Raw genomic sequence first — 186,784 nt, forward strand, 5'->3', positions numbered from 1 at the left:
AGAGACAGGGTTATTTATTTGGCGTGCGGGACGATCTTATAAAGAGATGACTCTCCCCGCGGCCGTGTTTTAAAGCGACGGTGCACCCACAGATACTGTTCAGGAGCACGCAATATTTCGCGTTCAATAATTTTATTCATATAGCACGCAGCTGAAATCTCATCGCCGCGAGGATAATCCGTCATCGCCTCGCTGATATGCAAGGTATAACCTTTCTTGTTTGGTTTACGCACCATGGTCACCGTCAGCATTGCCGCACCGGATAAACGGGACAGCACGTTGGTACCATTGGTGGTTGCCGCTTCACTCACCGAGAAGAACGGTGCAAATACGCTGCCTTTTGGACCGTAGTCCTGATCTGGCGCAAACCACACGGCTTCCCCGGCTTTCAGCGCCTGAACAAGACCGCGTAGATTACGGCGGTCGATCATCGCTTTATTGGAGCGCAAGCGCCCGGTCGTCTGCACCCACTCCATAAGAGGATCATTATGCGGACGATAGGTCGCCATCATTGGGCGACAAAGTCCCATCGCGCGACCACCCAACTCGAGAGACATAAAATGCACACCGACAACCATTACGCCACGCTTTTCTTGCAGCGCGTTCATCAGGTTTTCGTAGCCTTCTACATCAAACCACTTTTTAACTCGAGCATCGCTCCAGAACCATGCCATACCGGTTTCGATAAGCCCCATGCCGAGCGACATAAAGTTTTGCTCAATCAGCTTTTCCCGATCGGCAGCGTTCATGTTGGGGAAGCAAAGCTCAATATTACGCGTAGCAATCTGCTCACGGCGTTTTAAAAAACGACGCGACGCTTTGCCTACGGAGGTACCCAGTGCATGCAAAAGAGGATAAGGAAGTTGAACCACCAGCCATAAAAGTGCCAGAGCGAACCACTTCACCGCATTGCGCGGATGAAGCAGACGGGTATCAAAATTTTTGAACATCATTAATTCCAGTAACGTGGAGCACAGGTAACGCAAAAGGAAAAAATGAATCCGTTCATCTGTCTTTAGCGGTACGTATAAGTGTTCGACAGTACTACGTTCGACTAATTCCCCGTTCGGACGTTTATTTACAAAACATCGCGGAAACAGAAAAAGGTGTGGCGTGGCAGGCTGTGGCTGAACTCGCCGCAAGCATGCACCTTTTCGAGATAAAAAAATAGGCTTTTTTATTGGTGCCGCGAAATAACCACAAAGTTACTTGGTTTTTATATGATTAGCAGGCAATTTATTCATTAACTAAAGATGATACCCAAGCCATCAGAACGGTTAAGGTTTCATTATCGTGGTCAAATTGACTGGATTCATGGGTAAACCTCTCTGCGTTCGAGGCTTCTGCTCTCTCAATGGTTATCCTCCTCACCCAAGCTTCCCCCGGAAGGCTAATTGAGTCCGTTCATAAAATGACACCCACGAGGGCCAAACAATAAAATAACCCGCTTTATCGCGGGTCATTTTCAGTCAATATGACGACTTCGGGGCCTGGATAAAGTAAGTACTTTTAAATGCCATATTTTCAGTACTCATGAACTCTAAAAGCGCGCTAGATATAGCGGTATAGACAATGGTTCCTTTATCAATATTCACTTCTTTTTTATTGAGCATCAGATCATAGGATGGAAAATTTTCTGACCGATATTCAGTATGAGCCTGGATGCTCAACGTCGCAGGAACCTTAAAAGTGAGTGTTTCTTTGGTCAGTTTTTTGTCGTCTGTCTTATCTTTATTGTAGCTATCCAAAAGTGCCTGGACTTTGTTATCCACACCATTCATATAGGACCCACTGGATAAGTCTTTCACTGTAAAGACCACGGTTTTATCATCAGAAAAACTGAGTACCACATCGACCAAGGAACTTTCACTGTAAACCTTACCTAAGTTCACATGACCATTATCGGTACGAATAATGTTTTGCGTTTTAAAATCTACATTCCCCGAAATCATCGCCGCAGACAAGATAGCCGCGACGCTGACTATTGCACTAGCCACAATAATCTTCATAACCCATCCTTAAATTAAATTAGAAATGCACTTTAAATATTTTTTAGCCGCCAGCTATCGGTCCCACTTTCTAATATCAGGTACCTCCATCTAACCATATTTCTCCTTTCGATGATGATAGAGAGCTTCATAAATTGCGACCTTACAATACAGTTCTTATCCGTACATCCAGTACCCACGCTGGTCTACACACCGACAGTAAATCAAACGCGCATCATAAAGAGAGTAGTCTTACCCAGACTCACACCAAAACGACAGCCACAAGTTGTTGTTACAGATTAGCGTTGAAGAGCATAATTTATTATCAACCACTACATTTATTCACACGAGAGGGAATTTGTTATGGGCGTGCCGCAATCTAAATCCGAACTACTGCTCGCGATAGAGAGTAATTTCAGCAAATTACTCCATTATCTTCATTCTATTCCTCCTGAACTCACCTCAGAGAAAACGCTCGAAGGTCATGCTAAAGAGACGATGATGAGCGTTCAGGATCTGGTGTCGTATCTCATCGGCTGGAATTCGCTGGTCGTCAAATGGATTGAGACTGATGCCAAAGGGCTTCCCGTCGACTTTCCGGAAACTGGCTATAAATGGAACCAACTGGGTCAGTTAGCACAAAAGTTCTATGCCGACTACAGCGTACTGACATACACAGATGCGGTAATCGAACTGCAAAAAGTGAAAAACGAAATCGTAAAACTCATTGGTGAACGAACCGATGACGGCTTGTATGGAAAGCCGTGGTACACAAAATGGACGTTGGGACGAATGATCTCTTTTAACACCTCTTCCCCCTATAACAACGCCACCGGTAGGTTACGAAAATGGGCAAAGATAAATAACCTAAAACTCAAATAATAAATTGACCTCATCACTGCAGACGATTCTCACGCTGATCTCAAACAAAGCATTTTCGTTCACTTTTTTCTATGATGAGATCTTTGCACCGTAATCAATAATGACAGGTTAGCCGCATGTTTGAAGACAATCAGAAAAAGCTCTATATCATCGTAAACCGCAATATGGATGCCTCTTTGCTGATGAATGCCACTGGGCATTTATCAGGAGGCATAATGCAAAAAGCACAGGATTCGCTTTTTCAGGACTATCCTAACGATGATTCAGGCCTCAGCGCTTATCTGAGCCATTATCCAGTGGTCATTCTACAGGCTAAAAATAGTAGTCAACTTTGCACCGCGCTTCAGAAATGCCAGGAGGCGAATCTGACCTATAACTTCTTCACCACAACGATGCTTGGTCAATCCACCGAGCAGCAGATTGAAGATACCCGCAACACGCCGCTAGAGTTACTCGAGTTTGTGGCTATCGCAGTGTACGGCGACACTGAAGCACTCAAGCCGATTACCAAGAAATTCTCCGTCTATAAATAAGTGTCTTCCGCAGCGACCGACACGCTGACTGTATCTGGACCGGTTCCAAAATCCAGAATGGCGTGCTTTGGTCCACATCAACTTTAAGTTGATGACGAGGGCGGGGTAATAACTTAGGACATGCAAGTTTCACGAGAAAATAAAAACCCGCCGAATGGCGGGTTTATCATTATTTGAAAACACCCGTTTTCGTTGAAACCGATGATTCGGACATTGAATAACGCTGAACTTTGTCGCCGTCATACATGACAACCAGCTCTTTTTTGGTTCCTGATGAGGATGAACCAAACCAATTAACTACCGGAATATAGCTAACGGCATCCATCGAAACATCCGCTAGCTCGTAAGTCCATATTTCTTTACCGCCATCAGTAAAGGAAGTTTTTGAGGCCGAACCGAACATCTTTTTGACATCAGCTTTTGTCGTTACGCCTTCAACAATTTTAGTTTTGACGCTTGCCTCAGACTCTTTCTTAAGCGATTGATTTCCACTTGAAGCGCATCCTGCCAAAACAACACCAACCATCATAACCATGAGTAACTTCTTCATTCCCTGTTTCCTTTTGTTTTAATTAGAAATATTTAACATCATTTAAAGGACCACCAGGAACTACCAACTTTAATGGTGAAAAAACACTAAAGAAGTCATCCATATAACCGATACCCTCTTCTCAATTGCTCTGGGCGTAATTGACGAATATTCCCTAGCCACATATCGTCGTTGTTTACGCCTCCTCCTCGTCGCGCCCCCAAATCACAAGCCCACGTTTTCTATGAAATCAAGCGTGTCCCCGAGCATTTTTATAATGAAGCTGAGGGAAAAATCCTCCCTGTCACTGCAGAGCCATACATCTGAGGACACAGCGAATGGACACCAGGATAGGCATGATGAAAAACGGTCGTGATACCCTGATTTTTTACTGTAAAAGAAATGTTAAATGGAAATCGGTTGTGATATAAACAAAAAGACCGGAAAGCAGAAATTCGGAAGGATGTCGAAACTGTTCGGTTCTCCCTTTGTAACAGGCTAATTTACAAGGGGAATAAAAAGAGACCGAATACGATTCCTGTATTCGGTCCAGGGAAATGGCTCTTGGGAGAGAGCCGTGCGCTAAAAGTTGGCATTAATGCAGGCTCAATCGCCTTGCTTTATAAGAATAGATGACCGTGACAGGTTTTCCAGTCCACAGACTCTGTGAGCCGAAAAATTTCGTCGAATAAACGGCATATGATAAAAAAACCGCAGCCATTCCTGGTGAATGATTGCGGTTTTTTATTGCATATTAAGAAGTTATGCTAAATCTTAGCAAAGCTTCTCTGCACGTTCGATAAAAGGCGCCAGGCTCATTTTCACGCCGGGCTGCTTTGGATCGTCAACCTGGATGATAGTCAGTGGCTGCGCTTGCGTCTTGCCGGCCTTGACCTGCTCCTCAGCGATAGCGTTCAACGGGTACTGTACCAATGTGCTGGGATTGATGACGTACAACGCATTGCCCGCACGGCAGGTCAGCATCACCTCTTCACGGTTAAATGCCCACTTCTCTTTTCCCACCTCGAACCGGCTGACGGTAATGATTTGTGCCGCCAGAGCAGAGCCTGAAACGCTTAATAACAACAAAGAGAGAATAATTTTTTTCATGGTTTCGCCATTTCATCAAAAAGGTTCCCAGGTAGCGAACATGCTCACACATGCCAATACCAGAGCGCCCAAAATAATTTCAGCCTGCGTGGTCCGTAAAAATAGACCCTGTACCCGCGTATCGGTCGCCGACATTCGTGGGACCAATACATAACGGTTTACCAACGCCATCAGGATCATGGCTCCCACAAGCCCGCATTTCACCCATAGCGCCAGACCATAAGCCGTTGCTGTCGTTAGCCCACCCTGAATAAGCCACGCGTTGATAAGCCCGGTAGCGACCGCTCCCGCAACGGCAAGATGCCCGTAACGGGAGTACCGCATCATCGTGGCAATAGCCAATTGACGCCAGCGGCCATTGGCTAAACGCAAACAATAGAGAAACGGGACTAATCCGCCTATCCACGCGGCAGCACAGAGAAGATGAAGCGCATGATTGATACGCTGTACAGCCCCTAATACGCCATCCGACATCGCGGCATGTCCTACTCCGGCCAGCAGGATAAACTGAGCCACGCACAGAAGCAAAATCCGCCGCATCATCTGCCTTGGCTGTACCCACAGCACACCCAGCGTGACCCAGGCAAGGACAATTTGCCACAGCCAGACGCTACCAAACTGCGTTTGCAGCACCGCCTGCCAAATGTCCGGACGCCAGGTATCTGACCAGCCTCCGCCCATTAACCCACCCTGTACCACCAGCATTAGCATTGCCGAAAATGCTCCCAGCACGAGAGATGTGCGGAGCAAAGACGAAAAACGCTGGCTCAACAGCCGTCGCAGCGCCTGTGGAGCCCACCAGCCGGCATACAGCGTGCAGCCAAACGCGACCATCAGTGAGGCAAAATGAATAAAACGTAGCCCGATATAGAGTACGCTCAGCATGACTACTTCACGCTAAATTGGTACTGGCCTTTGGTTTTATGCCCGTCGACCGAGACCACGTGCCATTCGACGGTATACAAACCGGATGCCAGTGTTTCGGTCAGAGGAACGATGAGCTGCGTTTTATCGCTCTCGCTACGCGTCGCTTTGCCCGTTGGGATCGCTTTCCCCTCCGCATTCTTCAGGGCTACGCCGCTAAAGTTTGCCTCAATACCTTCGGAGAAGTTCATGGTTAATGCTTTGGGTGCCGGGCTCACTTCGGCATCAGCCGGTGGCGTCTGCTGCTGCAAGTGGGCATGGGCCCAAACTGGCGATGTACTGAAAGCGCTGAGCAAGAACAGCGTGGCGCAGAGCGCGCGAGGCGTGGTGAATTTCATTTCCATCATTCCTTTTTGTTATCAATCTATCTCAAAGAATAACGCTGTATAATGTACGAGTCGAGATGAGCACCCTACGGACTTGCCATTTTGCGATACTCTTAGTAACTTTTGCGCCGGTAATCGAAGGAGAAAATCATGCAAACCAATCTGGCAAACCTACCGCAAGACGAAATGGACAAAGTTAACGTTGATTTGGCTGCTGCCGGGGTCGCCTTCAAAGAGCGCTACAACATGCCCATCGTGGCAGAAGTGGTTGAGCGTGAACAGCCTGAACATCTGCGCGGCTGGTTTCGCGAGCGTCTGATCGCGCATCGTCTCGCCTCGGTTAACCTTTCCCGTCTCCCGTACGAGCCGAAATCTAAATAAATATTTCCCGTGGTGACATTTTCTTACATAGAATCACGTACCATTATGCAGGATAAAAGCCCAATTCATCGTGTTGAAGGATGCAACTATGCTGACATGGACTATCGCTGCAGCGCAATATGCGCCACGCAAAGGGGATGTAGCGGAAAACATCACCCATCATCTGCGGTTTATCGACGCCGCAGCCGAGCAGGCCTGTAAGGTGATTGTTTTCCCGGAGCTATCGCTCACCGGGCCTGACGACAACCAAACGCTGCCGGCACCACCGCCGGATATTGACCTACAGCCACTCAGCGATGCCGCGCAGCGATATCAGATGACCATTATTGCCGGGCTGCCGATGGAAAAAAACGGAACGCGCATTAAGGGGATAGTGATCTTCAATCCCGATAGTCCTCGCCCCACAAAACACCACCAGGGACACGGCACATGCCTTGCGCCTGAATCTTCTCAGGTCAGCGTCTTTGAGCTGAATAACGAAGGCAGTGAGCTCTCCTCGCAGGCTTCTCTGCTAGCTACCGTTAGCTCAATGGCAGAACCCCAGCAGCAGCGCACCACTGAGCGTTTGCAGCGTTTTGCCCATAAGTACGCCATCGCCGTTTTAAAATCCAACTACGCTAGCGGCCGCTTTTCTGGTGGCAGCGCGCTGTGGGATGAGAATGGCCAACTGATTGTCCGTGCTGACAGTGGTGAATTACTGCTGACGGGCAGAAAAAGCGCCCAGGGTTGGCAAGGCGAGATCATTCCTTTACGCTAGTCGTTTTTGGCCGGGAGTTAGCCATGCTGCGCGTAATCGATACCGAAACCTGCGACTTACAGGGAGGCGTCGTTGAGATAGCCTCCGTCGATGTTGTTGACGGTAAAATAGTTAATCCCATGAGCCATTTGGTTCGCCCCGATCGCCCAATCAGCGCGCAGGCGATGGCTATCCACCGCATTACTGAAGAGATGGTGGCCGATAAGCCATGGATTGAAGAAGTGGTACCGTTTTATCAGGGCAGCCCATGGTACGTCGCGCACAATGCGAGCTTTGACCGTCGCGTACTGCCAGAAATGGACGGCGAATGGATCTGCACCATGAAGATGGCTCGCCGGCTGTGGCCCGGTATTAAATACAGCAACATGGCACTGTATAAATCACGTAAGCTGAGCGTCGCCACACCGCCCGGCCTGCATCACCACCGCGCGTTGTACGACTGTTATATCACCGCCGCGCTGCTGATCGATATTATGCAAGTGTCGGGCTGGAGCGCGGAACAGATGGTGGATGTCACCGGGCGTCCCGCGCTGTTGCGGACGTTCACCTTTGGTAAATATCGCGGGCAGGAAGTGGCGGACATTGCCAAAGATGATCCGGGCTACCTGCGGTGGTTGTTCAATAACCTCGATCGCATGAGCCCGGAATTGCGTATGACGTTGAAGCACTATCTGGAGAAGTAACTAACGCTCCGTCCGTCCCGGCAGCGTTCCCTGGGCAAGAGCGATCAGGAAGGCAAATTCCAGCGCGACGCCCTCGTAGCTTTTATAGCGGCCAGATTTACCACCGTGGCCAGAATCCATATCGGTACACAGCAGCAGAAGGTTATCATCGACCTTCTGCTCGCGCAGCTTCGCCACCCATTTTGCAGGCTCCCAATACTGCACCTGAGAATCGTGTAATCCACTGGTGACCAGAAGATGCGGATACGCCTGCGGACGAACATTGTCATACGGGCTGTAGGACTTCATGTAGTGGTAGTAAGTCTCATCTTCAGGGTTACCCCACTCCTCAAACTCCCCGGTGGTCAACGGTATTGACTCATCAAGCATGGTAGTAACGACATCCACAAACGGGACCTGCGCCACGACGCCATGTAAAAGTTCTGGTCGTTCATTTATGACTGTGCCCATCAGCATGCCGCCAGCGCTACCGCCCATGCCGTAGCATAACGTTGGGCTGCCGTACTCTTGCGCCAGCAGCGCATCGCAGACATCAATGTAGTCATTGAAGGTATTTTTCTTCTTCAGGAATTTACCGTCTTCGTACCACTGCTGCCCCAGCTCGCCGCCGCCGCGTACATGGGCGATGGCAAAGACAAAACCACGATCCAGCAGGCTCAAACGGCTGCTACTAAAATCCGCATCCATACTGGCACCATAGGACCCATAGCCATAAACCAGCAGCGGATTTTTGCCACGACGGAAATGTTCATGACGATAAACCAACGACACCGGCACCTTAACGCCATCGCGGGCGGTGATCCACAAACGTTCGCTACGGTAGCGGCTGCCGTCGAATCCCTTCACTTCCTGCTGCTTAAGTACCTGCCGTTCACCGCTGTTCATGTTTAGCTCAAACAGCGTGTCCGGCGTAGTCATCGAGGAATAGCCATAGCGCAGACAGTCAGTTTCGGGTTCCGGGTTATAGGCAATCCACGTGACGTACGTCGGGTCATCAAACGCAATCTGCGTTTCCCGCTGGCTGTGACGGTGAATTTGTCGTAAGCGAATCAGGCCATGCTCACGCTCTTCCACCACCAGCCAATCACGAAACAGTGTGAAGTCTTCCAGCATGACCGTATCACGTGGAGCAATCAGCGTTTGCCACGCTGACTCATCCCAGCTTTCGCTGCGGTACAAACCAAAGTTTTTACCTTCGCGATTCGAGCGCAAATAGAACTGCTGCTGATAATGATCGAGGCTATATTCATGATCTTTACGGCGCGGTAAAAAGACCTGCGGCTGCGCATTATCACTATCTGCATCCACCAGCAGCATTTCGCTGGTCGTGGCGCTAGAGAGCGCAATCACCACATATTTTCGCGACGAGGTTTTGTGCAGGCTGACGTAAAACGCATCATCCGCCTCTTCATAGATCAGCTCATCCTGGGCCGTAGGCGCACCCACGTGATGACGCCACACTTGCCAGGGTAGCAGCGTGACGGGATGCTGACGCACATAATAAAGCGTGCGGGAATCATTAGCCCAGACCACGCCTGGAGAAACGTCCTCAATCACTTCCGGCAGCCAGGTTTCATTTTCCAGATGACGGATACGCAACCCGTACTGACGTCGGGAGAGAAAATCCTCGGTCACCGCCAGCAGATTATTATCCGGCGCCACGTTAAGCCCACCGAGCGTATAAAATTCACTGTGCGCAGCACGTTTATTCTCATCAATCAATAATGACCAGTTCTCTTCGCCCAGCGGCTGACGCTGATAAACAGCGTACTCGCGACCCGGTTCATAGACCTGACGATAGCGATAGCCATTTTTGATATACGGCGCCGACACCTCTTTGGGTGGGATACGATCAATAATTTCTTTCAGCACGCGATCCTGCAGGCTGCGCTGAGAAGACATCGCCTCACGTCCGTAGGCGTTCTCCTGCTGCAAATAGTCGATTACCGCTGGCTGGGATCGTGAATCATCCCGGAGCCAGTAGTAATTATCAACGCGCGTGTCACCATGTAAGGTCATGGTGTGGGGAATCCGTTTTGCTTTAGGCGGCATCTGATTATTCTTCTGTTTTAGTCACACCCTATAAGGGTGGACAAAATAGACGGCGATGCAAGCAAAACCTGAAATTAGATGTCTAAAGTTGCTGTTTTTGCTGCTGTAAATCCTGTTCGATGCCCTCACGCACCTCAACGGGCAGCTTCAACGCATCCCCCAGTGCATTGAGATAGCTGCGTTCCATAAAGTGATCGATTTCGATCGCCGCACAGCTAATAAAATAGAGCTCCAGTGCCTCTTCTTCGTTATGCACATCGCGCGCCAGACGCTGCGGATCGAGCGGTTGCTCAATCGCCTGGGCAATCAAAGCCCGCCCCTCCTCCTCCACACCCGCCTCGCGCAGCTGTTGCTCAATGGCAGCCTGCTCTTTGGCGTCAATATGTCCGTCACTTTTCGCCGCAAAGACCAGTGCCAGAATCAGCCGTTCGGTACGTACGTCAAGCGGTGCCGCCGGTTCGCCATACTTCATGTCGGTTTGCGGGCTACCACGCATTTTGTCTTTGTATTTGTTCCACAATACGCTTCCCGCGACCGCACCACCGCCCACCAGCAGCGCACCGGTGCCGTATTTCGCCAGCATCTTGCGCGACGACTTACTGGCAATCAGCAAACCCGCCAGGCCACCGATAGCACCGGGCACCAGCATTTGATTCAGCCCGCTTTTCCCTTCACCCGACTTTTGCCCCAGCAACGATTGCAGTTGATTTAACCAGCCTGACATATGACCTCCAATAGAAAACGTGTACGACGTTCAGACTAGGCGAGCGGTTGTCAGAATATGTCTGCGCCACATAAAGATGCGCAAATTTAACGCGATAGCGCGACATCGTTAGCGAGACCAAGACAGACGCAAACGTTTTCGTTTATAATGCGCCAAACTTTGGATAGACGGTGGAATGGGTAATGACGTTATTAGGCACAGCTTTGCGTCCTGCTGCGACGCGCGTAATGCTTCTGGGTTCAGGTGAGTTAGGTAAAGAAGTGGCCATTGAGTGCCAGCGGTTAGGAATTGAAGTGGTCGCCGTCGATCGCTATGCCGATGCCCCGGCCATGCACGTCGCACATCGCTCGTATGTGATTAATATGCTTGACAGTATGGTGCTTAAGGCACTGGTTGAGCAGGAAAAACCTGACTTTATCGTGCCGGAAATCGAAGCCATCGCCACTGATATGCTGATTGAGCTTGAGCAGGCGGGCCAACACGTAGTGCCGTGTGCACGCGCCACCAAGCTGACGATGAATCGCGAAGGCATTCGCCGCCTGGCCGCAGAAACCCTGAAACTGCCGACCTCAGCTTACCATTTTGCCGACAGCGAGGCTCAGTTCCGCCAGGCTGTGGGCGACATCGGCCTGCCGTGTATTGTCAAGCCAGTGATGAGCTCCTCCGGCAAAGGGCAAACCTTTATTCGCCATGAAGAGCAGCTGGCGCAGGCATGGCAGTACGCTCAACAAGGTGGCCGCGCGGGTGCGGGGCGAGTCATTGTGGAAGGGGTAGTGAATTTTGATTTTGAAATCACCCTACTCACCGTCAACGCCGTTGACGGCGTTCATTTCTGCGCGCCTGTAGGACACCGCCAGGAAGATGGCGACTATCGCGAATCCTGGCAGCCGCAGCAGATGAGCGAGCTGGCGCTGGCGCGCGCACAGGAAATTGCCCGCGACGTGGTGCTGGCGTTGGGCGGCTACGGCCTGTTTGGCGTCGAGCTGTTTGTCTGTGGCGATGATGTGGTGTTTAGTGAAGTTTCACCACGCCCACACGATACCGGGATGGTGACGCTGATTTCGCAGGACGTCTCCGAATTTGCACTGCATGTTCGCGCCTTTTTAGGTCTGCCGGTCGGCGCCATTCGCCAGTACGGCCCTTCCGCCTCCGCCGTGCTGCTGCCTAAGCTCACCAGCCGCAACGTCACCTTCGATAACGTACAGAACGCGCTGGGCGCCGGCGTACAGCTACGCCTGTTCGGCAAACCGGATATTGACGGCTCCCGCCGTATGGGCGTGGCGCTGGCAACGGGCGACAGCGTAGAGCAGGCGGTTGAGCGAGCAAAAATCGCTGCCGCAGCCGTCATCGTTAACGGCTAATAAAAAAGGCGGGCTGCTTTCGCATACCCGCCCTTTTCTCGCTCTGTCCGGTCAGATAGCCGGGAGAACCGCTATCTTACAGTTTTGCACCAGCAACGGCTTCGCGAGCCAGTTTGGTGATGCGATCGTAATCGCCAGCTTCCAGCGCGTCAGCGGGAACTAACCAGGAACCACCGATGCACAGAACGCTTTTCAGTGCCAGGTAGTCACGGTAGTTAGCTGGTGAAATACCGCCGGTTGGGCAGAAACGGATCTGAGAGAATGGACCCGCAATCGCCTGCAGTGCTTTCACGCCGCCGTTAGCTTCAGCCGGGAAGAATTTGAACTCTTTCAGGCCGTGTTCCATACCCAGCATCAATTCAGAAACAGAACAGATACCTGGGATCAGCGGGATAGTCCCAGCAGTCGCTGCTTTCAGCAGATTGTCGGTCAGGCCTGGGCTGATAGCGAACTGTGCGCCCGCTTCGGTAACTTCTTTCAGCTGCTGTGCGTTGGTCACGGTACCCGCGCCGACGATAGCATCCGGAACTTCTTTCGCAATGGCGCGGATAGCGTCCATCGCGCATGCGGTACGCAGCGTCACTTCCAGTACACGTACGCCGCCTGCAACCAGCGCTTTCGCCATCGGTACTGCGTGCTCAAGCTTGTTAACCACGATAACCGGTACTACTGGGCCGGTGGTCAGGATTGCTTCTGCAGTTGTTTTCCAGTTTTTCATCAGAAATTCTCTCTCGCCAGATCTACAAATCGTGTCATCTTAAAAGGTAATACAGGTTGCGCCCTGTTCTGCACCGGACAGTTTTTCCCGTAATGCGCCAAACAGTTCACGGCCTGTTCCCACGCGCGAAGCGCTCAGATCGGGAATATGCGGTTGACGCGCAGCCAGTTCGGCTTCATCGACCAGCAGCGTAAGCTCGCCGGTCTGGCCGTTTACGCGGATCATGTCACCGTCGCGCACTTTCGCCAGCAGTCCGCCGTCATAGGCTTCAGGGGTCACGTGAATCGCTGACGGTACTTTACCGGATGCACCCGACAGTCGGCCATCAGTGACTAACGCAATTTTGAAACAGCGGTCCAATAATACACCAAGTGGCGGCATAAGTTTATGTAATTCTGGCATACCGTTCGCTTTTGGCCCTTGATGGCGCACAACAACGACGCAATCTTTGTCCAGCAGACCCGCTTCAAACGCTGGCAATACATCGTGCTGGCTTTCAAAAATCACCGCTGGGGCTTCAATCACCTGGTTTTCAACCGGAACCGCGGAGGTTTTCATCACCGCACGGCCGAGGTTACCGCTCAGCACTTTGGTACCGCCGTGTTTGGAGAAAGGCTTGTCGAAGGTGGCAATAATGCTGTCATCCAGGGACACCGTCGCGCCATCACGCCAGTCCAGCTTACCTTCATTCAGCCATGGCTCCATGGTGTAATGAGACAAGCCGAAGCCTGCTACGGTGTTGACATCTTCATGCAGCAGACCGCCTTTCAGCAGTTCACGTACCAGCACAGGAACACCGCCTGCCGCCTGGAAGTGGTTGATATCAGCTGGGCCATTCGGGTACAGACGCGCCATCAGCGGTACCACTTCAGACAGGTCAGAGAAATCATCCCAGTTAATGATGATACCGGCAGCACGCGCCATCGCCACCAGGTGCATGGTGTGGTTAGTGGACCCACCGGTTGCCAGCAGCGCCACAATACCGTTAACAACGACTTTCTCATCAACCATTTTGCCCAACGGCATCCAGTCATTGCCGTTGCCGGTCATACGAGTCACCTGACGTGCTGCAGCGGCAGTCAGCTCTGCACGCAGCGGCGCATCAGGATGAACGAATGAAGAACCCGGCAGCTGCATGCCCATGAATTCGATAACCATCTGGTTGGTATTCGCGGTGCCGTAGAAAGTACAGGTACCCGGCGCATGGTAGGAAGCCGCTTCAGACTCCAGCAGCGCATTACGATCAACCTTGCCTTCAGCATACAGCTGACGAATACGGACTTTTTCTTTGTTCGGCAGGCCGCTGGCCATTGGGCCTGACGGAATGAATACGGAAGGCAGGTGGCCGAAGGAAAACGCCGCCATGGCAAGCCCTGGGACAATTTTGTCGCATACGCCAAGGTACAGCGCGCCATCGAACATGTTGTGAGACAGGCCAACCGCCGCGGACATCGCAATCACTTCACGACTCAGCAGGGAGAGTTCCATACCGTCCTGCCCCTGGGTCACGCCGTCACACATGGCCGGCACGCCGCCCGCGACCTGACCCACTGCATTCACGCTGTGCAGCGCTTTGCGGATTTGTTCCGGGTAGTTTTCATACGGCTGATGGGCAGAAAGCATGTCGTTATAGGAGGTGATAATCGCGATATTGTTGCGCAGCATGCTTTTCAGTGACGCTTTGTCATCTGGCTGACAGGCAGCAAAGCCGTGCGCCAGGTTACCGCAGGCCAGTTCTGAACGGTGAACCGTTTCAGTTTTCGCCCGCTCAATGCGCGCCAGATAGGCTTCACGCGTGCTGCGAGAGCGTTCAATAATGCGATTTGTTACCCGTAACATTACAGAGTTCATAAAGGCTCCTCAAATTTTTCTGTCCAGGCCGCTGTCTAATAGGACGAATATATTGGCTTAACTTATGTAAGACGCCCGTATAACGCAGCTCAGAGGCAAGTATCTACCGCTAGTGTAATAAAAAAAGCCCCGGGAGTGAATCCGCCCGGGGCTTAAATGCGCAAAAATAGCACTACATGCTGTGTTAGATCATGTTACCGGTAAAATAACCCTTCCGGATTACTGCTACGGCTTACTCGAACTCGTTCCAGGAACGACCGTCACGGGTGATCATGGCAACGGAAGCCACCGGTCCCCAGGTGCCCGCCTGGTACGGTTTAGGCGCATCTTTATCGCTCGCCCACGCTTCAGTAATCGAGTCGACCCACTTCCACGCTTCTTCCACTTCATCACGGCGAACGAACAGCGCCTGGATACCGCGCATGGTTTCCAGCAGCAGACGCTCGTAGGCATCGGCGAGGTGAGTCTGGTTGAAGGTTTCTGAATAGCTCAGATCCAGCTTGGTCACCTGCAGATTGTGCTTGTGCTCCAGACCCGGAACTTTGTTGAGGATCTGAATATCCACGCCTTCATCCGGCTGCAAACGAATCGTCAGCTTGTTCTGCGGCAGCTCAGGCCAGGTCTCTTTGAACAGGTTCAGTTCTGGGTTTTTGAAGTAAACAACAACTTCAGAGCATTTTGTCGGCAAACGCTTACCGGTACGCAGATAGAATGGAACACCTGCCCAGCGCCAGTTATCAATGTCTACGCGAATAGATACGAAGGTTTCAGTGCTGCTGGATTTATTGGCACCCTCTTCTTCCAGATAGCCAGGGACTTTCTGCCCCTGCGCGAATCCAGCGGTATACTGCCCACGGACCGTTTTATCGCGCACATTGCTGCGATCAATGCGACGCAGTGATTTTAGAACTTTCACTTTCTCGTCACGAATGCTGTCAGCCGTCAAATCAGACGGCGGCGCCATCGCAATCATGCAAAGAATTTGCAGCAGGTGGTTTTGGATCATGTCGCGCATCTGGCCAGCCTGATCGAAGTAACCCCAACGGCCTTCAATACCCACTTCTTCGGCCACGGTAATTTCCACGTGATCGATGGTGCGGTTATCCCAGTTGTTCACAAACAGGGAGTTGGCAAAGCGCAGCGCCAGCAGGTTCAGGACCGTTTCTTTACCCAGATAGTGGTCGATACGGTAAACCTGGCACTCTTCAAAGTACTCACCCACCTGGTCGTTGATTTCACGTGAGGTCTCAAGCGAGGTGCCTAACGGTTTTTCCATCACCACGCGCGCAGGTTTGGCGTTCAGCTTCGCTTCACCCAGACCGCGACAGATAGCGCCGAAAGTGCTTGGTGGCATCGCAAAATAGTTGATAGTAGTACGATTTTTTTGATCGAGCATCTCCCCAAGACGTGAAAACGCAGGTGCGTCATTCACATCCAGGTTACAGAAATCAAGACGCGCGCTGAGGGTATTCCACAAACCTTCATCAATTTTTTCTTTCATGAAGGTTTCCAAAGCTTCGCGAACCACTTTGGTGTACGCGGCTTTGTCCCAGTCGGCACGGCCTACGCCGATAATACGGGTGTCAGGGTTAATTTGACCGGCTTTTTCAAGCTGATACAGGGAAGGCAGCAGTTTCCGGCGGGCCAAGTCGCCCTTCGCGCCGAAAATGACCAGATCGCATGCCTGGGCCGTTTGCGTTACCGCCATGTCATTCTCCTCAGTTAAAGACCCGGTTCTATATCCTTCATACTTCAAGTTGCCTGTGCTCGTTCACCCCAGTCACGTACTCATGGACGCGCCTGGGATTCCCTCTCTTGCCGCCTTCATGCAACTCGAATTATTTTGGGTATATATTCTTTATCCTTCAGGTTTTCCTGAAAAATACCGGATATCGTTGTAATTTTCTTACGGTGCACTGTACTGTGTTTACCAAATTGCCGAAACCCTTTAACGCCTTTCTCGCCTGTCGATCGCACAAATCGGAACCGTTCCGGCCGCAGCGTTAGGCAATCCGCCAATTTTGTTCGTTCTTTCGCCTGAATGACGCCAGTTAAAATACGACGTTGATCATGTTATGAAAAAAAACAACATCTTTTGCTGTTCCTATTCACTTTTCATCCGGCTTCAAGCGTATATTCTTGCTAAAACGCCTGCAGATTTCACCCATTAATGGAATCGTTTCAATCTATGAGCGCCTTGTCACGATGAACATGCTGGAAAGAATCCAGTCCCAACTGGAAAACCTTAGCAAATCCGAGCGAAAAGTCGCGGAAGTTATTCTCGCGGCACCGGAACAGGCAATCCATTCAAGCATTGCCGCACTCGCCCTTGAAGCCGAGGTCAGCGAACCCACCGTGAACCGTTTCTGCCGCAGCATGGAGACCCGAGGTTTCCCGGATTTCAAGCTCCATCTTGCCCAAAGTATCGCCAACGGTACACCGTATGTTAATCGTAATGTTGATGAAGATGACAGCGTAGAAGCCTACACGGCAAAAATTTTCGAGTCCGCTATGGCGAGTCTTGCCCATGTTCGCCAGTCTCTTGATATGTCTGCGGTCAATCGGGCCGTCGATCTTTTAACCCAGGCCAAGAAGATTGCCTTCTTTGGGCTCGGTTCTTCGGCGGCGGTCGCCCACGATGCGATGAATAAATTTTTCCGCTTCAACGTTCCGGTCATCTATTCTGATGACATCGTTTTGCAACGAATGAGTTGTATGAATTGCAGCGACGATGATGTGGTGGTGCTGATTTCACATACCGGCAGAACCAAGAGCCTGGTAGAGGTCGCACAGGTGGCACGGGAGAATGATGCCATGGTCATCGCTATCACTTCCGCCGGCACGCCGCTGGCCCGGGAAGCCACGCTCGCCATCACTCTGGATGTTCCAGAAGACACCGATATTTATATGCCGATGGTCTCAAGACTGGCGCAGCTTACCGTGATTGATGTCCTGGCAACGGGCTTTACCCTGCGCCGTGGGGCAAAATTCAGGGATAACTTGAAGCGAGTCAAAGAAGCATTGAAAGAATCGCGGTTTGATAAAGAGCTATCGACACACAGCGATAACCACTAAAAGCGATAAGCACGACGTCATTAATTAAATCATTCGGTAGCGCCAGCTTGGCGACATTGCCGAATTCCTGTTCACGCAACACCTTAAGTTGTATTAGTCAACGGAGTATTACATGTCCAGAAGGCTTCGCAGAACCAAGATCGTCACCACGTTAGGCCCAGCAACTGATCGCGACAATAACCTCGAGAAGGTCATTTCCGCCGGTGCTAACGTTGTGCGTATGAACTTTTCACACGGTACGCCGGAAGACCACCAGCTACGTGCCGATAAAGTACGCGAAATTGCGGCAAAACTTGGGCGTCATGTAGCCATCCTTGGCGATTTGCAAGGACCCAAAATCCGCGTATCCACCTTCAAAGAAGGCAAAGTATTCCTCAATATCGGCGACAAATTCCTCCTTGATGCCAACCTGAGCAAAGGTGAAGGCGATAAAGAGAAAGTCGGCATCGACTATAAAGGCCTGCCAGCCGACGTGGTACCGGGCGATATCCTGCTGCTGGATGATGGCCGCGTGCAGCTAAAAGTGCTGGAAATCCAGGGCATGAAGGTGTTCACCGAAGTGACCGTCGGTGGCCCGTTGTCCAACAATAAAGGCATCAACAAATTAGGTGGCGGCCTCTCCGCTGAAGCGTTAACTGAGAAAGACAAAGCGGACATCATCACGGCGGCCAAAATTGGCGTCGATTACCTCGCCGTCTCCTTCCCACGCTGTGGTGAAGACCTGAACTATGCTCGCCGTCTGGCGCGCGAAGCTGGCTGTGATGCAAAAATTGTGGCGAAAGTAGAACGCGCGGAAGCCGTTTGCAGCCAGGACGCGATGGACGACATCATTCTCGCCTCCGACGTGGTCATGGTTGCCCGTGGTGACCTGGGCGTTGAAATCGGCGACCCGGAACTGGTTGGCATCCAGAAAGCGCTGATTCGTCGCGCGCGTCAGCTGAACCGTACCGTGATCACCGCGACCCAGATGATGGAGTCAATGATCACCAACCCAATGCCAACCCGCGCCGAAGTGATGGACGTGGCGAACGCCGTGCTGGATGGTACCGATGCGGTGATGCTGTCTGCGGAAACCGCCGCAGGTCAGTATCCTTCTGAGACCGTTGCTGCGATGGCTCGCGTTTGTTTGGGTGCGGAAAAAATCCCAAGTATTAACGTCTCTAAACACCGTCTCGACGTCCAGTTCGACAACGTGGAAGAAGCCATTGCCATGTCGGCAATGTATGCGGCAAACCACCTGAAAGGCGTGACTGCCATCATCACCATGACCGAATCTGGCCGCACTGCGCTGATGACCTCACGTATCACTTCTGGCCTGCCGATCTTCGCCATGTCCCGTCACGAACGTACACTGAACCTGACGGCGCTGTACCGCGGTGTTACCCCTGTGTTCTTTGATAGCGCCTGTGATGGCGTAGCAGCGGCGCACGATGCGGTCAATCTGCTGCGCGATAAAGGCTACCTGATGTCGGGTGACCTGGTTATCGTAACTCAGGGCGACGTCATGAGCACCGTGGGCTCAACCAACACCACGCGTATCCTGACCGTCGAGTAAACCTCGCGGTATAAAAAAGCCCGGGCTAATGCCTGGGCTTTTTTTATGGCTTTCGTTCAAAACCGAATGCGGCGATAACCACTTGTCCGCAACTCTATTTCTTTTTCTTCGGATACAGCTCTTTGCGCTGATACGGTTCGGTTTCGCCGGGCTTACGCGTTTTCAGCAGTTTCAAAATCCACGTGTACTGTTCGGCATGTGGCCCCACAAAGATCTCCACTTCTTCGTTCATCCGGCGCGCAATGGTGTGATCATCCGCTTCCAGCAGATCGTCCATCGGCGGACGCACCAGGATGGTTAAACGATGCGTTTCGCCGTTATAGACTGGGAACAGCGGCACGACGCGCGCACGACACACTTTCATCAGACGGCCAATCGCGGGCAGCGTGGCTTTATAGGTAGCAAAGAAATCAACGAATTCGCTGTGCTCAGGGCCATGATCCTGATCCGGCAAATAATAGCCCCAGTAGCCCTGGCGTACCGACTGAATAAACGGTTTGATACCATCGTTACGCGCATGCAGGCGGCCACCAAAGCGGCGACGAACGGTATTCCACACGAAGTCGAAGACCTTATTGCCCTGGTTATGGAACATCGCTGCCATCTTCTGTCCCTGCGAGGCCATCACCATCGCCGGGATATCGACACCCCAGCCGTGTGGCACGAGGAAAATCACGTTTTCACCGTTGCGGCGCATCTCATCGATAATCTCCTGCCCCTGCCACTCCAGGCGCGGCAGAATCTTCTCTGGCCCTTTCAGCGCCAGCTCAGCCATCATCACCATCGCCTGCGGTGCGGTAGCAAACATTTCATCGATAATCGCTTCACGCTCGGCTTCGCTTTTTTCCGGGAAGCAGTAAAGCAGGTTAATCTGCGCGCGACGACGCGCACTTCGGCCATATTTCCCAGCCAAGCGGCCGAGTTTTCCCAACAGCGGGTCGCGAATTTTTGCCGGAATGTAAGCGATACCAGCAAAAGCCAGCACGCCTAGCCATGCGCCCCAGTAGCGCGGATGGCGGAAAGATTTCTCAAACTCGGGAATGTATTCACTATTATTTTTCTTCGTTTCCATGCCTGTTCCTGGTTCGAATCATCGGGTGGTGCGGATAATCAGATAGTGTAGCGAGCGTGGGTGCTTCGCACAAAAGAAAAAGCCGGTGCTAGGAAAGCACCGGCTCTGAACGTCTGTTTCTTAGGCGATATCAGTCAAAACGCAGCTGCGGCAGGACCTGTTTCACCTGGGCCAGATAGTCGGTACGGTCGGAGCCGGTCAGCCCTTCGGTACGCGGCAGTTTAGCCGTCAGCGGGTTCACCGCCTGTTGGTTCAACCAGACTTCATAGTGCAGGTGCGGGCCGGTTGAACGCCCGGTATTGCCGGACAGCGCAATACGATCGCCACGTTTCACCTTCTGACCCGGTTTCACTAACAGCTTACGCAGGTGCATGTAGCGGGTGGTATAAGTACGACCATGACGAATCGCCACGTAGTACCCCGCCGCCCCGCTACGCTTCGCAACCACCACTTCACCATCACCAACGGCAAGTACTGGCGTACCCTGCGGCATGGCAAAATCAACGCCACGGTGCGGCGCCACACGTCCAGTAACCGGGTTCAGACGACGCGGGTTAAAGTTAGACGAAACGCGGAACTGACGCGCGGTTGGGAAGCGCAGGAAGCCCTTCGCCAGCCCGGTGCCGTTACGGTCATAAAACTTACCGTCTTCTGCGCGGATCGCGTAGTAGTCTTTGCCATCTGAACGTAAACGTACACCCAGCAGCTGGCTTTGTTCACGCTTGCCGTCGAGCATTTCGCGCGACATCAATACCGAGAATTCGTCGCCTTTTTTCAGCTTACGGAAGTCCATCTGCCACTGCATCGCTTTGATAACGGCGCTTGCTTCGACGCTGGTTAAGCCGGCATTTACGGCGCTAGAGACAAAGCTACCGCCAACGGTGCCTTTCACCAGGCTGTTGACCCAGTCGCCCTGCTGCATCTCGCTGCTCATCTTAAAGCCGTTGGCAATGCGATCGTAGGTGCGGGTTTCGCGACGTGACATTTCCCAGGTCAAACGCTGGAGGTCACCATCGTCGTTCAGCGTCCAGGAAAGCTGTTGACCAACCTTCATGTTCCGCAGCTCTTTATCCGCCGCAGCCAGCTGGCTGATATTTCCCATATCAATACCATACTGATTCAGGATGCTGCTTAGGGTATCGCCCGTGGATACCACATATTCATGCACGCCCGTTTCGTTATCGGCTTTGTCGTCGAGTTCATCCTGAGGAATCGCTTCGTCTTCCTGAGCGGACTGATCGATAGGTTCGCTGGCCTCCGGTAACAGAGAGCGAATCTCTTTTTTCTCCAGCTCGATGGTACGAATGACCGGTGAAGAAGTTGGGTGGTAAACGTATGGCCGCCAAACTGCGACGGCCAAGGTGAGAACGGTGAGTGACCCCAGCATAACGCGGTGGGGCCGCGGCAAATTATTAAATGCCAGAGCGACAGAGCGGGCTATCTGCTGCACGTATTCACTTCCTTACTTATCTCCTTTCAGGCAGCTCGCATACTGGGTCGCCAGTTGAGTCAGAAACGCCGGGTAGCTTTCTTTACTCAGCTGTATATTCGTGCCAAGAGGATCCAACGTGCCCATACGGACAGTCGTTCCCCGCGCGACAGATTCAACGACAGCGGGCCTGAATTGTGGCTCAGCAAAAACGCAGGTTGCTTTTTGCTCAACCAACTGTGTTCTTATTTGATGTAAACGCTGCGCACCAGGTTGGATCTCAGGGTTTACGGTAAAGTGCCCAAGTGGGGTCAAACCGTAATGTTTTTCGTAGTACCCGTAGGCGTCATGAAAAACGAAATACCCTTTTCCTTTCACCGGTGCCAGCTCGTTGGCAACCTGTTTATCGGTTGTGGCCAGGTTGGCCTCAAAATCCTTCAGGTTGGCGTCAAGTCGGGCTCGACTCTGGGGCATAAGTTCCACTAATTTGTCATGGATTGCAACCGCTGACAGCCGCGCTATCTCTGGGGAAAGCCACAGATGCATGTTGTAGTCGCCGTGATGGTGATGTGCGTCACCTTTTTCTGCGTGAGCATGATCATGTTCACCCTCGACACCATGATCGTCATCGTCGTCATCTGCGCCTTTCATGAGTAACGGTTTCACCCCGTCAAGCTGGGCGATCGTCACTTTTTTAGTGTCAGGAATGCTTTGCGTTGACTTGTTCATAAACGCTTCCATCTCAGGACCAATCCAGACAACTAAGTCCGCGTTTTGTAAGCGTTTTGCATCAGATGGGCGCAATGAATAGTCATGCTCAGAGGCGCCGTCAGGCAGTAAAACCTGGGTCTCAGTGACCCCATCGGCGATCGCCGAAGCGATGAATCCAAGTGGCTTAAGTGACGTGACCACGGCGGCATCAGCACGCTGTGCTGCCGTTCCCCAAAGTGCAGCGGATAAAGCTGCGAAAAGAAGCGTATTTTTCTGTAACATTATGCGTCTGATAATCGAAATGAATAAGAGAAGTGTGATATTATAACATTCACTATCTTGTGCAACCCCTAATTGCTATGACTAATCTTGTATCTCTGGAAAATGTTGCAGTCTCCTTCGGTCAACGCCGGGTGCTCTCTGACATCTCGCTAAATCTCAAACCTGGCCGCATTCTGACGCTGCTGGGCCCTAATGGCGCGGGTAAATCAACGCTGGTACGCGTGGTTCTCGGCCTGGTAGCACCTAGCGAAGGCGTTGTCATCCGCGACAAACATCTGCGTATTGGTTATGTACCGCAGAAGTTACACCTCGACGCCACATTGCCGCTGACCGTCAAGCGCTTTTTACGTCTACACCCTGCGACGCGTAAGGAAGATATCCTGCCTGCACTGATGCGCGTCCAGGCCGCACATTTGCAGGATGCGCCAATGCAAAAGCTCTCCGGCGGGGAAACCCAGCGCGTACTGCTGGCGCGGGCGTTACTCAATAAGCCCCAGCTTTTGGTTCTTGATGAGCCGACTCAGGGCGTTGACGTTAACGGTCAGGTCGCGCTGTATGACTTGATTAACCAGCTGCGCCAGGAACTCGACTGCGCCGTGCTGATGGTGTCGCATGACCTGCACCTGGTCATGGCCAAAACCGATGAGGTTCTGTGCCTGAATCACCATATTTGCTGCTCCGGTACGCCGGATGTCGTTTCAATGCATCCTGAATTTATTTCGATGTTTGGCCCACGTGGGGCCGAACAGCTGGGGATCTATCGCCATCAGCATAACCATCGCCATGATTTACAGGGCCGTATTGTTTTACGTCGGGGAAATGGGCAGTCATGATTGAAATTTTACTTCCCGGCTGGCTTGCCGGAATGATGCTGGCGTGTGCTGCCGGCCCGCTGGGCTCGTTTGTGGTCTGGCGTCGGATGTCCTATTTCGGCGATACCCTTGCGCATGCTTCTTTGCTGGGCGTCGCCTTCGGCCTGCTTTTGGATGTGAACCCATTCTATGCGGTGATCACCGTCACGCTGCTGCTGGCCACCGGTCTGGTATGGCTGGAAAAGCGTCCTCACCTCGCCATTGATACATTATTAGGCATTATGGCGCACAGTGCGCTGTCGCTGGGTTTGGTAGTGGTGAGCCTGATGTCGAACGTTCGCGTCGATTTGATGGCCTATCTGTTTGGCGATTTACTCGCCGTGACGCCGCAGGATCTCATCTCCATCGCGCTGGGCGTCATCGTCGTGCTGGCGATTCTGTTCTGGCAGTGGCGCAACCTGCTGTCGATGACCATTAGCCCAGACCTGGCGTTCGTTGACGGCGTAAAACTGCAGCGCGTGAAGCTGCTGTTGATGCTGGTCACCGCGCTCACCATTGGCGTAGCGATGAAATTCGTTGGGGCGCTGATTATTACGTCGCTGCTGATTATTCCTGCCGCGACGGCGCGCCGTTTTGCGCGTACGCCGGAACAAATGGCAGGAATTGCAGTAGGGATGGGGATGATTGCCGTGACCGGTGGACTGACCTTCTCAGCGTTCTACGACACGCCTGCGGGGCCATCGGTGGTGCTGTGCGCCGCACTGCTGTTTATTATCAGCATGATGAAAAAACAGAGCAGCTAATCAGGCTACTCTGTGATTGTCCGACCTACATGCCACGCACAACGATAACGCGGTAGGTCGGGCATAATGTAATGCCATCCGACGCTATGATTAAGGTGTCTCGGGTGGTTTAATCCCGAAGTGATCCCACGCACGAACCGTCGCCATACGCCCACGCGGCGTACGCTGTAAGAACCCCTGCTGAATCAGATACGGTTCCAGCACATCCTCAATGGTTTCGCGCTCTTCGCCAATCGCTGCCGCCAGGTTATCAAGCCCCACTGGACCGCCAAAGAACTTGTCAATGACCGCCAGCAGCAGCTTGCGGTCCATATAGTCAAATCCTTCCGCATCGACGTTCAGCATATCCAGCGCCTGAGCGGCGATATCCGCTGAAATGGTGCCATCGTGTTTCACTTCAGCAAAATCGCGCACGCGGCGTAGCAGACGGTTAGCGATACGCGGGGTACCGCGCGCACGGCGAGCCACTTCCAGCGCACCCTCCTCGCTCATCTCCAGCCCCATAAAGCGCGCGCTACGGCCCACAATATGCTGGAGATCGGGCACCTGATAAAACTCAAGTCGCTGCACAATACCAAATCTGTCGCGCAGCGGTGAGGTCAAAGAACCCGCGCGGGTGGTCGCACCAATCAGGGTAAACGGCGGCAGATCGATTTTAATGGAACGCGCAGCCGGGCCTTCGCCAATCATAATATCAAGCTGGTAGTCTTCCATGGCCGGATAGAGCACTTCTTCCACCACCGGAGATAGACGGTGTATCTCATCGATAAACAGCACGTCGTGAGGCTCAAGGTTGGTGAGCATTGCCGCCAGATCGCCGGCTTTTTCCAGCACCGGGCCTGAGGTGGTGCGTAAATTCACGCCCATCTCATTAGCGACAATATTGGCCAACGTGGTTTTACCCAGCCCCGGTGGGCCAAAAATCAGCAGGTGATCGAGGGCGTCGCCGCGCAGTTTCGCCGCCTGGATGAAAATCTCCATCTGCGAGCGCACCTGCGGCTGACCAATATACTCAGCCAGTAATTTTGGGCGGATGGCGCGGTCTGCCACCTCTTCCGCCATGGTACTGCCTGAGGCTATCAGGCGGTCTGCTTCAATCATCCTTTACCTCATAGCGCCGCGCGCAGCGCTTCGCGGATCAATGTTTCACTGCTGGCATCCGGACGGGCAACTTTGCTGACCATTCGGCTGGCTTCCTGAGGTTTATAGCCCAGCGCCACCAGCGCAGCAACCGCTTCCTGTTCGGCATCATCTGCCGCCGGACCTGCCGGTGAGGTCAAGACCAGATCGGCTGCTGGGGTAAACAGATCGCCATGAAGGCCTTTAAAGCGGTCTTTCATTTCAACAATCAGGCGCTCAGCGGTTTTCTTGCCGATACCCGGCAGCTTCACCAGTGCGCCGAGCTCTTCGCGTTCTACCGCGTTAACAAACTGCTGTGCCGACATACCAGAAAGAATCGCTAGCGCCAGTTTAGGCCCCACACCATTGGTTTTAATCAGCTCTTTGAACAGCGTGCGCTCTTGCTTGTTGTTGAAGCCATACAGCAGTTGCGCATCTTCACGCACCACAAAATGGGTGAAGATAATGGCTTCCTGCCCGGCTTCAGGCAGCTCGTAGAAACAGGTCATCGGCATATGCACTTCATAGCCTACCCCGCCCGTTTCCAGAAGAACCAGTGGGGGTTGTTTTTCGAGAATGATGCCTCTGAGTCTGCCTATCACATGACGCTCCTGCGTTAAGGGCTAAAAAGGTAATGCGCTATCATAAAAAAAGGCTGGATGTTTATCCAGCCTGATTTGTCATTATCGTAACCGTCCGCGCGCTAAATTCAGCCGCGACTCACTCATTTGCATGGCGTTTTGGCTAACGTGGCAGTGGGTGATAGCGATAGCCAGCGCATCGGCGGCGTCCGCCTGGGGGTTGGCGGGTAGTTTTAACAGCGTGCGCACCATATGCTGGACCTGACTTTTTTCCGCGCTCCCAATCCCGACCACGGTCTGTTTGACCTGACGCGCGGCATATTCGAAAACGGGAAGATCCTGGTTGGTCGCGGCAACAATCGCCACACCACGCGCCTGCCCCAGCTTGAGCGCCGAGTCGGCGTTCTTCGCCATAAACACCTGCTCGATGGCAAAATAATCCGGCTGGAACTGGGTGATGATTTCCGTCACGCCTGCATAAATCAACTTCAGGCGCGACGGTAAATCATCCACCTTGGTACGGATACATCCGCTGCCAAGGTAGGTTAGCTGACGGCCAACCTGACGGATGACGCCATAACCGGTGATGCGCGATCCCGGGTCAATGCCGAGAATAATAGACATCACGCATCTCCTGTTATGTTAGGGCTCAACCACCTCATTCTAAGGTAGCAGCAACCTCGTCAGAGATTTCGCCGTTATGGTAGACTTCCTGAACGTCGTCACAGTCTTCCAGCATATCGATAAGGCGCATCAGCTTCGGTGCTGTTTCTGCATCCATATCCGCTTTGGTAGACGGAATCATCGATACTTCAGCGGCATCGGCTTTCAGACCAGCGGCTTCCAGCGCATCACGAACTTTGCCCATCTCTTCCCACGCGGTATAAACGTCAATCGCGCCGTCATCGAAGGTCACAACGTCTTCAGCACCGGCTTCCAGCGCCGCTTCCATGATGGTGTCTTCATCGCCCTGCTCAAAAGAGATGATGCCCTTTTTGCTGAACAGGTAAGCAACGGAACCGTCAGTACCCAGGTTACCGCCGGTTTTGGAGAACGCATGGCGCACTTCGGCAACGGTACGGTTACGGTTGTCAGACAGACATTCGATCATCACCGCTGTGCCGCCAGGACCGTAGCCTTCATAGATGATGGTTTCCATGTTGGAATCTTCATCACCGCCCACACCGCGCGCGATAGCGCGGTTCAGGGTGTCACGCGTCATGTTATTGGACAGCGCTTTATCAACCGCCGCACGCAGACGTGGGTTTGCATCCGGATCGCCGCCGCCCAGTTTGGCCGCTGTCACCAGTTCACGAATGATCTTGGTGAAGATTTTGCCGCGCTTAGCATCCTGCGCTGCTTTACGATGTCTGGTGTTGGCCCATTTACTATGACCTGCCATAAAAATATCTCCAAAAAACTATGCCCTTTCAGGCAGCGTTAATGACAAATTCTTCAATCGCCTGCCGATTGCTCCACGATTTGGTGAGCGCCGCCGCAGCGTGCGCGTCAAGCCATTGGTAGGTCAGGTGTTCAGTGAACACAATCTCCCGCTCGTGGGGAAGCGCAAGGCAGAACCAGGATTCTGTATTGCGCTCAACGCCAGGGGCATAGCGATGACGTAAATGTTGAAAAATTTCAAACTCCACCGTGCGCTGGCAGTCTTTCAAGGTCAGTTGCTCAGAAACAACATCAATAGTGACCTCTTCCTTTACTTCGCGCAGGGCGGCCTGCGACGCGGTTTCACCCTCTTCCAGGCTGCCGGTAACCGACTGCCAGAAAGCAGGATCGTCGCGTCGCTGCAACATCAGCACCCGTTTGCTGTCCTGGGCGTAAATCACTACCAGAATAGAAACGGGCCGCTTGAATAGCATATTACTTGTTCTCCGCCGACTCTTTTGGCTCTTTCGCGATAACCTGAATACCCAGTTCGCCCAAGGATGCCGGGTTCGCGAAGCTTGGCGCTTCGGTCATCAGGCAGGCTGCTGCGGTGGTTTTCGGGAAGGCGATAACGTCACGAATGTTGTCAGTGCCGGTCAGCAGCATGGTCAGACGGTCCAGACCAAAGGCCAGACCTGCATGCGGTGGCGTACCGTATTTCAGAGCGTCCAGCAGGAAGCCAAACTTCTCACGCTGTTCCTGTTCATTGATGCCCAGGATCCCGAACACGGTCTGCTGCATGTCACCACGGTGAATACGCACGGAGCCACCGCCCACTTCATAGCCGTTGATAACCATATCGTAGGCGTTAGCGACGGCATCTTCCGGTGCGGCTTTCAGCTCGTCGGTGGTCATGTCTTTCGGCGAGGTGAACGGGTGGTGCATCGCGGTCAGGCCGCCTTCACCATCTTCTTCAAACATTGGGAAGTCGATAACCCACAGCGGTGCCCACATGTTTTCGTCGGTGAGGTTCAGATCTTTACCCAGCTTCAGGCGCAGTGCACCCAGCGCATCGGCAACGACTTTCTTGTTATCCGCGCCGAAGAAGATCATGTCGCCGTCTTGTGCACCAGTGCGCTCAAGAATGGCTTCGACGATGTCAGCGGTCAGGAATTTGGCCACTGGGCTGTTGATACCTTCCATGCCTTTCGCACGTTCGGTCACTTTGATGTAAGCCAGGCCTTTCGCGCCGTAGATCTTCACAAAGTTGCCGTATTCGTCGATAAGCTTACGGGTCAGCGCAGCGCCACCAGGAACGCGCAGTGCGGCAACGCGGCCTTTCGGATCGTTTGCCGGGCCAGAGAAGACCGCGAACTCCACGGATTTCAGCAGGTCAGCAACGTCAACCAGCTCCATTGGGTTACGCAGATCCGGTTTATCGGAACCGTAGCGACGCTCGGCTTCGGCGAAGGTCATGATAGGGAAATCACCCAGATCCACGCCTTTCACTTCCAGCCACAGCTGGCGAACCAGAGCTTCCATCACTTCACGCACCTGAGGCGCAGTCATAAAGGAAGTTTCAACGTCGATCTGGGTAAATTCAGGCTGACGGTCAGCACGTAGATCTTCGTCGCGGAAGCATTTCACGATCTGATAGTAGCGGTCGAAGCCGGACATCATCAGCAGCTGTTTGAACAGCTGAGGAGACTGCGGCAGCGCGTAGAATTTACCTTTGTGTACGCGAGACGGTACGAGGTAGTCGCGCGCGCCTTCCGGAGTCGCTTTGGTCAACATCGGGGTTTCGATGTCGAGGAAGCCGTGGTCATCCATAAAACGACGCACGAAGCTGGTAATTTTCGCGCGGGTTTTCAGACGCTGTGCCATTTCTGGACGACGCAGATCGAGGTAGCGGTATTTCAGACGCGCTTCTTCGGTATTGACGTGGTTGGAGTCCAGCGGCAGTGATTCTGAACGGTTGATGATGGTCAGGTCAGACGCCAGAACTTCAATTGCGCCGGTCGCCATATCCGCGTTGATGTTTTTCTCATCACGCGCACGCACGGTGCCGGTCACCTGGATGCAGAACTCGTTACGCAGTTCGGAGGCTAACTTCAACGCATCCGCACGATCCGGATCGAAGAATACCTGTACGATGCCTTCACGGTCGCGCATGTCGATAAAAATGAGGCTGCCGAGATCACGACGACGGTTGACCCAACCACACAGAGTCACCTGCTGCCCAACGTGGGACTGTCGAAGCTGTCCGCAATATTCTGTACGCATGAGATATCCCTTAACTTAGCCGTCGGCGGATTGTCACCTGCCGTGCAGGCTTAACTGTCGCAGCTTTAGCTGAATGTCACTACTGGATGAAAAAAGGGGGCTATTATACTGGAAATTCTCGCTCACGATAAGCCCAGTGCGGTTTATACGCCTGTTTGCTGAACGCTTATTGCTCATGCTCACAAAAATTAACAATAATTATCCCTTCAATAACCTAACGGCGATTGTAAGGTATGCGCCAACAGCTCGTTGAAAGAGGAAAAACCATGCTGAATTTAGACGCAAAAAAAACGGCCCTGGTGGTGATTGACCTGCAAGAGGGCATTCTGCCCTTCGCCGGTGGCCCACATACGGCAACCGACGTGGTCGGACGCGCAGCACGCCTGGCGCAGAAATGCCGCGCGGCATCCGCACCGGTGGTGATGGTTCGCGTCGGCTGGTCGGCGGATTTTGCCGAAGCCCTGAAACAGCCGGTTGACGTGCAGGCACCCGCGAAAGCGCTGCCGGAAAACTGGTGGACCTACCCATCTACGCTTGGCAAACAGGATAGCGATATCGAAGTCACCAAACGTCAATGGGGCGCGTTTTACGGCACTGACCTGGAAATGCAGTTGCGTCGCCGCGGCATCGACACGATTATTCTGTGCGGTATTTCGAGCAATATCGGCGTTGAATCTACCGCCCGTAACGCCTGGGAGCTGGGCTTTAACCTGATTATTGCCGAAGACGCCTGTAGCGCCTCCTCCGCCGAGCAGCATCAGGGCAGCATGACGCACATCTTCCCACGCATCGCTCGCGTACGTAGCACCGCCGAGATCCTCGAAGCGTTATGATTTATCTCGGGCTCCCGCAATGGTCGCATCCAAAATGGGCGCGACTTGGGATCACAGGCCTTGAAGAGTATGCCCGCCACTTTAACTGCGTGGAGGGCAACACCACGCTGTACGCCCTGCCAAAAGCAGAAATTGTCTCCCGCTGGCTGGCGCAGACCGACGATAACTTTCGCTTTTGCTTTAAATTTCCGGCGACCATTTCGCATCAGGCCGCGCTGCGCCAGTGTGATGCGCTGACGCTGGAATTTTTCCAACGCATGTCGCCACTCGATGAACGAATCGGCCAGTATTGGCTGCAGCTTCCTGCAACCTTTGGCCCACGCGATCTCCCCGCCCTATGGGCGTTTCTCGACGGCCTGCCGAAAGCGTTTCATTACGGGGTTGAAGTACGCCATCCGCAGTTTTTTGCCAAAGGCGAAGATGAGCGGCAGCTTAACCGTGGCCTACACGAGCGCGAGGTGAACCGCGTCATTCTGGATAGCCGGCCGGTGCATGCGGCGATTGCCCGCAATGAAGCGGTAAGAGAAGCTCAGCGTAAAAAACCGAAGGTGCCGGTACATGCCGTTGTCACCGCCGGCCAGCCAATGGTGCGGTTTATCGGCAGTGATGAGATGGTGCAAAACCAGGAAATGTTCGCCCCCTGGCTTGAGAAGCTGCAAAAATGGCAGCAGACCACCACACCGTATCTGTTTTTGCATACCCCGGATATCGCCCAGGCGCCGGAGCTGGTGCATTCGCTGTGGCAAGCGCTGCAAAGCGCCCTTCCCGAGCTGGGTTCCGCACCTTCTATTCCACAACAATCTTCTCTTTTCTGACATTCATACCTATGATAATGGGTGCCATCTGCCAACAGAAAGGGAGTTTGTATGGTTAGCGCGCTGTATGCCGTGCTGGCGGCATTGTTGCTGATAAAGTTTTCTTTTGATGTGGTTCGTTTGCGTATGCTCTACCGAGTGGCCTACGGCGACGGCGGTTTTAGCGAACTGCAAAGCGCTATCCGTATTCATGGAAATGCGGTCGAGTACATTCCTATTGGCGTAATTCTGCTGCTGTTTATGGAAATGAACGGCGCAGAAACCTGGATGGTCCATCTCTGCGGCCTGCTGCTGCTTGCCGGACGCCTGATGCACTACTACGGTTTCCACCATCGCCTGTTCCGCTGGCGGCGTTCTGGCATGAGCGCGACCTACATTTCATTGTTGCTAATGGTGCTCGCTAACCTGTGGTATATGCCGTGGGAGTTGGTTTTCTCGTTGCGTTAGCGCACAATACGCCGTTTTTATTTTTCCGGATTCCCTTTATGTCTGACCGCGACACGCTATTTTCTGCCCCTATCGCCCGCCTCGGCGACTGGACTTTCGACGAACGGGTAGCTGAAGTATTCCCGGATATGATCCAGCGCTCCGTGCCCGGCTACTCGAACATTATCTCCATGATTGGCATGCTTGCCGAACGCTTCGTTCAGCCTGGGACCCAGGTTTACGACCTCGGTTGCTCACTGGGCGCTGCCACGCTTTCCATCCGCCGCAATATCGCCCACAGCGACTGCCGCATCATTGCCGTCGATAACTCTCCGGCTATGATTGAACGCTGCCGCCGCCACATCGATGCCTACAAGGCACCGACGCCGGTTGACGTCATCGAAGGCGATATTCGCGACATCGAGATCGAAAACGCCTCCATGGTGGTGCTGAACTTTACGGTCCAGTTCCTCGAACCCGCAGAACGTCAGGCATTGCTGAATAAAATCTATAAAGGGTTGAATCCGGGCGGCGCGCTAGTGCTGTCAGAAAAATTCAGCTTTGAAGACGCCACCGTTGGCGAACTGTTATTTAACATGCACCACGACTTTAAGCGTGCCAACGGTTACAGCGAGCTGGAAATCAGCCAAAAACGCAGCATGCTGGAAAACGTGATGCTGACAGATTCGGTCGAAGTGCATAAAGCCCGTCTGCATGAAGCCGGCTTTGAACATAGCGAACTGTGGTTCCAGTGCTTTAACTTCGGCTCCCTGGTGGCGCTCAAGGAAGGAACCCCGGCATGATCGAGTTTGGTAATTTTTATCAGCAAATCGCCAAAAGCCCTCTTTCACATTGGCTGGAAACGCTGCCGGCGCAAATTGCTACCTGGCAGCGCGATCAGCATGGCCTGTTTAAGCAGTGGTCAAACGCAGTTGAGTTTCTACCGGAAATCCAGCCGTGGAAGCTGGATCTGCTGCATAGCGTCACCGCCGAAAGCGAGCAACCGCTGAGCGAAGGCCAGGTAAAACGCATTGATACGTTGATGCGTCACCTGATGCCATGGCGTAAAGGGCCATTCTCGCTGTACGGCGTGAATATCGATACCGAATGGCGCTCTGACTGGAAGTGGGACCGCGTTCTGCCGCATCTCTCCGATCTTAGTGGGCGTACCATCCTCGATGTCGGCTGCGGTAGCGGCTATCACATGTGGCGCATGATTGGTGCGGGTGCACATCTGGCGGTGGGTATTGACCCAACCCAGCTGTTCCTGTGCCAGTTTGAAGCAGTGCGTAAGCTTTTAGGCAATGATCAGCGCGCGCACTTGCTGCCGCTTGGCATCGAACAGCTCCCGGCGCTTAAAGCCTTTGATACCGTCTTCTCGATGGGCGTTCTCTACCACCGCCGCTCACCTCTGGAGCATTTGTGGCAGTTGAAAGACCAACTGGTCAATGACGGTGAACTGGTGCTGGAAACGCTGGTGGTAGAGGGTGATGAAAATACGGTGCTGGTGCCGGGCGATCGCTACGCGCAAATGCGCAATGTCTACTTTATTCCGTCAGCGCCAGCGCTGAAAAACTGGCTGGAAAAATGCGGTTTTGTTGATGTACGCATCGTCGATATGAATGTGACGTCAACTGAAGAACAGCGCCGTACCGAGTGGATGGTCACCGAGTCACTGGCAGACTTCCTCGACCCGAACGACCCGACCAAAACGATTGAAGGTTACCCGGCTCCGCTGCGTGCGGTACTGATAGCGCGTAAGCCGTAACGCCTCTTTCCAAAACAAACACCGACGTGGCCGGTTGGCATATTGCAGATAAAAAAAGGCCCCTGTTTAATGGGCAGGGGCCTGGTACAAGCAAGCATCATATTGGGCGAATATGACACGCGGTAAAAACCTTTAGCTACGCATGACGCTCAATGATTTCTCTCATTGCAGCAACCGCCTCACCATCGACGGCGTAGCGCGAATACTCATCAGCTTCAGGATCCGTTGACATTGACAGTCCGGGATTGCGATATCGCATGTCGGAGGGCACCCATTGCCCGGCTGAACTGTGCACTTCTTTGACGCCTGCACTCAGGAAAAGAGGAAGATTGCTCGCTCTCACCCCTGCACCCGCCATAATGGTTGGAGTATCACTCCGCTCAATAAGTTCCCGAATTAATAAAATACCTTTTTCAGCAGATGGCTGCTGACCCGAAGTCAGCACCCTTGCCACGCCTAACTCGGCAAGTTGTTCAATGGCTTGGCGCGGATCGGCACACATATCGAACGCACGATGGAATGTCACCGCCAGCGGACCCGCAGCCACCATAATCTGCCGCATACGCGCCATATCGATCTGTCCGTCGGGATCCAGCACGCCAATGACCAGCCCGGGATAACCGAGTGAACGCACCTGGCGAACGTCTTCCAGCATGGCGGCAAATTCGCCGTCGGTGTAGCAAAAGTCCCCGCCGCGCGGGCGGATAATCGGATGCACGGGAATAGATACCCGTTGACGTGTTGCTCTGAGCACGCCATACGATGGCGTCAGCCCTCCCTCCAGCGGCGCGGCACACAGTTCAATGCGGTCGGCCCCGTTCTGCTGCGCGATAACCGCGCACTCCGTGCTGTAACAGCAGATTTCAAGCAATGCCATTTTTCTCTCCGTTTCAATCCAGCGACAAATCATGCCACTGTTCCCGTGCGTAGACTTCGCGTGACTTCACATTGTTACACTGCCTGCTCGCTGGCAACAATGTCTTCAATGGTCCATGGATGGAACTTCACGGTGACCTTACCGTCCGTCACCGCCATTGTTGGATTCGGTAACCGTTCACGCTCCCCTTTTGGCGAGCTGGTTTTAACCGAAATGCCGGGCTGACTGAGACCGTCGTCTGACAACAGCGCCAGCGCGCGCGCATTCAACGTTTCCGGCTCTCCCGGCAGAACAATTTCAATGTGTTCCCAACCCTCGTGCGGATAACGCTTTTCACCCGGCCACGGCAATTCAATAATCGTAAAGCGCCAGTGGGCGACGCACACCGGTTCTTCAAGTTTGAACAGGCAGATGGGGCGACCGTTAATCATATTCTCCGAGAGCAGCACACCGCATTGTTCGAACCCACGACGCCAGCGTTCCGCTGTCGTATTCTGATGACAACGTAGAGAAATATGGTCAGCATTCAGCGGGGTGATATCCAACCCCAGACGCTCGGAAAGCTCGGCCAATGCGTCGGTGAAGCGCGGAAGATCCGCAGCAATATCCTGCAATTCTTCGATAGTCTGCCAGTTTGCCATTTCAGCCCTACTCTTATTACATGAAAAGGCTAATCTACCTTGTTGTCCGCTGCGAACCAACCTTCGCGCTGATTGAGCGATTAATCCCTGCGCAGGCGGCGTTTTTCACCCGTGATGAGGCGGGGCCGATGCTGACGGCATCAGGCAAATGCAGTATACTCCCGCCTTAATTTATCCACACCCGGCGCTGAACCACAGAGGTGACGGCGTCTAAAACGTAAGGTATTCCGGTGAATATTCAGGCTCTTCTCTCAGAAAAAGTCAGTCAGGCCATGATTGCGGCAGGCGCGCCTGCCGATTGCGAACCGCAGGTTCGTCAGTCAGCAAAAGTACAGTTCGGCGACTATCAGGCCAATGGCATGATGGCAGTGGCCAAGAAACTGGGCATGGCGCCGCGACAGCTGGCAGAGCAGGTCCTGTCTCATCTCGACCTTAACGGCATCGCTAATAAAGTGGAAATTGCCGGTCCTGGCTTTATCAATATCTTCCTCGACCCCGCGTTTCTAGCTGAGCATGTGTCTCAGGCGCTGAACAGTGATCGTCTGGGTATCGCCCAGCCGCAGCCACAGACGGTCGTGGTCGATTACTCCGCGCCAAACGTCGCTAAGGAGATGCACGTTGGTCACCTGCGCTCCACCATTATCGGTGATGCGGCGGTGCGTACGCTGGAACTGATGGGCCATAAAGTGATCCGCGCGAACCACGTCGGCGACTGGGGTACGCAGTTCGGTATGCTGATTGCCTGGCTGGAAAAACAGCAGCAGGACAACGCTGGCGAAATGGCGCTGGCCGACCTTGAAGGTTTCTACCGCGATGCCAAAAAACATTACGACGAAGATGAAATCTTCGCCGAACGCGCGCGTAGCTACGTGGTTAAACTGCAGGGCGGTGACGAATATTTCCGCAAAATGTGGCGTCAGTTGGTCGATATCACCATGTCACAGAACCAGCTGACCTATGACCGTCTGAACGTCACCCTGACCCGCGACGACGTGATGGGCGAAAGCCTGTATAACCCGATGCTGCCGGGCATCGTGGCTGACCTGAAAGAGAAAGGTCTGGCGACCGAGAGCGAAGGCGCGACCGTCGTTTTCCTCGACGAATACAAGAATAAAGAAGGTGAGCCTATGGGCGTCATCATCCAGAAAAAGGATGGCGGCTACCTGTACACCACCACCGATATCGCCTGTGCGAAGTATCGTTACGAAACCCTGCACGCAGACCGCGTGCTGTACTATATCGACTCCCGTCAGCATCAGCACCTGATGCAGGCATGGACCATCGTGCGTAAAGCGGGCTACGTGCCTGACTCCGTACCGCTGGAACACCACATGTTCGGTATGATGCTGGGTAAAGACGGCAAGCCGTTCAAAACCCGCGCCGGTGGTACCGTGAAGCTGGCAGACCTGCTTGACGAAGCGCTGGAGCGCGCACGTAAACTGGTTGCGGAAAAGAACCCGGATATGCCAGCAGACGAGCTGGAGAAACTGGCAAACGTCGTGGGTATTGGCGCGGTGAAATATGCCGATCTGTCGAAAAACCGCACCACCGACTACGTGTTCGATTGGGACAACATGCTGGCCTTTGAAGGTAACACCGCGCCGTATATGCAATATGCCTATACCCGCGTGCTGTCTGTGTTCCGTAAAGCGGAGCTGGAAGAGAGCGCCATCATCAATGCGGCCGTGACCATCACCGAAGATCGTGAAGCCCAGCTGGCCGCGCGCCTGCTGCAGTTTGAAGAGACCCTGAACGTGGTGGCCCGTGACGGGACCCCGCACGTGATGTGTTCTTATCTGTACGATCTGGCAGGTCTGTTCTCTGGTTTCTACGAGCACTGCCCTATTCTGTCTGCCGATAGCGAAGCGGTGCGTAACAGCCGCCTGAAGCTGGCGCTGCTGACGGCGAAAACCCTGAAAATGGGTCTGGATACCCTGGGTATCGAAACCGTAGAACGTATGTAATCGCTGAATAACTGATGCAAGCCCGCGCTGTGTCGCGGGCTTTTTTTACCCCTCAACCTTGCGTATCGTCGCCATTTCACGCCATATCTCACCCATTTGTTACAAAGCACAAGGAATGACACATTTCCCTAAGAGATGGTACATTTTTTGTCTGTCATGCCCGTGACCGCTCCGTATGATTAGGCGGCTTATACACTGGGTGCCTTAATGACTTTTAGAGATTATGAAGCGGAGAGAAAACTCTTCGTCCGCCGCGTACTGGTGGCCTTTGGCCTTGTTATTGCCTGCTTTAGCGTATTGGTCCTCAACCTCTATCATTTGCAGGTCGAGGAGCACGGCTACTACACCACGCGTTCGGATGCCAACGATATCAAGATGCTGCCCGTCGCCCCTACCCGTGGCATCATCTACGATCGCAACGGTATTCCTCTGGTCAAGAATGTCACCTGGTACGACATTACCGTTACCCCATACAAAATCAGCGACATGGACGCGCTATTGCGCCAGTTAACGCCGCTGGTTGACCTCACGCCGGATGATATCGATCAGTTCCACAAAGCGCTCAAATCAACCAGCCGCTACCGTCCGGTGGTGCTAAAAAATGCCCTTTCAGACGTTGAAATCGCCCGCTTCTCGGTGAATCAGTTCCGCTTTAGCGGCGTGACGATCGACAGCTACGAGGACCGCCAGTATCCCTACGGTGCCGAGCTGGCGCACGTGCTTGGCTACGTCTCCAAGATCAACGACAGCGACCTGAAAGCGCTGGATAAAAGTGGCCTATTAGAGAATTACGCTGCTGACCACAACATCGGTAAACAAGGGATTGAACGCTACTATGAAAATGAGCTGCACGGTAAAACAGGCTATCAGGAAGTCGAAGTCGACAACCATGGGCGCATCGTACGCCTGCTAAAAGATGTGCCACCGGTCGCCGGTAAAGATATCCACCTGACGTTGGACCTGCATCTTCAGGAGTACATTGAGAGCCAGCTGGTAGGCCAACGCGCGGCGGTGCTGGTAGAAGATCCGCACGACGGTTCAGTGCTGGCGATGGTCTCAAACCCAAGCTACGACCCCAACCCGTTTGTGAAAGGCATCAGTTACCAGGATTACAAAACGTTATTGCAGGACAAAGACCTGCCGCTGATTAACCGCGTGACCCAAGGGCTGTATCCCCCCGCGTCGACGGTCAAACCTTATATGGCAATGTCGGCGCTGCTTAACGGGGTCATCACCCCGCAAACCAGTTTCTTTGGCGCACCGACCTGGACATTGCCCGGCACCGAGCGCCGCTACCGCGATTGGAAAAAGAGTGGCCATGGCATGCTCAACGTCACCAAAGCGATTGAAGAGTCGGCCGACACCTTCTTCTACCAGGTCGCCTATATGATGGGAATTGACCGTATTCATACCATGCTCAGCGAGTTTGGCTATGGCAAGCCCAGCGGTATCGACCTTGATGAAGAGTACAACGGCCTGCTGCCAAGCCGTGACTGGAAACAGCGGGTACATAAGAAAGCCTGGTATCAAGGCGATACCATCTCCGTCGGCATCGGCCAGGGCTACTGGATTGCCACGCCCATTCAGATGGTCAAAGCAATGGTGGCGTTACTCAATAATGGCCGGGTCATTCCCCCTCACCTGTTAAAAGATGAAGAGTCCGGCACAACGGTTATTCCCTATCGCCAGCCAGCGAATGAGACTCAAATTGCCGACCCGAAATCCCCGTACTGGAGTCTGGTCCGCCAGGCGATGTTTGGCATGGCCAATGCAGAAAACGGCACCGGCTATAAGTACTTCCATACCGCGGCCTACGGTATCGCCGCCAAGAGTGGTACTTCGCAGGTATTTAGCCTTAAACAGAACCAAACCTATAACGCGAAGATGATTCCCACACGCCTGCGCGACCATATTTTCTATACGGCGTTTGCACCGTATAAAGATCCCAAGGTCGCGGTAGCGTTAGTGTTGGAGAATGGAGGAAGTGATGGGGTGGTCGCTGCACCGGTGATGCGCAAAATCCTCGACCACCTTTTTGCCCCTGAGGACAGCCAGCTACCGCTGCCGCCTCAGGAGTAAACGAAGGAATTCGTCGGGTGCTTAACGCCCGGCGGATACCGCTTCCACGACAGCCGGGGTTTGTTCATTTTTGAACAGCGGGCTGTTGCCCCAGCACTCTTCATAACGATGGCCAACCAGATCTTCCACCACCACGCGGACTTCCGGTGCAATATCTTCTAGCTTGCCGCCTGCTTTGATGCGAGCCACTTCCTGCAGGACAATCAGGTGGGTTTTGCGGTCGAGCTTCATCTGCTTACTGAAGACGATAGCCGCCAGCGCCAGCAGCGCGACGCCTGCACAGAACACTACCGCTATCGCATTGACCGCACTTTCCGGCTGAACGTGGGCTTTGGACTGGAAACCGTAGTAGCTCAGCACCGCACCCATAACGAACACAATAATAGAGCGCAGGATTTTACCGGAGAAAGTCATCGCCCCGGCGTAGATCCCTTCACGACGACGACCGGTGTAGATTTCATCAACGTCGGCAAGGAAGGTATAAACCGTCCACGGAATGTAGTACACACCCCCGGTCCCCAGACCAAACAGCACGGTAATACCAAACATCAGAATGGTCGCCAGATGTGCAGGCAGATGGAAGAACCACAGCGAGGTGTACAAGAATACGGCAAAAATTACCACGCTCAGCGCCATGATGTACGGCTTGCTGAAGCCTTTTTTCACGCACAGACCGATGAACAGCGCAGTGGAAACCAGCTGCAAAATGGAGTTCAGGCTGTTTAACCCCGCCACCATCGCCGGATCGTGTTGCAGGACAAAAATGACGAAGTAGGTAAAGATTGAGGCAAACAGCCACTCGGCGCCGAAGCCGCACAGGTACATGCCGAGATGCTTACGGAAAACGCGCAGATAGAAAGTAGAGCGCATATCTTTCGCCAGCGCTATCAGCGTATTCAGCAGACTGCTTTTACTCTGTACTTCAGGCTCCTCTTCCCGAGGGCGTTCCCAGCTGTTGTACCAAAGGCAGGCCACCGCGCAGATAAGAATTGCGCCGTAGGTCAGACCGGTCAGGAAGAACGGCGTAGCAGATTCTTTACCATACAGCAGAATGAACTGCCCAGGAATAAAGGCGGCGAGGAAGTTGGCGAGCTTACCGAAAATCGCTTTATAGCCCGTCAGCTTCGAGCGCAGGGCAAAATCATCGGTCATCTCGGTTGCTAGCGTTTCGTACGGGACCATCACCGAGGTGTAGATAATTTCAAACACCACATAGGTGCAGAGGTAGTACCAGAAACTTAGCCCTTCCACCCACAAAAGTGGATAGAACATCATCAGCGGAATGCCGATAAGCAGGAAGAAACGACGACGACCAAAGCGTTTGCCGAGACGGGTTTTACCAAAGTTATCGGTCAGATAACCCATTAATGGATTACTGATGGCGTCAATGACGCTAGCAACGGAGAAAATAAACGCGGCCTCGATCAGCGTGAGCCCGCAGAATGTGGTATAGAAGTAAAGCAGCCATGCGCCGCTGATTGCCAGCGCGCCGCTTCCCAAGAGGTTTCCCCCTCCGTATGCCAGTTGATGGCGCAGATTGACAGGTCTTCCCTGCAGCCCGTTAAGAGCTGAAGCCGCATTTCTTGCCATAAAAATAAACCTCATGTTTTATAATTTTGAAACAGTGTTTTTATATTCTTATGGGCAGGTTCAAAATGTGAGCAAAATCACTATTGCTGTTAAGGCTATTAGTAATACGCAGGAATGCGATCGAGTTAAAATTTTTTTATAACCAAAAGTTAAAAATTAAAAATTATTTTATTGAAATGGCAATAAAAAAACCCGACTGCAGGACAGCCGGGTTTTCAAAGAGGCAATACTTAGAAGAACTTACGCAAGTACTCGGTCAAGCAGAGGATCGCCATCGCCTGGCCATACGGCATGGAAGTCAGTGGAATTTCGCGATAAAAATCGAGATTGGAACCCATCCCGGTACCAAACGAGGTCTGCATCAGTTCCCCTTCTGGCGAGACGTGTTTGACGATCCCTTTTATCGCTTTCTCTGCCACTTCAGCGTACTCAGCGCCCACGTAGCGCTTACGTACCGCTTTCAAAATACCGTAGGCAAAACCGGCGGTAGCCGAAGCTTCCAGATAGGAGTTTGGATCGTCCAGCAGCGTATGCCACAGACCGCTCTCATCCTGACATTTCGCCAGCGCCGCAATTTGTGCATTCAGTACCTGCACCAGATAACGGCGCACTGCGTTATTCTCTGGCAAATCCACCAGCTCGAGGAAATCAGGAATCACGATGGTCAGCCAGCTGTTACCGCGCGCCCAGCGGGCGTTGGCAAAGTTATGATTGCCTTCATAGCTCCAGCCGTGGAACCACAGGCCGGTCTCCCGGTCCATCAGGTTTTGCACGTGCAGCATAAACTGATACACCGCTTCTTCCACGTACTCAGGACGATTAAGCAGCTTGCCAATTTTTGCTAGCGGCAGCACGGTCATCATCAGCGTGTCATCCCACATCTGCTGGTGGTTTTCTTCCGCTAACGTGATGTGCTGCATACCGCCATGCTCGGTGCGCGGCATATCGTGCATCGCCCACTCTGCCCAGCTATCGAGCCACGGCAGGTACGCCGGATTGCCCGTCTCTTCGTAGCGATAGGCCAGCGTCAGGAACGGCGCCATGGTATTGACGTTTTTGGTGGTAGCGCCTTCCGCGAAGCGGTCGGCAAACCAGTTATCAATAATGTCGCGCATCGCCACATCACCGGTCTGCTGGTAGTACTGGTAGATACCGTACAAACCGACGCCATGAGTCCACTCCCAACCGGCCCAACCTTTGGTGTCTATCACCCGACCATCGTCGAGACGCAGCAGGAATTGGCCAGTCTCATCCTTGATATTCACCAGATTGTTCGTCACCGTCTGAATCAAGGCTTTCAGCTCTTCCCGGGAGATAAAGTGCTCCGGTTGACGTAATAATGGGCTATGTTTGACGGGCCAAACTTTCATATCTTTAACCTCTGTTGTAAGTCGAATTCAATGTTGCAGCCTGCTTCAGCGAAGGTGCAGCAGGTTTATTACGATTCAGATAACCAATATTGTTGTTACCCCACAGGCATTCGTAAGGCATACCCGCCAGCATTTCGACGGTGGCACGCGCCTGCGGTGTGACGGACTCCGGCATCGCATGACCCGATGCACGCATTTTGGCGGTTTCTTCGCGCAGTACGCCGTGCGTTTTCAGGTTCAGCTTAAAGCGCAGGGAGACCAGGAAGCCGCAGACCAATACCGCAATGGTGCCCATGCTGAGGATCATCAGGATGGTGTGGCTCACTTCCGGCGGCTGAACTTTCTGGCCGGAAACGAAGCCAGACATCTGCATGATGATACCCACCAGCATGACGGCGCCCGCCTGAGAGGCTTTACGGGTCAGCGTCATAATGCCCGCGAAGATCCCTTCACGACGCTGACCGGTGATGACTTCATCCACATCGGCAATGTAGGTGTAGGTGTTCCATGGCACATAGTTGATACCCCCACGGCCCAGACCGGCGATGGCGGAGATCAGCAACAGCAGCGCGTAAATATCGCTCATGCCTGCATAGTAAAGTGCGGCGTAGGAGAACGAACCCAGGCCAAATAACACCACCACCATGCGGTATGACGGCGCCGGCCCAAAGCGGATGCACAGCGGGATCATGGCGATAACGGCAATGAACTGGAAGATAGCCATGGTACCGAGCAGATTAGAAGCCATAGAGGCTTCCTGCATCAGCACGAACACCACGTAGTAGGTGAAGACCGCGTTAAACACGTCCTGCGCGATATAGCCCCCCAGATACATCCCCAGGTGCTGACGGAAAATCTTGATACGCAGCGTTGAGCTCAATTCAGTAAACAGGCGACTCATGCTCTGAGCAAAGGTCAGGTGTTTCTTCTCTTCTTCTGCCTTCAGCGCCGCTTCGGTCCACTCATCGCGAGGACGCTCCCAGGTAAATACCCAAACCAGGGTCAGCATGATGGCGCACAGTACCGAGAACACCAGGCTTGCGTAGAAGAAAGAGATCGCGTTGTCTTTGCCGAAATAGCTCAACAAGATACCCGGCAGGAAGGAGGCCAGAATCGCCGACATTTGGGCCATGCCGATACGCGCGCCGGAGAATTTAGTTTTCTGTTTGAAATCATCGGTCATTTCCGGCACCAGCGTTTCATACGGCACCAGAATCATGGTGTAAACCACGTCAAAAATCAGATAGGTCACGAGGTAATACCAGAAGCCCATGTCCCCTACCCACATGAAGGAGTAGCTGAACACGCAAGGAATACCTAACAGAATAAAGAATTTACGACGACCGAAGCGTTTGCCAAACCAGGTGGAGCCAAAGTTATCGGTCAAAAAGCCCATCAGCGGACTCACTACCGCATCCAGAACCCTGGCGGTAGCAAAGATAAAGGTCGCTTCGATAGGGGATAAACCACAAAAGGTCGTATAAAAATAGAGAAGCCATGCTGCGGTTAGCGCGGTCGTTCCTGCACCGAGGAAATCGCCCGAACCGTAGGCGAGGTAGTTCGCCAATCCAATTTTTCGCGTTCTATTCATTAGCCGTCAATCCTGTGTCTTTTATTATGAAACTCCTCGAGCCGGTGAAGGCTTTACCCAAAGGAGTACTGACACGGCTACAGTAAAAGTATGCGCTAAGGGATACCTTCCTATTTCTGCCAGTGCGGTCGTGGGATTGGCAAAAATGCAAAGAGTCGTGGCACAAGTGTCACTGATTTATAAAACAACGTTTCTTTACTTTCAAAAGCGGGGGTCAAAAATGCGAGGTTGCCACCGAAATCCGGTGGCGATTGGTGAAAAGAGCGGCGACTAACGATAATTAACAATGAGTTGAATGCTTTGTACCCTAAGGGCCGGGATTAACCGTCCCCCGCCGGGGACTTCCCAAATAAAGCGGAATGATTCCGCCGCCGATACCTGGCTAAATGCCACCGTACTTCCGCTGAGTCCATCCAGCTCGGTGCAGCGGGTTGAAGAACACAGCCGAGTACGAAGCCCTGCGGGAATCGGACCATTAAGTTGGATATTCCACGCCACTCGCGTGGTTTCCCCCTGCACCGGCTGCGAGGAAACCAGCGGCGCAGAGGACGCTGCCTCACCACGGTGATTTAGCGTAATCCCCATTCGGCTGGCCTGCCACGCTCCCTCACCCGCCGCCTGCACCATCAATGGCAGGCACAATAACAGCAGTAGTTTGCGCATTATTTCCCTCCAATGGTCGCCGTCATGCGGATGTTGCGATTGTCGGACAGTTCCAGATTCGACAACACCACCAGCTGCGGCAAGCTGCGGCGCAAGAAGCGAGACAGCAGCGGACGCAGCGCATGATTCACCAACAACACCGGCGGCGCGCCGAGCATTTCCTGACGCGCCAGCGCCTCCTGTGACTGGGCCAGCAGGCGGTCAGCCAGCCCCGGCTCCAGACCGCCGCCGCCCTGGAGCGCTTGCAGCAACAAGCGCTCCAGCGGCGTATCAAGACCAATCACCTGCACTTCATCATTACCCGGGAACCAGCGCTGAGTAATCGCCCGTCCCAGCGCCACGCGGACCACTGACGTTAGTTCGCCCGGATCGGTTTGAATCGGTGCGTGTTCCGCCAATGTCTCAAGAATGGTGCGCATATCACGAATGGGCACTTTTTCGTCGAGCAGATTTTGCAGCACTTTATGCAGCGTGGTCAGCGTGACCACGCCAGGCACCAGATCCTCCGTCAGCTTCGGCATATCCTGGGTCACGCGATCCAACAGCTGCTGCGCTTCCTGACGTCCGAACAACTCTGATGAATGCTGGCTAATCAGATGGTTAAGATGTGTCGCTACCACGGTACTGGCTTCCACCACCGTAAAGCCCTGAATCTGCGCCTGCTCTTTCAGCGCACTTTCAATCCAGATAGCCGCCAGACCAAACGCCGGATCGGTGGTGACCTCACCCGGTAATGTGCCTGCTGCAGTACCGGGGTTAATGGCTAACCAGCGGCCCGGATAGGCCTCGCCGCTGCCAATTTCGACCCCTTTTAGCAGGATACGATAGCGCGCTGGCGGTAAATCCATATTGTCGCGAATATGCACCACTGGCGGCAGGAAGCCCATTTCCTGGGCGAATTTCTTACGAATACTGCGAATACGCCCCAGGAGCTCACCGTCCTGCTGGAAATCCACCATCGGAATCAATCGATAGCCCACCTCCATGCCCAGGGTATCTTCCAGCTGCACGTCGCTCCAGGTGGCTTCGACCGCCTGGGTGCTGCTTTCCGGCGCTTTAACCGGCTGAGGCTGGTCCGGCGCTTTGATTTCACGTCCGCGGATCCACCAGGCAAGTCCCAGCAGTGCGGCGGTAAAAAGTAAAAACACCAGGTTTGGCATCCCCGGCACCAGACCCAGCAGGCCCAGTACCCCGGCACTTAACATCATGACGCGCGGGTTGCTAAACAGTTGGCCGACCATCTGTTCGCCGACGTCCTGGTCGGTGCTCACGCGGGTCACGATAACACCCGCCGCGGTGGAGATAACCAACGCAGGGATCTGTGCCACCAAACCGTCACCGATGGTCAGCAACGTATAGGATTCCGCCGCTTTCCCCAGCTCCAGACCGTGTTGCAGCACACCGACCAGCAAGCCGCCGATGACGTTAATCACCATGATGAGAATACCGGCGATGGCGTCACCACGCACAAACTTACTCGCACCATCCATCGACCCGTAGAAGTCAGCTTCCTGGGTTACTTCCGCACGTCGTTTTTTCGCTTCATCTTCACCGATGATACCGGCGTTAAGATCGGCATCGATCGCCATCTGTTTACCCGGCATTCCGTCCAGTACGAAACGTGCGCCCACCTCGGCGATACGTCCAGCACCTTTGGTAATAACCATAAAGTTGATGATGACCAGAATAATGAACACCACGATGCCAATGGCAAAATTGCCGCCGACCAGGAAGTGGCCAAAAGCCTCGACCACTTTACCCGCCGCCGCCGCGCCGGTATGGCCGTCCATCAGAATGATACGCGTGGAAGCCACGTTCAGTGCCAGACGCAACAGCGTGGTAAACAGCAAAATGGTTGGGAAAGCCGCGAACTCCAGCGTGCGCTGGGTAAACATCGCCACCAACAGCACCATAATAGAAAGCGCTATGTTAAAGGTGAACAACAGGTCGAGTACGAACGCCGGCAGCGGCAGCACCATCATCGACAGAATCAGCAGGATCAGCACCGGTCCGGCGAGCACCTGCCATTGGGTTGATTTCAGGTTGCTGGGGAGACGCAACATTGCGACAAGATTAGCCATCAGAGTCCTTCTCGTTCAAAAAATCCAGTGCCTCAGGCACCGGTAAGTTATCCGGTTTTTTCGGCTGGACGCCGCCTGCCAGTTTCCAGCGCTTGAGCTGCCATACCCAGGCCAGCACTTCCGCAACGGCGGCGTACAGCGAGCCTGGGATCTGCTGACCAATTTCAGCATGGCGATACAGCGCACGCGCCAGCGGCGGTGCTTCCAGCATAGGAATTCGGTTTTCTTCACCAATTTCACGAATGCGTAGCGCCACCAGACCGGCTCCTTTCGCCACCACTTTTGGCGCACTCATTTTGTTTTCGTCATATTGCAGCGCCACCGAATAGTGGGTCGGGTTGTTGACGATAACGTCTGCTTTCGGGACATCGGCCATCATGCGTCGTCGCGCCGCCGAACGCTGCATCTGCCGGATACGGCCTTTAACGTGCGGGTCACCTTCGCTTTGTTTGAACTCATCGCGAATATCCTGACGCGACATACGCAGCTTTTTCAGATGGCTATGGATCTGCCAAAAGACGTCAAAACCCACCATCGGGATGATCCCTAGCGCCACCAGCAGCGCACAGAGCCCTACCATATTGAGCGCATTGCCCATTGCCGATAGCGGTGATTCGCTTACCAGCCGCATCATCTGCGGCCAGTGGAACCACATGAAGAATCCGGCCACGCTGCCCATCAGCACGGCCTTCATAATCGCTTTCGTTAACTCAGCCGCCGTTTGCGCCGAGAACATCCGTTTAATGCCGGGCAGTGGGTTTAATTTATCGAACTTGAAGGCCAGAGATTTCCCGCTGAATACCAGTCCACCCAGCATAACCGGTGCCACTAGCGCGACGACCATCACGCCAACAATCAGCGGCATCAGCGCCAGCATGGCCTCTTTTAGCAGCAGAATAATTTGCCCGAGAATCAGATTAGGATCGCTGACAATACTGTGATCAAAGCGCAATCCCCCCGAGAGCAGATTCGCCAGACGGCGGGCAAGGGATTCCCCACCCAGCCAGAGCACGCAGACGCCCACCAGCAACATCAGCAATGACGTTAGCTCGCGGGAACGCGGGATCTGCCCTTCCTCACGCGCTTTTTCAAGCCGTTGGGGTGTGGGGTCTTCCGTTTTGTCTTCGTTGTCGCTTTCGTCCGCCACGTTCTGCATCTGCGATGTGATTTATGATAAGGCTCATTTTGCCTTCCTCACGCGCGTGGCAATGGCGGGAACAAGAGGGTGAATTCCCTCTTTTTGGACGCTTTAGCCTGGTAGAGTGCAATTTCAGAATTTATTTAGCCCCTTATAGGAACCTGTTTTTCTTTCACATAAATTAAGTTCAACTAAACAAAATCGGTAAACAATACGGCACCTTTTGATTTGACACATAAAATAAACATTTCGCGATCTGTTTTTCATTAAAAAACATAACAAACAACACCGAATTAAAAAGATGAATAAACACAATTAATTCACCCAAAATATATCATTAAAAAACCAACTCAATAATTAGAAACAATAGAATACCGCGATATTAATAATGGTATTTTCCGGTTCAACACAACCAGATACCATATCAATACGCACTTTATCTTCAGAATATTGAGGCGGCTTATCCATACATCGATTCAGTTTGCTTCGATTGACGTTCTGATGGGCGTTTGTGTGTTGATTTAATTGTCACGAAAATCGCTATTTATCATGGAGATTGCGATGTACTGGAAAACAACATTATTAGCGTTATCGCTATTCACTATTGGTTCATCGCCTACCTGGGCTGACGAAACAAACGCAGGTGAAATTCACTTCACAGGTGAAATCATTAACCCAAGCTGTGAAATATCAGGAGATTCTGGGAAAAACATCAATGTTTACCTCGGTTCTCCTGCTCCGAGTTATTTTACGAAAAACAACGGTAAATCTGATGATGTTGCCGTACCAATTACACTGATCCACTGCCCTGTAGCCACCGACGGGTTATCCAAGGTGCAGCTAACATTTACCGGTACTCCAGTGGACACCAGAACGGATATGGTGGCGCTGGATGCCGGTGGTGCTGAAGGGGTTGGTATCACACTCAGTACCGAAGAAGATCTTGATACCTACCTCGATATTACAGGGGCTGAAGGCCAGACCTATGTTGACCTACCCGAAACCGCTGACGGCACGATAACGACACAGGTCGAAGCCCGCTACGTCTCCATTAGCGGCACCGAAGAAGGTGTGACACCTGGTGCTGCAAACGCAAAAGTAACGGTCGGTATTCTGTATCGCTAATAAAAACGTTTTAATGCCCACCATAACCTGCCCTACGGCAGGTTATGGTTTTTTGCCTGAAGGATAAACATGAAAACTCCGCTTTCAAGCACACTTTTCACATTAGCCATGATAGTAACTTCCACTGTAGCCAATGCAGAAGGAATTCAACTCGGGCGGACGCGAGTTATTTATGATGCCAGCAAAAAAGAGGCATCGCTCCCGCTAGTGAACTCAGAAAAAGAGCTTCCATGGCTTATACAGTCCTGGGTGATGAATGCGGATAACAAAACCCGCGCACCGTTTATTATTACCCCGCCGCTGTTTCGCTTAGATCCCAAATCGGAGCAAACATTAAGAATAATGAAAAGCGATAACATTACCAAAACAAATGTTGAATCGCTTTATTATCTTGTTGTTCGAATGATTCCAGCCAGCGATCGCAAGAATGAACAAAGTAATGTTCTAAATATTATTTATAAGACACAAATCAAACTGTTTTATCGCCCTGTTGGATTACAAGGACGCGTAGATGATGCCTGCAAAAACCTGCACTTCAGCCGTGCTGAACAACAACTAAAAATTGAGAATGCCAGTAATTTTTATACCGTGTTCTCGAGCCTTAATGTTAGCAACAGCAAGGTTATGGCAGATCTCGTGGCTCCGCAAAGCAGCATAACGCTACCGCTCAGTGCCCGCAGCGCTAACCCATCGGTGTCCTGGCGCTGTATCAATGATTATGGCGGTGAAACGGCCGCATATACCACTGCCCTGTCTTAGTGGAACTCGCCATGATGCAGAAACAACGCTTTCATCATCGGAATACACTGCCCGCGCTATACGGCGTAGGGGGACTGCTTCTGCTAAGCGCCAACACCTTGTATGCGCGCGATTTCTATTTTCAACCTCAATCCCTCGAAGGTGGGGAAAATGCGCCACAGGCTGCCGATCTTGCGATTTTTGCGAATCCGAAGGCCCAGCTTGCCGGAAGTTATCCTTCACATATTTTGCTTAATAACAAAAAAATACAGGACCACACCCTCACCTACGTAAATACTGACGATGGCACACTGGTCCCGCTGTTGACGCCTAAGATGTTACAGGATTGGGGAGTTAAAGTTGACGATTATCCAGAACTGGCTGCGGAGCCCGCGGACACTCCTCTAAAACAAGAACTGGGTCATTATATTCCCTTAGCTAGCGCTCAGTTCGACTTCCGCCAGCAGAATTTAAACCTCAGCATTCCGCAGGCAGCACTCATCGCAAGAGAGAATAATGATATTGGCCCTTCGCGCTGGGATACCGGTGTTCCCGTTGGTTTTGTCGACTACTCGTTTAGTGGACAGCAAAATGAGTCTTCCGGGCAAAAAAGTCTGAATAGCCAATATCTTAATTTACGCAGTGGGGTGAATCTCGGCGGCTGGAGACTCCGTAATTACGGCACATGGTCTGGCACAGACGGCGATGCTGGATGGCAAAATATCGCCTCATGGGTACAACATGACATCCAGGTGCTCAAAGCCCAGTTTTTGGCCGGAGAATCCAGCACGCGAGGCGAGATCTTCGACAGCATACAGTTTAGCGGCATTAACGTTGCCTCCGATGACGATATGCTGCCCGGCAGAGAGCGCGGATATGCCCCAGTCATTCGCGGCACAGCCTATACCAACGCTGTCGTCACCGTAAAACAAAACGGTTACACCCTCTATCAGCAAAACGTCGCTCCAGGGGCATTTGAAATCAATGATCTGACAGTATCAACCAACAGTGATGATCTTGAAGTAAGCGTGCAAGAAGCGGACGGTAGCGTCCATACCACTACCCAAACGTTTTCCAGCATCGCGTTGATGCAGCGCCCTTCCCACCTGCGTTTTGAAGCGACCGTGGGGCGTTACCGGGCGAACAGTGGCAGCACCGACAAAGAGCCTGAATTCGCTCAGGGCAGCGCTATCTACGGTATCAATAACCAGGTCACAGCCTTTGGCGGCTTTACCACGGCAGAAAACTACAATGCCATCGCCTCCGGAATCGGGATTGGCTTAGGTGTCTGGGGGGCCGTCTCTACCGACATTACCGTTGCACATACTGAACTCGACACAGGGGAAAGCGACACGGGCCAGTCCTGGCGAGTGCTGTACTCCACAGACATCGAACCAACGAATACTCATTTATCATTTTCCGGTTACCGCTACTCCAGCAAAGGGTTTTATAGCTTTGCGGAAGCAAATCAGCGGTACTCAGATGATGACAATAGCAATGACCGTGCAGATCATAAACGCAATCGCCTACAGGTAAACCTCAGTCAGCAAGTGGGCACGGCCAATTTCTATCTGAATGGTTATGAACAAAATTATTGGAATAACCATCGCCGCGACCGCTCACTTTCTGCTGGTGCGAACTATAGCCTACAGGGAATAAGCTATAACCTCTCCCTCACCTGGAGCCATTCCGGCAGCAGTGAGGACGATCGTGCCCTTTACTTAGGAATAACCGTTCCGCTAAGCCGCTGGCTATCTAATAGCTGGGCCAGCTATGGCTTAAACAACAGCCAGCACGGCGCAACAACTCAAAACGTTGGCCTGAATGGCTCATTGCTGGCAGACAACAGCCTGAGCTATTCACTCCAGCAGAGCCATAGTACTCAGACACCGGAAAATAGTAGCAGCCTTTACGGCACCTGGTACGCCCAATACGGCCGACTTAACGCAGGCTATTACACCGCGACCGATGGTACGCGGCAGCTAAGCTATGGAGCCACTGGCGCAGTGGTTGCTCATCCACATGGCATCACGCTCGCTCAGCCTCTGGGCAATCAATTCGCCATCATCGATACCGACGGCGCACCGGGTATTAGTTTTGAGAATCAGCGCGGGATCCGCACCGACTGGTTTGGCAACGCCATTATTCCTTCTCTTTCTGCTTATAGCGAAAACCGCATCGGGGTGAAAACCGACGAACTGCCAGAGGATGTTGATAGTGACAATACAGCAACCACGGTGGTTCCAACACGCAACGCTGCCGTAGCCGCGCACTTCAATGCGCGTCGGGGCTATCGTGCATTAATCACGCTAATGCAGTCATCAGGTAAAACCGTGCCTTTTGGCGCCGTCGTCACTTCATCTGATGGACTAAGCAACGGCATTGTTGATGACCAGGGTACCGTCTACCTTGCTGGCCTCGGAGATTCGGTGACACTCCACGTGAAATGGGGCAGTGAGCAACAGCAAAGATGTAGCGTCCTCATTACTGCAAACAATGATGAATCGCTGAGCGGCGATGCAGCAGGGATTAAACGTATTCGTACCGTGTGCAACCAAGGAGGATAATCACGTGCCACACAACGCAATTTTTCGCTTTACGATTAACCACAATGTGAAAATCATATTGCTACTGGCTGCCCTTTTGCTCTCTATGCGCGCCCATGCTGCTCCAAGTTATATAACCGGCTGCTTCCCGGTGAAAGGAGATGTTAAGGTCGTGCTGGATTATGAAATAAATGCGTCAGCGAACTACGCCGGTAATACGGTCAGGCCAATAGATAATTTCGTGGTACCGGCAGAACCTCAATCCGCTCAATGTACGAGCTGTTCTGGCGTGGGGACTGGGGATACAGAAAACATGTATAGCTACCGCGCGACTCCGCTACCAGCGGGATCCATCAAAGATTTCGGTAAGTTGACGGATAAGCTGGATATCCAGATATCGGGGTTTACTGATACCGTCGCGGGAGGACAAACCCAAACGAAGCTCACGACCTACCCAAATCTATCGCCAACCACGAGTATCAGCGAAGGTACAAATTCAGAATCAACCCAAAGTCTTTGCGCCAAAAGCCCAAAAGCTGGCGTGCCGCAAAGGATGTTTAACTGGAACAAACTCACCGCGACAATTAATATTTCCAAACCCATTTTTGGAACCGAAATCATCCCAGCTCAAACCTTAATGGAAACCAGCCTGTGTATATTTTACGGTGTAGGCTCCTGTAAATTTGCCAATGCGCAGCTAGCCTCCAGAATGACGATCTCTGGGCAATTGAGCGCACCTCTAGGCTGCACCATTAACGCTGGCAGCGTGATTAACGTCGACTTTAATAGTATAGCCAGCTCGGATTTTACGGCTAAGGGTCAGCCACCAACCAGCTTTGCACTCCGCGATGTGGACATCAAATTCCACTGCGATAACTCGGCCGTAGAAAACACGGACAAAATCAAGCTCACCCTCACGTCAGATCAGGGAGTCAGCGATGCGGGAACGGGTTATATTGCCAAAATGATGGGGCGAGATGATATTGGCGTAAGAATGTACGACAGCAACAACGTTAACGTTCCACTCGATGGTAGCGCCGAATTTCCTGTTGCACTCGATAACAACGGCGACGGCCATATTCTTATGTCTGCAGCACCCGTAGCCACAACGAATGCCAAACCCGACCCGGGTAAATTTGAAGGTAACGTAACGGTAAAAATGGATATCAAATAGCCTTTGCTGTTAAACAAAATGGCCCGCACGCGGGCCATTTTGCTATCAGAATCCCAGGCTATCGAGCAGATCGTCGACCTGATCCTGACTTGCGACTACGCCCGCTTTCGACGTATCAACCTGCGGGCCATTGAGCAGGCTGTCATTCTCACGCTTCTGCCGCGCGCCCTGCTCAGGAATGTTTTCCAGCAGCACCATTAACAGCTGGCGCTCAATTTCCTGAATCACATCCATCATGCGCTTGATCACCTGACCAGTCAGGTCCTGGAAATCCTGCGCCATCATGATTTCAAGCAGCTGCGCGTTGGTAAAACTGGTATGCCCCGGCACCTCACCAAGATACTTACGGGTATCGCTGACCAGTTCGCGAGCATCCGCCAACTCAATCGGGTTTTCGAACCACGCATCCCAGCGCGTGCTGAGGGCTTTCGCCCCTTTTTCCATTTCATCCTGATGCGGCTGCGAGGCTTCAACGCTGTTCAGCGCGCGCTCAGCGGCCTGCGCGGTCATCTGTACCACATAGTCCAGACGGTCACGGGCATCCGGGATCGCTTCCGCCGCTTCAGCTATCGCCTGATCCAACCCCAGCTCACGCAGGCTATCGCGCAGCATGCGGGTCAGATTGCCGATACGGCTGATAATATCCGCGGCAGAATGCTCTTCGCCGGGCTTAATGAAAGATTGCATCATGATAGTCACCTTACATGCCCAGTTTCTCGAAGATTTTGTTCAGTTTTTCTTCCAGAGTCGCCGCGGTAAACGGCTTAACGACATACCCGCTGGCACCGGCTTGTGCCGCGGCGATAATATTTTCTTTCTTCGCTTCTGCGGTAACCATCAGCACCGGCATTGCCGCCATTGCGCCATTGGCACGGATGGTTTTCAGCAGTTCCAGCCCGTCCATATTTGGCATGTTCCAGTCAGAAATCACAAAACCAAATCCGCCCGCATTCAGTTTATTCAACGCGTCAACGCCATCCTCAGCTTCTTCCACGTTGTTGAAACCCAGCTCTTTAAGCAGGTTACGCACGATGCGACGCATGGTGGAAAAGTCATCCACAACTAAAAACTTAAGCTCTTTATCCGCCATAAAATAATTCTCCTGATTCAAATACGTATTGCCTGTCCGGCACTGATTTTCGCCAGCATCTGCTGGCTTACCTGGCTAAGATCGACCACTTCGCTGACGCCACCGGAATTGATGGCCTCACGCGGCATGCCGAACACCACACAACTGGCTTCATTCTGCGCAATGGTCCAGGCCCCGGCCTGATGCATCGCCAGCATTCCGGCAGCGCCGTCATTGCCCATGCCCGTCAGGATCACCCCGACGGCATTGCGCCCGGCGTTTTTCGCCACTGAATGAAACAGCACATCCACCGACGGGCGGTGCCGGTTAACCGGTGGCCCGTCATGAATTTTGATTTGATAGTTTGCCCCGCTGCGCGCCAGCTCCATATGCTTGTCTCCCGGTGCGATATAGGCATGGCCGGGCAGTACACGCTCGCCGTCCTCAGCCTCTTTCACCGTAATCTGACACAGCTTGTTCAGCCTCTCTGCGAATGAACGCGTGAAGCCTGGCGGCATATGCTGGGTAATAAGAATCGCCGGGCTGGTTAGCGGTAACGGTTGCAGAACGTGACGAATCGCTTCGGTGCCCCCCGTTGATGCGCCAATCACCAGCAGCTTTTCCGAACTGAGCATCGGCCCGGCCTTCAGCGTCTTCGGCGCGGCCAGGGCTTTGTGCACGCTAATCTGCGCTCTGGATGCCGCCCGAACTTTGTCGGCAATCATTTCGCTGTACGCCAGCATCCCTTCACGAATACCGATCTGCGGTTTGGTGACGAAATCAATCGCCCCCAGTTCCAGCGCGCGTAGCGTCACCTCCGACCCTTTCCCGGTCAGCGACGAAACCATCACCACCGGCATCGGCCGCAGGCGCATTAGCTTTTCCAGAAAGTCGAGGCCGTCCATTCGCGGCATTTCGACATCCAGCGTCAGCACGTCCGGATTGAATTTTTTGATAAGATCGCGGGCGACCAGCGGATCTGGCGCGGTTGCCACCATCTCCATATCGTCATGTTCGTTGATAATCTCGGTCATGATTTGTCGCATCAGCGCCGAATCATCCACCGACAATACCCTGATTTTACTCATGCTCTTCCCTTACTTAGCGCATAGACCGTTTGTCCGCGCAGGCTAAATTCGCGGGCGATATGGCTGAAGTTCTCCGAGTGTCCGGCGAACAACAGTCCATCCGGTTTCAACAGCGGCACAAAGCGTTTTAAAATCTCCTGCTGCGTCGTCTTGTCGAAATAGATCATGACGTTACGACAGAAGATTGCATCGAACGGGCCTGAAATGGCGTAGTGCGTACTCAGCAAATTTAACGAACTAAAATCGACATAGTTCGCCAGCTCTGAACGCACGCGCACCAGCCCATCGTGCGGCCCGGTGCCGCGCATGAAATAGCGCTGGAGCTGCTGCTGGGAGAGCGTCTTCAGTTCATCCAGGCGATAAATCCCGCTCTGCGCCTTTTCTAACACTTCGGTATCGATATCGCTGGCCACCACGCGCCAGCGGCCAGGCGCGGTTCCCAGCGTATCGGCAAGCGTAATGGCGATAGAATAAGGCTCCTCGCCAGTTGATGCCGCCGCGCTCCACACCCGATATTCACCCTGCCGACGCGCGGCATGCTCCGCCAGCGTAGGAAAGTGATGCGCCTCGCGGAAGAATGCCGTCAGGTTCGTGGTGAGCGAGTTGATAAACGCCTGCCACTCCGCACTGTCGCTGTTGGCTTCCAGTAGGCTGAGGTAATGACCAAAATCCTCCAGATTCAGCGTACGCAGACGTCGAACGAGGCGGTTGTAAACCATGTCACGTTTATGATCCGCCAGCACGATCCCGGCGCGCTGGTAGATCAGTTGACAGATCCGACGAAACTGCGCGTCGGTGAGCGTCAGGCGCTGCGTCAGCTGGCTCAGTAATTGCGATTGCCCATTTGGCAGAGATACAGTCATAGCGCCTTCTTACATCACATCATTTCAGGAAACTGCGGGTATCGCAGACAGCACGACGTTTTCGCGCGGCGCTTCTGCCTTCACTTCTTCAAGCTCAAATACGGAGACGACGGTCGTTAAGTGGTCGGCCTGGCTTGCCAGCTGCTCTGTCGCCGCCGCACCCTGTTCGACCAGCGCGGCGTTTTGCTGCGTCACCTGATCCATCTGGCTCACCGCCTGCGCCACCTGTTCAATCCCACGACGCTGTTCATCAGAAGCCGAGGCGATCTCCCCCATAATGTCGTTGACCCGGGTCACCGACTGGACGATCTCCGTCATCGTGTTGGCAGAGGTTTCCACCAGCGCCGATCCTTCCTGCACGCGAGCAACCGACTCTTCAATCAGCACTTTGATCTCTTTTGCGGCCTGGGCGCTGCGGCTGGCAAGGTTACGCACCTCTCCGGCCACGACTGCAAAACCGCGGCCCTGTTCACCCGCACGCGCGGCTTCAACAGCTGCATTTAGCGCCAGAATATTGGTCTGGAAAGCGATACCGTCGATAACGCTGATGATGTCGCTGATTTTCTTCGAACTGGTGGCGATATTGTGCATCGTCTGCGCAACGTGGCTGGCCTGCTCACCACCACGCTTCGCGGTATCCGCTGCTCCGTGGGCCAGATCGGATGCCTGACGGGCGTTATCGGCGTTCTGACTAACCGTTGCGGTCAGCTGTTCCATACTGGCAGCGGTTTGTGCCAGCGATGCCGCCTGCTGTTCAGTGCGCGCGGAAAGATCGTTGTTGCCGGCGGCGATTTCCGAAATCCCGGTATGCATCGCATTGCTGCCTTCACGAACGTGCCCAACGGTTTCGCGCAGGGATGTTTGCATCTCTTTCAGACCGGCAAAAATGGCGCTAATTTCGTTTTTGCCGTACACAGAGACCGAGCGCGACAGATTGCCTTTGGCAATGCCCGAAAAGTGGCTGCTGATGATGGCTAAGGGTTTAACAATCATATGGCGAACCCACCACAGCGCCCCGACGGTCATCAGCACGGAGATAATCACCATGGCAATAAACGTAATCGTGGAGCGCTGATAGTCGCTCTGGCTTTCACGTTCAGCGGAAGCAACGTTATTTTCGATATTTTTACGCCAGCTCTCGTAGTCATTGTCGAACTGGTCCTGAGATTTTTGTACCGGCGCGGCAACAAACTCCGCTAGCTGGTTGTTCTCAAGCCAGGCGGTCTGGTGCGCCAGCATTTCATGCCAGGCGGTAAAGGTTTTCGCCGTCTGGTCCTGTAACTCCTTATCGTGGTTACTCATCAGCGGCAGGGCCATAAAGCCCTGAAACAGCGCCTCGGCCTGTGACAGCTCCTGCTTAACATCGTCAATCATGCTGCGCACTTCCGTCGGCGGATAGCTTAACGCCGTCAGCGTCCCCGCCTTGTTCAGCATGGTGCTCGCCTGCAACATCGCCGCACGCGATTCGGTTAAGGTATTCAACTGCTGGCTGCTTTGGTCAACTTGATTAATGTTGTTTTGCCCATCGCGAAAAGCCCAAAAGGAGAGTCCATTACTGCCAATCTGCAAAATCCCGCAGATAATCAAAATCAGAAATAACGTGGTAGAGATTCGAATACGATAAAGCATCACCACACTCCTAAAAGCGGCAAACGCCGCGGGTAAAATTAAAAGGTTTCCCAGTTGTTATCCGTTCGACTGCTGGCGGTCGCTGCGAGACGCGTCGGCGTCGTCAGCGATGGAGCCGCAGTTTTTGTATTCCGGTTGACGCCGGCATTAAGGCGAAATGCCGCCACGGCCTGATTCAGACGCTCGGCCTGCTCTTCAAGTGCCGCGGCAGCGGTTGCCGACTCTTCCACCAGCGAGGCGTTTTGCTGCGTTACGCTGTCCATCTCGGCCACGGCAATAGCCACCTGGTCAATACCCCTACTCTGCTCATCGGAAGCGGAGGCGATTTCACCCATGATGTCGGTCACGCGGGTGACCGCATTGACGATATCGGTCATGGTTTCCCCCGCACTTTCGACCAGTACCGATCCGGTATCGACACGAGAGACAGAATCTTCAATTAACGCTTTGATCTCTTTCGCGGCCTGGGCGCTACGGCTGGCAAGGTTACGCACTTCACCCGCCACCACCGCAAAACCACGGCCCTGCTCACCGGCACGCGCCGCTTCCACGGCGGCATTCAGCGCCAGAATATTGGTCTGGAAGGCAATTCCGTCGATAACGCCGGTAATATCGGATATTTTCTGCGAACTTGCGGCAATTTCATGCATGGTGTTCACCACGCCATTGACCACGTTACCGCCGCGCTGTGCAGTCTCTGATGCGCTTAATGCAAGGTGCGAAGCCTGACGCGCGTTTTCGGCGTTCTGCTTCACCGTCGCCGTAAGCTGTTCCATGCTGGCCGCCGTCTCTTCCAGCGAAGCGGATTGCTGTTCCGTCCGCGCGGAAAGATCGTTGTTACCAGCAGCAATCTCGCTGGTGCCGTGATAGATAGCCTCTGCGCCTTCACGAACATGGGTCACGGTATCGATCAACGAACTCTGCATGTGAGTGACGGTATCGCCAAGCTCGGTGATTTCATTTTTGCCGCGCAGCGCCAGGCTCTGAGTCAGGTCACCCGCCGCAATATGGCGAATATGCCCCATGACCGCCGCCAGCGGTTTGAGCAAAATGGCGCGAATGCCAAACCATGCGCCGACCATCACCAACACCAGCACAACGGCCAGCACCGCCAGCTGCCAGCGAGCAATCTGATAATCGCGACTGCTGTTGGTAAAGGCACGCTGATAGAGCTGTTCACTTTGCGTGGAATACTGAGTCATGGCCTCGCCCAGAGCGTTCTGCATGCCTTGGGTCGGCTGGGCAAAATAAGCGTCCATATTGCCGCTCTCAAGGAAGCCCACCAGCTCCTGTAACGCGGCAAAATAGTTGTTATAGGTTTTGGTCACCTGCGCGCTGGTGTCGCTCATCGCAGGCTGGGGAGGAAGTTGGCTAAAGCGCTCAAAGTGGCCCGCCGCTTGCGACAGCGTGGTTCTGGCGTTTTTCAGCAGCTCATTTTTGGCGCTGCTTTGTTGGTTGTTGGTATCCATCATCATCCGCGCCGACGATCGGCTCAGGTTGATACGGGTTTGCAGCATCAGATCCCACGCCTTGGTGAGTTCAGCTTGTTGAGTGCGCAGTGAATTGGAGAGCGCAAAGCTCTGTTGGTTTTGGTGTAACGAGGAAAAAAGAAAGCTCCCCGAAATTAACTGCAGAAGTGCGAAGACGACCAGCACCAACATCAGCAGTGTGACAACGCGGATACGGTTTAACATACAACACCTTCTCTATATTCAGTTACCGCTGTTATCGGCATCCTAAATAGAAACTTTACGCGCGCTCAGAGTAAAAATCGCAGGCAGGAGAAGGGGTCAGACCAGGGTTGGGCGCGAGTCACTGAATCACAACGCTTTTTATAAAATATAAAAAAAAGTTGTAAATGAACCCACTTTCATACAATTTATGTAATGAATGAATTGATGGCATTACATAATAAAAAAGCATTTCTTCATCGCGGGGCAATTTCGTAATCTGACGGGGTATTTTTTGTGGCAAACGCAAACAAACTCACGATTTTTATCGTGATTTTCATGCTGGCGGGAATTCTCACCGGCGCAATGATCCATTCCTATGCATCAGCAAACACCATCGAAGTCTGGTCTGGCAACATCACGCTCTTCACCGATATATTCCTGCGTCTAATCAAAATGGTCATTGCACCATTAGTCTTTAGCACGCTGACCGTCGGCATTATGAAGCTCGGCGAAACCTCAACCATCGGCCGCGTGGGCGGTAAAGCGATGGTCTGGTTTATCAGCTCATCGGTGCTGTCTATTCTGGTCGGTTTATTTATCGTGACGCTGCAACATCCAGGTAGCGGTCTGAACTTAGCCATTCCAAAAGATACGGTGGACACCGGCCTGGCGGTCAGTGGAATGAGCCTGAAGGGCTTCCTGTCTCACACCATTCCGACCAGTATTGTTGGCGCGATGGCCGATAACGAAATTCTGCAGATTGTGGTCTTCTCGATGTTCTTCGGCATCGGCGGTGCTTCGTTGGGTCAGAAATTCAACGCTCCGCTGGTCGCTGCGCTGGACGTAGTTTCTCACATTATGCTGAAAGTCACCGGCTACGTGATGTACGTTGCGCCGCTAGCGATTTTTGCTGCCATCTCCTCGGTCATTGCCACCGAGGGGCTGGGAATTTTGCTGAACTACGCCTCGTTTATCGGCGGTTACTATGTTGCGATCGTGCTGACCTGCTGTGTGCTGGTGGCGATCGGCTATATGGTGCTGAAAAAGGATGTCTTCCGTCTGCTCAGCATGCTTAAGGATCCTGTGCTGGTCGCGTTCACCACCAGCAGCTCCGAAGCGGCTTATCCAAAAACCCTTGAACAGCTGACCAAGTTTGGCTGCTCGCGCAACATAGTCTCTTTCGTGCTGCCGATTGGTTACTCCTTTAACCTGGTGGGCTCGATGGTTTACTGTTCTTTCGCCTCCATGTTTATCGCTCAGGCCTACAATATCCATCTGAGCTTCTCTGAAATTGCCGTGCTGATGCTGACGCTAATGCTGGCTTCAAAAGGGATTGCCGGGGTACCGCGCTCGGCGCTGGTGGTCCTGGCGGCAACGATTCCAAGCTTTAACATTCCGGTCGCGGGGATTTTACTGCTGATGGGCATTGACCACTTCCTCGACATGGGTCGCTCGGCGATCAACGTGTTGGGCAACGGCGTGGCCACGGCAATGCTGTCACAGAACGAAGGCCAACTGGCACAAGAAGAGCCGGAAATGGCGCAGCAAAATATGTAAATCGAGCGTTATTTCCCGGCGTCGCGGGCTCAATGACCACGCAGTCATACCACTCATCGATGCCGGGAATCGTCTTCGACACCAGCCAGACCGCCCGGTCTGGCTAACGTCAACGCCCTCTTCCTGTTGTCTATTGTTGCCCCTCTTCGCTATCGCAATGCGACACTCTTTTTGCTCAAGGTAAGGACACATGCTGGCTGGCGTTTATCCAGCTTGCCAAACACGGGCCAAGCAACACCGTAGCGATTGATACGAAAAATAGAGACGTTACCCGCGAGAGAGCGATTTTTACGTGCGGAGATGGCGTGGTGGGAAATAACAAAATGGTGATAAATTAAGGGTTCATCCTATCGCTACGATGAACCCTTTCGCTATCAGGCTGCGTGGCTGGCAGCGCTATCAAGCAGCGCCATCTCTTCGCTATTGAGCAGCTTCTCAATGTTAACCAGAATCAACATGCGATCGCCCAGTGCGCCGAGGCCGGTCAGGTATTCAGTGGACAGCGTAACCGCAAACTCAGGTGCCGGGCGAATTTGCTCGGACGCCAGCGACAGCACATCAGAGACGCCATCGACCACAATCCCAACCACACGCTGGCCGAGATTCAGCACGATCACCACTGTGTTGTCATTGTACTCAACGTCTTCCTGGCTGAATTTCACCCGCAGATCGACAATTGGCACAATGACACCGCGCAGGTTAGTCACGCCTTTGATAAATGCCGGGGTATTGGCAATGCGCGTCACCTGATCGTAACCACGGATCTCCTGCACCTTCAGGATATCAATGCCGTACTCTTCATTGCCCAGCGTAAACACCAAAAATTCCTGTCCTGTCGGCTCACCCGCCAGCTTTGTTACATTCGTCATACCGGTCATGTTTTTACCTTTTCTCTGCGTTTCAAGCGGCTGTGTTCGCCAGACGTTTTTCACGATTTAAACCCTGCAGGGCGGAGACATCGACAATCAGTGCGACGCTGCCGTCACCAAGGATAGTTGCCGCCGAAATACCCGGCACCTTGCGATAGTTGCTCTCGAGGTTTTTCACCACTACCTGATGCTGGCCAATCAACTGATCGACCAGCAGCGCATAGCGACGGCCAGCGCTTTGCAGGATGACGACAATGCCCTGCGTCGCTTCAGTTTTGGCCCCCTGCACGTCGAATGCTTTCCACAATTCAACCAGCGGCAGGTATTCCCCACGCACTTCCAGTACGCGTTCGCCACCCGCCAGCGGATGCAAATCTTCTTCTCGCGGCTGCAGAGATTCCATCACCGCGTTGAGCGGCAGAATAAACACCTCTTCGCTCACCTTCACCGACATACCGTCAAGAATGGCCAGCGTCAGCGGCAACAGGATGCGGATGGTGGTTCCCGCCCCCTGCTTAGATTTGATTTCAACGTGGCCACCCATCTCCTGGATGTTCCGTTTCACCACGTCCATGCCCACGCCGCGCCCGGAGACATCGGTCACCTGTTCAGCTGTGGAGAAACCCGGGGCAAAGATCAGCATCCCGACCTCTTCGTCGGTCATGCTTTCGCTCACCGACATCCCCTGTGACATCGCCTTCGCCAGAATACGTTCACGGTTAAGCCCCGCCCCATCGTCGGTGACTTCAATACAAATATTGCCGCCCTGATGTTCGGCGGAAAGCGTCAGATTCCCCACCGCCGATTTCCCTGCCGCCAGACGCGCTTCCGGCAATTCGATTCCGTGATCGAGACTGTTACGCACCAGGTGGGTTAACGGGTCAATAATGCGTTCGATGAGGCTCTTATCGAGTTCGGTTGAGCTACCAATTTGCGTCAGTTCAACCTGCTTACCCAGTTTGCTTGCCAGGTCGCGGACCAGCCGCGGGAAGCGGCTGAAGACGTATTCCATCGGCATCATACGGATGGACATCACCGATTCCTGCAGGTCGCGGGCGTTACGCTGAAGCTGGCCCATACTGGTAATCAGGTCACCGTGGGAAACCGGGTCAAGGGCATTTGAACGCTGTGCCAACATCGACTGGGTGATCACCAGCTCACCAACCAGGTTAATCAGCTGATCGACCTTTTCAACCGCCACGCGAATGCTGGTTGACTCACTGCTGCGTGCCGCCGGTTTTTCACGCTCCACGCGCGGGGCTGGCGCGGGACCATTGACCGCCACCGCAACCGGAATATCGACTGGCGCGGCGACCGCCTCCTCTTCTTCCGCCATAGGCTCAGCCTCTGCCGCCGTCGCAACAGTGGAAAACTCAATCTGATCGGCTTCAATGACGAAGCACAGCACCGCAATGATGTCGTCCTGATTCACGTCGCCGTCGAGAGTCGCCGTCAAAGAATCTGCGGTCTTGCTGACTTCACTTAAGGTCGCCAGATTTCCCAGCTCCTCTTCCAGCATTTCCGGTTCACCGGCTTTCAGACGAGACAGCGTAATCTGCGTTTTACCACCCAGCGTCTGCTCCTCCTCCACATCCGGCTGCGGGCTATTGGCCACTACGCTCAGTCGGGTATTGCCCGCAATGGAAGAGACGCTTTCGCCTTTTGCCTCAAGCGCAAGCTGACGCAAGGCATTGCAGATATATTCGAAGCTGGCAGCATCCGGTTCGGTGGAGCTTTTATAGGCGTCGAGCTGTTCCTGCATAATATCTTTGGTTTCCAAAAACAGGTTGATAATATCGGTGTTGAGCTGCATTTCCCCACGCCGGGCTTCATCCAGCAGGTTCTCCATCAGGTGCGTGGTTTCCTGCAAAATGGTGAAGCCAAAGGTGCCAGCGCCGCCCTTAATCGAGTGCGCCGCGCGGAAAATCGCGTTCAGCTGTTCAGCATCAGGGTCATCCACCACCAGGTTCAGCAGATGCTGTTCCATATCGGCCAGTAGTTCGTCGGCCTCATCAAAAAATGTCTGATAAAAATCGCTGATATCCATGCTCACGCTATCACCTCGAGTCGGGTTGGGGCGGCGTAGTGCCAGACGCTGCTGATGAGGCATTCGGCGACTGTAATACGCTTAAAGGTTCATTCTGGCTCTCGGCATTCTCGTGGAGAATGGCCTGTTCAGCCTGGTTATTCAGCACCAGCAGGCTAATGCGACGGTTGATCGCGTCGCCGCCACCGCGTGCTGATAGGCGCATCGAGTTTGACATCCCGATGACGCGTAAAACTTTTCCGTCATCCAGCCCACCGGCTACCAGCTCACGACGCGATGCGTTGGCGCGATCCGCCGAAAGTTCCCAGTTGCTGTAGCCACGCTCACCGGTCGCATAGGGATAATCATCAGTATGGCCGGAAAGACTAATTTTGTTGGGGATCTCGTTAAGCACCGGCGCAATCCCGCGCAGAATATCGCGCATATACGGTTCAACTTCGGCGCTGCCGGTTTTAAACATTGGGCGATTCTGGCTATCAATAATCTGGATACGCAGACCTTCCTGCACCAGGTCGATTTTTAAGTGCGGCCGCAGCGCACGCAGTTTTGGGTCAGCCTCAATCAGTTGGTCAAGTTCACCGCGAATACGCTTCAGACGATTCACTTCCATCCGTTTTTTCAGCTCATCGATGTTTGGCTGCTTGTTCACTTCGCCCTGCTTCTGCGTGACATCATCGCCACCACCGGGGATCGGGCTGTCGCTGTTCGCCATTCTCGGGCCGCCAGTTATCGCGGTAGCCAGCGGAGTACGGAAGTATTCCGCGATCTGGATAAGTTCTTTCGGGCTGGAGATGGAGATAAGCCACATCACCAGGAAGAACGCCATCATCGCGGTCATAAAATCGGCATAGGCGATCTTCCACGAGCCATGCGCACTGCCGTGTGATTTATGCTTACGCCGTTTGACGACAACGATGGGATGCGATTGGTTTTTCATGCGTCCTCGGTGGTCGTTTGCTGCTGCCCTGCCGGGTTACGTACTGCACGTACGTGCTCTTCCAGTTCGATGAACGATGGACGCTCGCTGCTGTAAAGCGTTTTACGACCAAATTCGACGGCGATTGGCGGCGCGTAACCATTGAGGTTGGACAACAGCGTGATTTTGACGCACTGCATCATCTTGGTGGTTTCTGCGCTTTTCTGTCGCAGGACGCTGGCCAGCGGAGAGACGAAACCATAGGCCAGCAAAATACCGAGGAACGTCCCCACCATCGCGTGGGCAATCAGCGCGCCCAGCTCAGCCGCCGGACGGTCAGCGGAACCTAGCGCGTGAACCACCCCCATGACCGCAGCTACGATACCAAAGGCCGGCAACGAATCCCCCACCAGCGCCAGGCTGTTGGCCGGCACTTCGCTTTCGCTTTCATGGGTTTCGATCTCTTCGTCCATCAGCGCTTCAATTTCGAAGGTATTCATGTTGCCGCTGATAATGAGACGCAGATAGTCGACGATAAATTCGAGCATCACCGCATCCGCCAGAATGCGCGGATAGCTGGCAAATATTTCACTCTCTTTCGGGTTTTCAATATCGCGTTCCAGCGAAAACATCCCCTGCTGACGCGATTTGGCCATCAGGCGGTAAAGCAGCGCCAGCAGGTCCATATACATACTTTTGGTGTATTTCGAGCGGCGAAACAGCAAAGGCAGCGCCTTCATTGTTCCCTTGATGGCTTTACCGTTGTTCCCCACGATAAATGCGCCGACCCCCGCCCCGCCGATAATGATCAGCTCAGCCGGTTGATACAGTGCCCCAAGGTGTCCGCCGGTCATCATGTAACCGCCGAAAACTGTCCCCAAAACAACCAGGTAACCTATTAAGATAAGCACGCTATCATCCTTCCACTGTTGACTAAGAGAGGAGACAGACGGGTGATTTCACCCCCCATGGGGTAAAAAAAAGCAGCGGCCCGAAGACCGCTGCTGGAGTGTTTAATCCACGTCGAGTGGGGTTAAACAGCTTGCCCTATCTGTTCATCCAGCAGTTGTGGATTACTATCGGCAAGATCGTTGGAAAGTTTACGTCTTTTTACTGCGCGTGATGGAGGCTGGCACAGGCTGCAAACAAAACTGCCCGCAGGCTGGTGTGCGTGAGTCACAAAATTACCGCCGCAGGAATGGCAGCTAGAAAGTTCAAGCAATCCGCTTTCAACGAAACGGACTAAAGTCCAGGCGCGAGTCAGGGCTAATAACGGCCCATCATCCTGCTGAGGACACTGTTCAAGATAGAGACGATAGGCTTTGATCACGGCATCAACGCCGGAGCATTGGCCGCTTTTGAGTAAGAACTGCCAGGCATTGCAGAACATGGAGGAGTGGATATTCTGTTCCCATGTCATAAACCAGTCCGTTGAAAACGGCAGCATTCCCTTCGGCGGCGGGCTGCCCCGCAGCTCTTTGTAGAGTTTTATCAGCCGACCACGGCTGAGCTGAGTTTCACTTTCCAGCATCTGCAAACGAGCACCCAACGTTATCAGCTCCATCGCAAGCTGAATATCGCGGGCTTCCTGAACAATGCTTTTTTCGCTCATCGTCAAGCCCTTTTCTTACGGGCAGGTTCGCCTGAGTTACTGGCTTCATTCAGCAATCTGGTGGAAAGCAGAATACCGGTGTGAATCTGCTGGAGGTCATCAACGCGAGACTCTTGCGTCAGGCGGGTAATGGTTTGGGCGTTATCAAAGCGGAACTGACAAACCAATTGGTTAGTTTCCGCTAGCTTCACCATCTGCGGGAGCGTCAGTTCCCCGAGGACTTTTGCCATATCCTCGTTGATACCGAGGCGGAACATAGCAGAAGCCTTATCCTGACCAATCAAACGCTGTGCAAGAAGCAGATAAGACAAATTAATGTCGTAGATGTGCTTTAGCAACTCGGATGTATGCATTTTCCCCATCCCGAATAACCAATTAGTACTTTATGCGGTCAAACCGCATACCCCGTGATGTCGTCGGGCAAGGCCCGATAAAAAAAATGAATCGGTCGAAATGCATGGCCAATCAGGTAAATCTTTCTGTGTGATTATCGGGTAACGATTTCACTTATGACCCGACAAATCTAAACATTTCTTACAATTTACTAAGATTTTTCCTAATTCGACGCAACTTTACTCGCCAGATGTGACACATACAATGTTACTTCGCTGTTAATTTGAAATTTATGTGATCTCTATCACAAAATCAAACCGTATTTTTGAAGCCGATCTATCAGTCACCTTTGTATTTTGACTAATAAACGACCAGCTAAAGCGGCGTTTTATTCCACCCTAACGGATATTCATTCACGGAAATTATTAAACAGCGATTCAGAATGTGCGACTTTACGTGACCCATTTACGAAAAATTTATCACAGATCATGCTTTCATCTAATAAACAAAATTCATCGCAAATTCAATAAATTGAAACATTAAAACATTGATCACAAAATCATTCGCAGATTATTTACTTTTAATTAACATCAATTCAGCAAAATTTAAATGTTAAAGATATATATTTATTACATCATATATTCAGTCATGCTTATGCAATTCGCCTGAATTTTGCACAATAATTCGCATAAAATTTGCTTATGTATTAGGTTAAGTTATAAGCAGCGATATTCCGTCCAACTCTTGCGGGTACGGCGTAAAAAGAGTAAGAGATGGAAAGATAGAGTGCGTATTATTCAAGCAAGGAGGTCTGATGTCTTACTCACATCTTTTAGTGGCCGTGGCCCCTACTCCAGAAAGCCATGAGTTGCTTAAAAAGGCCGTTGCGATTGCACGCCCGGAAAATGCTCGCGTTAGCCTGATCACTCTTTCGACCGATCCTGAGATGTATAATCAGCTTGCAGCACCAATGATGGAGAGCCTGCGAGAGTTGATGCAAGAAGAGACGCAGCAGTTTTTGCGCACGCTGGCCGATGCAGCCGACTACCCCATCTGGAAAAGCCAAATTGCCTCGGGCGAGCTGTGCGATCACGTGAAAGCATTTTGCCAAAATCATCAGGTTGACCTGGTTATCTGCGGCAATCATAACCAAACTTTCTTCTCACGAGCGACCTGCTCGGCAAAAAATATCGTGGGGAACAGCGGCGTAGACGTACTATTAGTGACACTGTAACAAAGCAGAAAGTCTTATGAGTACGATGCGCCAACGGGTGTTTCCGCTGGCGCTTTCATCAATGCGAATGACATCACTCCGCTCTCCAAACTGTCTGATTCTTAGTACCGACGCCGAAACGTGCTCCGGCGTCGGTTGGCTTCACTACGTGCTTTGCTTCGCTTTTTGCTTATAGCGGTCAAAAATCACCGCTGCCAGGAGAATCAGACCACGTACGACGTACTGCGAGAAGGGTGAAATATTCAGCAAGTTCATCGCATTTTCTACGGTGCCGAGGATTAAGATCCCCGCGACTACATACGAAATTTTACCAATCCCGCCTTTCAGCGACACGCCACCCAATACGCAGGCCGAGATAACGATAAGCTCGTAGCCAATTGAGGTCATTGGCTGGCCGCTGGTCATACGCGAAGCCAGAATAATCCCCGCCGCGGCGGAAACCAGCCCGGAGAGCACAAAGATAATAATCTTCGTCCTGACCACCGGAACCCCAGCCAATCGAGCCGCCTCTTCGTTCCCACCAATGGCCAGCGTATTACGGCCAAAGGTAGTTTTATTCAGCAGCAGGCCGAAGATAATCAGGCATCCCACCGTCAACCAAATGGGTGCCGGTAGCCCCAGCCAGTTGGCGTAGCCGAGCGTAAAGAAGCGTTCGTCTTCAATCCCGACCGCTTTACCATCAGAAATGATGTAAGCAAGACCGCGCACAATCTGCATCGTGGCCAGCGTGGTAATCAGCGCGTTGATCTTTAGTCGGGCAATCACGAAGCCGTTAATCAGCCCGCTCACCGCGCCAAGCAGCAGACCGGCAAAAACGCCAATCCACAGACTTTCAGTAGCATTAATCACCACCGCCGTGGTCACCCCTGCACAGGCTATAACCGACGCAACCGAGAGGTCAAAATCACCGGAGGCCAGACAAAACAGCATCCCACAGGCAACCATGCCCGACATAGAGATCGCCAGCCCCAGCCCTTTCATATTGATGAATGAGGCAAAATTCGGCACAAACAGCGCGCAGCAAATGAACAGGACGGCAAAAACCACCAGCATGCCGTACTGATCCCAGATACGGCCAAAGCTCAGTGACGAGCCGCGAGCGCCAGGTGTAGTAACAGATGACATCATAATCTCCTTACTCAGGCGACGGCCTGACTCACTTTAGGCATGGCCAGGCTTAACGCCTGTTGTTCATTGGCGCTCTCGTGCTGCAGTTCGCCGGATATTTCGCCTTCCCGCATCACCACGATTCGGTCAGCCACACCCAGCACTTCGGGCAGGTCACTCGAGGCAAACAGCACCGCGACGCCAGAGGCCGCCAGCGCATAAATCACGTTGTAAATCTCGTGCTTCGCGCCCACATCAATACCGCGCGTTGGCTCATCGAGCAGAATGACTTTCATCTCTTCTGACAGCCAGCGTCCTAAAATCGCCTTCTGCTGATTCCCCCCTGAGAGGTTCATAATGAGCTGCTGCGCGCCCGGCGTTTTAATGTTTAAAGACTGGATATGGTGGTCAGCATTGGTCGCTTCCCAATCATTATTGATAAGACAGCCGGCGTGGATATGCTTTCGGCGGGCGCTGATATTGATGTTGTCGCGCACCGAATGCACCGGGATGATCCCCTCAGCTTTGCGATCTTCCGGGCACAGCATCATCCCCGCCCGGATGGCCTGCGCCGGTTTATCAATCGTCACCCGCTGACCGTCGATAAAGATCTCACCACCGGTAATTCGGGTACCGCCAAAAATGCCTTTCATCAGCTCGCTGCGCCCAGCGCCCACGAGCCCAAACAGACCGACAATTTCGCCGCTGCGCACCGACAACGAGATTGGCGTCCGGACACCCGGTGCTTTCACCAGCGCAAGACGCAGACGTTCTTCACCATACTCACGCGGCTGCCAGCCATAGATATCGCCAATGTTACGCCCCACCATCGCCTGCACCAGGCGGTCATGGCTGACCTCTTTCATATCGTCGAACGTGCAGACGTAGCGGCCATCTTTGAACACGGTAATGGCATCGCTAATGGCGAAGATCTCTTCCATACGGTGCGAAACATAAATGATCACTCGCCCCTCTTTGCGCAGCTCGCGGATCACCCGAAAAAGATTATCGATCTCACGGGCGGAGAGTGAGCTGGTGGGTTCATCAAACGCAATCACCTTGGCGTTACGTGCCAGAGCTTTAGCAATCTCTACCATCTGCCATTGACCAATGGAGAGGTATTTCAGCGGCGTATCAGGATCGATATCCAGCCCCAGATGTTCGAGCTGGAGGCGCGCTTCATAGTTCAGTAGTGACCGGTTAACGATCCCGCCGCGGCTGGGTAATTGCCCCAGGTAGATATTTTCAGCGACGGTCATCTCCGGGATCAGATGCAATTCCTGGTAAATAATCGCGACACCCGCGTTCAAAGCTGCGGTCGTATCGGCAAACGAAATCTCTTCCCCACGCAGTGCGAGGGAACCGGAAGTCGGAGAATAGTTGCCGCTGAGTATTTTCAGCAGCGTCGACTTACCGGCACCGTTTTCCCCCATCAGCGCATGCACCTGCCCGCTATAGCAATCAAAGCTAATATCGGACAGCGCCTTTACGCCTGGGAAGGTTTTGCAAATACCGTGGAAAGAGAGATAAGGGGCAGACTGTTGCATGGCAACCTCCACAATCAGCTATCCTTCTCCCCCCGTTCAGCGGGAGGAGAACCATCAGGACTCAGAGGCCTTTTTTCGCCAGTTCTTCTTTGAAGTTGTCACGCGTGATCAGCACGACGTCGGTCACCGCGGTGAATTTAGGCGGTTCTACACCTTTCTCCACCCAGTTGTACAGCAGTTCACTGGTCTTATAGCCGTGAATATCCGGGCTTGGCAGCAGAGAACCGAAGAAACCAGTTGCCTGCGCTTTTGACAGCTCGTTGACCGCATCGACGCCATTAATACCAATACCAATGACGTTAGCTGCCTTAAAGCCCTGACCTTCCGTTGCGCGCACGCCGCCCAGTACGGTGTTATCGTTCATACCGATAATCAGCCATTGTTTGACTTCAGGGTGCTGTACCAGCAGCGAGTTACCGGCATCGAATGCGCCAGGGATATCGTTAGACTTGGTTGGGATCTGATAAATCTGTTTTTCCGGGAAACCCGCGGCTTTTATCGCGTCCATCGACCCAGTTGTACGGCGACGCGCGGTATCCAGCTCATTTGCGGTGATCGCCATAACACCGGTGGTTTTCACATCCCAGCCGCGTTTTTGCATCTCTTTATACAGTTCTTGCCCCTGGCGGGCACCAATCTCGCTGGCCGCCATCATCACCAGTGGGACGGTATCCATCGGTTTGCCTTTGGCATTGACGAACTGATCATCGACGGTGATCACTTTCATGTCATAGCTGCGGGCTTTCGCCACGATTGCTGGCCCCAGTTTCGGATCAGGCGTACAGATAACAAAGCCTTTCGCACCGCTCGCCGCCAGGCTATCAATCGCATTCAGCGTTTTTTCGCCATCCGGAACGGCTATTTTAATCACATCAAAACCGAGATCTTTCCCCGCCTTATCCGCAAACTTCCATTCGGTCTGGAACCAGGGTTCTTCCGGCTGTTTCACTAAAAAACCGAGTTTAAGATTTTCAGCCATAGCTGATTGTGACATAACAGCCGCCAGCCCAATGGCCGCCAACGCTTTAGTAAATTTGTGCATGGTTAACTCCAGCCTTAATGTTCTTTTATGTAGGGAAAAATCAGAAAGCCGATTTAAATTAGACATAAAACAAAGTATTAGCTGTTTCACTGACAGCGTTAACGTTGTTGAAACATTAATAGCCCGGAATTCACTTTCCATAAGAGAGCGGCATCACACCGCAGAATTACAGTAAAGTGATGCATAGATTCAGCAGATAATTACATATTAAGCAGCGCGAATTGTCAGACAATTCGCGCTAAATTGGCGCCCGGTTCTCTCAATTAACAGCAAAGTTAGCCAAAGCGGAAAGGCAGGAAAGGATTACCAACGATAGTAAATATGATCGGCGTGGTCACGTACCGGTGCTTCATCACCTAACAAACGGGCTGCAACGGTAAAGGCAAAATCAAATACGTGGCCAAAACCTTTGCCGCTGATGAGATTGCCGTCTTCAACAACCGGTGCATCAACGTATTCGCCATTCTTCACGTCCTGCCATAAATCTCCAGAACACACGTAACGACGGCCTTTCAACAGATCATTCCCGGCCAGCACGCGTGCGGCGGCAGAGCAGATTGGGCAGATAAATTTATCGGCGGCATCATGAGCTTCAACAAATTTAACCACATCGGGGTTTGCCGCCAGATTGACGCTTCCCTGCGGGCCACCCGGCAGCACGACCGCGTCGTACAGGGTGTCGAGACGTTCTGCCAGTGTCGCATCCGCCACCATCGGAATATCGTGATAGCTCACAACCGCACGAGATTCAGCGCACGATACCAGTTCAACACCGATATGCAGACGGCGCAAAATATCGATAGTGACAATGGCTTCCCCTTCTTCAAATCCAGGGGCCAGCAGTACTGCAACCTGTTTCATTTTAACTCCTGTAAATTCATATCAAGATTGTCCTCCCTGACGATGAAATGGGTGGACGTGCACACGCTAAATGACTGCGAACATAATCCTCTGGGCTGCGACAATCAAAATTGATCTAAAACAAAATTAACGCCATTGAGATATTTAGTCTTGCCGCAAAAAAATCGCATATATAAATAAGAATTATAATAACGAGCGCTTATTCATAACAAAGAAAGCTGATTACGCCTATCCAGCATCTAAATTCGATTAACATTTTAGACATTGATCACATTTTAATATGTACGCAATGCAACAGAATTCCCATATGTTAACAGCGCCTTATGAGTATAACCTCAAAGTTACAATCACTATTAATCATGTCATTATGAAAATTTAATATTGAACATTAAGCCAATTCTAATATCTGTTGTAACGAAACGTAAAAAGAGACTTATAAGAGTTTTCTTGTATCACTTCTGGGGGTATTCTTTTTTAAGACCGGAAGATCATTATATTTCAGGTCATGCATGAGGACTACAGATAATATATCTGTAATCGCACTCAACGCGGAAATAGCGCATGGTTAGCGGCTATTATGAACTATGCGATGTCTCGCGTATCGTTCCTACCCAGCAATAAGGATATTCGTATGGCAGTTTCGGGAATGGTTCAAAAGCTTAATGCTCAGATGAATCTTGAATTTTATGCATCTAATCATTATTTGCGTTTGAGCGAGTGGTGCTCAGAACACCGACTGAATGGCACCGCGACGTTTTTACGCTCGCAGGCGCAGTCCAGCGTGACGCAAATGATGCGTGTGTTCGACTATATGAAGAAAGCAGGCGCATATCCGGTGGTAAAAGCTTTTGAAGCCAAGGAAGACAAATGCGCAACGCTTGAAGACCTTTTCGTTAAAACCATCAAGGATCATGAACAGCGGACGTCAACGCTGTCTGAGCTGACTCAGGAAGCAAAAGTGCTTCAAGACGATAGCACCCTGACTTTCCTGAATACGCTGGAAGAAGAGCAGGAACAGGATGGTATCTTGCTGAAGACGATTCTGGATGAAGTCCGTAGCGCGCGTAAAGCCGGCCTGTGCATTCAACAAACCGATCAGCATCTGCTGAATATCATGACCCATCAACAGCATTAATTTATCCAGCAAGGGCGGCCCCGCCCTTGCTATTCAATCTCTAGAGACAGGTGCCTCCGTTGATTAATGCGCAGCGTCCTGCGGCGTAAACTTCAGCTCAATTAAGGCGATCGCTTTTTGAATGGCCCGCTGCGTTACCGGATCTGCACCTGCCGGATGAGTAGTAAAATCAATCGATTTCAGCTGGGATGCCATCTTGTCACGTACTTCAACCGGAGCGATAACGTCAATGACGTCGAGGATCTGTTTGATAACGAGTTGACAGGCAACCACATCGGAAACCAGTTCATCGTTAGGGGTAAGGTTCTGAGACATTTTTTTGCTCCTATTTTGCGGAGCGTAATAGTAACCTACTTTTGCAGAAGATAAAAAAACCTGCCGCTGCAGGTTTTTTTAATCAGAACATAGCGCCTGGCGGTACGTCTTTGAATGTCTTGCAGTAGTTTTCAAACATGCTTTTGAGGATTTTACGCATACGCTGTTTCATGGTGATGTTTCCGTTTTTTGTTATGCAGGTGTTATTGTCTACGGACCTATAATATGACTCACGTCACAAAAATCAACCATTCTGCGATGCAAATCACACCAATCTTATTATTTACGTTAAATTTATAAAAATTTTGTTATAGAAATCTACCACTTACAACATCTACAAAAATTTGTAAATATTACGAGTTCTTTTGATAGGGTAAAAAAGATGAGTGAGCCTCTCCAGGCCCAGGCAACGCGTGGGGTATCCCCTGCGGCGCTGCTTGTGGCCGGTGCATTCTTTATGGAGTTCCTTGATGGGACGGTGATTGCCACCGCCTTGCCAGATATGGCGAAAACCTTTGGCGTCGAAGCGGTCGATTTGAATATCGGCATCAGCGCCTACCTGATAACTCTCGCGGTACTGATTCCTGCGAGCGGATGGATAGCCGACCGCTTCGGTGCCCGCACTATCTTCAGCCTGGCGCTGGCCATCTTTACCGTCTCCTCCGTGTTTTGCGGCCTGGCCACCAGCGCCCATAGCTTTGTCGCGATGCGTATTTTACAGGGTGTGGGCGGTGCGCTCATGGTTCCGGTTGGCCGTCTCGCCGTGCTGCGTACAACGCCCAAGCATCTACTGATCACTGCAATTGCCACGCTGACCTGGCCCGCACTCATCGCGCCAATTATCGGGCCACCGCTTGGCGGGTTTATTACCAGCGTTGCCGACTGGCGTTGGATCTTCTTTATTAACGTCCCGCTGGGCATTATCGCCATCATTCTGGCGCTGCGGATTATCCCGAACATTCGTGATGATGAACGGCGTCCTTTCGATCTGCCTGGATTCCTGGCCACATCGGTTTCGATGGTCAGTCTGGTCTACGCGATGGAGCTGCTGGGTGCCGAGAAAATGCAAAGAGGATTGATTGTTACGCTGCTGCTGATTGGCGGGGTCACGTTCTATTATGCACTGCATCATTTTCGTCGCAGCCCTGCGCCGATGATCCGTATGGACGCGCTAAAAGTACCCACTTTTCGAGTAACCATGTACGGCGGCTCACTGTTCCGCGCCTCGATAAGTGCCGTTCCTTTCCTGCTGCCACTGCTTTTCCAGGTTGGTTTTGGGATGGATCCTTTCCACTCCGGGCTGCTGGTACTGGCGGTGTTCGTGGGCAATCTGACGATTAAGCCAGCCACCACGCCGCTTATCCGCTGGCTTGGTTTTCGTCGTCTGCTGTTGCTTAACGGTGCGCTCAACGTGCTGGCGCTGGTTGCCTGCGCCTTCCTGACGCCACAGACGCCGGTGTGGGCGATTATGCTCATCCTCTATCTTGGCGGCGTATTCCGCTCTATTCAGTTCACCGGGGTGAGCACGCTCGCTTTTGCGGACGTCCCTTCCCCGCAGATGAGCTACGCCAATACTCTATTTAGCACCGCCAGCCAGTTGGCAATCGGGCTGGGTATTACGCTGGGTGCAATTGGTATCCGCATCGGTGAGAAGATAAGCTCAGCACTGGACTTAAGCGCCATGCCGGGCATTAGCTTCCGCCTTGCCTTTATCTTTATCGCGCTGATTTGCCTTATCGGCATGATTGATACGCTGCACCTGACGCGTGATGCGGGAAGTTCGGTATCGAAGAAGGTAAAACAGCCGTCCTGAAAAACAAAAAACCCACGCAAGCGTGGGTTTTTATTTTGCCGTTGGCGGACTGGCTTATGCCAGAACCTCGCGAACAAAAGCTTCGATCTCTTTATTCTGGCAGTTTTCGAAGAAACACTGCTGGAAACGCTGACCGGAAACGGCGGTTTTCACCAGCTCAGGATCGATAGCGCGCAGGGTATCCAGATAGTTTTCCTTCACGACAGCGGCTTTCACCTGATTCAGAATGCCCGCGTTACGAACCTGCGGCTCTTTACGCTCTGGTGGGTAACCCTCACCGTTACGGCCGGTGAATGCTTTTTCAAACATGTAACGTACGTTCAGCTCTGCGCCCCAGCCGTAGCCTTTAGCGAAAGCCAGAGACAGCGCATTCCCGTTATTGATCTGTGCAAACAAGAAAGCATCCGCGGGATCCAGGCAGTAACCACATACCACACCTGGGTGGATATTCAGAGACATCATTGCGCCCTGGCCGGTACCGCAGCCGGTTACCACGAAGTCTACCGCTTTGGAGTTCAGCAGGATGCTGGCCATAATGCCCAGGTGGATGTAGGTCAGGTGATGATCGTTTTCATCGGACATGCCCACGTTATACACCGGGAAGCCTTTTTCATCGGCCACGGCTTTTAACTCATGATGAATAGTCGCGTTTTTGCTGGCCTGGCTATTTTCCATCATCAGTGCAATTTTCATTCTTTCCTCTCCTGAAAGCTACGCGGGCTCGCCCGCAGTCGGTCGATTACATTACGGTAACCTTACTACCAGACAAACACACTTTCAAATTTTATGAAAAAACGTTTTGATTTTTACCAATGCGGTCACACTTTTGTTCTCCACCGAATTGATAAATCATTACATAAACCGTTAATTATTTACTGTCTACCGGCCAAATGGTCGACTAGACTAGTACAGGGATAGAAAATCCCTGCTTTTTATACGCTATTAAATGGATTAAATAGTCACTGCAAAGGAACTGACTTGTGACACAGAACTGCCGATTTTTTCGACACGGACTGGGTCTCCTTGTTCTACTGACCCTGTTACTCGTTTGCATGCCCCGCACCCATGCGGTCCCCCCGCAGAAGGTTAAGTCTGCCGCACCGATCCCCGTATGGGTGCTTGATGCCGACAGCTTTGAATTCTGGCGCGATAGTCACGGGCAATACCACGGTTTTTACGCTGAGCTGCTTCATGCCATCAATTCACGCTATGGATATAACCTGACCCTGCGTCCGATCGACGGCACGACCTTTGAACAACGTTTTCACCACCATGATTACGGCCTCTATGCCAGCGTATTGCAAACCAAACGCCATCTGCACAACAATATTTTATCGGCTCGTCTATTTGACAACACCATCGTCGCCGCCAGCATAACCCGCCAGGCGAAATCGATTAGCGAGCTTCAAAACACGCGCGCCATTTTTCGCCGCAGCGATCATACCCAGGAGTTGGTCCAACAGACTTTTCCAGCGCTAAAGTTCCAGCAGATCATTGAAGTGGATAGCAGCAAAGAGGCGTTACAGATCCTTCGTAGCGGCGGCGCGGATTTCTACATTAATGAAGACCGTGAAATCGGCAATCCACAGTATTACTACACCATTTCACGTCCGTTTAATTCCCTGCACATTACCGCTTCGTTCGGCCTGAGTCCGGAGCTGATATATATGCGCAGCAATATCGATCAGCTGATAAACGAATGGCAGCAAAGCGGAAAGCTGCAAGCGCTGGAAGAACAAAGCCAGATTGAATTTCTTCGCAACCAGTTGACGGTAAGCGATGAAGAACGCGCCTGGCTGCAGAATAATCATCTGACGATTCAATTACCCAAGAACGAAAGCTTTGCCCCTATCATCTGGAAAGACGATAAGGGGTATCACGGTAGCGCCATCAGTATGCTCAACAATCTGCGCGACCTGCTGAACATTAACGTCGACGTTCAGTTCGTTGATAACTATATGATCCGAATGCAGAATGAAGGATGGCCCATCCATCTGGCAGACATTATTGATGTGCGTAACGGCGCACAAATGGAGGGATTAGTCGGGCCACTCTCTAACTGGTATAACGCCTATTACAACAAGATCGGTCAGCCTTTCATCATTGATGAAGAGCAAGTGCGCCACCAGCGTATTGGCGTCATCAGCGGCTCCTTCGCCGCCTACTATTTGCGCCAGCGCTTTGGCACCGATGTAACGCTCATCTCTCGCGCCTCGATTGATGAACTGCTGGATGCCATTGATAACAATTATATTGATTTCATTCTTGGCGATTTATCATCACTCGAGCAGGCGCTACGCGGCAGCGATCTGTTCCGTGGCGCGCTAAAGGTGGCCGGGCTTACCCATTCCAGCTACCAGATTGGTACCTGGGTTGACCCCGCTCATCCTCTCTACGCCCTGCTGGCTCAGGTGCACCTCATTTCCAGCTATCGCCACCAGTTGATGCCGCCCACGAGCGCGGTGGCACCGATGTCGCTAAGCAAAAACGCCCTTCAGATTATCAGCGCAGGGCTTCTGGTTCTGTTGGTTTTTATCCTCAGCATGATGCTGATGATGTGGCGACACATGAATAAAAATCGTGCCATTAATCGCAGCATTGTCGAAGCCATGGAGACGATTAACCATGTTCACGATGATGAAACCGGCTGCCATATTCGTCGTGTGGCCGCTTACTGCAGCCTGCTGGCACGTAACCTGAAGCTTCCGCCCAAAACCATTAGGGCCATCGAAACCTACGCTTCGCTTCACGATATCGGCAAAATTGCCGTACCTGAGCATATTCTACGGAAAAATGGTCGGCTTACTGAGGATGAGTTCAAGCAAATTCAGCAACATACCATGAAAGGTTGGCGAATCGTGCAGGGGCTGGTACTGGGATCCGTCGCTGAAAATCTGATTCACTATCATCATGAAAAATGGGATGGCTCAGGGTATCCAGAAGGGTTGGCCGGTGAGGAGATCCCGATAGAAGCGCGAATTCTGGCGATCGCCGATGTTTATGACGCACTACGCCAAAAACGCGTCTATAAACCGAGCTTCTCACATGAAGGAGCGTATGAAATTATCGTCAACAACGCGGGCAGTCATTTTGATCCAGTGCTGGTGAAACTCTTTAGCCAGCTGCATCTCCAGTTTCAGGCGATTTATGATTCACAAATGGATTAGCCGACGGATCTAGCGACTATTCAAAGGATTGCCCGCAGTTAAGGGAGCTACAATGAGGTTACGACAGATTGCGCAGAGCGAATTGATGAAAAGCCTCATTCTTATCCCCTTCCTGCTGGCACTTTCCGCCTGTTCGGTTCCCCGTGCGGCAAGCGTGAGTGAAGTTGATGCCAATAGCGGTATCGTGCGCCTGACCTACGGCCAGGCCATTTTGCAAAACGCCAGAACCGACGACTACATTGCCCGTTCCGAAGCTAATAAAGCCTGCCAGCAAATGGGTTACGCTACCGCATTTGCCTACGGCCAGCCGATCACCACCTGTACCACCACCAGCGGCGCACTGTGCCTCAATGAGCACATCACGCTTCAGTATCAGTGCCGCGGCATCGCCAACGTTCCGGTTTCTACCGCCTATTATTAATGCCTTCGCCGGTTTGCCCCGGCGTTATTTATTCTCGCCTTTATTTTATCGTTATATTTATGACAATGAGTTTTATTCCCATTCGTATTATTAAATAATTAATTTTATATTTACCTTTTGCAAATAATTTAATAACAAATTATAGTTTCGCGGTAATTAACTTGTAACGAATTTATCAGGAGCGAAAACGATGCTTAAAGCCCCCATGATCGAGAAATTAAACGAACAGATGAATCTCGAACTCTATTCTTCACTGCTGTATCAACAGATGAGCGCCTGGTGCAGTTTCAACAGCTTTGAGGGTGCAGCGGCCTTTTTGCGTCGCCATGCGCAAGAAGAGATGACGCACATGCAGCGCCTGTTTGATTATCTGACCGACACCGGCAGCCTGCCGCGCATCAACACGGTACAGAGCCCGGTTGCTGAGTACGCTTCACTGGATGAGTTGTTCCGCGTGACCTACGAACATGAGCAGCTGATTACCAGCAAGATCAATGAGCTGGCACATGCAGCGATGACTCATCAGGACTATCCGACCTTTAACTTCCTGCAATGGTATGTCGCTGAACAGCATGAAGAAGAGAAACTGTTTAAATCGGTGATTGATAAACTGACGCTGGCGGGTAAAAGCGGAGAAGGCCTGTACTTTATCGATAAAGAACTGGCAACACTCGATACGCAGAATTAATTATCGGGCAGCGGCGTTTCGCGCCGCTGCCGATTAATGACGGCAGATTTTACTTTCAGCGGTATTAAAGCCAAATTCCTGCGGAATAAATTTTCCTTTCTGATGCAGAAATGCAACTAACTCGCCAGCACTCATATTTTCCGCCGAACAAGTGTGAAAACGCGCCTGCTCGCCAAAACGTGCATGAATTGCCGCTTCGAGGCTTTCAATACTGTATTGCTCGCCGGACGCCAACATCATATTGAGTACTTCGTGGCCGTGAATAGATTCCATGATTCCTCCCCTAATAAAGTGCCAACATAACCTGCATTTAGATTATATGTTTTGCGCTAGCGCAGTTTTCTCTCGCACCTTAAAATCGTAAACTTATCAATACACCTGCTGTAATTCAGATTTGACGAAAACATCGCTTTCACATACTCTGCGCGACATCTTTTGTTGTGATGATGTCGTGAAGTAGAGGAAAGCGTGAGAAATCGTACCCTGGGGAGTATTTTAATCGTAGCCGGCACCACGATCGGCGCAGGAATGTTGGCGATGCCGCTGGCCTCTGCGGGCGTGGGGTTTGGCGTTACGCTGGTACTGTTAGTCGGGCTCTGGGCGTTGATGTGCTATACCGCCCTGCTGCTGCTGGAAGTTTATCAGCACGTTCCTGCCGATACCGGTTTGGGGTCACTGGCGCTGCGCTACCTGGGACGCTACGGACAGTGGGTCACCGGGTTTAGCATGATGTTCCTGATGTATGCGTTAACCGCTGCCTATATCAGCGGCGCAGGTGAGTTACTGGCCTCAAGTCTCAGCCAATGGTTCAGCGTTGATATGCCTCCTGCTCTCGGTGTCCTGCTGTTCACTGCCGTTGGCGGTCTGGTTATCTGCATCGGCACGTCGCTGGTCGATCTCTTCAACCGCTTCCTCTTTAGCGCCAAAATTATCTTTTTGATTGTTATGCTGGTTCTGCTGCTGCCACATATCCACAAAATTAACCTACTGACGCTACCGCTTGAGCAAGGGCTAGCGCTATCGGCTATTCCAGTTATCTTCACCTCTTTTGGTTTCCACGGTAGCGTACCGAGCATCGTCAGCTATATGAACGGCGATGTGCGTAAACTACGCCGGGTATTTGTGATTGGTAGCGCGATCCCGCTGGTGGCCTACCTATTTTGGCAGCTCGCGACGCTGGGTAGCATCGACGCGCCTGTATTCGGCGCACTGATGGAGCAGCACAGTGGCTTAAATGGTCTGCTGATGGCGATCCGCGAAGTCGTTGCTTCGCCTCACGTTGAACTGGCCGTACACCTGTTTGCCGACCTGGCGTTGGCAACCTCCTTCCTCGGCGTGGCGCTGGGTCTGTTTGATTACCTGGCCGACCTGTTCCAGCGTAAAAATACCGTGCGTGGCCGTCTGCATACCGGCGCGATTACCTTCCTGCCGCCTCTGGCCTTTGCGTTGTTCTATCCACGCGGTTTTGTGATGGCGCTGGGTTACGCGGGCGTCGCACTGGCGGTGCTGGCGTTGATTATCCCCTCGCTGCTCACCCTGCAAAGCCGCAAACATCACCCGGAAGGCGGCTACCGTGTCGCCGGTGGCAAACCGATGCTGTGGCTGGTATTTGCCTGCGGGATTGCGGTCATTCTGATTCAGGCAAGTATTGCGAGCGGTTTACTGCCGTCGGTAGGCTAGCCTGAATCCCCCAGAAACGTCATCGCCGCGCGTGGATGATGTTTCTGGGGTGTGAATCATTTTTTGAAGCACATCATAATTACAGAAAATTAATTCCGGTAATAGTTATTCATACCAAATGCATATAAGCCGCCACGATCACCCAGCGTTATTTTCATTTCATTTATCATTGCAGCCTGCCATTAAATGATACCTCCCGCTGCTGAATGAGTTTTATCGTCATATCCGGCTTGTGCCATAATGCTAATGTTTTTATTTAACATTATAAAACAAACAGTTAACTGAAACCTCCATCCTAAAGTGATGCCCTTACCCCTCCAGCTATTTTCCACTCTCGGATAAACTCGTTAATTTCACATTAGTCGCGATTTTCGTCAAAATTGACGACAAAGAATCCCCACTCGACCTATAAATACCTAATCCCGTTAGGTTGTCTCTTTATTGCATCCGCAACCGTAATGGCAATGTGAAATCAGGCAATTCCTCTCACTTCGCATCCGCAAAGTAGATAATTATTCAGTCCGGAGATGTTAAAAGCCCGCCACCGCTGCCTCTTTTTAGTGCAACACGAGTGCTAAATTTTAAATAAATGTTAAATTTAACGCATGCAGTGAGTAACACTGCATACCACGGCTAACCAAGAATATATTACTAACAAGACTAAGGTTTATCATGGATAAGTTATCTTATGCTTCCGAAAGCAAGACATCTGCCTGGAACACCTACCTGCAACAAATCGAACGTGTCGCTCCTTATCTCGGTGAGTTATCCCGTTGGATCGATACCCTTCGTCACCCTAAACGCGCACTGATTGTCGATATTCCTGTCCAGATGGACGATGGCTCAATCCGCCATTTTGAAGGCTATCGTGTCCAGCACAACCTCTCGCGTGGCCCGGGCAAAGGCGGCGTGCGTTACCACCCGGATGTAGACCTCAATGAAGTCATGGCGTTGTCCGCGTGGATGACCATCAAGTGTGCAGCCCTGAACCTGCCGTACGGCGGTGCGAAAGGTGGCGTCCGTGTGAACCCATTCGAACTGTCTGAAGGTGAACTTGAGCGCCTGACCCGTCGTTACACCAGCGAGATTGGCATTATCATCGGGCCACAAAAAGATATCCCAGCTCCGGACGTCGGGACTAATGGCAAAGTGATGGCGTGGATGATGGACACCTACTCCATGAACCATGGCACTACCATTACCGGCGTTGTCACCGGCAAACCGATTCATCTTGGCGGTTCTCTGGGTCGCGAGAAAGCCACCGGTCGCGGCGTCTACATCAGCGGCCGGGAAGTGGCACGCCGCGCCAATATTGAAGTGGAAGGGGCACGCGTTGCGGTGCAAGGCTTCGGTAACGTCGGCAGCGAAGCGGCACGTCTGTTTTCTGGTGCAGGCGCACGCGTGGTGGCAATTCAGGACCATACCGCGACGTTGTTCAATGCGAACGGCATTGATATGGATGCGCTGACGACCTGGCAGATCGAGCACAAACAGATTGCCGGTTTCCCGGGGGCTGACACCATTGCCAGCGAAGCGTTCTGGGAAGTGGATATGGACATATTTATTCCAGCGGCGTTGGAAGGCCAGATTACCCGTCAGCGCGCCGAGATTCTCAAATGCAAACTGGTGCTGGAGGGTGCAAACGGCCCGACTTACCCGGATGCCGATGATGTTCTCGCCAATCGCGGTATTGTCGTTGTACCAGACGTGGTGTGTAACGCCGGCGGTGTAACCGTCAGTTACTTTGAATGGGTACAGGACATGGCGAGCTTCTTCTGGAGCGAAGAAGAGATCAACGCCCGTATGGACAGAATCATGACCGATGCGATGGTGCACGTTTGGGAAAAAGCCGCGGAAAAAACCTGCTCTCTGCGTACGGCAGCCTATATCGTTGCCTGTGAGCGCATTTTGCTGGCGCGTAAAGATCGCGGGATCTATCCAGGCTAATACAGCCAACGGTGAGCGGCTCCGGCGGCTCACCGCCTTTCTTCTACCAAATTGGCCGGGCTGAGCTATGCTGTATGCCGTTAAGACACCCAAAGGAGTCAGGCATGGCCGACTGGAACCCCTCGTTATACCTGCAATTTGCCTCCGAACGTACCCGCCCGGCGGCAGAGTTGTTAGCCCGTATTGCCAAACCTTCCGCTAAATATATTGCCGACTTAGGCTGTGGCCCGGGCAACAGTACCGAGCTGCTGCGCGATATCTGGCCAGATGCAGCAATCACCGGTATAGATAATTCGCCCGCAATGCTGGAAAAAGCACAGCAGGCGCTGCCTGATTGCCAGTTTGAAAACGCTAATATCAGCGAGTGGCAGCCGGAACAACCGCTGGATGTGCTCTACGCTAACGCGTCGCTGCAATGGGTGGGCGATCATCCGACGCTGTTTCCCCATCTCGCCTCATTGCTGGCAAAAGATGGCGTACTTGCGGTGCAAATGCCGGATAACTGGCAAGAACCGTCCCATGCTTCAATGCGCCAGGTCGCCAATGAACTGGGCCATCCACCGCGTGCGCGAACGCCGTTACCGAGCGTTGCGGTTTATTATGATTTGCTGACGCAAAGCGGCTGTGATGTCGATATCTGGCGAACCACCTATTTCCATCCGCTGGTGTCGCATCAGGCGATTATCGAATGGCTCAGCGCCACCGGACTACGCCCATATCTGCAGGATCTGGATAGCGTTAGCCAGCAGGCCTTCCTGCAACGCTACCTGCAATTGTTGGAAGAACATTATCCACGGCAAAAAAATGGCCAGGTGCTGCTGGCGTTCCCGCGCTTATTTATTGTCGCCCGGCGGGTTAACCGCTGAGTCAGAGATAGCGATGACTGCTGCAGAAAGTAGTGTCTGCCAGTTCAGCGCAATATTCCGTTCACGTTATGTTTGGCAGAACATGAAACATTGGCATCCGTAACGGGCTAAGGGGAGCGCCGCGCTCCTTGTGCTGCACAGGTTATATGGCATGCAGTGCACAAGGAGCGCAATCGGCTGGAAAGCTGAGAGTAATATCGCTTAGCTAATCAATACCCGCCTGACTTAGACGGCATTCATGCTTATTTTGCTAAGCAACACTGCTTATACTTTTTCCCACTGCCGCACGGGCACGGATCGTTGCGGCCCACTTTTGGCGCGTTCACAATCGGCTGCTTGACCGGCTTTTCTTTTGGATTGTCCATCCAGTAGTCATACAGCGCCAGCGCCGCCGGGCGGATTTGGTCGATGCTATCGACATACTCTTCGGCAGTAAATTTACCCAGCTCAGTGGTTTTTTCTTCGTCGCCGTGCAGAGCGATGTTATCCAGCGCAGACTGCAATTCTTCCGGCAGACCGGTCCAGTCGCTCAACGCCACACCGCGCAGATAGCCGTAACACCACTCTTCAACGATGGTCAGCTCCTGATCCTCTTCTTCGCGCGTACCAAACAGTGGCTCGAACTGATCAGGATAATCATTCAGACGGTCGGCAATGTCGCTCATGTGCTGCAGTGCCAGATTCACAAAGCGGTCGCGCTCGCGGTCGGTCGCCCAGTGCGGCACGTGTTCGGCCCCACCCCATACGGCGAACATCCATTCGGCTGGTTCAATCTCCAGCGGAGACGAAAGCACGGCGGTCAGCATGCCGTCCAGTTCGGACACGTCGATAATTGACGCATCGGTGGCATATTTGGCAATCGTCTCGTCCAGCCATTCCAGTTCGCTTTCGGTTAATGGTCCCGTATTCATACTTATCTCTACCGTTGTTGATGACGTGTATCTTAGATTCAGGCGCAATGATGCAGGAGTTTACCGCTGAACTCCAGCATCATTGCCCCTTATGTTACACACCGCCCAGATACGCTTTACGCACATCCTCATTGCCCAGCAGCTCCTCGCCGCTGCCGCTGAGACGGATCTGTCCGTTGACCATCACATATCCGCGATCCGAGAGCTTGAGCGCGTGATGGGCATTTTGCTCCACCAGAAAAATGGTCATGCCGTTGCTCGCCAGCTCACGCAACGTCTGGAAGATCTGTTTCACCACAATCGGCGCCAGTCCCAGACTCGGTTCATCCAACAGCAACAGCTTAGGGCGGCTCATCAACGCGCGGGCTATCGCCAGCATCTGCTGCTCACCGCCAGACATGGTCATCGCCCGCTGTTTACGCCGCTCCTTTAGCCGAGGAAAAAGATCGAACATGCTTTGCAGATCCTCAGCGGCATATTTATTACCAATGGGAATCGTCCCCATCAGTAAGTTCTCTTCGACGGTCATGTCTGGGAAAATTCGCCGCCCCTCGGGCGCCTGCGCAATCCCCGCCGAGGCGACAAAGTGGGTCGATTTATGGCTAATATCTTCACCGCCAAACAAGATCTGCCCGCTGCGCACTCGGGGCTGGCCGAAAATAGACATCAATAGCGTCGATTTCCCCGCACCGTTAGCACCAATAAGAGACACGGTTTCCCCCTTATTGACCTGCAAGGACACCTGTTTGAGCGCCTGGATCACGCCGTAAAAAACATCCACTTCACGAAATTCCAGCATCGGCTCGCTCATAGATGAACCTCGTCTTCACTGGCACCCAGATAGGCGGCAATCACCTTTTCGTCATGCTGGATCTGTTCAGCTTTGCCCTGTGCAATCACATCACCATGATCGAGCACGATAATATCGTCTGAAATCTCCATCACCATTCCCATATCATGTTCAATCAATAAGACAGTTATCGCATGATGTTCGCGCAGGAAACGAATGATTTTGCTTAGCGCCAGCGTCTCTACCGGGTTGAGCCCAGCGGCAGGTTCATCAAGACAGAGAATCTCCGGCCCGGTACACATCGCGCGCGCAATCTCCAGCCGGCGCTGCTGGCCGTAAGACATCTCTCCCGCCAGCCGGTTAGCGCAATCAACAAGATCCACTACCTCCAGCCAGTAAAACGCGCGGTCCAGCGCCTCGCTTTCCGCACGGCGATAGGCTGGCGTATTCAGCACCCCGGCAATCAGGTTGCGGTTCACCTGCATATGCTGTGCCACCAGCAGGTTCTCCACTACCGACATTTCGCGGAATAAGCGGATATTCTGAAACGTGCGCGCCAGTCCCGCCCGGTTCACCAGATGGGTACCGCCGAACATTTTATAGAACAGCCGCGAGCCAAGCCGTGTCGGATTTAGCCAGTCGCCCGGCTGAAATTTCTGCCCGAGGATTTGAATGACGTTGGTGGTTTTACCGCGCGCATTAAACAGAATATGGCCACCCGAGGCTTTATAGAATCCAGTCAGGCAGTTAAAAACGGTGGTCTTCCCTGCACCGTTTGGCCCAATCAGCGCGGTTATTGATCCACGTTCCACTTCAAGGTTAACGTCGTTTAACGCTTTAATACCGCCAAAGTGCATCATCAGATGCTCAACGCTTAAAATCACATCGCGGCTCATGGTGCGACTCCCTTACGCACGGCATAGCCGCTGCGATTAATACGAATCAGGCCGCGCGGCCGCCAGATCATCATCACCACCATCAGCACGCCGAACAGCAGCACGCGATATTCGGCAAAACTGCGCAGCAGCTCTGGGGTGACGGTCAGCACAAACGCCGCCAGCACCACGCCGACGGTAGAGCCCATACCGCCCAGCACCACGATGGCGAGGATCAACGCCGATTCAAAGAAGGTAAATGAAGTCGGGTTCACAAAACCTTGGTAGGTGGCGAAGAATACCCCGGCGATCCCGGCTGTTGAAGCACCCAACGTGAAGGCCGACAGCTTCACCAATACGTGGTTTAGCCCCATCGAACGGCAGGCAATCTCATCTTCACGCAGCGCTTCCCACGCCCGGCCAATCGGCATCCGCGTCAGTCGATGCTTGATGTACAGCACCAGTAGCACCACCAGCACTAACACCGCGTAGATAAAGATAAACTTCATATTGGGGTTGTAGCTGAGATGGAAAAACTCATGGAACGGCACGCCGCCTTCTTTGGCTCGACGACCGAACTCAAGTCCAAAAAAGGTTGGCGGCGGTGCGGAAATCCCATTCGGACCGCCGGTAAAACTCAGCCAGTTGTTGAGGATCAGGCGGATAATCTCACCAAAGCCGAGGGTGACAATCGCCAGGTAATCGCCGTGCATGCGCAATACCGGGAAACCAAGCAGCGCTCCGGCGGCAGCGGCCATCAACGCGGCAATGGGCAGCATTGACCAAAAACCCAGCCCTAAATACTGATAACCCAGCGCCAGGCCGTAAGCACCAATGGCGTAAAAAGCCACGTAGCCCAGATCCAGCAGGCCCGCTAAACCGACCACGATGTTGAGCCCTAGCCCCAGCAGGACATAGATCAAACCGAGAATCGCAACGGTCAGCACATATTTAGTGGCCACAAACGGGAAGCAAATCGCCAGCGCGAGCACCAGCGGAATGATCCAGCGCATCCGGCTTTTGTAGCCTGCCGGGCGCACGTAGACGCCCGCGCTATCCCCTTCAAAACGCGCGGCAAAGCTGCGGCCCGTCTGGGTCATCAAAAACGCGCTGAGCAGAAATCGCCCCACCATCACCGCGGCGATGATCCACACCAGCCGCTGTCCTTCGAAGTTAAAGCTATAGCCGTCCAGCACCACGCCAACAATAGGGCCAAAAAGGATCAGCGCTACCAGACCTGAAAAAATGGTATCCAGTACGCAGCGTTTGAGTGAAAAGCCATCGTGAGAAGCCGTTAAGGTCGTCATGTTCAGCTCCTACACTTTGGCCACAATTGGGCGGCCGAGCAGCCCCTGCGGACGAAAAATGAGGATCACCACCAGCAGGCCGAATGAGAACACATCTTTGTAGTCCGAGTTCACCATGCCGGAGAATTGCGCTTCAGCCACGCCCAACAGTAGCCCACCGAGCATTGCCCCCGGTAAGGAGCCGATGCCGCCGAGCACTGCGGCGGTGAACGCTTTGATGCCAATAATAAATCCGGCATAGAAATCAAAGGTACCGTAATTCATGGTAATCAGAACCCCGGCAAGCCCCGCCATCGCTGCACCAATCATAAATACCAGCGAGATAACCCGGTCTGTATTGATGCCCAAAATGGACGCCATTTTGCGATCCTGCTGGACCGCGCGGCACATGCGCCCTAAGCGAGTATTGCCGATGATCCAGGTCAGCAGCAGCATCCCGGCAAACGAGGCCACCAGGATAAAGATTTTGGTATAGGTGATTTGCACGAACCCTTCGCCAAGATGCAGACGTAGCACACCATCCAGCATCGTTGGCACGCCCTGCTGGCGCGGCCCCTGGCTAATTTGCGCGTAGTTTTGCAGAATTAACGACATGCCGATGGCGGAGATTAGCGGCGCCAGACGGGTAGAGTTACGCAGCGGTTTGTAAGCAATGCGCTCAATCGTCCAGCCATAAACGCCGGTCACTACGATGGTAAACACCAGCGTGCCGAGGATAAGCAAGGGGAATGAATGCAGGCCGAAGAAAGAAAGCAGCGCCAGACCGATGGCGCAGAGATAAGCTGAAATCATATACACTTCGCCGTGAGCGAAGTTAATCATGCCAATAATGCCGTACACCATGGTGTAACCAATGGCTATCAATCCGTAAACTGAACCGAGCGTCAAGCCATTGACTAACTGCTGCAGAAAGAATGTCTCCATCATCGTGCGCTCTTGTTATAGGCCTATTATTGAGCGCCGGTATGTCGCCACACCGGCGCTGAGCGTTACTCGACTTCTTTATATTTGCCTTTGTCATCCCACTGGTAAACGACGTAGTCCGAGACTTTCAAGTCGCCCTTGCTATCCCAGGCTTTTTTGCCCATCACGGTTTCCACAGGATTAGCCTTCAACCAGGCGCTAGCTTTGGTTGAATCGGTACCACCGGTGGCTTTAAACGCCGCAGCAATGGCTTGAATAGAGGCATAGGAGTAAAGGGTGTAGCCTTCTGGCTCAAACTTGTTGGCACGGAATTTTTCGATAACGGCTTTGCCATCAGCGATCAGACGAGGGTCTTTACCGAAGGTCATATAGATGCCTTTGGTATACTGAGGGCCACCCGCCGCGGTGACCATCTCTTCATTGACGATGCAGTCGCCGGAGAAGAATGCCGCCTGTACGCCCTGCTCACGCATCTGACGCACCAGTGGACCCGCTTCCGGGTGACAGCCGCCGAAGAACACCACGTCCGGCTTTTGCGCACCAATTTTGGTCACCAGGGCATTAAAGTCTTTTTCGCCGCGCGACAGCCCTTCATACATCACGTCCTTCACGCCGCGTTTGGCTAACGCCGCGCGGGTGGCATCCGCCAGCCCCTGCCCGTAGGTGTCTTTGTCGTGAATAATCACTACGCGCTTGGCTTTCAGTTTATCGATGATGAAATCACTGGCCACGCCGCCCTGCTGATCGTCACGGCCACACATGCGGAACATGTCGTTCATGCCACGTTCGGTAATCAGCGGGTTGGTTGAACCGGGGGTGATAGCGATAATCCCGGCGTCACTGTAAACCTCGGAAGCCGGCATAGTAGAAGAAGAACAGAAGTGGCCGACAACGGCCTGGACTTTATCCTGATCGACCAGCCGGTTCGCGACCGACACGGCCTGTTTGGGCTCGCAGGCATCATCGCCCTGCACCAGCTTAATTTTTTCGCCGTTAATTCCTCCAGCGGCGTTGATATCTTCTGCGGCCTGAGTCGCACCGTGCCAGTACTGATCGCCGTAAGTCGCATTCGGCCCGGTAAACGGCCCGGCAACGCCAATCACGATATCAGCCTGGGCGGAAAACGCCGTCACCAGACAACCTGCCAACACAAGAGAAAGCGGACTTCTAATCAATTTCAGCGACATTATTATCTACCTTAGCAATGAGGTTTATGCATAGCGGTGTGAAGCCGAACGACTGGCACGTTCACCAAAACAAACGACATCCTGACAATATCCTGCTGATAACGGCGAGGTTTCCTTACGCTTTTCAGGCCAAATCATTAAGCAAAATGGTTGCCAACTTTGCGCACCATTGCCTGGAATTCGACAATTTTGAGTATAGAGCGCCGTTTTGGGGCTTCCGGCTCATTGAAGTGAAATTACGGGGGCGATCACATCTGGTTAACAATAAAGTACATAAATAATGCAATAGTCACGCTTTGCGCATTTTTGCTGCAAAATGTACGGGTTATGTTAGCTGATGGTGCAAACGGGGGAATTTTTCGGTGCAATGATGAGCGGCTTGAGACAAAAACAAAAAAACCACCCGTAGGTGGTTTCACGACACTGCTTATTGCTTTGATTATTCTTTACTTTCCCATGGTACCCGGAGTGGGACTTGAACCCACACAGCGCGAACGCCGAGGGATTTTAAATCCCTTGTGTCTACCGATTCCACCATCCGGGCTCGGGAAGAAAGTGGAGGCGCGTTCCGGAGTCGAACCGGACTAGACGGATTTGCAATCCGCTACATAACCGCTTTGCTAACGCGCCTTTGAAGCTTTAATAACACCCGCAATTGCCGATGCTTTTAATTTGGAGCGGGAAACGAGACTCGAACTCGCGACCCCGACCTTGGCAAGGTCGTGCTCTACCAACTGAGCTATTCCCGCATTATCAAGTTGTTTTGCTAACCACTTGATTTTGCTATCGTCTGGCAATCAGTGCTGCCGTTCGATGCGTTGCATTCTACTTATCTGACGCAATGAGTCAACGGTATTTTTCGCAACTTTGTGTCGTTTGCTGAAAATAACGGCGAAACGATCACTCTTGAAGCAAATCCCCGCGCGCAGCGTTCAAATATTGCAGCATTGACCACAGTGTCAGTACCGCCGCCACCAGGAATAATGCAATACCCGCCCACTCAACCCAGATATTTGGACGCCACAGCATCCAAACCAGTGCAGTCATCTGTGCGGTCGTTTTCACTTTACCGATCCAGGAGACAGCGACGCTGCTGCGTTTACCCAGTTCGGCCATCCACTCACGCAGCGCGGAGATGATAATCTCGCGAGCAATCATGGTCGCCGCTGGCAGTGTCACCCACCAGGTGTGGTAGTGCTCGGCCACCAGCACCATCGCAATCGCCACCATCACTTTATCCGCAACCGGATCGAGGAAGGCACCGAAGCGCGTGCTTTGGTTCCAGCGGCGGGCAAGATAGCCATCAAACCAGTCGGTTATCGCGGCAATAAAGAAGATCAGCGCGCAGGCAAACGGCGACCAGACAACGGGAAGGTAGAACGCCAGCACGAAAAACGGAATCAGGATGACGCGGAACAACGTAAGCAATGTAGGGATATTATATTGCATGGCGTGGTAACTATCTGTTGTTAGTAAATATTAGCCCTATGTTGCTACAGAGCCCCTAATGTTTCAACGAGTAGAAGATCTTTTCTGCTAACCCAAGCGATATTCCGGGCACTTTCGCGATGTCATCGATGGTTGCCTGCTGCAACCCCTGCAAACCGCCCATATATTTGAGCAGCATCTGACGCCGTTTTGGCCCCACGCCTTCAATCGTCTCCAGCGTACTGGTGCTTTTCACCTTCGCTCGTTTCTTACGATGGCCTGAAATGGCGTGATCGTGCGATTCATCGCGAATATGTTGGATAACGTGCAGCGCCGGAGAATCCGACGGCAAGTTAAACCCCTCACCTTCCGGCTCGAAAAATAGCGTCTCCAGCCCAGCTTTACGATCGCTGCCCTTAGCAACGCCAAGGAGCAGAGGATGATGCTTATCCCACGGCACATCCAGTTCAGCGAAAACAGCCTTCGCTTGCCCAAGCTGCCCTTTCCCACCGTCAATCAGGATAACGTCGGGGATTTTACTTTCATCAATCGCCTTACCGTAACGACGGCGTAAAACCTGATTCATCGCGGCATAGTCATCGCCCGGGGTGATACCGGTAATATTATAGCGACGATACTCGGCTCGCAGCGGGCCATTGGCATCAAAGACCACGCAGGAAGCAACGGTCTGCTCACCCATCGTATGGCTAATATCAAAGCACTCCATCCGCTTAATCGCCGGCAGTTTAAGCGCTACGGCCAGCGCCTGAAGGCGTTGATGAACGGTGGACTGCTGCGACAGCTTGGTCGACAGCGCCGTCACCGCGTTGGTACGCGCCAGTTTTAAATAGCGAGCACGGTCACCGCGCGGTTTGGTTTGTACCTGAATTCGTCTACCCGCCATTTCGGATAACGAATCCGCCAGCAGCGTTTTATCTTTCAGCATGAAATCGAGCAGGATCTCTCCCGGCAAGGTTCGGACCTGGCTGCCCTGGAAGTAGAACTGGCCGACGAAGGTCTCCACCACTTCCCCAAGCTCGGTATCGTTCGGGACTTTCGGGAAGTAGCTACGGCTGCCCAGCACTTTGCCCTGGCGAATAAACAGCACATGGACGCAGGCCATCCCCGCCTCAAAGGCGACGCCGATAACGTCAAGATCGTCGCCGTTATTAGAGACAAACTGTTTCTCGGTCACCCGACGTACGGCCTGGATCTGATCGCGAATGCGAGCCGCTTCTTCAAACGCTAATTCCTGGCTGGCCTTTTCCATTCGCGCAATAAGCTGCGTGAGCACCTGATCGTCTTTGCCGGAAAGGAATAAACGCACGTAGTCGACCTGCTGCGCATATTCTTCCTCACTCACCAGCCCCTTCACGCACGGGCCAAGACAACGGCCAATTTGATACTGCAGGCAGGGGCGCGAACGGTTGCGGTAAACGCTGTTCTCGCACTGGCGAATCGGGAAGATTTTTTGCAACAGCGCCAGCGTTTCACGCACCGCATAGCCGTTCGGAAACGGCCCGAAGTATTCGCCTTTCGCATGTTTAGCGCCACGATGGGTCGCCAAACGCGGGTGCGTATCAGCACTCAGGAAAATAAAAGGATAAGATTTGTCGTCACGCAGCAAAACGTTGTAGCGCGGCTGATACAGCTTGATGTAGTTATGCTCAAGCAGCAGCGCTTCGGTCTCGGTATGGGTAACGGTGACATCAATCTGGGCGATTTGGGCGACCAGGGCTTCCGTTTTGCGGGAAGCTACGTTGGTACGAAAATAGCTGGCAAGACGCTTTTTCAGATCTTTAGCTTTGCCGACATAAATAACCGTGCCGCCGGCGTCATACATTCGATAAACGCCGGGCTGGCTGGTCACGGTTTTCAGAAAGGCTTTTGAATCAAAAACATCACTCACTGACTTGCTAACGACTCCGCATTGCACAGGCCATGGCGAATTGCCAGGTGGGTCAGCTCAACGTCACCGTGGATATTCAGCTTACTGAACATGCGGTAGCGATAGCTGTTTACCGTTTTAGGACTCAGACTCAGCTGCTCTGAGATCTCATTCACCTTCTGACCTTTAGTGATCATCAGCATAATCTGCAATTCACGTTCAGACAAACTGGCAAACGGGGATTCCGTCTTCTCCGGTTCAATCTGACTCAATGCCATTTGCTGTGCGATGTCCGAGGCAATATAGCGCTGCCCGGAGAACACGGAGCGAATAGCATTAACCACCTCTTGCGGTGCGGCGCCTTTGCTGAGATAACCCGCAGCACCCGCCTGCATCACTTTCGCTGGCAGTGGGTTTTCCGTGTGGACGGTTAACATAATGATTTTGGTATCGACCGCGGAACGCGCAATCTTACGCGTTGCCTCGAGGCCGCCAATCCCCGGCATGTTCATATCCATAAGCACAACATCAACAGGATTAGCACGGCACCACTTCACCGCATCTTCTCCACAGTTGGCTTCGCCAGTGACTCTAATACCTTTTATATCTTCGAGAATGCGTCGTATCCCTGCGCGCACCAGTTCGTGGTCATCAACAAGAAGGACGTTGATCAAAGGAATAATCTCCAGAATAGGGATAACGCTACTACTGCTTAATTCCCCCATAGTACCGGGTTTTATATCAACTGTGAAAGTCTAAAAATGCCAGAGCTTCGATTTCGATCTCGTTTTTGGAAATAATCATGTACATCTTCTGGAAAGTTCTAAAAAACAAGAAGATGCAGGGGCTGATGCCTACTACGTTTATCTGCTAAAGCGGTGTAAACAGAGACTTTGTCGTATATTTGATAATTACGACTTATAATATGTAACAACAATTAACGGAGCATGAACCATAATTAAACAATTCAACGCTAACTTGCTGTGTATACACTGTTAAATAATAATTAATATCAGATCTGAGCAGCGCGCAAAAAATCGTCACTCCTATTTTTCTTTAGGCTTGTGGTATACTGCGCCGCTTTCATAATCCGCATCGCGCATATTGCGCAGAAATCGTACGAGGCAATAAATGAGCACACCTGATTTTTCCACCGCTGAAAATAATCAAAATCTGGCACAGGAAGTTTCCTGCCTGAAATCTCTGCTGACCCTGATGCTGCAGGCTATGGGCCAGGCTGACGCGGGCCGTGTGATTATTAAGATGGAAAAGCAAATTGCGCAGTTAGAAGATGACGCTCAGGCTGCCGTATTTTCCAGCACCGTTAAGCAAATTAAACAAGCTTACCGCCAGTAATAATAAACCGGCTGTCAGCAGCATTGCTCACAGCCGGTTTGCGGTCTGGCACGCAGAACCTCGAAACAGCTCAGATCACGCCAATCGCCGCAGCATAGCAGGCAATCTGCGTTTTATTCGGCGCATTGAATTTCTTCTGCATGTTCTTCTGGTGAAAATTCACCGTATTTTCCGAAATAGCCAGAATCATCGAGATCTCCGCCGACGTTTTACCTTCCGCCGTCCATTTCAGAATTTCTAATTCACGCTTACTGAATTTCATTTCCCGCGGCATCACCATCTCATCTTCCAGACGTAATAATGCCAGCAGGCTCGATTCCAGCAGAATCTGTAAACGGAGCGCTATTTCATCTTCCGCGCGGGTATTACGTGAGGTACGCGTTCTCGACACCGACAAAAAGCCGTGAGCATGATTTGGCAACATCAAGCACTGCGTGGCACCGGTCAACAAGCCGTGATCGCGCGCAGCACTCCATAGCTCTGGCGCATCGCAAAACAGCTCGTCATTCCAGCGCAAATGGCCCAATGAAAAATTACCGGGTTTAAGCACCGGATCGATGGCCATATAGTTTGCTGACTTGTAGTGCGACATCCAGGCATCTGGATACGTGCTATACGCCGAAATTTTAGGCCGCGTGAAAGGCACAGGATGACGAACGCACAGGGCGAAGAAATCGTACTCCAGACGTTCCGTTTGCTGCTGGAGCAGCTGATAGATTTGGTCGCTTGCCGAAGCTGCCTGGAAAAGATGCAGCATTTCCCGCCGCCAACTGAAAAAATCATCGTCTCTCATCACTAACGAGAAACCCCCTGATTAAGAATCATTTTTATGAATACAGAAAACTAACACATAAATCTTATTTATATGTATAAAATATCATGCATCAACAAAATAAACCGAATTCACTCTATTTTCGTAACTCATGGCGCGATATTCCCGCAACCGGACGCTTTCAGCGATCATCAGATGGCATAATATCTACCTATTGATTAAGTATACTTAAGTAAAATTATTTATGAAAAACACGATGTCAGCGTTAGCCCATCATTTGCGATGGAAAATAAGTCATTAACTCGCGCCCTGACTCATCGAGCAGGGCGCGAAACTGCGCTACTGCATGAGGAATTTCTCAAGGAATTGACGGGTACGCGCTTGCTGCGGATTGGCAAACAGCGCCTTGGCTTCACCCTGTTCCACAATTCGCCCCTGATCCATAAAGATGGCTCTGTCAGCCACATCGCGAGCAAAACTCATCTCATGGGTCACAATCACCATTGTGCGCTTCTCCTGCGCCAGCGCGCGAATAGCGTTTAGCACCTCGCCGACCAGCTCAGGATCCAGCGCCGAGGTCGGCTCATCAAACAAAATGACGTCCGGACGCATCGCCAGCGCGCGGGCAATCGCCACACGCTGCTGCTGCCCGCCGGACAAACGCCGCGGATAGCTCTCCTCTTTCCCCACCAGCCCCACTTTCGCAAGCAGTTCACGGGCGCGGGCAATCGCCCCCGGCTTATCTTCCCCTTTGACGATAACCGGCCCTTCGATAATGTTCTCCAGCACCGTACGATGCGGGAACAGATTAAAGCTTTGGAAAACAAAACCAACATGCTGACGTAAACGGCGGATCAATCCTTTCTGCTGGCCGATAGGCTTCGCGGTATCAATGGTGATCTCCCCCACCCGAATGGTGCCGCTTTCCGGCTGTTCGAGCAGATTGATACTGCGCAGCAGCGTGGTTTTACCGGAACCACTTGGCCCGATGATTGCCACCACTTCCCCCTCTTCCACGTCAAGATCAATGCCGTGTAGCACCGTTTGACCGTGGAATTTTTTCACCAGGTTTTTGACTTCAATAGCACTCATTTCGGGTCTCGCTCCTGGCGGTTAAGCTGGTTTTCAAAATAGTTCTGCAGCGCCGACAGCACCGTCGCCATCACCCAGTAAATCAGCGAGGCGGCCAGATACATGGTAAACACTTCCAGCGTACGCGAAGTAATCAGCTGCGCCTGGCGGAACAGCTCCGGCACCTGAATGGTGGCGGCAAGCGAGGTATCCTTCACGAGGCTAATAAAGCTGTTCGACAGCGGCGGCAACGCCACGCGTGCGGCCTGCGGCAAAATTGCCCGGCGCAGCGTTTGCCACGGCGTCATGCCGATACTGGCGGCAGCTTCCCACTGCCCTTTATCGATAGACGAAATCGCCGCGCGCAGCGTTTCAGCCGCGTAGGCCGCCGTGTTGAGCGACAGGCCAATCATCGCCGACGGAATAGGATCCAGCTCAATACCAAACTGCGGCAGGCCGTAGTAGATCATAAACAGCTGTGCGATAAGCGGAGTACCGCGAAAAATCGAGATATAGCAGCGCGCCAGCCAGCGCACCGGCGCAATGGACGACATCCGCATCAGCGCGAGAATAAACCCCAGCAGCAGGCCAAAGAACATCCCGCCGATACTCAGCTGGAGGGTGAAAACAGCGCCTTTAAGCAAATACGGCGCGGAATCGATAATTAATTGAATACTTTCTTGCATGGGCGCGTTCTATTTAAATGTGAGGATGATAAGCGAACAGCGCTGGCGCACCGCCGGTATGAACAAACAGAATTGGCCCTTCATCTTTGAAGCGTTTCTGGCTGATACCATCAATAAGCCCCGCCATCGCTTTGCCGGTGTAAACCGGATCGAGCAAAATCCCTTCAAGACGTGCCAGCAGTTTCACCGCTTCCATGCCTTCATCGTTAGGAACACCATAGGCCGGGGCAAAATAGTCGTCCCACAGAGTGATCCCTGCGTTTACCGTGAGTTCAAGGCTGCGGGCGATTTCCTGCTGCAACGTCACCACTTTTGGCAACTGATCGGCCACTTTACGCGAGACGGTCACGCCAATCAGCTCAGCCTCTGGCATCACCTGTTCCAGCCCTACCGCCAGGCCTGCATGAGTGCCCGCGCTGCCGGACGCCACGACCACGGAAGAGATCGACACCGCCCCTTCGCACTGCTGAGCGATTTCCAGTGCGCTTTCCACATAGCCCAACGCACCCAGCGCATTTGAGCCACCCACCGGAATCACGTACGGGCGAAAACCCTGCGCTTCAATGCGCGTCGCCAGTTCGGCCAGCTGCGCATTCGGATCGGTCAGTGCGTCGCACATCTCAACCTGGGTATTGAACAAGTCGAGCAGCAGACGGTTGCCGTTGCTGAGATAGTTCTCTGCTTTGGTGCCCATCGGATTTTCCAACAGCGCCACGCAGTTAAGCCCCAGTTTCGCCGCCACCGCCGCCGTCTGGCGCACGTGGTTAGACTGAATCGCCCCAGCGGTCACCAGCGTGTCGGCTCCTTCGCGCAGCGCATCGGCGGCTAAAAATTCCAGCTTACGCAGCTTGTTGCCGCCCATCGCCAGCGGCGTGACGTCATCACGCTTAATGAAAATATCGCGGCCAATATAGTCAGAAAAACGCGGCAGGTATTCCAGCGGCGTTGGCGCGCCAATAAATTCCAGACGCGGAAAACGGGTTAAATTTTGCAGTGACATAGAATCTCCTTAGTCTCGTTTTTATTATGCGCTCTAAATAAAAAAAGGCGCCCTTTCAGCGCCTTTTTTAAATCAGTGCGATTATTGCGTGACGTCAGCACCGAACCATTTTTCAGACAGCGCCTTCAGGCTACCGTCTTTGTGCATGGCGTCAATAGCACCGTCCACCGCTTTCAGCAGATCTTCGTTACCTTTACGCAGCGCCACGCCGGATTCCTGACGAGAGAACGCATCACCGGCCACTGCCAGCGTATTGTTGGTTTTCTTCACCAGATCCAACGCGGCCAGGCGATCCACCAGAATGGCATTGATACGGCCTACACGCAGATCCTGGTATTTGGTCGGGTCATCATCGTAGGTGCGGATATCTACGCCCTGCACGTTTTGACGCAACCACTCTTCATAGTTGGTACCCAGACCAACGCCGACTTTTTTCCCTTTCAGGTCAGCCGCCGTTTTAATGGTGTCTTCACTGCCTTTTTTCACCAGCGCCTGAATCCCGGAGATGGTATACGGGGTGGAGAAGTCATACTTCTTCTGGCGCTCTGGCGAAATCGTCACCTGGTTGATGACCACGTCGATACGCTTAGAGTCGAGAGAAGCCAACATGCCGTCCCATTTGGTCGGCTTCAGATCGGCCTTCACGCCCAGGTGTTCTGCCAGTTCATTAGCAAACTCGACTTCAAAACCGGTCAGCTTGCCATCTTCACCCTGGAAACTGAACGGAGGATAGGTGCCTTCCAACCCAACGCGCAGCGTGCCGCGCTCTTTCACCTGGTTTAATAAATTCTCAGCAGCAAACGCCTGAACGCTTGCTCCCGCTACTAACGCAGCGGCCATTACGCCCATCAGCGCCTGACGACCCACAAACTTCAGCTTCATTATGCCCCCGAAAAGATTCACTTTTTTGCTAGTGTAAACCGTTCGCCATCAATGACAAACACCCATGAGATACATCTTATTCCAATTTAATATATATCAGAGGTTTCGCAGTCCGCGAAGTTTTGCTCGTCACGGGGCGCTATCTGCCGCTGAAAGCGCAGGTATTTGCGTAGCGCAATACGATAATTGTTGGTGCTGACCGTTGGCAGCCACTGCTCAAGCTGGTCTTCGGCGTGGCGCTCGCGCAGCAGCGTACGCGAAACCTGATGCTCATTGAGGTGGTTTCCCAACCGCCGCAAGCGCACCACATATTCACGCACCGTACCGGCGCTCATGTCCGTCTGTTCGAGGAGATATTGTTTAAAGCCGATGATATTGAAGAATGCGCTTTGTTCTTTACAGTGCAGGTCACCGCAGAAACGGCACAGGGCGGACCATGCGCTACGTTCCTGCTGCCACGCGATTTCATCCATGAGCGTATCCAGGCGAGAGATAGCGATTTTATTGACTATCTCCCCCTCACGAACCAGCGTGATGCGATCCAGCAGCTTATGACAATGTGCGCAATGCGTTTGGCTGTGTTTGAAGTCTTTCAGATAGCGGCTTAATGGCCGTCTTTTTACCTGCATCATTATGATAACTCCGGGTTTTCATTTCATAATGCGGCATTTTTGGTCCAACGTGATGTTATTCCAAACTACAACTTACCCAGCTTGATGCGCAGACGCTTGATCGCCTGGCTGTGCAGCTGACTGACGCGCGACTCCCCCACTTCCAGCACTGCGCCAATCTCTTTGAGATTAAGCTCTTCCTGGTAATAGAGGGTGAGCACCAACTTTTCACGCTCCGGCAAGGCTTCAATCGCCTCCATCACGCGCTGGCGTAAAGAGCCTTCCAGCAGTTGATGCAATGGGTTTTCGTGTTGATTCTCTTCCGTCACCAGCTCGATACTGTCGCCGTACTCTTCTCGCCACTCATCGTAGGAGAACAGCTGGCTGTTGTTGGTATCCAGCAGCACCTGACGGTACTCTTCAATCGCGATCCCCAATCGCTGCGCGACTTCAGTTTCCGTCGCATTTCGTCCCAGCTCTTGCTCAAGTTGACCCAGCGCTTGCGCAACTTCACGCGCGTTCCGCCGGACGCTACGCGGCACCCAATCGCGGCTGCGTAGTTCGTCCAGCATCGCCCCACGGATGCGTTGCACTGCGTAAGTGGTAAATGCCGTTCCTTGCAGAGCGTCATAGCGTTCAACAGCATTCAATAAGCCGATACCGCCCGCCTGGAGCAGATCGTCCAGTTCCACGCTCGCCGGCAAACGCACCTGAAGGCGCAGCGCTTCGTGACGCACCAGCGGCACATAGCGTTGCCATAGCGAGTGTTTATCCATTACACCTTCAGCGGTATACATTGAATTCACGATAAACAGCCCTGCATTAATATGAGTTATCGGCACGATTATCCGTTTCTACAGGCGTTTTAATCGATGGAACAGTGGGGAAAAGAGGGGTTTATTTGCAGAGTAAGTGAAATTCCATTAACAAAAAACCCCGCCGAAGCGGGGTTGGGTCATCAGGTTGCGGGAGATTAGCCCTGCAGCAGAGACAGAACCTGCTGTGGAACCTGGTTCGCTTTTGCCAGCACGGAGTTACCGGCCTGCTGAATGATCTGCGCTTTAGACATGTTCGACACTTCGGTCGCATAGTCGGCGTCCTGAATACGGGACTGCGCTTCAGACAGGTTGGTGGTGGTGTTGTTCAGGTTGGTTACCGCAGAATCCAGACGGTTCTGGATAGCACCCAGAGAAGAACGGAATTTGTCTACGGAAGCAATCGCTGCATCCAGTGCTTTCAGTGGATCGGTGGTGGACTGCTGGGATTTAGCCGCGTCAGCACTGATCAGGGTGGTAGCGCCGCCTGCAGTTTTGCCCAGGTAAACGTCCTGAGTCGTTGTAGTACCGCCAGCATCGGTGAAGGAAGCGGTCACTTCATCACCAGCAGCGTTTACATCGTATTGCTTACCGTTGATGGACAGGGTGCTGCCTTGCTTAGTAGCGCCCTGCAGATCCAGATCTGATTGCTTAGCAGCGCGGTTATCCAGCGTTGCAGCAGTGGTAAGTTGACCAGAGGAAGCATCAGTATATACGGTGGTGCCACCGAAGGTCGCACCAGTACCTGCCGGAGCGGAACTGCCAGTGGTTGTCAGAGTAACGTCTTTACCACCAACTTTTGTAGTGAAGGAAGCGTTACCATTTGCATCAGCAGTTCCAACCAGTGTCAGTTCAACACCAGCGACAGTAAATTTGGTGCCATCCGCTTTACCTACAGCATCCGCCGCCAAGGTCACAGCCTGAGCTGCGGTAAATTTAGCGGTGTTAGCGGTGGTGGCGTTAGCCGTGAATGAACCATCCACAGAGCTGATGTATTGTGCCGCGCCAGCAGAAGAAACCGCACCGGTAGAAACATCAACGTTATACGTGTTTGCACCAGCTTTATAATTGTCAGTACCGGTCGCGCCGAAATCAGAGATCAGCTCACCAGCAGTGACTTTCTTCGCGCCATCAACGTTGAAACCAGACAGACCCAGAGTCTGGGAGTCGATTTTCTTCAGGTCGATAGTGATGGTTTCGCCATCGTTCGCACCAACCTGAATTTTCATGGAGCCGTCTTTCGCCAGTACGTTCACGCCGTTGAACTGGGTTTGACCGGATACGCGGTCAATTTCAGACAGACGGGATTTGATTTCGTCCTGGATAGAAGACAGGTCAGAATCGGAGTTAGTACCGGTAGTTGCCTGAACGGTCAGCTCACGTACACGCTGTAAGTTGTTGTTGATTTCAGACAGAGCGCCTTCAGTGGTCTGCGCAACGGAGATACCGTCGTTGGCGTTACGTGCCGCCTGAGTCAGGCCTTTAATGTTGGAGGTGAAACGGTTAGCAATCGCCTGACCCGCTGCGTCATCCTTCGCGCTGTTGATACGCAAGCCAGAAGACAGACGCTCGATAGAACTGGACAGAGCAGACTGGTTCTTGTTGATGTTGTTCTGAGTGATCAGCGAGAGGCTGTTGGTATTAATGACTTGTGCCATGATTCGTTATCCTATATTTCAAGTCGTTGATTACGTAATGGGTTTTCACCCGTCGGCTCAATCGCCGTCAAACTTGTTATCGTCTGCCGCAAAACAACCTTTAGAATTTTTTTTAGTATTCCCGAATTTTTTTAGCCGCCGAATTACTCTTTTCTCTACCCCTTATTCCTGCCATTAAAAAAAAATGATTAAGGGTAAACTTTGTCGTATTCAGGCCGATAACCCAGTTATTCATTTTATATGTCGACATATTAAGGATTAAAAATGGCAAGCATTTCTTCATTGGGGATCGGATCGGGCCTGAAGCTAAGCGACATTCTGGATAGCCTGACAGCAGCAGAAAAATCAACGCTAACGCCGATTACAAAACAGCAGTCCTCTTACACGGCAAAACTCAGTGCTTATGGCACACTTAACAGTGCTCTGGTCTCTTTCCAGACAGCAAATACAGCTCTCTCTAAAGCGGACCTGTTTACGGCGACCACAACAACCAGCACGAGTGATGCATTTAGCGCTACGACTACCGGTAGCGCAATTGCTGGCAAGTACACCATCAGCGTTAGCCAACTCGCGCAAGCCCAAACTCTGACGACGGGTGTGCAAAAAGACAGCAAAGCAGCGCTCGCAACCAATGACAGTACCTTGACCATTCAACAAGGTGGCGACAAAAAGCCGGTCACTATTGATATCAGCGCGGCTAACTCTTCGTTAACCGGTATTCGCGATGCAATCAATAACGCCAAAGCCGGCGTAAGCGCCAGCGTCATCAACGTTGGTAACGGTGAATACCGTCTATCTATTACCTCGAACGAGACAGGTAAAGACAACGCCATGACCTTGAGCGTCAGCGGCGATAGCGCACTGCAGGGCGTTCTTGGCTATAACGGTACCAGCACTGATACCAGCAATGGGATGACTGAGAGCGTAACAGCGCAAAACTCCAAGCTCACAGTAAACAACGTTGCCATTGAAAACAGCAGCAATACCATCAGCGACGCCCTGGAAGACATAACGTTAAATCTGACCGACGTCACCAAAGGCAACCAAACGCTGACCATTGCCCAGGATACAACAAAAGCCCAAACAGCCATTAAAGATTGGGTTACGGCTTATAATGCACTGCAGGATACCTTCAGTACCCTGACCAAATACACTGCTGTTGATGCGGGCTCAGATGCGCAGGACACCAGTAATGGTGCTTTAATTGGCGACTCAACGCTACGCACTATCCAGACTCAGCTCAAAAGTGTTTTAAGCAACACGCTGAGTTCATCATCTTATAAAACACTTGCACAGATTGGTGTCACTTCCGATCCAAGTACCGGCCAACTAAAAGTTGATGACACCAAGCTCAGCGCAGCACTGCAAAAAGACTCTGCAGGTGTCGGTACGCTCATCGTCGGTGACGGTAAAAAAACAGGTATTACCACCGCTATTGGCAGCAACCTGACCAGTTGGCTCTCCACCACCGGGATTATTCAGGCGGCGAAAGATGGCGTCAGCAAAACGCTGAATAAGTTAACCAAAGAGTATAACTCCGCAAGCGATCTTATCGATCAGAAGGTCGCTCGCTATAAAGCACAGTTTACTCAGTTGGACGTAATGATGACCTCCTTAAATAGCACCAGCAGCTATTTAACCCAGCAGTTCGAATCCACCAGCAGCTCTAAATAATCATCACTATCAGGAGAGACGTCATGTACGGGGCAAAAGGTACGCAGGCCTACGCACAGATTGGAGTAGAAAGCGCAGTCATGAGCGCCAGCCAGCAGCAGCTTGTCACTATGCTGTTCGATGGTGCGCTCAGTGCGCTGATTCGTGCCCGCCTGTTTATGCAGGATGGCAACCTCGAGGGGAAAGGTCTTTCCCTGTCGAAAGCCATAAATATCATCGAGAACGGTTTAAAAATTGGCCTTGAGGAAGAGAGCAAAGATGAGCTGACGCAGAATATGTTGGCGCTCTACGCCTATATGGTCCGCCGTCTGCTGCAGGCCAATTTACGCAATGATAGCGGCGCGGTTGAAGAGGTCGAAGGCCTTATGCGCAATATCGCTGATGCCTGGAAGGAATCCTTACTTACGCCTAATTTAATTCAGGACGCCGTCTAATGAGCCACGCACCGCAGCTTTATCTCTCGTACCAGCAGCTGGTTGAAAAAAGCAACAGGATGCTGCGACTTGCCACGGAAGGTCTGTGGGACGAACTGATTGCCAGTGAAATGGAATACGTTAATGCGGTGCAGAAAATTGCTCAATTAACCGAGGACAGTCAGCCCAACGACCCACTTCAGGAACAGCTCCGTCCGCTACTACGCACCGTGCTGGATAATGAAAGTACCGTAAAGCGCTTGCTGCAGGCGCGAATGGACGAGCTTTCCAGACTGGTCGGCCAATCATCGATACAAAAAACGGTGATGAATACCTACGGCAATCAGGGCGGCTTCGTGCTGGTCCCACAGGATAATGTCGATCTGAACCATTAATTGGGTTCGCTCCGGCTATCGCGACGCCGGAGCGACATCGGCCTTAAGGCAGTACAGAGGCCAGCGGTGTTTTCGCTAATGCGGCCGCACACTCTACCGTTGGGCGCTCAACGCGATGCAACGTCATACCATCATAGTCCAGCGAATCGCCTTTACGTTCTACCGCATAAACGTCCAGCTTATTGGTGACGTTGTAGACTTCGTTATCGCGCAGGGTCAGTTTACCCGGTAGCGCAATCACTCGCTGCCACTGGCGACAATCCAGCGTATCACCCGCCCGCGTAATCACCAGGCTGCCCATCGCTTCCGGGCTCACCAGCGCGCGCTGCGGCCCGGTGGTCTGCCAGTAACCCGCCAGCCCTTCCGGCGCCGGTGTTTTGACAACCGTTGAGTAATCCTCGATCTGCGCACAGCCCGCCAGCGTCAGCAGCGCCGCTACAATGGCTAATTTTTTCATTATCCGTCCTGTTCCGGGAGAAAAATACAGCAACATTATAGCGTTAAACCCCCTGCCGTTTCACGGTAATTGACAATATCGGCAAGACAGGTGCAGCGAATGCTTTTTGGAAAATAAAGAGGAGGATGGGAAGTTTATGCAAAACGAAGGACGTCCGAATGAGACCTTCTCGCAAATGGCGTGAGAACTCGCGTTTGAACATAGCGGTGGCGACAATCTCGCCACCCACGTCGATTTACACCTGCATCCCCATCACTTCCTGGTACGCGCTCACCAGCTTATTGCGCACCTGAATGCCCATCTGCAATGACACCGACGCTTTTTGCAGGTCGGTCATCACATCATTGAGCGCAATGCCCGGCTCGCCCAGCGAGAACTTCTCCGCCTGCGTTCTGGCACTGGTTTGGATCTCGCTCACCCGATCCAGCGCTGCATGCAGCTGCCCGGCAAAGCTAATGGTTGGCTGTGTATCCACGCTTTGATTGCGCGCCATCGACGCCGTCGCCTGCAGTTGCGACAGAACGCCCTCAATACCCTGAATCGCCATCTTGACTCCCAGATTGATTTTAACCTGTGAACGAGCTTAGCAGTTTGTCAATAAGATAAAGGCGCTAAATAGCGCCATAAAAATGGGTTATTTGGGCCATCAAAAATCACAAAGCGTCAAATAATGGCATGGCTGTCTTTATGTGTTCTGACCTGGGAGTCTGCTTTGTTTTCGTTCACGTTTAACGCCATTGATCAGGATCGACGAGGTGCGCAATGAGCGCGAGTGCTACGGCCACACAAAATAAAACCCTTGAATGGGTGAACCGCCTGCGCGCCAATCCAAAAATTCCGCTGATGGTAGCGAGCGCTGCCGCGGTGGCAATTCTCGTCGCGATGGTACTGTGGGCCAAAACCCCCGACTATCGCACGCTGTTTAGCAACCTGTCCGACCAGGATGGCGGCGCTATTGTTACCCAACTCACCCAGATGAACGTCCCCTACCGTTTTGCGGATAACGGCGGCGCACTGGAAGTCCCTGCGGATAAAGTCCACGAACTGCGTCTTCGCCTGGCGCAATTGGGCCTGCCGAAAGGCGGCACCGTGGGCTTTGAGCTGTTGGATCAGGAAAAATTCGGCATCAGCCAGTTTAGCGAGCAGGTGAACTACCAGCGCGCGCTGGAAGGTGAACTGTCGCGTACCATCGAAACCCTCGGCCCGGTAAAAAGTGCCCGCGTGCATTTAGCGATGCCAAAACCGTCGCTGTTCGTGCGCGAGCAAAAAGCGCCGTCGGCGTCGATTACCGTCAACCTCGAACCGGGCCGCGCGCTCGATGAGGGGCAAATTTCTGCCGTCGTCCATCTGGTTTCCAGCGCCGTCGCTGGCCTGCCACCGGGTAACGTCACGTTGGTCGATCAGGGCGGGCATCTGTTGACCCAGTCCAATACCAGCGCCCGCGATCTGAACGATGCGCAGCTAAAATATACCGCTGACGTTGAAGCCCGCGTACAGCGCCGTATTGAAGCGATCCTCGGTCCGATTGTCGGCAACGGCAACGTTCACGCACAGGTAACCGCGCAGGTTAACTTCGATAATAAAGAACAAACCGACGAGCAGTACCGTCCCAACGGGGACACCACTCAGGCGGCCATTCGCTCCCGCCAGGTGAGTGAAAGCGATCAAAGCGGTAGCCCCTATCCGGGCGGCGTGCCGGGCGCACTGTCCAATACCCCGGCACCGGCACCGTCAGCGCCGATTGCCACGCAGACGGCCAACCAAAACGCCAATCAGGCGGCTAACGGCCAGAATACCGCCACCCGCAATACCACGACCGGCCCACGCAACACGCAGCGCAGCGAAACCAGCAACTACGAAGTTGACCGCACCATCATGCATACCAAAAAGAACGTCGGCGATGTCCAGCGTCTGTCGGTGGCCGTGGTGGTCAACTATCGCAATCTGCCGACCGGCAAACCGCTGCCGCTGACCAGCGACCAGATGAAACAGATCGAGGATCTGACCCGCGAAGCAATGGGCTTCTCCACCACCCGTGGCGATACCCTGAACGTGGTCAATTCGCCGTTCACCGATAGCGATGATTCCGGTGGCGAACTGCCGTTCTGGAAACAACAGTCATTTATCGATCAGCTGATGGCCGCTGGCCGCTGGCTACTGGTCCTGATCGTGGCGTGGCTGCTGTGGCGTAAAGCCATTAAACCGCAGCTGGCGCGCCGCGAACAGCAGGCTCAGGCCGCCGTTGAACAGAACAAAGCCCAACAAGAAATTCAGGAAGCCGTTGAGGTACGCCTGAGTAAAGATGAACAGACACAGCAACGCCGTGCCAACCAGCGCCTGGGTGCTGAAGTGATGAGCCAGCGTATTCGTGAGATGTCTGATAACGATCCGCGCGTCGTGGCGCTGGTCATTCGCCAATGGATGAATAACGACCATGAGTAATCTTTCTGGAATCGACAAAAGCGTCATTTTGCTGATGACGATTGGCGAAGATCGTGCCGCTGAGGTGTTCAAGCACCTCAGCACTCGCGAAGTGCAGCAGCTCAGTACCGCGATGGCCAACGTCAAACAGATCTCCAACAAACAGCTAACCGACGTGCTGGCCGAGTTTGAGCAGGAAGCGGAACAGTTCGCCGCGCTCAGCGTCAATGCCAACGAATACCTTCGTTCGGTACTGGTGAAAGCGCTGGGCGAAGAACGCGCCTCCAGCCTGCTGGAAGATATTCTCGAAACCCGCGAAACCACCAGCGGTATCGAAACGCTCAACTTTATGGAGCCGCAGAGCGCGGCCGATATTATCCGCGACGAGCATCCGCAGATCATCGCCACCATCCTTGTGCACCTTAAACGTGGCCAGGCGGCCGATATTCTGGCGTTGTTTGATGAACGCCTGCGTCACGATGTGATGCTGCGTATTGCGACCTTCGGCGGCGTGCAGCCAGCGGCGCTGGCGGAACTGACCGAAGTGCTGAACAACCTGCTCGACGGCCAGAACCTCAAACGCAGCAAAATGGGCGGCGTGAGAACGGCGGCAGAGATCATCAACCTGATGAAAACGCAGCAGGAAGAAGCGGTTATTACCGCCGTACGCGAATTCGATGGCGATCTGGCGCAGAAAATTATCGACGAGATGTTCCTGTTCGAAAACCTGGTGGAAGTCGACGATCGCAGTATCCAGCGCCTGCTGCAGGAAGTGGATTCCGAATCGTTGCTTATCGCTCTCAAAGGCTCCGAGCCGCCGCTACGCGAGAAGTTCCTGCGCAATATGTCCCAGCGTGCTGCCGACATCCTGCGCGACGACCTCGCCAACCGTGGCCCGGTACGTCTGTCCCAGGTGGAGAACGAACAGAAAGCGATTCTGCTGATCGTTCGTCGACTGGCGGAAACCGGCGAGATGGTAATTGGCAGCGGAGACGACACCTATGTCTGATACCACGCCGTGGAAAGTCTGGCAGCCTGACGATCTCGCGCCACCGGCGGTGGCCGAGTTCACCCCGCTCTCCGTTGATGAACCCGACGGCGAGCCGCAGGAGGAGATTTCTGCCGAACAGCTGCAACAGCAGCAATTGGCTCAGCTACAGATTCAGGCCCATGAACAGGGCTATCAGGCAGGGCTGCGTGAAGGCCACGCCGCCGGACAGCAGCAAGGCTATCAGGAAGGTCTGGCACAGGGGCGGGAACAAGGACTGGAACAAGCGAGGCAAGAACAAGCACCGATTCACACCCGGATGCAGCAGCTGGCAAGCGAATTTCAGCACACGCTGGATACGCTCGACAGCGTTATCGCTTCCCGCCTGATGCAAATGGCGCTGGAAGCAGCTCGGCAGATTGTCGGCCAGGTGCCGGTAGTGGACAACACCGCGCTGATTAAACAGATTCAATCGTTGCTGCAGCAAGAACCGCTGTTTACCGGCAAGCCGCAGCTGCGCGTGAGCCCGGAAGATTTACCCCGCGTCGAAGAGATGCTCGGCGCCACGCTGAATTTACACGGCTGGCGCCTGCGCGGTGACCCGACGCTGCACCCCGGCGGCTGTAAAGTCTCTGCTGATGAGGGCGATCTTGATGCCAGCGTTGCCACCCGCTGGCAGGAATTGTGCCGCCTGGCGGCACCGGGAGCCTGCTAATGACCGTGCGTCTGACTCGCTGGCTCAATACCTTAGACAACTTTGAGGCGCGCATCGCGCAGCTGCCCGCCGTACGCCGCTACGGTCGGTTAGTTCGCGCCACCGGTCTGGTACTGGAAGCCACCGGGCTACAGCTGCCGCTGGGTGCCACCTGCATTATTGAACGCCAACAGGGCACAGAAACGCAGGAAGTGGAAAGCGAAGTGGTGGGCTTTAACGGCCAGCGTCTGTTTTTGATGCCGCTGGAAGAGGTCGAGGGAATCTTACCTGGCGCGCGCGTCTACGCCCGCAATATTACCGGGGAAGGTCTGCAAAGCGGCAAACAGCTGCCGCTTGGCCCGGCGCTACTCGGCCGCGTGCTCGACGGCAGCGGCAAACCGCTGGACGGCCTGCCGGCACCAGATACCACTGAAACCGGGGCGCTGATTACTCAGCCGTTTAACCCACTGCAGCGTACGCCTATCGAGCACGTGCTGGATACCGGCGTGCGGCCGATCAACGCCCTGCTCACCGTCGGCCGCGGCCAGCGTATGGGGCTGTTTGCCGGTTCCGGCGTCGGTAAAAGCGTGCTGCTTGGCATGATGGCGCGCTATACCCGCGCCGATGTGATTGTGGTTGGACTTATTGGTGAACGTGGCCGCGAAGTTAAAGATTTTATCGAGAATATTCTCGGCACCGAAGGGCGCGCCCGTTCGGTGGTGATTGCCGCTCCGGCTGACGTTTCGCCGCTGCTGCGTATGCAAGGTGCCGCGTACGCCACCCGCGTGGCGGAAGATTTCCGCGATCGCGGCCAGCACGTGCTGCTGATTATGGACTCCCTTACCCGCTACGCGATGGCGCAGCGTGAAATCGCCCTGGCTATCGGCGAACCGCCGGCAACCAAAGGCTATCCGCCGTCGGTCTTCGCTAAGCTACCGGCACTGGTTGAACGCGCCGGTAACGGTATCAGCGGCGGTGGTTCTATCACCGCATTCTATACGGTACTGACCGAAGGTGATGATCAGCAGGACCCGATTGCCGACTCGGCGCGCGCCATTCTCGACGGCCATATCGTCCTGTCGCGACGGCTGGCGGAAGCCGGACACTATCCGGCAATTGATATTGAAGCGTCGATTAGCCGCGCCATGACCGCGTTAATTAGCGAAGAACATTACGCGCGCGTTCGGCACTTTAAGCAGCTGCTTTCCAGCTTCCAGCGTAACCGTGACCTGATAAGCGTCGGTGCCTATGCCAAAGGCAGCGACCCGATGCTGGATAAAGCCATTACGCTCTGGCCGCAGCTGGAGGCATTTTTACAGCAAGGCATTCTTGAAAAAGCAGACTGGGAATCCTCAATCCTGAACCTGGAATTGATATTCCCAACGTCGTTACCCTAAATAATTCGAGTGACATGAAGGCGGCAAGAGCGTGAATCCCCAGGAGCTGACTGAAGTCAGTGACTGGGGTGAACGAACGCAGCCAACCCACATGCCACTCGAAGTATGACGGGTAGAGTGAAGCAAGAGGATCACAAACATGGCGCAGCATGGTGCATTAGCAACGCTTAAAGAATTGGCAGAAACCGATGTTGATAACGCCGCCCTGGTACTGGGCGAAATGCGACGCGGCTGCCAGCAGGCGGAAGAACAGCTGAAAATGTTGATGGACTACCAGCTTGAATATCAGAACAACCTGAACAACGACATGAGTCAGGGTATCGCCAGTCTACGCTGGCAGAACTACCAACAGTTTATCCAGACGCTTGAGAAGGCCATTGACCAACACCGCCAGCAGTTAATCCAGTGGAATAACAAGGTGGAACAGGCGCTGACCTTCTGGCGAGAGAAAAAACAGCGCTTGCAGGCATGGCAAACGCTACAGGACAGGCAGGCCTCCGCGGAGTTGTTGGCGGAAAACCGCCTTGACCAGAAGAAGATGGATGAGTTTGCCCAACGCGCTACCTTGAGGAAACCCGAATGATCACTCTGCCTAACCTTGCCGTCAGCGATGCAAATCTGACCGGCGCTGATACTGCGGCAAAAACCACAGGGAGCCCTGAGGACTTTCTCGCGCTGCTGGCGGGTGCGCTCACCCAGCTTCCCGGAACAGGAGGTGGGAAAGTCGCGCAGCTGGCCAACGAAGATGTCGATACATCACGCGACCTCAAAACGCCGACGCAATCACTCACCCAATGGCTGATGCAGCAGGATGCCGCCAGCACCACCGGCGATGTCGACTTGACGACGGCCGGCGATGCGCAAACGCTGTTAAGTTCATTAGCCGCGCATTTAAAAGGCGAGCTCAAAGCGGGCAAAGAGGGAACGCAAACCGGCGACAGCGATGACAAAACGGCTGAGAGCAAACTGAGCGATGATGAGCTGAAAAGCCTCAGCGCGCTGATGGCCATGCTGCCGGTCACGCCTCAGGTGCAGCAAACAGCCAGCACCGCCACGCCAACGCAGACAACCGATGCGCTCAATACGCTGAGCACAGCGTTGAACCGCAGCGGTGGTAAGATGGAAGGCTTTGTGGATGTGAAAAGTACGCCCGCATCACAGCCGCAAACTGAAGCCCGCGCCCTATCGGCAGATTCCGCATTTATGATCCCATCGCAAAAGGCAGAAGCTGAAAGCGTCCCTAGCCCAGCCGCACCGACGTCCGCACTGACCCCGGTGAGCGCACAAACCGTTACGCCTGCCGCCGCGTCGGCCGCAGCGGCTACCGCCAATATTCATGCCCAATTGGGTACGCCGGACTGGCAACAAAACGTCAGCCAGCATATCACCCTGTTTACTCGCCAGGGTCAGCAGACCGCAGAACTGCGTCTGCACCCGGAGTCGCTGGGCCAGGTGCATATCACGCTCAAAGTCGAAGATAACCTCGCACAAATCCAGATGGCATCACCGCACAGCCACGTGCGCGCCGCGCTGGAAGCGGCACTACCGGTTCTGCGCAGCCAGCTTGAAGATAATGGCATTCAACTGGGACAAAGTAACATCAGCAGCGATGGCTTTGCCGGACAACAGCAGCAGTCGTCATCCCAACACGCTTTCGCGTCGCGGGGCGATGCAAACACCGCTGACGGCCAGGAAGATGGCGATGTGCTGAGCGTCCCTGCGGCCTTGCAATCCGCCGCCCGCGGTGACAACGCAGTAGACATCTTTGCTTAAACGCCCGAGGTAACATGATTATTCCCGTCTTTTCCACGCTTTGACCCGCGCGGGAGGCGGGATAATCATCTGATAAGCAGTACTAAAAGGAAGACCGTTTCAGATGACTGACACCACAATCACTAAAAAGAGCAAACGCTCTATCTGGATCCCGCTACTGGTGCTGGTAACGCTTGCTGCCTGCGCCACCGCGGGCTACAGCTACTGGCGTTTTGAAAACAAGACCGCTGAAGCGGCGCCAAAAGAAGCCCCGCCGCCGGCCGCTCCGGTCTTTTTCCCACTCGATACCTTTACGGTTAACCTGGGCGATGCCGATCGTGTGCTCTATGTGGGTGTCACGCTGCGCATGAAGGGTGAAGCCGACCGCGCGCGTTTAAACGACTATCTGCCGGAAGTGCGTAGCCGGATGCTGCTGTTGCTGTCGCGTCAGGATGCGACCAAGCTTGCCACCGATGATGGCAAGAAGCAGCTCGCCGCCGATATTAAAGCGACGCTGAGCGCACCGCTGATTGCCGGTCAGCCTAAACAGGATATTACCGACGTCCTGTACACCGCCTTTATTCTGCGATAGCGCTATGGGCGACAGTATTCTTTCTCAGGCCGAAATTGATGCGCTGCTCAACGGTGACAGCGATAACGCCAGCGAGCCTCTGGCGCGTGCAGCGGGCGAAGATGACATTCGCCCCTACGACCCCAATACGCAGCGCCGCGTCGTTCGTGAACGCTTGCAGGCGCTGGAGATCATTAACGAGCGTTTTGCGCGCCACTTCCGTATGGGGTTGTTTAACCTGCTGCGCCGTAGTCCGGACATTACCGTGGGGGCCATTCGTATTCAGCCCTACCATGAGTTTGCCCGTAACCTGCCGGTGCCGACCAACCTTAACCTTATCCATTTAAAACCGCTGCGCGGCACTGGCCTGGTGGTCTTTTCGCCAAGCCTGGTCTTTATTGCCGTCGATAACCTGTTCGGTGGTGATGGTCGTTTCCCCACAAAAGTTGAGGGGCGCGAATTTACCCATACCGAGCAGCGCGTGATTAACCGCATGCTGAAGCTGGCGCTCGAAGGCTATAGCGACGCATGGAAGGCGATTAACCCGCTGGAAGTGGAGTATGTGCGTTCGGAGATGCAGGTGAAATTCACCAACATCACCACGTCCCCCAACGATATCGTGGTCAATACACCGTTCCACGTGGAAATCGGCAACCTGACCGGCGAGTTCAATATCTGCCTGCCGTTCAGCATGATTGAGCCGCTGCGCGAGCTGTTGGTGAACCCGCCGCTGGAAAACTCACGCCACGAAGATCAAAACTGGCGGGAAAACCTGGTACGTCAGGTGCAGCACTCGGAGCTGGAACTGGTGGCGAACTTCGCCGATATCTCGCTGCGTTTATCACAAATACTCAAATTAAAACCCGGTGATGTCCTGCCGATAGAGAAGCCCGATCGCATTATTGCTCATGTCGATGGCGTACCCGTGCTCACCAGTCAGTACGGTACCGTCAACGGCCAGTATGCGCTGCGCGTAGAACATTTGATCAACCCGATTTTGAATTCGCTGAACGAGGAACAGCCCAAATGAGTGATATGAATACTCCACCCGATGACAACAGCGGATCCGTGGACGATCTGTGGGCTGAAGCGCTGAACGAGCAACAAACAACCAGCAGCAAAAGCGCTGCCGATGCGGTGTTCCAGCAGCTTGGCGGTGGCGATGTCAGCGGCACGCTGCAGGATATCGACCTGATTATGGATATCCCGGTCAAACTGACCGTGGAACTGGGCCGCACCCGAATGACCATTAAAGAGCTGCTGCGCCTGACGCAAGGGTCTGTTGTGGCGCTGGACGGCCTGGCGGGCGAACCGCTGGATATTCTGATTAACGGTTATCTGATTGCCCAGGGTGAAGTGGTCGTCGTTGCCGATAAATACGGCGTGCGTATCACCGATATCATTACGCCATCAGAACGTATGCGTCGCTTGAGCCGTTAATATGAAACCCCAGCCTGGCACCACTCATTCGACATCCAACACGACGACTGCGCACACCAGCGAATCGGTCGCCGTCACGCACGCCAACGAACCGATGACGTCACCGCTGATTCAGGTTAGCGGTGCGCTGCTGGGCATTATTGTGCTGATCCTCGCCGCCGCGTGGGTGGTCAAACGGGTGATGCCGGGCGCCATGAAAGGCCGCACGGTCAATGGCCTGTCGGTGAGCGCCAGCGCTTCTCTGGGCAACCGCGAGCGGGTGGTCATTGTTAACGTCGAGGATGCACGACTGGTGCTCGGCGTGACCGCCCAGCAGGTCACTTTGCTGCACACCCTGCCCCCGGCGCCGGTAGACGCTCAACCGCAGGTGGCCGTGCCTGAATTTGCCTCACTGATGAAAACTATGCTTAAGCGCCCTGGGAGATCCTGATGCGTCGTTTATATTCCCTTGCGCTGGGCGGATTGCTGCTTCTTTCCCCTTCGGCCTTTGCCGAACTGCCGGGCTTAATCAGCCAGCCGCTCGCCAACGGTGGGCAAAGCTGGTCATTACCTATTCAGACGTTGGTGTTTATCACCTCGCTGACGTTTATTCCGGCCATTTTGCTGATGATGACCAGTTTTACTCGCATCATCATCGTCTTTGGGCTGTTGCGCAGCGCACTGGGTACACCGTCCGCACCTCCCAATCAGGTTCTACTGGGGCTGGCGCTGTTTTTGACCTTTTTTATCATGTCGCCGGTTATCGATAAGGTTTACACCGACGCCTATCAGCCATTTAGCGAAGACAAAATCAGTATGCAGGAAGCGCTGGAGAAAGGCGCCCAGCCGCTGCGTGAATTCATGCTGCGTCAGACCCGCGAAGCTGATTTGGCCCTGTTTGCAAGGCTTGCTAACAGCGCGCCGATTCAAGGGCCGGAGGCCGTACCGATGCGCATTTTGCTGCCGGCTTATGTGACCAGCGAGCTGAAAACCGCCTTCCAGATTGGCTTCACCATTTTCATTCCGTTCTTGATTATCGATCTGGTGATTGCCAGCGTGCTGATGGCGCTAGGGATGATGATGGTTCCGCCCGCCACTATCGCACTGCCGTTCAAGTTAATGCTGTTTGTATTGGTTGATGGTTGGCAGCTGCTGGTTGGGTCGCTGGCGCAAAGTTTTTACAGTTAAGGAGTAACCATGACCCCTGAATCCGTCATGATGATGGGCACCGAAGCGATGAAAGTCGCTTTGGCGCTGGCCGCCCCGCTGCTGCTGGTGTCGCTAGTGACCGGTCTGATCATCAGTATCCTGCAGGCGGCGACGCAGATTAACGAAATGACCCTGTCGTTTATCCCTAAAATCATCGCCGTTTTTATTGCCATCATTGTTGCCGGGCCGTGGATGCTCAATCTGCTGCTCGACTATGTGCGCACGTTATTTAACAATCTTCCCTACATCATCGGTTAAGCCCCCATGATGCACGTCACCAGCGACCAGTGGATTTCATGGATAAGCCTCTACTTCTGGCCGCTTTTGCGCGTGCTGGCGCTGGTCTCTACAGCCCCCATTCTGAGCGAAAAATCGGTGCCAAAGCGGGTGAAACTCGGGCTTGGCTTCCTCATCACTATCGTGATTGCCCCTTCGCTGCCAGTGGTTGAGGTTCCGCTCTTTTCCGCCCAGGCGCTGTGGCTCGCACTGCAGCAAATTCTTATCGGTATCGCCCTCGGGTTCACCATGCAGTTCGCCTTTGCGGCGATACGCACCAGCGGTGAGATTATCGGGCTCCAGATGGGTCTTTCTTTTGCGACCTTTGTTGACCCTGGCAGCAACCTTAATATGCCGGTTCTCGCGCGCATTATGGATATGCTGGCAATGCTGCTATTTCTCGTTTTTAACGGCCATTTATGGCTTATTTCGCTGCTGGTCGACACTTTTCACACCCTGCCTATTGGCGGCGAACCTATCAATAGTAATGCCTTCCTGGCATTGACGCGTGCAGGTGGCATGATTTTCCTCAACGGCCTGATGCTGGCGCTGCCGATTATTACCCTGCTGCTGACGGTTAACCTGGCGCTAGGCATGCTCAACCGCATGACGCCACAACTGTCGATATTCGTGATTGGTTTCCCCATTACCCTGACCATCGGTATTCTGCTAATGGCAGCATTAATGCCATTGATTGCCCCATTCTGTGAACACTTATTTGGCGAAATATTCGATCTATTAGCAGATATTATCAGTGAGTTACCACGCATAAATTCTCCATAATGCCACCCGGTAATTGTAAGGAAATTCCTAAAATAAAAACGTTAAAACATCTACCAGCATATCGCTGGCGCGGGTTATTTGTTTTTAGATTATTCACATAACATAACATTTACTTTACTTTGAGAAGATTCCTGGCAAATTATACGTAACTTTACGGGATAGTTGATGCCGCCTGATCGTCTTCATTCTCATTTTTTATTTTTACCAGGTTCGTTAGGACGATGAAGTTCGAGGGTAATGGGTTAATTATCGTTACGCATTGAGTGAGGGTATGCCATGTCAACGATTATTATGGATATATGCAGTTACACGCGGCTAGGGTTAACCGGATACCTGGCCAGTCGTGGAGTGAAGAAAAGAGATATTGACAATGTAGACAGCGTAGACGGGCTTGAAGAAATCTGTTTAGCGCGACGTCCCTCTGTCGTGTTCATTAATGAGGACTGTTTTATTCATGATGTGCAAAGCAGTCTGCATATCAAGCAGATCATTAATCAACACCCCAGGACTTTGTTCATTGTGTTTATGGCAATCGCAAATATTCATTTTGACGAATATTTGATGGTTAGGAGTAATCTGTTAATTAGCTCCAAATCGATTAAGCCAGAAACGCTAGACATTATTCTGGAGAATTATCTGAAAAAAGAAACAGCGGATGTAAAGCAAAATAACGTATCGACATTATCATTAAGTCGTACGGAATCCAGCATGCTAAAAATGTGGATGTCAGGTCAAGGGACGATACAAATTTCCGATCAGATGAATATTAAAGCCAAAACGGTATCGTCACATAAGGGTAATATTAAAAGAAAGATTAAAACGCACAACAAACAGGTTATCTACCATGTGGTTCGCCTGGCAGAGAACGTCACTTCAGGCATCTTTGTAAATATGCGTTAGGACTCGCGAGACAGGGAAACTGGCGGTATGTCTACCGCCAGGTGTCAAAAATACTATTCGGCACCTTCCACAAAAATGCCATCAGGATGTCCCTGTTCATTGAAGAACCAGATCCCGAGCGGATAATCTTCCAGCGCCACCAGATACATTGTCCCTTCATTGAACTGTTCAATCGCCAAAACAACACCGGAGCGACGTGGCCCCCCATCGGTCTTGACCGTCACACGATCGTTAACTTGCATAAACGTCATCTCCTGATTGGTTTAGCCCAGTGTAGAACAAAATTGCCTCCCTGACAGCGCATTGCTGCATAACCGCCTATTAATCCGTCGCTTACCATTGACTGTTCAAAAAATGAGCAAAAACATGCAACCGATGTATAATTATACAGGGAGTGTAAAAAAGGTACCGGTGATGAAAACGAACATTAACCCTCGGGGGGTAAATGTTGATGCGCTGCTGGCAGCCATCAATGAAATTAGCGAAAGCGAAATCCATCGCACCGCAGACGATCCGCATCATGTTAGCGTTGACGGCCGCGAATACCATACCTGGCATGAACTGGCTGAAGCCTTCGAGCTGGATATCCATGATTTCAGCGTCACGGAAGTCACGCGCTAGACAGATAAAAAAATCCCGACACCTACGCGTCGGGATCAACCTTGCCGAAGCAAGAAGCATTGAAATATTCGTTACATCAGGAAATCTGACGTGGATGAAACATTATCTTCGTTTATTTCGAATGACAAGACTTATTCATCTAATAAATAAGTCTCATTTAACATCCTTATTTCCTTCAGAGTCTTGCTTCAGCTATATAAATCAGTAGGTTGAAAACCTCACGCCCAAATATTCGCTATTTGGGCTTTGAGATTTTTCTTAGTTAAATTTTTATCCATAAGTAAAATTTATGTGCTACGCCACCATTTATGAGCATCGCCCCTAATCTTCCGTACAAACCCGATTTCGACCGCTCTTTTTCGCTTGATATAAACGGCTATCGGCGATGGATTGTAGATGCTCGAAATCATAGCGTTGCAACTCCTCGCTACAGCACACCCCGAGCGAAGCACTGACCCGGATCGTCTGTTTTTTACCTATCAGAATTTCCCGGCTATTGATGCTCTCCCGAATACGCTCAGCCACATTGCGCGCCTGTTCCAGCGTGGTTCCTGGCAGCACAATACAGAACTCTTCGCCACCGACACGCCCGGCGATATCGTGCTTGCGGATTTTATTCATCAACACCCGGCCGATATACACCAGAACCCGGTCGCCCGCCTGATGCCCGTACTTATCGTTAATCCCTTTGAAGTGGTCGAGATCGAGCTGGATTACCGCCATCGGTTGCCCTTTCTGCTGGCAGACTTCAAGCGCTTTACCTGCACGCTCAAATAGCGCCGCACGGTTATACAGCCGCGTCAGCATATCGTGCCACGCTCGCCACTCCAGAGAGTCCTGAAGCGATGACATATTACGTACCATGCGGCGAATCACGGCCCACGAGATCAGCAGCATCGAACTAAACAGCAGCCATAAAAGCGTCAGGGCAATACTGATACTCCCGAAATCGCCGCGAATACCGTCGTCAAGGCTGTGAATACGCAGCAGCACGCCATCAAAATTACGCAGTTTTTCCCAACTGATAAAACGCTGTACCTGACGGACGCTGCCTTCATTGTCACTCTCATAAGCATGCGCGAGCTGCGCCTGAATTTCCTGCGACAGCTGGGCGCGCCGCGAGGAAATCGGCTCGGAAGAAGCAATCAGATTCATACGCCGATCGTAGAGCTGGTATTCACCATCATCTCCTTCTTCGACAGATTGGGTCAGAAACTGAGTGACTTCATTAACCGACAGTTGAATAGCCAGCACACCGAACCAGTATTGCTGATAATCCAGCGGCACGGCGGCAATCACCATCTCCGCCGTCGGGGGTTTATCTTCGTTAAACGTGGTCAGCCATTTGACACCGCGATCGGGATTACTGCGCTGTGACTGCGCCGTAAACCAAGGACTGGTCGCCAGCTTATAGAAGTATTCTGTGATACTGCCCTGCTGTTCCGCTTCGGTACTGAGGAAGAAACCCGCGCGAGAAACATAGATCATGTGCGTTTCGAAACGCGAGACATGCTGACGGGTGAGCGATGACAGACGCAGCAGATAGCCAAGCTCAATGCTCGCCATGAACTCGTTCCCCAACAGGGGGTTATCGCGCGACAGCAGCTGCGTGTGTTCGACGAACGTGTCTGAAACGCCGGTGAGCGGCAGTGTCCGGTTGTTATTGAGGGAAATACGCCAGTCCGGCAAGGTCCGCTGGCGTTCGAACTCTTGTTCTGCGGTACGCAGAATTTCAAAAGCCAGTGGGATCTGCAGTGCCGACTGCATACCATTGCGGAAGAACAGCAATCTGTCGGTATTAAACTGAAGCTGCGCGTCCATGTCGTTGGCGACATTTTTCAGGTTATTACGCTGGCTGGAGATATAGGCCTCCTCCAGCACGATGATTTCACGCCAGGTCAACAGCGTCGAAAACAACACCACCACCAGAAAGCAGATGTTGACAACCCGTTCTGGCCGTATGCGTCGTGTCAGCCTCGCCCACATTCCAGGAGGTGAGGCAGCGGTCTTTACCGTCAAGGGATGCACTTTTGCCCCCTTTGTTTCTTGTTCATCACCACATCGCTATCTTTTTTAACACTACTCTGCTGCTGATAATTCATGATGCTCCACGACTTCACGCGACGACAAAGACTGAGAAATAGGTCATTAACAACTCAAAATAAGGTGGATTACCGGCGGAAGTTGGTAAGAGATAAACTCGTTTGCAACGAATCTGACCAACCAAACGCAGGCCTGCGGTGAGACACAGGATGTCTCGCGTTCAATCCCGGTGAGCGATACCGCTTATCCGGGTGAGCGAAGGCCGCCAACGCACTTGCAACTTGCCGTATATCGAGTTTAAAGCGCCCGGCATTCGCCGGGCGTAGACGCGGTCATTACGCCTTTTCTTGTTTATGTAAATCGCCGGGTATCAGCTCATCTTCGCGAAACGCTTCCCGCTTGACGCCAAATCCATCATACCAGCGGCACTCAACCATCCCACTGGCATACCCCGTTACGACCATATTCGGCCCACCATTTTTGGGCCGGACTTCATCACTGACCAAAAAGACCATTATTGCCTCCGGTATCAGGGTGAAACAGTTTCACCTTAGCTGATCCCCGTTCGGTTTGCGTACCAGGGCAGCATTTTTTATGCATGACTCTTACGAAGGCGAGAAATCCCATTCACGACGGCCAACACCACAGCACCGATGACAAAACCCAGTACCAGGTTGGCAAGCGTTGGCAGCAGCAGCGCAATCCATGGGGCCTGCTCGGCTGCGAAGCTTTCGATGGCGTGATGCAAAGGCCCAACGCCGTGCACCACTATCCCGCCGCCGACCAAAAACATCGCCAACGTCCCAACAACAGAGAGAACCTTCATTAGCCACGGCGCGACAACCAGTAGGCCTTTACCCACAACCCGAGCCAGCGCGCTGCTTTTTTCAACCAGCCAGTAGCCCATATCATCGAGCTTCACAATCACGCCAACGAGCCCATAGACGCCTACCGTCACCAGTACAGCGATACCAGATAAGATCAGTACCTGATTCAATAGCGGCGCTTCGGCAACAATTCCTAACGTGATAGCCACAATTTCAGCCGACAAGATAAAGTCGGTACGAATCGCCCCCTTCACTTTGTCACGTTCGTAGGTCCCGGGGTCTTGCTGTGCAATGGCCTCCAGCCGCTGCTGGCGAGCGGCATCATCGCCCTTATGCTTACGCTCATGCAGCGTATGCATCACTTTTTCTACCCCTTCAAAACAGAGGTAAGCCCCACCAACCATTAACAACGGCGTGACGGCCCAAGGTATAAAAGCGCTAATCAGCAGCGCCAGCGGCACCAGAATGACCTTATTGAGCAGCGAACCTTTCGCTACGCTCCACACTACCGGCAGCTCGCGGTTGGCGCGAACGCCCGAGACCTGCTGAGCATTGAGGGACAAATCATCACCCAGCACGCCCGCGGTTTTCTTCGCCGCCAGCTTGCCCATCATCGAAATATCATCCAGCAAGGTGGCGATATCATCTAATAAGGTTAATAAGCTACTTCCTGCCACAAGGGACATCCTTCATTTTTGTGTTGATAACAAAGTATGAAGCAAAAAAGCGCCGGGAGTAAGTGATACATATTAATAACATAAACACAACATTAAGCCCCTAAATTAAAGGACTCGCCAGCGAGGTAGTTTTGGCGTTTACTATCTGCCTGCTTGCTATTTTGCCGTGAGGAAGTATGCGTTTTAAACATCTATTACCGCTTGTTGGCGCGCTTTTCGCCCTGTACATCATTTGGGGATCAACCTACTTTGCTATCAGTATCGGCGTCGCCAGCTGGCCACCGCTAATGATGGCGGGCATACGTTTTCTCTCGGCGGGTATCGTCCTGATGGTCTTCCTACTGGCGACTGGCCATCGTTTACCTGCGCCCAAGCCGCTGCTCAACGCAGCGCTGATAGGCATCCTTTTGCTGGCAGTCGGCAACGGCATGGTAACAGTAGCGGAACACCAGCACGTGCCTTCCGGCATTGCTGCGGTTATGGTGGCGACAGTCCCTCTATTCACGCTGTGCTTTAGCCGCTTTTTTGGCATCGCAACGCGTAAGCTGGAGTGGTTAGGGATTGCGATTGGCCTTGCCGGGATCGTCCTGCTCAACAGCGGTGGTAACCTCAGCGGCAACCCGTGGGGCGCATTGATGATTTTAATCGGTTCTCTGAGCTGGGCATTCGGTTCGGTATACGGTTCGCGGATCACGCTGCCGACCGGTATGATGGCCGGTGCCATCGAGATGCTGGCGGCAGGGATTGTATTGATGATTGCGTCACTGTTTAGCGGCGAACGGTTGACCACCATGCCTGATTTACGTGGTTTCCTCGCCGTGGGCTATCTGGCGATCTTTGGCTCCATTATCGCCATCAACGCTTACATGTATCTCATTCGCAACGTGACACCCGCGGTCGCAACCAGCTATGCCTACGTGAACCCAGTGGTGGCGGTACTGCTAGGCACCAGTTTCAACGGTGAGAGTTTATCGGCGATTGAGTGGCTGGCGCTGGCCATTATTATTGCGGCGGTGGTGCTGGTCACGCTTGGGAAGTATCTGTTTCCAGCGAAAAGTGCAGCTATTGCGTGTCAGGCGCAGAAGTAACGTCCAGATGTGATATTCCCTGAGTGCCGATCTGCGCGCTGCTTTCGCCGCCGCAGATCCACTCCTCTAATCGCTCGCATAACTGGGCGTCGTTAAGCTTCATCCGTCCACGTAGCGCACACTCCCATACCACCAAAACCCGCCAGCCCTGCTCGCATAGCCGCTTCATATCACGTGTATCGCGCTGGACATTGCCATTAATTTTGTTCAGCCAGAACTCGGTTCGAGTGGCGGGAACCTTAAACAAGTAACAATCGTGGTGATGCCAAAAGCAGCCGTGGGTGAATATTACACAGCGGTAGTCATTGAGGGTGAAGTCGGGGCGGCCTGGCAGGCTGCTGTCCTGCGCCTGCCAGCGCAGACCCAGAGAATCCAGTAACGCTGCCATCCGTTTTTCAATCGCGGTGTTCTGCGCACCGATTGCGCGCATATTTTTACTGCGAGTCGCCTTATCGTGTACGTCGGCCATTTTTCTTGTCTACATCACGTAGCGCCACGGCCTGCAAAATGCGAGACTCCAGTAGACGCGCTACGGCGGCAAATACCGGCACGATGACAGAATTACCGAACTGGCGGTAGGCCTGCGTATCCGATACGGGGATACGGAAACGGTACCCCTGCGGCGCTTCAAACCCCATCAGGCGTGCGCATTCGCGCGGCGTCAGGCGGCGCGGACGGTGCAGTTGATTCTGTGGATCATCAAAATCTTTTTCCCCCAACGCCCGATCCCAGCCCCGATCGATAAGGATCTCGGCACCATCTTTGTAGTAACGCGCCGATAGCGTCCGGGCCACGCTGCTTGCACGAGTTGGATCAACCAGGCCATAGCCAAAACCATTGCCCTTCTCTTGATGCTTTTGCGCGTAACGATAGAGATACTTCCACAGTACCGGCGTCAGGATAAATTTCGCATTGACCGTCGGCTCCAGCAGCTCACCAAAGGTTGGGCGATGCGTAGGGAAAAGCGTTGGAATATCACGCAGCGTGAAACCCTCATGCAGCCCTAAGTCCCGGCGGAAGCCTACCAGCACAATACGTTCACGGTGCTGAGGAAGGAAATTCTGACCATCGATAATTTTCGGATCATCGGCTCCCATTGCCGCCGCATCGGCCACTTCATAACCCAATTCATCAAGCGTTCGCATAATGATTCTAAAGGTTTTGCCGTTATCGTGGCTCTTCAGATTTTTGACGTTTTCCAGCACGAAAATAGGTGGCCTGCGAGCATCAATAATACGCACCACATCGAAAAACAACGTTCCCTGGGTATCGCAGGCAAAACCATGCGCTCGCCCCATGGCATTTTTTTTCGACACCCCGGCCAGCGAAAACGGCTGACAGGGAAAGCCTGCTAGCAGTACATCATGCTGTGGAATCGCATCAAGAATATGCGCCCTGGCGTCGCTGTCACTGGTTTGCGGCTGATGACTTAACGTCACATCGCGGATATCAGCATTGAACTGATGTTCCTGCGGGTCGCAATACCAGTTGGCTTTATAAGTACGCACCGCGTGTTTGTTCCACTCGCTGGTGAAAACGCACTGCCCGCCGATAGCCTCAAATCCACTGCGAATTCCGCCAATCCCAGCGAAGAGATCGACAAATCGAAACGCATAGTGCGGATGATTAGCCGATGGTTTCGGCAACATGGTGACTAAATGGGCACGCTCATTCTCAGTTAAACGCGCGTTAGCGCGAGAAAGTGCCACAACGCGTTTGACGATGGCCGGGCTCCAGTGCTGTTCCCCTACAGCAGCAAGCTCGGCGACAACGGTCTTAAGATCATAAATCTCCAGAATATGCTGGAGCAGTGCCTGAGCATCCGGCTCAGGTTCCACCGCGGCTTCGTTTAATAAGACTCGCTGTTGCATAAAATTGACCAGATACAGAAAAAGGAAAATTAGTCAGAGATTATCATAATTTGCGCAGGTCATGCGCCGCGAATCGTCTGAGTACATCAGCATCCAGCGAGATAGGATCGCCAGCCAGTTCGGCACTTAATTTAGCCATAAACTGGACAAGGAAATCGGCATTACGCTGCGCCATCTCGCGCCCTTTTTCGGTTTGCATGGTCCCTGGCAGGCGCAGTAATTTAGTCTGAAAATGGTCAAGCGCGTAGGCCTTATCATCCAGCGAGCGGTTATCCGCGAAGGGATCGTCAGCATCGAAAAGCGCGGTATTCATCGCCCCAGACACGGCAAACACGCGCGCCAGCCCAATTGCACCAAGCGCCTCCAGGCGATCCGCATCCTGCACGATTTTAGCTTCCATCGTTTGGGGCGTTATCTGCGCGCTAAAGCTGTGCGCTTCGATAGCATGGGCAACGTCAGCGTAGCGTTCAGGGGGGAAGAGCGGGAAGTCACGGGGTAAAATTTTAAGCGTCTGCTCGGCCGATAAAGCCGAAGAACGTGCGCGTTCGGGGTGATTTTTCGGTAAGCTGACCAGATCGTGAAAATAGCTGGCAAAAAGGACGACGGTTAAGTCAACTCTCTGACCGCTGGCAATCCGCTGCGCGGAATGCCATACCCGGCGGAAATGCGCAATATCATGTGAAGCATCGCCGCCGTTATAATGTTCGTTAAACCACAGTTCAATTTGCTGCTGCCACGTCGAGAGATCCATTCCATCCATGCCTGAAGGTGTTAGTCGAACCTCAGCATAGCAATATTACGAACGCTCTTCATGCTCCGGCGGACGAGGACGCGTATACCAGGCAATTCCTCCAAGCAGGGCCCCTACGATGCTGAGCAGTAAAAAACCCAGTATCGCCCCTAGCCATTTGCCGCTAGTGGAGCCGATCTCACCGTCAATTGTGGCTCCAGGGATCGTTTGCACCGCGCTGATAACCCAAACGTAGCGCACCATTGCCCAGACAAAGTAACCACAAAACGCGTAGAAAACCCATAACGCCAGTCTTCCGCCAGGGCCGCGATTCATCCTTTCTTCCATAAAACTCTCACCACACGAAAATGACCAACAGCGATAACACCACAATAAATGTGACGATAATCACATTATAACAATTTAAGCCCAGCACGGTAGTCTTCGGGAAGGCTACAACGTAACGAAGTGGCGCTCTTTTGATCTTCGGCAATTTTGCTTCGCAAAGCCTATCCTCCCCTCTCACCTCACGAAGCCCATTGCTTAACGAGGGGGATGAAATACAGTCGATATCATCAAATCATCAACGCATGGCTCCGCATTATGGAATTTTAAATATACCATTAAGTTCTTAAATGCTTATTTCCATTCCCTCAATCAATAAGAAACCCTCTTTGAATAAACGTTATTTTATTATAGAAAGAAATCTATCATTGCGAATTCAATCATTGTAATAATCACTCATTTTGATCGCGTAATTGGCATGCTCATTAATAACATCATGTATTCACATTCAATCAGTTCATATATACATCATTTCAATTAATCTTCCGCTTAAATAATTTAATTCATATAAAACAGACATTTAAATACACCAAAGTAATTATTTAAATACAATCATATCAATTTAATTATAAATGAAATAATTTGAAATATTTTATATATTTTAATTACATTTATATCGTAAAACAAAATGAACTCCCAATATAGTATGCAGACCAGTAACGCCGGATGACGTTACCTTATTAATATGCGTGATAATGCAAAGGAAAATATAATGAAAATTAAAGCACTGGCAGTGTTGATCCCCGCTTTATTGGTAGCAGGCGCGGTTAATGCGGCTGAATTGTATAATAAAGACGGTAATAAACTTGATCTTTATGGCAAAGTTGATGCCCGTCATACCTTTTCTGATAACGCCGGCGATGACGGCGACGAAACCTATGTTCAGATCGGTTTTAAAGGCGAAACGCAAATCAACAGCGAACTGACTGGCTATGCTCAGTGGGAATACAAAACCTACGCTAATGATACCGAAGGCGCAGGTGACAAATCCTTCAACCGCCTTGCCTTTGCAGGTCTGAAGTATGCTAACTACGGTTCCTTCGATTACGGTCGTAACTACGGTACGATCTATGACATTGAAGGCTGGACCGATATGCTGCCGGTATTCGGCGGCGATTCCTATACCTGGACCGATAACTTTATGGTGGGCCGTACCAACGGCGTCGCGACTTACCGTAATACCGATTTCTTTGGCGAAGTTGAAGGTTGGAACTTCGCGCTGCAGTACCAGGGCGCTAACGAAGATGGTTCAAATCATCAGGAAGGCACTAAAAACGGTCACAATGACGTTCGCTTCCAGAACGGTGATGGTTACAGCATGTCTACCACCTATGAATTCGGCGAAGCCTTCCCTGTACTGGATGGCCTGAGCATCGGTGCAGCGTACGGCGCTTCTGACCGTACCAACGACCAGGTTGCCTCTCGCGGTACATACAACAACTACGGCAACGGTAAAAACGGCAGCGTCCGCGCTGGCGGTGATACAGCTGAAGTCTGGACTCTGGGCGCGAAATACGACTTCAACAACGTTTATCTGGCGATGATGTACGCTGAAACGCGTAACATGACCCCGTTTGGCGACGATGGTATCGCCAACAAAACGCAGAACTTCGAAGTCACCGCACAGTACCTGTTCGATTTCGGTCTGCGCCCATCCCTGGCCTGGGTTTACTCGCGTGGTTATGATGTTGGCGTTCACCACAACGACAACGGTTCTTACCTGACCGACCAGGATCTGGTGAACTACGTTGACGTAGGCGCAACCTACTACTTCAACAAAAACATGTCCACCTACGTTGACTACAAGGTCAACCTGCTGGATAGCTCCTCCAATTTCTACCATGCTAACGGTATCTCTACCGATAACATTCTCGGCGTTGGTCTGAACTACCAGTTCTAATCGCACAGTAAAAAAAGCCCGCATCATGCGGGCTTTTTTGTATCTTCACCGTTAAGGTGCTTCTTGCAACGCCACACGGACAAACCCATTGTTTTGAGCCAGAAGCTCATGAGCCTTCCACGCGTCCATGCCGGTTAATACCATCAGAATGGCGGTTTTGCAGTGATGGTCGCAGCTTTCCAGTGCGGCTTTTGCTGCCGAACGGGTACAGTTCCCGGCAGCCATCACAATTGCAATCTGCCGCTCCATCATCTGTAGAGTCGTGCCGCGGATATCGACACGCATATTGCTATAAACCCGCCCACTGCGGATAGCCAGCGCGGTGGTCAACATTGACAGCACCATTTTCTGTGCCGCAATTGCCTTCGGGCTGCCATAGCCAGCCACGGCTTCAGCACCGGTTTGCGGTGCAATAATAATATCGGCCAGTTCGGTTGCTTCGCTCGGTACGTAACGGGTGATCACTGCACGTGGCGCCCCCAATGACCAGGCATGACGCAACGCCCCCCACAGCCACGGTGTTTTCCCCTCCACCGTCAGTGCCACCAGCATATCTTTTTGTGTGAACCCTATCGCCTGAAGATCGAGAACACCGCGATTATAATCTTGTGCAGCTTCACCCATGCTGTGCAGCATCGCCAGCGCACCACCGGCAACCAGCCCCACCAATGGATGTTTATCATCCGGTGCATATTCATTGGCGGTGATAATGGCATTGCGCCCTGAAGCCCCCGCGCCAGCGAGTATAATTCGCCCACCGTGGCTTAGGGTTGTCACCGCGGTATCAACCAACCTGGTGATATCATCAAGACAAAGGTTTACCGCCTCAGCAATACATTTATCTTCTTGGTTAAGAACACCCAACATGTCGCGGGTAGACAATCTATCAATTTCAGCCGTCGTCGAGCTACGTCGTTCCATGACTGAACCTGCAAGCTTAATGCTCATAAACGGACTCCTTATTATGGGTTCTCCAGTAATACTAAAGTGTTTTATATGGATAGCTCTGCGAGTGCGGTCACAAAGAGGCGTGAGCTTTTGTAAGGAGGTGACCGCTTTATGTATTGAGTAACATCGGCGATAATGTGTTTTTGCTATTGATAAGTGAAGGTTTTAATGCGCAACAAGCAGCAACCTCAGCCCCATCCAAAGCGCCCAATGAAGCTCAGTACGCTGGTCACGCTGATGGTTTGTAGCGTCATTTTTTCCGTCCTGTTGGTGGTCTACGCCTTCTACTTCATTCAAATTACCAAAGCCACTCGCGCTGGCGTGGAGGATACCGCCTTTGCAATCGCGCGCACGCTGGCAGATTCTCCCGAAGTCAAACGCGGCTTAAGCTTTCCGCCGGATCAGAATATTATTGAGCCTATTGCGACAGCCGTGCAGCAGCGTAACGGCCTGCTCTACGCCGTCGTCACCAACATGGACGCCGTCCGATACTCGCACCCCAATACTCATCTTATCGGCCAGCACTTTATCGGTGCCGATCTGCAACCTGCGTTGAAAGGCCAGGAAAACCTGTCGATTAACCACGGCGTTCTGGCCGAAGCACTCCGCGTGTTCACCCCTATCTATAACGACAGCCGCCAGCAAATTGGCGTGGTCATCGTCGGCATTTCGCTGCAAAAGGTCGATGAACAACTTAACCGCGCGCGCTGGAATGCCATCTGGTTTGTGTTATTTAGCGCGATAGTAGGCACGCTCGGTATCTGGGGGTTGGTCCGCGTCCTTAAAAACATCCTCTTTGGCCTCGAGCCGCATGAGATTTCCAGCCTGTTTGAACAGCGCCAGGCGATGCTGCAATCACTGCGCGAAGGGGTGATTGCCGTCGATGATAAAGGCCGGGTAACCTTGATTAATCAGGCTGCACGCGAGTTCCTTTTTTCCAATAACAGCACTGCCCTTGGCGAGGCTCAGCACGCCCCGCTGCTGGCCAATTTGAAAGAAGTGTTAGGCAGCGGCAATGCCATTGAGGACCGGGAGATCGGCTGCAATGGCCGACTACTGCTGTGCAATACCGTTCCAGTACGCAATAACAAGCGCGTGATTGGTGCGATCAGCACCTTCCGCGATAAAACAGAAATCAGCCAGTTAATGCAGCGGATGGACGGCCTGGTTAACTATGTTGATGCTCTGCGCAGCCATTCTCATGAGTTTATGAACAAGCTGCATGTGATCCTGGGGCTGCTGCACATGAAGCGCTACGACAAGCTCGAAGAGTACATTCTGCAAACTGCCCAAAATTATCAGACCGATATCGGTACGTTGCAGCATAAAATTAAGTCGCCAATTATCGCCGGTTTCCTGCTGGGCAAAATCAACCGAGCGGGCGATCTGGGAATTAATCTGACGCTGGCTGAAGAGAGTCTTATCCCTGATAATCCGAATGAAGTTCAGGTCGCGGTACTGGTGACGGTGCTCGGTAACTTGATTGAGAATGCGCTGGATGCCATGACAGCCCAAGGGGAAGGCGAAATCGGCCTGCTCCTGCACTATCAAAATGGCTGGTTAAGCGGTGAGGTCAGCGATGACGGCCCGGGGATCGAGCCGGAGAAAATAGACGCTATCTTTAATAAAGGCTTTTCAACCAAAGGCGAGAACCGTGGCGTCGGGCTTTTCCTGGCCCGCCAGCAAACGGAGAATCTTGGCGGCACCCTTTCCGTCGAGTCAGAGCCTGGCGTATTTACCCAATTTTTTGTCCATATTCCCTGGGATTCGAGAGGAACGACGCGTGATTAATGTTTTGATTGTCGATGATGATGCCATGGTGGCCGACCTGAACCGCTGCTATATCGAGCGGGTTGACGGTTTTGACTGCATCGGGATCGCCTCGACGCTGCAACAGGCAAAAGACAAAGTCCAGGATCGCGCTCAACCCATCGACCTGATCCTGCTGGATGTTTACATGCAGCAGGATAATGGGCTGGATCTGCTCCCGGTGGTTCGAAATTCCGGGCGCGCCATCGACGTTATCATGATCTCATCCGCCTCTGATGCCGCCACGGTGCAGACGTCGATGCGCTACGGCGTCGTGGACTATCTGATAAAACCGTTCCAGTTCCCGCGCTTCGAAGAAGCTCTGCTGAGCTGGCGTGAGAAAAAACAGCTGATGGGTAGCCATTCTTACTATGAACAGGCTGACGTTGACCGTCTGTTGCACGGTGGAACGCCCGAACTGGCGGACACCAAACGCCTGCCAAAAGGCCTCACGCCGCAGACGCTGCGTACGCTGTGCCAGTGGATAGATGCCCACCCAGACACCGAATTCTCTACCGATGACCTGGCGCAGGCGGTGAATATTTCCCGCGTATCGTGCCGTAAGTATCTGATCTGGTTGGCACAGGTTAATATCTTGTTTACCAGCATTCACTACGGGGCCACCGGCCGCCCGGTCTATCGCTACCGTCTTCAGCCAGAACAGTCCGCTCTGCTTAAACAGTACTGCCAGTAAGCCGGTAATCCTTATCGAGCAGCGTAAAGCGATAGTGGTGGTTCGATGACAGTACCACCTCTTTCGCTTTGGTGACGAAAATCGCCTCGATATCGGGTCGTGCGCGCAGCGCTGCGCAGCCCTTTTCGACGCCCATACCGTACATCAGCGTGGTCCAGATATCGCCATCAATGGAATTTTCGCTGACGATCGTGACGCTATCCAGCTCGTTATTCAACGGATAGCCGGTGCGTGGGTCGAGAATGTGATGATAGATCTGGCCGTTATGTTCAAAGAAACGTTCATATACCCCGGAAGTCACCACCGATTTATTGGCGATTTCCAGCGTTCCAATCATCGAGGCAGACGTTGAGAACGGTTTCTTCAGCCCAATCGACCACCCTCCTTCTGGAGTGCCTAGCGTCTGCACGTTGCCACCGAGGTTAATCAGCCCCTGAACAACCCCTTCTTTACGCAGATAATCGCGCACGCGATCGGCAATATAGCCTTTGGCAATGGCGCCGAGATCGATTTCCATCCCCGCTTTGGTGAGAAAAACGCTCTGCTCGGCGTCGTTAAGCACAACCTGCCTGGGGTCGGTCAGGGCCAGCAGGCGGACGATATCTTCAACGGGCGGCACGGTATCGCCACGAAAACCGATACGCCAACGCTTCACCAACGGGCCAATGGCCAGATTAAACGCGCTGTCCGGCAGCATACTCGCCGCTTTCGCGCATTTAATGAGGCTGTAAACCGGGCTACTGACCACCACCGCGCGAAGACCCGCGGCATGGTTGATATCCATCACCTGCGATTGTGCGCGGTTAACGGTAAGGAGATCTTCATACTGTTTGATGAGGCGGAAAACGCGGGAAGCGAGTGCTTCGTCGTGGGAAAAAAGCTTAAGCAGGATGGGGGAGCCCATCAGGACGGCGGAATAACTGTAAACCCTTGTGGTGTCTGACATGCAATTCCCCTTTAATTGATGGTGATAGCCCGGTATCGCGAAGCGAAACCGGGCTACGGGGCTTAATTATGCTGACTCAAGCATTGCCCACGGCACCTGCTGCGCACGCATCGCGGCCTGATGACCCGCAAGCGTACCAAAGATAATAATATCTGCCACAGCATTGCCGCCGATGCGGTTACCGCCGTGGATACCGCCAACCACTTCCCCAGCCGCATAGGCACCAGGAATTGCCTGTTTTTGCGTGTTCAGCACATTGGTATCGGTATTAATCGTCACACCACCCATTGTATGGTGCACGCCCGGCGCAATCTGAATCGCATGATACGGGCCTTCGTTAAGCGGTGCACGCAGCGCGGTTTTACGGCCAAACTCTTCGTCGTCCTGTTTTGCCACCGCGTCGTTATAACGCGCAAGCGTTGCCAGGAACACCGCTTCATCGAGACCCAGTTTCGCCGCCAGTTCGCTCGGCGTACTAGCACTTGTTACCAGGCCTTTAGCGATGTATTCATCCGCCGCTTTGTTTTTAGAACGCACATGTTCATCAAACACGATGTAAGCATAGTGCTCCGGTAGCGCAATGATCGCCGCGGACACTTTATCGCGGGTATCCATCTCATTGAAGAAGCGTTTACCGCTCTGGTTCACCAGAATAGCCCCGCCACCGCGAATGGACTCAGATACCAGGTAAGACGTTTTCTGCTCAACCGTTGGGTGAATCTGAATTTCGCCCATGTCCACCGTACCCGCGCCAATGCGCTCCAGCAGCGCGATACCACCACCGGTCGCACCTTTATGGTTGGTGGTCACAAAGCCAGCGAGATCCGGACGATATTTCACAACCATCTCACTGTTAGCACTAAAACCACCGGTTGCGACAATGATGCTACGCGTTTGAACGGTGAGATTCTCTTTCTCATCGGTCAGCAAACGCACAGCGGAAACTTCACCACCTTCCATCACAATATCGACCACAGAAGTGTCGAGCATGACGTCAATCTGACGTTTTGTGACGTTGCGCACGAGGCCGCTAATCAAATAGCCACCAACCGCGGAGCCATCTTTTGGGCGGTGCGTGCGGTCGATGCTCATCCCACCGGTGGTGGTGATGTCGTTAAGCATAATGCCGCGGTCAGCCAGCCATTCGATAGCCTGCGGGGCTGTTTCGACAAAGCGACGCAGCAGCGCGGGGTTGTTCTTATTGTGACCGCCTTTGAGCGTTTCGGCATAAAACAGCTCTTTGCTATCCTGAATCCCTTTAACACGCTGGAAGCGCGTTTCAGCAGCATTCATCCCGGCGGACGCTTTAATGGTGTTACCACCGATAGTTGGCATTTTTTCAACGATCAGTACGCGTGCACCATCGTCGTGAGCCTGGATAGCAGCCGCGAGACCGGCACCGCCGCTGCCGACGACGACAACATCATACGCCTGCGGTGCTGACGCTTCACCGCCCTCTTCCGCCTGCAGCGCTTTACTGGATTTCACCATGGCCTTGGAAACGGCTTTTTTAACGGCCTCACTCTGGCTGGTTGCGCCAGAAATGGCATCAACGTGTGGAGTGTTAGCATCGAGGATGCGTGAACGAATCTCTTCAAAGCTGGTCACGAACTCCACGTCCTGATCGACGCCGCCGGTCAATTCGATATCGGCAATGCGGTCAGTTTCGAGGCTAACATTGATAACCAGTTCGCCGGCTTCATCCTGCACTTTTTCGATAAACACGCCCGGTTTAAATTTCGACACGGTCATGCTCATATCGCGAATCATCGCCTCAACCAGCGAGAAACGCCACAGTGGCTCAGGAATGTTTAGCGCTTCACGCTGCGTACTGTCGATAAACAGTTCCAGCGTCTGGGCGTCGGCAATACGGTCAGCCCAGTCAGGATAGGCAATGCAGGCACGGCCAACGGCAACCAGGTCGTAACCGTGGTCCATTGCGCTATCCACATCGCTCTCATTCACCACGCCACCCACGCCCATTACCGGAACCTGTGCCAGTGCGTCAGAACGCATCGCCACATATTTTTCAATCAGCGGGGTAGGATCGTTTGTCTCTACGATGGACGGCCGCAGGCTTGCGCCGACCGAGAAGTGCAGGTAGTCCAGGCCGCGCGCAGCCAGTTTCTCCAGCAGATACATCGTGTCGTCAAAGCGGATCCCCGGAACTTCCATCTCTTCTGGCGAGAAGCGATAGCCGATAATAAACGCATCGTCAGCGTACTGACGCACCATCTTGTGGGTGATTTCCAGCACCGCTAATGGGAACTTCGCGCGGTTGTCGCGGCTGCCGCCCCATTCGTCGTCACGCTGGTTTGAGTTCGGGGAATAGAATTGTTGGATAAGGTAGGTATTTGCACCGTGGATCTCAACGCCGTCAAAACCTGCCTGAATCGCACGACGGACAGCATCACCAAACTTGCCAACCATGCCTTCCACTTCCTGGGCGGTTAACGCCGCTGGGGTTGCCGCCCCATCACGTGGTGCCGCGACGGCGCTTGGGCCAACCGGAGTACGACCACCGATAAGTTTAGGATCGACCATACGGCCGCCGTGATAAATTTGCAGCAGCGCTTTAGAACCTTTGGATTTAATGGCGTTGGCGATCTTTGCCAGACCGGCGATTTTTTCGTCACTATCAATACCCAGCGCACCGGGGAAGGCTAACCCCAGGTCATCAACAAAGCAGCATTCCACGATGATAGTGCCGATGCTCCCGGCACGTGCACGATAGTACTCCACCAGCTCACTGCTGACGGAACCGTCGTAATAACCCGCACAGGTGGTCATTGGCGCCATAAACAAGCGGTTTTTAAGCTCGGTGCCATTGGGTAATGTGAAGGAGCTGAATACGCGATGATCAGTTTTCATAATAGATACTCCAAACTTTAAAAATTAAATTCAAGAATTCGGGATCGGTCTGTATTTGAGTTATTTGTTCTGCCGATATCATGCTATTAATATAGCGATAATTTTAGTTACTAAAGTCATTACGTTAGTTATAAAACTATTTAATCCCCTCAATAACACCAATACCTCTATAGCGTTATTTATTACCTTATTTTTATTCACAATAATTTAATAAATAGCAATCAATTTGCAACCTAACACGAAGTGGTAAAACCAGTTAAGATTAAAAATAATAACAATAAAAATCAAAGAGTTAAATATATAAATAACGTCATAAAACATCCAAAAACAGTTCAGATAATAGACTTACCGTCTATAATAACCCCATAATCACATAGGGTTAATCACGTACATTTAAAAATAGCGTTACTTCTGATTTTTTTTGATCGCGATCAATTGCAATAGCGTCTAAAAGCGCATTATATGAATATAAGAATTTTTTAAATTGGCGCTAAATAAAATAGCGCCAACAGCTTTTACAAAAAATTGCCAGCATCACTTTTGAAACCTAATAAAAGTAAAATAACTAAAAAAAGCGCAGCGGCAATTTTAGCGAACCTAATTATTAACTACTTATAGAAGCGTAATATGAACGAGAAATCTGCGACATCGCACTCACCGGCTCCGGTGAGTAAACCGAAGGATGGAAAGAAAAACCGCCTTCTGATGATGGCACTACCCATAGCCGTGGCCGTGCTGTTGCTCTTTGTTCCGGTACCAGACGGACTCCCTCCTTACGCATGGCACTATTTTGCTATCTTTGTGGGCGTCATTGTCGGCCTGATTTTTGAACCCCTGCCGGGCGCCGTTATTGGCCTGACCGGTGTGGTTGCCATTGCCCTGTGCAGCCAATGGGTCCTGTTCAGTCCAGAACAGCTGGCTGACGAGAAGTTCAAGCTGGCTGGTGCCTCCTTTAAATGGGCGGTTAGCGGCTTCGGTAACTCTACCGTGTGGCTGATTTTCGGCGCCTTCATGTTTGCGGCCGGTTATGACAAAACCCGTTTTGGCCGCCGTCTGGCGCTGATTCTGGTGAAATATCTTGGCCGTCGCAGCCTGACGCTGGGTTACGCCATTACCCTGGCGGATCTGCTGCTGGCACCGTTCACACCGTCTAACACCGCGCGTAGCGGGGGGACAATCTACCCAATCATTGCCAACTTGCCACCGCTGTACGGTTCAAAACCAAACGATCCAAGCGCGCGTAAAATTGGTTCTTATCTGATGTGGGTAGCGATTACCGCCGCCTGTATCACCAGCTCCATGTTCCTCTCTGCCCTCGCCCCTAACCTGCTGGCGCTGGCACTGGTGAAAAGCATCGTGGGTATCAACATTTCCTGGGGCACCTGGTTTATCGCCTTCCTGCCAGTCGGTGTACTGTTGATCCTCGTCATGCCGCTGCTGGCCTACTGGTTCTATCCACCCGAAGTCAAAATCAACGATGAAGTGCCGCTGTGGGCCTCACGTGAGCTGGAAAAACTGGGCAAACTGTCACGTAACGAAATCCTGCTGCTGATCTTTGTCTGCTGCGCACTGATGATGTGGATCTTCGCTGCTGCCTGGATTGAACCCGCAATGGCTGCGCTGCTTATCATCGGTCTGATGCTGTGGACCGGCGTGCTGGAATGGAACGATATCACCGGCAACAAAGCAGCGTGGAACACCTTCGTATGGTTCGCCACTCTGGTGGCGCTGGCCGATGGCCTCTCTTCTACCGGCTTTATCGGTTGGTTGGGTAAAGAAGGCGGCATGCTGATGAGCGGCATCTCTCCGGGGGTGGCCACTATCGTACTGCTGCTGGCGTTCTACCTGCTGCACTATCTGTTTGCCAGCACCACCGCGCACACCACCGCGCTGCTGCCAGCAATGCTAACCATCGCCTCCACGATTCCAGGCATGAACATGAACGTGTTCGTCATGCTGATGGTGACCTCTCTGGGTATCATGGGGATCATCACCCCGTACGGCACTGGCCCAAGCCCGATTTACTATGGCAGTGGCTATTTGCCAACCAAAGATTACTGGCGCCTTGGCACCATCTTTGGCGGCATCTTCCTGGCAGCCTTGCTTCTCATCGGCTACCCGTGGATGTCCATGATGTTCTGATTCATAACCGTCGGGGGGCAACTTCCGGCGGTTTTATTTTTATGGAGTGAAGAGCTATGTCGAACAAACCGTTTTTCTACCAAAATCCCTTCCCGCTGGCCCACGATGACACCGAATATTATCTGCTGAGCCGCGAGCACGTGAGCGTCGCGCAGTTTGATGGCCAGGATGTGTTAAAGGTAGAACCAGAAGCCCTTACCCTGCTTGCTCAGCAGGCGTTCCACGATGCGGCTTTTATGCTGCGTCCTTCCCATCAGAAACAGGTAGCCGCGATCCTCACCGACCCGGACGCCAGTGAAAACGATAAATACGTTGCACTGCAGTTCCTGCGTAACTCCGAAATTGCCGCCAAGGGTGTGCTGCCAACCTGCCAGGACACCGGCACTGCGATAATCATGGGCAAAAAAGGCCAGCGCGTGTGGACCGGTGGCGGTGATGAAGCTGCGCTGTCTCAGGGGGTCTATAACACCTATATTTCCGATAACCTGCGCTACTCGCAGAATGCTGCGCTGGATATGTACAAAGAGGTCAACACCGGTACCAACCTGCCGGCACAGATTGATCTGTATAGCGTCGACGGCGACGAGTACAAATTCCTGTGTATCGCGAAAGGCGGCGGTTCAGCCAACAAAACCTACCTGTATCAGGAAACCAAAGCGCTGATTACGCCGGCTAAGCTGAAAAATTATCTGGTGGAAAAAATGCGTACGCTGGGCACCGCGGCCTGCCCTCCTTACCACATCGCTTTTGTTATCGGCGGAACCTCAGCGGAAGTGACGCTGAAAACCGTGAAACTGGCTTCTACGCGCTACTACGATGGTCTACCAACCGAAGGCAACGAACACGGCCAGGCATTCCGCGACGTGAAACTGGAACAAGAACTGATGACCGAAGCGCAAAACCTTGGCCTCGGTGCACAGTTTGGTGGTAAGTATTTCGCCCACGATATTCGCGTGATTCGTCTACCGCGTCATGGGGCTTCTTGCCCGATCGGCATGGGGGTTTCTTGCTCTGCCGACCGTAACATCAAAGCCAAAATCAACCGTGATGGGATTTGGATCGAGAAACTGGAACACAATCCAGCGCAGTACATCCCAGAAGAACTGCGTCAGCAGGGTGAAGGCAATGCGGTCAGCATCAACCTGAACCAACCAATGAGCGAGATCCTGGCTCAGCTTTCTGCACATCCAGTTTCAACCCGTCTGTCGCTGAACGGCACCATTATCGTGGCGCGTGATATCGCCCACGCTAAGCTGAAAGAGCTCATCGATAACGGTGAAGAGCTGCCGCAGTACGTTAAAGATCACCCGATCTACTACGCAGGCCCAGCCAAAACGCCAGAAGGATACGCTTCGGGATCGCTCGGTCCAACTACCGCAGGCCGCATGGACTCTTATGTGGATCTGCTCCAGTCGCACGGCGCTAGCATGGTGATGCTGGCCAAAGGCAACCGCAGCCAGCAGGTTACCGACGCGTGCCAGAAACACGGCGGCTTCTATCTTGGCAGCATCGGCGGCCCGGCTGCCGTACTGGCGCAAAGCAGTATTAAGAGCCTGGAATGCGTGGCCTATCCGGAGCTGGGTATGGAAGCTATCTGGAAAATCGAAGTCGAAAACTTCCCGGCATTCGTGCTGGTTGATGATAAAGGCAACGATTTCTTCCAGAAGATTCAGAATACACAATGCGCGGGATGTACTAAGCGCTAACCAAAGCATCGCCGACAGGCTGTCGGTGTTTATACGTATAAGCCAGCATTGCTTCAATGCTGGCTTTTTTGTCTCTGTAATACCATCAATATTAGACCTGACAGCAAGTCCGACAGAACAGTGCCCATAATTTAATTTTAAATTCATTAACGCTCGCTGAGTGAGCGCCCAACGGGATAATAAGCCTCGTCATTATTGTCTTCATCAGGGAAATTCATGCATAAGCTCTCTCTCGCGGTATTGGTAATGGCAATGCTTACCGCCTGCAGCTCTTCACCACCGGATAAACTAGTCAAAATCGAGGCGTTACAGATTCCGGTAGTGCCGAATCAAAAATCATCAGCGCCAGCGCAGGAACTCATCTCCTTGCACCAGCAGAATAAGCACATTATCGACAATCTGACCCTGGAATTAAAAACCGTCTATTTGTCAGACGTGAAAACCGCCGATATTTTTGATGATCACAGCCAGGTGCATCAGGTTTATCTGTCGCTCTCAAGGCTCGATCAAATACAATTGATGAATAATTTTTATCTGAAAGAACAGAACATTAGCGGTCTTCAGCAGGTCAATACCTCTCTTACGCCGCTAGTTCAGGGATAATAAAATCCACCGCACATCGATTTAAAACCAAAACGGTGAATGAGTTGATGCGTAGATTTGGGGCAGCCGTCAGGGGCTAAAAACGTTCGGGGAGTTTATTTAATTTAACCAGATATCCGCCTCGTTTGAATTCAATATAGTCCCCGCTTTTTAAGGCCGACAGCACATTGAGTACGCTGCTTCGCGATAAATGAGTTCGCTCCTGAATATAGTCAAGGATTGAAATACGCATTCTGGTCTCTTCCGGCAGCATGCTCATTTCCTGTAAATGGTCGCGGATTACAGAGTAGGTTTTTTGTTGTACCACTAACGCATCACGATAAAAAAGATAGGCCGTATGGTAGGACAGTAATGCAACAGCATCTTCCCATGCATCATGCTGACGAAACGTTTCCATCGCCGTTTTAGCATCCACCCGCAGGATGGTTGATTCCGTTTCGGCACGCAGTAGATGCCCACGAACGGGTTGGATCATTTCGGCGATGCCAAACAAATGAGGTTCGTAGACGGTGACAATCAACAATCCATCCGATGCGCGAAGAATGGAGAGTTCTCCGGCTAAAAAAAGATACAGCTGCGGCTGATTTTTATGGGTCCATGTCACGCGCTTTCGCGGCACCACTTTGACCTTTTCGGCAATCGGTTCAAGCAGCGCAGTCAACCGCTGAATACTCCGCTCTGGGCGAATGGGGGGTAAAATAGGCATAGCAGTACCTGATCATCAGTCATCAACACTAGTATAGGGCGCAACGAAACCTTCGTGGAAAATGCGCAACTCGATATTTATCCATATCCAGACGATGAAAAAAACGACGTTCTCGTTTAAAAATAAACAAGATATCACCATCGTTAATTTGTCTTCACTGCCCTGCACGCCTGAGTGTCAGGCTCTACGGCCCCATGAGTCGAGTATTAGGATCAATACACGGGTCTTGAGGAAGCATCCGGACGCTAGAGTTACGCCGCCCAGATACCGTGTCGAAGAAAAGGTCAACGCTTGCGTGAGCAAGCTGGCAAACCGAAGCTATTCCTGAAATATGAGATAGGTTTCAACGTCATCCTTTCCTCTCAAACAGGCGGATTATTTCTGCATAGCAACACGACTTAGCTCACAAAATGAATGACATAGTCGCAAAGCGCTATCTGGTCAGGTTAGCTAAGTGATAGTTTGTCGGCTGAAAGGACGTTCAACAGAATCTGAACTGTTCTAAAATAAGCCAAAGATAAATGACATGCCGATTGGCATACTGAAGAATAAGAATACAATTAAAGTTTTTATTATTCAGAGGGGTAGGTGATTTGATTGGCGGAGAGAGGGGGATTTGAACCCCCGGTAGAGTTGCCCCTACTCTAGTTTTCGAGACTAGTCCGTTCAGCCGCTCCGGCATCTCTCCGTTTTGATGGTTGCCATCATGCCAGGTTATTTGGCATTTTAACAGACCCAGTCTCTTCAATTGCGTTCAAGTGACGAGTTTGCGAGCAAAATGATGATTAAATGGCCCTGGAAAGCAAGCGATACCGCCGATAAAACAGATATGCCTTGGGCACAGGCCCTGGCAATACCGCTGTTAGCCACGCTGTCTAACGATGAACAGGCTAAGCTGGTTCAGCTTGCCGAGCGTTTTCTACAACAAAAGCGGCTGGTATTCTTGCAGGGATTAGCCGTGGAACCCATCACCGAAGCGCGAATCGCGCTCCTGTTCTGTTTGCCGATTATGGAGCTGGGCCTCGAGTGGCTCGATGGTTTCCATGAAATCCTCATTTACCCTGCCCCTTTCGTTGTTGATGATGAATGGGAAGATGATATTGGTCTGGTTCACAACCAGCGCGTCGTCCAGTCCGGCCAAAGCTGGCAGCAAGGGCCCATTGTTCTGAACTGGCTGGACATCCAGGATTCATTCGATGCTTCCGGCTTTAACCTGATCGTTCACGAAGTGGCGCATAAACTCGATACCCGCAACGGCGATCGTGCTAGCGGCGTGCCATTTATCCCACTGCGTGATGTCGCGGGATGGGAGCACGACCTGCACGCTGCTATGAACAATATTCAGGATGAGATTGATTTAGTTGGGGAAAATGCAGCTAGCATCGATGCCTATGCCGCAACTGATCCGGCAGAATGTTTTGCAGTACTCTCTGAATACTTTTTCAGCGCCCCCGAACTTTTCGCCCCTCGCTTCCCGGCGCTCTGGCAACGTTTCTGCGGCTTCTACCGCCAGGATCCGCTCCAGCGGTTGCGTGATAATAGCCAACAGGATGAAAATTCATCGACAGTACACTAAAACAACATCCTGAGTTAAATTCAGCCAATTGAATCAGCAAGTTAAATTTAGTGTTGACACAAATATCGAGGACCAGTAGTATGCGCCTCGTTCACACGATTCCTCTGTAGTTCAGTCGGTAGAACGGCGGACTGTTAATCCGTATGTCACTGGTTCGAGTCCAGTCAGAGGAGCCAAATTTGAAAAGCCTGCTTTTAAGCAGGCTTTTTGCTTTTCAGCGTCCATACTGCTCAAATTCAATAACACTCCGCACCGTTAGCAGCGCATCCTGCAAATCGCTCATTGCCACCGTTCCCAAAGCAATACGTATCGCCTGCGGCATATTGACCGAAACGCAAAACGGTTCTGACGTTGATACTGAAATATTTTTGTCCATCAGCATATTGGCCACCCGGTCGGCACGGGATTCATCCGCCAGTGGCAACCAAAGAAAGTAAGCGTCGGGATGCCCGATATACGGCAGCCCGCTCAGACACTCTCGCGCCAGCGTCTGCCGTAGCTGCGCATCGTGTCTTTTCAGCGTTTCCAGGCGTGAAACCGTACCGTCTTTAATCCAGCCACATACCAGCGCGGTAATCAGCGATGGCGTGTTCCAGGCCGTCGCCCTGATTGCTCGTTCAAGAGCCGCTTTGAACGTCTCAGGACAGACCACCATACCCACCCGTAGCCCGGTCGCCACATTTTTTGATAGCCCGGTGATATAGACCGTTCTTTCTGGCGCCATGCTGGCAAGTGGTGGTGGTGGCCGATGTACCAGATAGCTATAGGCCGCATCTTCAAGAATCAGCAAATCATGCTGACGGGCAATGTCCACCAATCTCTGACGCTGAGCGGATGTTAATACCCAGCCCAGTGGATTATGCAGCGTCGGCATGGTGTACACCGCCCGTACAGCGCGATAGGAGCAGAGATGAGCCAATGTCTCAAGATCGGGTCCCTCTTGACGAACGGGAAGAGCAATCAGCTCAAGATGATACAGCTCAGCCAGCGCCTTAAATCCTGAATAGGTCAAAGCATCCACTGCCACCACATCCCCCGGCCTGAGCAATCCCATCACGGAGACCGTCAGGCCATGCTGGGCGCCATTCACAATGAGAATATTTTCAGGTTTAGGTGAAAAACCGTGGCCGGATAAATACCCTGCCATCACTTCACGATCGCTAAATCGTCCGGCATGAGGCTGGTAGCGCAGGTGAGATTCAATATCACCGCTGGCGGCAAGCTCCCGTAGTGCGTCACGCAGCGTGTCCCCCTGCCCAGCCAGCGTGGGATAATTGAAATTCAGATCGCGCACGTCCGCCGCTACCGCTGGCTGATCAACACCGTGTCCGGCAGGTAGCGCGATTTCCCGGACAAAGGTCCCTCGCCCGGTTTCACCACTGACTAATCCCATCGCCTCCAGCTCGGCATAGACGCGCGTTGCCGTCGCCAGAGAGATATGCTCATCCGCCGCTAAACGCCGATGAGTAGGTAACCGGCTGCCTGCCGCAAGCTCCCCACAACGGATGGTACGGGCAAAGTTATCAACAATCGTTTTGTAGCGGGATTTCACGACATGTATCCATGACAATTTTTTGATTGTATTCGTCATCACAACTTAGCATCGCCTTAATGATGACTCAATGACGAGGTTAGCGTGGTGAATTCAATGGTGGATAAGATAAGTTCGAGCACCTGCAGCGGTTGGATTAATGGTTTTCTCGGGGTCGTAATATTCAGCGGTTCGCTGCCCGCCACGCGGATAGCCGTGCTTGAGATGAACCCTTTTTTCCTCACCTTTGCGCGCGCATCGATAGCAGGGGTGTTGGCCCTCCTGCTGCTGCTGAGTTTTCGCCAACAACGTCCGCAGCCTTCGCACTACCGCCCGCTCATCATCGTCGCGCTGGGGGTAGTTATTGGCTTTCCGCTACTGAGTGCAATGGCATTGCAACATCTGACCTCTGCCCACTCAATTGTTTTCCTTGGTCTGCTGCCGCTCACAACGGCCATTTTTGGCGTTCTTCGCCATGGAGAGCGTCCTCATCCTGCATTTTGGCTCTTTTCGATACTGGGAAGTCTGTTGGTAGTGGGATTTGCGCTCACACAAACGGTTTCCGTATCGATCACCGGTGATTTGCTGATGCTTGCCGCCGTGATTGTTTGCGGTCTGGGCTATGCCGAAGGCGCCAGCCTAACGCGCACTCTTGGCGGCTGGCAGGTCATCAGTTGGGCGCTGATCATTTCACTTCCCTTTATGTTGATTGCCACGTTCATCACGCGCCCCACATCATTCACCGCCCTCTCCTCGTCGGCCTGGCTCGCCGTCGGCTACGTCTCGCTATTCAGCATGCTGATTGGTTTTATCTTTTGGTATAAGGGACTCGCTGCAGGCGGTATTGCCGCTGTGGGGCAGCTCCAGCTGCTGCAGCCATTTTTCGGTTTAGCGCTGTCGGCCACGCTCTTGCGTGAAAGCGTCAGCCCGATGATGTTGGCAGTTACGTTGGGGGTCATTCTATGCGTGGTGGGTTCGCGCAAGTTTGCCCGTCGAAAGTAGTCGTTGATGACGTGAGTAAAAATTGAACCCAGCCAATATCGGGCTGGGAATCATAAGGTGGCGAGAGATGCGGAGCTATTAATGCACTCGCCCTAACCGGGAGATATCAAATCTGATAATCCAGGACGTTCTCGTCGAGCTCCATCGCCTGGCGTTTAATTTCTTCAAGAGAAAGCCCGGCATTACATAATTCAATAAAGCGCCACACGTAATTACGCTGCAGCTGGCCGCGTTTAAGTCCCAACCATACGGTATTGGCGTCAAACAGGTGGTGCGTGTCAAGGCGCACCAGGCTGCTGGACTCCTGAGCATCACCCGATTGTTCCGCCACCAGACCAATCCCTAAGCCCAACTCTACGTAGGTTTTAATCACATCAGAATCCTGCGCGCTCAGCACAATATCCGGCGTTAATCCCTTACGGTTAAAGGCTTCATCAATACGCGAGCGGCCGGTTATCCCTTGACGATAGGTAATCAGTGGCCAGCGGGCAATGGCCTCCAGCGTCAGCGGTGTAGTCTGCGTAAGGGAGTGATCTTTGGGTACCAGCAGGCTGTGGTGCCAGCGGAACCAAGGGAAAGCCACCAGCGTGGCATCGTTACTGAGACGCTCACTGGCAATACCGATATCGGCGCCTCCGCTGTGCAGTAGGGCATCAATTTCCTGCGGCGTGCCCTGAATCAACTCCAGACGCACATCCTGAAAAATTTCGCGAAACGCTTTAATCACCGGCGGCAGGCTGTAACGCGCCTGGGTATGCGTGGTGGCAATGGTCAGCACGCCCGATGCATCATTGGTAAAGAGGTCGGCCAGACGGCGCACGTTGCTGGCCTCATTGAGAATTCGCTCGGCGATGACCAGCAGCGCTTTACCCGGTTCAGTCATCCCTAATAAGCGCTTTCCGCGTCGAATGAAGATCTCAATCCCCAGCTCTTCTTCGAGTTCGCGGATATGTCGGCTAACGCCGGACTGCGATGTGTAAAGCATATTGGCAACTTCGGTCAGGTTGTAATCCTGCCGCGCCGCTTCACGAATAATTTTCAGTTGCTGGAAGTTCACGCTTCCCTCCGGGTCAATCAGACATTGCACTATTGTTAAAGTCTGTTGCCTTCGTGAACAAATAATAAAAACCAGCAACTTATATCTGAATGGAATATAAGCTTAGCTAACCAACAGTAATTCCCGGTTATCAAGCATTGGTCGGCTCACCAGTGACATCAGGATTTCCTTCACCGCCTGCGCCTGCGGCGTCAGCTTGCCGTGCGCCGAAACGTTAAGCGACAGCGGTAAACTCATTGACGGTGTGGTGATCCGCGCCATCCAACCATTCGCTGCGCTGCACAATGACCGCGCTGCCGATTCTGGCAGGACCGTCACGCCCATACCGCTGGCAATGGCGGCGGTTAAGGTAGAAATCGATTCAATTTCACCGATGATTTTCGCCGTCAGGCGGCGCAGCGAAAACGCTTCATCGACGCGAGCGCGGACGGCGCTATAGTCGCGAGGCAAAAAGAGGTTCATTTCGGCCACAGCGGTAAGATCAACGCTCTGTCCCGGGCAGTTGCTGGTGCCCACCAAATAGAGATCTTCTTTCAGCAGCGGCTGGCTGACAATCCCGGCCAACGGCGCGCGATCGTAAAGCACCGCCATATCCAGCTGACCATTTAACAGCTTATCGTTCATTACGGTGCCGCTGTTCTCATGCAGATAGACCAGCACATCCGGCAGTTCATTGCGCACGGCTTGCAGCAGCGGCATGGTAATAGACGATGCTGCGGTTCCCGGCGCCAGGCCGATGGATACCGTGCCGCTCAGCGTTTGGCCAACGTTATTGACCGCCAGCTGTGCCTGTTCACATTGACGAAGAATCGTCCGCGCGTGGGTATACAGCACTTTGCCCGCTTCCGTTGGCGTCACTCCGCGCTTAGTACGGATTAACAGCTGCTGATCGAGCTCCCCTTCCAGGGTCGCCACCTGCTGGCTCAACGCTGGCTGCGCAATATGCAACACTTCTGCGGCCTGGGTCAGGCTGCCGATATCGACGATTTTCACAAAATATTTCAGTCGTCTGAAGTTCATTTTTGCCTCCGATTGGGATTCTTTGCCACGCTGGCGTTAAGTAATCGGAGGAGTTGCAAGATGCTTGCCAGTTTTCAAAATGGCGGTAAATCCGTGTAAACCTATCGCTAGCGCGCTTTTTTGCCCCAGTCAGAAGATTGCGATCTGCCCCATAAGGGGTAAATCTGCACTTTCGCGGTGCAAGTGAGTTAAAAAATCAGCAACCTCGCGCGAATTGCTGAAATTGTCAGCAAACGAACTTATTAGCGCTTCTCACCCTTTGACAAGCCAGGGGGACATCGTTAATATGCGCCTCGTTCACACGATTCCTCTGTAGTTCAGTCGGTAGAACGGCGGACTGTTAATCCGTATGTCACTGGTTCGAGTCCAGTCAGAGGAGCCAAATTTGAAAAGCCTGCTTTTAAGCAGGCTTTTTGCTTTTCAGCATTCCACTATTTCAACATCTTGAACAGTTTCCCCGAAGCCGTAAGAGAAGACGGTACGCTTTGCCTGAATGGGTTATCATCCTTCTTCCTTCATTTGCCAGGCCGCCTGATGTCTACGATTATCGACACTTTTATTGCCCCGCCTTGCCATGACGCCATCGAGATCCTCTATCAGGACGAGCACCTTCTGCTGATCAATAAGCCCACCGGGCTACTGAGTCTGTCAGGGAAAAACCCGCAGAATCTCGATTCGGTCCATTATCGACTGGTACAGCAATTCCCCGGCTGCACGCTGGTGCATCGTCTCGATTTCGGTACTTCCGGATTAATGGTGATTGCCCGCAATAAAGCGATAAATGCCGCGCTGTGTCATCAGTTCAGCCAGCGTACGGTCAAAAAAGTTTATAGCGCGCTGCTTTGCGGACATCTGGAGGAGGATGAAGGAATCATTGATGCAGCGATTGCCAAAGACCCGGCGATGTTTCCACGCATGACAATTTGCACCGTCAACGGCAAGCCTGCACGCTCTCGTTATCAGGTGCAGGAACGCATTTATCAGCCGCAGGAAAACGGCAAAACGCTGCCGCTCACGCGGGTTCATCTGGCACCTGAAACCGGGCGCACCCACCAGCTTCGCATTCACTGTCAGTATCTGGGGCACCCGATCTTAGGTTGCGATCTGTACGGTGGCCTTGAATGGCCTGGCAGCGAACGGGCATCACGGCTGATGCTGCACGCCAGCGAACTGCATTTTGTGCATCCGATAAGCGGCGTGCCCATTGCCGCACGCCATGCTAGCCCTTTCTGATAACGAGAAGCCCGCACTAAGGCTAACACCGCTCACTTAAGCAAAGCGATTAGGGGAAACACCGGGATTTGGTTCCCGGAGGGACGCCAAACCCGGTGGTCGCCCCGGGTATCTCAATCTTAAACTCACGGTGTTAGGTATTTACCGGGTTTTCTGTTTTTACATTCCGCGCAAACGCGCCGCATCCTCTCCCGGCGTGATCCCGAAGTAACGCTTAAACTCCCGGCTAAACTGCGACGCACTTTCGTAGCCCACCTGCATCGCCGCCGCGCTGGCTTTCAGGCCGTCATGCACCATCATCATTCTGGCTTTATGCAGGCGATAGGCTTTCAGGTACTGCAGCGGTGACGTGCTGGTGACCGACTTAAAGTTATGATGGAACGCTGACAGGCTCATATTGGCCTCCGCCGCCAGTTGGTCTACGCTCAGTGCTTCGGTGTACTGACCCTCAATGCGTTTTAACACCCGGCTAATCTGGCTGAAGTGAGTCTGGCGGCTAACCAGCGCCATCAGCGCACCGCCGCGCGGCCCAAGCAGCACGTGGTAGAGCATTTCGCGGATAATCTGCTTACCCAGAATACGTGCATCCAATGGACGCTCCATGACATCCAGCAGGCGCTCAGCGGCACAGAGGATCTCTTCTGACAGCGTAGCGGAGTTAATCCCGCTTTCCGCCATCGACGGGCGAAACAGCGCATCTTCGCCGATATCCATCAGCAGCTCTTGCAGTTGTAAAACATCAACGTCCAGACGAAATCCAGCCAGCGGCGCGTCTTCGGTCGCAAAAGTTTCACATTCAAAGGGTAAAGGTACGGTGAGCAGCAAATATTCGTTGGCATCGTAGCGAAAGGTACGCTCGTTGATATAACCGATTTTATAACCGGAAAAGAGAAACACGATGCCCGGCCGATACATCACCGGCGTGCGTCCACTTGGCTGAGTACCGTAGATCAGTTGAATATCAGGCAGTACGTTCCTTAAGCTTTGTTCTTTACTTTTCAGCTGCTTAGTTTTCTCTGTCAGCAGCGCACAGATCTCTTCACGGTTCATCAACGAACGCTCCAGATACCTTTTCCGACGTCATCATTGTGGCCGCGATTAATGCATTTCTCCAGCCTTATGGAGAAATGGGCAAGACAATCGCAGAAATGTGCATTGAGAGCTACGGCGACGAAGACCACAATGATGTCATTCGGCGGCGACCTTCGCCGCCTTGTTTTTCCACCCATAAAGAAGGGAACGAGCAATGTTTAATTTCGATCTTCACACCCCGACCCGCATTCTGTTCGGTAAAGGCGCAATTGAAAATCTGCGCGCTCAGATCCCAGCGGACGCTCGCGTTCTGGTGACCTACGGCGGCGGTAGCGTGAAAAAAACCGGCGTGCTGGATCAGGTTCTGGATGCGCTGAAAGGCCTCGACGTACTGGAATTCGGCGGTATCGAGCCAAACCCATCTTACGAAACGCTGATGAACGCGGTGAAAATTGCCCGCGAGCAGAAAGTCACCTTCCTGCTGGCCGTTGGCGGCGGTTCCGTACTGGATGGTACTAAGTTTATCGCGGCAGCAGCCCACTACGATATCAACGTTGATCCTTGGGAAATTCTGGAAACCTACGGCAGCAAAGTTACCAGCGCGATTCCGATGGGCTCTGTACTGACTCTGCCAGCAACCGGTTCTGAATCCAACAAAGGTGCCGTCGTATCCCGTAAAACGACCGGTGATAAACGTGCCTTTATGTCGCCGCACGTACAGCCAGTGTTCGCTATTCTCGACCCGGTTTACACCTACACCCTGCCACCGCATCAGGTCGCTAACGGTGTGGTTGACGCCTTCGTACATACCGTAGAGCAGTATGTAACCTATCCGGTTGACGGTAAAATTCAGGATCGCTTCGCGGAAGGCATTCTGCTGACCCTGATCGAAGACGGCCCGAAAGCGCTGAAAGAACCAGAAAACTACGCGGTGCGTGCCAACATCATGTGGGCAGCGACCCAGGCACTGAACGGCCTGATCGGTGCAGGTGTGCCGCAGGACTGGGCGACCCATATGCTGGGTCATGAACTGACGGCAATGCACGGTCTGGATCACGCGCAGACGCTGGCTATCGTTCTACCTTCCCTGTGGAATGAAAAACGCGACACCAAACGTGCCAAACTGCTGCAGTACGCAGAACGCGTGTGGAACATTACCGAAGGTTCTGACGATGCGCGTATCGATGCCGCCATCGCCGCAACCCGCAGCTTCTTTGAACAGATGGGTGTACCAACCCGCTTCTCCGACTACGGTCTGGACGGCAGCTCCATTCCGGCACTGCTGAAAAAACTTGAAGAGCACGGTATGACCAAACTGGGTGAAAATCAGGACATTACCCTGGACGTGAGCCGTCGTATTTACGAAGCCGCGCGTTAATATTTACCCAATAAAAAGCGGCATCTACGCCGCTTTCACCCGCCACCGACGCAAGAACGTGGCGGGGAAAATCCAGCGCAGATAACGCATCTGTAGCTTGAAAGACGACAAGTTTAGCTGTCGTTTTTGCGTTTATAGACCAGACTTGATCCTACAAACCTTACCAGGGCATGCCCTGATAAGCTGTAAAAAAGGAGAAATGCATGACACATCCAACCGTGATTAAACTGCACGATGGCAATGTAATGCCGCAGTTGGGCCTGGGCGTTTGGCAGGCTAGCAACGAAGAAGTCGTTACCGCGATCCATAAGGCTATTGAAGTAGGCTATCGGTCTATTGATACCGCCGCCGCGTACAAAAACGAGTCGGGAGTCGGCAAAGCTATCAGCAGCGCAGGCGTGCCTCGCGAAGACCTGTTCATCACCTCTAAGCTTTGGAATGACGCCCATCAGCGGCCTGCAGAGGCGCTGCAAGAAAGTCTGGAACATCTTCAGCTCGACTATCTCGATCTGTATCTTATCCACTGGCCCGTCCCGGCGATTGATCATTATGTTGAAGCCTGGAAGGGACTGATTGAATTGCAAAAACAGGGCCTGGTGAAAAGCATCGGCGTCTGTAACTTCCAGGTTCCGCACCTGCAACGGCTCATTGATGAGACCGGCGTTGCACCGGTGATTAACCAGATTGAGCTTCACCCTCTGCTACAGCAGCGCCAGCTCAACACCTGGAATGCGATGCATAAAATCCAGACCGAATCCTGGAGCCCGCTGGCTCAGGGCGGCGCGGGGGTGTTCGATCAGAAAATTATCCACAAGCTTGCGGATAAATATGGCAAAACCCCGGCACAAATCGTCATTCGCTGGCACCTGGACAGCGGCCTGGTCGTGATCCCGAAATCGGTGACGCCATCGCGTATCGCTGAGAACTTTGACGTCTGGGATTTCCGTCTGGATAAAGATGAACTGAGTGAAATCACCAAACTTGACCAAAACAAACGTCTGGGACCAGACCCGGATCAGTTTGGCGGTTAATTCTTTCTGCGCCATCAGTGCGAACGGCGCATTTTTTAAAGGCCCCGGAGTCTTCTCCGGGGCCTTTGACGTCTTAACGTGATGCCGGTTTTGGGCGCTTTTTGCCTTTGTTATCCGCAGGCGTCTGGCGCTGATGCGCCACCGGAGTGTGCTTCGTCAGCGCCGGGCGAGTATGACGGTTCTGGCGGCGAGCTTCGCGCATTTCATCAAGGGTTGGCGCCGGTACCAGGCAATCGCGACGACTGCCGATCAGGTGCTTTTTACCCATCGTTTCCAGCGCCTGACGAATCAGCGGCCAGTTAGCCGGATCGTGATAGCGCAGCAACGCTTTGTGCAAACGACGCTGTTTATCGCCCTTCGGAATCACCACGTCTTCACTCTTATAACCAATCTTACCCAGTGGGTTCTTACCGGTGTAATACATGGTGGTCGAGTTGGCCAACGGCGACGGATAGAAGTTCTGCACCTGATCGAGACGGAAGCGACGCTGTTTCAGCCACAGCGCCAGGTTAACCATGTCTTCATCACGCGTCCCCGGATGCGCGGAGATAAAGTACGGGATCAGATACTGCTCTTTACCCGCCTGTTTTGAATAGGTATCAAACAGCTCTTTAAAGCGGTCATAGGTGCCCATGCCCGGCTTCATCATCTTCGACAGCGGCCCTTCCTCGGTATGTTCCGGCGCAATCTTCAGGTAGCCCCCCACATGATGGGTTGCCAACTCTTTGATATAGCGCGGGTCTTCAACCGCAATGTCATAACGTACGCCAGAGGCGATAAGGATTTTTTTGATGCCTTTCAGTTCACGGGCACGACGATAGAGGTTGATTGTCGGCTCGTGGTTGGTATCCATATGCGTACAGATGTCCGGGTACACGCAGGAAAGACGACGGCAGGTTTGTTCAGCACGCGGCGACTTACAGCGCAACATATACATGTTGGCGGTAGGGCCACCGAGGTCGGAGATAATCCCAGTAAAACCGGGAACCGTGTCGCGAATGGCTTCGATTTCATTAACAATCGAATCTTCTGAACGGCTCTGAATAATACGCCCTTCGTGCTCGGTGATAGAACAGAATGAACAACCACCAAAACAGCCGCGCATGATGTTGATCGAGAAGCGAATCATATCGTACGCCGGGATACGGGCATCGCCGTATGACGGATGCGGAATACGCTGATACGGCAGCGCAAACACGCTGTCCATCTCTTCGGTCGACAGCGGGATGGCCGGCGGGTTAACCCAAATATAGCGTTCGCCGTGTTTTTGCATCAGTGCACGAGCGCAGCCCGGGTTGGTTTCATGGTGCAAAATTCGTGAAGCGTGCGCATAAAGAACTTTGTCCCCTTTCACCTTCTCGAAGGAAGGCAGCAGAACGTAAGTCTTTTCCCACGGCTTTGGACGCGGCGGCTGAACGGTAACACGCTTGGCTTCCTGCTTCGGCGGTGCCACGGTTTTGTTGTCAGCGCACGGCAGGTCTTCACCGTACGGATGTGGAATCGGGTCGATTTTGCCCGGTGTGTCGAGGCGCGTAGAGTCAACGCCGCTCCAGCCCGGCAACGCTTCTTTCACCATAATGGCGGTGTTACGCACGTCGCGGATATGGGCGATAGGCTCGCCGGCGGCTAGACGATGTGCCACTTCCACCAGCGGACGCTCGCCGTTACCGAACATCAGCATATCGGCTTTCGAGTCGACCAGTACGGAACGGCGAACGGTATCGGACCAGTAATCGTAATGCGCGGTGCGGCGCAGGCTGGCTTCAATACCGCCAAGAATGACCGGCACATCTTTCCACGCTTCTTTACAGCGCTGGGTATAGACCAGCGTCGCGCGGTCCGGGCGTTTCCCGGCAACGTTACCCGCCGTATAGGCATCGTCATGGCGCAACTTGCGGTCTGCGGTATAGCGGTTGATCATCGAATCCATGTTGCCGGCGGTAACGCCAAAGAACAGGTTTGGTTTACCCAAACGCATAAAGTCGTCTTTGCTGTTCCAGTCCGGCTGGGCGATGATCCCCACGCGGAAGCCCTGAGCTTCCAGCATACGGCCACAAATCGCCATCCCAAAGCTTGGGTGGTCAACGTAGGCGTCGCCGGTTACCAGAATGATGTCGCAGCTATCCCAGCCAAGTTGATCCATCTCTTCACGTGACATCGGCAAAAATGGAGCCGGCCCAAAACAGGCGGCCCAGTACTGCGGCCAGGAGAAAAGGTCGCGATCCGGTTGGATCAGGGAGATAGCGCTCATTATGCTTCCAAAAAAATGGTAAAAAAATAATCAAAGGCCGGGGATTATAAGCCCGAATGGCCTATGAATGAAGTGGGATTAGTAACGAAGTTGTCACCCCGGCGTTGCGGCGCACTGCCGGGTGGTATCGCTGGCGACGGTCGATCGATGACGCCGCCAGGATTTTCTTAGTTATGGCGCGGGGTTAACCAGAATCTGACCAATCGAACCGCGGTCGGCCAACTCCAGCGTCTGGCTGGCATACTGGAACGGGAAGTGCGGCCAGGACGGTTGGGCGTAATAGACCAACAGCTCTACCTGACCATCAATCCACACGGTATCTTTCCAGCCGCGGTCTTCCGGCATCGGCGTTGCGCCGTTGACGTTGCGGACCTGGAACATCACCCCTTCAATATGGAACGACTGCGGCGCATCGGCGCGTACCGTCCAGCGCTCCCAGGTCCCTTGTTGGGCGGTGATATCAATACGCTGTGGATCCCAACGCTGGCCGTTAATCCCGGGGTCATCGCCCAGCAGGATATCGCGACTGCGAATTGGCGTGCCGCTGAGGAATTCAGTCGGCAATATACGCATTGGTAAGTTATCGGTCACTAACGGCAGAAGCCCCGTAGGACGCAGGGTCAGGACCAGCGTAGAGATCAAAATGCTCGACGGTTCAAAGAAGCCGCGAATGCGCTCCATAATGCTGGCAGACTCACCGCAGGTGATCGACACCTCGTCACCATTGGTCATATCGACCAGCACTTCACGGCGCTCACCGGGGGCGAGAGAAATCTGCTTCGCTGAGACCGGTGCAGGCAGGAAGCCTTGATCGCTGGAGATAACGTGCAGCGGACGCCCGTCGCTCATCTGTAGCAAATAGCGGCGGGAGTTGGAGGCGTTCAACAGGCGCAGGCGTACCCAGCCGCGCGACACTTCCACATACGGCCCCTGTACACCGTTGACCAGCAGCGTATCGCCGACAAAACCACCGCTGCCCGGCTCGTCGTATACCGGCGTGCCAAAGTTATCCAAACGCTTATCCTGAATAATGACCGGGAAGTCATCAACACCGTAGTGGTTGGGGAAAGGTAAGGACTTACTAACTTCATCCTCCACCAGCCACATCCCCGCCAGGCCGTTATAGACCTGCTGCGCCATATGGTTTGGCGTGTTGGCGTGGTACCACAGCGTTGCGGCACTCTGGCGAATGGGCAGCACCGGCGCCCAATCGGCATTCGGCGTCATCATACGCGCTGCGCCGCCGATGAGTGGCCCTGGAACCTGTAAACCGCGAACGGTCATCGCAACGTTTTCAGTCAGTCGGTTGCTGTAGATAAGCTTAACGTCATCACCTTTCCAGACGCGGATTGTCGGCCCAAGATAGCGGCCATTAATCCCCCACACGTTCGCGCGGGTGCCTTGAGAAAAGGACCAGTGCGTACGCTGCATGGTTAAGAAAAGCGGCTGCCCGCGACGGGACTCCAGCAAAGGCGGAACCGGCAGAGGGAGTTGCTTTCCTGCGGCCTGCGCCCTCATCGGCACGGCGCCCGCACAAAGCGCAACGCCCGAAGCCTGAATAAACTGACGCCGACTGAGTGACATATAAGCTCCATCAAAACTGACAATCAAAAATGGGAAATCAATTTCCCTACAGCAAAACGACATGCCACGCGGACGACAACCCGCGTGGCGATGCAATATTACACTTTACCGGCAGACTCACGCTCGGCGACTTCCCGATCCAGTTCGTCAATTTTGGCCTTCATCACTTCACGGCAATGCTTCGCCAAATCACGCACCTGGTCTTTGCTCCACGCGCTGGTATCGATAGGCGGCAGCATTTCGACAATCACCAGACCGTTATTCCAGCGATTGAGTTTAATCTTGTTCGACGTATTGGAAACGCAGACCGGAATAATCGGCACACCTGCGGCAATGGCGGCATGGAACGCGCCGGTTTTAAACGGCAGCAGGCCACGACCACGGCTGCGGGTTCCTTCCGGGAACATCCAGAAAGAGATTTTACGTTTATTAAATGAATTCACCACTTCAGCAATCGTGCTGTGCGCGGCGGCGCGGTTATTACGATCGATAAGCAGGTTGCCCGTCAGCCAATAAATCTGACCAAAAAACGGGATCCATACCAGGCTCTTTTTACCGACGGTCACGGTCGGCGGCTGCACAATATTAGCGGCCGTCACCATATCGTAGTTGTTCTGGTGGTTAGCAATATAGATGGCGTTACCGTAGCTCTCGGCATCCGCGGGTTTGCGGGTCTCAACCTTTAAACCAAAAATGGGCGCCATACGACCGAACATGCGACCGAAAGTGGAAACATGCTTTGGATTGCGCGGGCTGAACAAGCAATAGATACAGCCAAAAATACAGACCAGAATGCAATAAATGACAACAATAATGACACGTAAAATGAATAGCATAGCGTCCTCTGAACCCTGAACCGCTTAGAATTATACCCGTCATATTGAATGATGGCGCGCGCAAGACGCACAGGCACCACAGACAATTCACGGGGCATATAAACACATCCTCCTTCAATCCGTCTCTCCCTTTCGGGACCGGCGCTCAAGCCGCGCACAACGCAAAAGCGCTTTGTGACGAGGCAGGAATGAAGATGTGTATAGACCGGACAAGGCTTTGTTACTTGCAGACCCCTGCAAAAGGGTATTGTTAATCGCAATGACTGAATTAACAACGATTTTGTGTAATTCAAATCTCCCCCCGTCTGACGACGGGGGAAGGATATTACTCTTCGCTGTCGCCTGCCGAAGCACGCTGCGGCGAATCTATCTCAACGCGGTCGATTTTCTGCAGTCCGCGCATCAGCGTACCGCGACGTCCGCGCTCACCGGTGACTTTCTGCAGCTCTTCCGGACGCAGCTTGATCTTACGTTTACCTACGTGGAAGGTCAGCGTACTTTGCGGCGGCAGAACGTAGAGGTGCGCCAGGCTATCAACGCCGCTCGCCGCTTCCGCTGACGGGATGTTGATAATCTTATTGCCCTTACCTTTCGACAGCTGCGGCAGATCGCTTAATGGGAACATCAGCATACGGCCTGCGCTGGTGATTGCCAGCAGCATATCCGACTCATCTTCTACCACCAGCGGCGGCATGACCTGAGCGTTTTCCGGCAGAGAAATCAGCGCCTTACCCGCGCGGTTGCGGGCAACCAGATCGTTGAAGGTACACAGGAAGCCGTAACCCGCATCGGAAGCCATCAGCAGTTTACGATCGTCGCTTTCCATCAGCATATGTTCAACCGTTGCACCAGGCGGCAGCGTCAGCTTGCCGGTGAGCGGTTCGCCTTGACCGCGCGCGGACGGTAGCGTAATCGGGTCGATGGCATAGCTACGCCCCGTGGTATCAACAAACACCACTGGCTGGTTACTCTTCCCTTTCACCGAGGCTTTCCAGCTATCGCCGGATTTATAACTGAGCCCCTGTGCGTCAATATCGTGGCCTTTGGCGCTACGCACCCAGCCCATCTGCGACAGCACGATCGTCACCGGCTCGGATGGCTGCATGTCGTGCTCGCTCATGGCCTTCGCTTCTTCGCGCTCGCGCAGCGGGGAGCGACGGTCATCGCCAAAGGTGTCGGAGTCGGCCTGCAGCTCTTTCTTCAGCAGGTTACTCATCTTACGCTCGGAGGCCAGAATCGCCTGCAGCTGATCGCGTTCTTTGGCTAAATCGTCCTGCTCACCGCGAATCTTCACTTCTTCCAGCTTGGCGAGATGACGCAGTTTCAGCTCAAGAATCGCTTCCGCCTGAGTTTCGCTGATACCAAAGCGCGACATCAGAGCCGGCTTCGGTTCATCTTCCGTACGGATTATCTCAATCACTTCATCAATGTTGAGGAACGCTACCAGCAAACCTTCGAGGATATGCAGGCGCTTAAGCACTTTTTCCAGACGGTAGTTCAGGCGACGACGAACGGTATCGCGGCGGAAGGCCAGCCATTCGGTCAGAATCTCCAGCAGGTTTTTCACCGCCGGACGACCGTCGAGGCCAATCATGTTCAGGTTGATACGGTAGCTTTTTTCCAGGTCGGTGGTGGCGAACAGGTGATTCATCACCGGCTCAACATCCACACGGTTGGAACGCGGCACAATCACCAGGCGCGTCGGGTTCTCGTGATCGGATTCATCACGCAGGTCATCGACCATCGGCAGCTTTTTATTACGCATCTGTGCTGCAATCTGTTCCAGCACTTTGGCACCGGAAACCTGATGCGGCAGCGCGGTAATCACCACCGCACCGTCTTCTTTATGCCACACCGCACGCATACGCACGGAGCCGCGACCGTTCTGGTAGATTTTACGAATTTCCGCGCGCGGCGTGATGATTTCTGCTTCCGTCGGATAGTCCGGCCCCTGCACGATATCCAGCACTTCATCGAGGCTGGTATTCGGTTTTTCAATCAGGGTGATAGCCGCTTTGGCCACTTCACGCAGGTTGTGCGGCGGAATATCCGTTGCCATGCCGACTGCGATACCGGTGGTGCCGTTTAGCAGGATATTTGGCAGGCGCGCAGGTAGCATCTTCGGCTCCTGCAGCGTGCCATCAAAGTTCGGCGTCCAATCGGCCGTCCCCTGACCCAGTTCGCTTAACAGCAGCTCGGCATATTTAGACAGGCGGGATTCGGTGTAACGCATTGCCGCGAATGATTTCGGATCATCCGGCGCCCCCCAGTTCCCTTGACCGTCCACTAGTGGATAGCGATAAGAGAATGGCTGCGCCATCAGTACCATCGCTTCATAACAGGCGCTATCGCCGTGCGGATGGTACTTACCCAATACGTCACCGACGGTACGGGCGGATTTTTTAAATTTGGCGCTGGCGTTCAGCCCCAGCTCCGACATCGCATAGACGATGCGGCGCTGTACCGGCTTTAAGCCGTCACCGATAAACGGCAATGCCCTGTCCATGATGACGTACATGGAATAGTTTAAGTAGGCGTTTTCCGTGAATTCATGTAGCGCAAGGCGCTCTGCCATATCGCTCATTAACTGGGGATCCTCAATCTGCATGCTGACCGTACGGACGGCAATATTGCCGCAGATAATAACCTATCTCACGTTCTGAGTCACAGCCCGTGAGATAGGTTGCAGGATGGTTAACGCAGCGGTAAATAAATATCCGTTTGCAGCTCGTGCTCCGGCACATCATTGACGAAATTGAGATAGTGGAAAAACACCGGCGCATCGCGCAGCGTCTCACCGCTACCCGGCAGCCAATCGCGGAACATCGCCCAAACGGTCTGGGAAAGATTATCCAGCGAACCACTGTGGTGCCCAACGGCATAGCGTCCACCCTCAATTTCACCGTTGATTACGCCAAAATCATTCTCTGGAACTGGTGCCGACACGCTGCCGCAAACATCAAAGCGAAAGGCATCGGCAGAAGTGGTCGCCGGGTCATCCCAGGCGATACCAAAAGTTTTACTTTCGCGTACCGGTGATAAGCCGGTGCTTTTACGCCAGGCGATAAACGTCGCGGCGCTGTCGTTAACGAGTTCCGGGCTACCCCGGTGTTGCAGCATCGCCACCTGAGTTTTCGGGAAATCGACTATCTTCACTTCCATCGTTTGCAGCTCCTGTGAGGCCATTTTCGGGACGCGCTGGTGCCAGTCCAGCCAGTCCGGCCGCTGGCGGAACTGACGGGGACTTTTACCAAACGCGGTTTTGAAGGCACGGCTGAACGATTCAGGGCTCTGAAATCCGGCATCCAGCGCAATATCAATCACCTTATCCTGCGGATTAAACGCCAGCCGCCAGGAAGCCCGGCGCAGGCGCAGCCACTGAATATAGCGATACAGTGGCTGACCGCTAAAGACCAGAAACTGGCGGTGAAAATGATAAGGTGAGCAGCACGCCAGAGTGCTGAGTTTCTCCAGCGTCAGCGGCTCATCCAGATGGCGGGCGATATAGTCGCACACCATCGAGAAGCGCTCGCGGTAGGCCGTTGTGATTGCATCGTTCATGGCATCCTCCTGATGACCTACTTTGCCTTTTCAGCCAGGTATAATCCTGACCGATCTTGCGCAATGCAGTCGAAAGTGAGGCGCTGAAACAAGCGTTAGTTGCTGACTTTACGGATCTGCTTCACATCAATTTCAACCGAGTTCCAGTCTTTGTCCACTTCCCCCTGAATTTCAACCACGTCCTGCGGGGTGATGGTCTGGCCGTTCCAGCGTTTATGGTCGATATCGACGTTCACGGTGCCGCTGGAATCTTTGAAAATATACAGATCGTCGGAGACGCGCTCGATGATATTACCGCGCAGAGTGACCCAGGTATCATCACGCATCGATTTGGCGTTCGTCGCCGTGGTCACCGTACCGTTTGGTCCGACGAAGCCACCGGCTTGTGAAGTGGTGGTGCTGGTTGGGCCGGAAAAACCGCCCTGATTAGCCGCAAAAGCAGGGGCTGAGGCCAGAGCCAGAACGGCGACGATAGCAGCAATTTTCTTCATGATATATTCTCCCTTTTTTGGTTTCTGACGCTCATTACACACGCCAATTCTTAACAACTTCTTAAGGGAAAAAAAGATTTATTATTGCTGTACGTAGCAGCAAAGGCGCGGTTTACTTGGCTTATCGGGCTGTTGGCAAGGAGGGGCGAATGCGAATTTTATTAGTGGAAGATGACAAGCTGATTGGCGACGGGATTAAAACCGGATTGGGTAAAATGGGCTTTAGCGTCGATTGGTTCACCCGTGGCGAAGAGGGCAAAATTGCGCTCTACAGTGCGCCCTATGATGCGGTTATCCTCGACCTGACGCTTCCCGGCATTGATGGACTTGATATTTTGCGCGAGTGGCGCGAAAAATCCCATCGCGAGCCGGTGCTGATCCTGACCGCACGTGATGCGCTGAACCAGCGCGTGGAAGGGCTGCGCCTCGGCGCCGACGACTACCTGTGCAAGCCCTTCGCCCTGATTGAAGTCGCCGCGCGGCTGGAAGCATTAATTCGCCGCGCGCATGGACAAACCAGCAGCGTATTGCGCCACGGCGGCGTCGAGCTCTGTCCGGGGAAACTGGTCGCCACCCTTGACGGAGAACCGCTGACGCTGAAACCAAAAGAGTTCGCGCTGCTGGAACTGCTATTACGTAACGCCGGGCGCGTGCTGCCGCGTAAGCTGATTGAAGAGAAGCTTTATAGCTGGGATGAAGAGGTCACCAGCAACGCCATTGAAGTCCACGTCCACCATCTGCGCCGTAAACTCGGCAGCCACTTTATCCGCACCGTTCACGGTATCGGCTACACCCTGGGTGAACAATGAATCTGCTCCGCCGCCTGAGTTTGCGCTTTCGCCTGACGCTGCTGTTTATGCTGCTCGCTGCCGTGGCGTGGTGTTTTGCCAGCGTCATCGCCTGGAAGCAAACCACCCATAAGCTCGACAAGCTGTTCGATACCCAACAGATGCTGTTCGCTAAACGCATTAGCGCCATGGACTTCGCCGATCTGCCCACCTCACGGCAGTGGGTTCGCGCGCCGAAAAAGATCAAACACGGGCATCTGGACGACGATGCGCTGGCCTTTGCCATCTATACCGTCGACGGCCAAATGGTGCTCCATGACGGCGAGAACGGGCCATACATCCCGTATCATTATCGCCGTGAAGGCTTTGATGATGGCCGGCTGAGTAATGATGACGATCGCTGGCGTTTCCTGTGGCTCACCACCGCCGATAAGAAATACCGCATCGTGGTCGGCCAGGAGTGGGATTACCGCCGGGAGATGGCGCTCGATATCATCACCGGCCAGCTCACACCCTGGCTGATTGCCCTGCCGGTGATGTTTTTACTGCTGATACTGCTGCTAAGCCGTGAACTGGCACCGCTGAAAAAGCTAACCCGCACGCTGCGTCAACGCGATCCGGACGCCAGCGACCCGCTCGACACCAAGGGGGTGCCAAGTGAAGTCCGGCCGCTGCTGGATGCCTTGAACCAGCTATTCCGCCGCACCCACGACATGATGACCCGCGAGCGCCGCTTTACCTCAGACGCCGCCCACGAGCTACGCAGCCCGCTGACTGCGCTGCGGGTACAGGCAGAAGTCGCGCAAATGTCGCAGGACGATCCGGAAAGCCAAAGCAAAGCGCTGCTGCAGCTGCACGCCGGGATCGATCGCGCCACCCGCCTGGTGGAACAGCTCCTGACGCTCTCCCGCCTCGATTCGCTGGAGCAGTTGGCCGATGTGCAGACGGTCAATCTCGCCGATTTACTGCAATCTTCGGTGATGGATATCTACCATTCGGCGCAGAAAGCCGACATTGAAATTCGCCTGCATCTCCATGCCCAGCAGGTCAACCGCACCGCACAACCGCTACTGCTCGGCCTTCTGGTACGCAATTTATTGGATAATGCCGTGCGCTACAGCCCTCCGGGCAGCGTGGTGGACGTCACCCTCGGGCGCGACAGTTTTAGCGTCTGCGACAATGGCCCGGGCATCAGCCCAGAGGCGCTGGCCCGCATCGGCGAACGTTTCTATCGTCCTCCGGGACAAGATGAAACGGGTAGCGGATTGGGGTTATCAATTGTGCAGCGCATTGCAGCACTGCATAAAATGTCGGTCACCTTTAGCAACGCGCCGGGTGGCGGCTTCCGGGTTGAGCTCCGTTGGTAGGCTGATTATTGCGTTTTTAGCAAAATACTTTGCACATTTTATACATTTAATCGCTGTACTGAGCCGAGTATCATTGCTGACAAACGCAATTTCCTGAGGACAAATAATGAGCAACATCCTGATCGTCAACGGCGCAAAAAAATTCGGTCACTCTAACGGCCAGCTTAACGACACCCTGACTGAAGTCGCGGAGACCTATCTGCGCGACCTCGGGCATGATGTTAAAGTCGTTCGCGCCGATGGCGACTACGACGTGAAAGCAGAAGTACAAAATTTCCTGTGGGCTGACACCGTTATCTGGCAAATGCCGGGTTGGTGGATGGGCGCACCGTGGACCGTGAAAAAATACATCGATGACGTCTTCACCGAAGGTCACGGCTCTCTGTACGCCAGCGATGGTCGTACCCGTTCAGACGCCAGTAAAAAATACGGTTCCGGCGGTCTGATTCAGGGCAAAACCTATATGCTGTCCCTGACCTGGAACGCACCGATGGAAGCCTTCACCGAGAAAGATCAGTTCTTCCACGGCGTGGGCGTTGACGGCGTTTACCTGCCGTTCCACAAAGCCAACCAGTTCCTGGGAATGGAAGCACTGCCGACCTTTATCACCAATGACGTTATCAAAATGCCGGACGTTCCACGTTATGTTGCAGAATACCGCGAGCATCTTGGGAAGATTTTTGCTTAACTGTGAGACTGGAATTAGAAGGAGTTAATCATGTTGACAGTTATTGCTGAAATCCGTACTCGTCCTGGCCAACACCACCGTCAGGCGGTACTGGAACAATTCACGAAAATTATCCCAACCGTTCTCAAAGAAGACGGCTGCCACGGCTATGCACCGATGGTTGATACCGCGGCGGGCGTGAGCTTCCAGACCACTGCACCAGACTCTATCGTGATGGTAGAAGTGTGGGAGAGCGTTGCTCACCTTGAGGCACACCTGCAAACTCCACACATGAAAGCGTGGAGCGAAGCGGTAAAAGGTGACGTTCTGGATACCACAATTCGTATTCTGGAAGCGGGCGTTTAATCCCCTCCCTGCCCCTCGCCATTGCGTAGAGGGGCCCATCAACGCATTACCCCTCACCTGCTATGCTTATTCTGTCTTCATGTTCAACAGGAGGAATGGAATGGGCATTTTTAATTTTGTCAAAGAAGCCGGCGAAAAGCTGTGGGACAGTTTGACTGACCATGGTGGGCAAGGCGATAAAGTCACCGAACATCTCAAGAAATTGAATATTCCCGGCGCGGATAAAGTCCAGGTTAACATCACCGATGGTAAGGCCAGCGTAAGCGGCGACGGCTTGACGCAGGAGCAGAAAGAGAAAATCCAGGTGGCGGTGGGGAATATCGCCGGTGTCAGCGAAGTTGAGAACAACATTACTGCAACCGATAGCCATGATGAGGCGACCTACTACACGGTCAAATCAGGCGATACGCTAAGCGCTATCTCTAAAACGGTCTACGGCAACGCCAATCTGTATAACAAAATCTTCGAGGCTAATCGCCCTATGCTTTCCAGCCCGGACAAGATTTACCCGGGGCAAACGCTGCGAATTCCGCACAACTGATATCAGGCGGCAACCCTCTCCCGAGGCAGGGAGAGGGTAAACACCCTCTTACCAGTACAGCTTCCAGCTCTGCGTCATGCGTACCAGTGCTTCCACATAGAAGTAATCGCCCCAGCTACAGCACTCGTCCACACCTTTATCGCTGGCCAAGTGATACACCGAATGCTTCAGTATGCCGGTCCCCGGCTCATCTACGCCCATCAGGTAATATTTTGATAGCGATGACATCATGCCCATCGCCCACTGCTGATAGCGCTCACGATCGGGATCGGTCGTCGGCAGATGTTTCACCAGCTCAAGCAGGCCGCAAACCGCAATCGCCGCAGACGACGAATCGCGCAGCGCATCTGTTCCCACCAGTGCCAGATCCCAATGACAGACAGCATCTTCCGGCAGGCGGTTCAGAAAATAGTTGGCCAGCTTTTTCGACAGGTTAATCAGCTCCTTATCTCCGGTGTAGAGGAAGCTCAGCATAAAGCCATAAATCCCCCACGCCTGTCCCCGCGACCAGCACGAATCATCCGCATAGCCCTGCTGGGTTTTACCAAAGCGCGGCGCGCCGGTCTGCACATCCATATAGTAGGTGTGGTAGGTCGACGCATCGTCACGCACCAGATATTTCGCCGACTGGCGAACGTGCGCGCGCGCCGCATCGGCAAAGCGCGGATCGCCGGTTTGCTCGGTTGCCCAGTAGAGCAGTGGCAGGTTCATGGTGCAATCGATGATCATGCGCCCCGCCTGCTCCGGATCGGTCAGCACGCCCCAAGCCTGGATGATTTCTGCTTTTCGATGGAAACGCTCTAACAGCGCTTCCGACGCCTGCAGCGAGAAGCCTCGCGCATCGCGATTGCCGGTCAGACGCCACGCCGAAACGCAGGAAAGCGTATACAGGAAGCCCAGATCGTGGGTGTTGGTGTCCTGTCGCCCAGCGATACGCAAGCCGAACGAGCGAACATGTTTCTCGGCCAGCGCGCGGTATTTCTCATCGCCGGTCATCTCCCACGCCAGCCAAAGCTGGCCGGTCCAGAAACTGGTGGTCCATTCCACGTTTTCCGTTAACGGGTAGTAGCCATTTACACAGGCTTCCGCAGGAAACTTATCACCGAAATCCGTTAAATGACGGCTAATCAGCTTAAGGACGTGGCTACGTGCCGAGCACAGTTCATCGTTAAACGCCTGTAGATTAACGGGAGCTCCCGGGTATTCGCGCAGTTTTTCCAGAGCGATATGGTTTAACATTTTCGGTTCCTTCATTCAGTAGAGCTTATTTAGAAATACCGTTTTCAGCCATATCCAGCACAGGCTGGCGGTGATTCTGGCGTTTACAAGCGGATAAAGTGAAAGCAGAGACAAGGGTGAAGAACAGCGCAATGCCGCCCATGATCATGTAGGTCTTCTCAAAGCCAATACGGTCGTACAGCAAACCCGCAGGCGAAGAAACCACGACGTTGCCGATATACAGCATGGCCTGGTAGCCCAATAAATACATGGTGGCATTAACACGCTTATCGAAGTGTTCCGCGATATATTTAAATACCGACACCAGCAGCAGACAAATTTCCAGACCGTACAGCGGTTTAATCACGGAAATAAGCAAGTGAGAATCACAGATCCCGGAAATGATTAGACGAGCGCCGACTAACACTCCCACAATTAACAGACCACGTTTCGCGCCAATATAATTGACGAACATCGGCATAAAGATATACATGACGAATTCGGTGCCGGACTGTACCGTACCCAGCAGACCAAATACCGTATTCCCTTCATGAACATCGCTAAAGAAGGTGACGAAATAGCGCGAGAACTGCTGCTCGGCGACAAACATCATCCACGCAACGCCCGCTACGTACAGGCAGAAGGCCCAGAATTTGCCGCTTTTCAGCAAGTCATAAACATCCCTAAGGACAATCTTATCTTTCGAGATTACCGTGTCAGCATTGCTGGTTTGAGTATCCACCTTCAAGCTTATCAGCACCGCCAGCATTACCAGTGATGCCACGCTGCCCATAATGAAGTTATAGGCCGGTGAGATATTAAATAGCAGGCCAGAGAACGATGAGGCGACAGCCCACCCGAGCGAACCCCACATACGAATCTGGCCAAACTCCATGCTGTTAAGACGGCTGTAGCGATCGGCGTAGGATTCACAGGCAGCAACACCCGCATACCACGCAAAGCTCAGATAAATAGCCCCGACCACAATCCCCACCATGGTGTGTGACAGCAGCAGCGGCTGGTAAACATAAATAAAGAACGGCGCCATTAAGGCCGACATGATGACCACAAAATAGAGCAGATATTTACTCATGCCGATTTTATCAAGAATATAGCCATAAATCGGTTTGAGGATTACTGAGAAAATACCGTTCACGGCAAATACGGTACCAATAACCGCACCGCTGAGCTCAGCTTTTTGTCCTAACCAAATGGCAAACAAGCCAATACTGGCTGACCAGGTAAAAAAGTATAAAAAGATAAAAGAGCTTATTTTGTAATATTCCAGCCTGTTTTGAGACGATATTTTTTCCATACAGCCCTCGACAAAACGTTGTAGGGTGCGCTCTGAATATTGATTTCAGAGCGTGCCAGAGGTTTTTTATTAATGACTATTTTTAAAGATGCAGAGAAAGGGTTTTTCCGCAGCGGTTATCCGTCACCTGAAGCGTATTATTATCAATGCGCAACGATGGCAGGATCGACAGTGACGCAGCGCTATCGCCGCTGGAGGCGACCGCACAGCACAGCCAGTGTTCACCGGGTTCAATTTCGCCGGTCAGGGTCGGAATGACCGCACATTCCGCAAACATGACGCTGCTGTTCGGTGGGGTCACCACGCTATCGCCCTGCCGATCAGCGCTCTGAAATGCGATATTGGCAATCACACTTACGCCGTTTTCGGCGCGGACTCGGCTTAACCCTGTCCGAGATTCGACGTCCGCCTTCATCACCGCAAAACCACCTTCTACCGTTTGCAGGCGTCGTGCAGTATTCACGCGATGTGCACGCACGTGCCATTCGCCGCACGGAATCAGCCAGGTTTCAATCTGGACGTCGTGCCACGGCAGCCAGCGGGAATAGATTGCGCCGTCCACCATTTCTACGCTCTCGCACTCGCGGCGACCGCGCCAGTAGTTGTCGCTATCGGAAAGGAGCAACATCGAGTCACAGGCCGCGTGCTTAATACCGTAGCGACCCCGTTCAATGGTGAAGCCAAAGCGGGTGGAATAGGCGAATTTGGTATATTTCGCCTCGGTATTCACGTAGTTGTTCAGCTCCAGCTGGCCGGAAGTCAGCATCACCACGTGCTGTGAGTTTTCGTGGTGCTGTAAGATTTGCTGGGCGGGGATAATGGCGTGAACCGGGGACAATTCCGGCAGTGGTAGCTCTTGTGCCTGCCAGAAATCACTGTCCGACGGTAGCGCCAGAATCAGGAACACCTTCAGCGCCCAGTACGGTGAGCCCGGCGCGTTATAGTCTTCGCACATCGCCAGATTCGGATAGGTGAAGCCGAGCGTTAAGATACCGTCGCGGTCGAAAATCGGTTGTTCCAGCCACCAGCGCAAGTGACGCAGGATAATGCCCTTCAACACGCCCGGTGAAAAGACGTCCAGCCCGGCAAAGGCCACGCCGCTCCAGAACGCCACCATCGCAAAGCGATAGGTCAGGCTGCGACCAAACGGCACCGAGGCACCATCGGCGGCAGAGAGGTAGATAAAATCTTTTGCGAACAGGCAAGCACGCTCACGCAACATCGCCGCACGCTCGGGGTCATCGTCCGCGTTCAACGTCGCGTAAATCAGCCCGTAGAAATGGAACGCCATCGAGATGTAATAATCTTTTGGTCGGCCAGGACCGTCGGAGTACCAGCCGCCACCGAGATAGTAGGCTTCCATCATCGTGAAGCGTCGATCGATAGCCGCCTGGTCGTACGGCATTCCCGCGCGCTTAAACCCGAGCTGGACGATAATGGCAAAGTAGTTCCAGTTGCTGTCCGGCATTTGGGCATCGGTAATTTGATTGAGCCAGCGATGCAGGTTCTTGAGCTCCGTTTCACTGAAGTGGTCGGTTAAAGTCTCCTGCATCAGCGCCAGACCCAGGCCGTAGGCTGCCATCTCAACCAGGCGCTGGTCGTACGGCCCGGTTTCCCCCCAGTAGGATGGGCTTTGCGGGTCGGTACCAAGCTTAATTGCCGTGATGTACTTGTCGCTAAACGGGACGTCAGCGCCGCCAGCCATGAGTGGGAACAGGCCCCAAAGCGCTCTCGATAAGCCCTCCATTTCCGCAATGTCCGTGCTGTAGTGCGTACTGGTTTTACCCAGCGAAAACTGCGCTACACCAGCGGGAAATTGTTTATCGAGAGCGCTCAGCATCGTCATCAGCGTTTGCGTCACGTCTGCTCGTGATGACAATATTTTTGATATTTCCGCCACTGTCCTGCCCCTTTATTTTACCATCCTCGAAAGTGGCTCAAGCATAGAGAATCCAGGTGTTGGAGAAATGTTAACCGGATCACAACTGATAGCAATCTCTGAACCACCACTTGATAAAATTTAAAACAGTGGTTTAGTAGTGAGATTAATGTCGGAAAAATTTAAATATATTGCACATGACTTCATCCTGGAATGCTGAGCATCTGGAGCTGATCACGCTGAACGACACCGTGGCGTCATTCAGCCGGCTTTTTGCCAATACCGTGCGCTACCATCACTGGCATCAATGTCTGGAAATTCTCTACGTGGAAGAGGGTTTTGGCGTGGTGATCGTGGATAATCGTCAGTACACCATGCGCCCCGGCAGGCTGTTTTTCTTCCCGCCGTTCACGCTGCATAAAATCATGGTCGATGAGAAAGCCCAGGACCGCTATCGGCGCACCATTATTCACGTTGATCAGCACGCTATTGCCAAACTTCTCCAGCATTTCCCCGAAAATCAGCGTCGTTTACAGGCGCTGTCTGCGCGGGGTCGACCGGCATTTGTGGCCGATTTAGCCGACATTCATTCCCATATCGATCACCTATTTAGTTTGTATGCCAGCATGGCCAGCGTCTCAGGGTTAAGTACCGAGCAGATAGCCACGATGTTGATGTCACTGTTCGGCATGCTGCCCGCGACGCAGGAGAAAATGGCGGAACCCACACAGGGAATCGCCAGCCCGGTGATGTTCTGGATTGAAGAGAACTACCGCCAAAAATTCAGTCTTGATGCGCTGGCCACAGAACTGAGGAAATCACGCAGTTATCTCTCGCGTCGTTTCCACGCTGAAACCGGCGAGCACATTCACGATTATCTCAATACTCTGCGTTTGCGCCGCGCCTGCGAACTGCTGCTACACAGCACGCTGCCGGTTAACGAGGTTGCTGGGCAGGTGGGATTTTCCGAAGTGACCTACTTTATTAGTTCATTTAAAAAGGGGATCGGCGAGACCCCCTTGCAGTACCGTAAGAATCACGCAGTGCGTCGTGAGGCTAGTGGAAGCGCCCCGGTAACCACAGCGAAATCATCGGGATGTAAGTGATAATAATCAGTACCATAAACAGCACGCAGTAGAACGGAATCATCGCTTTTACCACCGTTTCAATCTTCTGCCCGCTGACCGCGCTGGCGACGAACAGAACGGATCCCACCGGCGGTGTGATAAGCCCAATACCTAAGTTCATCATCATGATGATGCCAAAATGCACCGGGTCGATACCGAGCTGCACCACCACCGGCAGCAGGATCGGCGTCAGGATAAGAATCAGCGGAGCCATGTCCATCAGACAACCTAACAGCAGCAACATGATGTTGATAATCAGCAAGATAACGTACTTATTATCCGACAACGACAGCAGCGCCGCGGAGATCTCCTGCGGCAGCCCCACCAGCGTCATCACCGAGCCAAAGGCAGCGGCGAAGGCAATCAGCACCATCACCATGGTCACCGTTTTGATGGTGCGGTGAATCAGCTTTGGGAAATCCTTGAATTTATATTCGCGGTAAATAAAGAAGGTAACGAACATCGCCCAGATACAGGCAATCGCACCTGATTCGGTCGGCGTGAAAAAGCCGGAGAGAATGCCGCCGGAGATAATCACGATGGTGATGAGGCCCCAGATAGCATCGGAGGCAATCTTCAGCTTCCGTCTCAGTTCAACGCTCTCTTCCTTCGGGTAGTTATTTTTACGCGCAGCAATCATACACATGACGATGAGCGTAAAGCACAGTACCAGCGTCGGGATAATACCGGCCAGGAACATCGCAGGAATTGTCACCGCCGCGGTATTAGCCACAATCGCAAACAGTACCGAGTTATGGCTCGGTGGTACCAAAATTGCCTGCACGGAAGCGCTGGCAGTCAACACCGCACCGAACGAGCGCGGGTAACCTTTACGTTCCATCTCGGGGATCAGTACCGATCCGATCGACGCCGTATCCGCCACTGACGATCCGGAGATCGCACCAAACAGCGTCGAGGCCAGAATATTCACCAGCGAAAGTCCACCGCGGATCCAGCCAACGAACAGCCCGGCAAAATCCACTAACCGTCGAGCCATTCCCCCTTCTGCCATGATTGCGCCAGCAAAGACGAAAAAGGGAATTGTCAGCAGGTTGACGTTATCCGTGCTGTGAAAGATGGTGATAATCAGACCATCCAGTGAGAAATCGGCGAATGCGGTAACCACCACGGCGGTCAGGCCAACGGCGTAGGCCACCGGCATACCCACCGCCATCAGCACCACAAAAGTCACCACAAATATAATTAGCGTTAAGTCCATGGTTTCGCTCCTTAGTGGCCGACTTTCGGCGAGCCGTATTGCACCAGTTCACGATGCGACTGCGAGCCGTACAGCAGTTTTTCAACCACGAACAGCAGTGTAAAGAACGACCCCACCGGGATAGGCAGATGCGTGATACCCGAGGTCAGGAACGGCAGCGAAGGCACCACGTCCTGCCAGGCATCCATGCAGCCAATGATTCCCCAGTGAATAATAAACAAGCAGGTTGCCAGCATCGCCAGATCGACAAACACCGCCAGCGCCTTTTTCATCACCGGATTGATACGATCGACCAGCATGGTGATGGCGATATGGCTCCCCGCCCGATAGGCAGCGGCGGCGCCAACAAACGAGAACGTGATCATACAGATCTGCGAGAGCGGCTCCGGCCAGCTGGTTGAAGCGTGCGGTAAAAAACGCATCCACTCGGGAAAATCCGGACGAAAACGCGCGTAGATCCCCACCAGATAAATAAACGTCATAAATAACAGGCTGATCCCTGACAGCCAAATACAGATCCGATACACGCCATCCATGACCAGGACATAGATATTTTTCATTGTTATCTCCAGATCAAAACGGGCAGGCCAGCAGCTGCCGGCCTGCCGCCACGTGCATCATTTAGTATCCTGAATTTCCTGCATTAAGGTGCTGAACTGCTGTCCATACTTTTCACGCACCGGCGCGGTAGCATCGACAAACGGTTTTTTATCCACCGGGAGGAATTTCACCCCCTGGCTTTGCAGACGTTTTTTCGATTTCTCGACGTATTCCGCCCACAGCACGCGTTCTTCAGCCTGAGCTTCTTTCGCCAGCTTGGTGATCAGTGCCTGATCTTCAGCCGAGAGTTTGCTCCATTTACGTTTTGAGAAGGCGAGCACTTCCGGGATCATAAAATGTTCGGTCAGATCGAAATACTTGGTCCCGGCCACCACGTAGTTTTCGGTGTCGAAGGTCGGTTCGTTGTTTTCTGCAGCATCGATAACACCCGTTTGCAGGCTAGCAAAGACGTCACCCACCGGCAGGACAATTGGGTTTGCACCCAGAGCCTTAAAGGTATCGAGCCCAATGGGGTTGTTTTGCAGACGGATTTTTACCCCTTTCAGGTCATCCAGCGTCGTGATCGGCTTTTTGGTGATCAGGCTGCGCGAGCCCGCATCCATCCAGCCGAGGAAGACCAGCCCGAGATTACTGTCGGAGATTTCCTGTGCCAGTTTCGTTCCCACATCACCATCCAGCACTTTGTGCTGATGATCCATATCGCGGAAGACGAACGGCATGTTAAACACACTCACCTGAGGAAGGATGCCGCCGACAGGCGACATGGAGACACGCAGAATATCGATAGCGCCCGCGCGGGTTTTTTCCAGGGTAGTGCTTTCATCACCCATCTGCCCGCTCGGGAACATTCTGATGGAAAGCCGCCCGTCGGTTTGCGCGCTGAGCTTTTCACCCATGTGGATCACCGCGGCCGTGGTCGGATAATCAGCCGGATGCACATCAGAGGCGATGAACACCGTTTTTGCCATCGCCGCCGCAGACCCCATCAGTAACGAGAAAGATAGAACGCTTACTGCCAGTTTTCTTCTTAACATAGACGATTCTCTTTTGATTAAAGATAAAATTCACCATGCGAATCAATTGCCAGCACAGATTGACGTCCATGTTCAGAAGTATGTTTTATATCCAGCGAAAGAATATGGTAGAAGTCATACAACTAAAGTGTGACCTGTCATACCAAATTTCAAAATGGCATTTCAGAAATCGTAGAAGTTAGAGTTGAATCGATTAATTTGCCCAGGCAAAGCGTGAATAGCTAAAGCGAAAGGCATGTTTTGGGCGATAAAAAAGGAGACGCAAGCGTCTCCTTCTAAGTAATACCTTGTTCTTTATACGGAAATTAGGCTTCGATATCCGCCATGTCGCCTTTTTCCTGCAGCCAGTTGCGGCGATCTTCCGAACGCTTCTTGGCCAGCAGCATATCCATCGTAGCGTCAGTCTGCTGCTCGTCTTCATCGGTAATGAACAGCTGTACCAGACGACGGGTGTTAGGATCGAGTGTCGTTTCACGCAATTGCATCGGGTTCATTTCACCCAGACCTTTAAAGCGCTGCACGTTCGGTTTGCCTTTTTTACGCTTAAGCTGTTCCAGCACGCCGGCTTTCTCTTCTTCCGTCAGCGCGTAGTAAACCTCTTTACCCAGATCGATACGATACAGCGGCGGCAGCGCAACGTAGACATGACCTTCTTTCACCAGCGCACGGAAGTGCTTCACAAACAGCGCGCACAGCAACGTCGCAATGTGCAGTCCATCGGAGTCCGCATCCGCAAGAATACAGATCTTGCCGTAGCGCAGCTGGCTGAGATCCGTGCTGTCCGGATCAATACCAATAGCCACGGAGATGTCGTGCACTTCCTGCGACGCCAGAACCTCATCAGAGGAGACTTCCCAGGTATTCAGGATCTTACCTTTCAACGGCATGATCGCTTGATATTCACGATCGCGCGCCTGCTTGGCGGAGCCGCCTGCCGAGTCACCTTCGACGAGGAACAGTTCAGTACGATTAAGATCCTGCGCGGTACAGTCGGCCAGTTTTCCCGGCAGCGCAGGGCCGCTGGTCAGCTTTTTACGCACCACTTTTTTCGCCGCACGCAGGCGACGCTGAGCGCTGGAAATCGCCATTTCGGCCAGCAATTCAGCCGACTGAACGTTCTGGTTCAGCCACAGGCTAAAGGCATCTTTCACTACGCCAGAGACAAACGCCGCGCACTGGCGCGAAGAGAGTCGTTCTTTGGTCTGACCGGCAAACTGCGGATCCTGCATCTTCACGGAAAGCACGTAGGCGCAGCGATCCCAGATATCCTCCGCCGACAGCTTCACGCCGCGCGGCAGGATGTTGCGGTATTCACAGAACTCACGCATGGCGTCCAGCAGCCCCTGACGCAGACCATTAACATGCGTACCGCCCTGCATCGTCGGGATGAGGTTAACGTAACTTTCAGTCAGCAGCTCGCCGCCTTCCGGCAGCCACAGCAGCGCCCAATCCACCGCTTCGGTTTCCCCGGAGAAATTACCGACAAACGGTTTTTCCGGCAGCAACGGCAGGCCGTTCACCGCTTCGCTCAGGTAATCGGTCAGGCCGTCGGCGTAGCGCCAGGTCTGCTCGGTGTCGTTAACTTTATCTTTAAAGATGATTTCAACGCCCGGGCACAGTACCGCTTTTGCTTTTAGCAGGTGGCTTAAGCGGGAAGCGGAAAAACGCGGGCTGTCAAAGAAGCTTTCGTCCGGCCAGAAGTGAACGCTGGTCCCGGTGTTGCGTTTACCGCAGGTTCCGGAAACGTGCAGGTCTTCTACTTTTTCGCCGTGTTCAAAAGCAATGCTGTAGACCTGGCCGTCGCGGCGAACGTTAACTTCAACGCGTTTGGACAGGGCGTTGACCACCGAGATCCCCACGCCGTGCAGACCGCCGGAGAACTGGTAGTTTTTGTTGGAAAATTTACCGCCCGCATGCAGTCGGCAGAGGATCAGCTCAATCGCCGGCACACCCTCTTCCGGGTGGATGTCGACGGGCATACCGCGGCCGTCATCGATAACTTCCAGTGACTGATCGGCATGAAGGATAACCTCGACGCGTTTTGCGTGTCCGGCCAGCGCTTCATCCACACTGTTATCAATAACTTCCTGACCCATATGGTTTGGGCGCGTGGTATCTGTATACATCCCCGGGCGGCGGCGAACCGGCTCAAGCCCGGTGAGTACCTCAATGGCATCAGCGTTATAAGAAGATTGCGTCATGATCTATTCGTAGGTAGTTGGCGCTGCTTAATGCAACCCCAGAAAATCGATAATCTGTGTGAAGTGATCTTCAAAGCCGGTAAATGCATGATTACCGCCCTCTTCTACCGTTTGTCGGCAGGAAGCGAAATAGTCCACGGCCTGGCGATAATCAAGCACTTCATCGCCAGTTTGCTGAAGCAGCCAGATAAGATCGGGCGCTTCAAGAGGATCAATTTGCATCACTTTGAGATCGTAAATATGGCGAGACTCTAGCACATATTGTTGCCCGGTGTAGGGATTCTCGTTCGGGCCAAGAAAATTCGTGAGCAGCTCAAACGGCCGCATCGCCGGGTTCACAACCACAGCAGGCAACATGAAACACTGCGACAGCCAGGTAGCGTAATAGCCGCCAAGCGACGACCCGACAATCCCCAACGGCGCGCCGCCATTCTTCAGCACTAATGCCTCAAGCATCTCAGCCGCTTGGGCCGGATAAGCCGGTAATTGCGGAATCAGCATATTCACATCAGGATAGTTTTCCGCCAGCCACTGCTTAAGCGCAGTGGCTTTCGCCGACCACGGGGAGCTGTTGAATCCATGCAGATAGAGAAGCGTTGACATCAATAGCCTTCAGATGCGGTGTCAGGATGGAATTTCACCCCGGCCAGACGGCACACTTCGGTGGTCAGTGAGCCATCATCATGCAGCTCAAGCCAGCGCCATCCGGGAGAAACAGTATCCAGAGTAAAGTTCGAACAGTGCGGCTTAAACTGCACGCAGGTCGAGGGGGTGGCCATAATCCGGCGACCGTTCCAGTCAACGTCCAGCTCCTGATGGATATGGCCGCAGAGCAGATTTTTGACTCGTGGGTAACGCGCTAGTACGCCATCCAGCGCCCCAGCGTTACGTAAGCTGTGCTGATCGAGCCAGCTACAGCCCGAAGGCAGCGGATGATGATGCAGCAGCAACAGCGTGTGGCGGTCAGCGGCTTCGGACAGACGTTTCTCCAGCCATTCCAGCTGAAAGTCGCTCAGTTCACCGTGAGGCACGCCGAAAACCTGGCTGTCTAACAGTAAGATCTGCCAGTGTTCACCCACCAACACACGTTTGGCAGGCGAAATACCCGCGTCTTGCAGCGTACTGTACATCGATGGCTGAAAATCGTGATTGCCCGGCAACCAAACGCAGGGTGCAGAAAAACTCGCGATGCCATCAGCAAAATGCTGATAGGCCGCGGATGAGTGGTCCTGCGCTAAATCACCGGTTGCAACCACCAGGTCGATATCACGCGCGGAGGCATGGATAGCCTGCAGGACGGCGTGATAGCTTTCCCAGGTATTCACCCCTAACAGCGTTTCATCCTTCTGGGCAAACAGGTGAGTATCAGTAATTTGCAGAACCCTGACACTGGCCCCACCAGCCAGAGGAAGGTTTAAAAGGCTTTCCAAATGGTGTCCTTAGGTTTCACGATGCAAACATACACATCATCCTCTCAGGCGGCTTCTCGCTATCAGCGTCACTGATGTCGCCTGAAGGGTGCTATGTACAAACCGGAATCGCCATCGCTCCATGTGCTAAACAGAATCTCAGCCAATCGGCTAGAAACTGATTAATTTGATGCTTTTCGTCGCGTTGATGCAACTTTTTATTTGGATAATCATACCGCGCTTTGAAACGAAAGATCTGCTGACTTGAACACACTTCGGCCACCATCGCATCATGATACAGGCGCACCGTCATCGACGGCAGGCTCCAGTAGCTTATCGCAGGCAACGTTTGTTCAATCGTCACCAGCGTAGTGTAACGAGTCGATTCGACTATCGTTAAGCGATATTGCGCATTAGCCACCTGATAGTTCACCGTTTCACCGGCTTCATCGACGCGCGGCAACAAGCGACGCAATTGTGCGAAGTTGGTTTCGCACAGGCGCATCATTTCTGGGAAGTCAGGTGTATATCGCTTCATTTGATCCACTCTTTTCGTAAGTCCTGATAATGCAGCTGCAGCCATTGCAAAGCGATGACAGACGCTGCGTTGTCAATTTTTCCATCCTCTACGCATTGATAAGCAAACTCCCGGCTTACCACATGAACCCGAATATCTTCGTGTTCTTCCGCCAGGCCATGAATGCCTTTGGCCGTTGTTGCATCGACTTCGCCGACCATAATGGTCAGGCGTTCGCTGGTACCACCCGGGCTTGCCAGGTAGCTGAGGCACTCCTTCACGCGCCCCACGTTGAGGCCCGCTTCTTCCTCGGCCTCACGGCGGGCAACATCCTCAACGGTTTCCCCTTCTTCTATCATGCCGGCAACCATCTCCAGCAGATACGGCGTTTCGCTGGTGTCATAAGCAGCAATACGGATTTGCTCGACCAGCACCACTTCATCACGCACTGGGTCAAAGGGTAGCAAGACTGCGGCGTGACCGCGCTCAAAAATTTCGCGTCTGACTTCGCCGCTCATCTCGCCGTTAAACAGGCGATGACGGAAACGATACACATCAAGCGAAAAAAAACCGCGATATACTGTTTCTCGTGCAATAATTTCTACATCATTTTTCGAGAGCGTTGCCACAGGGTTGGCTGTTTTTTTCATGGACAGGCCTATGCAGTCATTGTGCTGAAATTGTGGATTTAAAGTGAGCGGTTCTAAGGATTCACTCACTCTATGATAGATTGGTGCAAATTAACGCCAGATGGCACATTACGACAACTTTTTAACGTGGCAGACTCTGGTACAATCGGCGAATATTTTTTCTGTGAATTAGATTAGCGCTAAGCTTCACAACAAGGAATGCAAATGCAAATGAAGAAATTGCTCCCCATCCTTATTGGTCTGAGCCTTACGGGTTTCAGTGCAATGAGCCAGGCAGAGAACCTGTTACAGGTGTATCAGCAGGCACGTACCAGTAACCCAGATCTCCGCAAATCTGCTGCAGATCGTGATGCTGCGTTCGAGAAAATCAACGAAGCGCGCAGCCCCCTGTTACCGCAATTAGGTTTGGGTGCAGATTATACCTATACCAACGGCTTCCGCGACAGCAATGGGGTGAACTCTAATGTCACCAGCGGCTCGCTGCAGTTAACACAAAGCCTGTTTGATATGTCCAAATGGCGTGCGCTGACCCTGCAGGAAAAATCCGCAGGCATTCAGGACGTGACCTATCAGACCGACCAGCAGACGTTGATCCTCAATACTGCTACGGCATACTTTAACGTGCTGAGCGCGATCGATTCGCTCTCCTACACCGAAGCGCAGAAACAGGCTATCTATCGTCAGTTAGATCAGACGACCCAGCGCTTTAACGTCGGCCTTGTTGCTATCACCGACGTGCAGAACGCCCGTTCACAGTACGATACCGTGCTGGCAAACGAAGTGACCGCACGTAACAACCTCGACAACGCCGTTGAATCGCTGCGTCAGGTCACCGGTAACTACTACCCAGAGCTGGCATCACTGAACGTTGACGGCTTTAAAACCGACAAACCACAGGGCGTAAATGCGCTGCTGAAAGAAGCAGAGAACCGCAACCTGTCCCTGCTGCAGGCTCGTCTGAGCCAGGACCTGGCGCGTGAGCAAATTCGCCTGGCGCAGGATGGCCATCTGCCAACGCTGGATTTAACCGCATCGACTGGGGTCTCTAACACCTCGTATAGCGGTTCTAAAACGAACGGCACCGGTAACTACAACGATAACGATGCTGGCCAGAACAAAATTGGCCTGAGCTTCTCCCTGCCTCTGTATCAAGGCGGGATGGTGAACTCTCAGGTCAAACAGGCACAGTACAACTTCGTTGGCGCCAGCGAGCAGCTGGAAAGCGCACACCGTTCCGTTGTACAGACCGTTCGTTCTTCCTTCAATAACGTCAACGCTTCTATCAGCAGCATCAACGCCTACAAACAGGCCGTTGTCTCTGCACAGAGCTCTTTAGACGCAATGGAAGCCGGCTACTCCGTTGGTACACGTACTATCGTTGACGTGCTGGATGCGACCACGACGCTGTATAACGCTAAACAACAGCTCTCCAGTGCGCGCTATAACTACCTGATCAACCAGCTGAACATTAAATCCGCTCTGGGTACGCTCAACGAGCAGGATCTGCTGGCGCTGAACAATACGCTGGGCAAACCGGTTCCGACCTCGAATGCGAGCATCGCGCCGGAAAACTCACAGCAAGATGCTACGGCTGACGGCTACACCTCTGCTGCTACCAGCAAAGCGCGTATCCGCTAAGGCCTGCATTGCTGTAAAAAGGGTTCGCATCATGCGAACCCTTTTTTCTGCCTCTCAACGTAAGGCAACGTAAAGATCCGCCGCTTTATCCCCTTCTTAGCTTCATTTTCAACCACTCATCCACTATCCTGAGCGCTATTGCAATACCACTCCACTGGGTCCAGGAAGAATAAAATGAAACGGACAAACAATATTCAGCACGCCGCTTTTCGTAAAAGCTGGGGTGCACGCCACTTAACGCCAGTCGCCCTTGCCGTTACCGCCGTATTCATGCTGGCGGGCTGTGAGAAGAGCGACGAAACCGTCACGCTGTATCAGAATGCAGACGACTGCTCCGCGGCGAACCCAAGCAAAAGCGCGGAATGTACCACTACCTACAACAATGCGCTGAAAGAAGCGGAACGCACCGCACCGAAATACGCCAGCCGTGAAGACTGCGTAGCGGAATTCGGTGAAGGTCAGTGCCAGCAGGCACCGGCTCAGGCTGGCATGGCGCCAACCGGTGAAGGCCAGGCTCAGGCACAGAACCAGGGCGGCGGCAGTTTCTGGATGCCACTGATGGCAGGTTACATGATGGGTCGTATGATGAGCGGCGGCATGGGCGGCTACCAGCAGCAACCGGTCTTCACCTCCAAGAACCCATCCAGCCCGGCTTACGGTAAATACACCGATGCGGGCGGCAAGAACTACGGCGCAGCACAGCCGGGTCGTTCAATGAACGTACCTAAAACCGCGATGGCGCCAAAACCGGCGACCACCAGCACTGTCACCCGCGGCGGCTTTGGCGAATCTGTTGCCAAGCAGTCCACCATGCAGCGTAGCGCAACGGGCAGCACTTCCCGTTCAATGGGCGGCTGATTATCATGGAAAGAGTCAGTATTGTTGAACGCCCGGACTGGCGTGAAAAAGCGACTGAATATGGTTTTAACTTCCACACCATGTACGGCGAGCCGTACTGGAGTGAAGAGGCCTATTACAAGCTAACGCTGGCCCAGGTCGAAAAGCTGGAAGATGTCACAGCCGAACTACACCAGATGTGCCTGAAGGTCGTTGAACGCGTGATCGCCAGCGATGAGCTGATGGCCAAGTTCCGCATTCCAAAGCATACCTGGAGCTTCGTTCGCCAGTCATGGCAGACCCATCAGCCGTCACTTTACTCTCGCCTCGATCTGGCCTGGGACGGCACCGATGAGCCAAAGCTGCTGGAAAACAACGCCGATACGCCAACCTCGCTGTATGAAGCGGCATTTTTCCAATGGATCTGGCTGGAAGATCAGCTGAATGCAGGCAATCTGCCGGAAGGCAGCGATCAGTTCAACAGCCTGCAGGAAAAGATCATCGAACGCTTTACCGAGCTGCGTGAGCAGCACGGCTTCCAGTTACTGCACCTCACCTGCTGCCAGGATACCGTAGAAGATCGCGGTACGGTGCAGTATTTGCAGGACTGCGCTGCCGAAGCAGAAGTCGCCACCGAATTTCTCTATATCGATGAAATTGGCTTAGGTGAAAAAGGTCAGTTTACCGATCTGCAGGATCAGGTGATTGGCAATCTGTTCAAGCTCTATCCGTGGGAATATATGCTGCGTGAGATGTTCTCCACCAAGCTGGAAGACGCTGGCGTTCGCTGGCTGGAGCCGGCCTGGAAAAGCATTATCTCCAACAAGGCGCTGCTGCCACTGCTCTGGGAAATGTTCCCGGATCACCCGAACCTGCTGCCAGCCTACTTTGCCGAAGATGCATACCCAGCAATGGATAAGTACGTGGTGAAACCGATCTTCTCCCGCGAAGGGGCGAATATCTCGATCGTCGAAAACGGCAAAACCATCGAACAGGTGGAAGGGCCGTACGGCGAAGAAGGGATGATCGTACAGCAGTTCCATCCGCTGCCGAAATTTGGCGATAGCTATATGCTGATTGGCAGCTGGCTCATCAACGATCAGCCAGCCGGAATTGGTATTCGTGAGGACAGAGCACTGATCACCCAGGATCTGTCGCGTTTCTATCCCCACATTTTTGTCGAGTAAACGTTAACCGACCACGACTGACAGCATACTCAAGGAGCCCATTTCGATACCGTCTACCGGGATCGTGATGGGTTCTTCTCCATCCCACGCCCCTAAAACATACAGCAGCGGCAGGAAGTGCTCCGCCGTCGGGTTAGAGAGCGAACCGCCTTCGTGCTGCAGATAGTTTACCAGCGGATGCTGCTCAACCGGCCCTTTCCATTGCAGATTCGCTTTAACATAGTCGTTAAATGAAGCCGCCCACGGATACGGCGCGGAATCACCGTGCCATTTTGCAGTACGCAGGTTATGCACCACGTTACCGCTCGCCACCAGCATAATGCCTTCGTCACGCAGGCTGGCAAGTTTACGACCCATCTCCAGATGCCAGGCCGCCGGTTTGGTGCTATCGATACTCAGCTGCACCATTGGGATATCCGCATTCGGGTACATCTTAATCAACACGCCCCACGAACCGTGGTCAAAACCCCAGGCTTCGGTGTCCAGCGCGACAGGAACCGGTGACAATAACTCAACCAGCTTCTGCGCCAGCTCCGGCGAGCCAGGTGCCGGGTAATGCGTGTCGTACAATGCCTGCGGGAAACCGCCAAAATCGTGAATCGTTTTTGGTGCTTCCATCGCCGTCACGCCGGTGCCACGGGTAAACCAGTGCGCAGAGACAACAACGATCGCTTTTGGCCGCGGCAACGTCTCGCCGAGCTGCTGCCAGGTACGGGTATAGAGGTTATCTTCCAGTACGTTCATCGGGCTACCGTGACCTAAAAACAGTGCTGGCATTCGGCTACGAGACATGATGTTATCCTTCCAGAGGCATAATTGAATAACACCACATTAACCTGTTTTCCGTGAGGATAAACTCAGATAAGCGTGATGATGATATTCAGAAAATTTGAATGTAAGGATGCAGTAAAGAATCTCTTCGCCTCTCGCCAGGCGTGATGAATTCCAATATCATGAATGATAATCATTATCATAAGGAGTAAGCGATGTCGGTACCGCTAATTCTGACATTACTGGCAGGTGCTGCCACCTTTATTGGCGCCATTCTCGGCGTTATTGGACAAAAGCCGTCAAACCGGGTTTTAGCCTTTTCGCTCGGTTTTGCCGCCGGGATCATGCTGCTTATCTCACTGATGGAGATGCTACCCGCCGCGCTGGGTACAGAAGGCATGTCACCCATGTTGGGCTATGGCATGTTCGTAGTCGGGCTCATTGGTTACTTCGCGCTGGATCGTGCGTTGCCACATGCCCATCCGCAGGATCTGATGCAGAAAACCACTCAGCCGCTGCCGCGCAATATTCGCCGCACCGCTATTCTGCTCACCCTCGGCATCAGTTTGCACAACTTCCCGGAAGGCATCGCTACTTTCGTCACCGCCAGCAACAATCTTGAGCTGGGCTTCGGGATCGCGCTTGCCGTCGCGCTGCACAATATTCCTGAAGGTCTGGCGGTCGCCGGGCCGGTGTATGCGGCAACAGGATCAAAACGCAAAGCGGTATTCTGGGCCGGGATTTCGGGTATGGCGGAAATCCTTGGCGGCGTGCTGGCATGGGCAATTCTCGGCAGCATGGTTTCACCGATATTGATGGCTTCAATAATGGCTGCCGTTGCCGGAATTATGGTCGCGCTGTCGGTCGATGAGCTGATGCCGCTGGCCAAAGAGATCGATCCCAACAACAATCCCAGCTACGGCGTGCTGTGCGGAATGTCGGTGATGGGATTGAGTTTGGTGGCGTTACAGTCGATGGGGATTGGTTAAACGCCATAAAAAAGCCCGGCGCAATTGGCCGGGCTTCTTCGTAATAAGCGCTTAATTAGCTCGCTTTACGTTCGTGTTCACGGCGGTAGGCCACCAGATCTTCGATGGTCACCAGCGCCATATTGTGTTCCTTTGCAAACTTGATGCACTCCGGCGCACGCGCCATGGTGCCATCGTCGTTGGTCAGTTCACACAGTACGCCCGCAGGTTTAAAACCGGCCAGGCTCACCAGATCGATAGTCGCTTCGGTGTGGCCACCACGGGTCAGAACGCCACCCGGCTGCGCGCGCAGCGGGAATACGTGGCCCGGACGGTTCAGGTCTGACGGCTTCGCGTTGTCAGCAATTGCCGCACGCACAGTGGTCAGACGGTCAGCGGCAGAAACGCCGGTAGTGACGCCGTGTGCTGCTTCGATGGTGACGGTAAAGCCCGTGCCGTATGCGCTGGTGTTGTTTTCCACCATCATTGGCAGTTCCAGCTGCTTACGACGTTCATCGGTCAGACACAGACAAACGATGCCGCTACCGTGACGGATAGTCAGCGCCATTTGTTCAACGGTCATGTTTTCGGCGGCAAAGATCATGTCGCCTTCGTTCTCGCGATCTTCGTCGTCCAGCACCATCGCACCGCGGCCTTCGCGCAGAGCAATCAGCGCGTTTTCAACGCGTTCGAAAGGAGTACCAAAAGAGGAAAGTAGCGTCTGATTCATGGTAAAAAAACCTCATTAATATTATGGTTACCAGAATCAGGGCAGTCTTAGGAGTGCCGATAAACGGCCAATAGATAACGCGAGCGGGTGCATACCCGACTGAATCGTTACTCTCTCCCATCCGGACTCTAACCGTCGGCCCCGGAATTACACCGGATCTGCTGACCTTCCCGTTGGACACAGGAAGCGCTCGCGGGCTTTCAGTCACTCCTTCGTCTTTCACGCTGCTGCTGCGTTGCCGCAACGCGAAATACTTTGGATCTCGCTGATTTACCGCCGGTGGGGAATTTCGCCCCGCCCTGAGAATAAGCGTACTTACTATAACCCTATTGATTATCTTCGGCAATGCATAAGCTTCGAACAATTCTGGTTTATCGCACCGGGAGAAGCCACTACAATAGCGGTAACGCCGACAGAATCAGGGAAACACAGATGATCGACCCGAAAAAAATTGAACAAATCGCCCGCCAGGTCCACGAGTCCATGCCAAAAGGCCTGCGTGAATTTGGTGATGATATTGAGAAGAAAGTTCGTCAGGTGATCCAGTCACAGCTGACGCGTCTTGATGTGGTTAGCCGCGAAGAGTTTGACGTGCAGACTCAGGTTCTGCTGCGCACCCGCGAAAAGCTGGCGCTGCTGGAACAGCGTATTAGCGAGCTGGAAAACCGCGCTGCGGCACCGGTCGTTGACGATAAAGAGTAAAGCACAGCCCCTCTCCCCTTAGGGAGAGGGTTAAAGTGAGGGGAAACGCAGTGCGTTACTTCTCACTATCCTTCTGAATCTTCTTGATAATGTTGGTCGTTGAGCAACCATCTTCGAAGTTTAGCACCAGCACTTCACCACCGTTCGCCCACACTTCTTCGCTCCCCGCGATTTGCTCCGGCTTATAGTCACCGCCTTTGACCAGACGATCCGGCAGGATCCCGGCAATCAGACGCTGCGGCGTATCTTCTTCAAACGACACCACCCAATCGACCGACTCCAGCGCCCCCAGCACGATCATGCGCTGATCCAGCGGATTTACCGGACGCGTTTCGCCTTTCAGCCTTTTGGTCGAGGCATCACTATTCACCGCAACGATCAGACGATCGCCCAGCTTGCGCGCGTTCGCCAGATAAGAAACGTGGCCCGCGTGCAAAATATCGAACACGCCGTTGGTCATCACCACTTTTTCACCGCGACGACGTGCAGCAGCGACCGCTTGCTTCAACTCTTCTTCGCTCATCACACCAAAACCGGTATCCGCACGGCCGCGCACGGCGTTTTCCAGCTCGATTGGCGAAACGGTAGAGGTCCCCAATTTGCCGACCACGACGCCAGCCGCCGCGTTGGCAAAGAAGCAGGCTTCTTCCAGCGTTTTGCCGGATGCCAGCGTAGCCGCCAACACGCCGATCACCGTATCACCAGCACCGGTTACATCGTACACTTCCTGCGCCTGGGTCGGCTGATGCAACGGCGCTTTGCCCGGTTGCAGCAATGTCATACCCTGTTCGGAGCGAGTGACCAACAGCGCGGAGAGATCGAAATCAGCAATCAGCTGCATGCCGCGTTCCACCAGCTCTTCTTCGGTTTTACACTTGCCAACTACCGCTTCAAACTCGGAGAGGTTTGGCGTCAGCAGCGTGGCTCCGCGATAGCGTTCAAAGTCGGTCCCTTTCGGGTCGATCAGCACCGGCACTTTTGCCTGACGCGCCAGCTTAATCATCTGCTGAACGCTCTCCAGCGCCCCTTTGGCGTAGTCAGAAAGCACCAGCGCACCGACATTGGGCAGGCCGCTTTGAATACGGTCATGCAGCGGCTGTGGATCCACGCCGGCAAAACCCTCTTCAAAATCCAGACGAATCAGCTGCTGGTTGCGCGACAGTACGCGCAGCTTGGTGATGGTCGGGTGAGTTGGGACGGAGACGAAATCGCATTTGACGTTCACATCGGCCAGCGCTTTATTCAGCGCACGCGCCGCATCGTCAATACCGGTCAGGCCAACGAGACGAGAACCCGCACCTAAAGAGGCAATGTTCATCGCCACGTTCGCCGCGCCGCCAGGACGTTCTTCGATAGTTTCCACTTTCACCACGGGCACCGGGGCTTCCGGGGAAATACGGCTGGTTGGGCCATACCAGTAGCGATCCAACATGACATCGCCAACCACCATCACTCCTGCGCGTTCAAATTCCGGCAGCGTTACTTTCATTCGTGTCTCCAAAGAGAATCAAAAATTTGGCGCGATAATAGCACATTTCACGGTTGAACCAGCCACTTCAGCCAGCTCGCACTCACCAGCTCGCGTTCGCGGGTAAAGCTTGCCAGAGAGACATTACCCGGCAGCTCCTGCAGCGCCAGATGGTGTAACGCATCGCGCAGCGTGGTGTAGGCATGGGTCAACGCCTTAGCTTCCTGCTCATCCATAATGTCGTTTTGCGCCAGCAGTTCAAGAATGCGCACATTGTCCGACCAGCGGGTCAGCTTCGGCTTTTCGTGGGCGTAGCGCAGCACCAGATACTGGGTAATAAATTCGATGTCGGTAATCCCGCCCGCATCGGTTTTGATATCGAAACGATCGCGCTGCTTGCCGCCAAGATGGGCGCGCATTTTCTCACGCATCTCGCGGACTTCGGTTTGCAGCACCGCGCCATCGCGCGTATTGGTCAGAATCTGTCGGCGAATCGCGTCAAACTGCTGTTGCAACTGCGGATCGCCATACACCACACGAGCGCGCACCAGCGCCTGATGTTCCCAGGTCCAGGCCTCATTTTGCTGATAATCCGCAAAGGCTTCAGCGGTGGTGACCAGCATTCCCGCCGCGCCGGACGGACGCAGGCGAGCATCCACCTCATACAAAATACCGGACGAGGTGCGAGTGCTAAACAGGTGCATAATGCGCTGCGCCAGGCGCAGATAGAACTGACGGCCATCGATTTCACGCTCGCCATCGGTCATCGCATCCATTGGGCAGTCGTGGAGGAACACCAGATCCAGATCCGAGCTGTAACCCAGCTCCCAACCGCCCAACTTGCCATAGCCGATAACCGCAAAACCACGCCCGTGGCGTTCGCGTAAATGCGTCGGCTGGCCGTAACGTGCCACCATCTGCACCCACGCCTGCTGAACAACCGCATCAATCATTGCTTCCGCAAGCCAGGTCAGATGGTCGCTGACCTTCATTACCGGCAGCGTTCCGGCAATATCTGCCGCAGCAATGTGCAACAGCTGTGCCTGTTTGAACTGGCGTAACGCTTCTAACTGCTGCTCTTCGTCTTCTTCCGGCACGCGCAGAAGATACTGACGCAGTTCATCCCCTGTCTCTTATACACATCTGACGCTCCTGTCTCTTATACACATCTGACGCTGCCGACGA

175 protein-coding genes, 6 tRNA genes, 2 pseudogenes and 1 riboswitch are annotated in these 186,784 nt (G+C 52.9%); of the genes and pseudogenes, 75 read left to right on the forward strand and 108 right to left on the reverse strand.

Features of this window, described 5'->3' with window-relative positions; all coding sequences use genetic code 11:
• Positions 1 to 14 precede the first annotated feature (14 nt).
• Both lpxP and KP80_RS09630 read right to left on the reverse strand, forming a co-directional pair.
• The gene (lpxP, locus tag KP80_RS09625; protein WP_052283430.1) at positions 15 to 950 is read right to left on the reverse strand and encodes a kdo(2)-lipid IV(A) palmitoleoyltransferase; all 936 of its coding nucleotides are present in this window, start codon (positions 948 to 950) and stop codon (positions 15 to 17) included.
• A 519-nt stretch (positions 951 to 1,469) separates the two neighbouring features.
• The gene (locus tag KP80_RS09630; protein ID WP_052283431.1) at positions 1,470 to 2,009 is read right to left on the reverse strand and encodes a hypothetical protein; all 540 of its coding nucleotides are present in this window, start codon (positions 2,007 to 2,009) and stop codon (positions 1,470 to 1,472) included.
• 342 nt (positions 2,010 to 2,351) lie between these two features.
• Here KP80_RS09630 and KP80_RS09635 point away from each other — a divergent pair, with 342 nt between their 5' ends.
• On the forward strand, positions 2,352 to 2,870 hold the full coding sequence (locus KP80_RS09635) for a ClbS/DfsB family four-helix bundle protein (protein ID WP_052283432.1): 519 nt from the start codon (positions 2,352 to 2,354) through the stop codon (positions 2,868 to 2,870).
• A 116-nt stretch (positions 2,871 to 2,986) separates the two neighbouring features.
• Positions 2,987 to 3,403 (forward strand): DUF2000 domain-containing protein, encoded by a 417-nt coding sequence (locus KP80_RS09640; RefSeq protein WP_052283433.1) that lies wholly within the window; start codon positions 2,987 to 2,989, stop codon positions 3,401 to 3,403.
• A gap of 169 nt (positions 3,404 to 3,572) precedes the next feature.
• On the opposite strand, the gene KP80_RS09645 is transcribed toward KP80_RS09640, so the two are convergent.
• From KP80_RS09645 to yobA, 4 genes are all read right to left on the reverse strand, one after another.
• Positions 3,573 to 3,953, reverse strand: coding sequence for a hypothetical protein (locus tag KP80_RS09645; protein WP_052283434.1), 381 nt, complete (start codon positions 3,951 to 3,953; stop codon positions 3,573 to 3,575).
• 753 nt (positions 3,954 to 4,706) lie between these two features.
• Positions 4,707 to 5,042: a YebY family protein gene (locus KP80_RS09650; protein WP_052283435.1), complete on the reverse strand. Its 336-nt coding sequence runs from the start codon at positions 5,040 to 5,042 to the stop codon at positions 4,707 to 4,709.
• 15 nt (positions 5,043 to 5,057) lie between these two features.
• Positions 5,058 to 5,927: a copper homeostasis membrane protein CopD gene (gene copD / locus KP80_RS09655; protein ID WP_052283436.1), complete on the reverse strand. Its 870-nt coding sequence runs from the start codon at positions 5,925 to 5,927 to the stop codon at positions 5,058 to 5,060.
• 2 nt (positions 5,928 to 5,929) lie between these two features.
• Complete coding sequence (gene yobA / locus KP80_RS09660; RefSeq protein WP_052283437.1) at positions 5,930 to 6,304, reverse strand: CopC domain-containing protein YobA; 375 nt, start codon at positions 6,302 to 6,304, stop codon at positions 5,930 to 5,932.
• A gap of 138 nt (positions 6,305 to 6,442) precedes the next feature.
• Between yobA and KP80_RS09665 the strand changes: the two genes are divergently transcribed.
• The 3 genes from KP80_RS09665 (at position 6,443) to exoX (ending at position 8,113) form a co-directional block, all read left to right on the forward strand.
• Positions 6,443 to 6,673, forward strand: a complete 231-nt coding sequence (locus KP80_RS09665; RefSeq protein WP_052283438.1) for a DNA polymerase III subunit theta — start codon at positions 6,443 to 6,445, stop codon at positions 6,671 to 6,673.
• Positions 6,674 to 6,761: 88 nt separating this feature from the next.
• Complete coding sequence (locus KP80_RS09670; RefSeq protein WP_052283439.1) at positions 6,762 to 7,430, forward strand: carbon-nitrogen hydrolase family protein; 669 nt, start codon at positions 6,762 to 6,764, stop codon at positions 7,428 to 7,430.
• 23 nt (positions 7,431 to 7,453) lie between these two features.
• Positions 7,454 to 8,113 carry an exodeoxyribonuclease X gene (gene exoX, locus KP80_RS09675; RefSeq protein ID WP_052283440.1) on the forward strand — a complete coding sequence of 220 codons (660 nt, stop codon included), beginning with the start codon at positions 7,454 to 7,456 and terminating at the stop codon, positions 8,111 to 8,113.
• On the opposite strand, the gene ptrB is transcribed toward exoX, so the two are convergent.
• Both ptrB and KP80_RS09685 read right to left on the reverse strand, forming a co-directional pair.
• Entirely contained in the window at positions 8,114 to 10,165 is a 2,052-nt protein-coding gene (gene ptrB / locus KP80_RS09680) for an oligopeptidase B (protein ID WP_052283441.1), read from the reverse strand.
• 82 nt (positions 10,166 to 10,247) lie between these two features.
• Positions 10,248 to 10,889, reverse strand: a complete 642-nt coding sequence (locus tag KP80_RS09685) for a tellurite resistance TerB family protein (RefSeq protein WP_052283442.1) — start codon at positions 10,887 to 10,889, stop codon at positions 10,248 to 10,250.
• A 182-nt stretch (positions 10,890 to 11,071) separates the two neighbouring features.
• On the opposite strand from KP80_RS09685, the gene purT reads away from it, so the two are divergent.
• A complete protein-coding gene (gene purT, locus KP80_RS09690; RefSeq protein WP_052283443.1) occupies positions 11,072 to 12,250 on the forward strand; it encodes a formate-dependent phosphoribosylglycinamide formyltransferase in 1,179 nt (392 codons plus the stop codon).
• A gap of 76 nt (positions 12,251 to 12,326) precedes the next feature.
• Here purT and KP80_RS09695 read toward each other — a convergent pair whose 3' ends face one another.
• From KP80_RS09695 to zwf, 3 genes are all read right to left on the reverse strand, one after another.
• The gene (locus KP80_RS09695) at positions 12,327 to 12,968 is read right to left on the reverse strand and encodes a bifunctional 4-hydroxy-2-oxoglutarate aldolase/2-dehydro-3-deoxy-phosphogluconate aldolase (RefSeq protein WP_052283444.1); all 642 of its coding nucleotides are present in this window, start codon (positions 12,966 to 12,968) and stop codon (positions 12,327 to 12,329) included.
• 39 nt (positions 12,969 to 13,007) lie between these two features.
• Positions 13,008 to 14,819 (reverse strand): phosphogluconate dehydratase, encoded by a 1,812-nt coding sequence (gene edd / locus KP80_RS09700; protein WP_052283445.1) that lies wholly within the window; start codon positions 14,817 to 14,819, stop codon positions 13,008 to 13,010.
• Between the two features lie 232 nt (positions 14,820 to 15,051).
• Entirely contained in the window at positions 15,052 to 16,527 is a 1,476-nt protein-coding gene (gene zwf, locus KP80_RS09705; RefSeq protein ID WP_052283446.1) for a glucose-6-phosphate dehydrogenase, read from the reverse strand.
• Between the two features lie 497 nt (positions 16,528 to 17,024).
• Between zwf and KP80_RS09710 the strand changes: the two genes are divergently transcribed.
• Positions 17,025 to 17,894, forward strand: a complete 870-nt coding sequence (locus tag KP80_RS09710; protein ID WP_052283447.1) for a MurR/RpiR family transcriptional regulator — start codon at positions 17,025 to 17,027, stop codon at positions 17,892 to 17,894.
• Between the two features lie 112 nt (positions 17,895 to 18,006).
• The gene (pyk, locus tag KP80_RS09715) at positions 18,007 to 19,449 is read left to right on the forward strand and encodes a pyruvate kinase (RefSeq protein ID WP_052283448.1); all 1,443 of its coding nucleotides are present in this window, start codon (positions 18,007 to 18,009) and stop codon (positions 19,447 to 19,449) included.
• Positions 19,450 to 19,543: 94 nt separating this feature from the next.
• On the opposite strand, the gene lpxM is transcribed toward pyk, so the two are convergent.
• From lpxM to znuA, 3 genes are all read right to left on the reverse strand, one after another.
• A complete protein-coding gene (gene lpxM, locus KP80_RS09720; RefSeq protein WP_052283449.1) occupies positions 19,544 to 20,521 on the reverse strand; it encodes a lauroyl-Kdo(2)-lipid IV(A) myristoyltransferase in 978 nt (325 codons plus the stop codon).
• Positions 20,522 to 20,651: 130 nt separating this feature from the next.
• The gene (gene mepM, locus KP80_RS09725) at positions 20,652 to 21,971 is read right to left on the reverse strand and encodes a murein DD-endopeptidase MepM (RefSeq protein ID WP_052283450.1); all 1,320 of its coding nucleotides are present in this window, start codon (positions 21,969 to 21,971) and stop codon (positions 20,652 to 20,654) included.
• A gap of 12 nt (positions 21,972 to 21,983) precedes the next feature.
• Positions 21,984 to 22,943, reverse strand: a complete 960-nt coding sequence (gene znuA / locus KP80_RS09730; protein WP_052283451.1) for a zinc ABC transporter substrate-binding protein ZnuA — start codon at positions 22,941 to 22,943, stop codon at positions 21,984 to 21,986.
• 77 nt (positions 22,944 to 23,020) lie between these two features.
• Here znuA and znuC point away from each other — a divergent pair, with 77 nt between their 5' ends.
• Positions 23,021 to 23,776 (forward strand): zinc ABC transporter ATP-binding protein ZnuC, encoded by a 756-nt coding sequence (znuC, locus tag KP80_RS09735; RefSeq protein ID WP_052283452.1) that lies wholly within the window; start codon positions 23,021 to 23,023, stop codon positions 23,774 to 23,776.
• Positions 23,773 to 24,558, forward strand: a complete 786-nt coding sequence (gene znuB, locus KP80_RS09740; RefSeq protein WP_052283453.1) for a zinc ABC transporter permease subunit ZnuB — start codon at positions 23,773 to 23,775, stop codon at positions 24,556 to 24,558. Before znuC ends, znuB begins: the two co-directional genes overlap by 4 nt.
• Positions 24,559 to 24,648: 90 nt before the next feature.
• Here znuB and ruvB read toward each other — a convergent pair whose 3' ends face one another.
• The 6 genes from ruvB to aspS form a co-directional block, all read right to left on the reverse strand.
• Entirely contained in the window at positions 24,649 to 25,659 is a 1,011-nt protein-coding gene (ruvB, locus tag KP80_RS09745) for a Holliday junction branch migration DNA helicase RuvB (RefSeq protein WP_052283454.1), read from the reverse strand.
• Between the two features lie 8 nt (positions 25,660 to 25,667).
• Entirely contained in the window at positions 25,668 to 26,279 is a 612-nt protein-coding gene (ruvA, locus tag KP80_RS09750) for a Holliday junction branch migration protein RuvA (protein WP_052283455.1), read from the reverse strand.
• 81 nt (positions 26,280 to 26,360) lie between these two features.
• Positions 26,361 to 26,882 carry a crossover junction endodeoxyribonuclease RuvC gene (gene ruvC, locus KP80_RS09755; protein WP_003034867.1) on the reverse strand — a complete coding sequence of 174 codons (522 nt, stop codon included), beginning with the start codon at positions 26,880 to 26,882 and terminating at the stop codon, positions 26,361 to 26,363.
• A 34-nt stretch (positions 26,883 to 26,916) separates the two neighbouring features.
• Positions 26,917 to 27,660, reverse strand: a complete 744-nt coding sequence (locus KP80_RS09760; RefSeq protein ID WP_052283456.1) for a YebC/PmpR family DNA-binding transcriptional regulator — start codon at positions 27,658 to 27,660, stop codon at positions 26,917 to 26,919.
• Positions 27,661 to 27,688: 28 nt separating this feature from the next.
• Complete coding sequence (gene nudB, locus KP80_RS09765) at positions 27,689 to 28,132, reverse strand: dihydroneopterin triphosphate diphosphatase (RefSeq protein WP_052283457.1); 444 nt, start codon at positions 28,130 to 28,132, stop codon at positions 27,689 to 27,691.
• Position 28,133: 1 nt separating this feature from the next.
• Positions 28,134 to 29,921 carry an aspartate--tRNA ligase gene (aspS, locus tag KP80_RS09770; RefSeq protein ID WP_052283458.1) on the reverse strand — a complete coding sequence of 596 codons (1,788 nt, stop codon included), beginning with the start codon at positions 29,919 to 29,921 and terminating at the stop codon, positions 28,134 to 28,136.
• Between the two features lie 266 nt (positions 29,922 to 30,187).
• Here aspS and KP80_RS09775 point away from each other — a divergent pair, with 266 nt between their 5' ends.
• The 5 genes from KP80_RS09775 to cmoB are packed head-to-tail and all read left to right on the forward strand — an operon-like array spanning position 30,188 to position 33,763.
• The gene (locus KP80_RS09775; protein WP_052283459.1) at positions 30,188 to 30,754 is read left to right on the forward strand and encodes a hydrolase; all 567 of its coding nucleotides are present in this window, start codon (positions 30,188 to 30,190) and stop codon (positions 30,752 to 30,754) included.
• Positions 30,751 to 31,569: a DUF72 domain-containing protein gene (locus tag KP80_RS09780; RefSeq protein WP_052283460.1), complete on the forward strand. Its 819-nt coding sequence runs from the start codon at positions 30,751 to 30,753 to the stop codon at positions 31,567 to 31,569. The genes KP80_RS09775 and KP80_RS09780 overlap by 4 nt, the downstream gene beginning before the upstream one ends.
• Before the next feature lie 51 nt (positions 31,570 to 31,620).
• The gene (locus KP80_RS09785) at positions 31,621 to 32,016 is read left to right on the forward strand and encodes an MAPEG family protein (protein WP_052283461.1); all 396 of its coding nucleotides are present in this window, start codon (positions 31,621 to 31,623) and stop codon (positions 32,014 to 32,016) included.
• 38 nt (positions 32,017 to 32,054) lie between these two features.
• Complete coding sequence (cmoA, locus tag KP80_RS09790; protein ID WP_052283462.1) at positions 32,055 to 32,798, forward strand: carboxy-S-adenosyl-L-methionine synthase CmoA; 744 nt, start codon at positions 32,055 to 32,057, stop codon at positions 32,796 to 32,798.
• Positions 32,795 to 33,763, forward strand: a complete 969-nt coding sequence (gene cmoB / locus KP80_RS09795) for a tRNA 5-methoxyuridine(34)/uridine 5-oxyacetic acid(34) synthase CmoB (RefSeq protein WP_052283463.1) — start codon at positions 32,795 to 32,797, stop codon at positions 33,761 to 33,763. The genes cmoA and cmoB overlap by 4 nt, the downstream gene beginning before the upstream one ends.
• Before the next feature lie 136 nt (positions 33,764 to 33,899).
• On the opposite strand, the gene cutC is transcribed toward cmoB, so the two are convergent.
• Positions 33,900 to 34,640: a copper homeostasis protein CutC gene (cutC, locus tag KP80_RS09800; RefSeq protein WP_052283464.1), complete on the reverse strand. Its 741-nt coding sequence runs from the start codon at positions 34,638 to 34,640 to the stop codon at positions 33,900 to 33,902.
• Positions 34,641 to 34,714: 74 nt separating this feature from the next.
• Positions 34,715 to 35,281, reverse strand: coding sequence for a VOC family protein (locus KP80_RS09805; protein ID WP_052283465.1), 567 nt, complete (start codon positions 35,279 to 35,281; stop codon positions 34,715 to 34,717).
• 230 nt (positions 35,282 to 35,511) lie between these two features.
• Here KP80_RS09805 and argS point away from each other — a divergent pair, with 230 nt between their 5' ends.
• Together argS and mrdA are read left to right on the forward strand one after the other, a co-directional pair.
• Complete coding sequence (gene argS, locus KP80_RS09810) at positions 35,512 to 37,245, forward strand: arginine--tRNA ligase (RefSeq protein ID WP_052283466.1); 1,734 nt, start codon at positions 35,512 to 35,514, stop codon at positions 37,243 to 37,245.
• Positions 37,246 to 37,452: 207 nt separating this feature from the next.
• On the forward strand, positions 37,453 to 39,324 hold the full coding sequence (gene mrdA / locus KP80_RS09815; protein ID WP_052283467.1) for a penicillin-binding protein 2: 1,872 nt from the start codon (positions 37,453 to 37,455) through the stop codon (positions 39,322 to 39,324).
• A 21-nt stretch (positions 39,325 to 39,345) separates the two neighbouring features.
• Here the strand turns inward: mrdA and KP80_RS09820 are convergent, their stop codons facing one another.
• From KP80_RS09820 to flhB, 6 genes are all read right to left on the reverse strand, one after another.
• Entirely contained in the window at positions 39,346 to 40,914 is a 1,569-nt protein-coding gene (locus KP80_RS09820) for an MFS transporter (protein WP_052283468.1), read from the reverse strand.
• A gap of 230 nt (positions 40,915 to 41,144) precedes the next feature.
• Complete coding sequence (locus tag KP80_RS09825; RefSeq protein ID WP_052283469.1) at positions 41,145 to 42,284, reverse strand: glycoside hydrolase family 88/105 protein; 1,140 nt, start codon at positions 42,282 to 42,284, stop codon at positions 41,145 to 41,147.
• A gap of 4 nt (positions 42,285 to 42,288) precedes the next feature.
• Positions 42,289 to 43,875 (reverse strand): MFS transporter, encoded by a 1,587-nt coding sequence (locus KP80_RS09830; protein ID WP_052283470.1) that lies wholly within the window; start codon positions 43,873 to 43,875, stop codon positions 42,289 to 42,291.
• Positions 43,876 to 44,145: 270 nt separating this feature from the next.
• Positions 44,146 to 44,538 (reverse strand): flagellar protein FlhE, encoded by a 393-nt coding sequence (flhE, locus tag KP80_RS09835; RefSeq protein ID WP_052283471.1) that lies wholly within the window; start codon positions 44,536 to 44,538, stop codon positions 44,146 to 44,148.
• Complete coding sequence (gene flhA / locus KP80_RS09840) at positions 44,538 to 46,619, reverse strand: flagellar biosynthesis protein FlhA (RefSeq protein ID WP_052283472.1); 2,082 nt, start codon at positions 46,617 to 46,619, stop codon at positions 44,538 to 44,540. Before flhA ends, flhE begins: the two co-directional genes overlap by 1 nt.
• Positions 46,612 to 47,766, reverse strand: a complete 1,155-nt coding sequence (flhB, locus tag KP80_RS09845; RefSeq protein WP_052283597.1) for a flagellar biosynthesis protein FlhB — start codon at positions 47,764 to 47,766, stop codon at positions 46,612 to 46,614. Before flhB ends, flhA begins: the two co-directional genes overlap by 8 nt.
• 552 nt (positions 47,767 to 48,318) lie before the next feature.
• Here flhB and KP80_RS09850 point away from each other — a divergent pair.
• The 4 genes from KP80_RS09850 (at position 48,319) to KP80_RS09865 (ending at position 53,340) form a co-directional block, all read left to right on the forward strand.
• A complete protein-coding gene (locus KP80_RS09850; RefSeq protein ID WP_052283473.1) occupies positions 48,319 to 48,882 on the forward strand; it encodes a fimbrial protein in 564 nt (187 codons plus the stop codon).
• Positions 48,883 to 48,951: 69 nt separating this feature from the next.
• Positions 48,952 to 49,641, forward strand: coding sequence for a molecular chaperone (locus KP80_RS09855; RefSeq protein WP_052283474.1), 690 nt, complete (start codon positions 48,952 to 48,954; stop codon positions 49,639 to 49,641).
• 11 nt (positions 49,642 to 49,652) lie between these two features.
• Entirely contained in the window at positions 49,653 to 52,187 is a 2,535-nt protein-coding gene (locus tag KP80_RS09860; RefSeq protein ID WP_156315638.1) for a fimbria/pilus outer membrane usher protein, read from the forward strand.
• Positions 52,188 to 52,191: 4 nt separating this feature from the next.
• Positions 52,192 to 53,340 carry a fimbrial protein gene (locus KP80_RS09865; RefSeq protein ID WP_052283475.1) on the forward strand — a complete coding sequence of 383 codons (1,149 nt, stop codon included), beginning with the start codon at positions 52,192 to 52,194 and terminating at the stop codon, positions 53,338 to 53,340.
• 45 nt (positions 53,341 to 53,385) lie between these two features.
• On the opposite strand, the gene cheZ is transcribed toward KP80_RS09865, so the two are convergent.
• From cheZ to tar, 6 genes are read right to left on the reverse strand one after another with little or no spacing between them, the layout of a single operon-like run.
• Positions 53,386 to 54,030 (reverse strand): protein phosphatase CheZ, encoded by a 645-nt coding sequence (gene cheZ, locus KP80_RS09870; RefSeq protein WP_052283476.1) that lies wholly within the window; start codon positions 54,028 to 54,030, stop codon positions 53,386 to 53,388.
• 10 nt (positions 54,031 to 54,040) lie between these two features.
• Positions 54,041 to 54,430, reverse strand: coding sequence for a chemotaxis response regulator CheY (cheY, locus tag KP80_RS09875; protein ID WP_052283477.1), 390 nt, complete (start codon positions 54,428 to 54,430; stop codon positions 54,041 to 54,043).
• Between the two features lie 17 nt (positions 54,431 to 54,447).
• Positions 54,448 to 55,497 carry a protein-glutamate methylesterase/protein-glutamine glutaminase gene (locus tag KP80_RS09880; protein WP_052283478.1) on the reverse strand — a complete coding sequence of 350 codons (1,050 nt, stop codon included), beginning with the start codon at positions 55,495 to 55,497 and terminating at the stop codon, positions 54,448 to 54,450.
• Positions 55,494 to 56,360 carry a protein-glutamate O-methyltransferase CheR gene (gene cheR / locus KP80_RS09885; RefSeq protein WP_052283479.1) on the reverse strand — a complete coding sequence of 289 codons (867 nt, stop codon included), beginning with the start codon at positions 56,358 to 56,360 and terminating at the stop codon, positions 55,494 to 55,496. Before cheR ends, KP80_RS09880 begins: the two co-directional genes overlap by 4 nt.
• A gap of 24 nt (positions 56,361 to 56,384) precedes the next feature.
• Entirely contained in the window at positions 56,385 to 57,989 is a 1,605-nt protein-coding gene (locus KP80_RS09890; RefSeq protein ID WP_052283480.1) for a methyl-accepting chemotaxis protein, read from the reverse strand.
• A 38-nt stretch (positions 57,990 to 58,027) separates the two neighbouring features.
• Positions 58,028 to 59,683 (reverse strand): methyl-accepting chemotaxis protein II, encoded by a 1,656-nt coding sequence (tar, locus tag KP80_RS09895; RefSeq protein ID WP_052283481.1) that lies wholly within the window; start codon positions 59,681 to 59,683, stop codon positions 58,028 to 58,030.
• Positions 59,684 to 59,956: 273 nt separating this feature from the next.
• Between tar and KP80_RS09900 the strand changes: the two genes are divergently transcribed.
• On the forward strand, positions 59,957 to 61,219 hold the full coding sequence (locus KP80_RS09900) for a dicarboxylate/amino acid:cation symporter (RefSeq protein ID WP_052283482.1): 1,263 nt from the start codon (positions 59,957 to 59,959) through the stop codon (positions 61,217 to 61,219).
• A gap of 374 nt (positions 61,220 to 61,593) precedes the next feature.
• Here KP80_RS09900 and cheW read toward each other — a convergent pair whose 3' ends face one another.
• The 6 genes from cheW to flhD form a co-directional block, all read right to left on the reverse strand.
• Positions 61,594 to 62,097 (reverse strand): chemotaxis protein CheW, encoded by a 504-nt coding sequence (cheW, locus tag KP80_RS09905; RefSeq protein WP_052283483.1) that lies wholly within the window; start codon positions 62,095 to 62,097, stop codon positions 61,594 to 61,596.
• Between the two features lie 22 nt (positions 62,098 to 62,119).
• The gene (gene cheA, locus KP80_RS09910; RefSeq protein ID WP_052283484.1) at positions 62,120 to 64,141 is read right to left on the reverse strand and encodes a chemotaxis protein CheA; all 2,022 of its coding nucleotides are present in this window, start codon (positions 64,139 to 64,141) and stop codon (positions 62,120 to 62,122) included.
• Between the two features lie 4 nt (positions 64,142 to 64,145).
• Positions 64,146 to 65,072 carry a flagellar motor protein MotB gene (motB, locus tag KP80_RS09915; RefSeq protein ID WP_052283485.1) on the reverse strand — a complete coding sequence of 309 codons (927 nt, stop codon included), beginning with the start codon at positions 65,070 to 65,072 and terminating at the stop codon, positions 64,146 to 64,148.
• On the reverse strand, positions 65,069 to 65,962 hold the full coding sequence (motA, locus tag KP80_RS09920) for a flagellar motor stator protein MotA (RefSeq protein ID WP_052283486.1): 894 nt from the start codon (positions 65,960 to 65,962) through the stop codon (positions 65,069 to 65,071). Before motA ends, motB begins: the two co-directional genes overlap by 4 nt.
• Before the next feature lie 122 nt (positions 65,963 to 66,084).
• Complete coding sequence (gene flhC, locus KP80_RS09925) at positions 66,085 to 66,669, reverse strand: flagellar transcriptional regulator FlhC (protein WP_197276151.1); 585 nt, start codon at positions 66,667 to 66,669, stop codon at positions 66,085 to 66,087.
• Positions 66,666 to 67,016: a flagellar transcriptional regulator FlhD gene (gene flhD / locus KP80_RS09930; protein ID WP_052283488.1), complete on the reverse strand. Its 351-nt coding sequence runs from the start codon at positions 67,014 to 67,016 to the stop codon at positions 66,666 to 66,668. The genes flhC and flhD overlap by 4 nt, the downstream gene beginning before the upstream one ends.
• 794 nt (positions 67,017 to 67,810) lie before the next feature.
• Between flhD and uspC the strand changes: the two genes are divergently transcribed.
• Positions 67,811 to 68,230 (forward strand): universal stress protein UspC, encoded by a 420-nt coding sequence (gene uspC / locus KP80_RS09935; protein ID WP_052283489.1) that lies wholly within the window; start codon positions 67,811 to 67,813, stop codon positions 68,228 to 68,230.
• A gap of 144 nt (positions 68,231 to 68,374) precedes the next feature.
• Here the strand turns inward: uspC and araH are convergent, their stop codons facing one another.
• The 4 genes from araH to KP80_RS09955 all read right to left on the reverse strand — a co-directional run bounded on the left by araH (position 68,375) and on the right by KP80_RS09955 (position 72,787).
• Complete coding sequence (araH, locus tag KP80_RS09940; RefSeq protein WP_052283490.1) at positions 68,375 to 69,355, reverse strand: L-arabinose ABC transporter permease AraH; 981 nt, start codon at positions 69,353 to 69,355, stop codon at positions 68,375 to 68,377.
• A 14-nt stretch (positions 69,356 to 69,369) separates the two neighbouring features.
• A complete protein-coding gene (gene araG, locus KP80_RS09945; RefSeq protein WP_052283491.1) occupies positions 69,370 to 70,884 on the reverse strand; it encodes an L-arabinose ABC transporter ATP-binding protein AraG in 1,515 nt (504 codons plus the stop codon).
• A 61-nt stretch (positions 70,885 to 70,945) separates the two neighbouring features.
• A complete protein-coding gene (locus KP80_RS09950; RefSeq protein WP_052283492.1) occupies positions 70,946 to 71,926 on the reverse strand; it encodes an arabinose ABC transporter substrate-binding protein in 981 nt (326 codons plus the stop codon).
• Positions 71,927 to 72,229: 303 nt separating this feature from the next.
• Positions 72,230 to 72,787, reverse strand: coding sequence for a DJ-1/PfpI family protein (locus KP80_RS09955; RefSeq protein WP_052283493.1), 558 nt, complete (start codon positions 72,785 to 72,787; stop codon positions 72,230 to 72,232).
• A 631-nt stretch (positions 72,788 to 73,418) separates the two neighbouring features.
• Here KP80_RS09955 and KP80_RS09960 point away from each other — a divergent pair.
• Positions 73,419 to 73,922 carry a non-heme ferritin-like protein gene (locus KP80_RS09960; RefSeq protein ID WP_052283494.1) on the forward strand — a complete coding sequence of 168 codons (504 nt, stop codon included), beginning with the start codon at positions 73,419 to 73,421 and terminating at the stop codon, positions 73,920 to 73,922.
• Positions 73,923 to 73,985: 63 nt separating this feature from the next.
• On the opposite strand, the gene KP80_RS09965 is transcribed toward KP80_RS09960, so the two are convergent.
• Positions 73,986 to 74,237, reverse strand: a complete 252-nt coding sequence (locus tag KP80_RS09965) for a DUF2766 family protein (protein WP_052283495.1) — start codon at positions 74,235 to 74,237, stop codon at positions 73,986 to 73,988.
• 82 nt (positions 74,238 to 74,319) lie between these two features.
• On the reverse strand, positions 74,320 to 74,409 hold the full coding sequence (gene azuC, locus KP80_RS23085) for a stress response protein AzuC (protein ID WP_015963980.1): 90 nt from the start codon (positions 74,407 to 74,409) through the stop codon (positions 74,320 to 74,322).
• A gap of 210 nt (positions 74,410 to 74,619) precedes the next feature.
• On the opposite strand from azuC, the gene KP80_RS09970 reads away from it, so the two are divergent.
• The gene (locus KP80_RS09970; RefSeq protein WP_052283496.1) at positions 74,620 to 76,050 is read left to right on the forward strand and encodes an MFS transporter; all 1,431 of its coding nucleotides are present in this window, start codon (positions 74,620 to 74,622) and stop codon (positions 76,048 to 76,050) included.
• A 54-nt stretch (positions 76,051 to 76,104) separates the two neighbouring features.
• Here the strand turns inward: KP80_RS09970 and KP80_RS09975 are convergent, their stop codons facing one another.
• Positions 76,105 to 76,743, reverse strand: coding sequence for an RpiB/LacA/LacB family sugar-phosphate isomerase (locus KP80_RS09975; protein WP_052283497.1), 639 nt, complete (start codon positions 76,741 to 76,743; stop codon positions 76,105 to 76,107).
• Between the two features lie 359 nt (positions 76,744 to 77,102).
• Here KP80_RS09975 and KP80_RS09980 point away from each other — a divergent pair, with 359 nt between their 5' ends.
• The 3 genes from KP80_RS09980 (at position 77,103) to ftnA (ending at position 80,326) form a co-directional block, all read left to right on the forward strand.
• Positions 77,103 to 79,217, forward strand: a complete 2,115-nt coding sequence (locus KP80_RS09980) for an HD domain-containing phosphohydrolase (protein WP_052283498.1) — start codon at positions 77,103 to 77,105, stop codon at positions 79,215 to 79,217.
• Positions 79,218 to 79,302: 85 nt separating this feature from the next.
• Positions 79,303 to 79,638, forward strand: coding sequence for a YecR family lipoprotein (gene yecR, locus KP80_RS09985; protein WP_052283599.1), 336 nt, complete (start codon positions 79,303 to 79,305; stop codon positions 79,636 to 79,638).
• A 190-nt stretch (positions 79,639 to 79,828) separates the two neighbouring features.
• Positions 79,829 to 80,326 (forward strand): non-heme ferritin, encoded by a 498-nt coding sequence (gene ftnA, locus KP80_RS09990; RefSeq protein ID WP_052283499.1) that lies wholly within the window; start codon positions 79,829 to 79,831, stop codon positions 80,324 to 80,326.
• Between the two features lie 33 nt (positions 80,327 to 80,359).
• Here the strand turns inward: ftnA and KP80_RS09995 are convergent, their stop codons facing one another.
• Positions 80,360 to 80,599, reverse strand: coding sequence for a YecH family metal-binding protein (locus KP80_RS09995; protein WP_052283500.1), 240 nt, complete (start codon positions 80,597 to 80,599; stop codon positions 80,360 to 80,362).
• A gap of 195 nt (positions 80,600 to 80,794) precedes the next feature.
• Between KP80_RS09995 and tyrP the strand changes: the two genes are divergently transcribed.
• The 3 genes from tyrP to tam all read left to right on the forward strand — a co-directional run bounded on the left by tyrP (position 80,795) and on the right by tam (position 84,819).
• Positions 80,795 to 82,006, forward strand: a complete 1,212-nt coding sequence (gene tyrP / locus KP80_RS10000) for a tyrosine transporter TyrP (RefSeq protein WP_052283501.1) — start codon at positions 80,795 to 80,797, stop codon at positions 82,004 to 82,006.
• A gap of 672 nt (positions 82,007 to 82,678) precedes the next feature.
• Positions 82,679 to 83,953, forward strand: a complete 1,275-nt coding sequence (locus KP80_RS10005; protein ID WP_052283502.1) for a Glu/Leu/Phe/Val family dehydrogenase — start codon at positions 82,679 to 82,681, stop codon at positions 83,951 to 83,953.
• Positions 83,954 to 84,057: 104 nt separating this feature from the next.
• Positions 84,058 to 84,819: a trans-aconitate 2-methyltransferase gene (tam, locus tag KP80_RS10010; RefSeq protein ID WP_052283503.1), complete on the forward strand. Its 762-nt coding sequence runs from the start codon at positions 84,058 to 84,060 to the stop codon at positions 84,817 to 84,819.
• Positions 84,820 to 85,061: 242 nt separating this feature from the next.
• On the opposite strand, the gene KP80_RS10015 is transcribed toward tam, so the two are convergent.
• From KP80_RS10015 to uvrY, 12 genes are all read right to left on the reverse strand, one after another.
• Positions 85,062 to 85,730 carry a YecA family protein gene (locus tag KP80_RS10015; protein ID WP_052283504.1) on the reverse strand — a complete coding sequence of 223 codons (669 nt, stop codon included), beginning with the start codon at positions 85,728 to 85,730 and terminating at the stop codon, positions 85,062 to 85,064.
• 94 nt (positions 85,731 to 85,824) lie between these two features.
• Positions 85,825 to 86,541, reverse strand: coding sequence for an ABC transporter ATP-binding protein (locus KP80_RS10020; protein ID WP_052283505.1), 717 nt, complete (start codon positions 86,539 to 86,541; stop codon positions 85,825 to 85,827).
• Complete coding sequence (locus KP80_RS10025) at positions 86,538 to 87,416, reverse strand: ATP-binding cassette domain-containing protein (protein WP_052283506.1); 879 nt, start codon at positions 87,414 to 87,416, stop codon at positions 86,538 to 86,540. Before KP80_RS10025 ends, KP80_RS10020 begins: the two co-directional genes overlap by 4 nt.
• Complete coding sequence (gene livM / locus KP80_RS10030; protein ID WP_052283507.1) at positions 87,413 to 88,702, reverse strand: high-affinity branched-chain amino acid ABC transporter permease LivM; 1,290 nt, start codon at positions 88,700 to 88,702, stop codon at positions 87,413 to 87,415. The genes KP80_RS10025 and livM overlap by 4 nt, the downstream gene beginning before the upstream one ends.
• 9 nt (positions 88,703 to 88,711) lie before the next feature.
• Positions 88,712 to 89,626 (reverse strand): ABC transporter permease subunit, encoded by a 915-nt coding sequence (locus tag KP80_RS10035; protein ID WP_052283600.1) that lies wholly within the window; start codon positions 89,624 to 89,626, stop codon positions 88,712 to 88,714.
• Positions 89,627 to 89,691: 65 nt separating this feature from the next.
• Positions 89,692 to 90,813 (reverse strand): branched-chain amino acid ABC transporter substrate-binding protein, encoded by a 1,122-nt coding sequence (locus KP80_RS10040; RefSeq protein ID WP_052283508.1) that lies wholly within the window; start codon positions 90,811 to 90,813, stop codon positions 89,692 to 89,694.
• A 457-nt stretch (positions 90,814 to 91,270) separates the two neighbouring features.
• A tRNA-Leu gene (locus tag KP80_RS10050) sits at positions 91,271 to 91,357 on the reverse strand.
• A gap of 12 nt (positions 91,358 to 91,369) precedes the next feature.
• Positions 91,370 to 91,443: transfer RNA gene (locus KP80_RS10055), tRNA-Cys, on the reverse strand.
• 43 nt (positions 91,444 to 91,486) lie between these two features.
• Positions 91,487 to 91,562, reverse strand: a tRNA-Gly gene (locus tag KP80_RS10060).
• A 151-nt stretch (positions 91,563 to 91,713) separates the two neighbouring features.
• Positions 91,714 to 92,262, reverse strand: a complete 549-nt coding sequence (gene pgsA / locus KP80_RS10065) for a CDP-diacylglycerol--glycerol-3-phosphate 3-phosphatidyltransferase (protein WP_052283510.1) — start codon at positions 92,260 to 92,262, stop codon at positions 91,714 to 91,716.
• Positions 92,263 to 92,317: 55 nt separating this feature from the next.
• Positions 92,318 to 94,150, reverse strand: a complete 1,833-nt coding sequence (uvrC, locus tag KP80_RS10070) for an excinuclease ABC subunit UvrC (RefSeq protein WP_052283511.1) — start codon at positions 94,148 to 94,150, stop codon at positions 92,318 to 92,320.
• The gene (gene uvrY / locus KP80_RS10075) at positions 94,147 to 94,803 is read right to left on the reverse strand and encodes a UvrY/SirA/GacA family response regulator transcription factor (RefSeq protein WP_052283512.1); all 657 of its coding nucleotides are present in this window, start codon (positions 94,801 to 94,803) and stop codon (positions 94,147 to 94,149) included. The genes uvrC and uvrY overlap by 4 nt, the downstream gene beginning before the upstream one ends.
• Positions 94,804 to 95,260: 457 nt before the next feature.
• On the opposite strand from uvrY, the gene KP80_RS10080 reads away from it, so the two are divergent.
• Positions 95,261 to 95,485, forward strand: a complete 225-nt coding sequence (locus KP80_RS10080) for a DUF2594 family protein (RefSeq protein WP_052283513.1) — start codon at positions 95,261 to 95,263, stop codon at positions 95,483 to 95,485.
• 70 nt (positions 95,486 to 95,555) lie between these two features.
• Here KP80_RS10080 and sdiA read toward each other — a convergent pair whose 3' ends face one another.
• The 8 genes from sdiA to KP80_RS10120 all read right to left on the reverse strand — a co-directional run bounded on the left by sdiA (position 95,556) and on the right by KP80_RS10120 (position 102,980).
• Positions 95,556 to 96,278 (reverse strand): transcriptional regulator SdiA, encoded by a 723-nt coding sequence (sdiA, locus tag KP80_RS10085; protein WP_052283514.1) that lies wholly within the window; start codon positions 96,276 to 96,278, stop codon positions 95,556 to 95,558.
• A gap of 318 nt (positions 96,279 to 96,596) precedes the next feature.
• The gene (tcyN, locus tag KP80_RS10090; RefSeq protein WP_052283515.1) at positions 96,597 to 97,349 is read right to left on the reverse strand and encodes an L-cystine ABC transporter ATP-binding protein TcyN; all 753 of its coding nucleotides are present in this window, start codon (positions 97,347 to 97,349) and stop codon (positions 96,597 to 96,599) included.
• Complete coding sequence (gene tcyL, locus KP80_RS10095) at positions 97,346 to 98,014, reverse strand: cystine ABC transporter permease (protein ID WP_052283516.1); 669 nt, start codon at positions 98,012 to 98,014, stop codon at positions 97,346 to 97,348. Before tcyL ends, tcyN begins: the two co-directional genes overlap by 4 nt.
• 13 nt (positions 98,015 to 98,027) lie before the next feature.
• Positions 98,028 to 99,014 carry a D-cysteine desulfhydrase gene (gene dcyD / locus KP80_RS10100; RefSeq protein WP_052283517.1) on the reverse strand — a complete coding sequence of 329 codons (987 nt, stop codon included), beginning with the start codon at positions 99,012 to 99,014 and terminating at the stop codon, positions 98,028 to 98,030.
• An 81-nt stretch (positions 99,015 to 99,095) separates the two neighbouring features.
• On the reverse strand, positions 99,096 to 99,896 hold the full coding sequence (gene tcyJ, locus KP80_RS10105) for a cystine ABC transporter substrate-binding protein (protein ID WP_052283518.1): 801 nt from the start codon (positions 99,894 to 99,896) through the stop codon (positions 99,096 to 99,098).
• Between the two features lie 86 nt (positions 99,897 to 99,982).
• On the reverse strand, positions 99,983 to 100,534 hold the full coding sequence (gene fliZ / locus KP80_RS10110; protein WP_052283519.1) for a flagella biosynthesis regulatory protein FliZ: 552 nt from the start codon (positions 100,532 to 100,534) through the stop codon (positions 99,983 to 99,985).
• Between the two features lie 59 nt (positions 100,535 to 100,593).
• Positions 100,594 to 101,313: an RNA polymerase sigma factor FliA gene (locus tag KP80_RS10115; protein WP_052283601.1), complete on the reverse strand. Its 720-nt coding sequence runs from the start codon at positions 101,311 to 101,313 to the stop codon at positions 100,594 to 100,596.
• Positions 101,314 to 101,480: 167 nt separating this feature from the next.
• The gene (locus KP80_RS10120) at positions 101,481 to 102,980 is read right to left on the reverse strand and encodes a flagellin (RefSeq protein WP_052283520.1); all 1,500 of its coding nucleotides are present in this window, start codon (positions 102,978 to 102,980) and stop codon (positions 101,481 to 101,483) included.
• A 264-nt stretch (positions 102,981 to 103,244) separates the two neighbouring features.
• Here KP80_RS10120 and fliD point away from each other — a divergent pair, with 264 nt between their 5' ends.
• Genes fliD through fliT form a run of 3 tightly spaced genes read left to right on the forward strand, consistent with a single transcriptional unit; the run spans position 103,245 to position 105,462 of the window.
• On the forward strand, positions 103,245 to 104,654 hold the full coding sequence (gene fliD / locus KP80_RS10125) for a flagellar filament capping protein FliD (protein ID WP_052283521.1): 1,410 nt from the start codon (positions 103,245 to 103,247) through the stop codon (positions 104,652 to 104,654).
• Between the two features lie 23 nt (positions 104,655 to 104,677).
• Complete coding sequence (gene fliS / locus KP80_RS10130) at positions 104,678 to 105,088, forward strand: flagellar export chaperone FliS (RefSeq protein WP_052283522.1); 411 nt, start codon at positions 104,678 to 104,680, stop codon at positions 105,086 to 105,088.
• Positions 105,088 to 105,462, forward strand: a complete 375-nt coding sequence (gene fliT, locus KP80_RS10135) for a flagella biosynthesis regulatory protein FliT (RefSeq protein WP_052283523.1) — start codon at positions 105,088 to 105,090, stop codon at positions 105,460 to 105,462. Before fliS ends, fliT begins: the two co-directional genes overlap by 1 nt.
• Positions 105,463 to 105,505: 43 nt before the next feature.
• Here fliT and yedD read toward each other — a convergent pair whose 3' ends face one another.
• Both yedD and fliE read right to left on the reverse strand, forming a co-directional pair.
• Positions 105,506 to 105,919: a lipoprotein YedD gene (gene yedD / locus KP80_RS10140; protein WP_052283524.1), complete on the reverse strand. Its 414-nt coding sequence runs from the start codon at positions 105,917 to 105,919 to the stop codon at positions 105,506 to 105,508.
• 235 nt (positions 105,920 to 106,154) lie between these two features.
• The gene (gene fliE / locus KP80_RS10150; protein WP_052283526.1) at positions 106,155 to 106,466 is read right to left on the reverse strand and encodes a flagellar hook-basal body complex protein FliE; all 312 of its coding nucleotides are present in this window, start codon (positions 106,464 to 106,466) and stop codon (positions 106,155 to 106,157) included.
• A gap of 215 nt (positions 106,467 to 106,681) precedes the next feature.
• Between fliE and fliF the strand changes: the two genes are divergently transcribed.
• The 14 genes from fliF to rcsA all read left to right on the forward strand — a co-directional run bounded on the left by fliF (position 106,682) and on the right by rcsA (position 118,329).
• Positions 106,682 to 108,361: a flagellar basal-body MS-ring/collar protein FliF gene (fliF, locus tag KP80_RS10155; RefSeq protein ID WP_052283527.1), complete on the forward strand. Its 1,680-nt coding sequence runs from the start codon at positions 106,682 to 106,684 to the stop codon at positions 108,359 to 108,361.
• Positions 108,354 to 109,349: a flagellar motor switch protein FliG gene (gene fliG, locus KP80_RS10160; protein WP_052283528.1), complete on the forward strand. Its 996-nt coding sequence runs from the start codon at positions 108,354 to 108,356 to the stop codon at positions 109,347 to 109,349. The genes fliF and fliG overlap by 8 nt, the downstream gene beginning before the upstream one ends.
• Positions 109,342 to 110,043 (forward strand): flagellar assembly protein FliH, encoded by a 702-nt coding sequence (fliH, locus tag KP80_RS10165; RefSeq protein ID WP_052283529.1) that lies wholly within the window; start codon positions 109,342 to 109,344, stop codon positions 110,041 to 110,043. Before fliG ends, fliH begins: the two co-directional genes overlap by 8 nt.
• Positions 110,043 to 111,419 carry a flagellar protein export ATPase FliI gene (gene fliI, locus KP80_RS10170; protein WP_052283530.1) on the forward strand — a complete coding sequence of 459 codons (1,377 nt, stop codon included), beginning with the start codon at positions 110,043 to 110,045 and terminating at the stop codon, positions 111,417 to 111,419. Before fliH ends, fliI begins: the two co-directional genes overlap by 1 nt.
• A gap of 139 nt (positions 111,420 to 111,558) precedes the next feature.
• Positions 111,559 to 112,002 carry a flagellar export protein FliJ gene (gene fliJ, locus KP80_RS10175; RefSeq protein WP_052283531.1) on the forward strand — a complete coding sequence of 148 codons (444 nt, stop codon included), beginning with the start codon at positions 111,559 to 111,561 and terminating at the stop codon, positions 112,000 to 112,002.
• Positions 111,999 to 113,192: a flagellar hook-length control protein FliK gene (locus tag KP80_RS10180; protein ID WP_052283532.1), complete on the forward strand. Its 1,194-nt coding sequence runs from the start codon at positions 111,999 to 112,001 to the stop codon at positions 113,190 to 113,192. Before fliJ ends, KP80_RS10180 begins: the two co-directional genes overlap by 4 nt.
• Positions 113,193 to 113,295: 103 nt before the next feature.
• Positions 113,296 to 113,763: a flagellar basal body-associated protein FliL gene (gene fliL / locus KP80_RS10185; RefSeq protein ID WP_052283533.1), complete on the forward strand. Its 468-nt coding sequence runs from the start codon at positions 113,296 to 113,298 to the stop codon at positions 113,761 to 113,763.
• Between the two features lie 4 nt (positions 113,764 to 113,767).
• Complete coding sequence (gene fliM / locus KP80_RS10190) at positions 113,768 to 114,772, forward strand: flagellar motor switch protein FliM (RefSeq protein WP_052283534.1); 1,005 nt, start codon at positions 113,768 to 113,770, stop codon at positions 114,770 to 114,772.
• Complete coding sequence (fliN, locus tag KP80_RS10195; RefSeq protein WP_052283535.1) at positions 114,769 to 115,182, forward strand: flagellar motor switch protein FliN; 414 nt, start codon at positions 114,769 to 114,771, stop codon at positions 115,180 to 115,182. The genes fliM and fliN overlap by 4 nt, the downstream gene beginning before the upstream one ends.
• Positions 115,183 to 115,276: 94 nt before the next feature.
• Positions 115,277 to 115,612, forward strand: a complete 336-nt coding sequence (fliO, locus tag KP80_RS10200; RefSeq protein ID WP_052283602.1) for a flagellar biosynthetic protein FliO — start codon at positions 115,277 to 115,279, stop codon at positions 115,610 to 115,612.
• Positions 115,612 to 116,349: a flagellar type III secretion system pore protein FliP gene (fliP, locus tag KP80_RS10205; protein ID WP_052283536.1), complete on the forward strand. Its 738-nt coding sequence runs from the start codon at positions 115,612 to 115,614 to the stop codon at positions 116,347 to 116,349. The genes fliO and fliP overlap by 1 nt, the downstream gene beginning before the upstream one ends.
• A gap of 9 nt (positions 116,350 to 116,358) precedes the next feature.
• On the forward strand, positions 116,359 to 116,628 hold the full coding sequence (fliQ, locus tag KP80_RS10210) for a flagellar biosynthesis protein FliQ (protein ID WP_035896987.1): 270 nt from the start codon (positions 116,359 to 116,361) through the stop codon (positions 116,626 to 116,628).
• A gap of 6 nt (positions 116,629 to 116,634) precedes the next feature.
• The gene (fliR, locus tag KP80_RS10215) at positions 116,635 to 117,429 is read left to right on the forward strand and encodes a flagellar biosynthetic protein FliR (protein WP_052283537.1); all 795 of its coding nucleotides are present in this window, start codon (positions 116,635 to 116,637) and stop codon (positions 117,427 to 117,429) included.
• Between the two features lie 276 nt (positions 117,430 to 117,705).
• Positions 117,706 to 118,329 carry a transcriptional regulator RcsA gene (gene rcsA, locus KP80_RS10220; RefSeq protein ID WP_052283538.1) on the forward strand — a complete coding sequence of 208 codons (624 nt, stop codon included), beginning with the start codon at positions 117,706 to 117,708 and terminating at the stop codon, positions 118,327 to 118,329.
• A gap of 53 nt (positions 118,330 to 118,382) precedes the next feature.
• Here the strand turns inward: rcsA and dsrB are convergent, their stop codons facing one another.
• Entirely contained in the window at positions 118,383 to 118,571 is a 189-nt protein-coding gene (gene dsrB, locus KP80_RS10225; protein ID WP_052283539.1) for a protein DsrB, read from the reverse strand.
• Positions 118,572 to 118,743: 172 nt separating this feature from the next.
• Here dsrB and KP80_RS10230 point away from each other — a divergent pair, with 172 nt between their 5' ends.
• Complete coding sequence (locus KP80_RS10230; protein WP_052283540.1) at positions 118,744 to 118,950, forward strand: YodD family protein; 207 nt, start codon at positions 118,744 to 118,746, stop codon at positions 118,948 to 118,950.
• 321 nt (positions 118,951 to 119,271) lie between these two features.
• Here the strand turns inward: KP80_RS10230 and dgcQ are convergent, their stop codons facing one another.
• From dgcQ to KP80_RS10245, 3 genes are all read right to left on the reverse strand, one after another.
• The gene (gene dgcQ / locus KP80_RS10235) at positions 119,272 to 120,936 is read right to left on the reverse strand and encodes a cellulose biosynthesis regulator diguanylate cyclase DgcQ (protein ID WP_052283541.1); all 1,665 of its coding nucleotides are present in this window, start codon (positions 120,934 to 120,936) and stop codon (positions 119,272 to 119,274) included.
• A 392-nt stretch (positions 120,937 to 121,328) separates the two neighbouring features.
• Complete coding sequence (locus tag KP80_RS10240) at positions 121,329 to 121,508, reverse strand: YodC family protein (protein WP_052283542.1); 180 nt, start codon at positions 121,506 to 121,508, stop codon at positions 121,329 to 121,331.
• A 77-nt stretch (positions 121,509 to 121,585) separates the two neighbouring features.
• Positions 121,586 to 122,497, reverse strand: coding sequence for a DUF808 family protein (locus tag KP80_RS10245; RefSeq protein WP_052283543.1), 912 nt, complete (start codon positions 122,495 to 122,497; stop codon positions 121,586 to 121,588).
• Between the two features lie 176 nt (positions 122,498 to 122,673).
• On the opposite strand from KP80_RS10245, the gene yedA reads away from it, so the two are divergent.
• On the forward strand, positions 122,674 to 123,585 hold the full coding sequence (gene yedA / locus KP80_RS10250; protein ID WP_052283544.1) for a drug/metabolite exporter YedA: 912 nt from the start codon (positions 122,674 to 122,676) through the stop codon (positions 123,583 to 123,585).
• On the opposite strand, the gene KP80_RS10255 is transcribed toward yedA, so the two are convergent.
• From KP80_RS10255 to drpB, 4 genes are read right to left on the reverse strand one after another with little or no spacing between them, the layout of a single operon-like run.
• Entirely contained in the window at positions 123,560 to 124,054 is a 495-nt protein-coding gene (locus KP80_RS10255; protein WP_052283545.1) for a very short patch repair endonuclease, read from the reverse strand. The genes yedA and KP80_RS10255 overlap by 26 nt on opposite strands.
• Entirely contained in the window at positions 124,035 to 125,456 is a 1,422-nt protein-coding gene (locus KP80_RS10260; protein WP_052283546.1) for a DNA cytosine methyltransferase, read from the reverse strand. The genes KP80_RS10255 and KP80_RS10260 overlap by 20 nt, the downstream gene beginning before the upstream one ends.
• Positions 125,457 to 125,499: 43 nt before the next feature.
• Entirely contained in the window at positions 125,500 to 126,207 is a 708-nt protein-coding gene (locus tag KP80_RS10265; RefSeq protein ID WP_052283547.1) for a phosphohydrolase, read from the reverse strand.
• A 45-nt stretch (positions 126,208 to 126,252) separates the two neighbouring features.
• Positions 126,253 to 126,534 carry a cell division protein DrpB gene (gene drpB / locus KP80_RS10270; protein WP_052283548.1) on the reverse strand — a complete coding sequence of 94 codons (282 nt, stop codon included), beginning with the start codon at positions 126,532 to 126,534 and terminating at the stop codon, positions 126,253 to 126,255.
• A 709-nt stretch (positions 126,535 to 127,243) separates the two neighbouring features.
• On the opposite strand from drpB, the gene ompC reads away from it, so the two are divergent.
• On the forward strand, positions 127,244 to 128,431 hold the full coding sequence (ompC, locus tag KP80_RS10275; RefSeq protein WP_052283549.1) for a porin OmpC: 1,188 nt from the start codon (positions 127,244 to 127,246) through the stop codon (positions 128,429 to 128,431).
• A 51-nt stretch (positions 128,432 to 128,482) separates the two neighbouring features.
• Here ompC and KP80_RS10280 read toward each other — a convergent pair whose 3' ends face one another.
• On the reverse strand, positions 128,483 to 129,379 hold the full coding sequence (locus tag KP80_RS10280) for an N-acetylmuramic acid 6-phosphate etherase (protein ID WP_052283550.1): 897 nt from the start codon (positions 129,377 to 129,379) through the stop codon (positions 128,483 to 128,485).
• A 168-nt stretch (positions 129,380 to 129,547) separates the two neighbouring features.
• Between KP80_RS10280 and KP80_RS10285 the strand changes: the two genes are divergently transcribed.
• Both KP80_RS10285 and dcuR read left to right on the forward strand, forming a co-directional pair.
• Entirely contained in the window at positions 129,548 to 131,170 is a 1,623-nt protein-coding gene (locus KP80_RS10285) for a sensor histidine kinase (RefSeq protein ID WP_052283551.1), read from the forward strand.
• The gene (gene dcuR / locus KP80_RS10290) at positions 131,163 to 131,882 is read left to right on the forward strand and encodes a two-component system response regulator DcuR (RefSeq protein WP_052283552.1); all 720 of its coding nucleotides are present in this window, start codon (positions 131,163 to 131,165) and stop codon (positions 131,880 to 131,882) included. Before KP80_RS10285 ends, dcuR begins: the two co-directional genes overlap by 8 nt.
• Here the strand turns inward: dcuR and KP80_RS10295 are convergent.
• Together KP80_RS10295 and KP80_RS10300 are read right to left on the reverse strand one after the other, a co-directional pair.
• On the reverse strand, positions 131,863 to 132,828 hold the full coding sequence (locus KP80_RS10295; RefSeq protein WP_052283553.1) for an FAD:protein FMN transferase: 966 nt from the start codon (positions 132,826 to 132,828) through the stop codon (positions 131,863 to 131,865). The two genes, dcuR and KP80_RS10295, sit on opposite strands and share 20 nt — an antisense overlap.
• Positions 132,829 to 132,894: 66 nt before the next feature.
• Complete coding sequence (locus tag KP80_RS10300) at positions 132,895 to 135,699, reverse strand: flavocytochrome c (RefSeq protein WP_052283554.1); 2,805 nt, start codon at positions 135,697 to 135,699, stop codon at positions 132,895 to 132,897.
• A gap of 627 nt (positions 135,700 to 136,326) precedes the next feature.
• Here KP80_RS10300 and KP80_RS10305 point away from each other — a divergent pair.
• The 3 genes from KP80_RS10305 to KP80_RS10315 all read left to right on the forward strand — a co-directional run bounded on the left by KP80_RS10305 (position 136,327) and on the right by KP80_RS10315 (position 140,150).
• Complete coding sequence (locus KP80_RS10305) at positions 136,327 to 137,841, forward strand: anion permease (protein ID WP_197276153.1); 1,515 nt, start codon at positions 136,327 to 136,329, stop codon at positions 137,839 to 137,841.
• 56 nt (positions 137,842 to 137,897) lie between these two features.
• Positions 137,898 to 139,547: a class I fumarate hydratase FumA gene (fumA, locus tag KP80_RS10310; protein ID WP_052283556.1), complete on the forward strand. Its 1,650-nt coding sequence runs from the start codon at positions 137,898 to 137,900 to the stop codon at positions 139,545 to 139,547.
• 216 nt (positions 139,548 to 139,763) lie between these two features.
• A complete protein-coding gene (locus KP80_RS10315; protein WP_052283557.1) occupies positions 139,764 to 140,150 on the forward strand; it encodes a hypothetical protein in 387 nt (128 codons plus the stop codon).
• Positions 140,151 to 140,226: 76 nt separating this feature from the next.
• Here the strand turns inward: KP80_RS10315 and KP80_RS10320 are convergent, their stop codons facing one another.
• The gene (locus KP80_RS10320) at positions 140,227 to 140,856 is read right to left on the reverse strand and encodes a winged helix-turn-helix transcriptional regulator (protein ID WP_052283558.1); all 630 of its coding nucleotides are present in this window, start codon (positions 140,854 to 140,856) and stop codon (positions 140,227 to 140,229) included.
• A gap of 598 nt (positions 140,857 to 141,454) precedes the next feature.
• Positions 141,455 to 141,544, reverse strand: a tRNA-Ser gene (locus tag KP80_RS10325).
• 90 nt (positions 141,545 to 141,634) lie between these two features.
• On the opposite strand from KP80_RS10325, the gene mtfA reads away from it, so the two are divergent.
• Entirely contained in the window at positions 141,635 to 142,432 is a 798-nt protein-coding gene (mtfA, locus tag KP80_RS10330) for a DgsA anti-repressor MtfA (protein ID WP_197276154.1), read from the forward strand.
• Between the two features lie 100 nt (positions 142,433 to 142,532).
• Positions 142,533 to 142,608 (forward strand) — tRNA-Asn (locus KP80_RS10335).
• 38 nt (positions 142,609 to 142,646) lie between these two features.
• Here KP80_RS10335 and KP80_RS10340 read toward each other — a convergent pair.
• Positions 142,647 to 143,984, reverse strand: a complete 1,338-nt coding sequence (locus KP80_RS10340; RefSeq protein WP_052283560.1) for a PLP-dependent aminotransferase family protein — start codon at positions 143,982 to 143,984, stop codon at positions 142,647 to 142,649.
• 84 nt (positions 143,985 to 144,068) lie between these two features.
• Between KP80_RS10340 and KP80_RS10345 the strand changes: the two genes are divergently transcribed.
• The gene (locus tag KP80_RS10345; protein ID WP_052283561.1) at positions 144,069 to 144,965 is read left to right on the forward strand and encodes a DMT family transporter; all 897 of its coding nucleotides are present in this window, start codon (positions 144,069 to 144,071) and stop codon (positions 144,963 to 144,965) included.
• Positions 144,966 to 145,071: 106 nt separating this feature from the next.
• Here KP80_RS10345 and cbl read toward each other — a convergent pair whose 3' ends face one another.
• Together cbl and nac are read right to left on the reverse strand one after the other, a co-directional pair.
• Positions 145,072 to 146,022, reverse strand: a complete 951-nt coding sequence (gene cbl / locus KP80_RS10350; RefSeq protein WP_052283562.1) for an HTH-type transcriptional regulator Cbl — start codon at positions 146,020 to 146,022, stop codon at positions 145,072 to 145,074.
• A 102-nt stretch (positions 146,023 to 146,124) separates the two neighbouring features.
• Positions 146,125 to 147,042, reverse strand: a complete 918-nt coding sequence (gene nac / locus KP80_RS10355; RefSeq protein WP_052283563.1) for a nitrogen assimilation transcriptional regulator NAC — start codon at positions 147,040 to 147,042, stop codon at positions 146,125 to 146,127.
• Between the two features lie 306 nt (positions 147,043 to 147,348).
• Here nac and KP80_RS10360 point away from each other — a divergent pair.
• Positions 147,349 to 147,424, forward strand: a tRNA-Asn gene (locus KP80_RS10360).
• 152 nt (positions 147,425 to 147,576) lie between these two features.
• The gene (locus KP80_RS10365) at positions 147,577 to 148,275 is read left to right on the forward strand and encodes an RluA family pseudouridine synthase (RefSeq protein ID WP_052283564.1); all 699 of its coding nucleotides are present in this window, start codon (positions 147,577 to 147,579) and stop codon (positions 148,273 to 148,275) included.
• Between the two features lie 159 nt (positions 148,276 to 148,434).
• Here the strand turns inward: KP80_RS10365 and KP80_RS10370 are convergent, their stop codons facing one another.
• Positions 148,435 to 149,325 carry an AraC family transcriptional regulator gene (locus KP80_RS10370; protein WP_052283565.1) on the reverse strand — a complete coding sequence of 297 codons (891 nt, stop codon included), beginning with the start codon at positions 149,323 to 149,325 and terminating at the stop codon, positions 148,435 to 148,437.
• 196 nt (positions 149,326 to 149,521) lie between these two features.
• Between KP80_RS10370 and yqhD the strand changes: the two genes are divergently transcribed.
• Together yqhD and dkgA are read left to right on the forward strand one after the other, a co-directional pair.
• On the forward strand, positions 149,522 to 150,685 hold the full coding sequence (gene yqhD / locus KP80_RS10375; RefSeq protein ID WP_052283566.1) for an alcohol dehydrogenase: 1,164 nt from the start codon (positions 149,522 to 149,524) through the stop codon (positions 150,683 to 150,685).
• A 203-nt stretch (positions 150,686 to 150,888) separates the two neighbouring features.
• Positions 150,889 to 151,716 (forward strand): 2,5-didehydrogluconate reductase DkgA, encoded by an 828-nt coding sequence (gene dkgA / locus KP80_RS10380; RefSeq protein WP_052283567.1) that lies wholly within the window; start codon positions 150,889 to 150,891, stop codon positions 151,714 to 151,716.
• Between the two features lie 108 nt (positions 151,717 to 151,824).
• Here the strand turns inward: dkgA and KP80_RS10385 are convergent.
• The 6 genes and pseudogenes from KP80_RS10385 to KP80_RS10410 form a co-directional block, all read right to left on the reverse strand.
• Positions 151,825 to 154,025 (reverse strand): annotated as a pseudogene (locus KP80_RS10385) (YgiQ family radical SAM protein); the annotation flags it as partial.
• A gap of 113 nt (positions 154,026 to 154,138) precedes the next feature.
• Positions 154,139 to 155,551 carry a cell division protein FtsP gene (gene ftsP / locus KP80_RS10390; protein WP_052283569.1) on the reverse strand — a complete coding sequence of 471 codons (1,413 nt, stop codon included), beginning with the start codon at positions 155,549 to 155,551 and terminating at the stop codon, positions 154,139 to 154,141.
• Between the two features lie 98 nt (positions 155,552 to 155,649).
• Entirely contained in the window at positions 155,650 to 156,387 is a 738-nt protein-coding gene (gene plsC / locus KP80_RS10395; protein WP_052283570.1) for a 1-acylglycerol-3-phosphate O-acyltransferase, read from the reverse strand.
• Between the two features lie 325 nt (positions 156,388 to 156,712).
• Positions 156,713 to 158,971: a DNA topoisomerase IV subunit A gene (gene parC, locus KP80_RS10400; protein ID WP_052283571.1), complete on the reverse strand. Its 2,259-nt coding sequence runs from the start codon at positions 158,969 to 158,971 to the stop codon at positions 156,713 to 156,715.
• Between the two features lie 110 nt (positions 158,972 to 159,081).
• A complete protein-coding gene (locus KP80_RS10405) occupies positions 159,082 to 159,948 on the reverse strand; it encodes an AraC family transcriptional regulator (RefSeq protein WP_052283572.1) in 867 nt (288 codons plus the stop codon).
• A 95-nt stretch (positions 159,949 to 160,043) separates the two neighbouring features.
• On the reverse strand, positions 160,044 to 160,439 hold the full coding sequence (locus tag KP80_RS10410; protein WP_052283573.1) for a YgiW/YdeI family stress tolerance OB fold protein: 396 nt from the start codon (positions 160,437 to 160,439) through the stop codon (positions 160,044 to 160,046).
• 149 nt (positions 160,440 to 160,588) lie between these two features.
• Between KP80_RS10410 and qseB the strand changes: the two genes are divergently transcribed.
• The 5 genes from qseB (at position 160,589) to lysM (ending at position 164,168) form a co-directional block, all read left to right on the forward strand.
• Positions 160,589 to 161,248, forward strand: coding sequence for a quorum sensing response regulator transcription factor QseB (gene qseB, locus KP80_RS10415; RefSeq protein WP_052283574.1), 660 nt, complete (start codon positions 160,589 to 160,591; stop codon positions 161,246 to 161,248).
• Positions 161,245 to 162,594 (forward strand): quorum sensing histidine kinase QseC, encoded by a 1,350-nt coding sequence (qseC, locus tag KP80_RS10420; protein ID WP_052283575.1) that lies wholly within the window; start codon positions 161,245 to 161,247, stop codon positions 162,592 to 162,594. Before qseB ends, qseC begins: the two co-directional genes overlap by 4 nt.
• Before the next feature lie 106 nt (positions 162,595 to 162,700).
• Positions 162,701 to 163,282 (forward strand): NAD(P)H-dependent oxidoreductase, encoded by a 582-nt coding sequence (locus KP80_RS10425; RefSeq protein WP_052283576.1) that lies wholly within the window; start codon positions 162,701 to 162,703, stop codon positions 163,280 to 163,282.
• A 30-nt stretch (positions 163,283 to 163,312) separates the two neighbouring features.
• Positions 163,313 to 163,627, forward strand: a complete 315-nt coding sequence (locus tag KP80_RS10430) for a putative quinol monooxygenase (RefSeq protein WP_052283577.1) — start codon at positions 163,313 to 163,315, stop codon at positions 163,625 to 163,627.
• Between the two features lie 100 nt (positions 163,628 to 163,727).
• Positions 163,728 to 164,168, forward strand: coding sequence for a peptidoglycan-binding protein LysM (gene lysM, locus KP80_RS10435; RefSeq protein ID WP_052283578.1), 441 nt, complete (start codon positions 163,728 to 163,730; stop codon positions 164,166 to 164,168).
• Between the two features lie 48 nt (positions 164,169 to 164,216).
• On the opposite strand, the gene KP80_RS10440 is transcribed toward lysM, so the two are convergent.
• The 3 genes from KP80_RS10440 to KP80_RS10450 form a co-directional block, all read right to left on the reverse strand.
• The gene (locus KP80_RS10440; RefSeq protein WP_052283579.1) at positions 164,217 to 165,407 is read right to left on the reverse strand and encodes a glycoside hydrolase family 88 protein; all 1,191 of its coding nucleotides are present in this window, start codon (positions 165,405 to 165,407) and stop codon (positions 164,217 to 164,219) included.
• 25 nt (positions 165,408 to 165,432) lie between these two features.
• Positions 165,433 to 166,701 carry an oligosaccharide MFS transporter gene (locus KP80_RS10445; protein WP_052283580.1) on the reverse strand — a complete coding sequence of 423 codons (1,269 nt, stop codon included), beginning with the start codon at positions 166,699 to 166,701 and terminating at the stop codon, positions 165,433 to 165,435.
• Positions 166,702 to 166,783: 82 nt separating this feature from the next.
• Positions 166,784 to 168,547, reverse strand: a complete 1,764-nt coding sequence (locus KP80_RS10450; protein ID WP_082221734.1) for a DUF2264 domain-containing protein — start codon at positions 168,545 to 168,547, stop codon at positions 166,784 to 166,786.
• Positions 168,548 to 168,777: 230 nt separating this feature from the next.
• Between KP80_RS10450 and KP80_RS10455 the strand changes: the two genes are divergently transcribed.
• Positions 168,778 to 169,686, forward strand: a complete 909-nt coding sequence (locus tag KP80_RS10455) for an AraC family transcriptional regulator (protein ID WP_052283582.1) — start codon at positions 168,778 to 168,780, stop codon at positions 169,684 to 169,686.
• Here the strand turns inward: KP80_RS10455 and KP80_RS10460 are convergent.
• From KP80_RS10460 to nudF, 8 genes are all read right to left on the reverse strand, one after another.
• Positions 169,637 to 170,926, reverse strand: a complete 1,290-nt coding sequence (locus KP80_RS10460; RefSeq protein WP_052283583.1) for a TRAP transporter large permease — start codon at positions 170,924 to 170,926, stop codon at positions 169,637 to 169,639. The genes KP80_RS10455 and KP80_RS10460 overlap by 50 nt on opposite strands.
• Before the next feature lie 11 nt (positions 170,927 to 170,937).
• Complete coding sequence (locus KP80_RS10465) at positions 170,938 to 171,486, reverse strand: TRAP transporter small permease (RefSeq protein WP_052283584.1); 549 nt, start codon at positions 171,484 to 171,486, stop codon at positions 170,938 to 170,940.
• A 57-nt stretch (positions 171,487 to 171,543) separates the two neighbouring features.
• Positions 171,544 to 172,521 (reverse strand): TRAP transporter substrate-binding protein, encoded by a 978-nt coding sequence (locus KP80_RS10470; RefSeq protein WP_052283585.1) that lies wholly within the window; start codon positions 172,519 to 172,521, stop codon positions 171,544 to 171,546.
• A gap of 305 nt (positions 172,522 to 172,826) precedes the next feature.
• Positions 172,827 to 174,722 carry a DNA topoisomerase IV subunit B gene (parE, locus tag KP80_RS10475; RefSeq protein WP_052283586.1) on the reverse strand — a complete coding sequence of 632 codons (1,896 nt, stop codon included), beginning with the start codon at positions 174,720 to 174,722 and terminating at the stop codon, positions 172,827 to 172,829.
• Positions 174,723 to 174,749: 27 nt separating this feature from the next.
• Positions 174,750 to 175,325 (reverse strand): esterase YqiA, encoded by a 576-nt coding sequence (gene yqiA, locus KP80_RS10480; RefSeq protein WP_052283587.1) that lies wholly within the window; start codon positions 175,323 to 175,325, stop codon positions 174,750 to 174,752.
• Entirely contained in the window at positions 175,325 to 176,152 is an 828-nt protein-coding gene (gene cpdA / locus KP80_RS10485; protein WP_052283588.1) for a 3',5'-cyclic-AMP phosphodiesterase, read from the reverse strand. The genes yqiA and cpdA overlap by 1 nt, the downstream gene beginning before the upstream one ends.
• A 91-nt stretch (positions 176,153 to 176,243) precedes the next feature.
• Positions 176,244 to 176,669, reverse strand: a complete 426-nt coding sequence (locus KP80_RS10490; RefSeq protein WP_052283589.1) for a DUF1249 family protein — start codon at positions 176,667 to 176,669, stop codon at positions 176,244 to 176,246.
• Entirely contained in the window at positions 176,666 to 177,298 is a 633-nt protein-coding gene (nudF, locus tag KP80_RS10495) for an ADP-ribose diphosphatase (protein ID WP_052283590.1), read from the reverse strand. The genes KP80_RS10490 and nudF overlap by 4 nt, the downstream gene beginning before the upstream one ends.
• A gap of 210 nt (positions 177,299 to 177,508) precedes the next feature.
• Between nudF and tolC the strand changes: the two genes are divergently transcribed.
• From tolC to KP80_RS10510, 3 genes are all read left to right on the forward strand, one after another.
• On the forward strand, positions 177,509 to 178,936 hold the full coding sequence (tolC, locus tag KP80_RS10500; protein ID WP_052283603.1) for an outer membrane channel protein TolC: 1,428 nt from the start codon (positions 177,509 to 177,511) through the stop codon (positions 178,934 to 178,936).
• A gap of 174 nt (positions 178,937 to 179,110) precedes the next feature.
• Positions 179,111 to 179,794, forward strand: a complete 684-nt coding sequence (locus KP80_RS10505) for a DUF1190 family protein (RefSeq protein WP_052283591.1) — start codon at positions 179,111 to 179,113, stop codon at positions 179,792 to 179,794.
• Positions 179,795 to 179,799: 5 nt separating this feature from the next.
• Positions 179,800 to 180,960 carry a glutathionylspermidine synthase family protein gene (locus KP80_RS10510; protein WP_052283592.1) on the forward strand — a complete coding sequence of 387 codons (1,161 nt, stop codon included), beginning with the start codon at positions 179,800 to 179,802 and terminating at the stop codon, positions 180,958 to 180,960.
• A gap of 3 nt (positions 180,961 to 180,963) precedes the next feature.
• Here the strand turns inward: KP80_RS10510 and ygiD are convergent, their stop codons facing one another.
• On the reverse strand, positions 180,964 to 181,752 hold the full coding sequence (gene ygiD / locus KP80_RS10515; RefSeq protein WP_052283593.1) for a 4,5-DOPA dioxygenase extradiol: 789 nt from the start codon (positions 181,750 to 181,752) through the stop codon (positions 180,964 to 180,966).
• Positions 181,753 to 181,946: 194 nt separating this feature from the next.
• Here ygiD and zupT point away from each other — a divergent pair, with 194 nt between their 5' ends.
• Positions 181,947 to 182,720: a zinc transporter ZupT gene (zupT, locus tag KP80_RS10520; protein WP_052283594.1), complete on the forward strand. Its 774-nt coding sequence runs from the start codon at positions 181,947 to 181,949 to the stop codon at positions 182,718 to 182,720.
• Between the two features lie 55 nt (positions 182,721 to 182,775).
• Here the strand turns inward: zupT and ribB are convergent, their stop codons facing one another.
• On the reverse strand, positions 182,776 to 183,429 hold the full coding sequence (gene ribB, locus KP80_RS10525; protein ID WP_052283595.1) for a 3,4-dihydroxy-2-butanone-4-phosphate synthase: 654 nt from the start codon (positions 183,427 to 183,429) through the stop codon (positions 182,776 to 182,778).
• A gap of 105 nt (positions 183,430 to 183,534) precedes the next feature.
• Positions 183,535 to 183,740: riboswitch (FMN riboswitch) on the reverse strand.
• A gap of 121 nt (positions 183,741 to 183,861) precedes the next feature.
• Here ribB and ubiK point away from each other — a divergent pair.
• A complete protein-coding gene (gene ubiK, locus KP80_RS10530) occupies positions 183,862 to 184,131 on the forward strand; it encodes a ubiquinone biosynthesis accessory factor UbiK (RefSeq protein ID WP_035893703.1) in 270 nt (89 codons plus the stop codon).
• A 55-nt stretch (positions 184,132 to 184,186) separates the two neighbouring features.
• Here the strand turns inward: ubiK and hldE are convergent, their stop codons facing one another.
• A complete protein-coding gene (gene hldE, locus KP80_RS10535) occupies positions 184,187 to 185,620 on the reverse strand; it encodes a bifunctional D-glycero-beta-D-manno-heptose-7-phosphate kinase/D-glycero-beta-D-manno-heptose 1-phosphate adenylyltransferase HldE (RefSeq protein ID WP_052283596.1) in 1,434 nt (477 codons plus the stop codon).
• A gap of 47 nt (positions 185,621 to 185,667) precedes the next feature.
• Positions 185,668 to 186,723 (reverse strand): annotated as a pseudogene (gene glnE / locus KP80_RS10540) (bifunctional [glutamate--ammonia ligase]-adenylyl-L-tyrosine phosphorylase/[glutamate--ammonia-ligase] adenylyltransferase); the annotation flags it as partial.
• Positions 186,724 to 186,784: the final 61 nt, after the last annotated feature.

The sequence above is a fragment of the Kluyvera genomosp. 1 genome (genome assembly GCF_001266615.1).
GTDB classification, from domain to species: Bacteria; Pseudomonadota; Gammaproteobacteria; order Enterobacterales; family Enterobacteriaceae; genus Kluyvera; species Kluyvera cryocrescens_A.

Bases quoted from the DNA above. Each gene is read 5' to 3' on its own strand.
- KP80_RS09805 (WP_052283465.1), bottom strand. From the start codon at position 35,281: ATGGCAAACTGGCAGACTATCGAAGAATTGCAGGATATTGCTGCGGAT.
- KP80_RS10405 (WP_052283572.1), bottom strand. From the start codon at position 159,948: ATGAACGATGCAATCACAACGGCCTACCGCGAGCGCTTCTCGATGGTG.
- mtfA (WP_197276154.1), top strand. From the start codon at position 141,635: ATGATGATTAAATGGCCCTGGAAAGCAAGCGATACCGCCGATAAAACA.
- rcsA (WP_052283538.1), top strand. From the start codon at position 117,706: ATGTCAACGATTATTATGGATATATGCAGTTACACGCGGCTAGGGTTA.
- KP80_RS10260 (WP_052283546.1), bottom strand. From the start codon at position 125,456: ATGCAACAGCGAGTCTTATTAAACGAAGCCGCGGTGGAACCTGAGCCG.
- KP80_RS09635 (WP_052283432.1), top strand. From the start codon at position 2,352: ATGGGCGTGCCGCAATCTAAATCCGAACTACTGCTCGCGATAGAGAGT.
- KP80_RS09760 (WP_052283456.1), bottom strand. From the start codon at position 27,660: ATGGCAGGTCATAGTAAATGGGCCAACACCAGACATCGTAAAGCAGCG.
- yqiA (WP_052283587.1), bottom strand. From the start codon at position 175,325: ATGTCAACGCTTCTCTATCTGCATGGATTCAACAGCTCCCCGTGGTCG.
- dcyD (WP_052283517.1), bottom strand. From the start codon at position 99,014: ATGTCACTGCAAAATTTAACCCGTTTTCCGCGTCTGGAATTTATTGGC.
- KP80_RS09710 (WP_052283447.1), top strand. From the start codon at position 17,025: ATGAACATGCTGGAAAGAATCCAGTCCCAACTGGAAAACCTTAGCAAA.
- KP80_RS09855 (WP_052283474.1), top strand. From the start codon at position 48,952: ATGAAAACTCCGCTTTCAAGCACACTTTTCACATTAGCCATGATAGTA.
- KP80_RS10295 (WP_052283553.1), bottom strand. From the start codon at position 132,828: ATGTCAGACACCACAAGGGTTTACAGTTATTCCGCCGTCCTGATGGGC.
- KP80_RS10300 (WP_052283554.1), bottom strand. From the start codon at position 135,699: ATGAAAACTGATCATCGCGTATTCAGCTCCTTCACATTACCCAATGGC.
- zwf (WP_052283446.1), bottom strand. From the start codon at position 16,527: ATGGCGGTAACGCAAACGGCCCAGGCATGCGATCTGGTCATTTTCGGC.
- fliO (WP_052283602.1), top strand. From the start codon at position 115,277: ATGACGTCACCGCTGATTCAGGTTAGCGGTGCGCTGCTGGGCATTATT.
- KP80_RS10265 (WP_052283547.1), bottom strand. From the start codon at position 126,207: ATGGATCTCTCGACGTGGCAGCAGCAAATTGAACTGTGGTTTAACGAA.
- znuB (WP_052283453.1), top strand. From the start codon at position 23,773: ATGATTGAAATTTTACTTCCCGGCTGGCTTGCCGGAATGATGCTGGCG.
- KP80_RS09830 (WP_052283470.1), bottom strand. From the start codon at position 43,875: ATGAATAGAACGCGAAAAATTGGATTGGCGAACTACCTCGCCTACGGT.
- nac (WP_052283563.1), bottom strand. From the start codon at position 147,042: ATGAACTTCAGACGACTGAAATATTTTGTGAAAATCGTCGATATCGGC.
- edd (WP_052283445.1), bottom strand. From the start codon at position 14,819: ATGAACTCTGTAATGTTACGGGTAACAAATCGCATTATTGAACGCTCT.
- fliM (WP_052283534.1), top strand. From the start codon at position 113,768: ATGGGCGACAGTATTCTTTCTCAGGCCGAAATTGATGCGCTGCTCAAC.
- KP80_RS09640 (WP_052283433.1), top strand. From the start codon at position 2,987: ATGTTTGAAGACAATCAGAAAAAGCTCTATATCATCGTAAACCGCAAT.
- ygiD (WP_052283593.1), bottom strand. From the start codon at position 181,752: ATGTCTCGTAGCCGAATGCCAGCACTGTTTTTAGGTCACGGTAGCCCG.
- zupT (WP_052283594.1), top strand. From the start codon at position 181,947: ATGTCGGTACCGCTAATTCTGACATTACTGGCAGGTGCTGCCACCTTT.
- KP80_RS10280 (WP_052283550.1), bottom strand. From the start codon at position 129,379: ATGAGCATTAAGCTTGCAGGTTCAGTCATGGAACGACGTAGCTCGACG.
- KP80_RS09820 (WP_052283468.1), bottom strand. From the start codon at position 40,914: ATGGCAAGAAATGCGGCTTCAGCTCTTAACGGGCTGCAGGGAAGACCT.
- KP80_RS10455 (WP_052283582.1), top strand. From the start codon at position 168,778: ATGACTTCATCCTGGAATGCTGAGCATCTGGAGCTGATCACGCTGAAC.
- ruvB (WP_052283454.1), bottom strand. From the start codon at position 25,659: ATGATTGAAGCAGACCGCCTGATAGCCTCAGGCAGTACCATGGCGGAA.
- tcyN (WP_052283515.1), bottom strand. From the start codon at position 97,349: ATGAGTGCTATTGAAGTCAAAAACCTGGTGAAAAAATTCCACGGTCAA.
- tar (WP_052283481.1), bottom strand. From the start codon at position 59,683: ATGTTAAACCGTATCCGCGTTGTCACACTGCTGATGTTGGTGCTGGTC.
- KP80_RS10025 (WP_052283506.1), bottom strand. From the start codon at position 87,416: ATGAGCCGCGATGTGATTTTAAGCGTTGAGCATCTGATGATGCACTTT.
- KP80_RS09860 (WP_156315638.1), top strand. From the start codon at position 49,653: ATGATGCAGAAACAACGCTTTCATCATCGGAATACACTGCCCGCGCTA.
- KP80_RS09880 (WP_052283478.1), bottom strand. From the start codon at position 55,497: ATGAGTAAAATCAGGGTATTGTCGGTGGATGATTCGGCGCTGATGCGA.
- KP80_RS10490 (WP_052283589.1), bottom strand. From the start codon at position 176,669: ATGAAGCGATATACACCTGACTTCCCAGAAATGATGCGCCTGTGCGAA.
- KP80_RS10285 (WP_052283551.1), top strand. From the start codon at position 129,548: ATGCGCAACAAGCAGCAACCTCAGCCCCATCCAAAGCGCCCAATGAAG.
- fliH (WP_052283529.1), top strand. From the start codon at position 109,342: ATGTCTGATACCACGCCGTGGAAAGTCTGGCAGCCTGACGATCTCGCG.
- znuC (WP_052283452.1), top strand. From the start codon at position 23,021: ATGACTAATCTTGTATCTCTGGAAAATGTTGCAGTCTCCTTCGGTCAA.
- purT (WP_052283443.1), top strand. From the start codon at position 11,072: ATGACGTTATTAGGCACAGCTTTGCGTCCTGCTGCGACGCGCGTAATG.
- tcyL (WP_052283516.1), bottom strand. From the start codon at position 98,014: ATGCAAGAAAGTATTCAATTAATTATCGATTCCGCGCCGTATTTGCTT.
- qseC (WP_052283575.1), top strand. From the start codon at position 161,245: ATGAATCTGCTCCGCCGCCTGAGTTTGCGCTTTCGCCTGACGCTGCTG.
- KP80_RS09785 (WP_052283461.1), top strand. From the start codon at position 31,621: ATGGTTAGCGCGCTGTATGCCGTGCTGGCGGCATTGTTGCTGATAAAG.
- KP80_RS10465 (WP_052283584.1), bottom strand. From the start codon at position 171,486: ATGAAAAATATCTATGTCCTGGTCATGGATGGCGTGTATCGGATCTGT.
- KP80_RS10255 (WP_052283545.1), bottom strand. From the start codon at position 124,054: ATGGCCGACGTACACGATAAGGCGACTCGCAGTAAAAATATGCGCGCA.
- dsrB (WP_052283539.1), bottom strand. From the start codon at position 118,571: ATGCAAGTTAACGATCGTGTGACGGTCAAGACCGATGGGGGGCCACGT.
- KP80_RS10120 (WP_052283520.1), bottom strand. From the start codon at position 102,980: ATGGCACAAGTCATTAATACCAACAGCCTCTCGCTGATCACTCAGAAC.
- ptrB (WP_052283441.1), bottom strand. From the start codon at position 10,165: ATGCCGCCTAAAGCAAAACGGATTCCCCACACCATGACCTTACATGGT.
- fliL (WP_052283533.1), top strand. From the start codon at position 113,296: ATGACTGACACCACAATCACTAAAAAGAGCAAACGCTCTATCTGGATC.
- qseB (WP_052283574.1), top strand. From the start codon at position 160,589: ATGCGAATTTTATTAGTGGAAGATGACAAGCTGATTGGCGACGGGATT.
- KP80_RS09975 (WP_052283497.1), bottom strand. From the start codon at position 76,743: ATGAAAATTGCACTGATGATGGAAAATAGCCAGGCCAGCAAAAACGCG.
- KP80_RS10505 (WP_052283591.1), top strand. From the start codon at position 179,111: ATGAAACGGACAAACAATATTCAGCACGCCGCTTTTCGTAAAAGCTGG.
- araH (WP_052283490.1), bottom strand. From the start codon at position 69,355: ATGTCATCTGTTACTACACCTGGCGCTCGCGGCTCGTCACTGAGCTTT.
- KP80_RS09850 (WP_052283473.1), top strand. From the start codon at position 48,319: ATGTACTGGAAAACAACATTATTAGCGTTATCGCTATTCACTATTGGT.
- KP80_RS09980 (WP_052283498.1), top strand. From the start codon at position 77,103: ATGCCCCGCACCCATGCGGTCCCCCCGCAGAAGGTTAAGTCTGCCGCA.
- fliE (WP_052283526.1), bottom strand. From the start codon at position 106,466: ATGGCGATTCAGGGTATTGAGGGCGTTCTGTCGCAACTGCAGGCGACG.
- tcyJ (WP_052283518.1), bottom strand. From the start codon at position 99,896: ATGAAGCTGAAGTTTGTGGGTCGTCAGGCGCTGATGGGCGTAATGGCC.
- yedA (WP_052283544.1), top strand. From the start codon at position 122,674: ATGCGTTTTAAACATCTATTACCGCTTGTTGGCGCGCTTTTCGCCCTG.
- cheY (WP_052283477.1), bottom strand. From the start codon at position 54,430: ATGGCGGATAAAGAGCTTAAGTTTTTAGTTGTGGATGACTTTTCCACC.
- KP80_RS10365 (WP_052283564.1), top strand. From the start codon at position 147,577: ATGTCTACGATTATCGACACTTTTATTGCCCCGCCTTGCCATGACGCC.
- fliF (WP_052283527.1), top strand. From the start codon at position 106,682: ATGAGCGCGAGTGCTACGGCCACACAAAATAAAACCCTTGAATGGGTG.
- KP80_RS10430 (WP_052283577.1), top strand. From the start codon at position 163,313: ATGTTGACAGTTATTGCTGAAATCCGTACTCGTCCTGGCCAACACCAC.
- copD (WP_052283436.1), bottom strand. From the start codon at position 5,927: ATGCTGAGCGTACTCTATATCGGGCTACGTTTTATTCATTTTGCCTCA.
- KP80_RS09955 (WP_052283493.1), bottom strand. From the start codon at position 72,787: ATGAAACAGGTTGCAGTACTGCTGGCCCCTGGATTTGAAGAAGGGGAA.
- KP80_RS09775 (WP_052283459.1), top strand. From the start codon at position 30,188: ATGCTGAATTTAGACGCAAAAAAAACGGCCCTGGTGGTGATTGACCTG.
- drpB (WP_052283548.1), bottom strand. From the start codon at position 126,534: ATGGAAGAAAGGATGAATCGCGGCCCTGGCGGAAGACTGGCGTTATGG.
- KP80_RS09995 (WP_052283500.1), bottom strand. From the start codon at position 80,599: ATGGAATCTATTCACGGCCACGAAGTACTCAATATGATGTTGGCGTCC.
- fliT (WP_052283523.1), top strand. From the start codon at position 105,088: ATGAGCCACGCACCGCAGCTTTATCTCTCGTACCAGCAGCTGGTTGAA.
- ribB (WP_052283595.1), bottom strand. From the start codon at position 183,429: ATGAATCAGACGCTACTTTCCTCTTTTGGTACTCCTTTCGAACGCGTT.
- yecR (WP_052283599.1), top strand. From the start codon at position 79,303: ATGAAAAGCCTCATTCTTATCCCCTTCCTGCTGGCACTTTCCGCCTGT.
- lpxM (WP_052283449.1), bottom strand. From the start codon at position 20,521: ATGGAAACGAAGAAAAATAATAGTGAATACATTCCCGAGTTTGAGAAA.
- exoX (WP_052283440.1), top strand. From the start codon at position 7,454: ATGCTGCGCGTAATCGATACCGAAACCTGCGACTTACAGGGAGGCGTC.
- KP80_RS09965 (WP_052283495.1), bottom strand. From the start codon at position 74,237: ATGTCTCAGAACCTTACCCCTAACGATGAACTGGTTTCCGATGTGGTT.
- cutC (WP_052283464.1), bottom strand. From the start codon at position 34,640: ATGGCATTGCTTGAAATCTGCTGTTACAGCACGGAGTGCGCGGTTATC.
- KP80_RS09670 (WP_052283439.1), top strand. From the start codon at position 6,762: ATGCTGACATGGACTATCGCTGCAGCGCAATATGCGCCACGCAAAGGG.
- cmoA (WP_052283462.1), top strand. From the start codon at position 32,055: ATGTCTGACCGCGACACGCTATTTTCTGCCCCTATCGCCCGCCTCGGC.
- fliR (WP_052283537.1), top strand. From the start codon at position 116,635: ATGATGCACGTCACCAGCGACCAGTGGATTTCATGGATAAGCCTCTAC.
- fliN (WP_052283535.1), top strand. From the start codon at position 114,769: ATGAGTGATATGAATACTCCACCCGATGACAACAGCGGATCCGTGGAC.
- fumA (WP_052283556.1), top strand. From the start codon at position 137,898: ATGTCGAACAAACCGTTTTTCTACCAAAATCCCTTCCCGCTGGCCCAC.
- mrdA (WP_052283467.1), top strand. From the start codon at position 37,453: ATGACTTTTAGAGATTATGAAGCGGAGAGAAAACTCTTCGTCCGCCGC.
- nudB (WP_052283457.1), bottom strand. From the start codon at position 28,132: ATGCTATTCAAGCGGCCCGTTTCTATTCTGGTAGTGATTTACGCCCAG.
- KP80_RS10240 (WP_052283542.1), bottom strand. From the start codon at position 121,508: ATGGTCTTTTTGGTCAGTGATGAAGTCCGGCCCAAAAATGGTGGGCCG.
- KP80_RS10450 (WP_082221734.1), bottom strand. From the start codon at position 168,547: ATGACGATGCTGAGCGCTCTCGATAAACAATTTCCCGCTGGTGTAGCG.
- sdiA (WP_052283514.1), bottom strand. From the start codon at position 96,278: ATGAGAGACGATGATTTTTTCAGTTGGCGGCGGGAAATGCTGCATCTT.
- KP80_RS10005 (WP_052283502.1), top strand. From the start codon at position 82,679: ATGGATAAGTTATCTTATGCTTCCGAAAGCAAGACATCTGCCTGGAAC.
- araG (WP_052283491.1), bottom strand. From the start codon at position 70,884: ATGCAACAGTCTGCCCCTTATCTCTCTTTCCACGGTATTTGCAAAACC.
- yobA (WP_052283437.1), bottom strand. From the start codon at position 6,304: ATGAAATTCACCACGCCTCGCGCGCTCTGCGCCACGCTGTTCTTGCTC.
- aspS (WP_052283458.1), bottom strand. From the start codon at position 29,921: ATGCGTACAGAATATTGCGGACAGCTTCGACAGTCCCACGTTGGGCAG.
- ftsP (WP_052283569.1), bottom strand. From the start codon at position 155,551: ATGTCACTCAGTCGGCGTCAGTTTATTCAGGCTTCGGGCGTTGCGCTT.
- KP80_RS10180 (WP_052283532.1), top strand. From the start codon at position 111,999: ATGATCACTCTGCCTAACCTTGCCGTCAGCGATGCAAATCTGACCGGC.
- tolC (WP_052283603.1), top strand. From the start codon at position 177,509: ATGAAGAAATTGCTCCCCATCCTTATTGGTCTGAGCCTTACGGGTTTC.
- ompC (WP_052283549.1), top strand. From the start codon at position 127,244: ATGAAAATTAAAGCACTGGCAGTGTTGATCCCCGCTTTATTGGTAGCA.
- KP80_RS10315 (WP_052283557.1), top strand. From the start codon at position 139,764: ATGCATAAGCTCTCTCTCGCGGTATTGGTAATGGCAATGCTTACCGCC.
- nudF (WP_052283590.1), bottom strand. From the start codon at position 177,298: ATGAAAAAAACAGCCAACCCTGTGGCAACGCTCTCGAAAAATGATGTA.
- KP80_RS10470 (WP_052283585.1), bottom strand. From the start codon at position 172,521: ATGTTAAGAAGAAAACTGGCAGTAAGCGTTCTATCTTTCTCGTTACTG.
- KP80_RS10425 (WP_052283576.1), top strand. From the start codon at position 162,701: ATGAGCAACATCCTGATCGTCAACGGCGCAAAAAAATTCGGTCACTCT.
- KP80_RS10440 (WP_052283579.1), bottom strand. From the start codon at position 165,407: ATGTTAAACCATATCGCTCTGGAAAAACTGCGCGAATACCCGGGAGCT.
- flhD (WP_052283488.1), bottom strand. From the start codon at position 67,016: ATGCATACATCCGAGTTGCTAAAGCACATCTACGACATTAATTTGTCT.
- plsC (WP_052283570.1), bottom strand. From the start codon at position 156,387: ATGCTATTCATTTTACGTGTCATTATTGTTGTCATTTATTGCATTCTG.
- KP80_RS10510 (WP_052283592.1), top strand. From the start codon at position 179,800: ATGGAAAGAGTCAGTATTGTTGAACGCCCGGACTGGCGTGAAAAAGCG.
- fliQ (WP_035896987.1), top strand. From the start codon at position 116,359: ATGACCCCTGAATCCGTCATGATGATGGGCACCGAAGCGATGAAAGTC.
- cheZ (WP_052283476.1), bottom strand. From the start codon at position 54,030: ATGATGCAATCTTTCATTAAGCCCGGCGAAGAGCATTCTGCCGCGGAT.
- livM (WP_052283507.1), bottom strand. From the start codon at position 88,702: ATGACGACCTTAACGGCTTCTCACGATGGCTTTTCACTCAAACGCTGC.
- KP80_RS10035 (WP_052283600.1), bottom strand. From the start codon at position 89,626: ATGGAGACATTCTTTCTGCAGCAGTTAGTCAATGGCTTGACGCTCGGT.
- znuA (WP_052283451.1), bottom strand. From the start codon at position 22,943: ATGTTACAGAAAAATACGCTTCTTTTCGCAGCTTTATCCGCTGCACTT.
- KP80_RS09695 (WP_052283444.1), bottom strand. From the start codon at position 12,968: ATGAAAAACTGGAAAACAACTGCAGAAGCAATCCTGACCACCGGCCCA.
- fliS (WP_052283522.1), top strand. From the start codon at position 104,678: ATGTACGGGGCAAAAGGTACGCAGGCCTACGCACAGATTGGAGTAGAA.
- KP80_RS09890 (WP_052283480.1), bottom strand. From the start codon at position 57,989: ATGCTTTATCGTATTCGAATCTCTACCACGTTATTTCTGATTTTGATT.
- KP80_RS10320 (WP_052283558.1), bottom strand. From the start codon at position 140,856: ATGCCTATTTTACCCCCCATTCGCCCAGAGCGGAGTATTCAGCGGTTG.
- cheR (WP_052283479.1), bottom strand. From the start codon at position 56,360: ATGACTGTATCTCTGCCAAATGGGCAATCGCAATTACTGAGCCAGCTG.
- KP80_RS09645 (WP_052283434.1), bottom strand. From the start codon at position 3,953: ATGAAGAAGTTACTCATGGTTATGATGGTTGGTGTTGTTTTGGCAGGA.
- lpxP (WP_052283430.1), bottom strand. From the start codon at position 950: ATGTTCAAAAATTTTGATACCCGTCTGCTTCATCCGCGCAATGCGGTG.
- fliJ (WP_052283531.1), top strand. From the start codon at position 111,559: ATGGCGCAGCATGGTGCATTAGCAACGCTTAAAGAATTGGCAGAAACC.
- cmoB (WP_052283463.1), top strand. From the start codon at position 32,795: ATGATCGAGTTTGGTAATTTTTATCAGCAAATCGCCAAAAGCCCTCTT.
- KP80_RS10080 (WP_052283513.1), top strand. From the start codon at position 95,261: ATGAGCACACCTGATTTTTCCACCGCTGAAAATAATCAAAATCTGGCA.
- KP80_RS10370 (WP_052283565.1), bottom strand. From the start codon at position 149,325: ATGAACCGTGAAGAGATCTGTGCGCTGCTGACAGAGAAAACTAAGCAG.
- flhE (WP_052283471.1), bottom strand. From the start codon at position 44,538: ATGCGCAAACTACTGCTGTTATTGTGCCTGCCATTGATGGTGCAGGCG.
- parC (WP_052283571.1), bottom strand. From the start codon at position 158,971: ATGAGCGATATGGCAGAGCGCCTTGCGCTACATGAATTCACGGAAAAC.
- dkgA (WP_052283567.1), top strand. From the start codon at position 150,889: ATGACACATCCAACCGTGATTAAACTGCACGATGGCAATGTAATGCCG.
- fliP (WP_052283536.1), top strand. From the start codon at position 115,612: ATGCGTCGTTTATATTCCCTTGCGCTGGGCGGATTGCTGCTTCTTTCC.
- azuC (WP_015963980.1), bottom strand. From the start codon at position 74,409: ATGAAACAGCGTATGCGTAAAATCCTCAAAAGCATGTTTGAAAACTAC.
- hldE (WP_052283596.1), bottom strand. From the start codon at position 185,620: ATGAAAGTAACGCTGCCGGAATTTGAACGCGCAGGAGTGATGGTGGTT.
- ftnA (WP_052283499.1), top strand. From the start codon at position 79,829: ATGCTTAAAGCCCCCATGATCGAGAAATTAAACGAACAGATGAATCTC.
- KP80_RS09650 (WP_052283435.1), bottom strand. From the start codon at position 5,042: ATGAAAAAAATTATTCTCTCTTTGTTGTTATTAAGCGTTTCAGGCTCT.
- tam (WP_052283503.1), top strand. From the start codon at position 84,058: ATGGCCGACTGGAACCCCTCGTTATACCTGCAATTTGCCTCCGAACGT.
- KP80_RS09685 (WP_052283442.1), bottom strand. From the start codon at position 10,889: ATGTCAGGCTGGTTAAATCAACTGCAATCGTTGCTGGGGCAAAAGTCG.
- KP80_RS10040 (WP_052283508.1), bottom strand. From the start codon at position 90,813: ATGTCGCTGAAATTGATTAGAAGTCCGCTTTCTCTTGTGTTGGCAGGT.
- fliD (WP_052283521.1), top strand. From the start codon at position 103,245: ATGGCAAGCATTTCTTCATTGGGGATCGGATCGGGCCTGAAGCTAAGC.
- ruvC (WP_003034867.1), bottom strand. From the start codon at position 26,882: ATGTCTATTATTCTCGGCATTGACCCGGGATCGCGCATCACCGGTTAT.
- KP80_RS09970 (WP_052283496.1), top strand. From the start codon at position 74,620: ATGAGTGAGCCTCTCCAGGCCCAGGCAACGCGTGGGGTATCCCCTGCG.
- KP80_RS10410 (WP_052283573.1), bottom strand. From the start codon at position 160,439: ATGAAGAAAATTGCTGCTATCGTCGCCGTTCTGGCTCTGGCCTCAGCC.
- KP80_RS10020 (WP_052283505.1), bottom strand. From the start codon at position 86,541: ATGAGCGAGCCGATGCTGGAATTTCGTGAAGTGGATGTTTTTTACGGC.
- KP80_RS09960 (WP_052283494.1), top strand. From the start codon at position 73,419: ATGGCAGTTTCGGGAATGGTTCAAAAGCTTAATGCTCAGATGAATCTT.
- lysM (WP_052283578.1), top strand. From the start codon at position 163,728: ATGGGCATTTTTAATTTTGTCAAAGAAGCCGGCGAAAAGCTGTGGGAC.
- pyk (WP_052283448.1), top strand. From the start codon at position 18,007: ATGTCCAGAAGGCTTCGCAGAACCAAGATCGTCACCACGTTAGGCCCA.
- KP80_RS10305 (WP_197276153.1), top strand. From the start codon at position 136,327: ATGAACGAGAAATCTGCGACATCGCACTCACCGGCTCCGGTGAGTAAA.
- KP80_RS09665 (WP_052283438.1), top strand. From the start codon at position 6,443: ATGCAAACCAATCTGGCAAACCTACCGCAAGACGAAATGGACAAAGTT.
- KP80_RS10230 (WP_052283540.1), top strand. From the start codon at position 118,744: ATGAAAACGAACATTAACCCTCGGGGGGTAAATGTTGATGCGCTGCTG.
- fliG (WP_052283528.1), top strand. From the start codon at position 108,354: ATGAGTAATCTTTCTGGAATCGACAAAAGCGTCATTTTGCTGATGACG.
- uspC (WP_052283489.1), top strand. From the start codon at position 67,811: ATGTCTTACTCACATCTTTTAGTGGCCGTGGCCCCTACTCCAGAAAGC.
- KP80_RS10460 (WP_052283583.1), bottom strand. From the start codon at position 170,926: ATGGACTTAACGCTAATTATATTTGTGGTGACTTTTGTGGTGCTGATG.
- ubiK (WP_035893703.1), top strand. From the start codon at position 183,862: ATGATCGACCCGAAAAAAATTGAACAAATCGCCCGCCAGGTCCACGAG.
- fliI (WP_052283530.1), top strand. From the start codon at position 110,043: ATGACCGTGCGTCTGACTCGCTGGCTCAATACCTTAGACAACTTTGAG.
- dgcQ (WP_052283541.1), bottom strand. From the start codon at position 120,936: ATGTGGGCGAGGCTGACACGACGCATACGGCCAGAACGGGTTGTCAAC.
- pgsA (WP_052283510.1), bottom strand. From the start codon at position 92,262: ATGCAATATAATATCCCTACATTGCTTACGTTGTTCCGCGTCATCCTG.
- KP80_RS09630 (WP_052283431.1), bottom strand. From the start codon at position 2,009: ATGAAGATTATTGTGGCTAGTGCAATAGTCAGCGTCGCGGCTATCTTG.
- parE (WP_052283586.1), bottom strand. From the start codon at position 174,722: ATGACGCAATCTTCTTATAACGCTGATGCCATTGAGGTACTCACCGGG.
- KP80_RS09825 (WP_052283469.1), bottom strand. From the start codon at position 42,284: ATGAAAGTTTGGCCCGTCAAACATAGCCCATTATTACGTCAACCGGAG.
- yedD (WP_052283524.1), bottom strand. From the start codon at position 105,919: ATGAAAAAATTAGCCATTGTAGCGGCGCTGCTGACGCTGGCGGGCTGT.
- motB (WP_052283485.1), bottom strand. From the start codon at position 65,072: ATGAAAAACCAATCGCATCCCATCGTTGTCGTCAAACGGCGTAAGCAT.
- cheW (WP_052283483.1), bottom strand. From the start codon at position 62,097: ATGACCGGTATGACGAATGTAACAAAGCTGGCGGGTGAGCCGACAGGA.
- KP80_RS10445 (WP_052283580.1), bottom strand. From the start codon at position 166,701: ATGGAAAAAATATCGTCTCAAAACAGGCTGGAATATTACAAAATAAGC.
- KP80_RS09780 (WP_052283460.1), top strand. From the start codon at position 30,751: ATGATTTATCTCGGGCTCCCGCAATGGTCGCATCCAAAATGGGCGCGA.
- yqhD (WP_052283566.1), top strand. From the start codon at position 149,522: ATGTTTAATTTCGATCTTCACACCCCGACCCGCATTCTGTTCGGTAAA.
- flhA (WP_052283472.1), bottom strand. From the start codon at position 46,619: ATGGCTAATCTTGTCGCAATGTTGCGTCTCCCCAGCAACCTGAAATCA.
- KP80_RS10015 (WP_052283504.1), bottom strand. From the start codon at position 85,730: ATGAATACGGGACCATTAACCGAAAGCGAACTGGAATGGCTGGACGAG.
- KP80_RS09950 (WP_052283492.1), bottom strand. From the start codon at position 71,926: ATGCACAAATTTACTAAAGCGTTGGCGGCCATTGGGCTGGCGGCTGTT.